Below are 210291 nucleotides of genomic sequence, written 5' to 3' on the forward strand. Positions count from 1 at the left end.
GCGGCTGATCACGGCACCGGTCCAGCGCAAGGCGTCCAGGTGGCGTTTCTCGTCCCGCGCCTGGCTGGCACTGCGCACCATATCCTCTACCGTGGCGACGCCGGGCTGGTGGCGTCGGCCCATCCCCACGGCAAAGGCGCGCGCGCGTTCCAGATCGGCCGCGGACAGGAAATTCAGCTCGTCGGCCCTTTGATCGGCGCTTTGCAAGATGGCGGGCTGGGTCGCGATGATCTGGGCCGAAATGGCCCCTTGATACGGCTCCTGCCGGGTCACATCCGATTTGGGAAAACATGCATTCGACCGGGTGTTAAAGGTGAATGCCTTGCAATTGGCATCGCTCAGACAGGCTTTTTCACACGCTTCCAGGGTGGTGTCGAAAATGTTGCGCAGATCGGCACCATAAAAATCCACATCCCGTGTCACCGCGACCCGTTTTTCGGGCACCGGCGTGGTCTGCGCCCATAAAGGAAAGGCACCAAGGCAAAGCAGGCCAAGCAAAATTTGCCGCATGAAATAACTCCGATCTGCTGAATGTGGGGGCAAGGTGGCATGGTCCCCGCCCGATTGGCAACGATTCCTGCATCCGTCTTTAAGGGCTTGTTCACCCTGTCTTGGCAGTGTGCGGCAAATGTCAGCCCCACGGCTAAGCCTGTAGAAAACGGACCTCGGTATGAGTTTGACAGACAAGATTGCTTCGGAACGCCGCGCGCGTCTGGCTGCGGAACGTATGCTTGAATTGAAAAGCAAGGAATTGTTCGAAGCCAATCGCAAGCTGTCTTACCACGCACGCGCCCTGTCCGATCAGGTTGTGGAGCAGCGCCGCGATATCGATACGATCCGGACGGAAGCCGCCGCGCTCAAAACGCAGAATACCGAAACCAAGGCGCATCTTGCCCAGGCCACACAAGAGGTGACGATCACCAACAAGCGCCTGCTCCATTCGATGGAGGCGATCACCGACGGCATCGCGATTTTTGATGCGCAGGATTGTCTGATTTCTGCCAACAGCGCCTGGTTTGCCTTGTTCGACGGTTTGAAGGACATCGCGCCCGGCATCAGTTACACCGAGGTTCTGAAACTTGGTGTCGAAGAAGGGGTGATCGATCACGCCGGCCTCTCCCGGACCGAATGGATCGATCAGATGCTCAGCCGCTGGGACCGGGAGGAGATTGAGGATATGACCCTGCGGTTGTGGGATGGCCGCTATATCACGGTCCATGACCGGCGGGCCGAAACCCGTGATACCGTCACCCTTGCCATCGACGTCACCGAACAGATGGAGCGGGAGCGCGAATTGGAAGAGGCCCGCCAGAAGGCAGAAACCGCAACCCGCGCAAAATCGGCCTTTCTCGCCAATATGAGCCATGAACTGCGCACCCCGATGAACGGTGTGGTCGGCATGGCCGATCTTTTGGCCGAAGGGGAGTTGGACGACGAAGAACGTCTATACGTCGACACAATCCGCAATTCCGGGGAGGCTCTGTTGGGGATTATCAACGATGTCCTCGACTTCTCAAAACTCGAAGCCGAAAAGATGGAATTGCGGACCGAATTCTTTGACCTTGAACACCTGATCCACCAGGTTGCGCTGCTTCTTGACCCCACCGTGCAGGACAAGGGGCTGGAACTGGTGGTCGATTACGACATCTTCCTGCCCAGCCGGGTCGAGGGGGATCCGGGTCGGTTGCGCCAGGTGCTGACCAATTTGGTGGGCAATGCTGTCAAATTCACCCAAACCGGACATGTCATTATCCGCGTCGTGGGGGCCACGGATGATGCCACGGGTCAGGCCGATATCCGTATCGTGGTGGAGGATACCGGGATCGGTATCCCGGCGGACAAGCTCGACCATGTGTTTGAACAGTTCAACCAAGTCGAAAATGAGCGTAACCGCAAGTTTGATGGCACCGGACTGGGGCTGGCGATCTCCAAGCAGCTCATCACGCTGATGGAGGGGGAGATCTGGGTCAACTCGGTTCTCCATGAAGGCAGCTCTTTCGGCTTCCGTTTGAACCTGAACATCGACGGGACCGAACCGCAATTGGATCGCAGCCTGCCCGGGGGAATGGACCGCGTTCTGGTGGTTGATCATCGGGAGCTTGAAGCGTCGATCCTGTGTCGCCGGTTCGATCAATTGGGTGCGACGGCAACCTTGTGCACTGAAGGGGCCGCCGCGCAGTCGCTTCTGGCCGGGGATACGGCGTTCGACCTGTGTATCGTTGCGCATAAATTGCCGGATTGCGATGGCAGTGTTGTGGCGCAAAGCCTCCGGGATTTCGGTGTGACATCCCCGATCTTTTTGGTGACAGAGTCCTCGGCAACCGTGGATCAGGCAGCGGCTGACGCGCTCGACCTTCAGGTGCGCCGCCGACCGTTCCGGTTGGCCAATCTGCTGGAAACCCTGCCGCAAGAGGTGATCGAGGCGGTCGCGGATGACGCGGCCCCAGATTTGACCCAGGTCTGGGACGCCGATCTGGAACAAGAACAGGGCAGCAATGTCGACCCCACCGATCCGGTCGATGATCAGACCTCATCTGTCGCGCATGACCTGAGCGACACCGACAATAGCGCGACCTCCCTTGTTTCTCCGGCCGAGGCAGAGGATAGCACGCCAATGCCGGTCTCCTTCTCGTCACGCCGTGCCGCACCCAACCCGCCTGAACCCCCGGAAGAGACAACCGCCGAAGCAGCCTTGCCCGTATTCCAGGCGATCCGCCGCGCGCCGCCCGGGGACGAAGCCACATCTGACAAGCAGGCCGACCCTGCGATAGAGTTACCGAACGTATCGGACCTTGCAGAGCCTGTGCCGGAACAACGCCAATCCGAACGTGCCAGCGTACCCGATGACCGGCCCGACGGTGACGTTGAACCGCAACCGGTAGAAGTGCCGCAGCTGGATGAACCCGCGGCTGAAGAAAGCGTTCCTACCCTTGACCGATCGGAAGAGATGCCGGTCAGTTCACCCGAACCGGAACCGGCTCAGGTGATCACGGCCGCGGAGGCATCTGTTGCTGCGGCCGCTGCCCCCATGCGGGTTCTCGCGGCCGAGGATAACCGGACCAATCAGCTGGTCTTTCGCAAGATGATCAAGGCGCTCAACATCGATCTGATGATGGTCGAAAACGGGCGGCTGGCGGTCGAGGCGTTTCAGACCTTCAGGCCACATCTGATCTTCATGGACATTTCCATGCCAGAGATGGATGGCAAGCAGGCCACCGGCGCCATTCGCCAATTGGAGGCGGAGGGCATGGCGCCCGCAGATATGGTTCCCGCCCGAGTCCCAATCGTTGCTTTGACGGCCCATGCCATGGCGGGGGATGCCGATGATATCCTGGAGGCCGGGCTGGATCACTACCTGACCAAGCCCTTGAAAAAAAGCGCGATTACCGGCCACATCCATGATCACCACCCCCGGGGGTTCGCACCGCTTCAGGACGCCAAGCAGACGACTGCCGCCTAATCTTGACCACGTCTGCTGTCCAGACAGGCCTATGCGACCTACTGCTCAGCACACCCAGAACGGATTGGGGGTTGCCTCTCCCCCCGGTCGTCTTCACCCTTCGCGCATGACGGATCGAGGGTTCAAACCCCGCGCCTTGGGCGAGATTGCCATCAGATGCGCGGGTATGGGCAAGATGGCCCGCTTTTACGAAGATATCATCGGGTTGGACCGGTTGAGCGGTGCCGACGATGATCCGATTGTGTTTTTCCGGATCGCCGAAGGGTTCGGGGGCCATACCGCCGTCCTGGCCCTGTTTTGCAACGCCGCGACGCCTCGCCCCGGCCTGCATCCCACGGCACAAATACCGCCAGAAACCGGGCCGCGGTCCTCCTTGCATCACCTGGCGCTAACGGTGCCCCATGCCGAACAGGATGCCGTCATGGCCTGGTATGACCGCCATGACCAACCCTATCGGATCGAAACCTTTGGTTGGGTCGGCTGGCGCGGGATTTTCACCCAGGATCCCGAAGGCAACACTGTTGAATTGGTGGCCTATCACGCGGCGTTCAAGGATCCGTCCTGAAGCCGCAGGAACACCCACCGGTCCCCGTCGCTCATCCCCGGCTGAAACGTGTAACCGCCCGTCGCAAAGCCTTTCAACTCCTCGGGATCGGTCAGCCGATGCTCCACGACGAAGCGCGCCATCGCACCCCGGGCCTTTTTGGCGGCAAAGCTGATAATCTTTGGCCCACCAGGGCGATCTTCCATGAAGACGGGCGTGATCACGCGCAAGGCCAAGGCATCCAGATCGACGGCCCCAAAATATTCCTGACTGGCGCAATTCACCAGAACTTCGGCACCGCAATGGGCAGCGGCCTCGTTTAAGCCACGGCTCAACTGATCTCCCCAGTAATCATAAAGCGACCCGCCACGCCGGGTCTTGAGCTTGCTGCCCATCTCCAACCGGTAGGGCTGGATCCCGTCGCAGGGGCGCAACAACCCATATAGACCAGACAGGATGCGCAGGTGATCTTGCGCCCACCGCATGGCATCGGCATCCAACGTCCCGGCCTCAAGCCCGGCATAGGTATCACCAGCAAAGGCACGGGCGGCAGGCCGCACCGCCTGCGCTGCGGGGGCATCCGCGAAGTCGCTAAACCGCTCCTGGTTCAGCTTTGCCAGATCGGTGCTGATCCCCATCAGCTGCTGTAACTTCGGCTTCGATAACTTGCGCGCATAGCCTGCCAGCGCATTCGCGTCACCCAGATAGGCGGGAACCGTCGCCGCGATCTCCGGCACCTCTGACCAATCCAAACGTTTCGCTGGGGAAATCACCACAAGCATGGGCACCGCTCCTTTGTTCTTTGGTGGCAATTTAACCGTGCAGCACGGGCCGTCCAGATCAGGCCGCACCCAAAATGTCCAAAAAGGCAGGCCCAAACCGCGCGGCTTTCTGGTCGTTCATGCCGGGAACGCGGGCCAGATCCTCCACCGATCCCGGGCGACGCTCGGCAATGTGGCGCAAAGTGGCGTGGCTACAGCTCAGGTATTTGTCCGTCCCCTCAAGCCCGCGCGCCAGCGACACCTGCGCCTCCGCCAGCTTGTCAAAAACGGATCCGCTGTCGCGACCGGCCAGCGCACGCCGCGCCGGATGCATATCGGGGACGGGGGCACCGGTGATCACGGTCAGAAAGGCCTCCCCGAATTTGGCTAGCTTGGTCGCGCCCACACCACCGACCGATGCCATCTGGTCCAGCGTCTGCGGGCGCGTCTCTGCCATTTCGATCAGCGTCCGATCGTTAAAGATCATATAGGCAGGCAACCGCGCCTCCTCGGCCAGGGCCCGACGCTTGGCCTTTAACGCGGATAAAAGCGGCGCATCCTCGTCGCTCACCAGCGCTTTGACGGCCGGGCGGTCCTTGGCACGCTGCACCGTATCGCGGCGCAAGGTGATGCTGGCCTCCCCTTTCAGGATCGGGCGGGCCGCCTGGGTCATGCGCAAGGCGCCATGGCGCTCCGGGTCCGGGCGCATCAGGTCATGGCCCATCATCTGGCGGAAGATGGCCTGCCATTGTCGCCGATCATAGTCCTTGCCCACACCGAATGTGGGCAAGGTATCATGGCCGCGCTCGCGCACCTTATCCGTCATCTGACCCAACAAAATATCGGTCAGATGGCCCATGCCAAACCACTCCCCCGTCCGCAGGGCAGCCGACAGGGCCATGCGCACCGGCGTCGTGGCATCAAACGTCTCGGGCGGGCGGTCGCACAGGTCGCAACTGCCGCAGGTCACCTCCGTTTCCCCGAAATAGGCCAGCAGATTGGCACGACGACAGATCAGCGCTTCGGCCAGGCCCAGCAGGGCGTTCAGCCGGGCGTGATCCGCCGCCTTGCGCTCATTCGGGGCGATGCCTTCATCGATCTGGCTGCGGCGCAGGCGAATATCCTCGGGGCCATACAGCGTCAGCGTCTCGGCCGGGGCCCCATCGCGACCCGCGCGCCCGATCTCCTGGTAATAGGCTTCGATGGATTTGGGCAGATCGGCATGGGCCACCCAGCGAATATCGGGTTTGTCCACGCCCATCCCGAACGCGACGGTTGCCACCACAATCAACCCATCCTCGGTCTGAAACCGATGCTCCACATGGCGGCGATCGTCAGCTTCCATCCCACCATGGTAATGGCAGGCCGTGTGACCATCTTCGCGCAGGGCTTGGGCCAGGGTCTGCGTCTTGGCTCGGGTGCCGCAATAGACGATCCCCGACCGCCCGCGCCGCGCGCCCGCAAAGTCCAGGATCTGGCGGCGCGGTGCGTTCTTGGCGACAAAGGTCAGGTGGATGTTGGGCCGGTCAAACCCACGCAGAAAAACCTGCGGCGCGGCGCCATCGAACAGGCGGGTGATGATCTCTGCCCGGGTTTCCTCATCTGCGGTCGCGGTAAAGGCGGCCAGTTGTACGCCCAATTCGTGGCGTAGCTTGCCGATTTCCAGGTAATCGGGGCGAAAATCATGGCCCCACTGGCTGACGCAGTGGGCCTCGTCCACCGCGATCAGGCTGACACCGACCCGGCGCAGCATGTTGCGCGTCCCGGCAGAGGCGAGGCGTTCCGGCGCCATGTAAAGCAGCTTCAGCGCGCCGCGCTCCAGGGCGGCAAAGACCTCGTCGGTTTCCTCGGGCGTGTTGCCAGAGGTCAGCGCCCCCGCTTTCACACCCGCAGCCCGCAGGGCACGGACCTGATCCCGCATCAGCGCAATCAGCGGCGAGATCACGACCGTCACCCCATCGCGGCAAAGGGCAGGCAACTGATAACACAGGGATTTTCCGCCACCCGTGGGCATGATGGCCAGGGTGTTCTGGCCCGCCACCACAGCCTCCACAACCTCCCCCTGCCCGGGGCGGAAGGCGTCGAATCCAAAAACGGACGACAAAAGCGCTGTGGGGTCGGCCATGGCTGGGATGGGTCGGGGGCTGCTATTGGTTGCCTCGCTCATCCCATGTCAGCCGGATCTAGGCAAGAAGGCCGCGCGCCTACCCCGGCAAAATGATATCGCGCAACGCGATCACGGCGACAAATGCCACCAGCGGCGCCAGATCCAGCGGGCGGGTATCGGGCAGAAACCGGCGGATCGGTTCATAAACCGGCTCCAACAGGCGGTTCAGGCCGGTCCAAAGCTGCGCGACGATGGGTTGATTGTAGTTAAGTACGCCGAAATTCAGCAGCCAACTCATGATGATATGGGCAATCATGATGAAAAAGACCACGCTGAGAACAAGGTCGAGCAACTGGAAAATCATGATCATGGCGCGCGTCTCCGTCCTAAGGCCCGGTTCAGGTAGGCGCGATCCGGCACCCATGCAACGCCTTTCCGCGAAGTCGCGCTTGACGTCGACGTCAAGTAAGCCGCAAATGCCGCCGGAAGGAGCATCCCATGTATCCCTATATCCGCATGACTGCGCAGATGTTGCGCAACCGAAACGCGCCGCCCCTGCCGTTGGATGGGACCCATATCTCGTATCACCGTTGCCTGCCCTGGGACATTGACCCGTTCATGGAGCTGAATAACGGGCGGACTTTAACGCTTTATGATCTGGGGCGCCTTCCCCTGGCCCTGCGGACGGGCCTTGTTGCCCACCTCAAGCGTCAGCGGTGGTCGCTGACCATGGCGGGCGTTTCCGTTCGGTATCGCCGCCGGATCCGCACATTCGAACAGTTTGAGATGCGCAGCCGCTGCGTGGGGTGGGACGACAAGTTCTTTTACCTCGATCAGTCCATGTGGGTCAGGGATGTTTGCGCGGGCCAGGCCCTGTATCGCGCGGCCATCGTGAGCCGTGACGGTATCGTACCGCCTGCCAAGGTGATCGACGGCATGACCGACACGCCGCCAGACCTGACGCTGCCTTCCTGGGTGCAGGCCTGGATCGACGCGGATGCCGAACGCCCCTGGCCACCCACTGCCTGACCAATCAACGGTTGCGCCCCCACAGGTCCCGGTGCTCTACAGGTCAGCAGGCGATACCAAAGGGGACAGGCATGGTCGATAAAGCGCTCCGGCGCCGGATCTGGGGCTGGATCATGTTCGATTGGGCCAGCCAGCCCTATTACACAGTGCTTCTGACCTTTCTCTTTGGTCCGTATTTCGTCACCGTCGCCACGGATGCCTTCTTGCCGGATGCCGCCACGGAAGAAGCGGCCAAGGCCCAGGCGCAAAGCCTTTGGTCCTTGGGCCAGACGGTCACAGGCCTGACCATTGCCGCTTCCGCCCCGCTGCTGGGCGCCTTTGCTGACACAACGGGGCGGCGCATGCCCTGGATCATCGTCTTTTCGTTGTTTTTCGTGGCCGGGGCGACCGGACTTTGGTGGCTGACCCCCGATGGCAGCTTCCTGTGGGGGGCGCTCATCGCCTTTGGTATCGGCCTGATCGGGGTGGAATTCACGACGATCTTCACCAATGCCATGCTCCCGGATCTGGGCCCGACGAAAGAGATCGGGCGCCTCTCCGGCAATGGTTACGCTTTGGGCTATGTCGGCGGGGTCCTGTCACTGGTGGTCATGCTGGTGTTCTTTGTGGCGGTCCCGGGCACCACAACAACCATCGCAGGCCTGGCTCCACTCTTTGGCCTCGATCCCACCCAGAACGAGGGGATGCGGTTCTCCGGCCCCTTCGTCGCCCTCTGGTTCGCCATCTTCATGATCCCGTTCTTTGTCTGGGTGCGAGAGCCGCGCCGCATCGTCCCGCCGGGCCGGTTCAAGGCCGCGATCAACGGCCTGCTCACCGCCCTGCGCAGCGTCGTGGGCAATCGCAGCCTCGCCAGCTACCTGGGCAGTTCCATGCTTTACCGTGACGGGCTGGCCGCACTTTATGGCTTTGGCGGCACCTATGCCGTGCTGGTGCTCGACTGGACAACCGTGCAATTGCTGATATTCGGCATCCTTGCGGCCATCGGTGCGGCCCTGTTCGCATGGCTCGGCGGTTTCGCCGATAGCCGCTTTGGCCCCAAACCGGTGATCATCATCTGCATCCTGATCCTGATCACATCCTGCATCGTGCTGGTGGCCACCACCCCGGACAGCCTGTTCGGCATCCCCCTGGCGGCGGGCACGTCCCTGCCCAACATCGTTTTCTATATCGTCGGTATCTCCAACGGCGCGGCCGGCGGCGTACTGCAATCGGCCTCCCGGACCATGATGGTCCGCCACGCCCATCCCGACCGCCCGACCGAGGCATTCGGCCTTTACGCCCTGTCCGGCAAAGCCACCGCGTTTCTGGGTCCCGCCCTGATCGGATCGGCCACATATTTGACCGGATCGGTGCGACTGGGCATCGCGCCCGTCATCTTCCTGTTTCTTTTGGGGCTCGTCTTGTTAATCTGGGTGCGACCGCAGGGAATACGGACACCATGATCATGCGTCTTTCTCTCACCCTATGTGCTCTTTTCCTCGCTGCGACCGGCGCCAGCGCCCAGACCAAGGCGAACCAGCTCTTCGGGGCGGAAACCCGCGCCTCCCAGCAGGAGGCATCCGCCATCGGCACCTATGCCAAGGGATGCGCCGCCGGGTCAGTGCAATTGCCCGAAAGTGGCCCCACATGGCAAGCCATGCGCCTGAGCCGGAACCGCAATTGGGGCCACCCCGAAATGATCGCCTATGTCCAAAACCTGTCACGGTTCGCCGCATCCCAACCGGGATGGCAGGGGCTTTATGTCGGGGATATCTCTCAGCCCCGTGGCGGCCCCATGACCTCGGGCCACCAATCCCATCAAATCGGGCTCGATGCCGATATCTGGATGCTGCCGCCCAAACGCCTGAACCTCAGCCGGGCGCAGCGGGAGGCGATCAGCTCAATCTCCGTCCGGTCCAAGGATCAGCGCGGCGTCAATCGCAACTACACCCGTGCCCATCACGAGATCCTGAAATATGCAGCAAGCGATCCGCGGGTGGACCGCATTTTTGTCACCCCGCCGGTAAAGATAGAGATGTGCAAGATCGCAAAACGCAGCGACAAATCCTGGCTCCAAAAGATCCGCCCGATTTACGGCCACCACTACCACTTCCACGTCCGGCTGAAATGTCCCAAGGGCGACCGGCGATGCCAGACCCAGAAGCCCACGGTTGCCCAGCTTTCCGATGGCGGGAATGGTTGCGACGACACACTGCGCTGGTGGGTCACAGATTACCTGAACCCGCCCAAAACAACTGGAAAACCTGCGAAACCCGCCCCCAAAAAGCGCGGCGCGCGGGATTACGTGATGGCTGACCTGCCCAGACAATGCGACGCTGTCTTACGTTCGCGCTGAATGCCCTGATCCTGATCGGGGCGGTCTGGATCCTGCTGCCCCGCGACCTTCCCGATATGCAAGTCACGGCGCTGACCTGGCCGGTCTCCTGGGCGGGGTTCGGGGGCTGGTCGGGCCTTGAGATTGCCGATGACGGTAAAACCTTCTGGATCGTCTCCGACAGTGGCACGATCACCCGTGGTACGTTGCAGCGCGAAAACGGCACGCTCACCGGGGTCAAGGGCCGTCAAGCTGTCTGGATCGACGTCAAGGCGACAGAGGCCGACCCCCAAAAGGACGCCCGCGACGCCGAGAGTCTGGCCCGGCTGCCCACGGGGCTGCTGTGCATTGGGTTCGAACGAAACCACCGCCTGATCTGTCGGCCTGGTAAGCTCCAGGGGCCCCATCAGACCGTGGACCTGACGGGGTTAAAGGATGTTCTGCTCTATAATGGCGGGATCGAGGCGCTGGCCTTCTCCCCCGACGGCGATCTACTGGCCATTCCCGAAGGATCCGTCTTTCGCCGCGGCCCAGCCCCGCTCTATCAGCGCACCGATGGCGTTTGGCAGGTCATCGCACAGCTCCCCCGGTCGGGCATCTGGCTGCCCGCTGGCGCGGATGTCGGCCCCGACGGGCACCTGTACCTGCTCGAACACGGCATAATCGGGTATATCTTTACCAGTCGCGTCCGCCGCTTCGACCTTGATGATCCACAAAACCCCGACTTGGTCTTCCAATCCCGCGCCGGGCGGTTTGGCAATCTCGAAGGATTGGGGGTCTGGCGCGACACCGACGGCATGATCCGCCTCACCATGATCTCAGACGACAATGGTGAAGCGTTCCTCGACACCCAGATCGTCGAGGTTGTCCTGACGAAATGACTTGCCACCGCGCCCCGCGCCCGGTATCGCCTGCCCCTGATTTTCGCACAAGTCTCCGCAACCTTGTATAAAAACACGGGATACACACCATGACCCGCTCCGCGCTTCCCGGCATCATTGCCATGGCCACCATCGTCGTGGCCTCCAACATTCTGGTGCAATACCTGCTTGGAAATTGGCTCACCTGGGGGGCGCTGACATATCCGTTGGCCTTTTTGGTGACCGATCTGATGAACCGGATCTACGGGGCAAAGATTGCGCGCCAGGTCGTTTTGGTCGGCTTTATCGTCGGCGTGTTCTGCAGCCTCGTCGGCACCCAGATCACGGGGGAATTCGGGCCGCTTGTCGCGCTCCGGGTCGCCTTGGGCTCCGGCCTCGCCTTCCTGACAGCGCAATTGCTGGACGTGTCGATCTTCAACGCCTTTCGCAAGGGGGCATGGTGGCGGGCGCCGCTGGCCTCTACCCTTGTCGGCTCCACCGTCGATACAGCGATCTTTTTCACCATCGCGTTTTCCGCCACATTCAACGGCCTGGAACCTGGCAATCTGCCAACCTGGGCGCAGGAGGTCTTGCCCATCCTTGGCGTTGGTCCGGCTGCCCCGCTCTGGGTGTCACTGGCCATCGCGGATCTCGGCGTAAAGATCTCGCTGGCACTTTTGGCCCTGATCCCGTTCCGGCTGATTGTGGTCCAAATGGCCGCACCTGCGGAAACCCGTTGACAGATCGTGGATCTGTGCCACCTTACAGTCGAATGAAACAACTGAAAGGAGGTGATCCAGTGTCGAGAGTGAACCTGGAGAGAGGTGTCGGGACAGCAGGAGTGGCAGGCCTCTAAGGCAGCCCTTACGCGGCATCGCCGCCTGTTGACCGCGCGGTCTGACCGACCCGCCTCCAAAGATCTCGAAGGGCCGTTCCAACCGGGGCGGCCCTTTTCGTTGCTTTCGCAAGACGCTTCAGCCGTCAGGCTGCAAAGACCTGCCATTGTCATGCCCCGCATCGGCGATATTTCCTTCCCATCCGCATCTCAACGAAACCACGCTCCGGTCTCCGCCAAAGACCCGCAACGCCTCGCAGGTCGATCTCGGCTGAGATCCTAGGGTGGCGTTCGGATCACCCCCGGGTAGATCGGGGTATTCACGTCGCTATGGATAGTGACGGATACATTCCGGGTCTCTGAAGGATTATAAAGGTGCAACCAATGAGACCGAGGGCACGCCGGGCGGCGATCTGATGACAGGCTCGGTCGGGTTTGACCGTTTCCGCTATGATTTCACGCCTAGCGAAAGCGATGCCGACGATCCCGACGCGATCCGCTTTTTTCAGGAGGGCACGGACAAGATCGCGCTGAACGCAGGCCCGCCCGATCCTGTCTTCCGCAGCATTGATTTGATTGGCGACATGACCTTTGACGATTGCATCGCGCGGGTCGAGATTGCGGGGCTTGAGGTGGTGGCAATCCGATCTGGCAACATCGTGGCCCGACTCGACGACAACATCCCGGAAATCGATGAAAACTTCGATGGCGAGGCCGATCTCACAATTGCCTTCACCCAGGATATCACCCTCACCTCCAAAGATTTCCTGCTCTTCCGACGGATCGTCGGTTGTTCAAAAGCAATCGATCTAAGGAACTCGGCTGCCCTCCCGTGGGGCAGCCTTAAAACCACATCAGATTATACAGCCGGACCTGGTCGCGGTGGGCTGCGATCCGCCCCGCCTCCCCCCGTTGCCGCCGGACGTGCTGTTCGGGATCCTGCCAACGGCCAAGTCTGCGGACCATCAGCGTTGCGGTGTCGTAATATGCCATGGGCGATCTCCTTTTTGGCAGATCACCACACCCCTCCTGACAGGCTGTTGTCAGCAGGGCATGCTAAGGTGTCAGGAGCTTGCAGGAGGTCCCACCCATGCGCCGATCCAACCGACTGTTCGAGATCATCCAGATGCTGCGCGCCGCGTCGCAGCCCATGACAGCCGACACCCTGGCAGAGGCACTGGAGGTCTCGGTCCGCACCGTGTACCGCGACATCGCCGCGCTCCAGGCCATGCGCACCCCGATCGAGGGAGAGGCGGGCCTGGGTTACGTCATGCGCAACGGCTATGACCTGCCCCCCCTCAACTTCGATGATGAAGAGATCGAGGCCCTCCATGTCGGCCTGCAGATGCTCGCCCGCACCGGCGACAGCGCCTTGCAGCGCGCCGCCACCCGGGTCTGCGAAAAGATCAAGGATCTGCACTGCGCCGCCGACTGGCTGCAGGTGTCCCCCTGGGGCGCGCCGTCGGACGATCCGGCCAAGGGATGCGTGTCCATGGCGCTGCTGCGCGACGCCATCCGGACCGAACGCAAGATCCACATCACCTACCGCGATGCCGAAGAGCATCAAACAGATCGCACGATCCGCCCGATTGCCCTGATCTATCACCTGGAATGCGTCATGCTGGCAGGATGGTGCGAGATGCGCGGCTCCTTCCGGCACTTCCGCACGGACCGGATCTATGCCTGTCAGGCGCTGGAGGACCACTTCATCGGTCAAAGCGCAGCCCTCCGCGCCCTCTGGATGGAACATAACCGCCAGGAGGAGCAACCCGCTCCCAAACCTGCCGTGGCGCATCAAGGCTGACCGGACCAACCCACCAAGACCGGGTTCCATCGCCCTTTGATCTACGCTACGTCCTTCTCAACTGGGCACCGGTCCAGCACAGGAGAGTTCATGTTGACGATTGCAGGTCGCTGCTAGTTTCCAACGATCCTGGGTGCGGCTGACCGCACCCCATCGCTCCGGAAACGCCTTAGCCAATGGACCAGCCGCGCGCCTGCCGGTTGGACATTCCGCTGACCTGCATATCCGAGACATCACAGTGAACATATCGAAACGCGAACAGCGCGTGCTCCATGCACTCGCCCAAGGCGGCTCTATCCGCTATGACCGTGCGCCAAACGGCAAAATCACCACCATTCTATGCGTCACGCGCGACGGCCATGTCCTGACCGACTGCACGCTAGAGGTGTTTACCCGCCTCAAACGCCGCCGCTTCATCCGCTCCACCGGGGGCCGCCCCTACCGCATCACCCGGCTGGGGCTGACATCCGTGCGCGCCCAACTGGACAACCGATAGGCATATCCCATGACCTACCTGACCCAACCCTGCACTCGGGGGCCGACAGCGCCCCCGCTGCCAACCACAACACGCAGCGTTGTGATCAGGCGCCGTTGAACGCCGCGAAACCCCGCCGGTTCAGCGCTCTAATCCCGGCAGGAAAAGGGCCGCCGCGGCGCAGCAGCACCATCCCGCCGGGCGGCCCCGGGGACCACAGCAAGGCTCCGCTTCCCGGGGGCCGTGATCCATTCGCGGGTCGGACGGATCGACCCCGCTCGATACGGTCTGCGGTGACGCGGCCTGGCGCGGTCAATGTTGCGCTGGGAGGCGCGGCTCAGCATCTCAGAGGGGGCCATCCGGGTCCATGGGAGCAAGCGGGGTGAACATGCAACCAACGCAACTGGCGCTGACGGGAACGCCCGATGACGATAGCCTGACCAGCGGGCCCGGGGATAACGCCATCGATGGATTGGCAGGCTGACGGCGATGATCTGACCATCTCCTCGGTTGGGGAAAACTCCCTGATCCCGGTCGGTCTGGGACAGAATACGATCATTGGCTCTGACAGTGTGGCAGAGGATTTTCGCTTTGTTTTCACCCCGGTTGAAAGCGATCCCCAGGCGCCCGACGTCATCTTCAACCTCCAGCAGGGCCAGAACGAGATCAACTTTGCCGAAACGCCGGCGCTGAACTTTATCGGGGATGGTGCATTCAACGTTGATGATACCGTGCTGCAGGCGCGGTACGAAAACGGAACCCTCGAATTTGATCGGGATGGTGATGGCGACGCCGATCTTGCCGTCGTGCTGGTATGGGTCGATGACCTGACCGCAGACGATTTCGGCTTCGCCTGAGCCCCGATGCCCCGGGGTCTGCCTCCCCGTCCCCGGGGCATCTATTTGCTGTGATCCGCGCACCACCGCGCCGCAATCCGATGGCACCTGTCTGCATCCCCGCGCATATCTTAATAAATCGTTAGCAGACCGCGCGGTCGGGCGGGCCGGGGCTGTCCCCGCGGGGACAGTATTTTTGCGCAATGTGCATGCCGGCTCCCGTCCCGGATCGGCCTGTGCTAAAGCCCGGGTCATGTTGGTGATCAACGATCATATCACGCTGCAGGATTGGGAACTGACAGAGTTGTTCACCCGCTCGTCCGGCCCCGGCGGGCAGAACGTCAACAAGGTCTCGACCGCGGTCGAACTGCGCTTTGCCGCCGCGGCCAGCCCCAACCTGCCCGGCCCCGTCAAGGCGCGGCTCAAACGGCTGGCCGGACGCCGCTGGACCGATGCCGGCGAACTGATCCTCCGCGTCGAAGACACCCGCAGCCAGGCCCGCAACCGGGAAATCGCGCGGGAGCGGCTGGCCGACCTTGTCCGCCAATCCCTCCAGGCCCCGAAACGCCGGATCGCGACCCGCCCCACCCTTGGCAGCCAAAAGCGCCGCCTGGCCGCCAAGGCCCAGCGCGGCACGGTCAAAAACCTCCGTGGCAGAGTCAATCCAGACGAATGACCGAAAACCTGCTCGCCCGCCGCGCCCGACTGATGGGCCCGAACGTGCCCACGTTCTATGATGACCCGGTCCATATCGTCCGGGGCGAGGGGGTCTGGCTCTGGGATGCCGATGGCACCCGCTACCTCGACTGCTACAACAACGTCCCCCATGTCGGGCATTGTCATCCAAAGGTGGTGGAGGCGATCACCCGCCAGGCCGCCAGGCTCAACACCCATACCCGTTATCTGCACGACACTGTGCTCGACTATCTCGACCGCCTGACCGCCAAGTTCGACCACGACCTGAGCCAGGCCATCATGGTCTGCACTGGATCGGAGGCCAACGATATCGCCATCCGCATGGCCGAGGCGCTGACGGGCAAGACGGGTCTGATTGCCACCGACAACACCTATCACGGCAACACCAAAGCCACGAGCCAGCTGAGCACGCGCCGTCCACCCATCGGAGGATATCCACCCCATGTCAAACTGGTGCCTGCCCCCGACAGCACGCACCCGCTCGGCGGCAGTCCAGAGGCTCAACCGCAGGCGTTCGCTGAAAACGTCGCCCGCGCCATCGCAGAGCTTGAGGCGGCGGGCGTCGGCTTTGCAGGGTTCATGCTCTGCCCGATCTTTGCCAATGAAGGGCTGCCCCATGTCGCCCCCGGTTTCCTGGATCCGACGGTCACAGTGGTTCGCCAAGCCGGTGGACTGATCCTGTGTGATGAGGTGCAGCCTGGCTTTGGTCGCATCGGCTCCCATTGGTGGGGCCATGATTGGCTGGGCTTCCGCCCCGATGTCGTGACCTTGGGCAAACCCATGGCCAACGGGCATCCGGTGGCCGCCGTCGTGACACGGCCCGATATCATGGCCGCCTTCCGCGAGGGGTTTGGCTATTTCAACACATTCGGCGGCAACCCCGTCTCGGCTGCCGCAGCCCTCGCCGTGCTGGATGTGATCGAAGGCGACGGCCTTGTCCCGGCGGCCCGTGACACCGGCCGTTACACGTTGGATCTGTTGCGCAGGCTGGACCATCCGCTGATTGCAGATGTCCGTGGCACCGGCCTGTTCTTCGCGGTCGAACTGATCCACCCCGATGGCCGACCGGCGACCGAATGCGCCGCCCGGGTCGTTGAGGCCCTCCGCCAGAAAGGGGTGCTGATGAACCGGATCGGGCGGCAAATGCATATCCTCAAGATGCGCCCGCCAATGCCATTTGCCCGGATCCACGCCGACCAAGCCGTCGCGGCCATGGCGGAGGCCTTGGCCCAGACGCCCCATGACTGATCCCCTGATCGCGCGGGCCATCCAAGCCGCGCGCGCCTGGGGCGGTGCGCTTGACCCACCCGTTTTGATCAAGAACCGCGAAAATGCGGTTTTCAAGGTGCGTGTCCCCGCGGGGACAGCCGCCTTGCGCCTCCACCGCCCTGGCTATCAAACGACGTCCGCGATCGAGGCCGAACTGATCTGGACGGCAGCCTTGGCCAATCATGGTTTTCCGTGCCCCCGTCCCCTGCCCACAACGGACGGAGCCTGGACCAAATGCCTGCCCGATGGACAATGTGCCACGATGATCGCCTGGCTCGATGCCGTTCCCATTGGCGATGCCGGGAAGGTGCCGACCGCTGCCCTCAACGACCAAATCCAGCTTCATCACGATCTGGGGCAGCTTCTGGCCCGGTTCCACCAAACTGTCGACGCCTGTGATCTGAGGCCTCTCGACCGACCGGGCTGGTTGTCCACTGACCTCGTTGGGCCCGATCCGCGCTGGGGTCGGTTCTGGGATAATCCCGCACTCACCCCTGATGAGGCTGCGTTGTTGCGTCAGGCCGCCGATCAGGCGGCAACGCAATTGGCCGACCGTCCCGAAAGTGAGATCGGCCTGATCCATGCGGATGCGTTGCAGGAGAATATCCTTCGGGATCGGCAGGGCCTATGGCTTATCGATTTTGACGATGGCGGTTGGGGATACCGCCCCTATGACCTTGGCACCGCCCTGATCCAGCATATCGACACGCCCGCCTATCCCGACCTGACCGCGGCATTGGTCGATGGCTACGGGAGACCGGACTGGGCCGCGGATATCCCATTCTTTGTCATGCTGCGTGGGATGGCTTCGGCGGGTTGGATCATCTCCCGCGCGGCGCGCGGCGATCGGCGGCACCGGGTCTACGCAGACCGCGCCCTCATGCTCGTGCGTGCCTGGCGAATGTAGCACCTCCTCTACGTCATATGTGTCCAGAAATATCCCCGCCGGAGGCATTAAAATCATAAACGCGGCCGAAAAATTTATGCCTCCGGCGGGGATATTTTCAGACACATGATGGGGGCATTTTTAGGGGTTAGGCGGTCGGGTAGCGGCGGGGGGAGAGGCCCGCGTGAAACCAGGTTGCGGCATCGATGATCGTAAAGACAGGCAGCCCCGTGGCGTGGCGGATATCGGCAGCGTAGGGGCTCATATTCGTGCATTCGAGGATGATGGCACCAAGATCGGGATTGGCCTGCTGAAGTTGAAGCGCAGCGGCGATATTGTCGGCGCGGGCGGCGTCTATGTCGAGGGTCGGGGCATCACCCAGGATGGCGCTGGTGAACTCTGATCCACCTTCCGTTGTGCCGATCGGTGTCCCCGCGGGGACACGGGCGGTGACCAGGTGTTCGGTGGTCAGCGCGGAGGCGGCAATCGTCAGGATGCCCGCCCTTTTACAGCGGGGCAGCAGGCGGTTCACCATCTCGACCTGCATCAGGGAGGAGGTCAGGACAGGTACGGGGAGGGCGCGGGAAAGCTCCTCCTGCATCATCACAAGAAACCCACAAGATGTGGTAATTCCATCTACTCCTTGGGCAACCAGATCATGGCCAGCCGAGATGAAGGCATCAAGCAGACCATCAGCGCCGGACTGGACAACCCGGTCAGGGGTGGCCGCTGTGACGATCCGATACTGCACTGGGAAGGGCCAGGTTTGCGCATGACCGATATCGCCGGGGATGCGGGGAAAGCGTGTCTCAAGCATCAGGATGCCAAGGGAGGCCCCGTAAACCGTCTTGCCGCCCCGCGCCGTGTTGACCATTCTGCACCTTTTTGATCGGGAGTGTGTCACGGTGAGTGCTGGGATCGCAATCGGGGGCGCGCCGGGTATGTCGCATCGGGAAAAGGCGGGACGAACGGTCGCGATCATCGGAGCGGGGATCGTCGGGGTTTCGACGGCGATCTGGCTGTTGCGCGATGGGTTCGATGTGGTGCTGATCGACCGGGCGGGTCCGGCAGGTGGTGCAAGCTATGGCAATGGCGGGGTCTTGGCCGCCTGTTCTGTCGTGCCGGTGACGGCGCCAGGGCTGCTGCGCAAGGCACCGGGGATGCTGCTGGATCCTGCGGCGCCCCTATTCGTGAAATGGGGATACCTGCCCCGGCTTATGCCGTGGCTGCTGCGCTACTTGCGCCATGCCAATGCCAGGGATGCGACGCGGATCGCGCGCGCCTTGGCCCCGGTGATCGGGGATAGCCTGGCAGATCATCAGGCATTGGCGGCGGGTACGGGCGCGGACCGGTTCGTGGTGCCCAGCGATTATCTGTTCGTCTACCGCGACCGGGCGCATTTTGCCGGAGATGCCTTTGCCATGGGCGTGCGCCGTAATCTGGGATTTGTGTGGGACGCCCTGGAGGGTGCCGATTTTGCGGCCTATGACCCGGCCTTTGCCACCGAGCTGGGATTTGCAGCGCGGTTTGGCGGGCATGGCCGGATCACCGATCCCGGCGGCTATGTCAGGGCCTTGGCAGACCATGCCGTGGGACAGGGCGCGCGGTTGATCCGGGCCGAGGTGACGGATGTGGTGCGATCCGGTGAGCGGGTGACGGGTCTGCGCGCGGGGGGAGCGGTGATCCCCTGCGATGACGTTGTGCTGGCAACCGGGGCCTGGTCGAAACCCCTGGCGGCCAAGTTGGGCGTCAACGTGCCCCTGGAAAGCGAGCGGGGCTATCACCTGGACCTGTGGGGCGCGTCTGTCCTGCCGCGGTCGCCGGTGATGGTAGCGGCTGGCAAGTTCGTGGCCACGCCGATGGACGGGCGGCTGCGGCTGGCAGGGATCGTCGAGTTTGGCGGGCTGGATGCGGAGCCGTCGAGACCGCCGTTTGAGCTGTTGCAATCGCAGATCCGGGCGGCGATGCCCGGCCTGACCTGGGACCGGGCCGAGAAATGGATGGGCCACAGACCGGCCCCGGCGGATTCGATCCCGGTGATCGGGGCAGCGCCGGGGGTGAAAAACGCCTGGCTGGGCTTTGGCCACCACCATGTGGGCCTGACCGGCGGCCCAAAAACCGGGCGCTTGCTGGCACAAATGATTGCGGGACGCAGACCAAATATTGACGTTGCGCCCTATTCTCCGTCACGGTTCGCGGGTTGATGAGAGAAAGCCCCGACAACAGGGGCGTTAAGACGGGGAGACTGAGATGACACGGATGACCGGCCTTTTGGCCGCAACAGCGCTGACGGCGGCTTCGGCACCGGCCTTGGCCGAGACCTGGGACATGCCGCTGGCCTATGCGGCGACGAATTTCCATTCGGAGAATGCGGCGAAGTTTGCCGAATGCGTCACCAGCGGCACGGGGGGCGAGATCGAGATTACGACCCATCCCGGTGGATCGCTGTTCAAGGGCGCCGATATCAAGCGGGCGATCCAGACCGGTCAGGTCCCGATCGGGGAGCGGCTGTTGTCGGGCCACCAGAACGAGAATGCGTTGTTCGGGTTCGATTCAGTGCCGTTTCTGGCGACGTCCTTTGACGCATCGACCAAGCTGTATGAAGCGGCCAAGCCCAAGATCGAGGAGGTGCTGGCCGAGCAGAACCTGACGCTGCTTTATGCCGTGCCCTGGCCGCCCCAGGGGCTGTATTTCAAGAAAGAGGTCAATTCGGTCGCCGATATGGCCGGGGTCAAGTTCCGGTCCTACAACAACGCGACGGCCCGGTTGGCGGAGTTGACGGGGATGCTGCCGGTGACAATCGAGGCGGCCGAGATTTCCCAGGCCTTTGCGACCGGCGTGGCGGAATCGATGATCTCCTCCGGGGCGACAGGCTATGACCGCAAGGTTTGGGAGAGCCTGACGCACTTTTATGAAGTCGATGCGTGGCTGCCTTACAACTATGTGATGGTGAATTCCGATGTGTGGGGCGGCGTGAGCGACGCCAACAAGACCGCCATCACCGATTGCGCCGCCACGGCCCAGGCCGACGGGTTGGCCGCCTCTAAGGAATACACCCAGTTCACCTTGGACGGTTTGAAAGAAGGTGGGATGACCGTCGGACCCGCCGGAGAGGCCCTGGTCACCGAGTTGCAGGGCATCGGGGAGACGATGACGGCGGAATGGCTGGACGCTGCCGGTGAGACCGGTGCCGCCATCGTCGACGGTTTCAAAGGTAACTAAGCTATTGGGGCCGGGTTGTCCGGCCCCGTTTCGGCCGGGGGCCTTATGCGCATTGTTGATATCTTTCGTTATCCCATCAAGGGGTTGGGCCATGAGCGGCTGGATGAGGTGGATCTGGCTGTGGGGTCCGCCTTGCCCGGTGACCGGGCCACCGCCGTCAGCCACGGGGCGAGCGCGTTTGACCCGGCAGCGCCATCCTGGCAGCCGCGGCGCAACTTTCAGGTCGTGGCGAACACGCCCGCCTATGCGGCGGTGACATTGGCACGTGTCGACGGGAACGTGCGCTTGTCTCACCCCGAGGTCGCGTCGGTCGAGGTCGATCTGGCCAGCGATGCCGGGCGCGCGGCCTTGGCGGATTGGATGGGTGCGTTGCCCGGCGCGCGGCCCGGGCCGTGGCATGTGGCGCAGCTTGAGGGCCAGGCGATGACGGATATGGAGCCGCCTTATGTGTCGATCCACACCCATGCGAGCCTGCGCGCTCTGTCGGAGCATTTGGGCGTGCCGCCCGCGCCGCACCGGTTTCGCGGCAACATCTGGATCGAGGATGCGCCCCCCTGGGCCGAAGAGGACTGGTTGGGCCAGGAGATCACCTTGGGCACCGTCCGGTTGAACGTGGTGGAACCGATTGGGCGCTGCATGGCGCCCTCTGCCTCCCCCCAGACCGGGGCGCGGGATGTGGAGGTGACCAAGCAGCTGCACGCCTATCGCGGGCGACCGAATTTTGGCGTTTATGCCGAGGTGATTGCCGGGGGCACCGTGGCGGTTGGCGATGCGGTCGAGGCGCCGGAATGAGGGCCCTGCGGCGGGGCTTGGATCTGCTGTACCAGGCCGCCGGGGTGATGGCGGCGCTGTGTTTGATCGCGATCCTGCTGCTGATCCTGGTGCAGATGGGCGCGCGCTGGACGGGGGAGGTTTTCCCGGGCGCACCGGATTATGCGGGCTATGCCATGGCGGCGGCGAGTTTTCTGGCCTTTGCCAATGCCCTGAACCGGGGGGCGCATATCCGGGTATCGCTGTTGTTGAACGCGTTGGGGCTGAGCGCCCGGCGGATCGTTGAGATCTGGTGCTTTGCCGTGGGTGCGGCGACGGCGTGGTACCTGGTCTGGTATGCGCGCAAGTTCGTTTACTGGTCGTGGAAGTTCAACGATATCAGCCAGGGGCAGGACAAGACGCCCCTGTGGATCCCACAATCGGCCATGCTGATCGGCGCGGTGATCCTGGCGATTGCGCTGACGGATCACCTGATCAGCCTGATTGTGAAGGGTGAGCATCGGATCGTGCGCGACACGACCGATGCGCCTGCGGATTAAAACGGGGGGAGGGATGATGAAGGCGATGAAACTGACGGGTTTGGCCGTGGTGATGGCCGTTGGCGCCTGGGCCGCAGTCGCGCAGGAGGCCGTGCGGACCGAGTTGAGCCGGGCCGATGTGCCGGGTGTTGACACGCTGGAGGTGATCGTCACACGGCTGGAAGTGCCGCCGGGGGCGACGGTGCCGCGCCACTCCCATCCCGGCGACGAGCATCTGGTGGTGATCGTGGGCGGTCAGATGCAGGCGGGCAATGGCAAGGTGATCCCGTTCCCCGATGGCATGTCCACGCGATTTCCCGATGGCGAACCCCATGGCGGGCTGACCAATGTGGGCGATGCCCCGCTGGTGGCCATCACCACCCATATTGTGCGCAAGGGCGAGCCGTTGATGAGCCTGCTCGACTAGCGCCATCGATATTCAGGAAAAGAAAGAGCATATGAGGATAAACGTTTTACCTTTGGTGCTGGTTGCCCTGATCGGGTTTGCCCTGGTGCTGCCATCCGAAGGCTGGAGCCAGTCCCATCGCAAGGCGCGGGCCGAGGGCGCGGTGGACGCGTTCAACAAGGTCTGCCTTGCCCCCGATTTGACCCGCCGCGATTCCGAGCGCCGCGCCAAGCCGACGGGGGTGAGATTTTCCCGGCCCGGTCCGAACCCGACCGGTTTGGGCACTGTCAGCGCTGGTTTAAGTTTCACCATCAAATCGGAAGGCTGCCTGATTTCCATGTCCACTGGGCCGCGCCGATGGGCGTGAACTTTAGCGCGCTTCCGGGGCTTTGGGGATATTGATGGAAAATCTGTCGATCATCATTCTGTTTCTGTTCGTCCTGTTCACATTGCTGGGGACGGGGGTTTGGGTTGGGCTGGCGCTGATGGGCGTGGCCTGGGTCGGGATGGAATTGTTCACGACGCGGCCGGTGGGCGATGTGATGCTGACGACGATCTGGAGCGCGTCGTCGTCCTGGACCCTGACGGCGTTGCCCATGTTCATCTGGATGGGGGAGATCCTGTACCGGACCCGCCTGTCGGAGGACATGTTCCGGGGGTTGAGCCCGTGGATGGCGCCACTGCCCGGCGGGTTGGTCCATACCAATATCGTGGGCTGCACGGTGTTTGCCGCCGTTTCGGGGTCATCCGCGGCGACGCTGACGACCGTGGGCAAGATGTCGATCCCGGAACTACGCAAGAGGAACTACCCGGAGCCCATGGTGATCGGCACACTGGCCGGGGCGGCGACGCTGGGCCTGATGATCCCGCCCTCGCTGACGCTGATCGTCTATGGCGTGACGATCAATGAAAGCATCACCAAGCTGTTCTTTGCAGGCATTTTGCCGGGGCTGGTCCTGGCGGCGCTGTTCATGGGCTATGTCGCGGTGATGTCGCGACTGTCGGCGCAGTGGAACCCGGATGCGGAACCCTCCTTGAGCTTTGGCCAAAAGGTCGCCAATTCGCGGTTCCTGTTGCCAGTCATCGGGTTGATCGTGGTGGTGATCGGGTCGATGTATCTGGGATTTGCCACGGCGACCGAGGCAGCGGCCTTTGGCGTTGTCGGTTCGCTGGTTTTGGCCGCAGGCCAGGGATCGTTGACTTGGCGCACCTTTACCGAAAGCTTGATGGGCGCCACCCGGACCAGTGCGATGATTGCGCTGATCCTGGCGGGGGCGGCTTTTTTATCCCTATCGATGGGGTTCACCGGATTGCCGCGGGGATTGGCGGATCTGATCGCCCAGTGGCAGTTGACCCGGCTTGAACTGTTGATGGTTTTGTTGTTCTTTTACATCATCTTGGGCTGTTTTTTGGATGGGATCAGTTCGGTCGTTCTGACCATGGCCGTGGTCGAACCCATGGTCCGGGAGGCCGGGATCGACCTGATTTGGTTCGGTATCTTTATCGTCGTGGTCGTGGAGATGGCGCAGATCACGCCGCCCATCGGGTTTAACCTGTTTGTCCTGCAGGGCATGACCGAGCATGAGATGGGGTTCATCGCCAAGGCCGCGATCCCGATGTTCCTGATCATGGTGTTGATGGTGTTTGTGCTGATCGCCTTTCCGGAACTGGCGACATGGTTGCCTGACAATTTGCGACCCTCCCCAGGGTGAGGGTGCTGCATCTTGCGGCGCGGGCGGGGCCGTGGGTTCTGATCTCGGGCCTGGTGGTGGGGCTTGGTTTTCCGGCGGTGGCGGGTGCGGTTCGACCAGTGATCCCGGCCCTGGTGGTGGTCCTGTTGTTCCTGGCGGCCCTGCGGGTGGACCTGGGCCAGTGGGCTGCGGCGCGGATCGGGCTGGGGCGGGCAGTTGCCTCTGTCGTGGTGTTGCAATGCGGGTTGCCGCTGGCGGTGGCGGCCCTTGGCCTTGTGACCGGGTGGATCAGCGCGGATTGGCTGGTGGCGCTGGTCATCATGCTATCGGCGGCGGCGATTTCAAGCAGCCCGAATATGTGCCTGATGTTGGGCCGCCCGCCCGAACCGGCCTTGCGGCTGTTGATCCTGGGGACGGCCCTGTTGCCGCTGACCGTCTTGCCCGTCTTTTTCCTGGTGCCGCGCTTGGGCGGTGTTGGCCCGGTTCTGGGGGCGGCGGCGATCCTGGCGGGGACGATTGTGGTGGCCACGGGGGCGGCGATTTTGGTGCGTCGCGCGGTTTTGCCTGTGCTGAGCGCAGAGCGGCGGAGCGCCCTGGACGGGGTCTCGGCGATTTTGCTGGCCGTGTTCGTGGTGGGATTGATGGAGGCCGCGGCAGATGTCCTGCTGGTCAATCCGGGGCAAATGCTTGGGTGGTTGGCCCTGGCGATGTTTGCGAATTTCGGCCTGCAATTCGGGACCTGGGCGATGCTTGGGGCCCATTGGGGGACGGATCAGGCCGTGGCCACGAGCCTGGTCGCCGGGAACCGGAATGTGGCCTTGTTTCTGGTATCGCTGCCCGTTGAGGTGTTGGAGCCGCTTTTGGTGTTTATCGGATGTTACCAGATCCCGATGTATCTGACGCCCCTGGTGATGCGGCGGTTTTACGGTGGCTGCGCGGGCTGATTGTGTGCCTCCGGCGGGGATATTTATAGACACATGATGGGGTTTGGTGTGGGCGGGTTCCGGGGGCTTGGCTTGTAATGATGGGGTTAAGCTCGTATTTGCCCCCAACCGTTCGTATTGGAGATCACGGCGTGGCCATCACACTTTACCAGAATGATTTGCCCGATGGGCTGGACCTTGGGGACGCAGTGGCCATCGATTGTGAAACGATGGGGTTGAACCCCCATCGCGACCGTTTGTGCCTGATCCAGATGTCGGGTGGGGATGGCAATGCCCATCTGGTGCAGGTGGCGCAAGGCCAGAGCGAGGCGCCGAACCTGGTGGCGATGCTGACCGATCCGGATGTGCTGAAGCTGTTCCATTACGGTCGGTTCGACATCGCCGCGCTGTTGAATGCGTTTGGCGCCCTGACGGCCCCTGTTTACTGCACCAAGATCGCGTCGAAACTGATCCGGACCTATACCGACCGGCATGGGCTGAAGAACCTGCTGCAGGAATTGCTGGAGGTCGATATCTCCAAACAGCAGCAATCGAGCGATTGGGGGGCTGCGGAATTGAGCCAGGCCCAACAGGATTACGCGGCCTCGGACGTGCTGTATCTGCACCGGTTGCGGGAGGCGTTGAACCAGCGGCTGGAGCGGGAAGGCCGGATGGAGATGGCGCAGGCCTGTTTTGATTTCCTGCCCATGCGGGCGCAGCTGGATTTGGCGGGCTGGCCTGAAATCGACATCTTTAGCCATTAGGGATCCGGCCATGGCCCCCGATCCCGATGCATTGCTGACCACCGGGCGCGCTGTCATCGCGCGGGAAACCGAAGCCTTGGGCGCGTTGGCCGAGGCGCTGGATCACCGTTTCGCGAAAGCCGTTGATCTGATCCTGCAGGCGCGCGGCCGGGTGATCGTGTCGGGCATGGGCAAATCGGGCCATGTGGCGCGCAAAGTGGCCGCCACGTTCGCCTCGACCGGGACGCCGGCACATTTCGTGCATCCGGCCGAAGCCGCCCATGGCGATCTGGGAATGCTGGCCGCGGGCGATGTGGTGTTGCTGTTGTCGAAATCGGGGGAAACGCCGGAACTGGCCCCGATGATCGGCTATACCCGCCGGTTCGGGATCCCGCTGATCGCGGTGGCGGACAATCCTGGCAGCACCTTGATGGGCGCAGCCGATGTCAACCTTGTCCTGCCCCAGGTCGCGGAGGCCTGCGGAACAGGGATTGTGCCCACCAGTTCGACGACGATGTGCCTGGCCCTGGGCGATGCGCTGGCCGTGGCATTGATGACCCATCGCCGGTTCACGCCCGAAAATTTTCGTGAATTTCACCCCGGCGGCAAGCTGGGCGCGCAATTGTCGCGGGTCGAGGATCTGATGCATACCGGGGATAAGCTGCCTTTTGCCCCCACCGGCACGATGATGGGCGAAGCTCTGCTGACCATGAGCGAGAAGAGTTTTGGCGTTGTCGGTGTTTTATCCGACGATGGTAGGCTGTCTGGCGTTGTGACGGATGGCGATCTGCGCCGTCACATGGGCACATTGATGCAGATGACGGTAGATGAAGTGATGACCACGACTCCGAAAGTCATAGGACCGGGCGCCCTGGCCGAGGAGGCCGTGGCGTTGATGACGGAGACGCCGCCGCGCGTCACCTGTCTGTTCGTGATCGAGCCCGACAGCAACCAACGGCCCGTCGGATTGCTTCATATCCACGATTGTTTGCGGATCGGTTTGGGCTGAACATGTCAACCTATGACAATCCCTATTCCCGGTTCGTGGCCTGGGTGAAGATCATCTTGCCCCTGGTCGCGCTTGGCCTGCTGTCATCGATGTTTCTGCTGGCGCGCGACATCGATCCGACCCGCCAATTGCCGTTCGCGCAGACGGATGTCACGACACTGGCGCGCGAACAGAGTATCAGCGCGCCGAACTATGCTGGCGTGACCTCGGACGGGTCGGCCATTTCAATATCGGCCACCCAGGCCCGGCCTGACTTGGATGACCGCGATATCGTGCGCACCACCGACATGCGCGTGGCGGTCGAAGGGACCGATGGCAGCCTTGTGAGACTGTCCTCACAATTCGGGACGATCGATACCGGGGAAGCTCAGGCCGTGCTGCAGGGCGGTGTGATCATCACGACATCGACGGGCTACCGAGTGACGACCGAAGTGATGACGACCCGATTGGACCGGACCGACCTTTCATCGGGCGGCGATGTGCGGGTCGATGGTCCGGCCGGAGAGCTGACGGCTGGCCGCATGCACCTGACCCGCAGTGAAATTGACCCCGATGCCCATGTGCTGGTTTTCAAAGACGGCGTAGAGCTTATATACGATCCGAATTTGTAAGGAGTCTGTTATGCTGCGCCAATTGCTTTTTGCAGGCCTTTTGGGTCTGCTTCCCGTTTCTGTGTCTGCGCAAGGTGCCACTGTCGCCTTTGGCGGGTTGCAACATGACAGCTCCCTTCCGGTGGAGATTGCCGCCGACAGCCTTGAAATTGACCAGGCCAGCGGGGCGGCGGTGTTCAAGGGGAACGTCAAGATCGGTCAAGGCGAGATGCGGTTATCGGCCAACACGGTCGATGTGAACTATGCCGACGGCGACAATGGCAGTGGCGAGATCGAACGCCTGCATGCGAAAGGTGACGTGACCCTGGTCAGCGGCGAGGAAGTGGCCGAGGCGCAGGACGCGGTTTATACAATCGATAGCGGCACGATCGTCATGACCGGTGATGTGATCCTGACCCAAGGGCGGAACGCGCTATCTGCGCAGCGGCTGGATATCAGCCTGGACGATGGCAACGGCGTGATGACCGGTGGGGTCCGTGTGATCCTGCAATCGGGTGCGGATGAATGACCCGGCGCCCCAAGCTTTCGGTTGCGGAAGGTCAAGGCGGACTGCGCGTTACCCAATTGCGCAAAAGCTATCGCAAGCGACCAGTCATTCGCGATGTCAGCCTGGAGCTGGCCAAGGGTGAGGTCGTTGCGCTGTTGGGCCCGAACGGATCCGGCAAAACCACTTGTTTCTATGCGATTGCCGGTCTGGTCACTCCGGAAAGCGGGCGCGTTGAAATCGACGGGCGCGAGGTGACGGTGCTGCCGATGTATCGGCGCGCTAAGCTGGGCATCGGTTACCTGCCCCAGGAGATGTCGATTTTCCGCGGGATGAGTGTTGAGGACAACATTCGTGCGATTCTTGAGATTGCCGAGAAGGATCGCCTGAAACGCCGGGAGCGGCTGGAAGACCTGCTATCGGAGTTTCACATAGAACACTTGCGCCGCGCGCCTGCGGTTTCACTGTCAGGCGGGGAACGGCGGCGCGTTGAGATTGCGCGCTGCCTGGCGGCCGATCCGAAATACCTGCTGCTGGATGAACCTTTTGCCGGGGTCGATCCGATCTCGGTCGGGGATATCCGCAGCTTGGTCACGGATTTGCGGGACCGGGGAATCGGCGTTCTGATCACCGATCACAACGTGCGCGAAACACTGGAGATCGTGGACCGCGCCTACATTCTGCATGACGGGCGGGTGTTGATGAGCGGCACTGCCGAGGAGGTGGTGCGGGACGAGAACGTGCGCCGTGTCTATCTGGGTCAAAGCTTTCGGATCAGCTAGGGCGCGGCCGACTATCATGGCGTCTTAACCAATGTGCGGTTGACAGAGCCGCTTAAACTGTCGCCAAATACCGAAGATGCTTGGAAAATCTTCCCTCTCATCTTGTGACATTCCTGGGATTGGCAGTGCCCAGGCGCGGCAGGAATGCTGGAACGACGGCCCCCAAACCCAATCCCGTGTGCATGATTCAGGCAAAATTTAGCCGGAATTTATAAACATGCTGAACCCTTCAGGAGGTGTTATGCGCTATCAGATCAGTGGACAACAAATCGATGTTGGCGAGGCTTTGCAGAGTCATGTCATGGATGAGCTGAACGATCTGATGGGCAAATATGCCGGGCGCCCGACAGATGTTGGGGTCGTATTTTCCCGCAATGCGCATGAATATGTGTGTGAGGCGACGGTCCATCTTTCCACCGGGTTAACGGCGCAGGCCAAGGCGCATGCGATCGAAATCTACGCTGCATTTGATGGATGCCGCGAGAAAATGGATAAGCAGCTGCGCCGGTACAAGCGCCGCCTGAAAGATCACCATAGGGAACGTAAGGAGCCTGTTGAATTATTTGCGGGCTCCTCGTATATCCTCGCCTCAGAGCAGGTTGGTGAAACGGATGAGCCCGATAGCCTGCAGCCGATGATAATAGCCGAGATGGAGACAAAGATACCGGCGCTTTCGGTCGGCGAAGCGGTTATGCAGATGGAACTGGCGGGGTCGCCCATTCTGGTCTTTCGACATGAAGGCCACAATGGTGTGAACGTTGTTTATCGCCGCGAAGACGGGAATATCGGGTGGATCGATCCGGTATCCAGCACATGAACAGACCGCTTTTTCAACAGGCGGCGAGAGCAGAGGCTAGTCATGGAACTCGCATCAATCTTGAAACCGGACGCTGTCAAATTCATATCGGCGGCCAGCAGTAAGAAGCGCCTTTTTCAGGAACTGGCTGAGATCGGCGGCGGGGTTTACGACATCTGCCCAAAAAAGACGGTCGAGGCGCTGCAAGAGCGTGAAAGCCTGGGTCCGACGGGGGTGGGCCTGGGGATCGCATTGCCCCATGCACGGGTCACCGACCTGGATCATATCGCTGGCGTTTTTGTCCGATTGGAAAAAACACTGGAATTTGATGCGGTTGACCGGCGCCCCGTGGATCTGGTTTTCGCGCTGTTCGCACCGGAGAATTCTGGCGTGGACCATTTGAAGGCGCTTGCGCTGGTGTCGCGTACGATGCGGGATCCGGCCATTTGTGGTAAGCTGCGGTCGAATAACAGCGCCTCCACCTTGCATGCCATACTGACCGAGGCGCCGGCCATCAAAGCAGCCTGACAAGGCACAATGCGGTGTGGTGCGCGGTCACCATATTGGTGACGCATGGACCGCCGGGTGCGGAGACATTCACAGGTCTATGCACAGGGTTTTGGGCGTTTGAGCCGCGCGTTCATGCCACTGTCACTGGCGTTGTCGACCCACCTGGAGGGGCGGCCGACAGCGGCAACAGCGCGGATCACTTAGCGTAGGGGGGCGCCTGGTGCCACCGCCACGCATCGGCGACCATGTCTTTCATATTCGATCGCGCAGGACGCCAGCCAAGCTCTGTTTCGGCCCGTGTGCTGCCTGACACGAGGCGCACGGCGTCACCAGGCCGCCTGTCGCCTTCGCTATAGGGCACTTGCTTGTTGGTTATGGTCCCGCTTTGGGTAATGACCTCACGCACGGAAAAACCCTGACCCGTGCCCAGATTGAAGACGCGGTTGGGCTTGCCCTCTTTCAGCCAGTTGAGGCCGAGTACATGGGCATCGACCAGATCGGTCACATGCACGTAGTCGCGGATGCAGGTGCCGTCAGGCGTATCATAATCCGTGCCGAATATCGTGAGTTCCGGCCGCTTCCCCTCAATCGCGTCCAGCATCAGGGGGATCAGATGGGTCTCGGGCTCGTGCTGTTCGCCAATTTCACCATCGGGGTCAGCCCCCGCCACGTTGAAATAGCGGAAAATGACATGGCGCAGACCGGTGGAGGCGCCGAACTGGATCAGCATCTCTTCAATCGCGCGTTTGGACGAGCCATAGGCGTTGATCGGCATCTGCGGGCTGTTTTCATCCAGAACAACGCCGTCCTGATCGCCGTAAGTGGCGCAGGTCGAGGAAAACACGAAATCGAGGCACCCAGCCGCCACCGACGCCTCGATCAGGTTGAGGGCGCCCAACACATTGGCGCGCCAGTAAAGCCCGGGATCCTTCATGGATTCACCAACCTGGCTGAGCGCTGCGAAATGCATCACGGCCACTGGTTGATAATCGGCAAATGCCGTGTCGAGGGCGGCGCGATCTGCCAGATCCCCCTGCACCAGTGGGCCGAACTTTACGGCATCGGCCCAGCCGGTGGTCAGATTGTCAAAGGTGACCGGTTCATACCCGGCCTGGGCCAATGCCTTGCAGGCATTCGAACCGATATAGCCGGCGCCGCCGGTCACAAGTACGCGTTCCATGGGTGCAGGTTTACTCTGCAGCCTGCTGAAGCGCGGCCATCTCTGTCAGGTAGTCCGAGAATTCGTCTCGCAGATCGTCGCGTGCCAGACCGAATGCGACGGTGGCCTGCAGGAAACCGGCCTTGGAACCGCAATCGAACCGCTGACCCCGGAACCGGTAACCATAGACGTCTTTGCCATCGGTCAGTTCCTGTGCGATCGCGTCGGTCAACTGGATCTCACCACCGGCGCCGGTTTTCATGCTGTGCAGGTTCTCTAGCACGCTGGGCGTCAGGATATAGCGCCCGATCACGGCCAGGTTGGATGGCGCATCTTCGGGTTTGGGCTTTTCGACCATCCCTTTGATCGACACCATGGATCCGTGATCTTCTTTGACGTCGAGCAGACCATAGGCCGATGCCTTTTCAGGCGGGACTTCCATGGCGGCGACCATGCAGCCACCCGTTTCGTCATATGCCTCGACCATCTGCTGCAGACATGCGGTTTCGCCTGCGATCACATCGTCGGGCAGGATGACGGCAAAGGGTTCCTCACCGATCAGACGGCGGGCGCACCAGACTGCATGACCCAGGCCCAAGGCCTTGTGCTGGCGGATATAGGCGATGGCGCCGCTATCCATGTTGGTGTTTTGCAGCGTTTCAAGCAAGCTAGTCTTGCCCTTGGCTTCGAGCGTCCGCTCCAGTTCGGGTGAGACGTCAAAGTAATCCTCAAGCGCGCTTTTCCCGCGCGAGGTGACAAAGATGAACTCCTTGATACCGGCGGCCCGGGCTTCATCGATCGCGTATTGGATCAATGGCCGGTCAACCAGTGTCATAATTTCTTTCGGGATAGATTTCGTGGCCGGGAGGAAACGTGTCCCCATGCCTGCTACGGGAAATACGGCTTTGGTAACTTTCGCCATGACGTGATGTGCCCTTTCTTCGCCGTCGGTCTACGGACGGCCCTGATAACTGATAACTGCTTTACAATTTTGAATACTGTGCGAAGTGCTCGCGGTTTTTTTTAGTCGGTCGGACCAAAGTCTCCTTTCAAATCATATGCCATCAGATTGGGCGTCTTTGTGGAGCAACGACCGCGATAATGTCGCGGTGATGCTGACTCCAGCCCGAATCGATAGCAGCCGCGATAATACGCGAAAATCGACCATTCGGCGTAAAACCCGCTCGAATATCCGCCTGTCTGCACTGAATACCACCGGTGCTGCAATGACATTTACTATGGTCGGGCGGTGACGGGGGTGCCATGTGCGGATCATTCCATTCCCATATCGGCCATCATGGCCTCTAACCTGGGAACGTCTTCGGGGTTGTTAAGTTCCCAGAAGGAACGCCCTCTCGCATCAACTTCGACGCATTTGACCATGTGGCCCTGTTCCAGAAACCGCAGCTGTTCCAAACCTTCCAATTGTTCGATCACCCCGGGGGGCCATGTCGCGTAATCGGCCAAGGCGGCGGGCCTGTAGGCATAGACGCCGACATGGTGAAAGACCGGGCTTGGATCACCGGCGGGATAGGGGTGTGTTGTGAAGGGAATGACCTCTTTCGAGAAGTACAGCGCATGGCCCTGTTGATCAAAAACCGCCGTTGTCCCACCAACGCGACCGGCCTGGCGGTCGGCCTTGAGGTCAGCCAGCATCTGACCATCACAGCGCAAGACGGGGGTTGCCAGGCTGGCCTGGGGTGCGGCGCGCAGACCTGCCACCAGATCTTCGATAAACCAAGGGGGTGTCAAAGGTGCATCGCCTTGAAGGTTCACCACGCAGTCGTGGTCGCCCTTCAGCAGGTGGTCAGCCTCTGCACAGCGTTCGGTTCCGTTGTGCCATTGGTCAGAGGTCATGATCACCTCTGCCCCGAATGCGCGGGATGCCGCCGCGATCCGGTCATCATCGGTGGCGATCACGATGTGTGTGTCGCCCGTCACCTGGCACGCGGCCTCCCAGCTGCGCTGGATCAGGCTTTTGGTGAGACCGCTCGCCCCGCGCAGCGCCACCAGGGGTTTGCCCGGATAGCGGCTGGATGCAAAGCGCGCCGGAATGACGATCAGGACTGACATCAGGCCGGGTGCAGGTCGACCCCGGGGGCATAGGCGATGAAAAACGGGTTTTCGTACCCTGCCTTGCCATAGGTGAACGGGGTGTGATCATCATAGCGGATCATCTCTCCCCCCGCGCCGCGCAGAACCGCGTCCCCTGCCGCGGTGTCCCATTCCATGGTACGGCCAAGGCGGGGGTACAAATCGGCCTCGCCTGTCGCGACGAGGCAGAATTTCAACGACGAGCCCGCGCTGGTCATGTCCTTGACGTCGTATTTGGCGATATAGTCATCGGTCGCCTGGTCACGGTGGGATTTGGAGGCGACGACCATAAGCGCCGCGTTATCGGGTTCCGACACGATCATGGGTTGGATCGGGCCCACCATGTCCCGTTCGAAATCGCCCGTTTCTTCAACGGATTGGCCGTCAGCCAAGGTGTAGAACAACCGTTTCTTGGCCGGGGCATAGACAACACCGCGCACCGGCACACCATTGACCACATAGGCGATGTTGACCGTAAAATCGCCGCGCCGTTGGACAAATTCCTTTGTTCCGTCGAGGGGGTCGACGATCAAAAATTCATCCGCTGTCGCGGTATGGGAGGCGGCCTGTTCCTCGGTCACGACCAGCACATTCGGAAATGCCTCCGCCAAGCCGGCGGAGATGAGGGCATCGGCCACTTCATCCGCCGCGGTGACCGGGCTGTCATCGGATTTTGCGCGCACTTCGAAATCATCGGAATTGTAGATTTCCATGATCCGGTCGCCGGCATCCAGGGACAGGCGCCGCAGGACGGATGTTAGTTTTTCAAAATCCAAGTCGGTTCTCCGCAATCTTTCTGATCGTGCTCAGAATTTCGGTGCCCTTATGGGGTGCGGTGATCCGTTCGGCAAGGTCAGAGAGGTAATGTATACCCCCCATCGGCAGTGGTTCGTCGGGTTTGCAAACATTTTGACCACCTGCTCGACCGGAAGATGTTAAGCTTCGTGCCGGACGTGTGGTTGGTTGAAGGGCGCGGGATGAAATCGGTGATTTGTGTAATCATGGCGGTGTTTTTGGCACTGCCTGTCTGGGCCGAACCCGTGGTCCCGGGCCTCTTTCGTGTCAGCGGCGTGGCCAGCAATGATGTTCTCAACATCCGCGAAGAGCCGACCGTACGCTCCCCCATCCTGTCGGCCTATCCGTTTGACGCGCGCGGGATCGAGGTTGTTGGATATAACGAGACGGGACGATGGGCCAAGGTGGGACTGGGGGAGCGCAATGGCTGGGTCGCAGCCAAGTTTCTGACTGCCGATACAAGTGCCGCCCCCCTGGGCTGTTTCGGCGCGGAGCCGTTCTGGAACCTGACGATCGACGCGCCGGATGCGCGGTACGAAGGAGTGGACACGCCCCGGATCACAATGAACGTGGTTCGCGCACAGTCGCGCCTGCCCGATGTGTCAGGCGTCGCAGCCTTCGACCTGGATGGCATCGACTACGCGATGTCGGCCATCATTCGCCCCCGGCAATGCTCCGATGGCATGTCGGACCGGATGTATGGCTGGGGCATTGATCTGATGATCCACCGGGCTGCGACGCCAACGGATGGCCCAACACATCTGGCAGGCTGCTGCACCTTGCAGGGGCGATGAATTTACGTTCTGCCGCAAGGTCTTGGGCCACGTTAGCGATATGTTCTTGACATGGTGGCATGACTTCCAAAAGAGAAGGCAGCTTATCGAAAGGACCCACCAGCAATGCCACGATCCGCCGGAAAACATGGCGCCTTGCGCGCCCGCCTGCGCCCCGTGCGACGGGGTTTCTGGTTTGCGGCCGTGCTGTCGATGCTGTTCCATGTGGTTTTGCTGATCGGATTGCTCTTTCTGGTGCAGATTTTTGATCGCGTGTTGAGCAGCGGCATAGGGTCGGTTCTGACCATCCTGTCGGTGTTGGTGGGTGCGGTTGCGTTTCTGGCGGGCTTGATCGCGTTTTCACGTAACCGGGTGCTGAGCCGTCTGGCGGCCTGGCTTGATGCGGAGCTTTCGCCGCTCAGTTATCGCAGTTGGATGCTGCGCAGCCAATCCGGGGACCGGTCCGGATACAAACCCATGCATGATGTGGGCATATTACGGGATTTTCTGACCACGCCGACCATGCTGGCCGTCTTTGATGTGAGCTGGATGCCGTTCTATGGGGTCGTGGTGGCGCTACTGCATTGGCATCTTGGCGCCCTGGTAGCGGGGGCGGCGCTGATGGTGGTGCTGATGGTGCTGTTCAGCGATCTGAGTACCGGTTTTGCCCAGACCCGCGCGGCGCAGGATGACATTCAAGAACGCCGCTTTGCGGAACGCAGCCTGAACGGCGCCGATGCTGTTCTGGCCATGGGCATGTTGGGGCAGGTCACCACCAGTTGGTACAAATTGCGCAACCGGTCCGTCGCGGGTTTGCAGACCGGATGGGACCGCGCGCAACTTTTTGCGATGGTGTGCACCTTGATCCGGGTGCTGGTCACGGGCCTTGTGCTGCTGTGGGGTATGGCGCTGTTGCTGGAGGAGCGCCTGTCCGTGGGAGGTCTGGCCGCTGCGACGGTGCTGACCTGGCTCTCTCTCGGGCCGCTGGACCGGATCGCGCAAGGGTGGCCGCTGTTGAAGCGTGCGCGGCTGGCCCGGCAACGGCTGATGTTCTACCTGTCGCGCGATGTGGAGCCGCGGGTCCTGAAAGAGGATCTGCCAGCGCCCAGCGGTGCGTTGGCCGTGGAACACATTACGGCATTTGCCCCCCGAAGCCTGTCGGGCGCACCGGGCCGCATCATTCTATCTGACATCTCCTTTACCCTTGAGCCGGGGGAAGCGTTGGGGATCGTGGGGCCGAGTGCCGCTGGCAAATCCACCTTGGCGCGCATCCTGGTGGGCCTTCAACTGCCGGATCGTGGAGCCGTGCGCCTGGACAGCCATACCGTGCAGGAGTGGAGCCCAGAAAAACGCGGCCGCCATATCGGATATGTGCCGCAGGATGTACGGCTTTTGCCAGGCACGATTGCCCAGAACATCACCCGGTTTGACCCGGATCCCAATGAACGCGCCTTGACCGAGGCGGCGGAACTGGCCGGGGTGTTGGACGTCGTCACCGCGCTTCCCGAAGGTTTCGCAACGGAGATTGATCCCATCGTCAGCCCGTTGACCGGTGGCCAGACGCAGCGTGTCGCCCTGGCCCGGGCGATGTATCAAAACCCCCGTCTGATCGTGCTGGATGAGCCGCAAACACATCTGGATGCAGACGGTCAAACGGCCCTGGCCGCCGCAATCGCAACCCTGAGCGCGCGTGGCGCCACGATCGTGGTGACCGCTCATAACCCGACCGCCGTGGCTGGCATCAACCGAATTTTGATGCTGGATGACGGTGCTATAGTCGATCAGGGGGAAAAATCTGATATTCTGCGGCGGATCACCCGCAGCGCTTGAAAGGTCTGCGCCCATGCTGGACCGCGCAAAACGAAACTACGCAGCCCCCTTTTGGACCTGCCTCGCTGCGATTGTCCTGTTCGCCACGGGCCTGATCGTGTTGCTGTATCAAAACCCCCGTATCTCTCTCCTGGCATTTGAGGGGCGGTTGGAACTCGGCGCACCTGCCGTTCTCATTTCGCACCCCGTTGGCGGGATCGTGGACCGGATCAAGACGGCAGATGGCGACTGGGCGGAGGTCAATCAGATCCTGCTGGAATTCGATGATACCGCCTTGGCCGCGGCCCATAAGCTCAACGAGGATCGGTGGCATGCTGCGACTGTCCGCCTGGCACGGCTCAGGGCCGAACTGGCCGGGGAGGAGAGCTTTGACCTGACCGCGCTGCAGAACAACATCGGATCATCCGCCGCGATTGCAGACCTGTTTGAGCGTCAGGCGGCCTTATTTCGCACGCGGGCGCAGACCCGCGCGGCCCGCACGAAACAGCTGGATGAACAGATCGCCTACTTGCGCAACCAGTTGGCGACGGCGGAAACCGAAGCCGCTGCATCGCCGGATCCCGAAATCATCGCGGAGTTGGAGCAGGAACTGACCGAAACCGAAGCCCGGCGTCAGCAGATCGGGACGGATTTCCGACAGGCAATAGAGGCGGAGATTGCCGACCTCGATCCCCTGCAGCGCGATTTGGCGGCACAGCTTGAAACGACCACCCGCCAGCTTGATGCGCTGACCGTTGCGGCCCCGGTTGCCGGATTTGTCCGTTGGGCGGATGGCATCGCAGAGGGTGCTGTCGTTGCCGCGGATGCTACGCTTGCGGAACTGTTGCCCAAAGGCGCCGAACCGGTGGTGCGCTTCGCCCTTCCCGCGCGACAAGCGGCCGAAATCGATGTTGGCCAAGACGTTGAAATTCGCCACGATGATCAGCAAACACCGTTGGCCGGGTACATCAGGTCTGTTGGCCCGACGACCGACATGAAGCATGCAGTTACCGTTGCCTTGCGCGCCCCCGAAACGCGATTGCCTGCCGGCACCACGGTGCGGATCGTCGTGACAACCGATGTGACCCGGCTTTTGCGCGATCTCGCCGCGCCGACCCTGGCACAGGCTCGGCCCGAATAACCCTTTCGCCTTGTCGCCCTTTCGGCTAAAGCGCGCGAGCTTACAAAGGAGAGACCCGTCATGGGCTATAAAGTCGTCGTGTGCGGCGCCACCGGTAATGTGGGCCGCGAAATGCTGAACATCCTGGCCGAGCGCCAGTTCCCCGTGGACGAGATTGTGGCTTTGGCCAGCCGTAAATCCCTGGGTACGGATGTGAGCTTTGGCGAGACGACGCTGACGACAAAAGACCTGGAGACATTCGATTTCGAGGGTTGGGATATCGCCCTGTTCGCCATCGGATCGGACGCGACCAAGATCTATGGCCCGCGTGCTGCCAAGGCAGGTTGCATGGTGATCGATAACAGCTCCCTCTACCGCTATGATCCGGCGGTGCCGCTGATCGTGCCGGAGGTGAACCCAGATATGATCGACCAGGCACGCAATAAGAACATCATTGCCAATCCCAATTGCTCCACCGCGCAGATGGTCGTGGCGCTGAAACCGCTCCATGACCGGGCGCGGATCAAGCGGGTCGTTGTGTCGACCTACCAATCCGTCTCGGGCGCTGGAAAAGAGGGCATCGATGAGTTGTGGGATCAGACCAAAGGCGTCTATGTCCCGGGGCAAGAGATCGATCCGTCGAAATTCACCAAGCAGATCGCGTTCAACGTGATCCCGCATATCGACGTTTTCTTAGAGGACGGCACTACCAAGGAAGAGTGGAAGATGGTGGCCGAGACGAAAAAGATCATCGATCCCAAGATCAAGGTCACGGCGACCTGTGTGCGCGTTCCGGTGTTTGTCGGCCATTCGGAGGCCGTCAATATCGAGTTTGAGGATTTCCTGGACGAGGACGAGGCCCGCGACATCCTGCGGGAGGCGCCCGGTATCATGGTCGTCGACAAGCGCGAGGATGGTGGCTATATCACGCCGCTGGAATCGGTTGGTGAGTTTGCCACCTATATCAGCCGGATTCGTCAGGACAGCACGCTGGATAACGGTCTGAACCTGTGGTGCGTTAGTGACAATCTGCGCAAGGGTGCGGCGCTGAACGCGGTGCAGATCGCGGAGTTATACGGGAACCGGATCCTGCAACAAGGCTGAGACGACGCGATATTTGGGCCCAACCCCAAAGGCCTGAATGGACAATCCCCGTGAACTGAGAGAGGCTCCGCTCATTCATTGATCGGAGCCTTTTCATGCGTTCTATCCTTGTGCTGGCGTTCAGCGTCAGCCCTGCCCTCGCCGATGACTTCACCGCCATTGCCCCGGTTACCACCGCGACGCTGTACGGCGCCGGTGCCGTGGTCACCCAGCAGGCGACGGTCGACTTGCCCGAAGGCCGCCACCGTATCCTGATCCCCGCCAGCCGTGGCCTGATGTCCTATGCGCTGCCCAAGATCACGGTGTCTGATGGCGTCGCCATTGGCAATGTCGCCCTCCAACCCCGGGCGGTCGCCGATGCCGAAACCGCCTATCTGCCCCAACAGGCAGAGGCGCTGGCCACATTGACGGCGGCGCAGGAGACACTGATTTCGGCCGAGGGTGAAGTTTCCCAGGCGCGGGCCGGCCTTACCGCGATCGAGGCACAGATTGCATTTCTTGGTACCGCGTCCGCCGCGCAGGTCGAGGCGCTGGATGCCGAAACATTGCTGAGCACACTACAGCTGATCGGAACCCAACGGCAGGATCTGGAACGCCGACAGACGGAGGCGCAGCTTGCCTTGCGCCCCTTGCTGGAGGCCGCCGAGGATGCGACCAAGGCCCGGGATCAAGCACAGTTGGATTTCGACCGGCTTACCCCTGCCGACACGCCGGTCGATCTGATTGCGGTCAATGTCGATGTGACCGCCGCCGGGCCCGCGACCGTGGAGTTAGAAAGCTTTACCTTCGCTGCCGGATGGCAGCCTGTTTACGATATTTTCCTGGCGCGGGGGGATGCGCCCTCGGTCGATATTCACCGCAAGGCTGCGATCCGGCAGGATACCGGGCTACCGTGGAGCGATGTGGTGGTACGCCTGTCCACCGGCGATCCGTTAGGGCAGGTTGATCCGACCAAGCTGTGGCCGAACAAGGCCGAGATCGGGAACAATGCCGGGGCAAAACGGTTGAGTGCGCCGTCACCCGCGGCATCCCTGTCGCGCGAGGCGGATCCGTTGGAACAGATGGCCATGGAGGAAGCCGATGTCGCGACGGGCCCGACCATTGCGACCGATGGCGTGTCGATCAGCTATGATTACCCGCAGCCAGTGTCATTGTCCTCGGGCGCCGGGAACCTGGTGCTCACCCTCGATCAGCTGGAATTTACCGTGGATGAGACCATTCGCGCCATCCCACGCTTTGACGAGACGGCCTTTTTGATGGTCGCGTTCGTTAATGACACGGTCGAACCCATCCTGGCGGGGCAGGCAACCTTGTTTCGCGATGGGGTGCGACTTGCCCAGAGCCATATCGATTACGTTGCCGCGGGCGACGAGGCCGAACTGGCCTTTGGTAAAATGGAAGGCATTCGCCTGGACTGGAAACTGTTGCAGAACGACACCGGTGATCGCGGTCTGGTCAGCCGTTCGGACATTCGCGAGCAGTCCTTGGAATTCAAGATCAAAAACCTGATGTCCGAGCCGCAGACCGTTCAAACCCTATATGCCATGCCGTTTTCTGAGCAGGAGGATTTGGATATCCGCGTCCGTGCCAATCCCGGACCGGATCTGCGAGATTTCGAACAGGATCGCGGTATCGCAGCCTGGGATCTGACGCTGGAACCCGGACAGGAACAGATCATTCGGTTGGATGTGACGCTGACCTGGCCCTTGGGGCAGGGTCTGGCTTGGCAGCCCTAAACTGCGGTAAAGGCTTGATCGGCGTCTGACCATTCCGCCAGGCGCCCTTCGCCGATATCGAAAAAAAGCGCATGCAAGGACAGGCGTTCATCCCCCATAGCGGTCCTGACAAAGGGAAGGTCCGACATGTTCCTGAGCGCAACCTAGACGGCCTGGCGCTTCAATGCGCAGATCGTTCGTCCCGGGTCTTCAATGTCGGCGACGGGGTCATAGCCGGGGGACCGAAAACTGTGTTACGATTTACAGGCTATCGCAGCACACGATGACCATCACACGGGGCCGCTGCCCGTCTTCGGCCAGTCTTTTGTGCCAGTTCTTGTTCTCTGCATAGGTGGTCGCGTGCCAGCCATGGTATCAGTCGACCAGAAAATCGGGCAGGGGGCGAGTACGTGTAAGCAGGCAGGGTCTTTCCAATTGCGGGCTGGGATACGCAGGAATTGCATTGAATTCGACGAACAATCGCGTGCTGCTGCAAGATTTTCTTTAAGGGGCCGTGTCAAACACACAGGCGAGCCGTGGGGGCGGCGAAATGATGTGGTGGATAAGACAATGAATACAGCAAGACTGCCGTTGGACGAGACTGTTCGACTGGATCCCGACAAGCTGGGGACTTTGTACTATCAGCTTGGGGAAGCCGGTGCGGAGACAGTCGTGTGTCGCGCGATGGAGGAACTGGCCATACGCCTGCATGATCTGCCCCGATTGCTGGCGGAGGGGGATATTGACCGGTTGGGCAAGGTGGCCCGGTCCCTTGTCGGCATTGCGGAGCAGATCGGGATGATGACCCTAGCTCGCGTGGCGCTTGATGTGTCGCGATGTGCAGGACGCGGTGACGACCCGGCGTTGGGGGCCACACTGGCCCGGCTGCAGCGGATCGGTGACCGGTCGCTGACAGCGATCTGGGATATGCAGGACATGACGGTTTAGGCCATTGGCGTGATCTGGGCAGGCTGCGTTCGATCCGGTTTGCCGCCTTGCAGCAGCCGCAGGGCAGGCTAGGGTGCGGGCATCATACCAGGAGGCCCACCCATGACCCTTTCCTTTGCACCAGGTGATGCGGATGCGATCCCGCTGCATGTCTTGTCCGAGAGCGACTGGACAGATTGGTGCGCGGCCCATGAAGGCCAGACCCGGGATTGGCTGGAGCAGCTGGGTTTTTCGGGTGCGTTGGGTCAGGTGATGTTGGCGCCCGATAGCGGTGGAGCGCAGGCATTTGTGGGCTATGGGTCAACGGCGACCCGGCGGCGGGGCCGGTTCAATGGCGCTGATGCGGCGGCACGATTGCCCAAGGGAACCTACCGTTTGGTGACCGAACTGCCGGACCATGAGCGCGATGCCTTTGCGCTGGGTTGGCTTTTGACCGGTTACCGGTTTGATCGGTACAAATCGCAACCCTCGAACAGCGCCACATTGCAGGTTCCGAACGGGATCGATGGGGACAGGTTGGCGACAATCGCCAATGGTGAGGCGCTGACCCGCGATCTGATCAACACGCCCGCTGCAGATATGGGACCGGCGGATCTGGCGCGGGCTGCCGCTGATCTGGCCGACCGGTTCGACGCTAGCTGTACCGTGACAGAGGGTGCCGCGCTATTGGAGGCGAACCTGCCGATGATCCACGCCGTGGGTCGCGCGGCGGCCCAGCCTCCGCGGCTGATCGACATGCGATGGGGTAGTGATGGGCCGTCCCTGACACTGGTCGGCAAAGGCGTGTGCTTTGATACAGGAGGATTGAACCTCAAACCCGGCAGTTCCATGGGTCTGATGAAGAAGGATATGGGCGGCGCGGCGGCGGTTCTGGGATTGACCCAGATGATCATGGCGCTGGATCTGCCGCTGCGATTGCGAGTGCTGATCCCTGCGGTTGAAAACAGCGTTTCAAGCAATGCATTTCGCCCGCAGGACATCCTGACATCGCGCAAGGGATTGACCGTTGAAGTGAATAATACCGATGCGGAGGGGCGACTTGTCCTGGCCGACGCGCTCAGCCTGGCCGATGAGGAGGCGCCAGATCTTCTGATCTCAATGGCGACGTTGACCGGCGCGGCGCGTGTCGCGGTTGGGCCAGACCTTGCTCCGTTCTACACCGATGATGAAATGGTTGCGGCGGCCTTGGCCCAGGCGGGCACCGCGGTGGCGGATCCTGTGTGGCGGTTGCCGTTCTGGGATCCCTATGAGGCGATGATCGAGCCCGGGATTGCCGATCTGGATAATGCACCGAAAGGTGGATTTGCCGGCTCGATCACCGCCGCGCTTTTCCTGCGCCGCTTTGTGAGTGCAGAACGGCGATACATCCATTTCGATATGTATGGTTGGCAACCGGTCGCCGCCCCCGCCCGGCCGAAAGGGGGCGTGGGGCAAGGCACGCGGGCCGTACTTGACGCGCTCCCGCAGGTATTGGGCCTATGACCGATCGCAGATTGACCCCCGCCAATGCCCGGGTCGCGGCAACCGCATTAAAGGGTCTGGTGCAGGATGTGACATTCACGGATGGGACAGCGATGACCGTCACTGTCCCGGTGGCCGATCTTTTGGCGGCACCCGGGGGCGCGCGGGACCGGCAGTTGCTTTATGGGGAGGCGGTCACCGTTTTTGAGGTGACAGATGGGATGGCATTCGTTCAGGCAGGCAAGGACGGGTATGTCGGATATGTTCTGCAGGATATGTTGGGCGAGAGCGTCGTGCCGACCCACCGCGTGAGTGTGCTGGCCACGCATTTATATCCCCAACCTGAGTTGAAATGTCCTGAAGTGATGGGGCTGGGTTTTGGGGCACGGTTGCGCATCGTCTCAGCCTCCGGCGCATATTTCGAGACGGATGCCGGGTATTTCGTGCCCAAACCGCATATCCGACCCCTGAACGCGCCGTTAGCCGATTTCGTGACGGTGGCGCAGATGCATTTTGGCGTGCCCTATCTGTGGGGCGGCAACAGCAATACTGGCATCGATTGTTCCGGCTTGGTCCAGGCTGGGCTGATCGCATGCGGTGTGGATTGCCCGGGCGACAGCGATCTGCAGATGGCGGCGCTGGGGCGTGATGTTGCGGGCGGTGATGTGAAGCGGGGCGATCTGTTCTTTTTCAAAGGGCATGTGGCAATTGCCGTCGATGCAGAGACGCTGATCCATGCCAATGCGCATCACATGGCCGTGGCCTATGAGCCACTGGCAGAGGCGATCTCGCGTATCGAAACGCAAGGCGAAGGGCCGGTTCTGGCGCAAAAGCGCCTCGATCATGGCGTCTGACGAATTATCTGGCGCATGACATTTTAGGTTTGGCGGTGTTGAGGCCATATCGGATCTGACTTGAGGGGGCGCGCGCGTCTACCGGTGCATAGGAGGATCTGTTTCGCCCGCACGCGGTTGCGAGCGACGTGCCTGTTGTCCGGTTTCTTCGTTCAATCGACGGAGCGGATCAGTTTGCGTTCCAGGACCCGCAGAACCGTCTTTAGGTCATGACCCCGTTTGAGGACCTGCCCTTCCATCCCGATCACCGCGTAAAGCCCCTGTTTACTCCGCAATTTCGGGCGCTTCTCTATCCGGTAGAGCGGATGTTCCGCCGTTCGGCGGAAAATGGAAAAGACTGAGACATCGCGCAGGCATGAAATCCCGTAATCCCGCCATTCGCCAGCTGCAACCATGCGCCCATAAAGGGCAAGGATCTGGCTGAGTTCGGTGCGGTGAAAAGCGACTCGCTCATCTGCGGGGCGGATCGGAAAAGGTGTTGGAGCCGTCATAGGCCTGAGTGTGTGGCCGTGACGGGGCAAAATCAACCCACGCCCCATTCTGGCACCGCAATTGCCCTGAAAACGTCTGCGTTTCGTCAGGCGGATGCCAAGAGCGGGTGCGATACACAAACTGTAGAGAGTGAAAACTCATCCGGTGCTGCGGTATCATTGCCCCCACCTTGACCGCAGCACCGGACCTACACCCTTCCTTCAAATCTGACGTTTTGCGGTGGTACAAAGACCGCTTCGTATGGCGCGATGACGTTGACGTTAAGGGAAGCTTTTAGGAAACAGAGAAGTCACAAATCTGGCATGTCCTGACGCCATGAGTTGACGTACACCCATTATACAATGTGCAGTTGATCGGCGACTATCGGCAGATTGACTGGCAAAAAAAGACCCGGGCACGAAGCCCGGGCCAGTCCAACAGGGAGGTGCCACATCATAACCCCGATGTGGCCAGGGGAACCTTTCGGGTATCTTACTACCCTATGCCACTAATCTATAACCGCCGGATTCGGTTACAAGAAGGCGGGCATTGGACGGATCTGGTTCTATTTTTTGACGAAGACGGTAAATATGTGTCTCCAATGTGTGGGTCGTTACCCCAGCATTGTACCCCCAAACCTCGTGCAGCAACACATCGCGGGCCACGACGCCCTCTGACGCGCGGTACAAGAACTTGAGAATATTGGTTTCTTTCTCAGTCAGGCGGATCTTGCGATCCGTATCGTCGACCAGCATCTTCATCGCGGGCTTGAATGTGTAAGGGCCCAGTTGGAAGACAGCATCTTCGGACTGTTCGTGCTGCCGCAATTGGGCGCGAATCCGCGCGAGCAGGACGGGAAATTTAAACGGCTTGGTGACATAGTCGTTGGCGCCGGCATCCAGCCCCAGGATCGTATCGGAGTCGCTATCATGGCCAGTCAGCATCAGTACTGGGCATTTGACCCCTTGTTTGCGCATCAGGCGGCACAACTCGCGTCCATCCGTGTCAGGCAATCCGACGTCAAGGATGACCAGATCGTAGATCCCGGCCTTGACCTTCTCCATCGCCTCGGCGCCATTGCCGCCTTCAAACACATCGAAGTCTTCGGTCATGACCAACTGCTCACTCAGCGCCTCGCGCAGATCGTCGTCATCATCGACGAGCAGGATTTTCTTTAGGTTCGCCATAACCGGTCAACTCCTCCGTTGTCTGGATCACATCTGCGCATATCCGGCGCGTTCGGCAAGATATGCTGCAAACGTCTCACGGCCTCGTGTCGCAGAGGGCGGTTTTGTTTCATATTCCAACATATACCAGCTAGATGTTTCCGTATTCGTTACAGCTTGGCCTTCATATGACCCTGTCTTTGACACCCTCTGAACACCGCGCCCGGGCGCGCTCTGATTTTCGTATGGGCGTGCCCGTTGTCTTGAAACAGGATGAGGCCATGATCGTGGCCGCCGCCGCCGAAACGCTATCTGCTGACCGGATGACAGCGTTGCAGGGATTGGGAGAGCCTGTTTTGGTGATCACGCGCCGCCGGGCGGAGACGCTGAAGGCCCGCGCCTACGACGGCAACCTGGCCCGGTTGCTGATGCCAGCAGATGCTGATTTGCGCTGGGTTCAGGCCGTGGCTGATCCGGCGACCGATTTGATGGCGCCGATGAAAGGCCCGTTTGCCAGCCAAAGAACCGGAACAGCCGATTTGCACGCCATGGGCCTGGCCCTGGCGAAAGAGGCGCGGTTGCTCCCGGCGCTGTTGGTCACGTCGGTCGCGACGCCTCCGCCAGATCTGGTTGTGTTGGACATGTCGGATCAGATCGTGGCGGCGCAATACACTGACGTGATCTGGGCCAAACTGCCAATGACGGTGGCAAAGGAGGGGCGGCTTCACGTCTTTCGCCCCGATGACGGTGGAGAAGAGCACTACGCGGTCGAGATCGGCCGCCCGGCCCGCGACACGCCTGTTCTGGCGCGCCTGCATTCCGCGTGTTTGACGGGTGATCTGCTGGGCAGCTTGAAATGCGATTGCGGCCCACAATTGCGTGCAGCCCTAGCCGCCATGGGGGGTGAAGGCAGCGGCATCTTGTTATACCTGAACCAGGAGGGGCGCGGGATCGGGCTTGCCAACAAGATGCGCGCCTATGCCCTGCAGGATCAGGGATTTGATACAGTTGAGGCCAATCACCGTCTGGGCTTTGAAGATGACGAACGGGATTTTCGGATCGGGGCAAAGCTTTTGTCCCGTCTGGGGTTCGATCAGCTTCGGTTGATGACAAACAACCCGGCCAAGATCGCAATGATGGAGGCACAGGGGATCCGCGTGACCGAACGGGTGCCGCTTCATGTGGGTGAGACCGAAGAAAACCGGGCCTATCTGGCGACCAAAGCCGCCAAATCGGGTCACATGCGATGAGGTCAACCGATCTGGTCGTGGGTCGCTGGGGGGTGCGGTTCCGCGGGCGACACTTTCCGGCGGCGATCGGAAAGGGTGGTCTGACCAGGGACAAGCGCGAAGGCGACGGCGCCACACCGTGCGGAGCCCATCGCATTGTCGGGCTTTTGTACCGACCGGACCGGGTGGCTCGGCCCACGGATTGGGCTGTAGCGATCCGCCCCGGCGATCTATGGTCTGACGATCCGCGTGATCCCGATTACAATCTGATGGTGCGTACACCCCATCGGTTCAGTCATGAACAGTTGCGCCGTGCCGATCCGTTGTATGACATGGTTCTGCTGACCGACTGGAACTGGCCCGAAGGGCGCCGCGGCCGCGGCTCCGCCATCTTTCTGCATGCTTGGCGCAAGCCGCGCCATCCGACAGAGGGTTGTATTGCCTTTCGTCCGGATCACCTGGCTTGGATCGTGCGGCGGATCGGGTACGAGACAAGGGTGATCATCTCCTAACCAGTCAAATACCCGCACTGGATTTGGCTCTAACCGTAGTCGCGTTCGCCAAAGATCGCAGAACCCACGCGGATATGCGTGGCACCCAAGGCGGTGGCCTTTTCAAAATCCCCGCTCATCCCCATGCTCAACCCTGACAGACCGTTGCGCGCGGCAATCTTGGCCAGTAATGCAAAATGCAGGCTGGCCTCTTCATCAACCGGGGGCAGGCACATCAAGCCTTTTACGGGCAGTTCCATGGACTGGCATTCCCCGACAAAGGCATCGGCTTCACCGGGCAAAATGCCCGCTTTCTGCGCCTCCTCGCCCGTATTGACCTGAATGAACAGATCCGGGCAGGCGCCGGTTTCCTGGGCCAAACGTGCCAGGGTCTTGGCCAGTTTGGGGCGATCAACCGAGTGGATCACATCAAACAGTTCCATCGCTTGCCGGGCTTTGTTGGTCTGAAGCGGACCAATGAGATGCAGATCGATATCCGAATATTGCGCCTGGAAATCGGGCCATTTTCCGGCCGCTTCCTGAACCTTGTTTTCCCCGTATATCCGATGACCTTCATCCAAAACCGCCTTCACCCGATCATTCGGTTGAACCTTTGACACGGCGATCAGGGTGGTCTGTCCGGCGCGCCCGGCTTTCTCCTCTGCCTTGGCGATGCGGCCTTGGATTGCGGATAATGACATCGGTTACTCCTCTATTCCGTAGGCCTGGATGAACGGCTGTAGCTCCGTCTCATAGCGCCGCCATGCCTGTCGGGACGACCGATAGATCGGCTGACGCACCTGATGCACGCTCAGGGTTTTCACGGTCCGGGGATTTTCGTGGAAGTTCAGGCAGGCCTCGTGCCAATCCAGACCCGCCGCCGCGATCAACTCTCTGGTTTTGGTCTCTGGATCTGCGACGAGATCCTCATAGGCAATTTCGACCAAATCATCGGGCATGGCCTCTCGCCAGAATGCCATCATGCGGTCGTAACTGCGGATATAGGCCGCGATATGCGTCAGGTCATAGGCATAACGGTGCCGCCCCGGGGCAAAAACGTTCTTGTAAATCGACAACGCAATATCGCGTGGGTCTCGTGTCACGATGATGAACCGCGCACCGGGCAAGGCCTGCTTCAACACGCCGATGATCAGATGGGTCTGAATGGATTTATCTGTGACATGTCCCTGTGGCACGGTGGTTTTGGCCACCGCTTCAAGATACTGCGCACCAAGCATATGCAGATCTTGCAATGTCAGATCTGTCAGTCGTTTCAGACCCTTGGCAGGATCTCCCAGCAGACCGTATGCGGCTCGCAAGCCATGCCCCATTTCACCGCCACCGATGACGTCGGGATGGCTGGCAATGATCTGTTCCACCAGGGTGGTGCCGGATCGTGGAAGCCCCGAGACAAAGATCGGGGTGATGTCCGGATGAGGTTCTGTCGGAGCCCAGGCAAAGTCAAAGCCTTCAAACGCTGTGATCAGGGCATCAATCTCAGCCTCTCGCGCCGTTGGATCGAACGGGTGCAGGTCGGCCATGGCTCTATTCGCGGGATCAAGAAACCGGAACACCTGATCGGTTTGACCCGTTTCTTCCATCACCTTGGCCAATGCAAATCCCAAATGTGATCGGCTGCGTCCCTGTACGGTTTTGTCCGCCCAGGCCCTTTTCATGGAGCCGATCAGCGGATCACCCTTGGCAAGCTTCTTGGTCGCCAGGAAGGTGCGGTATAGTTCCCCCTCCTTTGGGGCCAGTTTCAGCGCCTTGCGAAACTCCGCCTCAGCTTTGGGGAATTCACCGGCCCGTTGCAGCAGAAGCGCTTTGTCGGCTCTGGGCTTGATGGCCTTGGGGTTCAGCTTGATCAACGCGTCATAGGTGGTTGTCGCCGATGCGATATCACCGGTCTCTATCAGGGCATGGGCCAGCACCGTCAGAATGGCCGGTTCGTTGGGGTTTCCCTGCGCGGCCTTTGTGAGGGACGCAACAGCATCCTCCCAGTTGCCCATACGGGCGGCAATCTGGCCAAGCTGAAACTGTATGGCAGGGTGGCCGGGCTGCGCCATCAGAAGCTTTTGATAAGCGGCGCGGGCCTCGTGCAACCTGCCGGCCTTTTGCAAAGCGCCGGCTTGGTTGAACAACGCCTTCATCTGATCTTTGGTCATCGACAGCATAGCGTACTCCCCCTCAGTCCCGCTCTGCTATTCCCGTCCCCCACAAAAGAAAAGAGCGGGCCAAGGCCCGCTCCTTCCATCCAAATCCCAGTTGGGATCAGAAGCTCATGCTCAAACCCAGCGAGAAGCTGTCTGTGTCTGTATCTTCGTCGCGCGAGTCATCGGTGAATGTGCTGTCGCTGTAACCGGCCAGAACCGACAAACCACCACCAAGATCATAACCTGCGTTCAAAGCAAAACCTTCAGCGCTGTCACCGTTGCCAAAGTCGAACTCACCATAGTTAGCAGCCACAGTCAGCGCACCAGTTGTGTATGCCACACCAAGAGAAACGTGGTTCGAGTCTTCAATGAAGAGCACGTCACCGTCCGCATATGTCAGTACGGCTGAAAAACCGTTATCCAGAGCAGCCGATACGGAGAGCGCGAAGATATCAGCTGTTTCGCCCAGATCACTGTCACCGTCTTCGTCGATCAGACCAACACCCGGCGAGTTTAGCGCGTCTCCAAAGAACTCACCACCAACGTTGGCGTCAGCATCAATAGACTGGAAACCACCACCAACGGTGACACTACCAGCCCCGATGTCAAAGCTGTAACGGGCGGCCAAAGCAAAACCGGCATCGAGCTCATCTACGGCAGCAAAAGTCTCAGATCCATCTGCTGCAATAGTACCGTCGCCATCTTTATCGATGTCGATGTTACCTGTACCGCCTTGTTCGACCGAAATCGCGACTGCGAAGGCGTCGAAGGTGTATTCGTAGCGCATGATCTGGCCATCATATGCACCAGCACCGTCATGGAACGAACCGAAGAAGCCGAAATGATCGGTTTCATCATCTGCGATCGACCCTGGGTGACCAATGTTTTGGTCTTGCAGGGCGAAGTCGAGAGCACCGTCAGTATCACCCAACGTTACCTTACCGAAATCACCGGAGATAAATACGGCAAAGTCAGCATCAGACTTTTCGCCATCGGCATCCAGGTCAGGTGCTTCGTCCAAATCGACGGATACGCCAAACTGCAAGCCACCGTCTGTTTCGCCGGTCATATCAAAGGTAACGTCAACATCGCTCCAGAACTGGGTCGTGTCGTTATGGCGATCACCACCAACAATACCCATTTCTGCCGAACCCGAGATCGACACTTCTGCAGCCGCCATGCCGGCCATGCCGACGATTGCGGTGGAAGCGAGAAGAATTTTTTTCATCGTTTTCCCTCGTTAGTCTCTAAAGAGTGCACCGCAACCCGGGAATCCGAATTGGGTATGAGCCTTACTCGCGCTAACACCCGTTCATTGCAAGGCGCACCGCTCCCCGTGTCAGCGGGACAGAAAAATTGGTGCAGCTTTGCCACACTGCACCCAGCCCCCGAAAATTGAAAAACCTTGTGAGCCCCAGGACCTTAAGATAGACCGCGATAAAACAGGTGTCAGGGCAGCGGGATGAGCTTTGTAAAGATAGTGCGTTTGAGCGGCATGGCGGCGTTGATCACCACGTTGGCGGCCTGCGGTGGCGGAGGCAGCAATCCCTTTGGCGGCGATAGCGGTCTACTACGGCGGGGCAATGCCCCTGACAACCGCTCAATCACGGAGCGGCAAGTGGCAGAGAACACTCGCCAGTCCACGATCCTTGATCTGTTCACAAATGCCGATGACCCAAAGGTGACAGTCGAGGTCAACAAATACCTGTGGAATGCATCGCTTGATGTTCTGAACTTTCTTCCGATCCAGTCGGTTGATCCGTTTTCGGGCGTGATCACCACGGGCTTTGGCACACCGCCCGGTGGTGGCCGCGCCTATCGTGCAACTGTCCTGGTGCAGGATCCAGCTTTGGAAGCGCGGTCCTTGAAGGTGGCCTTGGCCACTCGCGGTGGCCCTGTCAGCGCCGAAACCCAGCGCGCTGTTGAGGATGCGATCCTGACCCGCGCCCGTCAGCTGCGGCTACGGGATGCTGATCTATAGACACTTCGCCCGCTGACACTCTATGACCGCGCCGGGCCAACTGCCCGGCGTTTTTATATTCAGGTGAGATCGATGTCCAAACTGAACCCCGCCGAGATTGAACCGAAATGGCAGGCTGCCTGGAATGATACGGGCACCTTCACGGCTGTGCGTGATCCGGCCAAACCCAAATACTACGTGCTGGAAATGTTCCCCTACCCATCCGGCAACCTGCATATCGGCCATGTGCGCAACTACACGATGGGGGATGTCGTCGCCCGCTACAAGATCGCGACAGGCCACGCAGTGCTGCATCCGATGGGATGGGATGCGTTCGGCCTGCCCGCCGAAAACGCCGCGATCGAGAAAAAGCTGCATCCCGGCGCCTGGACCCGCCAGAATATCGAGGCGATGAAAAAACAGTTCCGCATGCTGGGCCTGTCCCTGGATTGGAGCCGGGAATTCGCGACCTGTGACCCAGATTACTATGGCCACCAGCAGGCCTTGTTCATCGATTTTATGGAAAAGGATCTGATTTACCGCAAAGATGCGGTGGTGAATTGGGACCCGGTCGATATGACTGTGCTGGCCAATGAACAGGTGATTGACGGCAAGGGCTGGCGCTCGGGCGCGGTGGTCGAGCGTAAGGATCTGACCCAGTGGTTCTTCAAGATCAGCGACTATGCAGAGGAGTTGCTGGACGCGTTGGACGGCCTGAACAACTGGCCCGACAAGGTGCGCCTGATGCAGGCCAACTGGATCGGCGAGTCGCGCGGTCTGCAATTCGCCTTCGACCTGTCCGCCCCGGCGGCGGGGCAGACGCGGATCGAAGTCTACACGACCCGGCCCGACACGCTGATGGGTGCGTCCTTTGTCGGGATCTCGCCCGATCATCCGCTGACCAAGGCGTTAGAGGCTGATAATGCTGACATCGCAGCCTTCTGTGCCAAATGTCGCAAGACCGGCACCAGCGAGGAGGCCATGGAAAAGGCCGAGAAGCTGGGCTTTGATACCGGCCTGAAGGTGCGACACCCACTGAATCCCAACTGGGAATTGCCGGTCTGGATCGCCAACTTCATCCTGATGGACTATGGTACCGGCGCGATCTTTGCCTGCCCGGCCCATGACCAGCGCGACCTGGATTTCTGCCGCAAATACGATCTGCCGGTGGTCGATACATTTTTTGCGTTGGACAATCCTGTCCCCGCGGGGACAGAGGCGTTTGTGCCCCCCAAGACGGAAAAGGTGCGCTGGGTGAACCACTTTGCGGGTCTGGATGTGGCAACGGGGCAAGAGGCCATCGATACCACCATCGACTTTGCCGAACAGGCGGGTTGGGGGCGGGGCGTCACTCAATTCCGGTTGCGCGATTGGGGGTTGAGCCGCCAACGCTATTGGGGGTGCCCGATCCCGGTGGTGCATTGCCCCAATTGCGGCGTGGTGCCCGAGAAGAAAGAAAACCTGCCGATCAAGCTGCCCGAGGATGTGAATTTCGACGTTCCCGGAAATCCGCTGGATCGCCACCCGACATGGCGCAATGTCGCCTGCCCGGCCTGTGGCCAGCCAGCCCTGCGAGAGACGGACACGATGGACACTTTCGTGGACAGTTCCTGGTATTTCGCCCGGTTCACCAATTCCGATGCCGCAACCCCGACCGTGGCGGAGGATACCAGATATTGGATGAACGTTGACCAGTATATCGGCGGGGTGGAGCATGCGATCCTGCATCTGCTTTATTCTCGGTTCTTCGCGCGGGCCATGCATGTCTGCGGCCACTTGCCCGCCGCGGCAATCGAGCCGTTTGACGCCCTGTTTACCCAGGGCATGGTCACCCACGAGATCTATGAAACCCGCGATGCCAATGGACGATCCGTCTATCACCTGCCGGAGGAGGTATCGGACGGCAAGTTGAAGAAGACGGGGGAGACGGTGAAGATCATCCCCTCGGCAAAAATGTCGAAATCAAAGAAGAATGTGGTGGATCCGGCGGCGATCATCGCGTCCTACGGCGCGGATACCGCGCGCTGGTTTGTCATGTCCGACAGCCCGCCCGAACGCGATGTGGAATGGACAGCCGCCGGCGCGGAGGCCGCGTTCAAGCATCTGAGCCGGGTCTACCGGATCGCGGCTGAGTTGGTCGCTGATACTTCGGACGGCACAGCGGAGGACGCGGAGGCCCTGGCCCGTGTCGCCGCCCGCGCCATCCAGGATGTGACGGACGGGATCGAGGGGTTCCAGTTCAACACCTCGGTCGCCAAGCTTTATGCGTTCACCAATAGCGTCGCCAGATCGAAGGCGTCTGCTGAGGCGCGGCGGGAGGCGATGCGCGTCATGGCGCAGCTGATGCAGCCCATGACCCCGCACCTGGCCGAAGAGGTCTGGTCGATGCTGGGCGGTGCTGGTCTGGTCATCGATGCGCCCTGGCCCAAGGCCAACCCGGCGTTGCTGGTCGATGACACGGTGATCCTGCCGATCCAGATCAATGGCAAACGCCGGGCCGAGATCAGCGTGGCCAAGGATGCCAGTAAAGAGGCCATTGAAAAGATGGCGCTGGGCACCGATGCTGTGCAAAAGGCGTTGGACGGCGGGGTGCCGAAAAAGCTGATCGTGGTGCCGGGGCGGATCGTGAATGTGGTTATATAACAGACGTTTGGCCCTGCTCGGCCTGGGCGCGCTGGCGGCTTGCGGGTTTGAACCCGCCTTCGCCCCGGGCGGGTCGGGTGACCAGTTGCGCGGCCAGCTTTTGGTTTCGGCCCCCAAGGATCGCCAGGATTTCGACTTTGTTGCGCGGCTGGAGGATCGGTTGGGTCGCAACGGGGCGGCACCCTATGGGTTGAACTATGATATCTCGACGAGCATTGATGGGCTTGCGATTACGCCGGACCAGACGACCCAGCGGTTCAACCTGGAAGGTCGCGTTGATTTTCAGGTGATCGAGAATGCGTCGGGCGCCGTGTTGACCAGTGGGCGGGTGAACTCGTTCACCTCCTACTCGACCACGGGCACGACCGTGGCCACGCGGGCCGCCGAACGCGATGCCTATGCGCGGCTGGTCGTCATTCTGGCGGATCAATTGATCACCCGACTGATCGTCACCGGCGATCGCTGGCTGCCGTGAAGCTGAACACCCGCGATGCCACTGCGTTTTTCGCCAAGCCCGATCCGGGGCGCGCGGGCATCCTGATCTATGGCGCCGATGCCATGCGGGTGTCGCTGAAGCGCGAAGATATGCTGGCCAACCTTCTGGGGCCAAAGGCCGAAGAAGAGATGCGCCTGACCCGGTTCATGGGGGGTGATTTGCGGCGCGACGGCGCTGGGTTGCAGGATGCCATGCGGGCCATGGGGTTCTTTCCGGGCCAGCGGGCGGTGTTGGTGGAGGAAGCCGCCGATGGGTTGGCCGATGTCATGGCATCGGCCTTGGATGACTGGCAATCTGGCGATGCGATGGTGGTGGTCACGGCGGGATCACTGGCGGCGCGGTCCAAGTTGCGTAAGGTTTTTGAGAGCCATTCCAATGCCTTGGCCACCGGGATCTATGACGATCCACCGGGCAGGGCTGAGATTGAAGCTGAATGTGCCCGTGCGGGATTGCGCGAGGTGCCGCGGGAGGCGATGGCGGACCTTGAGGCACTGGGCCGATCACTGGACCCCGGGGATTTTCGGCAAACCATTGAAAAGATTTCGCTTTACAAGCTGAGCGATCAAATACCCCTGACCAGTAACGAGATTGCCATGCTGGCCCCCGCGACAATCGAGGCGGAGCTGGACGAGCTGTTGCATGCCGTGGCCGAGGCGCAATCGGACCGGATCGGCCCCCTGATGGTGCGGCTGGGCGGACAGGGCGTCCAGCCAGTCACCATGTGCGTCATGGCCAGTCGCCATTTTCGCACGCTGCATTCCGCCACCAGCGATCCGGGTGGGGCCGCGGCGGGGATCGGACGCGCGAAACCACCCGTTTTCGGGCCGCGGCGTGACCGGATGACCCGCCAGGCGCAGGATTGGGGCCTGACCCGGCTAGAGGCGGCATTGTCCAGCATATACCAGACGGATTTGGCGTTGCGATCTGCTGGACAGACCGCGCCGCAAATGGCGCTTGTTGAGCGGATGTTCATCCGGCTGGCGATGTTGCGCGGGGCGCGCGGGTAGGGGCTGGACCCTCCTGACAGGTCATGTCAGCCTCCGATGAAACCGGGGGACTGCGCCATGTATACAGTGATCGGAGGCACCAAGAGCCGCGCCATGCGCGTGATCTGGATGCTGGAGGAATTGGAGCAATCGTTCGAACATGTGGCGGCGCCGCCCCGATCCGATGACGTGGTGGCGGTGAATCCAGCGGGCAAGGTGCCGGTGCTGGTGGTGGATCAGACCCCAATCCTCGATTCCACTGCGATTTTGACGTATCTGGCTGATAAACATGGATCTTTTACCTATCCTGCCGGTACGATCGAACGTGCACGGCAGGACAGCCTGACCCAGTTTCTACTGGACGAATTCGACGCGGCCCTTTGGATGGCGGCACGACACAGCTTTATCCTGCCGGAAGAGTTGCGCCAATCTGCGGTCAAGGACAGCCTGAAATGGGAATTTGAACGCAGCCAGAGAACCCTGATCGGGCGGATGGGCGATGGTGACTATTTGATGGGAGATACCATCACGGTGCCGGATATCATCCTGGCCCATTGCATGGGTTGGGCCATCAGCGCCCGGTTCCCGATCAGCCAGTCCCGATTGGAAGATTACACCATCCGAATGCAGGCCAGACCCGCCTTTGAGCGTGCATCCGCACGGTAGGTTTTCCCCCAAAACCGGCGCACATGTTGCATGCAGATATGATGCACAAACCATGCATATCCCATACATACGCATCGCGGGGTAAATCGGCGCCAACGCAACGGCCGGATGTCTTGGTTTGGTCGCCCGGATGCCTAATGTGAGAGGCGCACATGCGCGCCAAAACCCGAAAGGAACATTCCATGGCCACACCGCCGATTTGTGATTTCAACTGGCCTGCACCGGATTTCGTTTTGCCGGCCACGGATGGCCGGACCTACACCTTGAACGATGTGACGGGGGAGGCAGGAACGCTGGTCATGTTCATCTGCAATCACTGCCCCTATGTCTTGGCAATCCTTGACCGTATGATCCGGGATGCGGCGGATCTGAAGGCGCTGGGTATCGGCGTTGTGGCAATCTGTTCGAATGATGCGCAGAGCTATCCGGCCGACAGTTTCGATAACATGAAGGGGATGGCGGAGCGCCACGCCTTTCCCTTCCCGTACCTGCATGATGAAGATCAATCAGTCGCCCGCGCCTATGACGCGGTATGCACGCCTGATTTCTTTGGTTTCGACAAGGATCTGGGTCTGCAATACCGGGGCCGCCTTGATGCCTCCCGCGCGCAACCGGGCGCTGCAGATCTGCGGCGCGACCTATTTGAAGCCATGAAACAGGTGGCAGCCACGGGAATGGGACCCGAGAATCAGGTCGCATCGATGGGCTGCTCGATCAAATGGAAGGCCGCTTGAAAGCGCCACGGGCTGCCGGGTGGTGGGATCAATCCAATGCGGCCTCGGTCAGGATCTTGAGGATCGAACCTGCCGTCTTGGCCAGGCTCGCGGCGAGATCTGCTTGCTCGGATATGCCGAGGCTCGACCATGTGCGGCCTTCATGTTCGCCTGTGAGGATGATGGCATCAGCCTCCCCCGTTTCGACATCGATCATAAGGCTGAGATTGTCTGTTTCCACCTGCAACGCGGCTGCGCCATGGGCGAGCTGTTGGAGGGCCGCGATCCGCTGTTGCTGTAAATCGGCCATGCGTTTGGCGCGATCCGCATCATGGAGGGTCTGGGCGCGATCAATCTCAGTACGCCAGGTCCGCATGGTGGCCAGGACTGGGCCACCGGCGCTGAGTGCCAGCAAAGGCGGGCAAAGAACACCAAGGGCAGTGCCCAGACCAACACCTGTGCCGACGCCGTCTTCAAGGCCGCTCCACCAGCCTGTAGCCGCATCGAGATCGGTGTTGAGAACGTGTCTGACAGATTGCCTACCACGGCCTTTCCCAGGTTACCGGCAAGGATTGGCAAGGCGGCAGCACGCACAGCTGTGCCTGACACGCCCATTTACAAGGGTTTGGACGGTGGCGCGGCGTAGTCGGCCAGCACGTCAAGCTCCACCTTGGCTTTGGCCAGCGTATCCTGTTCGATGCGGGTCCTGGCATCACCGGCGAGTTGAGCGGCCTAGTGGAGGGAGGCCAGCACCTGACGCATCTTGTCAGCTGAGACGGAGGTCATGTTGTCGATCTGCTCCAGCATCGCCATGACGGCAATCAGGCTGGAAACATGGACGGTATGAAACGCCCTGCTCATGCGCCAGCTGTCCGGGCCCGTCTGCAGCGTTTGAGCGATGATTTCCAGATCGCTGCGCCGCGTCCCGATGGCGCGCCGAAACGGACGGTTCGCCGATGACCGGGCTGCGACCAGCTTGGTCAGGTTCAGCAGGTTCTCAAGCCGGTTCGATGTGGATGGGTTGAGGTTCAATTCCGACGCGGCTCCGACGGTCAAACGCAGTGTAGGGCCACCTGAAGCCCTGACCTTGGCTTCGGCGACCGGACCATATGTGTGCATGTCTTGCCCGTCGTTTAGAGGGTTGGTGTGGTAAAAAAGTGTTTTGCACACGGAATTACCACGGCTGATGCAACGCTCGGCACAACGGTATCATGAAACCTCCGCCGCACGGCTAATGCCGGTGGGGTCATTTTTCCAAGTTATAGATAGCATCGTTTCCGAGTGCCCCATGATCTTATGTCGAACTTTTTTGGAGGCAGAATGCGATCCTTTTTTCCCCTTCTTTTAGCCGTCACTTTTGTGGGCGGGCCTGGCTTTGCGGCACCGGTTGTCTTTTCAGATGCCGGTCCCGGCGCGGCGGATATTCAAGACACTGTCGATGGGTTTCGTGCTGAGTTTTCGGCGCTGAATCCGTTCACCCCCACAAATGAAGATCCCGATGGCAGGCGCGAGATCAACTGGGACGGTGTGCCCGATGCCCTGGCCGATCCCAACGAACTGCCCGGTGACTTCTTTAACGCCAACATTCCGGGCCGGGCTCGGGGTATCGAATTTGTCCCGACCGGTGAGACCGAGGGGTTCGAAGTGTCATCATCGACCGCTTCGGGCGTGCCGATCCTGTTTGACGCGCCGGACGCAAATTCGTTTTTCAGCCCCGAGCGGATTTTTCGCCCGATCAATGGCTCGTCATTCGATATCCTGTTCTTCAATCCATTGGATCAGACAACCCCGGCCCTGACGCGGGGGTTTGGCGCGGTTTTCACCGGGCTTGAACAGGTGGGGCAGGCCGTCCTGTCCTATTTTGACATTGACGGGAACTTGATCGCCCAGGAAAGCGCGCCATCAAGCGGATCGGCCAACCTGTCGTTCCTGGGTGTCGTGTTTGACGATCCATTGATCGCCAAAGTGTCTGTCGGAACCGATCTTGTCGGCTTTGATGAAGCACCGGTCTTTGACGACTTCCTTTATGGGGAGCCGATCGCGGTGGAAGATGTCGCGCCGATCCCATTGCCTGCCGGGCTGGTCTTTGGTTTGACATCGATTGCCGGTCTGCTGGTGCTGCGTCGCCGCAAGGTTGACAGCGTCGCAGTTTGATATCGTGCGGCACCCGGACCGATCCCGGGTGCCGCATTTGATGCATGATCGGGTCAGCCTGAGGACGCGAGCGCGGATTGTGCGGCGTGGCGTGCGGTGGCCAGGCAGGCCGTGATGAGGTAGCCGCCGGTTGGTGCCTCCCAATCCAGCATTTCCCCGCAGGCATAGGTGCCGGCGCGTGATTTCAGCATCAGCTCTGGCGTGAGGGCGCTCCATGGTAGGCCGCCAGCGGTCGATATGGCCTCGTCCAGCGGGCGGGGGCCGGTGTGGGTGATGGGCAGAGCCTTGATCAATGGGGTCAGGTCGGGTGGATCCGCCGGAAAAGGGCGCGCGAACTCCTGGAGCAACGCGAGTTTTGCGGGTGGCAGGTTCAGGGATTTGCGCAAGTGGTTGCTGAGGCTGGTTTTGCCGCGCGGGCGGGACAAGCGTGTCGCGATGCGCTGGGCGGTCCAGTCGGGCATCAGATCCATCATCAGCGCGGCACCGTCCCGCAACGGGCGGGAGAGGGCGTAGATCGCGCCGCCTTCGAGCCCCTTGGCGGTGATGACACATTCACCCATGACAGTGTCTTTGCCAGTGGTGAGGCGGACCTGTTTGACCGGCTGGCCGAATTGGCGCGCCATCGGGGCAGACCATGGCACCGACAAGGCGGCGTTTGATGGGCGAAAGAGCGCGGTCGGGATGCCGTTGGCCGCAAGGATGTGGGCCCAATGCCCGTCGGAACCAAGACGCGCCCAACTGGCCCCACCCATGGCGAGCACTGTGATATCGGGGATCAGCCGCGTCATACCCGTTGGCGTGTCAAAGGTGCAGGCGGGGCCATCCCACCCGGTCCAGCGCCACTTGGTATGGATCGTCACCCCGGCCGTGACGAGCTGCGCCAGCCAGGCCCGCAACAGGGGTGACGCTTTCATGGCGCGGGGAAAGACGCGGCCGGTGGAGCCGGTAAAAACCTCTTGTCCCAGGGCGGTGGCCCAGTCCCGCACCTGGACCGGGCCAAAGGCACAGAGCATGGGGGCGAGATGTGGATTAGCCTCGAAATAGCGGCTGGCGAATGTGTCTGTCGGTTCGTCTTTGGTGAGGTTCAAGCCGGATTTACCTGCCATCAGGAATTTGCGCCCGACGGACGGTTTGGCCTCTGCCACCGTGACGGCACATCCCGCGGCGGACAAGATATCGGCGGCCATCAGGCCAGCGGGGCCCCCACCGATGATCAACGCTGTCCGGGTCATGCGGGATGGGCGCCATTGGGCAGGGCACCCTTGATCTCAACCACGCGGTGGGGGAACGGGATTTCGATATCTGCGTCCTTCAAGGCGATCCAGACGACCATCAACACGTCCGAGACGTATTTGTTTTTGCCGTCATCGATGCCATTGACCCAGAATTCGACGGCAAAGTCGATCCCACTATCGCCAAACGCCATGAGGTCGCATCCCGGCCCTTCGGGTTCGGACAGGACGAAGTCGCATTTGGCCACGGCAGCTTCGATGATGGCGGGCACCTGTGTCACATCGGTGTCGTAGCTGACAGAGAACGCGGCCTCGTATCGGTTGGCGGAGCCGCTGTCGGAGAAGTTGGTGACGCGCGTTGTGATGAAATGTTCGTTCGGGACGGTGATCCAGCGGCCATCGAAGGTTTCGAGGATCGTGGCCCGGGCCATCATCTTGACAATTGTTCCGGCCTCTCCACCGTCGAGTTCCACGTAATCGCCGACGGTGACCTCGCCTTCGAGCAGGAGGATCACGCCGGAAATGAAGTTTGAGGCGATTTGTTGCAGGCCAAAGCCCAGGCCAACGCCCACCGCCCCGCCGATGACGGCCAGGGAGGTGAGCGAGACCCCCATGATGTTCATCAGCACCAGGAAGGCGACGCCGAAAATCGCGACCTCTGCCGCCTTGGCCGCCAGTTGGCGGGTGGCCGGACGCATCTCTTCTTGCGTGACGATGTAGGTTTTGGACTGGCTGTTGGACCATTGGCCGAACCAGAAGATCACGCCACCCACGATGGCAAACTGGATGAGCCATAGCAGGTTGAAGGACAGGTTACCCAACGGGATCAACGTGGCCTCAAGCCGTGCCGCGACCAGGGGCAAAAGGCCCAAGGCATAAAGGGCGGCTGCCGGGACCAGGAAGAACTTGCCCAGGAGCTTGAGGAATGGGTCCTTTAGGATATCGCGGGCAAAGGCGCGGGCGGCGATAAACAGAAAGACCCGTTTGCCGAATGCGATGACCGCGCCGGAGCCAAAGACAGAGCGGGTGACCTGTTCCCCGATAGCCGTAAAGCCATAGGCCAGAATTGGCAGGATCAGCGGCAGGAAGATCAGCAAGAACCGGCGCGATGTCGCGATGATGTTCTGCTTTTCGGGGTCGGGGGTCAGCAGGCGGGTCAAGAATGGGGTAAGCCTGCGATTGACCAGAACGGCCAGAATATAGGCGGCCAGCAGGATGGCGAATTGCGACCAGGCGGCTGGGCTTGTCAGCCAGGTTAATGCGATCTCATAGCCCTGCACGGCGTATCCTGCGATACGCTGCACGATCTCCGGCTGCCCGGATAGGTCCAGTTCCATGGTGGCCCCCTCGCCCTCTGCCACTGGTTGTGGTGTCAGGGATAGGCCGAAGCTGCGCAGCAGGACAAGGTTTGCGTTGCCAAGACCGCAATCGGGCGTCTACTATTTTAACCGTAGATAGCAGACCAGGCAGGGGCGGCATGGCGCGGCGCAAGACGGATCTTTTGACCGAGGTCGAATTGGAATTCATGAAAGCGCTGTGGGAGATCGGCCAGGGCACGGTACGCGATGTCTTTCGCGCGTTGGAAAGCGATACGCCGCGGGCCTATACCTCGGTCGCGACGGTGCTGAAAGTACTGGAGGCCAAGGGATACGTCACCTCGGCCAAGGAGGACCGGACGCTGGTTTACCGCGCGATAGTGGCGCGGGATGCCTATGAAAGCCGGTCGTTGCGCCAGATCTCGAAATCCTTGTTCGGGGGGACCCCGCAAGCCATGGTGGCGCGGCTGGTCGAGGATGAGGACCTGACGGATGACATGATCCGCGAGATCCGCGCCATCATTGATGAAAGGATCGCCAGGGATGAATCTTAGGGGGCTGATCGATCTGATCGTGGATGCGAACGTCGCCTTTGCGCTTTTGGCGTTAGGTCTGGTTTTAGCGGAAGGCCTGTTTTGGGCACTGGGCCATGGCCGGGCCTATGCGGCGCGGCGGCGGCTGATGATCGCGGTATTCGCCGGTTTGCTGGTGCTGCCGCTTGTGCCGATGGTCGGACGTTGGATGGCCTATCCAGCCCAGGCCAATGTCACCGATCTGCTAGTGGCGCAGTATCTGAAGGGCAATATTTCCATGTCGGCCACGGATTTTGTGGGCCTTCTGTCCTGGCGGCACGAGGCGCTGTCCGTGTTGGACCGGGGCATGTCGCAGGACGGAGCTGTGCTGATGGCCTTGGCCGTGCTGGCGATCCTGACCACGCGGGCCTGTTTCGTGGCGTTCAGCATGGCGAGCATTGCCGCCATCATTGCGCGCGGAGCCGTCATCCGGCGGATGGCTGGCGTGACCATTGTGGTCGATGATCAGGTACGGATTCCGTTTTCGACCCGGGGGCTGCGGTCTTATTTCATTGTGGTGCCGCAAGCCTTGTTGACGGATCCGGCGACGCTGAAGATCGCCATCGGGCATGAGCTGCAGCATATCCGGCAGGGCGATATCGAGTGTGAGATCGTCTCTGCCCTGCTCTCACCAATCTTTATCCTGAACCCGGCCTTTTGGCTGATGTCGCGGAAATGGCGACGGCTGCGGGAATATACCTGCGATATCCACTATCTTGGCCGGTCTGGCTGCAACGCCAAGCTTTATGCGACCAGTCTGTTACGTGTGGCGCGGCAGGCCAAGGGTGACACGTCGCGCGGGGTTCTGGACGTGCTGTCAGTGCCGTTTGTGGGGCGGGCGCAGGTTTTTGCAGGCTCCGCCCGCAGCCGGTTGGCCGAACGGATTGGTGTGATCGCCGATGGTGCGGCCCCACGCCCCCATTTGGCGCTTCAAGGCGTTGTTGCGGCGGGGTTGTTCGCGCTTGTGGCTGTCGGTGGAATGTCGTTTCAAAAGCCGCCGAGTTGGAGCCATGATCGGATCATGTTGCGCACGGTGGCGACCTTGGAGCATTTGGAGCAAATGAACGGTCTGGCGGTTCGGTCCAGCTGGTAGCTGGATTCATCGGGCCCGGCTGACCCGGGACAAGTCCGGGATTAGATCACTTGAGAGGGGGGCGCTGCCCCCGATCGCCATGGGCGACCTCCCCCGGAGTATTTTTACCAATAAGAAAGTCCGTTGGGATCAAGACTGCTGTTAGGCCTTCCAGAAGCACAGGGTGGCCCAGCTGAGGGCGAGGATCAGGGGGATCCAGAGCAAGCCTTGGCCCACGAGACCGAGCCAGGCCAGGAAGATGTAGACCGTTCCCAGGAGCGAAATGAAAAGCCGGTCGCCCCGGGTGGTGGTGAGGCCGAGGAAGCCCTGGCGTTCGTTGCCGCCGGGCCAGCGGATTTCCAGCGCGATCAGGGTGCCCATCGCCGCGAAGATGCCGATGAAGATCGCCAGCGTGGCCGGTGTCCAGGCCATCCAGAAGCCGGAAAAGAGCGGGTCGGTCCAGGAGAAACCCTTGGGCACGTCATCTTTGCCGACATTGTTCCAGCCCTGGGTGCGGGCTGGATGGGTGGCGAAGAGTGCGGCGCAGGTTATTGCGAGGCGGTGCATCAGACCCTCCCGAGGGCGAAGCCCTTGGCGATGTAGTTTCGGACGAAATAGATGACAATGGCGCCCGGGATGATGGTGAGCGTCCCGGCAGCGGCCAGCAAGCCAAGTTCGTAGCCCGCGGAGGAGGCGGTTTTTGTCATCTCGGCAGCGATGGGTTTGGCGTTGACGGCGGTCAGGGTTTTGGCCAGCAGCAGTTCAACCCAGCTGAACATGAAGCAGAAGAACGCCGCGACGCCCACACCCGCCTTGATCGTCGGCAAAAAGATCGTCGTGAAGAAGCGAGGGAAAGAGTAGCCGTCGACATAGGCGGTTTCGTCCAGCTCCTTGGGGACGCCCGACATGAAACCTTCCAGGATCCAGACCGCGAGCGGGATATTGAACAGGCAGTGGGCGAGCGCCACGGCGATATGCGTGTCAAAGAGGCCGGTGGCCGAGTAAAGCTGGAAGAAGGGCAGCGCGAAGACGGCGGCCGGGGCCATTCGATTGGTGAGCAGCCAGAAGAAGAGGTGCTTGTCGCCCAGGAACCGATAGCGGGAGAAGGCATAGGCCGCGGGTAAGGCGACGGCGATGGAGATCACTGTGTTGATCGAAACATAGATGATCGAGTTGATGTAACCCCAGTACCAGCTGGGTGTGGTGAAGATGACCCGGTAGTTTTCCAGCGTGAAGGTTTGCGGAAAGAGCGAGAAGCCCGACAGGATCTCGTTCGTGGTCTTGAAGCTCATCGCGACCAGCCAATAGATCGGCAGCATAAGGAACGCGATGTAGAGGATGGGGATGAGGTATCTGGGCTTCATTTGTCATCTTCCCGCGTCATGAGGGTATAGAACAGCCACGAGACCAGCAGTGTGATCGCAAAGTAGATCAGGCTCATGGCGGCGGCGGGGCCGAGGTCGAACTGACCCAAGGCGATTTTCACGAGGTCAATCGACAGAAGCGTGGTGGAGTTACCGGGGCCGCCGCCGGTCAGCACGAAGGGTTCGGTATAGATGTTGAAGCTGTCCATGAAGCGCAGCAGGATCGCGATGGTCAGCACCGTCTTCATCTTAGGCAGTTGGATGTAGCGGAAGACCGACCAGTTGGACGCGCCGTCGATTTTGGCCGCCTGGTAGTATGCGTCGGGGATTGAGACCAGCCCGGCATAGCAAAGCAGCACCACCAGCGACGTCCAGTGCCAGACATCCATGACAATGATCGTGATCCAGGCCGCGAGCGGGCTTTGGGTCATGTTGTAGTTGATGCCCACGATCTCGTTCAGGAAATATCCGGCCAGGCCCAGGCGCGGCAGAGTGAAGATATTCCACATTGCGCCAACGACGTTCCAGGGGATCAGCATGGGCAATGCCATGGTCACCAGGCAAACGGGCACCCAGAACCCTTTGCGGGGCATGGACAGGGCGATGATGATGCCCAGCGGGATCTCGATCAGCAGGATAATCCCGGTGAAGAGGAACTGGCGCCCGAGGGCGGCGTGGAAGCGTTCTGAGGTCAGGATCTGTTCGAACCAGCGCAGCCCTTCCCAGAAGAACAGGTTGTCGCCGAAGGTTTCCTGCACGGAGTAATTGACGACGGTCATCATCGGGACAAGCGCGTTGAACGCGACCAGCAGCAGGACCGGAAGGACGAAGAACCACGCCCGCTGGTTGACGGTTTTCATTGGCAAGCCTCCGTGGCGAGCCAGCCGTCGCGGTAGAGGCGGGTTTGGCTGGGATCAAAGGTGAGGTGGACCGTGTCGCCTTGGGCCGGTGGATTGCTTTCGACCACGGCGTGGACGGACTGCTCCCCCAGCTTGGCCTCGACAACGGCGTGGCGCCCGATATCAGAGACTTGGCGGATCGTGGCCTGGGGACCGGTGCTGCCGAAGGTCACGAATTCGGGGCGAATGCCCAGTTGGGTGATGCCGCCATCGCCGGTGACGGCCCCTTCCAGGGCGATGGGTTCGCCGTGCAGCAGAGCCGTGCCACCTTGGATGTCGCAAGGCAGGACGTTCATGCCGGGGGAGCCAATGAAATGGCCGACAAAGGTGTGGGCGGGGCGTTCGAACAGCTCAATCGGTGTGCCGATCTGGACGATGACGCCGTCTTGCATGACGACGACCTGGTCAGCGAAGGTCAGCGCCTCGGTCTGGTCGTGGGTGACGTAGATCATCGTGGCGCGGACGCGTTGATGCAGCTCTTTCAGTTTGCTGCGCAGCTTCCATTTCAGGTGCGGGTCGATCACCGTCAGGGGTTCGTCGAACATGATGACATTGACATCGTCACGCACCAGGCCGCGGCCCATGGAGATCTTTTGTTTGTTGTCCGGGGCGAGGTTCGCGGCCTTGGTCTGGAGCAGGTCGGTCAGTTCCAGCATCTTTGCGATCTCGCGGACGCGCGCATCGACGCGGACTTCGTCCACCCCCCGATTGCGCAGCGGGAAGGCCAGGTTATCGTAGACGCGCATCGTGTCGTAGATCACCGGGAACTGGAAGACCTGGGCGATGTTGCGTTGGTCGGGCGCCAGATCGGTCACGTCGCGATCATCAAACAGGATGCGTCCCTCGGACGGGTGCAACAGGCCAGAGATGATGTTGAGCAAAGTAGACTTGCCGCAGCCGGACGGGCCAAGAAGAGCATAGGCCCCGCCATCCTCCCAATCCAGGTCGATCTGTTTCAGCGCGTAATCTTCAGGGGCTTTGGGGGCCGGTGCATAACTGTGGCGCAGTTGGGAGAGGGTGATTTTTGCCATGTCAGGCCACCAGCTTTCCGTCAGGCGCGAAATACAGGAAATGGTTCGGTGTCATGTAGAACTCATGGTCGGTGCCGACGGTGTAGGGGTGGACGCCCGCACAGAGCGAGACCCAGGACCGGTCGTCAAAGGTGAAATGGGCGCTGCTTTCGGATCCGCTGAGCTCGGTCACTTGGACGGTGCCGGTGACAGGCACCTGATCGGGGGTGCTACGCGTCGGGCTGACATGGTGCGGGCGAACGGCGAGCGTGTAGGGGCCATCCGCGAGATTCGCGGCAGCGCCGGTGAGGGGCCAGGTGATGTTGCCCAGCGTGGCCGTTTTCCCCTGTTTCATGATCGGCGCGTCGTTGATCGGCGGGTTTGAAAAGACCTGAGCCGAGGCGAGCGTGTTTGGCTGGCGGTAGATCTGGGCCGTGGGTCCGAATTGGGTTACGTGCCCGTCCGCCATGAGGGCCGTGGCGCCGCCAAGTAGCAACGCTTCTTCGGGCTCGGACGTGGCATAGACCACGACAGCGCCGCGCCCGGCAAAGAGGTCCGGCAACTGCGCGCGCAGTTCCTCGCGCAGTTTGTAGTCGAGGTTCGCAAGCGGTTCGTCGAGGAAAACCGCGGTACTGTCTTTGGCGATGGCGCGGGCCAGGGCGGTGCGCTGTTGCTGGCCGCCCGACAGCTCATGGGGGCGGCGGTGCAGCATGGGGCGGAGTTGCAGGATATCGGCGGCCTCTTCAACCCGGCCCTGGATTTCAGACTTGGCGAGGCCGGCCACCTTCAGGGGCGAGGCGATATTGTCGAAAACCGTCATATGAGGGTAATTGACAAAGAATTGATGCACCAGGCTGATTTTGCGCTTTTGCGTGTTCAGCCGGGTGACGTTCTGGCCGTTGATCCAGACCTCTCCCGAGGCCAGCGGATCAAGACCCGCCATCAGTTTGATCAGGGAAGTTTTGCCTGCCCCGGTTTCACCCAGCAGGACGTTGAATTGCCCGGGCTGCAGGGTCAGCGTCGTCGGCTTGATATGGGTAATGGCACCCACCTGCTTCGAGACGTTCTTGAGTTCTAACATGGGATCCGGTCCGCAATAGGGATGTAGGCCAGGGTTCGCCCCGCCAGGCCCGGGATGAGTGGCGGGGTGAACCTCGCCCTACCGCAAAGGTGGGGGCCAGCGCACGCTGGCCCCATGCGCTTAGTTAGCCTGCCAGCGGGCGACCAGATCGTCGTAGTTGACGGTCTCGCCCTGGGGCTTTTCGTTTTCCAGCGGGGGCTTGGCGCCGCCATTGGCGAACCAGAACTCTGCGTCCTGTTCCTCGTTCAGCCGCGGACCACAACCACCATAGACATTGGCTCGTTCATCAGCCTGCTGCATGCGGGCCATGGTGATGTCCATCTCCTCGGCCAGACGGTCCATGGCTTCTTGCGGGGTGAAGGCGCCGGAGTTCACGTCACCGATTTGTTGCCACCAGATCTGGGCCAGCTTCGGATAGTCGGGAACATTGATACCCGTGGGCGACCACGCGACCCGGTCGGGCGAGCGGTAGAACTCGACCAGACCGCCCAGCTTGGGTGCACGTTCCGTGAACGATTCATGGTTGACCGAACTGTCGCGGATGAAGGTCAGACCCACATGGGATTTCTTCACATCCACCGTCTTGGAGGTCACGAATTGCGCATAAAGCCACGCGGCCTGTGCGCGATCCGCAGGCGTGGATTTCAGAAAGGTCCACGATCCCACATCTTGGTAGCCGACCTTTTGCCCTTCGGTCCAGTAGGGGCCATGGGGGCTGGGTGCCATCCGCCAAAGGGGATTGCCCTCTTCGTCGACCGTGTTGTTGCCTTCGGATTGCGGCTTGACCATGTCTGCGGTGAAGGCCGTGTACCAAAAGATCTGCTGGGCCACATTGCCTTGCGCCAAGGCGGGCAGCGACTGGTAGAAGTCATAGCTGGCCGCACCCGGGGGCGCATAGTTCCGCAGCCATTCATCCCATTTGCGGATCGCATAAACCGCCGCTGGGCCGTTGGCCGCCCCGCCACGGGTGACGCTGGCGCCCGACGGGTTGCAGGAGCCTTCTTCCATCCGGATGCCCCACTCGTCGATCGGGATCCCGTTGGGCTCCCCAACCGAACCCGCACCAGCCATGGACAGCCAGGCATCGGTCATGCGCCAACCCAGATCCGGGGCGCGCTTGCCGTAATCCATGTGGCCGTAGATCGTGGTCCCGTCGATCTCCTTGACGTCCTTAGAGAAGAACTCGGCAATATCTTCATAAGCCGACCAATTGACCGGGACGCCCAGGTCATAGCCGTATTTCTCTTTAAACTGGGCCTGCAGATCCTCGCGATCGAACCAATCCTTGCGGAACCAGTAAAGGTTGGCAAACTGCTGGTCGGGCAGCTGATAAAGGTTGCCATCTGGACCGGTTGTGAACTGGATGCCCATGAAATCTTCAAGATCAAGTGTAGGCGACGTCGTTGCAGACCAGTCGCCCGCCATCTGCTCGGTCAGGTTATAGGCCAGTTGCAGGCGCGAATGGGTGCCGATCAGGTCACTGTCATTGACGTAGCCATCATAAAGGTTCCGGCCCGTCTGCATCTGGGTCTGGACGGCCTGCACGACCTCCCCTTCGCCCAGGATCTGGTGATTGACCTTGATGCCAGTGATCTCTTCAAACGCCTTGGTCAGCACGTCCGACTCGTAGGAATGGGTTGGGATGCCCTCGGACAGGACGTTGATTTCCATCCCGCTGAACGGCTGGGCCGCTTCGATGAACCAGGTCATCTCGGCCATCTGTTCGTCTTGGCTTAATGTAGATGGTTGAAACTCATCCGTGATCCAGCGTGTGGCAGCCGCTTCATCGGCCATCGCAAAACCCGCCCCAGCAATCAGGGCGCTGGCCGCAACGGCACTGCGCAGATAAATCCGCATATTTCTCCTCCCAGATATGTGCTGATCATTGTCAGCAATCTTACGCTGATACGAAGCCGCACGCATGTCAACTATTTTTATAGTAGGCGTGGAGATGCCGGAGCTACGTGCGCTGAGGAAACGGCACGGGTCCGTCCGTTGGTGTGATCCGTGATCAGATGCGCACAGCAATGGTTTGATGTCAGTCGTACCCAGGCCGCAGATGCAACGGTCAGAGCAGCCCCTGACCGCGAAAAGACAACTCATCATCCTTGCCGATAATGACATGGTCATGGATGCTGACGTCAATCGCGTCACAAGCGACCTGCACCCGGTCCGTCATCTCGATATCCGCCCGGCTCGGGGTGGGATCGCCGGATGGGTGGTTGTGGATCAGGATGACGGCACTGGCATTCAACTCTAACGCACGTTTGGCGATTTCCCTGGGGTAGACAGGCACATGGCTGACTGTCCCATCCGCTTGTTTCTCATCGGCAATGACCGTGTTTTTACGGTCAAGGTATAGCACCCGGAACTGTTCCGTGTCCCGATGGGCCATCGCGGTCCGGCAATAGGCGATAAGCGCGTCCCAGGATTCAAGGACATCGCGTTTGAGGACCTTTGCCTGGGCCATGCGCTGCGCAAAGGCCTCGGCCAGTTTCAGTTGAAAATACACTTTATGCGTGGCGCCATCGACCTGAAGGATCCTGTGTTCCGATGCGGCGATCACGCCGTTCAGGTCGCCGAACTCCGCCAGCAACCGTTTGGCCAGGGGCTTCACATCGATGCGGCCGATGGCGTTGAACAGCAGCAGTTCCAGGATCTCGTATTCAGGCAGTGGCGCATGGCCGCCTTTCAGAAACCGCTGGCGCAACCGTTCCCGGTGTCCGTGGTAGTGGGGCCGTTTGTTGCCCCGGTCATCCACAATGAACCCACCGCCCGCGGCCGCTTCGGTCGACAAGCGATCCGTGGCTTTGTGCATGGGCAAGAAGGCGGGCTGCGTTTCGATACCGATCGGCGGCATCCGCGCATCCAGATCTGCCAGCCCCGCCTGATCAATGTCTGACAGTTCGTATTTTGAGGCTGCACGGCCCTTGGTCTGCGGAGCGGTTTTGCCAGAGCGGGGTGTGTCAGGCCCGGAGGATCTGAGAAAATCCCATAGTTCAAATTTCATCTGAACGCTCCGGTTACAGCCGCGATGTGGAAATTCGGCCCGGTGCCCACCGGGCTTTTGTCGACCTCAGCGTTTTCCCTTGTCACGGTTAATGTTGTGTTAATTTAGCGGCACCCGTCGATGAGCCGCGTTCGACCAGCGTTTCACAGCCAAGGTAGTCCTCCATTTTCAAGGGGGTCGAGCCGTGGCATTCAGGTGGCTGTTTTCAGTTTCATTGCGGGTGTCATGCCGCCGATATTCATGTCGGGTCGCTCATTGTCGTAAGTCCGGAGCCATTCGGTTGCTTGGTCTGGGGCCTTCTCAATGGTTTCGAAGATACACTGTCCCAGCCATTCGCCACGAATGGTACGGTTGTAGCGCTTGACATGGGCGTTCTGTCGAGGCTTTCCGGGCTGGATGTGTTCCGGCCAGACATCGCCTTTTTTAGCCCATTCCATCAGCTTTCTACTAACATTCTCTGGGCAGTTGTCCGCTCGAATTGCCTGCGGCTGGCCGCACCATTCAATGATCTGGTCTCAGCGTCTGACAACCCTCTCGGTTGGTGGCGAAACGTCCACCTCGATGCACAGACCTTCGCGATTGAAGTCATCCAGAACGTTCAGTGTCCTAATCGAACGACGATCCCTCGGCTTGTTGGGCCCAGCCAGCGGCTCTGGTTTACCTGTCCTTCCCTCTAGGTCATGTTGACAAATGGCGCACCCAAAGCCGGATAGACGTTACGTCAATGAAGGCCAGGAAACTTTCTGTGGTTTTGTCGTAACATGTTGCGCCGCGGCGGGCGTTTTTCAGCTTGTTGAAACACCGCTTGACCATTTGCCGAACTCTTCGAGCAGGTCCCGCCAAGGCGATCCGGTGCGCGCAATCCAGAATATCCGCTCCAGAACACTGCGATGATTGGACGGTTTGCGCTCGTTCCGGGCATGTGCAGCAAGGATGACGTGTTCAGAGAACGCCCATTCGTCGTCCGTCATCAAATCTCCTGCCAAGCCGGTCTCCATCGCAGATACCGGCGTGAAGCATGCCGGCGACACAGGGTGAACCCATTTCGTCAAGACAACCTAGCCATCTTTGCAGATGCCATCCCACCATCCTCTTCCGGCGCGGATACAAGCCTGACGGGCATTGTCATCGGTCACGTCAATGGCTCGTAGCAATATCAGAACATCTTCAGCAATGGCCGGAAAATGCTTGTGCTCCATGGGCGTGAAACGATCCCCTCCAGCCCATATATTTACCCGTGCATAGAGGCCATGCCAGCTAACATAAACATAACAGTGATAGTCATCGTTCAGAGCAATATTAAACGGCTCATTAGTACACTTTACAAAATGCGGAGTGATCTCCGCTAAATTGTCTACAGGGCCATTGTAAACACGCAAATTTCCTGGATGCACTTTGCGCCCGCTCTTCCCATCGACTGGAAGCAAACGGCTTTTATCATGATAAACTCTATAGTTTGCTTGACTGAGAGTAACATTGTTCCGAAAGTCGGTATATCGATCTCGACTGCGTTCCAAGACCGTTTCGTATTGCGATAGACCATCAATCGGGTTTTTTAGTGCCCGTACCATAGTTGAATATTCCGTTAGATAATATTGCAGGCCCGGAAGTCGTCGAACGTTTGAAACGGCCAGTAAAGCAGTGTCTACAGAGTTAGCGCAGGTATGAAAAACGCGCTCGCCTAAAGGTACAATTTTTCCATGGGGATAACCTATCGCTCGCCGATCACAATACGCAGCTGTTGGATCTGGTTCCGGTGGCGGGCGGAATTTGTAGGGTGGGTCTTTCGCCAGGGATGCATCTGTTGTCCAGCCAACAATAATTAATGCCAATATAAGCGCATTGACGATGGTCGCAGTATTTTTCATTAATCAAGAACACCTAAACCAGCGGGTCGAGTTTTGAAGTAGGGATAATACCTAAAAAGCAAAGGCAAAGACTGCCCCCGGAAACTCCTGATCGGTTCTGTCGCAAAGTTTGCGGTGTTGTGGTTTTCGCGGTAGCGATGTCTTGGTAGTTCAGCATCGCTACGACCGGGAGGACAGACGTATGATCTCGTTCCGTGGGGCACAGTTTCCAAGATCCGTCATTTTGCACGCTGTCTATTTCTATCTGCCATATGGGGTCTCCTACCGCGATCTGGAAGAAATACTGGCCGAACGTGGTGTCGTCGTCGATCATTCTATATTGAACCGTTGGGTGGTGAAGTACGCGCCGTTGGTGGCGTTGGTGGCTCAGAAACGGAAGGTTCCAACCGCTGTGTCATGGCGGATGGATGAAACCTACATGAACGTACGCGGCGTTTGGATGTATCCGTATCGGGCGGTTGATCGTGATGGGCAAACCCTTGATTTCATGTTGTCGGAGAAACGGGACACCAAGGCAGCAAAGAAATTCTTCGCGCAAGCTCTGTCATCAAACGGCATTCCAACACAGATTGTGATCGACAAGAACCGCGCTACTGCTGCCAGAATTACGGCGATCAACAAGATCCTGAAAAGGCTTGGGCGCAACGCGCATATCGACACAGTTCGATCCAGGTACCTCAACGACATAGTCGAGCAAGACCACCGGTTCATAAAACGCCACACGCGACCAGTGCTCGGGTTCAAGTCATTCACATCGGCAGCAGCAACACTGGACGGAATTGAGACAGCAAACATGATCAGGAAGGACCAGCTCGGAAACCGATGCCCGTTCGCAGCATTCGCAAGTCTCGCAGCCTAAGCGATGTAACGGTTTGATCGATCTAGGCGAAGCCGAAACTTTGCGACGCAACCGTATTGCTGCTCTGACCGTGTGCGTGCCCTCCCGGCAGATTTGCGATACAAATCGCCTGATGGGTAACAGTGCGTGGCGCTGCCATGACGAACTTGTCCCATAAGGCTTCCTGTCCTTCCAACGAATGGATCACACCATCAAACACCTGGGCGCAAACTTTCCAAGGGAAAATCAGACCATGCGGGAGGCCTGGGCCACATTGGGCGGAGGCGATCTCGAAACTGCTGCCGGTCGCCCAACTGCAACGCAACGATCCAACCACAGACAGCACCGCCGTTGACGTCCAACCACCAATGATCCAGCCTTGGATGTCATAGCTGATCCGCGTGCCATGATCGGGTCTGTCAGGTCTTGAGATTGCGCGCCGAATCCTTGATGTCGGCATACTGGCCCGATGGGCGGAAGCGCCACAAATAGTCCGGCAAGACCGCTGTCATCGCCATGGGCGCGATGCCCAGATCGGCAAATCCCTTGGCCCCCGGAGCCACAATATTGTCAGTCGCCAAATTCTTGATCTGATCCCGGGTCAGCGCTGGCGTGATCAGTCCGCCGGTCACCTTGGCCGCCATGTCAAAGCCAAATCCCATCATGCGCGCAATGGGGAACGGGATATTTGCGACCAAGCGGCGACGGCGGATGACGCTCAGCATCAGGTCCATTAACTCGCGAAAGGTGTGGATGTCGGGGCCGCCCAGCTCGTAAATGCCGGGCGCGACCTCCCCTAGAACGGCTTTTTCGGCCGCTTGGGCCACGTCATCTACATAAACGGGCTGAAACCGGGTGTCTGCCCCGACGACAGGCAAAACGGGACCAAGCTGAGCCATCCCCGCAAAGCGATTGAAAAACTGGTCTTCCGGCCCGAACACGACCGAGGGACGCAGAATCACGGTATCCGGCATGTGCTGCAAAACCAGATCCTCGCCCCTGGCTTTGGTCTGGGAATAGTCACTCTCGGCCGCCGCATCCGCTCCGATGGCAGAGAGCTGTACCATCCGGGTGATCCCCTGGATCTGCGCCAGCCGCGCCACGCGGCCCGCCCCTTCGGCCTGCACGTCGTCGAAAGTGTTCTTGCCGCCTTCGGCCAGAATGCCCACGCAGTTCACCACCGCATCCGCACCAGCCAATGCAGCCTCAACCGATGCATCATCGCGGATATTGCACAGGACGGGCTCGACCTGACCCACAACGCCATATGTCCGCACGAACCCCGCCTCGTTGGGGCGCCGCACGGCCACCCGCACACGCCAACCTTGCTTGGCCATGCGCCGGGCAATGTATCGCCCGATAAAGCCTGAACCGCCGTAGATCGTGACAAGCTGTGACATCGCATGCGCTCCTGCTGGATCCGTACAAAGCGCTGATACCCCGCGTCCCGCAGGACGACAACCGGCGGTGTCGTCGCGGAAGATCAGATTGCAGCGATTCAGCGTTGACAGCCCCGGTCCGCAATTATATCCAACGCGTTCACGACACCGGCCCAGGTGGCGGAATTGGTAGACGCGCTAGCTTCAGGTGCTAGTATTCGCAAGGATGTGGAGGTTCGAGTCCTCTCCTGGGCACCATATCCCAAATTGGGATCTCCCGCTGCATCTAGCGCTTTCGATGGGTAACGCGGCTCCAGCGAGTTTAGGCTCCTCCTCGGCAATATCTGATGCCGAATTGGACGGCTAGTTTCAATATCAATCGACGCAGATGGATCTGTACCGCTCCGAGTGTTGCCAACAGTTTGACAGAAACGTCACTGCTGGTGCTCGCTTTTCCGTAACGTGGCATTTGGCTCCGCCTGATTAGTCAGCTTTCGTTCAGTAGCGCCTCATTATGTATGTGTTACTCGGTGTTTTCTTCGTATTTCCGGATGATGGCGGCGTTGTTTGAGCCGAGGCCCCGTGACGCCTCTCATGAAGTCCGTTACATCATTACTTCTACGATCAGAACTCTCACACCACCCTCAACGGCCGGAAAAATGTTTTCAAGCCAGCCAACTGGCTGATGAACTGTCGTTTGTCCTGGCCGAGACAAATAACGAAACGGAAAATCCGTTATGGAATGGCGAAATGCAGTGCCTGAAAACGTTTCCGAATTGCCGACCTCCGCTCGCCCGGCACCGTCCGACATGATCTTCCTGTCCACGCACGAGACCTGTTCCATGTGCCTTTCAGCGATCACCTAGGCGGGCTTTGACAATTTCTTTTACTTTTTCAGTCATACCGACAGCCGGGACAGTTTTTACATTCCCCATGATCTGAATATCCTCAGTGAGGTTTTCGATGTCGCTCCGGGTGGTTACCGATCATAGAACACCCACTGGCAGGCTTGGCCCATTTGCGGCGCTTTGACCAAGGTCCCGACCGCAGACCAAGATCACATGGCAGAACAGGCGCAGCGCCATGAGGACATGTCGGCGGTTTACCAAACCTCCACACCTGGCTCCTCAACCCCCTTGGCAGTGCGCGACGTGGCCTGGGATGACGCCGAGACGCGCGTGCCGCTGAACATCGCCGGGTCCGCACGGATTGCCGCGCAGGAGGGGCTGGGTTTCGCGGCCATCGAACCGTTGATGGACAGCGAAGCCACGACCGAACGGATCACCTATAACCGCGATCTGACCATTGATGTGGAAATCCGCGGCACGCCGGCCTTTGTGACGCTGACCGGGCAACAGCGTATCCCGGAACCAGTGTTCCAACGGGTTTCGGCCGCAGAATGATCTGGTCGCCAACTTTGATCTTTTGCAGCCGCGATGTCAGGGGGCCATCCGGCACATTGATCGAGTAGAACTCCAATTCATCGGCCCAGGACGGCGAGGCAATGGAATAGGCGCGCAACAGGGGCGTGCCGTCCTCCTTGGGCAAGCCGATCATCACAAACTCGCCCGACCGAAACCTAAGCGACCGCGGACGACGAATCCGAAATGAAAACAACGTGTCGGTCCAATGGGTGACCGCCATGACGGCTTGGGTATCTGGCATCACTTTCAACGGAGCCGTCCGAACGTTCATATCATACCGCCTTGTCAGAGAAATGGGCATCCAGTTTTCTGGGCACGCCATCCATCTTGTCAGCGGTGGGCAACGGCTCTTTCGCCTCCACGATCACAGGCCAAAGCTCAGCATATTTGTGGTTAAAGGCGACCCAGCAGTCCATTTTGGCTTCGGTGTCCGGCCTTATGGCGTCAGCGGGACATTCCGGTTCGCACACACCACAATCGATGCATTCATCCGGGTGGATCACCAGCATGTTCTCGCCCTCGTAGAAACGATTGGCGGGGCAGACCGATACGCAATCGGTATATTGGCACGCGATGCAATTGTCGGTAACCACGGCTCTGTTGCACAAATGCTATGGAGGATTCATCACGTGAATCCAGCCTGGTAGCTGGGCTGCATGGAGCAGACCTCCCCCCCCGATCTACAGGACCGGGAACTGGCCGGCCTATAACGAAGCGCTCAAGCGCCGTGGCTCGCTGACGATCTGGTTCGACCCCGAGATGAGCTGGGATGCCTTGCCGACAGGCAGGCGTGGCCGCCAGCAGACCTATAGCGATGCCACCATCCAGATGTGCCTTTCGATGAAGGTGATATTCGGCATGGCGCTCAGGCAGACGACCGGCTTCGTCGAGAGCCTGCTGCAGCTGGTTGGCCTCGACTGGACGGTGCCTGACTTCAGCACCCTGTCCCGCCGCCAGAAGACCCTGGCTGTGAACATACCGTATCGCGGGTCCAAGGGGCCGCTGCACCTGCTGATCGACAGCACTGAGATCAAGGTTGAGGGCGAAGGCGAGTGGCACACACGCAAGCATGGCGGCCCGCAAGAACGCCAAACAGTGGAAGACAGTCACAGCCGGCGCGGTCGCACGAAACGAAGCACCGCGGGCATTGAAATACCTCGATCGTGCCCTCTGGCGACGATGGAGCGGATACGACCGCCGAAGCCGCGTCGAAACGAAGAGGCACTGTGTGAAACTGCTGGGGCAGCGCCTCATGGCACGGCACTTCGACCGACAGGTCGCCGAGCTTCAGGTCCGTATCGCCGTTCTGAACGGCTACACCGCGCTCGGCATCCCTGTCACAGAGGCCGTGAGATAAGTCCGTTCGGGGAAAGGGGAACCTCGGCCATCAGGCAATTTGCGCAACAGAGCCGGTGACCACGTATGTTATGCCATGATGTCCAATTGGATCTGCCCGACCCCCCTCGACCTGTCCGTCAACTAATTGCCATTGCACCCGCTCCGCTTTCGGCATGGTCATGTCAGCTAAGGGAGATCCGGCACATGATCGCGGGGTTAACAGCCAGCGCCGATGCACAGCATTTGACGGTGACATGGGATAGCGGGGAACGCACCGAACTCTCTGCTTCGAAGCACGTGATGCAAGCACCCGCCGTCAGGTCTTCGACCATGAAGCGGTGACGGTCCTGCCAGGCATCCAGATCACCGGTCTGCGCCAGGTCGGCAATCACGGGGTGAGCGTTAACTTCTCCGACGGTCATGACCGCGCGATCTACCCTTTGCCTATCTGCGCGAACTTTCGAACCAGTTTGACAACTAATTGACAGTAGGTCGCTGCAACGCGGCACAGACTAATATAATAGCGCTTTAGGAGCGTGTTATGGACGAGGTTTCGGATGGACTGACGCAGGTCGACTGCGACATCCTGGTGATCATCGGCGGCGGAACAGACGGGCCCATGGCGGCGCTCAAGGCCAAGCGCAAAAACCCGGATGCAAACGTGGTTTTGCTGGACAAGGCGAATGTGAAACGATCCGGCGCCATCTGCATGGGCATGGATGGACTGAATAACTCTGTCATTCCCGGCTACGCCACGCCCGAGCAATATACCAAAGAGATCACCATCGCGAATGATGGCATTTGCGATCAGGCTGCGGTCTATCGCTATGCCGAAGAATGATATGGCATCATCCAGGAGCTCGACAGTTTCCGGATCCGGTTTCAAAAGGATCAGAACGGCGAATATGATGTCAAAAAGGTGCATCATATCGGCACCTATGTTCTACCTATGCCCAATGGCGATACCGTCAAAAAGGCCTTCTACCGTCAGTTGCGCAAGGCCCGCATCAACATCGTCAACCGCTTCATGGCGACCCGCCTGCTCACCGGCGAGGGTCGGGTAGGGGGTGCGATCTGTGTCAACACACGCAGCGCGGAGTTTCTCGTGGTCCTGGCCAGGCGGTCATCATGGGGTTGGGCGCTGCAGGGCGGCTTGGTCTGCCCACCAGCGGCTACCTCTATGGCACCTACGAGAACGCGTCTAATTCTGGTGAGGGTTACGCGATGGCGTATCACGCTGGTGCAGGCCGTGCGAACCTCGAATGCGATCAGATCAACCCGTTGATCAAGGATTATAGCGGTCCGGCTTGCGCCTATGCGGCGGGCCCGACGGGAGCTACACGGCCAATGCGACCGGCGAACGGTTCATCGAATGTGACTACTGGTCGGGCCAGATGATGCAGGAGTTTTTTTGACGAATTGCAGGGCGACAAGGGGCCGGTTTACCTCAAACTCGACCACCTGGCCGAAGAGACGGTTGCCGAGATTGAGCGGGGGCTTCACATCGTCGAACGGCCAACACGCGGCCATTTCCACCAGGGGCGTGGCACCGACCACCGCAATCAAATGATCGAGATGCATATCTCGGCAATCGGCGTTTGCGCGGGGGATTCCGCATCCGGGATCTTTGTCGACAAACACGCCCGTACAACGATCCCCGGGCTCTATGCGACCGGTGATATGGCCAACGTCCTGCACAATTACATGCTGGGCGTGTTCACAAACGGGGCTTTCGCGGGCCTCGATGCGGTGGATTACATAGCCGATAGGGACTTTGCCAGCTTTGACGACGCCGAGGTCGAGCGCGTCCGCGTGCTGGCGCCCACCAAACGTGACGACGGCATCCCGCCCAACCAGATCGAATACAAGACCCGCCGCTTGGGGAACGACTATCTGCAGCCGCACAAAGTCACCGCCAGGATGGCGCTTGCCCAGCAGCGCTTAGAAGAGGTGCGGGAAGACATGGAAAACGGCATGTATGTCCGCAATGACCACGAATTGATGCGCGCGCTTGAGGCTTCGACCATCCTCGATTGTGCCGACATGGCCGGCGCCGCCTCGATGTATCGCACCGAAAGCCGCTGGGGCCTTTACCACAACCGCGTGGACTACGCGCGCGACGATGAAAATTGGTTCTGCCACACGATCCTGACCAAGGGCGATGATGGCAAACCGGCCCACCGCAAGCAGCATGTCGAACCCTACATCGTCGAAGTCGATGACGATGAAAAAGACGCTTACTACAAGCAACGGGCCAGCGCCTCTTCCGTGGCCGCGGAATAGACAGGAACAGTACCCATGCCTCTCGCCCAAACCGCCACCACCGTACCGGTCGTTGTCGATAACGCGCTATGCATCACCAATAAAGGCTGCACCGTCTGCGTGGATGTCTGCCCGCTTGATGTGCTGCGCATCGTCGAAACCGATGACGGGACCAAGACCGCTTACATGAAATATGACGAATGCTGGTACTGCATGCCGTGCGAGGCTAACTGCCCAACCAACGCGGTTATCGTGAACCTTACCTATTTGCTGAAATGAGCCGCCTGCGACCGCGATCTTCGACGATATCCTGGATTTGGCAGAAGGTCTTGATGATCCGTCGCCGGGCGCCCGGATCATGGCGGTGATTGGCCTTGCCGACAGCGCGGATCCCGCTGCGATCCCGTATCTGGCAAAGGCCGTCACCGACCGGAATGCCGGGGTGCGCAAGCAAGTCGCCCAAGCCCTGACCGATTTTCACGGGCCTGAAATCGCGGCGGCCCTTGTCTTGGCCCTGAACGACAGTGGCGCGGTGGTGGTCGAAGCCGCCGCCGAAAGCCTGACGGAGTTGAAGGATCCCGCGGCCGGTGACGCGATCCTGCCCCGCCTTGACGCCAGTGATGAGGTCAAGCTGGCCGCCTGCCTTGCCGGGATCAAGGAATTGCTCCGGCCCGAGGCTATGGGCACAGCGATCACGGCGCTCAAACACGCTTCCACTGTCGTCCGCATCCAGGCCGTGGGGGTCATCGGATGGTTGCAAGACGAGACGACCTTGCCAGCCTTGCGCGACGCCGCACACGCAGGTCCGCCGCACCGCCCTTGCCGCTTTCGGGTTCCCTAAATCCGACCATGCCGAAACCACCTTGGTCAACAGCCTGAAAGATCCGGAATGGATGGTGCGGGAGGCCGCCGCCGAAACATTGGCAAAATCGGGCGGCGCGCAATCGGTGCCCGCACTTCGAATCGCGCTGGATGATGAATTTTGGCAAGTCCGCTTAAAAGCCGTGCGGTCCCTCGGGCGTCTTGGCGCTGCTGAGGCTGCAATGCAAATCGGCCCGATGATGGATCTTCCCGTACCCTATCTGCGCAAAGAATGCGCCGCAGTTTTGGGGGAATTGGCCGTACCAGAAACGGTCCAGTTTCTTAAGAAATACGCAGATGACGCAGATCCAGACGTTCGTAAAAATGTTCGTTGGGCTTTAGGAAAACTCGCCGCCTGAACCACCGGGTATCGCGATGAACATTACGCTCTCCAAGCTGGCCTTGGAGGGCTAAGCTGTCTGGATGAAATCCCTCCAAACTACTGATTTAAAACATTATTTTCAAATGAGATTCGTTTCAAAATCGTTAATCAACTTGCGCAAGCATCCCCATTTACCCACTTTCGTGCATTAATTTTAGGCATTCGGCAAATACTATTCGTTTTGGTCCATACGAAATTTTGCCCTGCGTAAAAACCGCCAAATACTACCGCACAGATAATCATATTCTCTCTCCAACAGGGGGTAACCATGAATAACGTTATCAAAGGCACCATTCTCGCAACGGCGCTTTTTCCGTTTGCAACGATGGCCGCAGCCGAGAAAATAAATATCGCCATCGGTCACCAATCCATGTGCACCGATACCTATACGGCCGGCATTGTGATCAAAGAGCTTGGCGTGCTTGAAAAGTATCTGCCCACAGACGGCAAATACGCAGAGGCGGATTATGATATCAGCTGGGCCGATTACAGTTCGGGCGGGCCAATCACCAATCAGATGCTCGCCAATAAACTGAACTTCGGCGTGATGGGGGATTATCCCCTGATCGTGAACGGCGCCAAGTTTCAGGAAACCGACAGCCTGCGCACGCTCTATGTGGCCGGGACCGGATACAACCTAAAGGGGTCAGGCAACGCCATCGTCGTACCGGTTGAAAGCGACATCTATTCGATTGACCAGCTCAAGGACAAAGAGGTGTCAACGCCCGTCGGCTCCGCCGCGTGGGGCATGCTGCTCAAGGCAATGCAAGATAACAATATTCCGACCTCTGACTATGTGCTGAAAAACCAAAGCCCCGCCGTGGGTGCCGCCAATATCGCGGCGGGCAAGATCGACGCCCATTCCGATTTCTGCCCCTGGTCTGAAATCATGGAATTCCGCGGGACGGGCCGCCAGATCTATGACGGCTCTGGAACCGGCGTGCCCTACCTGCATGGCGTCGTCGTCCGCCAGGATTTTGCCGAGGAATATCCCGAAGTTGTCGAAGCCTTCATCAAGGCCGTGTGGGAAGCAGGCGAATGGATCCGCGCCGACCCGATGGAGGCCGTGTCCCAGATGGAAGGGTGGACTGGCGTCGAGAAAGAGATGCTTTACCTGTACTTCTCCGAAGGCGGTCATCTGACGCTGGAGCCGTCGATCAAGAATGCCTGGGTCGATGCGCTCAAGTTCAACCATGGCGTTCTCACCACGGAAATGGCGATCCCACCGCTCGATTTTGAGGCCTGGATCACCGAGGACTATATCCGCGCGGCCTATGCCGATCTGGGCGTGGAATATGACGCCGACAAAGCCGTGATCGTTGCTCCCGTGGCCGCCAATAAGGGCCTCCCGATGGAGATCTGGCATGCCCGCGACGGTGTCACAACCTATCCCAGCATGCCCGAATTCCTGAAAGCCATGGCCGATATGCAAGGCACCGATGCCAAGCTGAACGCCACCTGTGTCTACGACATCGAGACCGGTCTTAAACTGTTCGGCAAGACCGCGTTCTGGGTCAAATCGAGCGACGACTACGCGACCTTCCTGCGCAAGGGCGAGGCGGAAACCTATGCCGGGGCAAATGATGGCACGGTGATTTCCTTCGAAGACACCATCGCCGATTTCGTCACCGCAGGCTGATCACGGCCATACAAGTATCGCAAACAGGCTGTGACCATAGCCTCGAAGACCGCAGATCCACAGACCTCTCCCGTAGATCCTGTCCCCGCGGGGACAGCCCCCGCGCCGAGGCCGCCGGCCAAACTCGGACGGTCATTCAATTGCCGCAAATCTCCCGTGAACGGTTGGGCAATATCGGCATCGTCGCTCTCTCCCTCTCCATCGGGGTTGTGCTCTGGCACCTGGCGACCGAATTTAACCTCAACCCCTATATCAGTTTTGAGAATGTTCCCTCACCGCTCAAGGTTTTCACCGCCTTCATCGCCCATATCCAAACCGATATGTTCTGGACACATATCGGCGTGTCGATGCGGCGAATCCTCATCAGCTATTCCATTGCCACGGTGCTCGGCATCTTTATGGGCGGTCCCGGATCATGCGGGCCTTCATCATGCCCTATATCGAGGTGATCCGCCCGATCCCGGCCGTCGCCTGGATCCCGCTGTCAATCCTGATGTGGCCGACCGAAGAAAGCTCGAGCATCTGGGAAGAATGGCTGATCGAGATTGGCCGGATGAACTATGACTACGGCACCGGCATCTCGGAATGGAGCCTCAACGTCGTACCCGCGCGCCTTTTGGTGCTGGCCATTCTGGGGCCATGGTCTCGCTCTGCCTCACGCTCATGGGGCGCGACACATGCAGCACCGGCACATCGACGACGCTCAGGGCAACGACAGGGCCGGGCGCCATCTTGGTCGCGATAACCAACGCGACCATGAGCTGGATAGTTTCTTGCGCCACGCCATCCTGGGTCGTCGGGTTGGCGATGCTGGGCCTTGGTGTCTCGACCTCCCTCGCGCTTAGAGCATGGGACCGGTGCTCACAACAGCGGGGCTGGGGCTGCTGGTTGCGCTGATCCTGGTCCTCGCATGGCGCAAATCGCGGGCCGCGCTCGCACTGCAAGGATCCTCCATCCATGCTTGATGTCCTGAAATTCAAAACCCCCAACCCGGCCACTGCAAAGGGCAAGGGTCAGATCGCAATTGACGACGTGTCGATCACGTTCGGTGCGGGATCAGAGGCCCATCGCGCGGTGGAGACGACGTCGAGCGATATCCAGGCTGGGGAGTTCGTGTGCATCCTCCGCCCGTCCGGCTGCGGAAAATCCACGCTCCTCAACGCAATCGCCGGATATGTGACCTCCACAACCGGACAGGTCACCGTCGATGGCGTCCCGGTTGAAAACCCCGGCCCCGACCGGGGCATGTTGTTCCAGCAATGTTCCCTACTGGCTTGGAAGACGGTCTACGAAACCGTCGCCTTCGGCCCCAAAATGGCTGGTCAAAGCCGGACCGAAGCCGGGGCCACCGCCATTCCTGGAACTGGTTGGCCTCAAAAAATTCGGCAGCCGCTATCCGGCAGAGCTGTCGGGCGGGATGCAACAGCGCGTCGGCATCGCCCGCGCCTTGGCCAACTACCCGTCAGTTCTGCTGATGGACGACCGCTTTGGCGCGCTTGACGCCCAGACCCGGCTGATGCTGCGAGAAAGCCTGCTGGAGATCTGGCGCAAATTCGGCACCACCGTCGTGTTTGTGACCCATGACGTGGATGAAGCCGTCTTCCTGGCGGATCGCGTTCTGATCATGAGCGCCGCACCGGGCTGCATCATCGAAGATGTGTCGATCAAACTGCTGCGCCCACGTTCCACCGACATGACCACAACGCCGGAATACCTGAAGGCGCGCCAGTTTTGCCTCGACACGATCAAATCCGAAAGCCGCAAAGCCTTTGAGGATCAAAACGCATGAGGTGGATCACCGCCCTCCTCATCTGGCTGCTGGCATGGCCTGCCTTGACACAGGTCCAAGGGGTCATGCTGGACGAACCGCTGGACCTGCCGCCATTCGCTTTCACCAACACTGACCTTGATGAGGGCCGGACCCTGATCATGTTCGGCTTCCTTTCTTGTCCCGATATCTGCCCCTTCACCTTGGGCAACCTAGAGGCCATCGTGACCGAAACCGGCATGCGGGTGCGTCCGGATAATGTACCGAACGTAGTCGTCGTCTCGGTTGGTCCGGAACGGGACGCGGCCTTTGTCAGCGAATACGCCAAATTCTTTCATCCCGATTTTACCAGCTTCACCGGGACCCGGGATCAGATCTATGCCTTGATCGAGGCGACGGACAGTTTCTACCGGCTGATGAAACCGGACCATACCGGGTATTACGAGGTGCAGCACTACTCGTCCGTGTCGGTCATCGCGCCCGATGGGACCTTACGCGCCAAGCTGCAGCCGCCCTTCGACCCGGCCCAAATCGCGGAATTTCTGGCGCGTCTCCAAATCAGCTATCGGAAGGAACTTGCGCAGTGAGACTTCTGCCCGTCCTTGCCATGATCATCGCCCCCGCCGCCGCCATGGCCGAGGGTGTGAAAATCGAAGACGCGATGGTGCCGCTGGCCCCCCCTGGGATGATGGCCCACGCCGCCTATCGGAAGCTGACCAATGCAGGCGATGCGACGTGCCAACTGATCGGTGTCAAAGCAGAAGGGTACAAGACGGCCCATTTGCACCAAAGCGCCAACGCGGGCGGTGTCGCCACGATATCAGTCGTTGACCAGATAGAGATTGCGCCGGGCCAAAGCGTGGCGTTCGAACATGGTGGCCTGCACATCATGCTGATGCACCCTGTGGACGTCGCAAAGGAAAGCGACATCGTCAACCTGACCCTCCTATTTGCGGATGGTGAAGCGCTGTCGACCCCGGCCAAAGTCATGCACCTGCACCATGATGAGTCATAGGGCGATCCTTGCTTTGGTTGCGGCACTTGTGGCCGCCCCGGTTCAGGCCGATTTCGATGCGGACGCCTTTCCACCCTATGAACCGCCCTGGCGGATTACCTCTCTGCCCAGCCCCGGTCATGATCCATCCGCGCGACGAAATGCAAGACGCGCCCAGCGCCATCTTCCTGTCGGAATATCTGCTGGACATCAACGACGGTTCGGGATTTCTAAGCCCTCTGTCCGCGCAGGATCAAAAGACCGTTCGGAAACTTGGGACCCGCTGCACCTTTTCCAAAGGGTCGGGGATCTTCCCGCAAGGGGATTCCCATACCGGCGTCTGGATCATCGAAGCCGGTCGCGTCCGAACCTATTGTACCGGGCCAACAGGGCGCGAGATCACGCTGGCTTATTGGAGCCCGGGCCATTTCATCGGCGGGCCAGAGGTGTTTGGCCACGGGCACCATGTCTGGTCAGCGGATGCGCTGGAAGACTGCGAGATGCTGTTTTGTCCGGCATGAGCATGCAAAAGCTGGTGCGCGAGGTCCTGGATGCCGCCATCGCGGTAATCCAGGGACCGATCGCCTCAATCGTCGGGGCGACCCGGCAATGGGTTACCCAATCCCTAGACAAGCTCAAGGGGGAGGGCGTGTTAGAGATCACTCGGACCGAGATCATCGTCTATCAGATCGACGCCCTGCAGGAATAACTCGGGGCCACCCGGCTTTCGCTACTCTCACCCATCCGGCATGGAGAATGGGCGCGGATCGGGAAGGGGGGACTGCCCGCCGTAATGGGGCAGGTCCTGGCGGCGCAGTTTCAGCGCGCCGTCCCGTTCCAGGGTCAAACAGTGATTGGCGATCTGCTCCAGCGTGGCAAACCAAACCTCGCCCGTCTCCTGCATCTCTTGGATCATCTGTTCGATCCGTTGCCACCGGGACAAACGCCCCGAGACGAAGGGATGCCAGACCCCGATCCAAAGCCCACCACCGGCCCTGCGCATCGCGTTGAATTCGGCCATAAAGACCTCCATCGCGCGGTCGGGGGGCAACAACTGAAACATGTAATCCAGGTCAATGGAATGCACATAGGGTGGCCAGTCATCGGTCGCCCAACTGACGGGCAGTTCAACCAACTCGCCCTTTGGCGTCGCCAGCATATAGGGCACGTCATCCCCCATCAGCGAGCTGTCATAGAGGAACCCCGCCTCCGCCAGTAGGTCGGGTGTCTGTGCCGACATATTGTAAAGGGGGGAGCGGTTGCCACGGGGCCGTTTGCCCGTGAACGTCTCGATCACTTCAATCGAGCGCTGCATCCAGTATCGCTCCTCCTCTGGCGGTAGGGCATTGGGCGCTTCGTGAATGTAGCCGTGAAAGCCCACCTCGTGCCCGCCCTCAACGATCGCCTCCACCGCCTTGGGATGCTGTTCGATACACCAGGCAGGGATGAAAAAGGTCTGGGTGAGGCCAAACCGTTTGTAGCCGTTCAGGATCCGCGGGATTGCCACATCGGGACCGTAGCGAAGCATTGAAATCGTGGACAGGTAGTTCACACCGGCCTTGCCCTTTTCGATATGGATCAGGCTGTCGGCATCCATGTCAAAGGTGATCGCAACAGCGACCTTTGCCCCGCCGGGCCAGGGGATTGGATTTTGTATCATGGGATCCTCGCTATAGCATCACCGCCCCACCCGAGGGGCAGAGCGTCTGCCCGGTCATGAAGCTTGCGCCCGGCCCGGCCAGGAACAGGGCGGTGGCGGCGATTTCATCGGGTGTTCCGATCCGCCCCATGGGGTTCTGGGTCTCAAGCGCCAGGGCCTCGGCAGACATCGTCTCGGCCGACAGCATCCGCGTATCCGTCGGGCCTGGCGCGATGGCGTTGACCAAAATGTCGGGCGCAAATTCGTGGGCCAAGGCGCGGGTCAGGCCGATCACCCCGGCTTTCGAGGCGCAATAGGCCGCAAAGTTGGCCCGCCCCAGATGGGCAAGCTCCGACGCGATCAGGATCAACCGCCCCTGTCCCCGCGGGGACAGGGCTTTTAGCGCCCCTTGGGCCACCAGGAACGAACCGCGCAGATTGACCGCGATCTGGCGGTCGAACTCCGCGACTGACATGTCCAGCGTGGGACATTCGATCAGGATCCCCGCGGCATTCACCACGCAATCGAGCGGGCCCGCCACATCGAACATCGCCGCGACAGAGGTTTCGTCACTGACATCGACCTGGATCGCTTGGCCGTTGGTCGCACTAGCCGTGTCGCTGGCATCATCCAGATCGGCGGAAATGACCGTGGCACCCGCCTCGGCCAGGGCGCATGCCGTCGCAGCGCCGATTCCGCGAGCTGCCCCGGTGACCAAGGCGCGTTGCCCTGCCAGCATCATTGCATCAACTCCCCACGGTCGACCGTAAAGGCCTGGCCGGTGATGTTGCGCGCGGCATCCGAGGCCAGGAACAGATACATGTCGGCCATATCAGTGGGCTCCATCAGGCCAGGTAACGCCTGCGCGCCGATGATTTCGTCGAGCAACGCCGCCTCGTCTCGACCCGTCCGGGCCGACATCGCAGCGAGGGACCGCATGGATGCCTCGGTCCGCACCCAACCGGGGCAGACCGCGTTGACGGAGATCCCCCGAGGCGCAAGTTCCTGCGCCAAGCTACGGGTCAGGCCGATCACCGCATGTTTGGACGCGCAATAGGCCGAAAACTCTGCCACCGCCGTCTTGCCCCACATCGATGCCGTGTTCACGATCCGTCCACCATCCCGCATCTTGTGTAGTAGGGCGCGGATCACACTAAATGTGCCAATAATATTAACCTCTGTGATCTGGCGAAAGGTCGCGTCGATCTCCGGGGACGGATCATCGATGGGCGTGATCCGTTCGAGCCCCGCATTGTTGACCAGCACGTCCAAGGGCCCGCAGGCTGCCGCCATCGCCGCCACCTGATCAAGGTCGGCGATATCGCAGGTGACACCTGTGACCGCGCGCCCGAATTCGTCTGCCCAACGTGCTGCAACCTCGGCCACGTCAGGTTCCAGCCCGATGATGGTCAGGTCTGCGCCGGCCGCCAGAAACCCACGGGCGACACCGGCCCCCAGGCCCATATTGCCGCCGGTGATCACGACATGCTGGCCGGTGAAATCATGGGGCATGGGCGGCCTCCGCTTCGGCGCGTATGTATTCGGCCCGGATGATCTGTTGCACCTCGCGGCGCAAGCTGAGGAAGGCAGGCGTGTCGCGCAACGCCTGATCGCGATCATCCGGCCCCAACTGTTCGGTCACGTTGATGTCTTCCAACACGCGCGCCGGACGGGCGGAAAAGACGACCAGGCGGTGGGCCAGCAAGATCGCCTCTTCGACGTCATGGGTGACAAAGATCGTGGTTTTGCCCGCTGTCCGGTTGATCTCGAGCAGCTTGTTTTGCAGATGTTCCCGGGTCAGGGCGTCGAGCGCGCCAAAGGGTTCGTCCATCAGCAGGATGTCAGGATTGGCGGCCAGGGTGCGGGCGATGGCCACGCGCTGGCGCATCCCGCCGGAGATCTGGTTGGTATAGCTGTCGGCGAAACCCTTAAGCCCAACCAGTTCGATGAAGCGGTTGACAGTATCCTCCCGGTCGCTGGCGCTGAGGTCAGCGCGATATTTCAGACCCAGCCGGATGTTGCCCGCCACAGTGAGCCAGGGAAATGCGGCATAGGATTGAAAGACCATGCCGCGGCGGCGATCCGGGCCGCCCAGTCGGGCGCCATCTAGGGTGATCGTTCCGGTCGTTGGCGTCTCCAACCCGCCCACCATGCGCATGACGGTGGTTTTCCCGCAGCCGGAGGGGCCGAGGAAGGTCACGATCTGCCCGCGATCCATGGCCAGGGTCAGGGGGGCGACGGCCTGCACTTTGCGCCCATCGGTGCCGTATGTTTTGGAGATATTGGTGAGGTCGAGATATGCCATGCCCTACCGCTCCAAATACCGAAAGCGGCGCCTATGGGCCCAGCGAAACGCCTGGTCGGTCAGCAATCCGATGATCCCGATGGCCACGATCCCCGCCATGACCTCGGGCGTTTTGACGAACCGCCGCAAGGACCAGATCACGTGGCCGATACCGGAGGAGGCCGCCACGATCTCGGCGATGATCAGGTAGGTCCAGCACCAGCCCAGGGTGATGCGCAGGTTATCAACGATATTGGGCAGGGCCGCTGGGAAGACGATGTCGCGGATCACCTGCCACTGGCTGGCCCCCAGGGTGAAACCGGATTCCACGTATTCGGCGGGCACACGTTTCGTGTCGTCCGAGATCAGCAAGACAAGTTGAAAGAACGTCCCCATCCACAAAACCGCGATCTTGGATGCCTCTCCCACGCCGAACCAGATGATCAGCAGCGGTACCATGGCGGGCACGGGCAAGTAGCGGATGAAATCCACGAAAGGCTCCACAAAGGCGCCGACTGCGCGGTAGCACGACATCAGCAGGCCCAGCGGCACCGCAACGATGACCGACAGTAGAAAGGCCAGCCAGACCCGCCCGACCGAAATGGCGATGTCGCCTGCGAAGTTGCGTTCGGTGAACAGCCGCCCGAACGCCTCCACCACGGCGAAGGGGGTCGGCAGGAACTGCTGTTTCACCCAACCCGACACCGATGCGACATGCCAAAGGCCCAGGAACAGCAACAGCCCCGCCAAGCCAAGGGCAAGCTCGGTCCGGCGCGGCAGGGAGGTGCGAAACCCAAACACCGGTTTAGCTCAGCGGGTCTTGCCCTCGAACAAATCCGGCAGCAGGCTGCCGTCGATATAGGGCGCATAGTCAAGCGGCCCGTCCTGCAGATCGAGCGACAGGTTGATTTTGTTGAAGTCGTCGAACACCGTCCGCAATTTGCCGTCGCCAGAGGCGGGCATGTAGTCCAGCGTCTCCTCATAGGTGGTGTATTTGACGCCCGCCAAGGCCTCTTTCATCTCTTCCGGGGGCACGTCGAATTCTGGCGCGGACAGCGCGATAAAGGCGTCTGGATCCTCAACATAGTCGTCAATCGCCCGGTAGATGCCCCGGAGGAATTTGGCGTATTTCTCTCGATTGGCCTGATAATCATCGGTGCGGACCAGGATGATATCGGTGATCAGCCCCTCGTAATCTGCCGATGACAGCAGCACCTTTGACCCCTCGCGGGAGGTGTTCTTGACAATCTGGCTCAGCATCGGTTCCCAAGTGGCGACGGCGGCAATGCTGTCATCCTCAAAGACCGCGATAGAATCGTCTGTGTTGATCAGTTTGATATCCAGATCCGCCACTGATTTGCCGATCTCGCTGAGCGCAAACTGGGTCAGGACCGTGCCGGGGTGGTTGATTTCCCCGGCGAAGGTCTTGCCCACCAGATCCTCCACCGTCTCAATTCCGGGGCCCGCCACAACGCCATCGGCGCCGACCGAGATGTCGATGGTCCCGATGATCGTGCCCGTCGTCTCCGCCGTGCGGGGCCGTGCCATGCTTTCGCCGATGGTGCGCATGGTGCAATCGACCGCGCCCGTTTCCAGCGCAGGCAGCACATTCGCGCGGTCATTGTCAAAGGCCCAAGTCACGGTCAGCTCTTCCTCGGCGAAATAGCCGTTCTTATCGGCGACAAAGACGGGCGCGAAACCGAACCAGAACGGAAAGACGCAGTTGATCGTATCCGCGGCCCGCGCCGTGCCCGCGGTGAGCGTCGCCAGTGCGGCAATCGCTGCTGCAACACCTGTCAGTTTGCGTGAAATCGGTCGTGTCATGATGTTACCCCCTATTTACCCCGGGCTTTAGAGTATGGGGGATGGCGTGAACTGATGAGGTGACACGCAAAGGGTTGCGCAGGGATTGGGCGTTCTGCTGTTTTTCCTGGCGGATTGGTCCGGTTTGCCCGGTTTCTGGGCGCAAGTTTTACGTTTTTGACCAACTTTCGGCGAGCAGGCACAGGATCTCGTACCCCAAGGCGGCACCCGCGAGGGAGGTCACATAGCCTGTGTCAAAGGGCGGCGAAACCTCGACCAAATCCGCGCCCACATAGCTGAGGTTGCGCAGGCCACGCAGCAGAACCTGCGCCTGATGTGTCGTCATGCCACCGATCTCTGGCGTGCCAGTGCCGGGCGCATAGACGGGGTCGAGGCTGTCGATGTCAAAGCTCAGATAGACCGGCCGGTCGCCGACCAAAGCGCGGGCTTCATCTGCAATCGCGGCGGGGCCGGTTGCGTGCAGTTCTTCGCAAAAGACCACGCGCATGCCGTGGGCCTGTGAATAGTCCCATCCTTCGGCAGAGTTCTGGGTGCCGCGGATGCCGATCTGAATAGTGGCTTTGGGGTCGATCAAGCCTTCCTCGACCGCGCGGCGAAAGGGGGCGCCATGGTTGAACTTGGACCCCTGGAAGCTGTCCCACGTATCGGTATGGGCATCGACATGGATCAGTGCCACTGGGCCGTCCGCAGCCACTGCCCGCAACAGGGGCAGCGACACGGAGTGGTCCCCGCCAAACCCAAGGGGTAGGATACCGGCATGAACCAGTTTGGTGGCAAATGTTGCGATCTCACCATGGCTCGCCTCAATATCGAACATGCTGGTGAAGGCCACGTCGCCCATGTCGCGCACCTGGCACCGGGCAAATGGATCGATCCGCGTGGCGTGGTTGATCGACCGGATGAGCGAAGACTGGTTGCGGATCTCTCGTGGGCCGTGGCGCGCACCCGGGCGGTTGGTCAGCGCGCCGTCATAGGGAATGCCGAACAGGCCGATATCAACCCCGTCCAGCCGATCAGCTAAAGGCGCGCGCAGCAGCGTCGCCACCTCGGCAAAGCGGGGCGCCCAGCGGTCAGGTGTGGCGGGGGGGCGAAAGGTCGTCATGGCGCGCCCTTTGCGTGGAGAATGCGGCCGATTGTGTTCAGCAACAATTGCGCCGCTAGGATCGAGGTACTGCCGGTCGGGTCGTAATCCGGCGCGACCTCCACCAGGTCGATGCCGACGATGGGCTGGCGTTTGGCGAGGATCGCGATCAGTTCCAGCACTTCGTAATAGAGAAATCCGCCATGGCTGGGCGTGCCGGTACCGGGCGCGATGGACGGGTCAAATCCATCGATATCGATGGTCAGGTATAGTTTGGTATCGGCGGGCACGCGGTCTGCCACGGCCTCTACCCCCAGCTTGCGGATCTGGCGAACCGACAAGATGTCGGAGCCGCGGGCGCGGGCATCGTCGTAGCCTTCCTTGGCGGTGGAGGAGACATTGCGGATACCAAACTGGCTGATCCCGGTGACATGGTCCTGTTCCGCCGCGCGCCGCATCGGGTTGCCATGGCCGTAGCGGACGCCGTGGCGTTCATCGACGAAATCCAGATGGGCGTCGATCTGCACGATATGGATCGGCCCGGCATCGGCAAAGGCGTTGATACAAGGGATATTGACCGAGTGATCGCCGCCCAGCACGACGGGCAAGGCACCGGCGGCCAGGATCTTGCGCACGCCATATTCGATGTTGCGGTGGCTGCCGTCGGTATCGGTATGGATGATATCGGCATCGCCCAGGTCCACGATCCGGGCGCCTTCCAGGTAGGTCACGTCATCCTCATGGTCATAGGCCCCGGCATGGCCGAACGCGAAGAGGGTCGAGGCTTCGCGGATCCCGCGCGGCCCAAACCGCGCGCCAGACCGCCACTGGGTCCCGAAATCGAAAGGCGCGCCCAGGATGGCGACATCGGCATCGATGGCGTCCCAATCCTCGACATATGGATATTTGCCGAAGGTCGCGATGCCGACGAAGGGCAGGTTGAGGCGGCCCGAGGCGTAACCGTGGCTCATGGAAAGTTTCCTCGTGTAAAGTTCCCGTTGTCTAGCATCACACGGTCATATTCTGAAACGCTTCGGTAATCTGGCGGGCAAGCTCTGGGACCAAGGTTTCAACAACGGCCTTGCCCTTTTCCGCTGTCGCACCGGCAGCGGATGACAGCGCGCCGGAATGGCTGACCGAGGCCGGATCGAACGGATAGACATCGTATAGCGGGAAATCTGCGGGCGGGTGGTCGGGGATCAGATCGCGGCGCACCAGATCAGGGGCAAGGTGCAGCATGACGGAGGTTTCCATGACGGCGGCATGCTCCAATTCCCACGAGATCAAGCCATCGGGGAAGAGCACCTTTTCAAGCGCGGCGTTGATGGAGATCCAGTAGCCCATCTTGACGATCCTGACATCGGTGATCCCTTCGGATTTTAGCGCGCGTAACGAAAGGTCCGCCGCTTCGGTCAGGAACATCTGGTTTTCCATATGCCCGTCGAACAGCACGATTTTTGTCAGGCCGTGGCGGGCGAAATCGCAGATCAGGTCGCGCACCATCAGCGTGTAGGTCGCGCCATCCAGGGAGGCGCAGCCTGGCATGTGGTTGCCGCCGCCGCTTTTGGGCTGGGATTTGTAGCCATAGGACAGGGTTGGTGCGACGAGGGCGTCGATCTGCGCTGCCACCCGTTCGGCCAGTCGTTGCGGGATCATGGCATCGGTGCCAAGCGGCAGGTGCGGCCCGTGCTGTTCGAACGCGCCGGTGGGCAGGATCACCACCGGTGGCCCGGCTTTGACCCGCGCGTCAAGCTCGGGAGAGGTCATTTCATCGAGGCGCACGGTCATTGGAGCCAGGCCGGTTCCTGGCCCAGGCGGTGCAGGCCGATATCGCAGGCGTTGGCCTTTTTGTGGGCCTGCCAGAATGCAGCCTCAAACGCCTGGTTCATGGCTTCGGTCTTGGTGTGTTGGGCGAGGAAGGCGGGCATCTCTTCGCGAAGTTCGGCTAAGAGCGCGGCTTCATCGACATGGAGGCATGTGCCGTCTTGTGCCATGATCTGCCCGCCGACGATGGCATGGGTGATTGACGATCCCGTCTCACAATAGACCAGATGGTTTGCAATGTTGTTGCGCGGTGTGAAGGGCACGGTGGCCAGGTCGATGACCAGCATATCGGCCTTATGCCCGGCCTCCAGCGTGCCGGTTTTTGGCAGGCAGGCGCTTTTGGCACCGCCGGACGTTGCCGCGCGTAAAATTTCGGGGGCCGACAGCCAGTAGGCCGTATCGGGCGTTTGAACGTTGTGGATCAGGCCGGCAGCATGCATCACCGCGAACATGCGCGTGGTGTCGGAGGTGGAGACGCCGTCGCTGCCCAGTGCGACATTCACCCCGGCGTCAAGCAGGCGCCGGACAGGGGCGACGCCCGCGCCGAGTTTCTGGTTCGAGATGACGTTATGAGCGATGGAGCAGCGCGCATCGCCCATCAGCTCGATATCCGGATCGGTCACCCAGATCGAATGGGCAATCGTGGTGCGTTCGCGCAGGAGGCCGTGGCGGTGCATATAGGCGATCAGGGTTTCACCGTAGAATTCCGGCCCGGTGACCGCCTGCATCTTGGTTTCGAGGATGTGGGTGTGGAAGGGGGCATCGTGCGCCTCAGCCAACTCCATCGCGGCTTGCATCAGGTCGACGGTGCAGCGCTGAGGCGCGGAGGGGGCCACCATGAAGTTCAACCGCCCGGATCGGCCATGGTGTCGGGTGAACGCCTCCTTGCAATGGGCGAGCCAGGCCTTTGCATCACCCGTGCCCAGGGCATCGGCCTGGGCTGCCAGGTCAGGCCCCACAAAGTCGCGGACAAAGGGGATCGTGTCGAGGAATGGTCGATCCACGATATGACCAGAGATCGTGGCGCGCAGGCCGACATCGTCATAGGCCTGGAACACGGCGTCCAGTTGCTCCGGCGTTTGATGCGGGCTTTCATAGACATCATCGGTGACGCAGGTGGTGCCGGATTTGAGGGACTCGATCGCGCAGAGGGCAGTGCGGAGATAGACCAGCCGGGGCGACAGGACCTGCGCCCCTAGGATCGGATAGGCGTAGAGCATCCACACTTCGAGCGGCATGTTATCGTAGCGGCCCTTATAGAGCGCCTCGGGCGAATGCATGTGGGCGTTGACGAGGCCGGGCATGACCAGCTTGCCCCGCCCGTCGATGGTTTGATCGGCTTGGGACAGGTCCAGGTCAGGGCCGATGGCGATGATCCGGTCCCCTTGGATCAGGAGGTCAGCGGTGAATGGTTTGGCCCCATGATCGGCGTCGAGGACCAGGATTTCGGCCCCGGTGATGGCGATGGACATGGTCTATCCCTCCTTCAGGACATAGGCGGCCTCCGCCGGCCAATGGGCATGGACCGTATCGCCGGGGATGAGGGTGATGCGATCAAGCTCTGACTGCTGCAACTGCACTTTCATCTGTGTCTGGTCGGCCAGCAGCAGGTAGAGCGTGACGAAGGAGCCTGTGAACTCTTCCGTCAGGAAGGTTGCTGTGACCGCATTCTCAGCGCCCGTTTCGGTGGCGGATAGGGTGACTGCGTTGGACGGGATCAGGACAGTGGCCAGTTGGCCGGGTTGCGGGGGATGCCCGGCTTTGGCGGTAAAGGTGCCGACAGCCGTTTCGACCCTGTGATCTGGGCCCCCTGTCCCCGTTATTATGGTGCTGGCGCCCACGAATTCGGCCACGAACCGGTTGGCGGGGGCGCGGTAAACCTCCCGCGCGGACCCGATCTGTTGCAGGTGCCCTTGGTTGAGGATGGCGACACGGTCGGCCATGGCGAAGGCTTCGGACTGGCTGTGGGTGACATAGAGGAACGTGATGCCCAATTCGCCATGCAGGCGTTTGAGCTCTGCCTGCATCTGCAGCCGCAGATGGGCGTCGAGCGCGGACAGCGGTTCATCCAACAGCAGGATTTCGGGCTCTAACGCCAGGGCCCGGGCCAGGGCCACCCGCTGGCGTTGCCCGCCCGAAAGCTGATTGACCCGGCGGTCGGCCATGGCGGCGATGTCGAGCCGTTCGAGCCATTCACCGGCCTTGCGCCTGCGATCCGGCAGTGCATGGCGGCGTTTCTGTTTGAGGCCAAATTCCACATTCTGGCGGACGGTCATGAACGGGAACAGCGCGTAGGATTGCCATACCATGGGCATATCCCGCTCCCACGGGGGCAGATTGGTGATGTCGCGGTCCCAGTGGCGGATCTGGCCCGCGCTGGGCGCCTCTAGCCCCGCGATCATCCGCAGGGTCGTGGATTTGCCGCAGCCAGACGGGCCCATCATGGCCAGGAACTCCCCCTTTTCCACCGTGAGGGTGGTCGGGTGTAGGGCCGTGTCGGAGCCGAACTGCTTTTCCAGCGCGTGGAGCGTAAGGATTGGTTTCGCCATTAGCGGGCCTGCCGGGGTGTGATCACCTGCGCGATGGCGACGAGGGTGATTGAGATGAAGAAAACGAGTGATCCAATGGCGTTGATCCGTGGGCTGACCTGACCCTGGAGGAGAGCGAGGATGCGGACGGGCAGCGTTTCCTCTAGGCCCGAGACGAACCAGGCGACCATGAATTCATCGAAGGAGACAGCAGCCGTGATGGCGAGCCCCGCCAGGATCGCGGGCATGCACCATGGGATGGTGATGGACCACATCGTGGCCCAACGGCTGGCGCCGAGGTTCCAGGCGGCGGGTTCGATATCAGGCGACATATCGGCCAGGCGCATCCGGATCAGGGCCATGGCAAATGGCGCGCAAATCACGACATGGCCTGCGATGACGGCTGAGAGTGTGCCCACAAGGTTCACCATGGAGAAGAAGGACAGCATGCCGAGGCCCAGGATCAGGACTGGCACAGTGGGCGGCAAGGCGGCGATGGCCAGGTAAGGCAGCTTGCCCCGGAAATTGTAGCGGTAATCGGTATAGGCCGTGGCGAACCCGATGAACGTGGCCAGGACCGAGACGATGGCCGAGACGCGCAAGCTGCGCCAGAAGCCTGCGCGCACGCTGTCATCCTGGAAGATCGCGACGTACCATTTCAGGGAAAAGCCGCCCCAGGGCAGGCTCGGGAAGCGGTCGGCGTTGAAGGAAAAGACGACGAGCGACGCGATGGGCGTGAGGATGAAGAGGAACACTAGGACCGTCCAGGCGGCTTGCCAGCGCGCGGCGGTCATTTCTTGGCCCCTGGGCGTCCGTAGGCGGCAAAGAGCGCGGCGAAAAGGACGGTGATTAGGGTGAACACCATCGTGACGGCCACGACCGAGGCGCGGGGCCAGTGATTGCCGGATTTCGTCTGATCCACGATCAGGATCGACAGGGTGGGTGGGGTGCCGCCGCCTAGATAGGCTGGGCTGACATAGTCGCCGAAGGTCAGAATGAAGGCGAAGGTCGCGGCGAGGATCAGGCCAATTTTGGCCGCGGGGATCGTGACGCTGACTGTCGTGCGCAGGGGGCCGCAACCCAGATTATGCGCCGCGCCGATCAGCGACCGGTCAATGTTGGACAGGGCGAAATATTGGATCATCACGGTTAGTGGCAGGCATAGGGTCAGGTAGCCGATTGTGGCCCCGAAGGCATTGTTGAGCATTTCAAACGGGCCGAGGCCGAGCCAGCCAAACATAACATTCAGGACGCCTTCGGTGGACAGGATGATCTTCCACGAATAGATGCGCACCAGATAGCTGGTGAAGAACGGCGTCACGAGGAGGAAGATCGCGATGCGCCGTGCTCGGGGGGAGGCGCGGAAGGCCAGGTAATGGGCAGCTGGAAAGGCGATGACGCTAGCGAGGACTGCGACGAGGGCGGCCAGTTCGAACGTATAGAGGTAGCCCGTCCAGAAGTAGTCGCGGGTGAACATCCGCTCCCAGTTGCGGGCCGTGAAATCAGGGGTCAGGCGATAGCTTTTGACCGCCCAGAAGGTCATCGCGACCAACAGGCCGAGCGGGACGAGGAAGAACGCTGTCTGCCAGATAAGCGCCGGGGCCCCCCAGAAGGTGGCGAACCCGTCAAAGCGGCGGCGCGGTTTTGATGATGGTGCCATGGTGGTGCGGCGCGCCCTAAGTGCCGGGCGCGCCCTTGTCCTTAGGCCTTGAAATCGGCCCAAACATCGGTCCAATCCTCGATCTCTTGCTGGATCGGGGTCTTGCGGATGTTGATCTTGCCCTCGGCATAATCGTCCATGACGTTGTTGTCCTCGAATGTCATGCGCAGGCGCTTTGCGTCGTCGGGCATGTTGGCGTTCAGGTGCTCCCACCCGGCCTTTGACGGGATGGACGCGTTATAGGCGGGCATGACGGCGGAGAGCGCCTGCCCCTCGGGCGAGGTCATGTACTGGATGAACTGTTTGGCCATGTCCTGTTTGGCGGAACCTTTGCCGATGGACATGGACTCGGTCCATTGCACGCCGCCTTCCTTGGGCACCCAGCTGTCGACGGGCACGCCATCGGCGGCTAGAAGCTGTGTGATCCAGTCACCGACCCCCGGGATGATCGAGGCATCGCCGTTGGTCAGGGAGGAGAACGTATCAGCCATGGAGTAGAACCCGCTGGTCTGCGCCTTGACCTGATCCATCATGGCCACGAGCGCGGCAAATTCATCTTCGTCGATGTCGTAGGGGTGGCCGTCATTGCCCGCACCGCAGGACAGACAGCCCATGGAGGGCAGATACCAATCGAAATAGCCGACCTTCCCGGCAACTTTCGGGTCAAGCAGGATCTGGTAGGTCTCGACCTCCTCGCGGGTCAGAATATCGGTGCGGTAGGAGACGCCAAGGAAGCCGTAGCGGATGATCACGGAATAGAGCTCATCCTCCAACCAATGGCCGGGGAATTTCTGGAATTCCGGGAAGAAATCCTCAAACGGATAATCTTCGGCCGTCATGGGGTCGATGAAGCCGCCATCGCGCAGTTGGATCACGAATTCGGCGTCCGACAGGATCACGTCATAGGTGCCCACCGGCGATTGGTTGACCAGGGCCACCATGTTGTCGCCACCGACATATTCCTTGGCGACGACCTTTATCCCCGTTGCTTCCTCGAACAGGCCAATCACGGCCGGGTCATTATGGCCGGGCCAGCAGAGCAGGTTCAGGGTCTTGTCGCTGTCCTGTGCGCGAATGACGGAAGGCGCGGCAAGGGCAGCGGCCCCGGCGCTAAGGCCGCGGAGCACGGTGCGCCGTTTGATAAGTCCGGTGGACGGCGTGATGAGTTTCGGCATGTTTATCCCCACTTATTGACCATGTCACAGCTTCTCAGAAGAACGTAAAATCAGGTTGCTTGGTCCCAGGGCCCAATACCGCGCGGCCCTTGCTGGCCGGAACCTGTTCGGCAGGCAGCGTGCAGTCGTGCGGGTCGCTGCGTACCACTTTTGTGAAACGTTTTGGGTCAAAGCCAATCGCTTCAACCGCGCCATGGGAAGAAGTGGCGGTGTGCCCCGCCACGACATGACGGATCCCGTCACAGACGGCCGTGGCAAAAGGTGCGGCACTGGCCGCAAGCATTTCGTGTCGTGAGATGCCAATCGCACGCTGCATGAATATGTCATGCTTCGACATCCGTCCGTCCCCTTGGTAGCGGAGCAGCCTCCCCAATGCGGTTGCTCCACCCCCCACAGCGCTTTCCAGGGCGCGGATCTGTCAAGATTTCGACGGCTACACCCAGAGATGGCGCTATGTATGCCTATTTTTTTGGCGATTTTGCTTAGCTTTGGGTGATCATGTGGCGCGGTTGGATCTGCCTTCCGGTGACGGAGATACCCCATTGCGGTGGGGTTGTTCATCTGGCCCGCCGACCAGGCCATCTTTGCCCTGGCCGGTCTTTGGAGAATGATGCCCTGCAACGAACCGCGACGGGTTCATCCCGGGAACGGAAACCAGAGTTGCGATCCCGCAAACCATTTGTAACCCACCCTGGTGCAGCGAGTGACCAACGCTCTGCCATATCGTTGGACCACCGCCTGGACCGAGCCTCGACTACAGGTCGAACGGCTAGCCGCACAAGCTCTCATCATGTCTGCCGAATGATGTCACTTAGGTCTGTCGCAGCGAGAGGGGTATCGCTTTTTGCAAAAAGCAACTGTGGTGCCGGTGATAGGACTCGAACCTACGACCCCATCATTACGAATGACGTGCTCTACCAGCTGAGCTACACCGGCATCCCTCTGTTGCAGCTTGGTTGGCGGATCCAATCGCACTGTAACTGTCATTCAATACGAATGACGCAGTAGAGCAGCAAGGCCGACGCAAGACTGGCGGATCGGATACACCGCTTTTTTCGAAAGCGGTAGACCTATTTTTGCAGGACTTCCTCTACCGTGGCATCCAGGGTCACTTCATCTTCAAAGGGCGCTGGCTCCGGCGGATCGGCGGGCATGGAGCCCACAATCAATGGCAGCATCTGGGCCGAGCCGGATGTGGCCGGATCGCCCTCGGACGGGCGTTTCCAGTCCAGTGTATCAAAGCTGTCGCATGCCGCGCAAACAGGTGCCCATGTACCATGAACGTTGCCGCAGTTTTCGCAGACCCATTGCGCATCGCGGGGCGCGGTCAGCGCCTTGGTCAACCACGCCCGGACAACCGTGTCGTCCGATCCCTCGCCACGTTCGACAGCGGCCATGATGGTGAGCGACCGCTGGGTCGGATCCGTCTCATAGAGATCGCCAAGCGCCTTCCGTGCTGCCGGAAAATCCTCGGCTGCGATGTAAAGCTCGGCCAACAACATTCGCGTTTCGGGATGATCGGGGCGTAGTTTGGTTAATGTCTGAAACCGACTGATCCGGTCATCGGGCGTTTCATCGGGGTGAATGGCTGCAAAGGCGGCGGCGAGGTCCGGATGCGGGGTCGCCTCCCATGCCGTCTTGATCACGCGGGTCGCGGGGCGCTCCTGACCCTTTGTCACCAGCGCCTCAGCCGCCTTGACCGCGGCTGGCACCAGATCAGGCGACAACTTATTTGCCTCGATCGCGTGATCACGAGCCGCGGCATCATCGCCCTCCATCGCCTGAGACAAGGCCAGGACCGCATCGCGCCGTTTATGCACATCGCGGGGCAAGGCACCGTAGCGCAGCTTGGCCCCCAATGTCTCGCGCGCGCCAGTCCAGTTTTCGTTCTGTGCCTGAAGCTGGAGCAGGGTATCTTGCACTTCTTCATGCTTTGGCTTCAGAGCGAATGCCTTTTCCGCTAATTGAAGCGCCGTATCCGTATCCCCGTCCGACAGCTTTTGCTTGAGGATCCCGCGAACGCCAACGAACCGTGTCCGATCATCGGTCAAGAGGCGCTTGTACGTATCCTCTGCCTTGCGGCGATCATTCGAAATCTCTGCAGCCTGCGCGACGATCAGATTGGTCAGGTCCGGGCGGTTGAGGTATTTCTCCGCCTTGGCGGCCTTTGCCATGGCAAGCCGGCCTTCACCCGATGCAACGGCCATCATGCCCTCGGCCAGCGCTTCGAAACCGCGACGTTCCCGGTTGCGGTCAAAGTAACGCGACAGGGCCGTGTCATCCCCGTTCAGGAACTTGATCACAGCAACCAACAGGGCCGCAGCCCGGAAGACCAGCCAGACCGTCGCCAACATGATCAGCGACGCCGTCACCACCATCAAGGGTGAGAGGTTGAGTTCACGCCCAAAGCCGATGATGCGGACCTCACTCCCGACATCCATCCAGTAATTGGCCGCCCAGGTCAGCAAACCCACCAAGGCAACAAAGAACAAAACCTTAATCATCGACCAAAGCATGGGCGGGTCCTTAATTTGAATTCAGACTGGCCGACAACGCGTCGGTCGCTGCAACGACTTCATGGCGTATGCGAAGCTGGTCCGCAAACTCGGCCATGATGGCCTTGCCGCTCTCGGGCAGGGCCTCAAGGGTTTCAACCGCCTGGGCAAGGTTGCCATCCCACAGAGCAGCCTCTGCCCGGCTAAGAACGGCATCCGGATCGTCGCCTTCGCGCGGTTCCAGCGAGCGTATGCCAAGCTGCGTCTGAAAAAACGTGGTCAGGCGATCGCCGGCCTCATCGCCGACCGTTTCGCGGCGGGAGGCATCAAGGGCCGCACGCGCGACGGCAGGCATCTCTTCCTTGAGGGAGGGAAGGGTGGGCACCCCGGTTTCCGCCGCTGCCATCATGGCTTCGGGGATATCGACACTGGTAATGCGCGACAGCGGTTCGGCAAAGGGGCCGCCATCCCGCAGTGCTGATTTCACCTCCAGCAGGGCCTGCGCTTCGGCGGCGGCGGCAGCAGCTTCCGCCGCGGCGGCTTCGGCGGCAGCGCGATCATCGACCATGGCGCGGTTGCGCTCAATCTCTTCTTCGATCTTGGCCTCGGCGGCGGCGAGTCGTTCGTCAAGCCCGGCCTGGGCGGCTTCGACCTCCGCGGTCAGACCTTCACCGAGGGATGCGACCTGATCGCCGTAAGCCTGGAGGGCCGCTGCGATGGCGGGGTTGTCTGACCCCGCGATGGGGCGCAACTCCAACTCATCGATCCGGGTCGCAATCTCGGCCAATTGATCGCTCAGTGCTGCCAGTTGTCCGCTCGTTTCGGCAACCGCACCATCCAGCCGTTCCTGTAATTTGGTGTCGGTGGCGTGCAGGGTCGACAGGTTGTTTTGAACCTGCCCCACGCCGTCTTCAACCGTGGCGGCCTGAGCAGAAACGGTTTGGGACAGCTCGGCAACGGACGTGTTCAGGGTATCAATCGTGCCTTGCTGATCGTTCAACTGGGTGGTCAGTTCCGAATTCGACAGGTCAAGCGGCCAATTGTCCGGAAAAATCTGCGCCACGATGAACCCAAAGACCGCAGCCAGGACACCGCCCACCAATCCACCAACAAAACCACGCGATTTCGGTGGCTCTGCCGCGGCGATGGGCGCCGGTTCGGGTTCAGGCTCCGGTTCAACCTCATGATCGTGTGGCCCGTCATGGTCGGGATCATGATCTTCAGTGCGGTCTTCAAGATCGTCCGTCTCGTCGACAGTTGTTACTTCATCGGCCACGTCAATATCTTGATCGGCCCGTTCATCATCGGACCGGCCCTGTTCGGTGGCAACATCATCGCTTTCGGTCGTTTCCGAATGGTCTAGCCCGTCAACGGGCGCCTCCATCTCATCCGGTTTCTTGTCAGGATCATTTTCGGCAGCCTTGCCGCTCTTGTCCGTGTCAGCCACCTGAAAACATCCTTCGAATCTAACTGGTCCCAAAGAGACCGTCCCGGGTGGCAGCTTATCGCCGCGGAGCGCGCCCCTCAACCCGAGGATCGCGTCCCGACCAGGAGTTTCACCGTCTCTACCATGGCAGGCATGTTGGGTGCGGGCGCGATCACGTACTGCTTCGGAGGCGGGCCTGACCATGCCGCAGCCACGTTTTCGCTCAAAAATACGAGGTGTAGCGGTGCCTTGGCCGCCTGACTGGCGCCCGACATCAATGCAGCACTTCGGGGAGAGAACAGTGGCAAAATGACCGTGCGCGCGCTTGCGAGTATTTCTTGGGCAGTTTCAGTCAAGCGCTGGGGGGCCTGATCATAGACCTCGCAGGTGATCACGGATGATCCCGTCTGCCGCAACCGGTCATCCAGATCCCCGGTCCGCACCTTTCCACAGGCGTAAATCAGCGGCCCCACAGGCCGCTCTGCACGGATCAGAGCCTCCAGATCATCGACCGCGCCGTTGGCCGAGATCGCCCGAAACCCCCCATCCTGCGCAACCCGAGCAGTGCGTGGCCCAACGCAATAGGCGACCTGATCTGCAGCCGCACGCAATTGCAGGAACGCCCAAACACCATTCGCCGAGGTGAAGATGACCGGCGCAGGCGCATCGGGCAAGACGGGGGACAACGGAACGATCCGCAGGATCGGAGAGATGACGGATGGCACCTCCGGCACGGCATCAGCGAACCGTTGTGACGCCTCAAGCGGTCGGGTCAGCAGCATGACAGGCGCGTTTTGGTTCACATCCGCTCCTTGGGACGTTAGCTACGGGACGCTACAGCGCGGAACCGGACCATCACAAGACCCATGGCGCAGAACCTGACCCTTCTTGGCATCGAAAGCAGTTGCGATGAGACCGCAGCGGCGGTTGTTCGGCTGCAATCCGGTGGTGAGCGGCAGATCTTGTCGAACGAAGTTGCGGGGCAAACGGATCTCCATGCGACCTATGGCGGTGTCGTGCCCGAGATTGCTGCCAGAGCCCATGCGGAGAAGCTGGACCACGTGGTCGAAGCGGCCCTTGCCCAGGCAGATGTCGGGCTGGCTGATCTGGACGCCATCGCCGTCACCGCGGGGCCGGGGCTGATTGGCGGTGTCCTGTCTGGGGTCATGTCCGCCAAGGGGCTGAGCCTGGCAACCGGGCTGCCATTGATCGGGGTCAATCACCTTGCCGGGCACGCGCTGACCCCGCGCCTGACCGATAATCTGGGCTTTCCCTACCTGATGCTGCTGGTATCCGGCGGGCATTGCCAGTTTTTGCAGGTGGACGGGCCAGACAGCTTTCGCCGGTTGGGCGGCACGATTGACGATGCCCCGGGGGAGGCCTTTGACAAGACGGCCCGTCTGTTGGGTCTGCCGCAACCCGGCGGCCCCCGTGTTGAACAGGCGGCCAAGGATGGGGATCCCTCTGCCTTCGACTTCCCTCGCCCACTGCTGAACCAGCCCGGCTGTGACATGTCATTTTCTGGCCTCAAGACCGCCCTTGTCCGTGCAAAAGATCAACTTGTGGCGGATCAGGGCGGGCTATTCCCGCAGGATCGCGCGAACCTTTGTGCCAGCTTTCAGGCTGCGGTGGCCGATGTGTTGGCCGCCAAGGCCGCCCGGGCCATCCGCCATTATCTGGAACGCAATCCTGTAGAGCCGGTTCTGGCTGTGGCCGGTGGCGTGGCGGCCAATGCGGTGCTGCGCGCCAGCCTGCAAGACACAGCCCGGTCCCACGGCGTTGCCTTCGTGGCACCGCCCCTTGCGCTTTGCACCGACAATGCCGCCATGATCGCCTGGGCCGGGATCGAACGGTTTCAACTTGGGCTGATCGACGATCTGACGCTTGCCGCGCGCCCGCGTTGGCCCCTTGATACCAGCCAGGCCGCCATGTTGGGATCCGGCAAGAAAGGCGCGAAAGCCTGAAATATAAAGGAAGCACAGACCATGCATGTTGCGTTGATCTGCATCGACAAACCGGGATCGCTTGAGATCCGGCAAGCCAACCGTCCGGACCACGTCACCTATCTAAAGGCCACCGATGCCGTTGAGCAGGCCGGGCCGCTTCTGGATGCCGATGGCCAGATGTGCGGATCGCTGATCATCCTGGACGTGCCAGACATCGCCACCGCGCAAAGCTGGGCAGAGGGCGACCCCTATGCCAAGGCGGGTCTGTTCCAGTCTGTCACGCTGCAACATTGGAACCGGGTGATTGGACCATGAAGTATTGGCTGTTCAAATCCGAAGCAAGCACCTGGAGCTGGGAGCAACAGGTCGCCAAGGGCGATGCCGGGGAGGAATGGGACGGTGTCCGGAACTACCAGGCCCGCAATTTCATGCGGCAGATGAAGCTGGGCGATCTTGGCTTTTTTTACCTGTCGCAAAAGGAAAAGGCTGTCGTCGGTATCGTCGAGGTCTGCGCCGAGGCGCATCCGGACAGCACCACCGATGATGACCGCTGGGACTGCGTGGATATCAAAGCCGTGGCGCCAATGCCGACCCATGTAACGCTGGCCATGTGCAAGGGCGATGACCGCTTGGCGGAGATGGCCTTGATCAAAAGCGCGCGCCTGTCGGTGCAGCCCGTCACCGCCGATGAATGGCAGATAATCTGTGACATGGGCGGTTATTCCGGCTGATCACATGGCAAATGCGCCACCCGCTGGCGGCGCATCACATTATCCGGCAATGGCTGTGTTTTAGCTGTAGACCGCTTCTTTCTTGAAGTGTTTCGTCAGCAAATAGTAGACAACCACCCGGTATTTGTTCCGCTCTGATTTGCCATAGGTCTCGATCACCGAATTGATCGCATCCATCAATTCCGGCCCGTCGGACAGGCCCAGCTTTTTGATCAGGAAATTGTTTTTGACCGTTTCCAGCTCGCCCGCCTGAGAGCTTGCCACAGTGGACGCGTCAGCATTGTAGATCGCCGGACCGCAGCCAATGGTCACCTTGGTCAACAGGTCCATATCTGCGGTTGTCCCGCATTTGTTCTTCAGATCATCCGCATATTGCGCAATCAGGTCGTCTCTTTTGCCCATGTGTCACACTCCCACCAGGTTTTGCGAAGTCAGCCTTCGCCGCTTGTCAGGCCTGTTCCGGCCCTTCCAAACTATACAACCCTGATCCCAGTCCGATTGACAACGATAAACTGTGACATAGGCCCAAAGTCGGTATTCTGGCGGCTTTCTTCTCAATAATGCGGTTTGCGTTGCCGTGAACGTCAAGACGGGCGCTGGTCTGCTAACCAACGCCCGTCTTCCGACTAGACAACTTTTTCGGATCAGTACCGGTAGTGTTCCGGCTTGAACGGACCTTCGACGGTGACACCGATATAGTCAGCCTGATCTTTCTGAAGCTCGGTCAGCTTCACCCCGATCCGGCCAAGATGCAGGCGGGCGACCTTTTCGTCCAGATGCTTGGGCAGGATGTAGACCTGGTTTTGATAAGCGTCGCCGTTGGTCCACAGCTCGATCTGTGCCAAGACTTGGTTGGTGAACGAGGCCGACATCACAAAAGAAGGGTGCCCGGTCGCGTTGCCCAGGTTCAGCAGGCGCCCCTCGGAGAGCAGGATCAACCGATTGCCCGACGGCATCTCGATCATGTCAACCTGCTCTTTGATGTTGGTCCATTTGTGGTTTTTCAGGGCAGCGACCTGAATCTCGTTGTCGAAATGGCCAATGTTGCCGACGATCGCCATATCCTTCATCTCGCGCATGTGCTCGATGCGGATCACATCCTTGTTGCCGGTGGTGGTGATGAAGACGTCGGCGGTCGAAACTACATCCTCCAGCAGCACAACCTCGAACCCGTCCATGGCAGCCTGAAGGGCGCAGATCGGGTCAACTTCCGTCACCTTTACGCGGGCACCGGCCCCAGCCAACGACGCGGCGGAGCCTTTGCCCACATCACCGTAGCCCATCACAACAGCAACCTTACCGGCCATCATGGTGTCGGTGGCGCGGCGGATCCCGTCCACCAGCGATTCCTTGCAGCCATACTTGTTGTCAAACTTCGACTTGGTGACGCTGTCGTTCACATTGATCGCAGGAAAGGGAAGCTGGCCGTTCTTCTGCAGATCATACAAACGGTGCACACCGGTGGTCGTTTCTTCCGACACGCCTTTGATCGCGTCGCGGGTCTTGGTAAACCAGCCTGGGCTCGCCTCCATCCGCTTCTTGATCTGGGCCTTGATCACTTCTTCTTCTTCGGATTGCGGCACGGGGATTATCTCTTCGCCCGCTTCGGCCCGCGCCCCCAACAACACGTACAGCGTCGCATCGCCACCGTCATCCAGGATCATGTTGGCGCCTTCAGGGAACATAAAGGATTTATCGAGGTAATCCCAATGTTCCTCCAGCGTCTGACCCTTGATCGCAAAAACGGGCGTACCGCCTTCGGCGATGGCCGCGGCCGCATGGTCCTGCGTTGAAAAGATGTTGCAAGAGGCCCAACGCACATCGGCACCCAGGGCAGTCAGCGTCTCGATCAAGACAGCGGTCTGGATCGTCATGTGCAACGATCCAACGATCCGCGTGCCGCTCAATGGCTTACTCTCACCAAATTCTTCGCGCAAGGCCATCAGGCCCGGCATCTCTGTCTCGGCGATATCCAATTCCTTGCGGCCAAAGCCTGCAAGTGAGATGTCCTTAACGATGTAGTCTTTCGCCACTGGCCTGATCCTTGCGCGTTGCGGTTGAGGGGGCAGATAGCACTGGCTCCGGTGGCCGACAATGGCTGGTTCGAAAGGGTCGCGCATGTGGCCGGTTTAGGGAAGGTTGGAATTGACTAAAGAACCGCGCGCCTGGCAACGGATGCTTTCGGGCCGCAGGCTGGACCTGCTGGACCCGACGCCCATGGATATCGAGATTGAGGATATCGCCCATGGCCTCGCCTTTGTCGCGCGGTGGAACGGGCAGACCCTTGGCGATTACCCCTATTCCGTCGCCGAACATTCCCTGCTGGTCGAACAGCTTTTCCAATGGATCGTCCCCGATGCCCCTGCCAAATGGTTGCTTGCCGCGCTTCTGCATGATGCGCCGGAATACGTGATTGGTGACATGATCTCCCCGGTCAAGGCAGCGGTTGGTCCAAGGTACGGCGCATTGGATGATCGGCTGACGGCGGCGATCCACCTGCGCTTTGGCCTGCCTGCGCAACTGCCGATCAAGGTGAAACGCCAGATCAAGAAGGCCGACAAGATCTCGGCCTGGCTGGAGGCCACCCAGATCGCCGGGTTCACCGTTGCCGAGGCCAACAAGTTCTTTGGCTGCCCGGACCCCTCCTTGACCGCTGACCTCACCCTGCGCTTGCGGGCTCCGATCGATGCCCGCGCCGATTACACCCAAAGACATTACGAATTATTGGAATTGATGTGATCTACGACATTCGCCCGATGATCCATGACGATCTGCCAGACCTGTGCGAGATGCTGAACCATACGATCCACCTTGGCGGAACGACGGCCTATGAAATGCCATTCACGCCAGACACGTTTGCGGAGGAATTCCTGGTTAACAAAGAGATCGTATCGAGCCTTGTCGCCCATGCATCCGGCGGGGCGCGCGCAGGTTTTCAATGCCTCTTCGATGACAGGAAGCGCACGGATGCCACGGTGGGTATCGGATCGTTCACCGACCAGCGGACCCGGTTCAAAGGGGCTGGTCAGGCGCTTTTCGTCGCGACAAAAGCCGCGGCAATCGCGTTGGGCTATCCGTCTATTCAGGCAAAAATCCGGGCAGATAACGTGCCGGGCCTGAAATACTATCGGAGTTTGGGCTTTACCGACCATGCAGTGATAAAAGACGTGCCACTTGCAGACGGCACGCCGGTAGATCGGATCGTCACGTTATTTGAGCTGCCAAGGGATTAGGCGACGCAGATCACGCCAGAGCTGTCCACGGTGGAGCCACCTTGCTGCACGACCTGCCAACCCTGGAAGGCACCACCTACAAAGTTGGTGATCAAACCGCCGCCCCAATAGACCTGCGTGACAGCGGAACCGGCACACGTGGTTGTCCGCTCCCGCACAGGCGCCCCAAAGAGCCGCGTCATCGAGGCGATGGCACCGCCCTGCTCCCGTCCAAAACCGATCGCCTGATCCGTGGCGGGCACGTAAATGCCGTCAGCCAGAAAGAGCGGCTCTTGCGGATCATCAATCACGGGTGCGGAGCCATCATCCGGAATGGGATCGCAGGCCGCAACGGCGAGTAGAATAACAAATGGGGCGGCGTATCGCATGGGACCTCCTAGCGCGGGCTGCGCTTTGCCAGAATGCGCTGTAGCGTTCGCCTATGCATATTCAACCGCCGCGCCGTTTCCGAGACATTTCGGTCGCATAGCTCATAAACCCGCTGAATGTGTTCCCAGCGCACACGGTCGGCCGACATCGGATTGTCTGGTGGGGGTGGAAGCGCATCTGACCGCGCCAGCAACGCATTGGTCACATCATTGGCGTCCGCGGGCTTTGACAAGTAATCGGTGGCCCCGATTTTCACGGCAGCGACGGCGGTCGCGATGGCCCCATAGCCGGTCAGCACGACAACACGCGCATCAGGCCGCTTCTCCCGCAGGGTTTCGACCACGTCCAATCCGTTGCCATCTTCCAACCTCAGGTCAACCACGGCAAAGGCTGGCGCGCGGGCGGTTGCGATCGCCTTTCCTGCGGCAACGGATCCGGCCATCTCCGGCTCGAACCCGCGTTTTTCCATGGCACGGGCCAGGCGCCGCAGAAACGGTTCATCATCATCGACGATCAGTAGACTTTTGTCTTCGCCTATATCGTCAAGATCTCGGTCCGCCATGCGGCTGCCCCCCAAACATTTATCGGAGGCTAACGGCTTGGCCCGAAAGGGTCAAATGCTAGGCAGCCTCCAGGTAACAGGCAATTTGCTCTGCCATTTGTTCGCCTGAGATAGCGCGCTCAAATGCAGCGACAAATCCCTCTTCCGGGGTCATCAGGTATGAGATGGTCGAATGGTCAACCAAGTAGTATTCATCATCCGGATCACGAATGTCGTAATATGCGCGATAAGCCTGGGCCGCCTTGCGAACCTGATCTTCGTCACCCGTCAGGCCCAGCATGTCAGGATGCAGGTTGGCCGTGAAATCATCCATGGTCTCTGCCGTGTCGCGCCCGTGATCCACCGAAATGAAGACCGGCTTCACGGTCAGATCCTTTTCCTTGAGCAGATCCACCGCTTCGGCGTTGCGCACCGTGTCCAGCGGGCAGACATCCGGGCAGAACGTGTAGCCGAAATAGACCAGCGTCGGCTTGTCGATCACCTGCGCGTCGGTCACCGTCTCTCCGGTTTCGCTGATCAGCTCGAACGGCCCACCAATCTGGGCATCGCCACCCACCTTGGCCGAGATGCAATCGGCATATTTGTCGGGCTCGCCACCCAGAAACACAAACGCTGCCGTACCCCCCACAACCGCTGCAACCGAAACTGCGGCAACTGAAACATAAAGACGATCCATGATGCTTGCTCCCCATGCGATGGCGCATTTGCCACGTTGTTCTGGTTCTCGTATCAAATGAGGCTGATCGCAACTCACAATCAGGTGGCACATGGGCCCAGACTTTGACCTTGGTACATCCCAAGTCTCCAGCCGCAGTCACTGGATTCGCCTGCGCACGTTGATTTTCCTACGTTGGCTGGCGGTTTCGGGCCAATTGGGGGCAATTGCAGCCGCCCGATACTACTATGATTTGGATCTGAATCTGGGGCTGTGCTACCTTGCCATCGGCACTGCGATCATCGCCAATCTGATTGCAATCTTCATCTACCCCGAAAACAAACGACTGTCAGAGCACGAATCCCAGGTCACGCTGCTCTTCGACCTCGCGCAGCTGTCCTTTCTGCTGTATCTCACCGGGGGTCTCAGCAATCCGTTTGCATTGCTGCTGATGGCGCCGGTTTCGGTGGCGGCCACGGCCTTGCGCCTCAGATCCACCTTGATCCTGGGTGGGGCTGGCATCGTCCTGACCACCTTTTTGGCGTTCGTCTACATTCCGTTACGGACGGAACAGGGCATCTTGCTGGAGCTTCCGCCAATCTTTCGTTTTGGCTTCTGGGTGGCCATCGTGGTGGGCATCTCGTTCATGGCGATCTATGCGCGCCGCGTCTCGGTCGAGCTTAACGCCATGTCAGATGCCCTTCTGGCCACGCAAATGGCCCTTGCTCGCGAACAAAAGCTGACTGATCTGGGCGGTGTCGTTGCCGCCGCTGCGCACGAATTAGGCACACCTCTGGCCACGATCAAACTGGTCAGCGCCGAGCTAATCGATGAGCTTTCCGATCATCCCGACCTGAAAGAAGATGCGATGCTGATCCGCGATCAGGCGGATCGATGCCGTGATATCCTGCGATCCATGGGGCGCGCGGGCAATGACGATCCGCATATGCGCCGCGCACCTCTGGAAAGCGTGATCCGGGAGGCGGCAGAACCCCACCAGGGCAGAGGTAAAGACCTGCATTTCGATGTCTCCCCCGCGACGGGGGGTGAAACTGTGCAGCCCATCATCTTGCGCCAACCAGAGATCATCCATGGCCTGCGTAACCTGGTGCAGAACGGCGTGGATTTTGCCAAAAAGACCGTCTGGATCGAGGCGCGCTGGAACAGTGACACGATCTCCATCCGAATTGTGGACGATGGCAAGGGCTTCCCCTCCCAGCTGATCGGGCGCATCGGCGACCCGTTCATGAGCACTCGGCGAAATGGGGGCGAGAAAAACCAGCGCCCGGGCTATGATGGAATGGGGCTGGGCCTGTTCATCGCCAAGACCCTGCTTGAGCGGACCGGCGCAGAGATGACCTTTACAAATATCGGTGATGTCGTCGGCAGCGGACCGGTCCGAAGCCGAAAATCCGGTGCGTTGGTCGAAGCGGTTTGGAAACGGGACAGTTTGTCTCCATTTTCCACCAACTCCGCGGAACCTTTAGGTAAAAATGAACCAATTCCTATTGCATGACCAATCGTTAACCTATCGTTAACATTAACGCCTGAACGTTCAGAGCCGTGCTGGTAATTGTAAAGGATTGCGTTTTTTTATGGGGACGCTCGCATTGCCATATATAGCTCTGCTGGTTCTGACATCGTTTGGATCAGCGCTTGTTGCCCTCTGGGCTTTTTCCGTTTTTGCTCAAAAAGATACTGTAAAGCGCTCACCGCAAACTCAAAAAGAAGACCACATCGTATTCATGTTCGATGGTGATGAGCTATTCGATGCCACGCCGCGTGCGTATCAAATGATTAATGCTGATACCCGCGATATCAGTTCCTGGGAAAAGCTGATAGGATTGCTTAGGCCTGCCTTTCCTTTAGTGGAAGCGCGCATAGGCGAACTGACGGAAGACGGCGATTTTTCCCTGGATGCCGAAGATGGCGCATCGCGGATCGATGCAGAGATCCGGCGCGGTATCCTACGCCTGACCATCGCCGAGCTTGTCACGCCTGATGATGCAACACCGTTGGACGGTTTCGCCCTGAATGCGCTGACGGACAAGCTGGATATCCTGCATCGGATCGTGGATGATGCGCCCTTGCTGGTCTGGCGCCAGAACGCCGAAAACAAGGTCAGCTGGGCCAATGGAAGCTACATGGCGCTGTGCCGGGACGTTGGCGTGACTCAGGAAATCACAACCTGGCCTCTGCCAACAGTGTTTCGGGACCTGGAAGTGCCCAAGCTGATGAAAACCGACGGGATGCACCGCATCTCGATCACCGTCGAGCATGATAAAAAGAAGCTGTGGTTTGAATGCGTGTCGCAACCCATAGAAAACGACACGCTTTATTTCGCTTTGCCCGCTGATCGCCTTGTCACTGCGGAAACGACCCTTCGCGAATTTGTCCAAACCCTGTCCAAGACATTTGCCGATCTGCCCATCGGGCTTGCGATCTTCGACTGCGATCGGTTACTTGCGTTGTTTAACCCCGCGCTTACAGATCTTACCACATTGGAGCCAGGCTTTTTAGCGACCCGGCCGTCTTTGTATACGTTTCTGGATACGCTCAGGGAAAAACAGCGCATGCCTGAGCCCAAGGATTACAAAGCTTGGCGGCGCGGTATCAGCGATCTGGAAACCGCCGCGGTCAACGGCACGTATCAGGAAAACTGGTCATTGCCGACCGGTCAGACCTACCGCGTGACGGGCCAGCCCCACCCCGACGGGGCGGTGGCGTTTTTGTTTGAAGATATCAGTGCCGAAATCTCGCTGACCCGCAATTTTCGGTCGGAACTGGAATTGTTGCAAGATGTGGTCGACAACATGGAGGAGGCAGTTGCCGTATTCTCCCCCGGGGGCACGTTGCTGCTGACAAACAACACCTATGCCGATCTGTGGAAATCCCAGCCTGACGCGACCTTGAACGAAACCAGCATCGTGGACGCCACCCGGGAATGGCAGGACCTGTGCCATCCCTCTCCGATCTGGGGCGATGCCCGCGATTTCGTATCGGGGGATCGCGAACGTGCGGAATGGGACGGTGTTGTGGAGTTGAACGAGGGCGGCCATCTGTTGTGCCGAGTTGCACCGTTGACGGGTAACACAACCATGATCACCTTCCGTCAGATCGCGGACGTTCCGCAGGGGGAAGAAACCACGCTTCAATCGGCGGTCACGGCCATTCGGTGATCGGGCTTGCGGGCCTGCGACCCCCGGGTAATGTGGCTGCATGATCATTGCAGACCCTTTGACACAGACCCTGATCCTGCCGGATGCAGAGGCGACAACCCGGCTGGGGCAAACACTTGCGCCGCTGTTGGGAAATGGCGACACGCTATTGCTGGCCGGACCAATCGGTGCCGGCAAAAGCCATCTGGCCCGGGCCATCATCCTATCTAAACTGGCGGGCGAGGATCGGGTTGAGGATGTGCCCTCGCCGACCTACACGCTGGTGCAGACCTATGACACGACCAAGGGAGAGATCTGGCATACCGATCTTTATCGCCTTGGTGATCCGGGCGAAGTGTACGAACTGGGCCTGGATGAGGCATTTGAGGCCGCGTTATGCCTCGTGGAATGGCCAGACCGTTTGGGACGCACAGCCCCCGCTCATGCATTAAGCGTCGAAATTGCCCTGAGCGGGACCGGGCGGCGCCTGACCCTTTCAGCGCAAGATCCCAAATGGGCGGCACTCCTTGCGACAACGGCCCAGTGCTTCGGATGAGCCGCGCAACGACGATAACGGGCTTTCTGACCGCACACGGTTGGGGCGCGGCCAAGCACCAGTTTCTGACGGGTGACGCCTCAAACCGGCGCTATATCCGTCTGGAACTGGGGGACCGTAGGGCGATTCTGATGGATGCGCCCGTGACCGCAAACCCGGATACGCCGCGCTTTGTGGAGGTGGCTGATTACCTAGGCAAAATCGGTCTTCGACCGCCCGGCATTCTGGCACAGAATCTGGCGCAGGGGGTGCTGCTGCTGGAGGACCTGGGCGATGCCATTTTCGCCCGCGTGCTAGAGCAGACACCAGACCTTGAACCCCAACTCTACGTGGTTGCGGCAGACGTACTGCTCCACCTGCGGCACAGCGTTGTTCTGCCCGGCCTGGCCCAGTTCACACCGCACGTCATGACAAATCTGACAGACCTGGCCTACCAATGGTACTGCGCCGAGGGGGATCGCCCCCCGGATCACACCCACGTAGACACCGCCCTGTGCGACGCCCTGACCCGGATCGATGGGATGCAACCTGTCGTTGCTTTGCGTGATTATCATGCCGAAAACCTGATCTGGCTGGGCGACGCATCCGGGACCAACCGCGCCGGTTTGCTGGATTTCCAGGATGCCGTTCTGGCCCATCCAGCCTATGATCTGGTGTCGCTGCTTGAAGATGCCCGCCGGGATGTCACGCCCGCAACACGGCAGGCTACCATCACGCATTACCTGTCCCGCAGCGGCGACAACCCCGATCAGCTCGGCACCGCCCTCGCCACGCTGGGGGCCCAGCGCAATTTGCGGATCCTCGGCATCTTTGCCCGCCTGTCGCTAAGAGACCGAAAGCACCACTATATCGACCTGATTCCCCGGGTATGGGCGCATCTGCAACGCGACCTACAGCACCCCGCCCTTGCCGCGGTCAAAGCCGCTGTCATGCCGCTCCTGCCAGACCCAACACTCGCAAAACTTGAAAGGTTACGCCGGATATGCGCGACCACCCCCGCGCCCTGATGCTGTTTGCCGCCGGTTTCGGCACACGCATGGGGGACCTGACGCGCGATCGCCCGAAACCGCTGATCCCGGTCGCGGGCAGTCCGCTTATTGACCACGCATTGGAACAGATCGACGCGCTGATGCTGGACCGGGTTGTCGTCAACCTACACTATTGCGGGGATCAGATCCGCGACCACTTGCGGGACAGGCCAGACATCGCCTTTTCCCACGAACATCCCGATATCCTGGAAACTGGCGGCGGGCTGCGCCAGGCATTGCCGCTCCTGGGTGTCGATCCGGTCTATACATTCAACACCGATGCCGTCTGGGCCGGACCAAACCCGCTCACACTGTTGCGCGATGCCTGGGACCCAGCGACAATGGACGCACTGGTGCTCCTCGTCCCGCTGGATCAGACCGTGGGCCATACCGGCACCGGGGATTTTCTGATTGATCCGGCTGGCCGCCTGACCCGCGGCAAGGGGCCAGTCTATGCTGGCGCACAGATCCTGAAAACCGACCGGCTGTCAGATATTGCAGAAACCAAATTCTCACTCAACACCGTCTGGAACCAGATGATCGCCGACCGCACGCTGTTCGGCCTGATCTATCCCGGCCACTGGGCCGATGTCGGCCGCCCCGACGGCATCGCCCTGGCCGAAGCCATGCGCGCCCATGTTTGACACACCCGGCCCCCGGATGTTCGGCACCGCACCGGGGGTGGATTTCCCCCGCGCCGTCATTGCCGGGCTCGAACACCGCCTGGCCGGCGCACCGCCCGTCGCCTGGGCGCGGGTTACGCTTTACGTCAATACCCGCCGGATGCAGCGGCGCATCCTGGATCTTCTGGCCGCCGGGCCCCCGCGGTTGCTGCCCCAGATCCGGCTGATCACCACCCCCGACGATGGCCCTATCGGCGCGGCGATCCCCACGCCGTTACCGCCGCTTCAAGTGCGTCTCGAACTCCGACAGCTCCTGGCGCGTCTAATGGATGCCCAGCCGGAACTCGCCCCCCGCTCAGCACTTTTCGATCTGGCGGATAGCCTGGCCGCCCTGATGGACGAGATGCAAGGCGAAGGTGCCGCGCCCGAAACGCTGCACCGCCTGGATGTGGCCGACCATGCCAGCCATTGGGGACGCAGTCTGACGATCCTGAGCATCGTGACCAACTACCTGAAAACCCTTGACCGGCCTTTTGGATCGGACGCGCGCTTGCGGCAGGTCACCCAGGCCTTGCAACGCCACTGGGCAACCTATCCGCCGCAGGATCCGGTGCTCATCGCGGGCTCCACCGGCTCGCGCGGGGCGACCCGCCTGCTGATGGAAGCTGTGGCCCACCTGCCCCAAGGCGCCCTGATCCTGCCAGGATATGATTTTGACCAGCAGCCCGACATTTGGTCTGAACTCGACGATCCGAAAACGGGCGAGGATCACCCCCAATACCGGTTCCGTCACCTGATGCGGACCCTGAAACTGGGCCCGACAGACGTCCGTAAATGGGCCGAGATCACGCCACCGCACCCTGCCTGCAACAGGCTGATCTCTCTGGCGTTGCGTCCGGCCCCCGTGACCGATCAATGGCGGGCGCAAAGCCGGACCCTCACGGATCTCACCGGCACGACCGCGCACATGACCCTTGTCCAGGCCCCGACCCCGCGAGAGGAAGCGGCGACAATCGCCCTCTGCCTCCGCCAGGCGCTGGCCCAAGGTAAAACAGCGGCTCTGATCACACCCGACCGGATGCTGACCCGGCAGGTCACCGCCGCTCTTGACCGGTGGGCCATCACCCCCGATGACAGCGCCGGGCGACCGCTGAACCAATCCGCGCCGGGGCGGTTTCTGCGCCATGTCGGGGCGGCCATGGCCAAACCCCTGCGGCTGGACCATGTGCTGACCCTGCTGAAGCATCCGCTCACCTGCTCGACCGATCAACGGGGCGACCACCTGCGCTGGACGCGAGAACTGGAGTTGTTCCTGCGCCGCGAGGGTTACGCCTTTCCCAACCCAGCCCATACCGCGGCATGGCTGGCGAAGGTTGACCACCCGCCAACGGCCTGGGCCGATTGGCTGGACCAGACCCTGCTGACGGGGGAAACACCCGGCGACCGGGATCTCTCAGACCACCTGACCGATCACCTGGAACTGGCCGAACGTATCGCGGGCGGCCCCAGTGCCACATCCTCCGGCGCGCTCTGGAAAGAGACGGCGGGCGAGGCCGCCCAGACCACCGTAAATGATCTGCAGGGCAGCGCGGCCCATGGCGGGCGGATGAGCCACCGTGACTATCTCACCTTATTTTCCGGCGTGCTTGCGGGGAAGGAGGTGCGGGAAGCGCAACTCAGCCACCCCGATGTCATGATCTGGGGCACGCTGGAGGCACGGGTGCAAGGGGCAGATCTGGTGATCCTCGGCGGGCTCAATGATGGCGTCTGGCCCGAACTGCCCAGCCCTGACCCCTGGTTGAACCGGACCATGCGGCTTGACGCGGGACTGCTGCTGCCCGAACGGCGAGTCGGCCTGTCTGCCCATGACTTCCAACAGGCGATCTCGGCGCAGGAGGTCATCCTGTCCCGTGCCCTCCGCGATGATGAAGCCGAGACGATCCCCTCCCGTTGGTTGAACCGCCTCGGCAATCTGCTGCGCGGCACCAGCGACGAAGGGCAGGCGGCTTTCGCTGCCATGGAACGCCGCGGCGCAGACCTGATGCATTTGGCCAGAACACTCGACCAACCCACGGCACAGATCATTCCGGCAGGCCGCCCCTCACCATGCCCCCCGGCAGAGGCGCGGCCCAGGGAACTCCCCGTCACCGCAATCTCGACCCTGATTCGGGATCCCTACGCCGTCTATGCGCGCCATGTTCTGCGGCTTTATCCGCTTGATCCGGTCTTGCCCGAACCCGATGCCCGCCTCCGCGGGACGCTTCTGCACCGCGTCATGGGCGGCGTCATCCGCGAAGGCCACGCACTGCCCACCGATCCCGCCATCGCCCAATCCGCTCTTTTGCAAAGCATGGCACAGGTCCTCCACCAAGACGTCCCATGGCCCGCCATGGCCTACCTTTGGCAAGCGAAATTTAGGGCTGTTCTGCCGGATATCGTCGCGCGCGAAACCCCGCGCGCGACCCACGGCATCCCCGTTCTGGAAGAACGCCGGGGGCAGGTTGCTTTGCCCGGTCTCGACTTTACCCTAACCGCGAAACCGGACCGGATCGACCAGCGGCGGGACGGCACCTTCGCCATCTACGACTACAAATCCGGCAAGCCCCCCAGCCAAAAAGAGGTCGAAGCGTTCGATAAACAACTCACGCTTGAGGCGGCGATGCTCGTCCGCGGGGGTTTCAAAGACCTCGGCCCAGGGCAAATCTCTGAACTGGCCTACATCGCGCTCGGTAACAGTGATACCGACCGGCCCATCATCTTGGATGGCAAGGATGGCACATATCTGCCCGACACCACGTGGGAGGGTTTGCACCGCTTGATCATCCACTACCACAGCGAAACAAAGGGGTTCACCGCCCGCCGCGCGGTCCAGACCACCCGGTTCGAAGGCGATTATGACCATCTGAGCCGCCTCGGCGAATGGTCCGACACTGACCCGCCCAAGGCGGAGGATGTGGGCCGATGAGCCCCCGCGACAACGCCACCCAGGCACAGGTCGATGCCGCTGACCCAACGGCATCGACTTGGCTTGCCGCCAATGCGGGCTCCGGCAAAACCCGCGTTCTGACCGACCGGGTGGCGCGGCTGCTGCTGCAGAACGTCTCCCCCCAATCCGTGCTGTGCCTCACCTACACCAAGGCCGCGGCGAGCGAGATGCAGAACCGCCTATTCTCAACCCTCGGGGCATGGGCGATGAAGGATGACGCCCCCCTCGCCGCCGCCCTGGCCGAACTGGGCGTCGACCGCACCGACCCCCACACCCTGGCCGAGGCGCGTCGCCTCTTTGCCCGGGCCATCGAAACGCCCGGCGGCCTGAAAATCCAGACGATCCATTCCTTCTGCGCCACGCTCCTGCGCCGCTTCCCGCTGGAAGCTGGCGTCCCCCCCGGATTTACCGAGATGGACGACCGCGCCGCCCAGGACCTGCGTGCCGATATCCTCAATGACCTGGCCGAGGCCGACCCCGACCTGTTTAAGGCCACCGCCACCCATGTCAGCGACCAGAGCCTTGCCAGCCTCACGGCCCAGATCAACACCCACCGGGAGGCCCTGTCTGCCAACCCGAACTGGCCCGAAATGGCGCAGCTTTTCAGTATTCCAGACGGCTTCGATGAAACCACAATCCGGCAGGCCGTGTTTCAGGGCACCGAAGATGACATGCTCTGCGCACTCCTGCCCATCCTCGCCGCCAGCGGACCACAAGACCAGGGTGCGGGCCGGAAACTTGCCGCACTCCGGCCCCTTGACCTGTCCAAACTCGGCGGGCTGGAGGACATCTTCCTTTACGGCGAAAAGGCCAAAAACCCTTTCGCCGCCAAACTCGACCGGTTCCCGACCAAAGGCATCCGCACCACGCATCCCGATCTAACCGCTGACCTCCACGCCTTCATGCAACGGGTCGAGGACACGCGCGAAGACCGCCTCGCCCTCCAGGCCGCACGCAAAACCCATATCCTGCACCAATTCGCCGCCGCTTTCCTGCCGCGCTACGAACAGCGCAAAGCGCTGACCGGGCAACTTGATTTCGACGACCTGATCCTCAAGGCGCGCGACCTGCTGATCCGCCCTGGCCTCGCCGAATGGGTGCTCTACAAGCTAGACGGTGGCATCAGCCACATTCTGGTGGACGAGGCGCAGGATACCAGCCCCCAGCAATGGCAGGTCATCCGCGCCCTGACCGAAGAATTCACCAGCGGCGCCATGGATGACACCCGCACGATCTTTGTCGTGGGCGACAAGAAACAGTCGATCTATTCGTTCCAGGGCGCTGATCCCTCGGGATTCGACAGGATGCGCGATGATTTTGCCCGGCGCCTCACCGCCATCGAACAGCCTCTGGCCGAACGGCGGCTGGAATACTCCTTCCGCTCGGCCCCGGCGATTCTGACGCTGGTCGATCAGGTCTTCGATAACCCCGACAGCCACTTGGGCCAGGTCACCCATGCGGCCTTCAAAGGCGACATGCCGGGCCGTATCGATCTGTGGCCCGTGGTCGAAAAGGCCGAAACCGAAGACGAAGACCCCTGGGACGCGCCCATGGATCTGGTCAGCGCAGAACACCATAACAACCGCCTGGCCCGCGCCATCGCGGACGAGATCACGCGGATGAAGCGCGACGAGGTGCTGCATCAACCCGTCAAGGCCGACAACCCGAATGCGGGCGCAATGGTCGCGCGTCCCATCACGGATGGCGACATCCTGATCCTCGTCCAGTCCCGCGCGCCGCTCTTTCACGAGATCATTCGCGCCTGCAAAGAGGCGGGCCATGCCATCGCCGGGGCCGACCGCCTGAAACTGGGCGGCGAACTGGCCGTGCGTGACCTGCTGGCACTCCTGCGGTTCCTGGCGACACCGGAGGATGATTTATCCCTCGCCGCCGCGCTCCGCTCTCCCCTCTTTGGCCTAACCGAAGACGATCTTTTCCGCCTCGCCCATCCCCGCAAAGGCTACCTGTGGGAGGCCATGCGCACCCAGGACACAGCCGCCCGCACCCTCCTTTCAACCCTGCTGAACCAGGTCGACTTCCTGCGCCCCTATGACCTGCTGATGCGCATTCTTTTGCGCCATGACGGCCGCCGCAATCTGACTGCCCGCCTCGGCGAAGAGGCCGAGGATGGCATTGACGCCATCCTCTCCCAGGCGCTCAACTACGAACAAAAGGAACCGCCCAGCCTCACCGGGTTTCTCGCCTGGATGGAAAGCGGCGAGGTCGAGATCAAACGCCGGGCGGACAGCACCGGCGACAAGATCCGCGTCATGACCGTCCATGGCGCTAAGGGGTTGGAGGCGCCGATCGTCTTCCTCCCCGAAACGGGTGCCAAACAGGAGCGTGTCCGCGATGACCTGCTGTCCGATGAAGACGGCAACATCCTGTGGAAGACGCCCGCCGGGGAAAGCCCCCTGCCGCTGCAAACCGCGCTCGAAGACCGCAAACATCGCGACCGCGAAGAACGCCAACGGCTGCTCTATGTCGCCATGACACGCGCCGAAAACTGGCTGGTTGTCTGCGCGGCAGGCGACCAAAAGAATGACGCAGACTGGTACGCCCAGATCGCGCAAGGGATGGAACGGGCCGGCGCTGTCCATCAGGATTTCGCCTTGGGCGCGGGCCAACGGCTGGAACCGCTGCCCTGGCCGATGGAACCGCCGCAATCCGCGGACCAGCCCATTACCGAACCATGGGCAAAGCCCCCTTGGCTCACCGATACAGTTCCGGCACCAGACCGTCCGGTGGGCCCCATTTCCCCGTCAAACCTCGGCGGCGCAAAGGCGCTGCCCCGCGAATGGGATGGCGGGCTGACCACCGAACAGGCCATGGTTCAAGGCAGCCAAATCCACCTGCTGCTGGAACACCTGCCCGGCCAGGATCCCGCCAACTGGCCCGCCATGGCGGCCGCCCTGTTGGGCGAACATGGGCAACCCGCGCTGACCCGGGCACAGCGCGTGCTGACCGATCCCGCACTCACCCACATCTTCGCACCGGACAGCTTGGCCGAGGTCGACATCATGGCCCCCATCCCCGGCGCGACCCGCATCCTGCACGGCACCATCGACCGGCTGCTGATCGCGCCCGATCATGTCCTGGCCGTCGATTTCAAATCCAACATCGCCGTCCCGCAGATAGCCAAGGACATACCAGATGGCCTCCTGCGCCAGATGGGGGCCTATGCCATGGCCCTGGCCCAGATCTACCCAAACCACCGGATCGATACGGCCATCCTGTGGACCGAAACCGCAACGCTGATGACCCTGCCACACGGCCTCGTGAGCAAAACGTTGCAATCGGCCACCTTCCCTTGACGGCCAACCAGCCCGTCCCTACCTTCCGCCCCCAACCCTGATGCCAAGGAGAACCCCCATGGCCACCTTAGCCGTCACCGACGACACGTTCGACGCCGAAGTCAAACAATCCGCTGTCCCCGTCGTGGTGGATTTCTGGGCCGAATGGTGCGGTCCCTGCAAACAGATCGGCCCCGCATTGGAAGAGCTCTCTTCCGAAATGGAAGGCCGCGTAAAAATCGTCAAAGTCAACGTGGACGAGAACCCCAATTCGCCCGCCTCCCTCGGCGTGCGTGGCATCCCGGCGCTCTTCATGTTCAAGGATGGCGAGGTCGTCGCCAACAAGACAGGCGCCGCCCCCAAAGCCGCCCTCCAAAGCTGGATCGAAGAAAGCGTCTAAGCCCCTCGATCCACAGATTGCATGACAAGGGCCCGGACCATCCGCCGGGCCTTTTTACGTGTCCTGCAAACCGCGAACGCCTCATTATGTGTTTAGAAATATCCCCGCCGGAGGCATAAAATCCAACGGCGCAGCGCGCCATGACAGACCTGGCCTTTTTCTCGGCGCTCCCAATACGTATGTATCCGGTATGTATGGAATACATACGGTTTGTGCATCGAATGTGCATGGCCAAAATACGGGAGTTTTAACGATGGCGAGGGATCAGTTTCCCGGCTGGCACGGCACCACGATCCTGGGTGTCAAACGTGGTGGGCAGGTCGTGGTGGCGGGCGACGGCCAGGTCAGCCTGGGTCAGACCGTGATCAAAGGGACGGCGCGCAAGGTGCGCCGCCTGAACACCGCGGGACAAGATATTGTGGCCGGTTTCGCTGGGTCCACAGCAGATGCCTTCACCCTGCTCGAACGGCTAGAGGCCAAGCTGGAGGCCACATCAGGCCAGCTTGCCCGCGCCAGTGTGGAACTGGCCAAGGACTGGCGCACCGACAAATACCTGCAAAAGCTGGAGGCGATGCTGATCGTCACCGACGGGTCCGAGCTGCTGGTCATCACCGGCGCAGGCGATGTTCTTGAACCAGAACAAGGGGTTGCGGCCATTGGCTCCGGCGGCAATTACGCACTCGCCGCCGCCCGCGGCCTGCTTGAGACCGAGTTTGACGCCGAAGAGATCGCCCGCAAAGCCATGGCCATCGCGGCTGACATTTGCGTCTACACCAACGGCAACCTCACCGTGGAAACGATATCGTCATGAGCCTGACCCGGGACGATATCCGCGCCGCCGTCCAGAACGGCACCATAACCGAAGCGCAGGCAGCCGGTATCGTCGCCTTGTCCGATGCCCGCCGCGGCGCTCGCGAAAACCTGCATGGCCTTGATGAACCTTTCGAATTGTTCAAGGGTTTCAACGAGATATTCATCGTGGTCGGCCTCAGCATCCTCTATGCCGGTTGGGCCGGGCTGACCGCCGTGTCGGTCTTTGCCTTCGGAACGAATGATGCAGGTGTAAGCGCAATTCTCTTTGGTCTGGCGGGCATTGCCGCTCTTGCGGGCCTCGCCACGTATTTCACACGCAGGCGCAGGATGGTCGCGCCGTCCATCGCACTCACTGTCATGGTGGGGCTCAGCGCCACCCAGATTGGGATTGGCCTGGGAAACGAGATCGGCGAAACCATTTTCGTCACGGGTCTGTGCTGTACGATTGCGCTGACCGGGTTCTGGGCCGTTTTCCGTATCCCGTTTGCGATGCTGCTGATTGCCTTGTCGGTCTTTACCGCATGCTTTGGGCTCCTGGCATCGGGCGGGGGCGTTATTCAGTCACCGCTAGAACTGTTCTTGCTATCGGATGACGGGCCGCTTGCCATCCTGACAATCGGGCTGGGCCTGTTGGGGTTCGCAATTGCCCTGTGGTTCGACATGTCGGACCCGCACCGGGTGACCCGCCGCGCGCAGAACGGGTTCTGGCTGCACATCATCTCGGCCCCCGCCATCGTCAATACAGTGGCATTGACGCTATTTCAGGCAGAAACCATCGCATCCTACCTTACATTGCTGTGCTTTCTGGCGGTGATCGCCGTCATGGCCATCGCGATTGACCGCCGTTCATTCCTGGTCTCGGGCGTCGGCTATGTGGTCGCGCTGGCCGTCACGGTGGCAGAGGATCAGGCGTTCTGGGCGATCCTCCTTTTGGGCGTCGGGCTGGTTCTGCTGGGGGCACAATGGGAAAAGCTGCGCCGCGGCCTGATGAACACCCTGCCCAGCTTTCCCGGCAAAACCCGGTTGCCGCCGTGGGACACGCTTCCCCCGGCGGCACCGGCCGTGCCCTGAGCTTTACCGCAGGTTTGCCACACCCAGCGGCACGCTGAAGCGTTCGCACCACAGATAAACCTGGTTATATTTGGACAGGTCCAAGTTGGCGGGGATCCGGTAAAGCTGCGCGCCGCTGGTCTTGGCCAGTTTCGACATCCTTGTTTCACGGGCATAGCCATTGCGTCCCAACGCCACCCAGGGATCAGGTGCTCCATCAAAGAAGAAATCATTCCCCAACTGCACGTAATTCCTGCCGTCGCGGGACACGATGGCGACGGATCCCCGGGTGACATGGTTGCTCGCGCCCCTGAACGTTCCCCTGCCCATGGCCGACACCGCGTTGGGGATGATCGACAGGCTTGCAGCAGCGGGAATTGCGGCGGCAGAGGCCAGAAAAGTACGCCGGGAAATCATGACAGGATCCTTTGCATATGGGTGTTGCCAGCACGCTACGGACGGGGCGGCCCTGGCGATACCCGCTGACATCCAATCTCACGCGCCTCTGATCGGTCGTGAAAACCGGACCTGCCCTTGTGTTTTCATCTGTGGGTTTTACCTGCCACCCGCGGAGATATAGAGAGATGCGACTTGTGCCCAACCGCGTTACGAAAGACCTGTTATGACCGACCTGACCCCCCGCGAAATCGTCTCTGAGCTTGACCGGTTCATCATCGGGCAAGCCGATGCCAAGCGGGCCGTGGCCGTCGCCCTGCGCAACCGGTGGCGGCGCAAACGGTTGAACGATGATATCCGCGACGAGGTTTATCCAAAGAACATCCTGATGATCGGCCCAACGGGCGTCGGCAAGACCGAGATCAGTCGCCGCCTGGCCAAACTCGCCAAGGCGCCCTTCCTCAAGGTCGAGGCCACAAAGTTTACCGAGGTCGGCTATGTCGGGCGCGACGTCGAACAAATCATCCGGGACCTGACAGATGCCGCCATTGTCCAGACCCGCGATGAAAAACGCGAACAGGTCAAGGCCAACGCCCATCAGGCCGCCGAAGACCGCGTGCTGAAAGCCATTGCCGGGGATGGTGCCCGTGACCAGACCCTGACCATGTTCCGCGAAAAGCTGCGCAACGGCGATCTGGACGATACCGTGATCGAGCTGGACGTGGCCGATACCTCCAACCCGCTGCAGGGGTTCGAGATACCGGGACAGCCGGGCATGCCGCCCATGGGTGGCATCAATCTGGGCGATATCTTTGGCAAAGCGATGGGCGGCCGGACGGTGCGGCGCAAGTTGACCGTCTCCCAATCCTACGAATTGCTGATCGCGGAAGAGGCTGACAAGTTGCTGGATGATGAAACCATCACCAAGGCTGCGCTCGAATCCGTGCAGGAAAGCGGTATCGTCTTCATTGACGAGATCGACAAGGTCTGTGCCCGGTCTGATGCCCGCGGCGCCGATGTCAGCCGCGAAGGGGTGCAGCGCGACCTGTTGCCCCTGATCGAAGGCACGACCGTATCAACCAAGCATGGCCCGGTCAAAACCGACCATATCCTGTTCATCGCCTCCGGCGCCTTTCATATCGCAAAACCGTCGGATCTGCTGCCCGAATTGCAAGGCCGCCTGCCGATCCGCGTTGAACTGCGCGCCCTGACCGAACAGGATTTCGTCCGCATCCTGACCGAAACCGACAACGCCCTGACCCGCCAATATACCGCATTGATGGCGACCGAGGCGGTCGAGGTCTCATTCACCCCCGATGGCATCGACGCGCTGGCCCGGATCGCGGCGGAAGTGAACCAGAGCGTCGAAAACATCGGTGCGCGGCGGCTTTACACCATCGTGGAGCGCGTGTTCGAGGAGCTGAGCTTCACCGCCCCCGACCGCGATGGAGAGCAGATCGAGGTCAACGCCGCCTTTGTCGAAGACAATATTGGCGCCCTCGCCCGGTCCGCCGATATCAGCAAATACGTCCTTTAGCGCCAAGTTCATTTTCCCAGCCAACGATCTGAACGAAGACATCCATGACAAGACTGACATTGCTTTTGGTGGTTCTGGTCATGGGCTGTGCCCCGCGCGCGAACCTTGTCATCGTGCCTGACACGGCGAATGTCGGGTCGGTCCAGCGGATCTTTGTAACGACCAGTCGTGATTATTCTGAAACGACGCAGACCTTTGCCGGGTTCGCCCGTGGTGCGGTCCGCTTTGCCCAGATCGATGTGTCGATCCCACCCAGTCACCGGGCAGGCCATATCGCGCTGCCGGGGCGTCGCCCCCCTGATCCGGCAAACCATGTTCTGGCAACCCGGATGAAAACCTATCCCGGTGCGCCCGATTTTCGCTCAGATCTGTCCCGTGCCCTGCGTGCCAAGGGGGGAGAGGCTGTCATCTATGTGCATGGCTTCAACAACACGATGGCCGACGGCGTCTTTCGCATCGCGCAACTGACCCATGATCTGCAGGGTGGCGGGCTGCCGATGAACTATGCTTGGCCGTCCGCAGGCAACCCCCTGGGATATGTCTATGACCGCGACAGCGCCCTTTATGCCCGCGACGGGCTGGAGGAGATGTTGCAGCAGGTCACCGATGCCGGGGCACAGGAAATTGTGATGGTCGCCCATTCCATGGGGGCGCTCGTCACCATGGAAACCCTTCGCCAACTGGCCATTGCCGGCAACCAACGGGTGCTGGACCGGATCGGGGGCGTCATCCTGATGTCCCCCGATCTGGATGTTGAGGTGTTTCGATCGCAGGCCAGCCGGATCGGCGCGCTGCCGCAACCCTTTGTTCTGTTCACCTCAACCCGTGACCGCGCCTTGCGCTTGTCGGCGCGACTGACGGGGCGGAATGAACGGCTTGGCTCCCTTGCAACGGCAGATGATGTTGCAGACCTGAGCGTGACCATTCTGGATGTCAGCGAGTTTCGCGATCCCGGTCAACGCCACTTCGCACCCGCGACCTCGCCAAGCCTGCTCCGGATCATCAGCCGCTTGGCGGAGGTCGACGGCGCCTTCCAGCGGGGCGATACGGGCCGCACTGGTCTGTTGCCTGGCACGGTTCTGACCGTGCGCAATGCAACGCAGGTCATCCTATCCCCTACTACCGCCTTGTCGGCCACTGGCACCCGATAGCGCTGTTCATCCCCCGGTGAAGGCCCTATCCCGGATCTGTCATTATCTGTCAGGCCGGGGATCATGCTGTCTTTCATGCGGGGAAATGCCCGGTGGCTGGCCGCGGGCGTGCTGCTGACCTTTTCGTCCAGCTATGGGCAGACCTTCTTCATCTCGGTCTTTGCCACGCAGATCCGGGCGGAGTTCGGGCTCAGCGATGGCGCCTGGGGGCTGATCTACACGGCAGGCACAGCGGCCTCCGCCGTCGTGATGATCTGGGCCGGCGCCTTGACGGATCGCTTTCGCGTGCGCGATCTGACCATGGCAATCCTGCCGCTACTGGCCTGCGCCTGTGCGTTGATGATGTTCGTCTCCGCCATCTGGGCCCTGCCCGTGGTGATCTTTGCCCTGCGGCTGATGGGCCAAGGGATGACCAGCCAGATCGCCACCGTGGCCATGGCCCGCTGGTACGACAAGAACCGCGGCAAGGCATTGTCCATCGCGACGCTCGGCTTTTCCATCGGCGAGGCCGTCTTGCCGCTGGTGTTCGTGATGCTCATGCTGGTCTTTGACTGGCAAACCCTATGGGGGCTGGCGGGCCTGATGGCATTGGCCGCGGCCCCTGCGATCTGGGTGTTGCTGCGGGAAGAACGCACACCCCTGGCCGCTGCCGATCAGCAATCCTCCACCGGGATGGGTGCGCGGCACTGGAGCCGGAACGAGGTGTTTCGCCATTGGCTGTTCTGGACCATGGTGCCCACGATCATGGGCATTTCCGCCTTTGTGACCGCGTTCTTTTTCCAGCAAACCCATCTGGCACAGATCAAGGGCTGGCAGCATCTGGAGCTTGTCGCCCTCTTCCCGCTCTACACATTGACGGCGGTGCTGACCATGCTGGGATCCGGCCTCGCAATCGACCGGTTTGGAACCGCCCCCATGATGGCGTTGTTTCAAGTGCCGCTGGCGCTGTGCTTTCTGGTTCTGGCCGCCAGCGATACGCTCACTGGCGCTGCGATTGGGCTGGTGCTGATGGGCGTCACCACCGGCGGCAATGCCACGCTGCCATCCGCGTTCTGGGCAGAGTTCTTTGGCACCCGCCATGTCGGCGCGATCAAGGCGATGGCGGCAGCGGTCATGGTGCTGGGATCGGCCATCGGGCCAGGCCTGTCCGGTGTGCTGATCGATGCGGGCGTCGATTTCAGCCAGCAGATGTATGGGCTCGCCTTTTATTTCCTGGTGGCATCCGTCACCATCGGCCTGGGCGTGCGCCGGGCGGCACCGGCGCTAGCGCGCACGACGTAGATAGACGTAATAGGCGCCGTCGCCCCCGTGGCGGATATGGGCTGGCGTCACTTCAAGCACGATGGCAGACAGCGGTGGCAGGCGCAGCCATTGCGGCACGTGGCGGCGCAGAACCCCACGGCTGGAGGGGATCGGCCCGTCATCCGGCACGGTTTTACCTTTGCCGGTGATCACAAGAAGCAACCGCCGCCCCGCCCGATGAGAGGATAGGACAAAGCCGTTCAACGCCGGATGCGCCTGGTTGAGCGTCATACCATGCAGATCGATCCGCGCATCCGGGTCCAGTTTGCCTGACCGCATCTTGACGAATTTCTTGCTGTCCATCTGTGGTGCGGCCTTGGACGAGGCCGACGCATAGGCAATGCTGGCCCCACCTGACGGTCGTGCGGTCTGAGCCATATCAAATTTGGGGATCTCAGCTGGCGGGGTGACCGGCGATTCAACCGGCCCCGCCTCTTCCGCCGCCTGCCGCGCCTTGGGCTTGTTCAGCGGTGTGGCCGTGCGCGCGACCTGCTGCCACAGCGCAAGCTCATCGGGACGCAAACCTCGCGTCTTACCCTTACCCACAGACCCGTGTTTCGCACTATTCGCCGGTCGCGACCAATACCCAGTTCGGATCATCGCCGGTCATCTGGCGGGCAAATGTCCAGATGTCGCGCTGGCGCTTGATCTCGTTCGGATCGCCTTCGATGATCTCGCCTTCGCTGTCGCGCACAACGGATGTCAATTCACCCACGAACTTGACCGACACCTCACCCGTATTCGTATCCCGGTCAAAAGTTGCATCATGCAGGCCAATCTCGCGGATACCAACGAAATTGGCTTCGACCTTCAGGCCCTGATCTTCCCGCGCGGCCACAACATCAACAAAGGTCTGGAACACGTCTTCACCCAGGAAGGGTTTGATATCGTCCAGCTCACCACTTTCGAACGCCATCAGGATCATTTCATAAGCGCCGCGCGCACCATGCAAAAAGTCCGATACGACGAAACTCGGATCGGTCAGCTTCATCGCGGCCAGCGCTTTGGCACTGTCTGACCCATCTTCCACATGGTCGGTGATATCGCGGTCAACGCCGCCTTCGATCACCTCGAAATCACGGCGGGCATTCACCGACGCATCCACGGATCGCGACACGGTCGATGGTGGTTTCTCGAACCCTTCGCGCGTGCCAAGAACGGATCGCAAGCGCAGGATCAGGAAAATCGCAATCCCGGCCAAGACCAGTAGCTGTATGACGGCAGAGTTCATCGGGACCTCATAATAGGGCTGGGTTGGTTTTTTCGCCTCACCGCACATATGTAGGTGAGCTGGTGAGGCAAGTCCACTTAATGCCCGCCCCCGAAATTAGAGGCAACCATGCGACTATTGCTCCTGTTTATTGCGATTCCGTTGATCGAGATCGCTCTTTTCATCCGTGTGGGATCTTTTTTGGGTCTGTGGCCGACCCTGTTAATCGTCGTTTTGACAGCAATATTGGGCACATATCTGGTCAAGAAACAGGGTTTGCAGGTGCTGGGACAGGTCCAACGGTCTTTCAACGAGCTGCGTGACCCGACCGAAGCGCTCGCCCACGGGGCTATGATTCTGTTTTCCGGCGCACTTTTGCTGACGCCGGGTTTTTTCACCGACGCGGTCGGATTTCTGCTGCTTGTCCCGGCCTTCCGGGTCGCCGCGTTCCAGTTTCTGCGCAAACGGATCAAGGTCAGCGGCTTCACCGCCACCCGGCGCGACCCAGCGCAGGGTCAGGCCGCCTCCCGAACGGTGATTGATGGGAAGTATGTGGATCTTGACGAACAAACGGCACCGCGCGATGGACCGTCCGGGTGGACCCGCCATTGATGCACCTGACCTGACCTGCTAACGACCGCGCAACATAACAGGTTTGATCAGGAGTTTCCGATGGCCGAGGGCACAGAAAACGGCGCAGCCCCCCAGCAACCGCAGGTAAAAATGCAGGTTTTGGGCCAGTTTATCCGCGATATGTCGTTCGAAAATATTGTGGCGCAAAAGGGTATTCAGGGTGAGGTTCAGCCTGACGTTTCGGTCCAGGTCAACCTGGATGCCAAAAAGCGCCCGGTGGATAATCAGTATGAGATCATCCTGAAGTTCAACGTCGAATCCAAGAACAAGTCGGACGCCGCAACGCTGTTTCTGATGGAACTGGAATATGGCGGCATCTTCCTGATCGAGAACGTCCCCGAAGAGCAACTGCACCCGTTCCTGTTGATCGAATGCCCGCGGATGCTGTTTCCCTTTGTGCGCCGTATCGTCAGTGACGTGACCCGCGATGGCGGCTTCCCGCCATTGAATATGGAGAATGTCGATTTCCTTGCGCTCTACCGTCAGGAAATCGCCCGCCGCGCCGAAACCCAGCAAGCATAAACTGGCCGGGGCGCGACACCCGCGCCCTCGACGCGGCTTTGGTCAGCGGCTGCGGATCGGCGATCCCGCGGCCACTGGCAGATGAAATAGATGCAAATTGAACTGACATTGACCGCGCAGGCAGGGGCGGACTATTCCGCCCGCGACTTGGGATATCTGCTGCACAAGCATCCGGATCACGTTCATGTGCGCGACGTGGCCGCCGGTCAACTAACCATCTTTTATCCCGAAATATCCGATGACAGCACCACCGCGGTTGTGCATCTGAACGTGGATCCCGTCGCATTGGTGCGCGGCAAGAATGATCACAGCGACGGGTTGCTCAGCCAATATGTCAATGACCGGCCCTATGTCGCCAGCACGTTCCTGTCGGTGTCCCTGACCCGCGCGCTGGGGCAATCCATGTCGGGCAAATCCAAGGAACGGCAGGATCTGGCGGACCGCGAACTGCCCTATCGCGCCCGGATCCTGCCCATCGCCCTGGCGGGTGAACTTGATCTGGCCCGCCTCCTGTTTGAGCCACTGGGATATCAGGTTGAGATCCATGCGGTGGATGACAGCGCACGCGTTGTCGATCTGGTGATCAGCGGCACCACCCGCCTATCCGCCCTGCTCAACCATCTTTACGTGTTGATCCCGGTGCTGGACAACGCCAAACACTATTTCATCGACAAGGAAGAGATCGATAAATTGCTGGCCAAGGGCGAAGGCTGGCTTGCCACCCATCCCGCGCGGGACCTGATCACGCGGCGTGCTCTGAAACATCGCCGCGCGCTCATGAACATGGCCCTGGCCCGTCTGGATGAAAGCCTTGCGACGGATGACCTGGACGAGGATGAGCCCCGGCCCGAACCCGAAGAGCACCTGGAAACGCCCATCCGCCTGCATGACCTGCGGCTCGACGCGGTGGAACAGGTGCTGAAATCGCACCACACGGCCTCCGTCCTGGATCTTGGCTGTGGCGAGGGCAAGCTGATGCGCCGCCTGATCAAGGATGGCACCTTCACCCGGATCGTGGGCGTCGACCCGTCGGTCCGCACGCTCGAAAAGGCAAACCGGCGGCTTTACCTGAACCAGGCCAGCGACGCGATGGCCCAGCGCGTCACCCTGCAGATGGGCAGCCTCACCTATGGCGACCGTCGCTGGAAAGGGTTTGACGCGGCCACCCTGGTAGAGGTGATCGAACATATCGAACCGCATCGTCTGTCGGCCCTGGCCCTGTCGGTCTTTGGCGACGCCAAGCCCGGGCTGGTCGTGATGACAACGCCCAATCGCGAATACAACGCCCTGTTCGACGGGATGGAAGACGGCCAGCTACGCCACCCCGACCACCGCTTTGAATGGACCCGGGCCAAATTTCAGGGCTGGGCCGATGCCGTCGCGGCCCAATACGATTACACCGTGACCTATGCCCCCCTCGGCCCCGTTGACGACACCCATGGCGGCCCCTCGCAAATGGCGACCTTTACCAGGGGGGCGGCATGACGCAGATCTCCATCCCTGATTTCGCCCTTGTCGTGCTGATCGGCGCCACGGGGTCCGGCAAGTCCAGCTTTGCCCGCAAACATTTCCGAGAGACCGAGATTGTGTCATCCGACCAGTGCCGCGCGCTGGTGTCGGATGATGAAACGGATCTCGCCGCGACCGCCGACGCCTTTGATCTGTTGACCTACACCGCTGGTCTGCGGCTGAAGCGCCGGATGCTGACGGTGATCGACGCAACCTCGGTCAAGCGGGAAGATCGCGCCAAATTGGTGGCCCTCGCCCGCAAATACCACGCCCTGCCGGTCGCGCTGGTCCTCGATATCGACCCTAAGCTCTGCCACGAGCGCAACGCGACCCGACCCAACCGCGACTTTGGCGAACATGTCCCCCGCAACCATTCCCGCGCCCTGCGCCGGGGTCTGCGCAGCCTGCAAAAGGAAGGGTTCCGCCAGGTTCAGGTCATGAAATCGCCCGACCAGGTCGATGCATTGCAGATCACACGCGAACCGCTCTGGACAGATAAGCGCACCGATCACGGCCCGTTCGACATTATCGGCGATATCCATGGCTGTTTCGACGAATTGACAGAACTGCTAACCCGGCTTGGCTACGCCATCGACCCCTTCGATCCTGCGGCCGAAGATCTGATCACCGCCGCCCATCCCCAGGGACGGCGCGTGATCTTTGTCGGCGATATCACCGATCGCGGCCCGCAAAACGTCAATGCGTTGCGGCTGGTGATGGGAATGGTGGCCCAGGGCAGCGCCCAATGCGTCATCGGCAACCACGATTTCAAGCTGAACAAGTGGCTGAAAGGCAAATCTGTCACCCTCAATCACGGGCTCGACCTGACGGCGGCGGAGTTGGAGAAAACCTCCGACGCTTTCCGCAAAACCGTTCAGGACTTCACCTGGGATCTGCGCTCTCATCTTTGGCTGGCGGATGGCACGCTCGTCGTCGCCCATGCCGGCCTCAAGGCTGACATGCATGGCCGTGGCTCCGGCACCGTCCGCAACTTTGCCATGTTCGGCGAGACCACGGGTGAGGTCGATGAATTCGGCCTGCCCGTCCGCCTGGAATGGGCGCGCGACTATCGCGGTGCGGCGGATGTCGTTTATGGCCACACCCCCATGGCCGAGGCTGAGTGGCTCAACAACACCTTTTGCATCGATACCGGCTGCGTCTTTGGTGGCAAGCTGACCGCCCTGCGCTGGCCCGAACGAGAGACCGTCGCGGTCACCCCCGCCCGGCAATATGCCGAACCCGCCAAACCGCTGGACCACGGCCAGAACCTGTCCGCCCAGCAGGACCATGACCGGCTGCTCTATTTTGATGACTACGCCACCAAGATGCGGATCGAAACCCGGTTCAAATCCACCATCCAGATCCCCGAGGAAAACAGCCTTGCCGCGCTAGAGGTCATGAGCCGTTTTGCCGTCGATCCCCGCTGGCTGATCTACCTGCCACCGACCATGGCCGCTTGCCCCACAGCGCCCGATGGTCCGTTCCTCGAACACCCTGCCCAGGCCATCGCGCATTATGCCGACCGCGGGGTGACCGATCTGGTGGCCGAGGAAAAGCACATGGGCTCCCGCGCGCTGTTGGTCGTGGCCAGGGATGCCGGCACGGCGCAAACCCGCTTTGGTGTCGAGGATGGCAAGACCGGCGTGATCTACACCCGCACCGGCCGTCCGTTCTTCAAGGATGAGACGCAAGAGGCCCAGATCATCGACCGCGTCAGCACCGCCATGGCCAAAGCCGACCTGTGGTCAGGCCTGCAAACCGATTGGGTGCTGCTGGATGCAGAACTGATGCCGTGGTCCGCCAAGGCGCAGGTCCTGCTGCAAAAGCAATACCGCCCCACGGTCGCGGCTGCCCAAGCCTCCGCCGCTGCGGTGCTTGAGGCGATCAACCGCGCGCCCCACCTGGCCGAACTGGAACCGCTGAAAACCCTGTCCCAGCAGCAGGCCGTCAATGCCCAGGCCATGGGCCGCACCATCGATGGTTATTGCTGGGATGCCCCCAGTATCGATGACTACCACATCGCCCCGTTTCACATTCTGGCCACCGAAGGGCAGGTCCATACCGACAAATCCCATACCTGGCATATGGAGACCATCGAAAATCTGGCCCAGGCCGATCCGATCCTGAAACCCACGGGCTGGCGGCGCTTTGACAGCGGCAACCCCGATGACATAGCGGCGATCACCAATTGGTGGCTGACACACACCGCCGCCGGTGGCGAAGGGCTGGTGATCAAACCCACGGTGTTTCTGGTGCGGGGCGAACGGGGGCTGATCCAACCCGCGATGAAGGTCCGTGGCCGCGACTACCTGCGCATCATCTACGGACCCGATTACGACATGCCTGCCAATATTGAACGCCTGCGCAAACGGGGGCTGGGCCGCAAATTCTCCCTGGCGGAGCGGGAGTTTAAACTGGGCTTCGAAGGGTTGCATCGCTTTGTCGAACGGCTGCCCTTGTCAAAGGTCCATGCCTGCGCCCTGGCCGTGCTCGCATTGGAAAGTGAGCCGTCCGATCCGCGCCTGTAACTATTCCGCGTCGCGCATCACCCGAAACCCGACAGCCGAATTGCGCAATACGATCCGGTCGGCCCATTGCCCGTCATTGCGGAAATGCTTGGGGTTGGGCACGGTCCAGGCCGCACCCCGAAAGATCGCGTTGCTGCAATCGCCCTTCAGACAGGAATTGGTCCACTGCCAGACATTGCCCGCCACATCATGCAGCCCCAGCGGATTAGGCGGAAAGGCATCCACGGGTGAGGTGTATTCATATCCGTCGTCGCAGGTCACCATCTTGCGCGGATCCTCCGGATACGCCGCGCGGTACTGCGCGTCTGCTGCATTGGTGCGCTCGCAAACCTCGGTAAAATCATCGCCCCACCAAAACGCGGTCTCGGCCCCGGCGGCAGTGGTGGCGACCGATTCCTCATAGGTTGGCAAACGGTAAGGCTTGCCCGTCTGCGCGCTCAACCAATCGGCATAGGCAACGGCCTCCATCCAGTTGATGCAAACCACCGGGTGGTTTGGTCCCTGCTCAAACCCCGGATTGGCCCAACCAAACCCCGCCTCGTTGCGGAACCGTTTGGCAACACGGATATAACAGTTCTCAGTGCCAGACACATCCGTCGCCTCGGCAAAGGCCGTGAATTCCGCCACGGTCACGGGGTAGGTCCCCATGGCGGATCCATCGGCCATCACCGTCAGGGTCGGGCAGGTCTGGCAATCCGACACTTCATCGCCCGTACCCTCCTGCGCCAGGGCCGGGCGGGTGGTCGCAATACAGATCGCGGTCAAAGCTGCAAAATACTTCCACATGGTCACTCCTGCTCCCTCACGACGCGCATCCCATAGGTGTTGAACGGCACATTGGGCGCGTTTGAAATCCGCTTGGTCATGCGCAGATCCGATGGCGGGCTCGACCAACTGCCGCTCATCAACACCCGCTCCTCGCAGGCCGCGGATTTGCAATCGCTGGTCCAGATCCAGACATTGCCCACGGCATCCAGCACGTTGAACGGGTTGGGCGGATAGGTATCGACCGCCGTTGTACCCACCGCATCCAGCGGCCGACCACAGCCCAGGCAATTGGCCCGGTCCCGCCCGATCTGCTGGCCCCACCAGTAATTCGTCTTTTCAAATCCCATGACGGCATAGGTCAGCTCACTCGCCTTGGGCAGGCGGTAGGTCTGGCCGGTGGTCTCGGTCAACCAGTCGGCATAGGCCACCGCACCCTGATAGGTCAGGCAAACCGCCGGATGATTGTCTTCCTGCGGAAAATGCGGACGGTTCCATTTGCAGCCCCAGCCGCGATTGACGTAATTCGTGGCCTCGGCAAAGGCCCGGAACTCGGCCAGGGTGACCGGCGCCCGGCTCATATACATCCCGTCGGGCAGGATCACCAATTCGGGGCAGGTCTCGCAATCCTTCAGCACCCGCAATTCCGGCTGCGGCAGCAGCAATTGCGCCGTGGCCATGGTCGCCGGTACAAGGCACAGCGCCACCAAAAAGGCTGCAAAACGCATCATTGGCCCAAGCTCCGCAAAACCGGTTCCGCCCCGTCCACGCCCAGCGTGACGGCCACGGTCAGCAGGCTGCGGGCCTTTTCCATATCCCGCGCGCCACCGCGCCCATCCCGGTACAGGATGCCAAGGTTCGCCATGGCCAGCCCGTTGCCCTTATCCGCGGCACGGTCCAGCCATTCCCGCGCCATCGCCTCGTTCTGGCGAAGCCCGTGACCGGCCGACAGCATGATACCCGCCGCCGTCAGCGCATTGCTGTCGCCCAATGCCGCCGCCGACATCAACAGATCGACCGTCTGTTCCGGGGCCAACCGACCGGTCTGGGGTGCATCGATGGTCGCCTGGTAATTGCGGATGGCGCGCCGGGTCGGCGGGTCAAGCACACCCGAGATATCGCTGACCTGGTGGCCCAGCGCATTCAGCCCGTATTGCACGAACTGCACCGGGATCTGCGCGACCCGCCGCTTCACCTCCCGCTCCAGTTCGGCATCGGTCACATCCTCGGCGCTTTGTCCGGTCAGGGATTGGGCAATCTCCTCGGCCCGCTCGGTCGCATCCAATCGCTGGGCCGCCAGATCGCTGAACCGACCCTGGGGATAAATGGCCAGAAAGGTGCGAAAATCGCTGGGTGCGCGCGACGTCGCAATCGATTGCCAGTGGATCTCCTCAAGCGTCATCTGATTTCGGGCAATATCGTCCTGCAACTCCTGCAACTCTTCGCCTGCAATTTCCGCAAAGATCCCACCCGGATAGGCCTCGATAAACTCCGACCAGCCCCGTTCGCTATTGGTGGACCGCGCCAAAACGAAATCGGTCCGCTCCCGGTTGGCCAAGGCATCCACCTGTTCCAATGCGGTGATCTTCAGCTCGGCCAGTTGCGCGAAGGTGCCATCGGGAAAGTCCCGCAGGAAGCCCGCATAATCCTCTCGCCGGATACTGTTCGAGATCAGCTGCCACGCCTCCGTCTCACTGCGCTGGGCACTGTCCAACCGCTGCAACCGGTCATCCTGATTGAAATAAAACCGCCCGATCAAGGAGTTGTTCTCCCACGGCAATTGCCGCTGCCCGGTCGTGCGAAACACGTCCTGCCGGACATCCGCCATCATCAGCCGGATATCCACATTCGGCGTGTCGATATGATTCAACAACGCCTCCGTGAAGGGACTGTTGCGCCCCAACCCGTCATAGGCCACGTTCCCCGGCGCCGTCGCAAACGCAATGTATGATCCGCCCGAGGCGCGCACCCGCGCCAGACCGCGCCCAAACCCGTCCTGCTGCTGACCCACCGGAATGTCACTGGTCAGCGGGTTGTCGCGGCAGGCATCCAGCAAGACGATGCTGGTTTCAGTAAACTGGTTCATCAGGCCGACGATGCGATTCACCGTAACCGTCTCATTCGCGAAATCAATCCCCCGGCTGACCCGCGCATCGACCGGGATGATATGGTTCTCGTCACTCACCTGAATGCCGTGGCCTGCGTAAAAGAACAGCGACGTCTCCGCTCCGTCCAGCGCCTGGGCAAACTGCAAAAGGGCCGTCTGGAACCCAACCCGGTCCAGATCCGTGGCCAGGATCACCGTAAATCCCAGCTCATCCAGCCGCGCGGCAATATCCGTGGCGTCGTTGACCGGGTTCTTCAGCGACGGCAACACCCCCTCATAGGCAGAGTTGCCAACGACGAATGCCACCCGCTTGCCGGTCGCCTGCGCCCAGGCCCCCACCACCATCAGCGCCAGGAAAAGCTGCGCAAAAACGATCTGTCTGAAAACGCCCATAGCCAACAACCACACGATCTAAAATACGTTAACGAGTATGGCACAGCCAACCGACCACGCAAATCATTTCACCCAAGGCGCCGGTCCAGCCGCGCACAAATCTCATCATACATCTCGAACTCGACCGCATTCCTGCGCTTGAACGCCGCGATATCCTCCGGGTCGGGCTGCTCCAGCCGCGTCGTCTGGTTCTCATGCGGGACAAAGGCGGGCGGCGCCTTGCCAAAATGACGGCCCAGATAGGCCATACATTCCGGCAACCGCTCCAGCGTGCCGATGAACCAATACCGATCCAGCGCGGCCTGCCAGTCATCCACCCCACATTCAAAATGCTGCAGGAACGGCCCCATGCTGTTGCGCAGAAACGGGCCCAGCTCCTGAACCTCAAAATCGGGGTCGAAAAGCACACGCCGCTTATTCTCGAATGCATGGATCGACAGCGCGGTTTCCAGCGGTGACCGGACAAAGGTCACCCGCCGCCAGCGCTGGGGGTCCAGCGTTTCGGGATATTTCTGGTTCAACGGCATCAGATCACTGGCAAAATGGCCGCATAACATCTGATGCGGGGCGATCTGATCCAAATCCATCCGCAGGGGCAAAACCGTGGCCCAGGGCGCGCGGTAATCGCCCACCATGTGAAACCACGTCCCAAACATCTTTCTCACGGTCGTGCCGCCCGTCTTGGGCATGTGGTGAAACAGATATCGTGGGGCCACGGCAGGACCGGCCCCCTGATTCATCAGATGATCCACCAACCCGTCGCGATCCTCGGGCCGGGCCCGCACATCATTTAACGTCTGCCTCAGGGCCGCGCGCCGCTCTGCAGTCGCGATCAGGTCGCCTGCAATCCGCCGGTAGTCATCAACAGATCCCGCGATCAGCGCGTCCAGCCCATGATCAGCCAGCCAACCCGCGCCAAGATGGCCCCGCGCCGTCTGCCCGGCCATCGCAACCACGGGCAAGCCCGCCTGCAGCGCCGCAACCGTTGCCGGATCCGACAGCGGAAAACTGTCCAGATAAACATCACCCAGCGACAGAACCCCCAGCGCCTCCGCATCGGTTAGCGGCGGAAAGACCAGGATCCGGTCCCGCGGCACACCCGCCGCGATACAGGCCCGCTGCAATCGCTGCTCAAACCGGTCAGATCCGGGCCCCAATTTTTGGTCCTGGTCAAAGGGATGAAGGACCAGCAGCGCCATGTCATGATCGGCCAGGATCTGTAGCCAGGCGGTCAATAACGGCCCACCGATTTGCGCCACCGGCGCCCAACTGATCAGCATCACGCAATCCGGTGCGCTGGCAATCCGCCGTCGCAGCAGATCAACCGACGGCCCCTCTGCCGCCTCCACCGGTGGGGGGGCTGCGGCGCAACCCATGCCGGGGGCGATGATGACCTCTTCGGTAAAATCCGCCGCCGCACCATCAGGCACAGCCCGCGCGCCTAAAAAAACCTGATCCACCCGACTCAGCCCGGTTGTCACCGATGTGGTTGAGATCTGGCGCCGCGCCAGACGGTGGGCCGCCAGTTCCGCATAACGGGACTGACCGTGAACAATATCAGCCAGGACCATGACATCCAGATCCAGCCGCCGCACCTCTGTCACCATGTCGGCCACGTCGCGAGATGACAGGTCCAGCACCTCGGCCTCTGCAATGGGTTTCGCCTGATCGGTCAGACAGATAAAGGTCTCTGCCCCGCGATCTGTAACAGATTGAATGAGTTTAGAAATATCCGTACCACCCAACCCTGATACCGACCGGCGCAGTAAAAAACCGATCCGCCGGGGCCCAGCCGTCCGTCCGTCTTGCACAGCCAGATCCAAGGCATGCCCCTCGCGCAGCAATCGCGCCTCCAGCGCGCGTCCAAATATGGTTGCGTGGGGTTTCAGGTGACCTTCAGCCACCAGCAAGGCTTTCGGACCAAACCGGTCGACCATTTCCAGCGCCATGATCGCTTGCGGGCTGTCCGCGTTCTGGGTCGCGATGATCTGGCGCGCCTCTTCCATGATGCGGATCAGAAATGACTGGTACGCGCCCAGATCCATCCTAGGGGCGTCCGGCGGAATATCCGCCACCAGATAAGCGCCCACCGCTTTCGCGTAACGCGATATGCAGGGCGGTAGGTCATGCAGGGCAAAGTCAGACAAAATCCGATATGCCGGGCCACTGGCCATGGCCCGGGCCAGCCCCGCAACGCTGTCCGTGGCATCCGGCACGTCATCCCGCGGGGGCAGCGGCGCCGCCAGCCAGGCCAGCCTCGACAGATCATCCGCATCCATGAAATCCACAACAGCCTGCGGGCGCATGGTTTCCAAGGTGCCGATCACCTCATCGCGCAGGGTGGCCCGGTCTGTTGGGTCGGCATCGCCCTCCACCATATCGCGGACCCGCATCACCAGATCCGTCAGGGGTGGCCGGTAGATCACGGCATTGGGCTTTTGCCGGGTCACCGACACCTCTGGCAGGGGTGACATCCCGACAGACCATAAGCGCAGCCCGCCATGGGGCAATGTATGGTCGGGATTATCCCCCTGGCGCAAAGCGGCATTGATCTCAACCGTGATTAGGTTCTGACCAGCAGGGATGGCTGTCTCAGGGATCGGAACTTCGATCACCGCCCGCCCCATCAGGTGCAAGGTGGCCGCCGGGTCCCCGTTGATCAGCACGGCAACCACCAGATGACCCTGCGCCGCCACGGGGTCAAGCGGTTCAAGATCCAGCAAAAGCTGGGCCGCCGGGGGTAAACCTGTATGGCCGATTGACAGATGGGCCTGCGCCCCAAACATCGAAACTTCATGATCCGGCAGAAACTCCCACCCGCCACGAACAAAAGGGGCAAGACCGGGGCCGATGCCGCTTTGAATCAATTGATTGGGTATTATGATACCGCGATTATATGACGGATCGGCGGCAATCGGCAGCCAACAGGCCGTCGCAATCTCAACCGTGTCACCATCCATGAAATCGTCGGGCCGAAAGATCATGTGCAGGGTCAGATCACCCGCAAGCAGGCGTGTCCCCGCGGGGACACTCATCCGGCACAACGCATTTGGCCCGATAATGCCGTCCCAGACAGGTTCATCCCCGATTGTGGTAAACAGGCTGCCCGCAGGGTGATCCGCCGGAAACCTCAGCTGCAGCGCAACCGGTCCCTGCAACGGCGGATGGGCCAAGGCAAATGTACCACGGGCGGCACTGTCCCCGCGGGGACGGTGGTTTGCCACGGGCCAGGCCCGCTCGTCGGACACTGGCAAAACAATGGTACCTGGGGTCGCCGTCTCTTTCGGCTGCACCGTGATCGCCCCGATACTAAGCAGGCAGGGCGGTCGAAACAGATCACGCACCCGATCCCGAATTGTGGTGGAGGCAGCGCGAACGCGCAGCGTCAACTCCTCTGCCTCAGCGCCAAATCTGGGCAGCGCGGGAAGGTCAAAGGTAATGTCCTGCCCCGCCCAAACGGTCGTCATCTTTACCGGAGTGTCGTTATAAATGACATGCACCGAAAGCGGCTCGGCATCCTGTCCCCGCGGGGACAGCGTCACCGTCACCGGCCCCGAACTGGCCCGGTGAATGGTAAACGCACCGGTATCGGCACAAAGGGCAAAGGCCTCCAATTCATAATTGTAAACCCATTCAGGCCCGGTGAGTGTCGCAAGCAGATCCAGCGGAGCGGCCCCCCGCTCCACAGACAGGGCACCATTGAACGGACCGCGCGGTTGGATACGGCCGCGGTTGCGCGGGCCCAGCAAAATTCTGCGCAAGCGCGCGACCCAAGTCGGGCGTTCCGTGGGGTCCGCCACCCACCGGGCCAGGGCCGGACTGAACAGCAGCAAGATACGCAGCAGCACCAATGCCGCATTAAGCCGCCGCGCCCCACCGGCGGGAAAATGGCGCAGGGCCCGGCGCAAAAAATTGGTCAGGTCTGACCTGTCCGGATGGCGCTGGTGATTGATCAACCGGGTGCGCACTGCGCTGACCAGCAATTTTTCCTGATGGGCCACGGGAACCTGGCCCCGGGTGCGGCGGGCCATGGCGATCAGATCCAATCCCGCATCGGAGACATCCCTGAGGCCGCGATGGGCCGTCCAGATCAGTTCGACGCCATCACGAAAAAATCCGTTATGCCCATGGGCGCGGTACTGCGACAGGGTTTGCGACAGATGGATCATCGGCGCAGTCAGAACCGCGGCACGGATCAGCAGGGCGTCGGCACTGATCTTCCACCGCGCGGCCGGCAGCGGAAAAGCCCAAGCCAGTGCGGCCCGGCTAAAGACATTGCCGCTGGTCGGCATGAACGGCAGGGTCAGGCGGTGCAGCAACCGGGGCAGCGCATCAACGGGCGGCACCGTCATTGGATAGGCGCCGATGGTCTGACCGGCCGTGTCGATCACATCCATCGGATAGCTCAACCCGGCCAGGCCCGGCACCCACAGGCGTTTGATCACCGCAATGGCATGGTGCAGGAGGATGTCATCGGCATCCAGAAACAGGATCAGATCGCTTTTGACAGCGGCAAATCCGGTATTAAAGGCCGCGGCCTGGCCCCCATTATCTTGTAGGATGACCTTTATGTGGGGGTATCCCGCAAGGATCTGTCTGCTGTTATCGGTCGATCCATCATCGACGACAACCACCTCATCCGGGGCGATCGTCTGGGCCGCGACGCTGCTGAGACAACTGGGCAGAAAGTGACCGTAATTATAGTTGGTGATGACCACGGCCACGGTTGGCGGATCGGGACACACCGGTTGGGGAGGGTCTGTCACGGCATCTTCTTCACTGCGACGAATGGGGGATTACCCGCTATAGCCGTCGTCACCACCGCGAAGTCCGGTCGACTGCTCGGACCGGCGAAGCAACCCAAGCTGGGCCTGGACATTGGACGGAAGACGCCGAACGGTGTCAGGCTCAAGATCATTGACGACATCGCGCGGAATGCTGCGCAAGGCATTGGGCGGCAGCGATATCAGCAACGGGCGCGCCAGCTGACTTTCAGGATAGGCGTTCAAAAACCGGACAGCATCCGCCGGGTTTTGGGTTTGCCGGGCTTGATCGAACATCGCCTTTTCACGGGAGCTGACGGTTATGGTGGGTCGGTCGGTCTGCGCCTGGCCCGGTTCGTCCATCACACATCCCGCGACGGGAAGTGTTCCCAAAACAGCCCCTAAAATCAAACGTTTGCCCAATTTCGGCATTTTATGATCTGTACTCATGCGCGCGGTACCTAAAAATATCAGATAAAGGTTAACATCAAACACATCACGAGACAATCGGAGTGGCATGACAACGTCGGGCACCGCGCATAACAAGCGGTGGCAGATACCGCAAATCCAGGTGATCGACGGCATTCCATCACAAAATTAGAATTATTCTAAAAAGTGCTTGTCCCCGGCGGGTGCGTCCCTATGTCATGGTCAACAAGCCAGCCAGCATTGCCGCAAGCCAGCGAAGAAAAGACCATTGAACAAGGGAAACGAGATGACCCAGACAGCTATTGCCCTGAACACCGATGCGCAGGCGGAAATCGCGGAAGCGTTGAACCAGTCAGTCGCCGAAACAACTGTGACAACGATGCTGGCGCAGAACTTTCACTGGAATGTCACCGGCATGGCCTTTGGTCCGCTGCATGAGTTGTTCCAGAAGATCTATGAAGATCACTTCGAGGCGCAGGACGATCTGGCCGAACGGATCAAGGCAATCGACAGCCATGCCGAGGGTACATTGGCCGGTATGTTGAAGCGGTCAAAGGTGCGCGAGCATGACGGCACCGCGACCGATATCGATATGATCAAAGCGCTGTTGGCCGCGCAGGAGACGCTGGCGGCGACGCTGGCCGGTGCCGGTGAACTGGCTGCAAATCACGGCGATACCCTGACCGAAGACCTGTGCATCGCGCGGGGTCAGGTCCATGAAAAATTCGCCTGGTTCCTGCGCAGTCACTTGCGGTGATCCAATGGTGACGGCGGGCGGTCACGCCGCCTTGCGCACAGCCGGGACCGGTTTGACCTTTTTCTTGAGGCATTTGCGCAAGTAGACCGGCGTCCAATGACTGTACCTGCCCAAGTTTTTCTGCTGGGCCACGAGCATCGCGACAAATGCATCGCGGTGCTTGTTCGTTTTCAGCTTTTTGAACAGGCTTTTCTGCGGCTTGGTCATGGAGCAGCCGATGCAGTGCCCCTGGCGTTTGAACTTGCAGACATCGATGCAGGGGCTGGGTGTTTTCGACATTGTGGCGAAACTCCTGTGGGATATGGGCAATGCCCGTGCCTGGGGGAGATGTGGCGGGCCGCGCGACGTGGCACAACCCGGTGGTTCAGTCGGTTGCAGGTTGGGAACATGGCATCACTGCAACCGCACAACGGTGCCTGATCGCGGAACATCGTCATGCACATGGTGGGCAGGGTCGGTCATCTTGCGCGCGCATTGACCCACCTGCCCCGCAAGGATGGCCAGATGTTCGGCCTGGGCCGCGTTGACCAGCAGCGTTGCCACCATGGCGGCATCATTGATCTGGCCCGCCGACGCCGTGCCGACCATATGTGCAAACACGCATTCATCGGATCCGACACAGGAACAGCAGACCTGATGGCGCACGAGCGGCCGGTGCGCATGCTGCATGAGCGTTGCGATCAGTTCCTGAAACAGGGCGATCTCTTGTCTGGCGCGATCCTGGGGAAAGGTATTGTGGTAGTCGGCACAGACCTGTTGTTGGCCGCGGGTCCCATCGCACCACAGGCGCAGATTGAGAATCAGGGAGGCCTGCCACGCCGCTATGCTGGCCAAGGCACCGACGGGAGCACCGCCGCGCAGGGCCTGTTCGGTGTTCATTTCGTGAGGATCAGTTTGCCGGATCGTGTGATCCGCAAGTAGTAGACCTGTTGATCCAGCGTCAGGCAGACCTGAACGCCATCCTTGATCAAATCGCGCGCATCATACGTGTCCATATGCACGGTTTCGGGGGACGGTTTAAGCTGCGGGAGTTGGGTCATGGCGTTCATGAGGCATGTTCCAGTCGGTCCAGTAGCGCATCAAGGTGTTGGTCGCACGGATAGAGGCCGGGGAGGACGAGGCGCAGCACGACCTCCCACTGAAACGGGGAATGGCTGGGGGAGATCGAGGCGGTTCGGTCTGAAGTCTGCGGTCGCATGGCGGCCTCCGTTTGGTGCGGATGGTCCGGGCTGCCCGAAGGTGGCTGAGGAACTTCGTATATTCTTGATTATATTAGTAGGGTTAGTCAATCCTGATTATTGTTATCGGATTAGTTTCCGAATTGCGGATGGCCCCTTTGGTGAAGTAGGCATCGGGGATGCTGGAAAAACGCCATACCTTGCCCGGAGAACGCCAACGGTGGTTGCCAGCCCCGTCGGTGCTGAGCGCCGTTATGGTGGCAGGACTTTGCCTGTTGCCGATGGTCAGCGTGGCGGTGGCGGCGATGGTGGGATCGCTGGAGACCCTGGCGCAACTGGCAGAGACGGTGTTGCGCCGCTATGCGCTGACGACCCTGTGGCTGCTGCTGGCCGTCATGGCGCTGACCGCGACGGTTGGCACAGTGACGGCGTGGCTGGTGACGATGACCCAGTTTCCCGGGCGCCGGGTGCTGGAGGTTGTCCTGGTGCTGCCGCTGGCCTTCCCGGCCTATGTGCTGGCCTATGCCTATACCCATGTGCTGGATCATCCCGGCGTTGTGCAGACCGCGCTGCGGGAGGTGAGCGGATGGGGGCCGCGGGATTATTGGTTCCCTGAAATCCGGTCATTGGGCGGGGCGGCGGCGATGCTGGCCCTGGTCCTGTACCCTTATGTTTATCTGTTGGCGCGCGCCGCGTTCAAATCGCAAAGTGGACGGGCGTTTTCGGCAGCGCGGGCGCTGGGCCGGTCACCGTTGCGCACGTTCTGGTCGGTCTCTTTGCCGATGGCGCGGCCTGCCATTGCCGCAGGCACCATGCTGGTGGCGATGGAGACGATCGCGGATTACGGCACGGTGTCCTATTTCGGGGTCCAGACCTTTGCCGTGGGGATCTACACAAGCTGGTTTACCCTGGCGGACCGGGCGGCGGCGGCGCAGCTTTCCCTGGCGCTGCTGGGTTTTGCGCTGTTGCTGACGGTGCTGGAACGGATCAGCCGCGGGCGGGCCAGTTATGCCAACGGGCGCGTCCAGGATGAGATGCCGCGATTTCAGCTGACCGGTGGACGGGCCGCGATGGCATTTGCCGCCTGCGCGATCCCGGCGATCCTGGGAAGCCTGCTGCCCGCCGCGATGCTGGGACAGATGGCGCTGGGATCGGAGCAGGATCTGCTAAGCCCGCGCTATCTGGCGTTCATCCGCAATTCGATCACGCTGGGCGCAATTGCGGCCGTGGTAACCGTGGCGGCCGCCCTGTTGCTGGGCAGTCTGGACCGGACGCGGCCCACGGGCCTGACCGCCGGGGCGCTGTATGTCGGGCGGATGGGATATGCGGTGCCGGGCGGCGTGATCGCCGTGGGCCTGCTGGTGCCGTTTGCCGCGCTGGATAACGGGATGGATGCCCTGTTCAGGGCACAGTTCGGGATATCGACGGGGCTGCTGTTCACCGGGTCGATCTGGCTGCTGGTTGCGGCTTACATGATCCGGTTCATGGCCGCTGCAATCGGATCCTATGAAGGCGGTGCGGCCACGATGAACACCAACATGGACCTGGCCGCCCGGGTCCTGGGGCAAAACCGATGGGGCGTGGTACGGCGCGTGCATTTCCCGCTGCTGCGCCCCAGTTTGCTGACCGCTTTGCTGATCGTGTTTGTGGATGTGATGAAGGAGCTGCCCGCGACCCTGATCATGCGGCCCTTCAACTTTGACACGCTGGCGGTTCAGGCGCACAGATTAGCCTCGGACGAGCGGTTGGAGGGGGCTGCGGTGCCCAGCCTGGTGATCGCAGCAATCGGATTGCTGCCGGTGATCTTGCTGTGCCGACAGATCGGTCGCGACCGGTCATGACAAAGGGGCGCAACGATGCGCCCCAATGTGATCGTCTGACCGATCAGCTTATTCCCAGCCGACTTCGGTAAAGATTTTCTGGGCGGCAGGCACATTCTTGGCAACCTTGGAAAGATCAACCGCATCGGGGCGGAACATGCCAAGGGTGGCCACGGAAGCTGACAGGCCAACACCCGGGACGGCAGGAAATTCATCATTGCCCGCAGAGAAATACTGCTGCGCCTGGTCTGACGCCAGATATTCCATGAATTTTACGGCATTGTCCTTGTTCGGGGCATTGGCGGCAACGCCACCACCGGAGAGGTTCATATGGGCCCCTTCGGCATTTTGCGCGGGAAAGACCCAACCGATATTCTCCATCGCGTCCTTGGGCAGGCCATCGACATCGGTGCGGACAGCACGGGCAAAGTAGTAGGTGTTGGAAATGGCGATGTCGCATTCACCCGAAACCAGGGCCCGCAGCTGATCGGTATCGCCACCTTGGGGTTTGCGGGCGAAGTTGTCGACAAATCCCTGCGCCCAGGTTTTCGCCGCCTCTTCCCCGTGATTTTCGATCACCGCGGCCAGTAAGGTTTGGGAATACACGTTGGTGGAGGACCGGTGACAGACCTGACCCTGATAGGCGGGATCGGCGAGGCTGACATAATCCATGGGGGGGGCCGTCACGTCGGCCTTGTCGTAAAAGACAATCCGGGCGCGCTGGGAAAAGCCGAACCACTGATTGTCTGCATCCTGAAGGTTGGCCGGGATGCGCGCCTCCAGCATGGGGCTATCGATGCTTTGCAGGATACCCGCCTCTTTCGCGCGTTCCAGCCGCGAGGTGTCCACGGTCAGCAAGACATCCGCGGGAGAGTTTGCCCCTTCAGCTTCCATCCGGGCAATCAGCTCGTCCGCCTTCCCTTCGATCCGGTTGATCGTGATTCCGGTCTGTTCGGTAAAATCAGAATAAAGCCGTTCATCGGTGTCGTAATGGCGCGATGAATAAAGGTTCAGTTCGCCTTCTGCGACCGCGCCCGTTGCGAAAACAGCCAATGCTGACATCGCCAGCACCGATGTTGAAGTGAAGGATGGCATGTGTCTCTCCCTAATCTGTATTACCCTTACAGAAATACTCAGTTACATGTCTTGCCGTCGTCAGCAAGCCTTTCTGAGTGTTATTGTAGGAATAGATATGGCAGGACCTGATCCGGGATTGGACAGAAATTTCCCCTGAACTTTCAACTATCGCAACCAAGTACGATCCTATAAGTTGATCGCTTAGGCGGGTCTTTGATCTACCCGACGATACCGGAGGCGCCCTTGGCAGGACATGATACAGGGCAAACCAACCCAGCCGAAACTGGCGCATCGGCGGACAACCCTGAAACCATCGAAAGCATCGCGGAAGACCTGATCGGGAGTGTTTCCCCGGCCGTGGATTACGGCGCGCAACTGATCGAAGGATTCAGCAAACAGTTTTCCTCAATCGACGGGCTGATCGTTCTGGCGGTGATTTTAGGTGCGTTTCTGGTGGCCTGGCCCCTGGTACGCCCGGTCAATCGCATCCTGGACGAAACGTGGCCCACCGTAGATGGCAAGAAACCCTATCTGGGTAGCGTCAAAAGCGTGGTCAAACGGATCACGCTGCCGATTGTCACCGTCATCCTGCTGTGGATCGCCGTTCCGATTCTGGAAAGCCTGGGGATCACCAATGACATGCTGCGCGTCGTGGCCAGCATGTTGCAGGCCTGGATCGTCATAAATGTGTTTTCAGCCATCGTGCGCGATCCGTTCTGGTCCCGTATCTTTGCGGCATTGGCCTGGTTTTTGGCCGTTCTTTACATCCTGCGTTTGCTGAATCCGCTGATCGCGACAATGGAAAGCGTGGGCATTTCCATTGGATCGGCACGGATCACCATTTTTGACATGATCAAGGGTGCAGTGCTGCTGGTCCTTTTGATCTGGGCCTCGCAGGCGTTGGTTGGGTTCGTGCGGTCGCGGTTGAGCCGGTCTGCAACATTGAACCAATCGATCCAGACCCTGATCGCCCAAGCGGTGCGGCTGACGGCGATCTTTATCGCGGTTCTGATCGCGCTGAGCGTGATCGGGGTGGATCTGACCGCCTTGGCCGTGTTCTCCGGCGCCATCGGTGTGGGGATCGGCATTGGTTTGCAGGCCATTGTGGCAAACATGATGGCAGCCGTGACCCTGATGCTGGAAGGATCGATCAAGATCGGCGATTTCATTGAACTGGAAAATGGCACCTATGGTGAGATCAGGGAGATCACGACACGGGCCACCCGGATCAGAACGACGGATAACGTCGATATCCTGGTTCCCAATTCCGAGTTCATCAATGGCCGGGTGACCAACTGGACCATGCGGGACCGGTATCGCCGCATGCGAATCCCGTTTGGTGTGGCCTATGGCACAGATAAGGAGCTGGTAAAGACAGCGGCCCTGGAAGCGGCGGACGGCATCCCGCATGAACTGACCGGCCCCGATGCCCAGCCCGCAGATGTTTGGCTGGTGGGGTTTGGCGACAGTGCGTTGAATTTCGAACTGGTCGTCTGGCTGAGCCCGGAGGCCGTCAAACATCCCGAGATCGTCCAGGCCGATTACAACTGGGCGCTTGAGACTGCGCTGGCGAAACACGGGATCGAGATCCCGTTCCCGCAGCGCGATCTGCATATCCGGTCGGGCGAGTTGCCGATCCGGCGCGGCGCCCCGGCCCCACTAAAGACGGTACACGCCCATGAGCCGTGACAACGATCTGGTGATCTGTCCGGTTTGCGACAGCCTGTATCGGGTGAATGCCGCGGACCGGACGCGCCCGGCGCGCTGTGGCCAATGCGGCTATCGCCTGGTTCTGGGCAAGCCCGACGCGATTGCCAGCGTGGTGGGCATGGCCCTGGCCGCGGCGATTCTGATGGCGGTGGTCGTATTCACTCCGTTCCTGCAATTGACCGCCGGGACATTCACCAGCCGCGCATCGGTCCTGGATGTGGTCTTGGCGTTTCAGTCGGACATCATGGTGCCGCTATCAATTTCGGTTCTGGCCTTTATCGTTCTGTTGCCGTTGGCGCGGTTCGCCTTTCTGACCTATGCGTTGATGCCAGCCGTGTTTGACCGCGCGCCATTGCCCGGGGCGGCCGTGTCCCTGCGCTGGGCCTTTCAACTGAAACCCTGGGCCATGGCCGAGATCTTTATGGTGGGGGTCGCCGTGGCATTGGTGAAACTGAGTGGCATGGCCACCCTGACGATGGGCCCGGCCTTTTGGGCCTTTGTCGCGGTGGTTTTGCTGAACGCCTACGGAGACGCGCTGATGTGTCGAACAACATTATGGTCCGCCGTATCAAAGCCGCGCCCGTAATTACGGCCCGGGCCGCGGGCCTTGTGGGATGCCAGATCTGCGGCAAGGTCACGCAATTGGGCGAGACGCGTTGCCCCCGGTGCTATGCCAAGTTGCGCAGCCGGGACGGCCACAGTCTGCAAAAGGTCTGGGCCTGGATGATTGCGGGACTGATCGCCTATATTCCCGCCAATATCTATCCGATGCTGATCACCACCCAGGCCTTTCAACGGCAGGAAGCCACGATTGTGGGCGGGGTGATCGACCTGATACATTACGGATCCTACGGCGTGGCGGCGATCGTGTTCATTGCCAGCGTGTTGATCCCTGTGGGCAAGTTTCTGGTGATTGGCTATCTGGCGTGGATCTTGCGGCGGCCCCACAAACTGGATCCGCATCGGTTGCATCTGTTTTACGAAATTGTCGAGTTCATCGGACGTTGGTCGATGATCGATGTTTTTGTCGTTGCCATTCTGGTGGCATTGGTTCGCTTTGGGATATTGGCCACCATCAATCCGGGGATCGCTGCAGTGTGTTTCGCGCTGTCGGTCGTGTTCACGATGTTGGCTGCGCAAAGCTTTGACTCGCGTCTGATCTGGGATAGGATAAAACGGGGCTGATGACCGATCAAACAGAACTGCCTTCACCGGATTTCGAACAGACGCGACGGGGGCTTACCCTGGTCTGGATCATGCCACTTTTGGCGGTGATCGTGGCGCTTGGTGTGGTTTGGCGCAGCTATAGTGATCTGGGGCCGCTGATCCTGGTGCGGTTTCCCGATGCCGCCGGGATCAAGGTGGACGAAACCCCCCTGCGTTACCGTGATGTCGAGGTGGGACAGGTTGAGGGCGTTTCCTTTTCCGGCGATCTGCGAAGTGTGGACGTGGCCATCCGCGTGGATAAGGCCATGGCTCCTTTTATCGATAGCGGCGCGAGCTTTTGGTTGGTGCAACCGGAAGTGTCTGCCCGGGGGATCACCGGGCTGGATACCGTTCTGTCCGGCGTCTACATCGAAGGTAGCTGGGATGGTGTACCCGGTGAACGGACGAGCGAGTTCAACGCGCTGGAACGGCCACCCCTGGCACGACCCGGCGAAACCGGCACGCAGATCACCTTGCGCTCCAGTGACGGGCGCCAATTGGCTGCAGGCGCGCCGATCCTCTTTAACGGGATCGAGGTTGGGCGGATCGGAACACCGAGCCTGTCGGACGATGGCGCCGTCGTGACGATGAGCGCGTTTGTCACCGAGCCCCATGACCAACGCCTGACCACGGCCACGAGTTTCTGGGATTCCTCAGGCTTTACCATCGGGTTGGACACTGGCGGTGTTTCGGTTGATGTGGATAGCCTGGCCGCACTGATCGAAGGGGGCATCAGCTTTGGCACGCTGGTATCGGGCGGAACACCTGTAGAACCTGGCCATGTATTTGAGATCTTTGGCAGCGAAGAGGATGCCAGGACCAGCGTTTTCAGCGGCACGGCAAATTATGCCGCCGCGATCCTGCTGGAGAACAACGTGGCCGGTCTGACCCGGGGCGCGAATGTCCGGTATCAAGGCATCAAGGTGGGCGAGGTTCAGGATATCTCCGGTTTCGTGGATCCGGATGACGCGGGCCGCGGTGTGCAACTGTTGGCGCGCCTGCAACTGAACCCGCGGCGCCTGGGTATCGAAGGGACATCAGACAGCGATGCGATCACCGATGCCTTGGCAGACCGGGTGGAGAACGGATTGCGGGCCCGGCTGTCCTCTGAAGGGCTATTGGGGCAAACCATCGTTGTCGAGCTTTTGGATCTGCCGACAGCGGGCTTGGCCACATTGCGAACCGATCTGACGACGCAGCCGTTGCTGCCGACGGTGGAAGCCAGCCTGACTGACAGCTCCGCCACGGTGGACGGGTTGGTGGAACGGGTGAACAACCTGCCGATCGAAGATGTGATGACATCCGCCATTGACCTGATGGACAGCGTCACGCGCCTGGCCTCCAACCCCGAGACACAGTCGATCCCGGCGGAGGCGCGGGGGCTGCTGCAAGACGCCCGCACCCTGGTCGGATCAGAAGAAATCCGGCAAGCGTTGACAGACATTCAGACGGCCACGCAGGAAATCAGCACACTGGCCACGACAGTTGGCGACAGCGAAGGATTAACAACGCTTTTGACGGCATTGGAGCAATCGGAAACCATCGTGCGGAACCTTGCGACAGTCTCTGAGGGGTTGCCTGGTCTGAGCGAAGATGTTGCAGAGGTTGTTCGGGACATAGGGGAGTTGCCATTGGGTGATCTGACCCGCTCGGCGACGTCGACCGTGGCGCGATTGCAAACGTTGCTGGCGGATGAAAGCATTGCGCAGATTGCCCCGTCCCTGGCCAGTACATTGCAGGAAGCCGACACAGCATTGCAGGAATTGCGGGCCAGCGGTGCCATCGCGCAACTGGACGAGACGTTGACCAGTGCGGCGACACTGACCAATTCACTGACGGAGTCCGCCGCGGATATCGGCCCGATCCTGGATGATATCGCCGTTGTCGTGAGGGATGTGCAAGGCCTGCCGCTGCAGGATGTCGTACAGTCAAGCAATCGCGTTATCGAACGGCTTGAGACGGTCCTGTCTGCCGACGGGATCGAGGATATTCCAACAACATTGTCCGCCGCGTTGGTCGAATTGCAATCTTCGCTCAAGGAATTGCGCGAGGGCGGGGCTGTTTCCTCCCTCAATGCGACGCTGGCCAATGCCGATGCTGCCTTGCAATCGGTGGAAGAGGCCGCACGTTCCTTGCCCGCCTTGGCCCAGCAGTTGGACGGATTGGCCAGCGATTTTGACAGTTTGATCGCATCCTATGGTGAACGGTCACGGTTCAATCAGGACCTGCGTGATGCCATCCGCTCTGCCACCGATGCTGTGGATGCGATCCGGTCATTGGCGCGGACGATTGAACGTAATCCCAACTCTCTCATTACAGGCCGCTGATATGTTCCGTTTCGCGATGCTCTTGTTAATATCTGTGGTGGCCGGTTGCGGCGGTGCGCCGGACCAGCTTTTGTTCCAGACGCCATCATCGGAACTGAAGGTTCGGCCCAGCGTGCGCACGGTCGAAGTGATGCAGGTGTCATTGCCGACATATGCGGAGGCGCAGGAAATCTCGGTCCAGAACGAAGGCGGCACACTGGAACAGGTGCCCGGGATCCTATGGGCTGATGAGCCTGCGCGCGCCCTGACCAACGGCATGGTGCGCCTGTTGTCATCGATCACCGGCGCCCGGATCGCCGCAGAGCCCTGGCCGCTGGATGGGTTGCCAGAAGCGGAGTTGACGATCCGCGTAGAGCAGCTGGCAGTTTTGCAACAGGGGCAGTTGCGCCTTTCCGGACAGTACGGTTTGCGGTATGACAACACCGGGCGTCGCGGAAAATTGCGGTTATTTGATATCACTGTTCCCCTTGTTTCGACATCACTTACGAGTATCTCTGCAGGGTATACTGAGGCTTGGACACAACTGGCTGAGAAGATCGCGCGCGATCTTTAGATAACTCCAAAAGGGGATCCGCCATGAACTTGAAACTGATCTGCATCTCAGCCGTGTTTGGCCTGACAAGTCAGGCCGCCTTGGCCGAGACACAGTTGGAATTTGTGTTGGGTGCCGGCGCCAGCAATGCGCCCGCCTATATCGGTTCAGATGAAAACGAGTGGTCGCCAACCGGTATCTTGCTGCCTGAATATGTGAAGATCGGGCGGCTGAGCTTTGGCAGCATTCCTGGACAGCCCGAAAAGCTGGGATTTGGTCTGCGCGGATCCTTCCGAGTCGTGGGTGAACGCGATAGCAGCGAATATGATGAGCTGGACGGGCTGGATGATGTGGATGCCGCTGTCGAACTTGGGTTCGGCGTGGGATATGAAGCAGAGCGATACCGAGTTTTTGTCGATGTTCGCCAAGGTATCGGTGGCCATAGCGGGCAGGTGGCAGAGTTTGGCGGCGATTTGAAATGGTCGGTCAATGATGCGCTGAGTGTCGAGGTTGGACCACGGGTCTTTCTGGGGTCCGATGCCTATTTCGACGCGTATTTCAATGTCACGGATGATGAGGCGGCTGCGAGCCAGTTCGACGCTTACAATTCTGGCGGCGGTTTGGTTTCAAGCGGTCTTCAATTGCGGGCAACCTATGAGCTAAACCCGGATTGGAGCGTCATCGGCACGTATCGCCATGACGTCTTGCGCGACGATGCAGCGGATAGCCCGATTGTTGAAGAAGGGTCTGACCGTCAGAACTCGGTATCGGTTCTGCTGACGCGGCGGTTCTCGCTGAACTTCTAAAGTTGGTCTTTCGCTATCTTTGCCCATAAAGCGTTATCGCCCAAGGTTGCGACGAATGCCTGATGGGCCGCATTTTCATCGGCTGTGAGCCTGGACGGCAAGGGCGTGGGGCGTGGTCTGGGCCGCCAGATCGTTATGTCTCCAGCCTCTTTGCGCGGACCGTCATTAGAGAGCGCGAAATCGGGCTGTCGCCCGCCAATAAGCTCCAGATAAACATCTGCCAGGATCTCACTATCCAGCAACGCACCGTGTTTTTCGCGTGCTGAGTTATCGATACCAAACCGGCGACACAGCGCATCAAGAGAAGCCGGAGAGCCCGGGAACCGTTTCCGGGCAATGGCAAGCGTATCAAGCGCCTGATCGTTTGGGAGTTTGGGTTTGCTGGCCCAGTCCAGTTCTGCATTCAGGAATTTCATGTCGAACGCGGCGTTATGGATCACCAGTTTGGCATCGCCGACAAAATCCAGAAATTCCTGGGCGATAGACTGAAAAACAGGCTTGTCCGCCAGAAATTCTTCACTGATGCCGTGAACATCGAACGCTTCCGTCGGCATATCGCGCTGCGGATTGATATATTGGTGATAGGTGCGGCCGGTGGCGACGTGATTAAACAGCTCGACCCCGCCGATTTCGACGATCCGGTGACCTTCCTTGGGATCAAGGCCTGTGGTTTCGGTATCCATCACGATTTCACGCATATCGACCCCTCCGGATGTCAGTCAGCAAAGTGTCGACCTGTTTTTCGACCGCTTCAAGGCTTGATGTTTCGATCGCCACATCCGCGCGCGCCCTTTTTTCCGTATCCGGGATCTGACTGGCCAGAATGCGGTCGAAGTGGTCCGCTGTCATATTGGGACGCTCCAGTACGCGCCGGCGCTGTTCGGCGGCATCAATGCTGACGACGACGACGAGGTCCATATCCTTTGCTGCCCCGGTCTCAAACAAAAGCGGGATGTCCAGGACGCAAATCGGTATCGATGTGTTTTCTAGAAAAGTAGCGCGATCCTGTTGCACCAGGGGATGCACGATGGCCTCGATGCGCTGCAAAACTTCGGCATCCTGCTGGATGAGACGTTTCAAAGCACCACGGTCAACCGTGTGGTCGGTGATCGCCTGGGGCCATTCGGCACTGATTGCTTTGACCGCTGCGCCGCCTTGACCGTACAGGCGGTGAACGGCGGCATCAGCATCCCAGAGTGCGACATCATCATGGGCGGCAAAGATCCGGGCCGTAGTCGATTTGCCCATCCCGATGGAACCCGTCAAACCAATGACAAAAGGCGTCATCCCAGCACGACTTTGCGGGTGGCCTGGTCAACGGTGGGTTCTGCCCCAAACCAGCGTTCAAAACCTGGGGTTGCCTGGTGCAACAGCATGCCCAGCCCATCAACAACACGGCAGCCCATCGCCCCTGCCTCTTGCAAAAGAACCGTATGGAGCGGTGTGTAAACCAGATCGCTGACGACGCAGCCTGGCTCCAAGCCATCGAGCGGCACGCGAAATTCTGGCTTGCCAGCCATCCCAAGTGACGTGGTGTTGACGACCGTGGCTGCGCCTTCGAGCATGTTGCCCGCCTGAACCCATTCATAGACAGTGATCTTGGGGCCGAACTCCTTGCGCAAGGCTTCTGCCCGTGTCCGGCTACGATTGGATAGACGAATGTCAACGACGCCCAACTCAATCAAGGAATGAATGACCGCGCGGGAGGCCCCGCCCGCGCCGAGTATCGCGGCTGGCCCCTGTTTTGCATCCCAATCAGGGGCGGCCTGACGCAGATTGGCGATAAAGCCATAACCATCTGTATTATCGGCATAAATTTTGCCTTGCCGAAAGGTAAGCGTGTTAGCAGCCCCAATAAGCGCAGCCCTGTCAGTGATGACATCCGCCATGGTCAGGACAGTTTCCTTATGGGGAATCGTCACATTGATGCCGACAAAGCCCATCTTTGGCAGCATCGGCAGGGTATCCCGCAGGTCCGCCTGGTTGATATGGAGCGGCACGTAATGGCCCCGGATCCCATGTACCCTAAGCCAATGATTGAACAGCACAGGTGACCGGGAGTGGGCGATGGGAGACCCGATCACACCAGCAAGCGGGATCTGATCAATCATCTTCTAGGACGCCTCTATCCGACAGGTAATTCAACGTTTGAAGCAGCGGAATACCCAATACGGTGAAGTAGTCCCCATCGATTCGCTGGAACAGTCGGATCCCCTCTGCGTCGACCCGATAATGCCCGACGCAGTAGGAGACATCCAGCCAATGCCGCGACAGATAGCGATCAATGTCATTAGCTGTCAGGGCACGCATGGTGAGGGTGGCTGTGGCGACATGGCGCCAAACAGGTTTGGCATTTTCATAGATGACCACGGCAGAGTGCACTTTATGCTGCTGTCCCTGAAGGCGTGATAGCAATTCTGCCGCTTCGGCCTGATCCCGGGATTTACCGATAGCTGCGCCATCAAATTCTAGGATCTGATCTGCTGCAAGAACAAAACCAGCGCTTGTTTTGGAAGCCACCCGGCGCGCCTTGAAATCGGCCAAGGCGTCACTCATATCTCTTGGCGATACGTCGTCTTGGGTCAGAGATTTACGAAGCGCGTCCTCATCCACCCGCGGTTTTTCAACCGCGAACCGAATTCCGGCACGTTCAAGCAACGACCGCCGGATAGGCGATCCCGAGGCAAGGATTAAATCGGACATGTGGATAATCTATGTATTGGAGTGTGGCGGCCAAGTGGACGGAGTGTTAACCGAAATCGACATCTGGTGAAAGTGCCACAGAAACCGGATGTGTCCAAAAAGTGTCAGAATTTTGTTAACTGTTACTATGTTGCCATAATTGCCGTTGACAGCGTTGGTCATGCACATTTTTCCCCGAATTCATCCACAGGCTAAGACATCAAGTGATCCGCTTAAACTACTGATATAAAAAAATCTTTTTTGGTGTTTGGTATCGGGGTAAATTGGAGCTAAAAAGCATCCACACGGGGATAGAGGTGGGGACAAATATTTAATCCCAGTTATACACAGCCCCTACATCATCATCTATCTTTCCTCTTCTTATATATTTTAAGAGAAGGCGACTGTCGGGAGGCGAAATCATTCCATGAACTGGATCGAAACAGCGTTGCTTGCGGCCTATCCCTGGACGAAATCATTGCATGTGATGTCGGTCATCGCGTGGATGGCCGGGTTATTCTACCTGCCCCGATTGTTCGTCCACCATACAGAGAAGGTGACAGTGGGATCAGACACGGATGATCTGTTTCAGATGATGGAACTGAAACTGTTTCGCGTGATCATGAACCCGGCGATGATCGCAACCTGGCTTTTTGGGTTGATCCTTGTCTTTACCCCGGGCGTGGTTGAGTGGACGGCGATTTGGCCTTGGACCAAGGCGGCGTCGATCATTGCGATGACCTGGTTCCATCATTGGCTGGGGCGACGACGCTCTGATATCGTGGCGGGACAGAATACCCATACCGGACGACAATATCGGATGATGAACGAGGTGCCGACGCTTCTAATGGTGGTGATCGTGGTTTCAGTCATTGCGCGCCCATTTTGACGGCCTAATTGACTCATGCTGGTCGAGTTCGTATACGCCAGCGCAATGGCTGTTCTGCCAGGTCCATCCCTGACATCTAAAGACCCGCGGTACGCCGCCTAGAGGTTCTATGACTCAAGACAAACTCACACTCTCTCAGTTGAAAGCCCATACACCGGCAGATCTGCTGGCGATGGCCGAAGAACTGGAGATCGATAACGCCTCCACCATGCGCAAGGGCGATATGATGTTCGCTATCCTCAAGGAGCGGGCTGAGGATGGGTGGGAGATCTCTGGCGATGGTGTGTTGGAGGTGATGCAGGACGGGTTCGGGTTTCTACGTTCGCCCGAAGCGAATTATCTGCCTGGCCCCGATGATATTTACCTGTCGCCTGACATGATCCGCCAGCACGCGCTGCGGACCGGGGATACGGTGGATGGCGTAATCCAGGCGCCACGCGAAACCGAACGGTATTTCTGCATGACAAAGGTCACGCAGATCAATTTCGAAGAGCCGGAGCGAGCCCGTCACAAGGTTAACTTTGACAACCTAACCCCGCTCTACCCCGATGAGCGGCTGAAGATGGAGATCGAGGATCCAACCATCAAAGACCGGTCGGCGCGTATCATTGATCTTGTGGCTCCCATTGGTAAGGGTCAGCGGTCGTTGATCGTGGCTCCGCCGCGCACGGGTAAGACGGTTCTGTTGCAGAACATCGCGAATTCGATCGAGAACAACCATCCGGAATGCTACTTGATTGTTTTGCTGATCGATGAACGGCCGGAAGAGGTCACCGACATGCAGCGGTCGGTCAAAGGTGAGGTGATCAGTTCGACATTCGATGAACCGGCCACACGGCACGTTGCAGTCAGCGAGATGGTCATCGAAAAAGCGAAGCGCTTGGTCGAACATAAGCGGGATGTGGTGATCCTGTTAGATTCGATCACCCGGTTGGGTCGGGCGTTCAACACGGTTGTGCCGTCGTCTGGCAAGGTGCTGACTGGTGGTGTTGACGCAAATGCGTTGCAACGCCCCAAGCGGTTCTTTGGTGCCGCGCGAAATATTGAAGAGGGTGGATCACTGACCATCATTGCGACGGCTCTGATCGACACGGGGAGCAAGATGGACGAGGTCATCTTTGAGGAGTTCAAGGGCACCGGTAACTCAGAGATCGTGCTGGACCGCAAGATTGCGGACAAGCGAGTTTATCCCGCCATGGATATTCTGAAGTCCGGCACACGGAAAGAGGATTTGCTGGTTGACAAGATCGATCTGCAAAAGACCTTTATTCTGCGTCGGATCCTTAATCCCATGGGAACGACAGATGCGATTGAGTTCTTGATATCGAAGTTGAAGCAGACGAAGACGAACTCTGAATTCTTCGACTCCATGAATACTTAATCATTTCAATTCAATAGGTTAGGGTATGGATACCATCTTTGCCCCGGCCACTGCACCGGGTCGTGCAGGTGTCGCGATCATTCGGGTTTCCGGGCCTGCTGCAGACGATAGCCTGGATGTTTTAGGCGTAACCAAGCTGCCTGTATTCCGACAGGCGGCCGTCCGGAAGATCTTTACCACGGACGGTCTCTTGGACGAGGCGTTGGTCCTGCGATTTGCGGCAAATCACAGCTTCACAGGTGAGCCGGTGACGGAGCTGCATGTGCACGGTAGCGAGGCAGTTCTAGCGAAAGTCATCTCGATCCTTGCTGATATTCCCGGCTATCGCATGGCAGAGGCTGGAGAGTTCACCCACCGAGCCTTGCATAACAACCGGATGGATCTGACCCAGGTTGAAGCATTGGCTGACTTGATTGATGCCCAGACGGAAGCGCAACGGAAATTGGCGGCGTCTGGCTTTTCAGGTGAATTTACCAAACAGATAGAGACGTGGCGATCGAACCTGCTGCGAGCGGCAGCTCTGACCGAGGCCACCATCGATTTTGCCGATGAAGATATCCCGGAAGACGTGATGCCGGAAGTGACCCAGATTTTGGATCTATTGATCGATGAATTTCGGTCAGAGATTGATCATGCGCAGTATGCCGAGCGGGTCCGCGATGGTTTTGTGGTGGCCATTGTCGGTGCTCCGAATGTTGGCAAATCGACCTTATTGAACCGGATAGCCGGGCGTCAGGCGGCGATTACGTCTGATATCGCAGGGACCACCAGGGATATCATCGAGGTTAAGCTGGACTTGGGAGGATTGCCCGTCACTTTGCTTGATACTGCGGGATTGCGGGAAACAGATGACGTGGTCGAGACGATTGGTGTTGATCTGGCCATTGAGCGTGCCCGGTTGGCAGATATCCGGTTGTTTCTCGGGGATGCCGGAGTTTTCAAGGATGATCTATATATCGATGGCGACTTGGAAGTTATCGCCAAAGCTGACCTTGGGCAGAACACTGGCAGTCTGGCGATTTCCGGTTTGACGGGCGAGGGTATGGACGCGGTCTTGGATCAGATTGTCGACCGTTTGCATGGTCGCTATCCGGGCGAAGGAACAGCGACGCGGTACCGACACCAGCGAGCGCTGTGTGACGGGAGCAAGGGGCTAGCGGAGGCTGTGTATTTGCTGAAATCGGGTGAAGTGGAAGCAGAGCTTATCGCCCAAAACATTCGGTCTGCGATATCTGCTCTGGATAGCCTAGTAGGCCGAATTGGCGTAGAAGACTTGTTAGGAGAGATCTTCAGTAGTTTTTGTATTGGAAAATAGAGGCTGTTTCACGTGAAACACCAAGATTTTGATGTAGTAGTCATAGGTGGTGGTCATGCGGGCTGCGATGCGGCCCATGCTGCGGCACGGTTGGGTGCTCGTACGGCATTGGTGACTTTACGCCGCTCTGATTTGGGTGTGATGTCGTGTAACCCGGCAATTGGAGGCCTGGGCAAAGGTCATCTGGTGCGGGAAATAGATGCTCTGGATGGTTTGATGGGCCGCGCTGCTGATATGGCTGGTATCCAGTTTCGGTTGTTGAACCGCAAGAAAGGGCCAGCTGTTCAGGGTCCGCGTACTCAAGCGGACCGTAAGCTTTATCGATGCGCTATGACATCCCTCATCGTAGATACGCCAAATTTGACGGTGATTGAAGGCGAAGTCAGTGATCTGGACATTGAAGGAGCGTCAATATCAGGAGTTTACCTTTCGGATGGATCACACATATCCGCATCTTCCATCATTTTGACCACTGGCACGTTTTTGCGCGGTGTGGTCCATATCGGTGATGTATCCTATTCCGCTGGCCGTATGGGAGATAACCCATCGATTGCCCTGGCTGATCGGATCCGGGAGTTGGGTTTACCGATGGGCCGTCTTAAGACAGGAACACCACCGCGTCTTGATGGTCGTACCATTAAATGGGATCAGCTCGGGCGGCAACCTGCTGACGCGGAACCGGTGATGTTCTCGTTCTTGTCCAAGGCGCCGATAGCGCAACAAATTTCGTGCGGTATTACATATACTAACGAAGCAACCCACGAAATTATCCGCGCAAATTTAGACCGATCTTCGATGTATGGTGGATATATAGAGGGGGTAGGCCCTCGGTATTGTCCATCTATAGAAGATAAGATTGTCCGGTTTGCCGATAAGGAAGCTCATCAGATTTTCTTGGAACCAGAGGGTTTAGACGACCATACCGTATATCCCAACGGCATTTCGACATCTCTTCCTGAGGATGTTCAATGGGATTACGTTCGCTCGATTATTGGCCTGGATCAGGTCGAAATTTTGCAACCGGGTTATGCTATTGAATATGATTACATCGATCCCCGGGTTTTGGGTACAGACTTGCAATTGCGGGGTGTAAAGGGCTTTTTCTTGGCTGGCCAGATCAATGGTACGACTGGATATGAGGAAGCCGCGGCACAGGGTTTGGTGGCGGGTCTAAATGCTGCCCTTTATGCTCGGTCAGAACCTGCTGCAGTGTTTTCCCGTCGGGATAGTTATATCGGCGTCATGATCGATGATTTAGTCACACAAGGCGTGACTGAACCATACCGAATGTTCACATCTCGTGCCGAATATAGGCTGTCTTTGCGGGCTGATAATGCTGATCAGCGACTAACGCCTATTGGACGGGATATAGGATGTGTAGGGGAAAGTCGCTGGCGGCAGTTTGAGAGTAAGTTGAATGAGTTGAACCGTACAACTGGAAGGCTGTCACGCTTTTCCGTCACATCTCGACAGCTTCAGGCTGAAGGTGTTCGAGTAAATGTAGATGGGCCGCGGAGAACCGGTTTGGAAGCACTGTCGTTGCCTCACTGTAGTTTTGAAACGCTTGTTGATATCGGCTTTGATAATACGGATGTTTCACGTGAAACATCTGATCAGGTGGAGCGAGATGCGCTATATGCCCAGTATCTTGACCGGCAGGAAAGCGATGCACAGAACCTACAGAAAGACGAAGATGTCAGTATTCCTGCAAGCTTTGATTTTTCGGCACTTTCGGGATTGTCAAATGAGCTGAAATCGAAGCTCAGGATCGCTCACCCGACGTCGCTTGGTCAGGCGGGACGCATCCAGGGTATGACGCCTGCGGCACTTACTTTGATATTGTCTCATTTGAAGAGGGTTGAGCGTCGATCAGCATGACTTCGCTAGATGCCAGTCTTTCGATACTACCATTCGATGTTTCACGTGAAACATTGGATAAGTTAAATTTATATGAGCGCCTGCTTTATCAATGGAATGCTAAAATTAACTTAGTGGCGAGATCGACGCTACCCGATAGATTTCACAGGCATTTTGTAGATTCCGCTCAATTGCTGTCTTTTGTTTCTGACGATTGGGGAGATTGGTTGGATCTTGGATCGGGAGGCGGATTTCCAGGACTGGTCTGCGCTATATTGGCTGCTGACCAGTATCCGCGCTTGAGTTTTCATCTTGTTGAAAGCGATCAACGTAAATCCGTCTTTTTGAGAACAGTAGCGAGAGAAACTGAAACGAACGTTAAGATATTAGCACATCGCGTAGAGGACCTATCGCCTCGTCAAGCCAGCTATCTTTCAGCACGCGCATTATCTGCTTTGCCGGATCTTCTGCACATGGCCCACGCCCATCTGGCATCTTCAGGCGTCTGCCTTTTTATGAAAGGTGCAAATTACCAAGAAGAAGTCATCTTAGCGCGCAAAACATGGAACTTTGATCTTCAGACTCATCCGAGTATTACGCATAGTAGGTCAGCGATTCTTGAGCTGAAAGGCCTGCACCGTGTCAAATAGAACAACACAGCCAAAGATAATCGCAGTCGTTAATCAAAAGGGTGGTGTGGGAAAGACAACCACTGCCATAAATCTTGCCGCAGCTCTCGTAGAGCAAGGAGAGCGCGTCCTGATAATTGATTTAGATCCGCAGGGAAACGCATCGACAGGTTTGGGTATAATGCCCGATCAGCGAGAATTAACGACCTATGAATTGCTCCTCGAGGGTGCACTAATCAAGGATATCGTTGTAAAGACTAATAATCCAAATCTTGATATAGCTCCGAGTACAACTGATTTAAGCTCGGCCGATATTCAACTTGCGTCACGAGAACGTCGTAGCTTTATCTTAAAGAACGCGTTGTCACAGCAGACTGTGAGAGATCTCGGCTACCAACATGTTTTTATAGATTGTCCGCCATCGCTAAATCTGCTGACCGTCAATGCGATGGTTGCGTCGGACTCCATACTGGTGCCACTTCAGAGCGAGTACTTCGCTCTTGAGGGTTTATCCCAACTTATGCTGACTTACCGCGACGTTCGCCAAACGGCCAATCCAAAGCTTCGGATCGAAGGAATTGTGCTGACAATGTTTGACCGGCGCAATAACTTGTCTCTCCAGGTCGAGGCAGATGCCCGTAGTGCAATGGGCGAATTGGTTTTCGAAACACGGGTTCCCCGCAATGTGCGGGTCAGTGAAGCACCGAGTTTTGCAAAACCGGTACTGTCATTTGATCCAACATCGAAAGGCAGCATTGCTTACCGAGCCCTAGCCCAAGAACTGTTGAGCCGCAAAGTTGGCCAAGCGGCATAAGGAATCTGAGATGTCAGAGAAAAAGAAAACTCGGGGTCTGGGTAGGGGTTTGTCGGCGCTAATGTCGGACGTTGCCTTGGATCAGGTTGAACAGCAGAACGTACCGCGCAGCAGTGATCAAAACCTACCAATTGAACTGATCAAGCCGAACCCAGATCAGCCGCGCCGTGTATTTCTAGAGGATGATCTTACTCAACTTACTGATTCTATTAAAGAAAAAGGGGTCATTCAACCGCTGATCGTCCGACCTCAGCCGAATGGAACGTACCAGATCGTTGCTGGAGAGCGGCGCTGGCGTGCAGCCCAAATGGCGCAGCTTCATGAAGTGCCGGTTGTTGTCCGAGAATTCAGTGATATCGAGACGCTTGAAATCGCGATCATTGAAAACATTCAACGTGCAGACCTCAATCCCTTGGAGGAAGCGCAGGGATATGCACAGTTGATCGAGAAATTCGGCCATACTCAGGATCAAATGGCTCAGGCCCTTGGTAAGAGCCGCAGCCACATCGCCAATTTTCTGCGGTTGCTGAAATTACCTGAACCGATCCGCGATATGTTGATGGTAGGTGACCTGACGCAGGGCCATGCCCGCGCGCTGATCACGTTGGATGACCCTTTACCCTTGGCCAAACGCATCGTGGCCCAGGGGTTGTCAGTGCGGGAGGCGGAGCGTCTTGCAAAAAGTCTCACAAATCCGCGCCCCGATCCGGTGAAACGCTCAGTCCCAGTCAGGGACGCAGATACGGTTGCTTTGGAGAATGATCTATCTGCGAACCTGAATATGAAAGTGTCGATCAACCACGTCGACGGGGCGGGTAAGTTAACGATCAACTACGGCGATTTGGACGAATTGGATACAATTTGCCAGCTACTATCCGTCAGCCAACGGGGCGCGTCCATATAAACACCAGAACTGCGCTCAAGATGACAGCCTGGATCAGCAAGATCGTTAGCCTGATGTTCAGCAGGACGGATATCCCAAAGACAACCCCGATAGATACAGTCGCAGCAATCTTGGCCGACTTTCTGATCGCCCCGTTCGCTTGCCAGTCTCGAATGGGCGGACCAAATAAGGGATGCGAGACCAACCAATGATGGAGTTGCGGAGAACTTTGCGCGAAGCAAAACGCCGCCAGCAGCAAAAATGGCACCGTCGGAAGTAGAGGCAAAGCAATGCCCACAGTGCCAAGGCACAACGCGATAATCCCACACGTGGCCCATATGATGCGCATGCTAGTCCGCCAGTAGTTCGCTCAACACAGAATTTAGGACCAATCGACCCTTTCGCGTAGTAATCAATCGATCATTCTTTTCGCAAAGCAAACCCAACTCAAGCAAGTATTTGACTTTACAAGAATTAATCTGCCTACGAAAATTATTGTCCAACACTACTCCTTCGTTCAGACGGAGCCCCATCATCAAACGCTCGGTTAGATGCCCAGCAGGTAGAATTGGTTCCCAATAGGTTGGACGTGCCGGATCTTGGCGACAGTGTTCCAACCAAATTTGTGGCGACAGGTCTGTCTGCGTTCCATGGCGCCCATCTGCCATTGTCAGACGCCCATGGGCACCGGGACCGATACCCACCCAATCGCCCCCACGCCAATAAATGAGGTTGTGTTGGGACTGTGCACCATGAGCCGCGTGGTTTGACACTTCATAGGATGGTAACCCACTGGCTTCACACAGGTTTTGCGTCAGTTCGTACATGTCGGCTGACAGATCTTCGGCGGGCAATCCGCGCAATTTGCCAGCATTAAACCGATCAGCAAACGCTGTGCCGTCTTCGATCGTCAGTTGGTACAGGGACAGATGATCGGCAGACAGCGCCAATGCCTCGGTCAATTCGGCTTCCCAAGCGGCCAAGGATTGATCTTGCCGTGCATAGATCAAATCGAACGACACCCGATCAAAGATCCTCCGGGCGATATCAAAGGCGGCCAGGGCTTCTGATACGCTGTGCAAACGTCCCAAGGCGCGGAGATCCGCATCCCGCAGCGCCTGGATCCCCATCGAGACACGGTTCACACCGGCCATGCGGTAATCGCGGAACCGGTCTGCTTCGACAGAGGTCGGATTAGCTTCCAGCGTGACCTCGATATCATTCGCGAGAGACCAGGTGGCGCGGATCTTGTCCAGGACCGCATCCACCACGGCGACATCCATCAGACTTGGCGTTCCGCCGCCGAAGTAGACACTGTTGAGGATGCGGCCCTTGGTCAGCTCGCCGAAATATTCAATCTGCTGACCATAGGCCTCCGCCCAGGCCGTCTGATCGATCTGTGCCACGACATGGGAGTTGAAGTCGCAATAGGGGCATTTGGCCTGACAAAACGGCCAATGCAGGTAGAGGCCAAACCCTTGATCAGCCAAAGCAACCCTTGCTCAGTTTTTCAAAAGCGACAGATCGGTGAGACATGGCATGTTTGCGGGCCGGATCCATCTCTCCAAATGTTTCGGTTTCTCCATCGGGCAGGAACATTGGGTCAAATCCAAACCCGTTCTCGCCGCGCATGGGCCAGGTCAGTTGACCTTCAACGGCACCTTCGAACACTTCGTCATGGCCGTCGGGCCAAGCCAAACAAAGCGTACATACGAACCGAGCCGACCGTGGGGCAGGGGCCGCCTTTTCCTCGCACATGTCCCAAACCCTGGTCATCGCCATCTTAAAATCGCGCCCCTGGGGTGTCTCGGCCCAGTCCGCAGTATAAACGCCAGGTTGTCCGTCCAACGCATCCACGATGATCCCGCTATCATCGGACAAAGCGGGCAAGCTGCTATTCTGCGCCGCAAAATGTGCCTTGATACGCGCGTTACCGGCAAAGCTGTCCTCGGTCTCTTCGGGTTCTTCCAATCCCAACTCACCGGCAGAGGTGACTGAAACCCCAAACGGCTCAACCAAAGCTGCAATCTCCCGCAATTTGCCCGCATTGTGGGAGGCAAGGATCAACTGATCTCCGTCAAACTGCCGCATCAACCGCCGCTTTCTGGGCTGCAACCAGTTCGGCTACGCCACTTTCGGCCAGATCCAGCAAGGTGTTCATCTGATCGCGGCTGAATGTGGCACCTTCGGCGCTCGCTTGCACCTCGATCAGTTTGCCCGCGCCGGTCATCACGAAATTCCCGTCCGTCCCGGCCTCTGAATCCTCAGCGTAATCCAGATCCACAACCGGTTGCCCGGCATAGATCCCGCAACTCACAGCGGCCACATGATCCATCAGCGGGTCCGAGATGATGTCGCCTGCCTTCATCAACTTGCCGACGGCCAGACGCAGCGCCACCCAAGCGCCTGTGATCGAGGCACACCGCGTCCCGCCATCAGCCTGCAACACATCGCAGTCGATTGTGATCTGCCGCTCACCCATGGCGACACGGTCAACACCAGCACGCAAGGACCGCCCGATCAGACGTTGGATTTCCTGCGTCCGGCCTGATTGCTTGCCAGCCTGCGCCTCGCGCCGCATCCGCGTGTTGGTGGCCCGCGGCAGCATACCATACTCGGCGGTGACCCAACCCAATCCGCTGCCTTTCAGGAATGGTGGAACTCGCTCTTCCAGGCTGGCGGTGCACAGAACATGCGTATCACCGCATTTGATCAGGCACGACCCTTCCGCGTGGCGCGTAAACCCGGTCTCAATTGAAATCGGACGCATCGCATTTACGTCTCTGCCAGATGGTCGCATGGTGGCCTCCCGTTGGATCTCCACACTCTTCGCGCGCAGGTCAAGGTGATGCAACCCCGCATTGACCCCGCCCGATCCCTGAATTTAGGTGGAGGGGCAGACAGGACAAACCCGTGAACGATGCCTCGAAGATCATCGATGAACTCAACAGCCGCTCGCGCGAGGTGTTCCGCCGGGTGGTCGAAAGCTACCTCGATACGGGGGACCCGGTTGGTTCGCGCACGCTCACCCGGGATTTTTCCGAAAGTGTCTCCGCGGCGACGATCCGCAACGTCATGCAGGATCTCGAATATCTGGGTCTCCTCGATAGTCCCCATGTCTCGGCTGGGCGCATCCCGACTCAGCTTGGCCTGCGGCTCTTTGTAGATGGCCTGCTTGAAATGCGCGACCTTCAGGCCGACGATCAGGCCATGATTGACGCTACACTGGGGGAGAATGAGCCCGACGTTGGCCATCTGATGGGCCGCATCGGTGCCGCCCTGTCGGGTGCTACACAAGTCGCGAGCCTAGTTCTTGCGCCCAAACATGAAGCACCAATCAAACATATCGAATTCGTCCAACTGGGCCATGACCGCGCCCTTGTCGTGCTGGTCTTTGCCGATGGCCATGTCGAAAACCGCGTTTTCATGCCGCCACCCGGGCAAACCGCCAGCTCCATGCGAGAAGCTTCCAATTTTCTCAACGCCTTGGCAGAAGGCCGCACATTGTCGGAACTCTCTACGGCAATCGCCGATCAGATCTCGATGCGGCGCCAGGAAATCGACGCCTTGGCCAAGGAACTGGTCGAAAGTGGGCTCGCCATATGGTCTGACGAGGAAGAAGCCGAACCGCGCCTCATCGTTCGTGGCCGCGCTAACCTGCTGGATGACAGTACCGACGCCGAACACCTGGACCGCATCAAAACCCTGTTCGATGATCTGGAGCGTAAGCGCGACATTGCCGAGTTCCTGGACCTTGCCGATCAAGGCGACGGCGTGCGCATTTTTATCGGTTCTGAAAACAAGCTTTTCTCACTTTCGGGTTCCTCTTTGGTGGTCTCTCCCTATATGAACGCAGACCGAAAGGTGATTGGCGCGGTGGGCGTGATTGGTCCCACGCGTCTGAACTATGGAAGAATCGTTCCCATTGTGGACTACACCGCCCAGATGGTGGGGCGCATTCTGACGGACCGAGGCAAAGGGTAATACATGGCCGACGCAAAGAAATCGCATGATCCGGATGAGCAATTGGATATCACGGCTCTGGCCGAGGACGGTGCAGATATCGATTTGACGGAGATCTCGTTCGACGGTGGTTCGGATGAGGTTGAGACCTTGCGGGCTGAACGGGATGACATGCGCGACCGGTTCATGCGCGCTCTAGCTGACGCAGAGAATGCTCGCAAACGGGGCGACCGTGATCGGCGCGAGGCTGAGCAATATGGCGGCTCCAAACTGTCGCGAGACATGCTACCGGTCTATGACAACCTGCGCCGGGCGCTCGATGCTGTTACGGATGAACAAAAAGCGACCGCTGGACCGGTTATCGAAGGGGTTGAACTGACCCTGCGTGAACTGGTCAATGTCTTCTCAAAACACGGCATAACCGCTATTGCACCCCAGGTTGGCGATACGTTCGACCCCCAACTTCACCAAGCCATGTTTGAAGCTCCCTTGCCCGGCACCAAAGCTGGCGAGATCATCCAGGTGATGACCGAAGGTTTCATGCTGCATGACAGGCTCCTCCGTCCCGCACAGGTTGGCGTCTCCTCGACCCCGGCATCATGATAAAACAGCAGCGCTGGTTATTCCAATTACGTGTTTCACAAACACCCCAACCCTACTTTCTTATTGGTGAAAATACTCCGGGGGTTTGGGGGCTGGTCCCCAATCCTAACACCCGTCATCCATCCCCCAAGGCTGCCTTTAGCTCGTAGATCACATCCAGAGCTTCCCGTGGCGTCAGGGTATCTGGCAAAATCTCCCTCACCCGATCCTCCACCACGGATCCGGCGTATTTGGCTGGCGCAGGTGCTGGGTTTACCGAAAATAGCGGTAGATCATCGATCATTGCTGCGGGTTTTCCGCCTTCTCGGTCGCCTCTCTCCAACGCTTCCAAGATCGTCTTGGCGCGTTCGATCACGGATCCTGGCAAACCAGCCAATCGCGCGACTTGAACCCCGTAAGATCGATCCGCCGCGCCGGGCCGCACTTCATGCAGGAAGATCACGTCGCCATCCCATTCTTTCACCGCAACGGTGGCATTTTCGACACCGTCCAGCTTGCCCGATAGGGCTGTCATCTCATGGTAATGGGTCGCAAACAGCGCCCGGCATCGGTTGATGCCGTGCAAATGCTCCAACGTGGCCCAAGCGATGGACAGCCCGTCATAGGTGGCTGTGCCACGACCGATTTCGTCTAAAATCACCAACGCATTGCCATCCGCCTGGTTCAAAATCGCCGCCGTCTCGACCATCTCCACCATGAAGGTCGACCGACCCCGCGCCAGATCATCCGACGCCCCGACTCGGCTGAACAATTGCGACACCAGCCCGATATGGGCCGAGGTGGCGGGTACGTAACTCCCCGCCTGTGCCAGTAATGCGATCAACGCGTTTTGCCGCAGAAACGTCGACTTACCTGCCATGTTTGGCCCGGTCAGCAACCAGATATGCGCGCCTTCGGCCCCATCGGACAGCGCGCAATCATTGGCCACAAACTGCTGCCTACCCTCGCGCCGCAGGGCCAACTCAACGACCGGATGCCGCCCGCCCTCAATCTTGAAGGCGTGGGAATGGTCCAAGTGCGGCCTGCACCATTCCTCTCCCCGGGCTAAGTCAGCCAGGGCGGCGGCCACATCCAATTCTGCCAAAGCTCGCGCGGCATCGCCAATTGGGCCGGATGCCGCCAGCACCTCCTGACGCAACGCCTCGAACAACCGCTTCTCGATCTCCAGCGCTCGGTCGCCCGCATTGCGGATCTTTGTCTCCAACTCAGACAATTCAACAGTCGTGAATCGCACGGCGTTCGCGGTTGTCTGTCGATGGATGAACGTCTTTGACAAAGGTGGTGTTAGCATCCTGTCGGCATGAGTCGCCGTCGTCTCGATAAAATACCCAAGCACATTGTTGTGCTTCACCTTTAACGACGTTACGCCTGCCAAAGCCGCATAATCTGCCTGCATCCCGGCAATCACTCCGCGCCCCTCGTCGCGCAGCGTTCGCGCCTCATCCAAAGCGCCGTCATAGCCGGTTGCAATGAACCCGCCATCCCGCGCCAACAACGGCGGCTCGGCCACCATGGCGTCGTCCAGCAAGGCCACCAGGCCTTCATGCCCGGCCAGGGCCACACGCCACCTGGCAACCATGGGCAACTCTGCTGTAGGCAATCCAATTGCCAAAGCCTGACCAAGCCCCGCCCGTATGGCAGCCAAATCCCGTGGCCCACCCCGTTCCAGCGCCAGCCGCGACAGGGCGCGGTCCATATCAGGGCAGGATCGTAATGCGGCGCGCAACCCTTCCGCCTCGGTCGTCTCGGCCACGAAATGCGCCACAACAGTCAGGCGATCCTTGATAACCCCCAAATCACAGGAAGGGCTGGCAATCCGCCGCTCCAACAACCGCCCGCCCGCCGCTGTCACCGTCCGATCAATCGCCGACAACAACGAGCCAGCCCGTCCGCCCGACAAGGCATGTGTCAGTTCCAGGTTCCGTCGGGTCGCAGCATCGATCTGCATCGCGCCACCCGATTGCTCCAGAACCGGGGGACGTAACAACGGCAACTTGCCTTTCTGTGTGAGCTCCAGATAAGCCACGATTCCGCCCAAAGCCGCCAATGCCGCCCGCGAAAACGCTCCAAATGCATCCAGGGAGCCAACATTGTAAAGCGCCTTCAACCGCTCCTCAGCGCCGGCACTGTCGAAACTCCCTGGCGCCAACGGGGTCAACGCGATTCCGAAATCTGCCTCCACCTCCGCGTGATCCGCCAACGCGCTGTCGGCCACCAACAGCTCACGCGGAGCCAATCGAGCCAATTCCGGCCCCAATCGGGCGCAATCCATTACACGCAACTCCCCGGTTGAGATATCGACCCAAGCCAAAGCGCCCGCACCCCGTATATCGACAAATGCCGCCAGATAGTTGTGCCGCCGCGCCTCCAATAGGCTGTCTTCGGTTAAGGTGCCGGGGGTCACCAACCGTACTACGTCACGTTTCACAACCGACTTGTAACCGCGTTTTTTGGCCTCCGCGGGACTCTCGATCTGCTCGCATACGGCCACGCGAAATCCCTTGCGGATGAGAGTCAGCAAATACCCCTCGGCTGCATGGACCGGCACGCCGCACATGGCGATATCTGCGCCTTCATGCTTGCCCCGCTTGGTCAATGCGATGTCCAACGCAGCCGCCGCTGCAACCGCATCGTCAAAGAACATCTCGTAAAAATCGCCCATCCGGTAAAATAAAAGCGCATCCGCATGCGCCTCTTTGATCGCCAGATATTGCGCCATCATGGGCGTCGGACCAGTGCCGCTCAAAACAAATTCCCCGCCGAATATTCGCTGAACCTAACCCAGCTCATGAACAGGGGAAACGCCATTTCCATCACGCCAAAATCCTGCGGCCTTACTGGTGAAGCGTCCTGCGATACCCTTTGGGTTGCCTTGGGCAAGCCTCTTCACAGTGCCATATGTTCATGGCCCGTCAGAACCCCAACTTGGCTGCGCCTCGCAGGATCGATTTTGTGGTGCGCACCAACTCGGCGCTAATCCCGGGTTCGGATAAGGCGTGACCGGCCAGGGGGATCAGTTGCAGATCGCAGCGGGACCATCGCTCCGCCAGTTTCCAAGCGGACGTCGGGGGGCAGATCATATCGTATCGACCCTGCACCAAAGTCCCTGGAATATGATTGATAAGGGGCATGTCCTGCAGAATTTGCCCGTCGCGGTTCAGGAAGCCGCCATTGGTGAAGTAGTGGTTCTCCAACCGGGCAAAGGCTCGCGCATAATCGGCTGGGCTTTCGCCCATTGGTCCGTCGTTTTCAATCGAAGCGAGCGCATTTTCCCATGCGGCCCATGAGCGGGCAAATCGCGTTTCCATCACCATATCGCCTGAGAACAATCGCCGGTGATAGGCGCCGATCAGATCATCCTGCTCATCTGCCGGAATAAGACCTGCAAACTTGGCCCAATGATCGGGAAAAAACTGTGCTGCACCACCACCGTAGAACCATCTAAGCTCTTGCTGTGTCATCAGAAAAACGCCACGTAGAACCAGGTAACCCACCCTGTCGGGATGGGCCTGTGCATAGATCAATGACAGTGTTGCGCCCCAACTACCGCCGAATACGACCCAGCGGTCGATATCCAGTGCCCGGCGGATCCGTTCGATATCGGCCACTAGATGCCAGGTTGTGTTGTCACTGACGCTGGCATGGGGGCGGGACCGCCCACAACCACGCTGATCGAACAGGACGATGCGATATTCGGACGGGTCGAAATACCGTCGCATAGCAGGGCTACAGCCACCGCCAGGGCCGCCATGCAGCACTATAACCGGCAAACCATCGGGGTTTCCGCACTGCTCCACGTAAACGCGATGACCATCTCCCATATCCATGACACGCTGATCGAACGGGTCGATCGGCGGATAAAGAAATTGAACTGCGCTTTTTTGACCGGCCCTTTTATCCATACCCAACCTATATAGCGCCCTAAGCCGCGGTGCCATCACAATGGTACCCAAACGACAGGAGCCGTAAATGTCTGACACCACAATCGATCCCGGCGAGATCGCAAAATTCGAGGCCATGGCTGCAGAATGGTGGGACCCCAACGGGAAATTCAAACCACTTCACATGCTTAACCCTTGTAGATTAGACTATATCTGCCAGCAGATTGCTGCAGAATTTGATCGCGATCTTGAGGCTGATGTGCCGTTCGCGGGCTTGCGCATCCTTGATATCGGTTGCGGTGGTGGCTTGCTGTCAGAGCCGATGGCCCGCCGGGGTGCCGATGTCGTGGGTGCCGACGCGGCGCCACGTAACATACCTGTGGCCCAGGTCCACGCTGAGCAGTCCGGTCTGACCATTGATTATCGCCACACAACTGCGGAGGATCTGGCCGCAGCGGGTGAACAATTTGATGTGATCCTGAATATGGAAGTGGTGGAACATGTCTCAGATCCACTTGCGTATCTGACGGCCTGCCAACGGCTTTTGAAACCCGGTGGGTTGATGGTGTGCTCGACGCTGAACCGCAATCCCAAGAGCTACGTGATGGCCATCATCGGGGCAGAGCACGTTATGCGCTGGCTACCCAAAGGCACCCATGAATGGCAGAAATTCATCACGCCCGACGAACTCTATGATCTGCTTGGTAAATCCGGTCTCGACCCCGTGGATCGGAAAGGATTCACGTTTAATCCCATAAGCTGGTCTTGGTCGATCAGCGCCCGCGATCTGAGCGTTAACTACGTCACGGCAAGCGTGAAACCGGAGGTGGGATAGAGGGCCCGCCTTCTCTTTATGACCAGTGGCAAACATTGGTTGTGGGTGCCGTTGATCAGGCAGTCCAGACGCTTGCCGACGTACGTACATTTGCCGCCGTTGGCAGAGCGGGTGGTTTAAATTTACCCCGATATCAGCCGAAACGGCTGCGTTCCCATGGTTTTGCAGGGCCAGGTCGCCATCAATTTACTTTGGGCGACCTGGCAGATTCAGTTAGGCAACAACGAAATCATCAAAGATTAGTCCTTCCGCCATCGCGACATATCCGGCGGTTTCATTGACGTGACGCGTTTCATTATTCGCTGATTTCTCTTCTTCCACGAATAGTGAGACGCCAGTGTCGCTCAGTTTGCGCATCCGAACGGTGGCTGTGTCGCTTCCGTCTGTGCTTTGCATGTCTGCCAGGAGAACAGGAGCTGTGTCGAACTGTGCATTGAACTCGAAGCTATCGGTCTTGTGACTCAACTGATCTGCCGTGAGGAACACATCAAGTTCCGTCGCGGTCCCGGTTTCCAAGGCAATCCACGACACGGTCTCGTCAGCATGGGAGCCCCGCGCTTCTTCCTCCTGCAACTTGACCTTAAAACCGTTGCCATCAACATTTTTGATGCGCGTTGTCACAGCATCAGCCTCGTTAACAGAAGTTACTTCAGCCAAGACGACAGCTTCTCCCAAGGTCGTACCAAAGCCGACTTCCGTGAATTCGGTGCCAGTGCTTTGCGTCCCCGCAACGATGGTTTGGCCGTTGGCGAGAGAATGCGTCCCTTCCGATATTGCCAGCCAACCAATGGTTTCAGGAATGTGGAACCCATCCAGATAGGTCCATTCATCGATCTGAAACTCAAAGCCAGTATCCGTAACATTGCGGACACGTGTCGTGGCGGGCTGGGCGCCATTGAAGGTAATTGGACCCATGACAACAACGGCATTGTCAATCACGGCATCGAAGATGACACTGTGCCATTGCGTTGCGTTGTCTTGCTGAACGGTGACCTTGCCACTTTGACCTATGGGACCTGTTGCAACTGTCTGGGCACCATTGATTGTAACTGAGACATCCGCCTCATCCGTGCCGCCGTTACCATCAGACACGGTGTAGAGGAAGGTATCCAGCGATGTCTCACCATTGCCAAGCGCATCAAACGCGCCGTTCTGGGCGTAATCGATTGTATTGTCGTTGTTCAGCGTCACCGTTGCACCCGAAGCAAGGGTTACAGTTTGGCCAACCTCAATACTTTGCCCTTCGATCGCGGTGATGGTCAGTGAATCGAGGTCGCTGTCACCGTCATTGGCCAAAACATCGAGGGTGAGTGCCGCGCCCTCCTGAACAGTGGCAGCGTCATTGCTGGCTTCTGGTGCGGCATTGCCGAACAGATCGAAGATGGCCGAAAAACTATAGGTGACATCCGAAAATTCGAAACTCTCGATCGTGTTGTAAACAGTGTCAATGCCGTCCCCGACCACCTGGATCGCATTTTCCAACAACGCAAAGGAGTATGCCCCAAAGGCTGATGAATAAACGACGGTATCAAAGCCCGCATCGCCGTAGAATGTGTCATTGCCTGTTTTGCCAGCGAACCGGTCGTTTCCGCCGCCACCCTTCAGCACGTTATCGGCGCTATTGCCAATCAACTGGTCATTTCCGGCGCCACCGATGGCGTTTTCAATCACTGTCCCAACGGCGAGGGTGAGGTTTCCTGTCTTGCCGCCGATATTCGACGCATTCTGGAACGTTTGATTGGCCGTTTGGACCGTCAGGTCGATCTTTTGATCTGCGCTGTAACCACTGACATCCAGTGTATCGATACCACCACCATCCACAATCGTGGACGCTGTCCGGTCAGCGTAATCGGAATAGGCGTTCCAGATCCTACTTTCGTCTTCGGTGATGTTGGTATTGAAGCCAAATGTCGTGTCTCCGGTGAACGCATTTGAGACACCATAGCCAAACTGGCCGTAGATCTTGTCGAGCGCCAGCCAATCAACGGCCATAGGTGTTTGCAGAAACTCCGTTTTGGCGTTCACGGCCGTATTCTCCCCCTGGGAGAAATACGACATCATGGTTGCTTGCCAGCTATCCAGCTCAAACGCGGCGTCGGTGGCGTAGCGAGCACTGCCGTTGTAATTGCCCTGGTGTCCCAAGCCCAATGCATGGCCGATCTCATGGAAGACCGTCTGCAGCGTGTAGTCATCATAAGTTGATGTCCCGCCCGACCAGTTTTTGGCGATGTTCACATAGGAATAGTAGATCGTGCCATCGCTATATTGTGTTGACCCGGCAAAGGCGCCACTGCGGTTGTCGGAAAAGAAGAAGTCGACAAGACTGTCATCCGTGCTTGTAGTCTCGACAAAATCGATCCCAAGGACAGCTTCATAGACATCAAACGCGTCGCGGATCAATTCGGCGCGCACAGCCGTCACACCATCAGTATCGCTGCCACCGCCATAGCGCAGTGGCCCAAATCCATTCACGTTGTAGTGCAGAACACCATTATTAGCGTCTGGCCCGGATGTCCCGACGTTGTGACGCAACCCATTTCCGTTGTTCCAATACCCCTGCTCTAGAAAGTTCGCCATTTCTTGAAGGGTAGCGGTATTGCCTGCGGACGATGACGCCCCTCCGCTGGTCGGAGTTTGTGCGCGGTCGAGGTCATCGTCGAATTTATCGGCATTCATGCATGCAGAACACATACACGTAGAGAGGTGATCAGACAGATCCATACTGGTAAGAGACCCATTCAACTCGGTCGAGGATTTATCGACCGAAGCGCTTCGATCATAATTTTGCAGCTGCTGTGAAGACATGGGTGGCCCGCTGTTCTAGCCCCACACCCATCAGCCAAATTATCTATTTCTGCCAATTTTACTACCGGCTAAATAGGAAACAGTTGTGCTAAAATGTTCTTTCGAAAACTTGGAAAAAAAGCGAGCTGGGTGCTTGGTATCGACTTATCACAAAGAGATTCTATGCAGCAAACGGTAGGGGTGACCCGGCAATGTCGCACGAACTACATTGTTCACTGATCCTGAACAGACAAGATGTATTCTAGCGATGCGTTTTTCGAAATTGGTGCCAAATCGCGTTCAACCGACTGCCCATGCAGAATCTCTTCTATGGACATCTACCTCTTGTTCGGAACAGGTCGACAATTCATGGAGGCAACATTCAAAAATTTGCGTATTCTGGGAAGGTCTGGCACCAACAGAACGCAATATACAGACACGGCAAGGTGTCATCCCGTCAATAATGGTCGATAGCGCGTTGGAGTAGGTACTATGAGAAGATTGAGCAGAATTGGCGCCTTGGCGGTGTTGATCGTTGGGGGGATGCTGGTTGTTTCTACCCCTTTGCATGCGCAAGAAGTGCAGCTCATGTCCAGCGATGGCACGGTGAATGTGACGGGTGAGTTGATCGACTTTGAGGAAAACACCTATCGGATCCGAACCGCGTTGGGTGAGTTTCGATTTGCCGCCAACCGGGTTCGGTGTGTTGGCGATGCCTGCCCCGATTTAAGCCAGGACGAGGTTGATATCATAGTTTCCGGATCCGATGAAGTCGGTGCTGGGCTGATGCCGCTTCTCTTGGAAGGGTATTCGGGCGCAAGAAATGCAGAGGCAACGCTGCGCAACACCGCGCTGCCTGGTCAACTCGTTGCGAATCTGATCAGCGATCAGGGCTTTGGCGATGACCTTGCATCGATCCAGGTTACCAGTACCAACGCCACAGCGGGTTTGACTGATCTGCTGGCCAAAAAATCAGATATCGCAATGACGTCCCGCCGAATTGTCCCGCAAGAGGCGCAAGCATTTGCTGCCAGCGGGGCCGGAGATATGCGGGCACCGGCACAGGAACATATTCTCGCAGTCGACAGTCTGATTGTCATCACCAACCCTAGCAATACGATCACGACACTGGATGTGCGCCAGTTGTTTGGTATCTATAGCGGGGCGATCACAAACTGGGCGCAAGTTGGCGGCCCGGACCTGCCAGTTCAGGTTGTGATCCGCAATGTAGGCGAAAATCGTCGTGATGCCTTTGAAAGCAGCTTTTTCGGCAGTGCCGAGGTATCTCTGACACAGAATGCGCAAGTGGTTCCTGATAGCAACGCCGTGGCACAATTCGTCAACGGCAATGCTGGCGCGATTGGCGTTGTCGGTTATGCGTTTCAACGGGGTGCGAGCACCATCAACATTATCAACCAGTGCGGCATCACCATGGTGCCTGACGCATTTTCAGCCAAAACGGAGGAATACGCGCTGCAACGGCGCCTATACCTTTACACTCGGGCCGATCAAACCACACCCGCGATTGAGGATTTCATGACATGGTCCACCTCTGCCGAGGCGGATGGCGTTATCCGAAAAGCAGGGTTCATCGGCTTTAACGTTGACCGACGTGAGCAATCCAGAACTGATGTGCGAGCGCGTGCCATGGTGAACGCGGGAGGATCGCCAGCAGAAAAGGCTGTCATGCAGCGGATGCTGGCGGCCATGGATGAATATGACCGTCTGTCCACGACGTTCCGGTTCGAAACCGGGTCCGCCCTGCTGGATGAGCGTGGCCAGATCGATAAGGCACGCCTTGTCGATTATCTTGAGAGCCAGCCTGCCGGATCGGATGTTTTGTTCGTGGGCTTCACCGACAGTATCGGCCAGTTCGATTACAACCTTGGTTTGGCAGAAAGCCGCGCCGGTGAAGTCATGAGAAATGTGCAATCCTTTGCTGGCGATCGTCTTGCCAACCTGACCATGTCGTCGCTGGGATACGGAGAGATTTCCCCATCTGGCTGCAATGCCAGCGATCAGGGTCGCCGTATCAACCGCCGGACTGAGGTTTGGATAAAGTCCCCAGGTTGATCCGTTTTATTCAAGGGTGCGGTGTCGCCGGGTGATGATAATCAGCCGGTCGTTGCAGATCTAAAAATCACTGCGTAACCAGCCATTTTCAAATATTACCTGTGATACGCCTGCAAGCCCTGCGGTCCGTGCGAGGGCCGCGTCAAGCTTTGTCAATCGCCCGGCTCCAAAACGAACATTCTTTTCGGCCCATAGGGCGGATATGGCCAGACAATCCCTGTCTCGATCTGCCTTCATGTCGATCCGCCCGACAAGTTGATCGCCTTCCAAAATCGGGAATACGTAATAGCCGTAACGTCGTTTGTGTTCCGGCACAAAGATTTCGATGCGATAGAAGAACCCAAACATCCGCTCTGCCCGCTTTCTATCACGCAAGGCAGGGTCAAATGGGCTAAGAATACGAAGCCGCGACGTGGGCCGAACCGGTGCCGCATCAAGTGTGCCCGGCCACATGAAACTCTTGCGCAGACTTCCATCGGCCTGACCAATGTTGGCTTCTATAATTTCCCCTCTGGAATATGTCTGCCCGCACCAATTCTTGGCCTCCAAGGGAGTGATCAGATCCCAGAACGCGGCCAGTTCGCCCGACGTTGCAAACCCCAGCCGGTCCAGCGCACTTCGACAGGCCCAATCCACAGTCTCTTCTTCTGTGGGCGTTATGCCCAGATATTGGCGCGGGATGACCCGCTCTGTCAGGTCATAGACCTTGCGAAACCCATCCCGCCGCGTGACAGACAGTTCGCCGGTCCGCCAAAGATACTCCAGCGCGATTTTTGAGGGACGCCAATCCCACCAACCGCCTGAGGATCTACCCTCATCCTCTCCGACATCCGACGAACTACAGGGCCCGTCGCTGGAGATGCGCTGCAAAACGGTCTCGAACTTATCCTCGAACCCGTCTTGCCGTCGTTTCTGCCAGCGCTCGGCGAGGCGCGCCTCATGCCGTCTGAATTTCAGCTTCCAATGCGGAAAGAACGGCATTGAGATCATGCTGGCATCATGGGTCCAGTGCTCAAAAGCACCACGATGGTGGTCATGCAGCCGGGCAAGACTTCTGGGGCGATAGCTTGGACAGCGGACATGGAGGATCATGTGATGGGCTCGCGCCACGGTGTTGATCGAGTCGATCTGGACAAAGCCAAGATCGTCGATCATTTGCTGCAGATCCGCACCACGCCCTGAACCGGACGGTGTTTTGGCCAGGCCGTGATGATCTAGAAACAGGGCACGTGCCGTTTTGTTGTCGATTTGAGGCAAGGTTGTCATGGAGTAAGCTTATCGGGCTTTGGTCTGATGGGCACGATCCGTTGAACCGCCAACCACAGCGCACTGACATCCTGCTGACCAAGGCAGATGCTAGCCGCGGAACGATCGCCAGATATTGAGAAATATGTCGGTGATGTCTGCAAGACGGGCGGCGAGATGTTCGCCCGCAAGGCCGCTGTCTGATTGGCCATCCTTCTCCAATCGGTCCATCAGGCGTAATAAGCGGCGGCGATGCATGCCGGACAGAACCTGAAGTGGATCGGCGAGGATACCGGCAAATGTGGTAATGACAGATGCCAGCATGGCCAGGATGACGCCTGTCAGGATGACCTGCCAAAGCGCGAGGTTGGTCGAAAAAACACCATAGTAAAGACTGCCCAATCCGTCTCCCAAGGGAAACTGTTCAATTGCAAGGGAGCGTGCGCGCATCTCTGCCACTGGCGTGGCAAGGGAGATGACACCCGGCGTGGCGGACCGGAACAGCAGATATCCAATGAGCAGGACGATGAGGGTCGTTGTAATCTCGGCCACCGCATTGCGTATCGCTGCGTAATCTTCCACGGCGCGATCGGTGATGTCGGTAGACGCCTCAGGACCGATGCCCATCTCATCCAATTCCGACAGGAAGGCTTTCACCCGCTCGCTGACCCGATACGCGACATTCGTCCGAAACAGAACCTTCCAGCGCAATATGGTGTTGGCTACCCTATTGAATCGTAAGAACCGGGCGAGCAGTGCCACAAGCCGAGTGACCAGGAAAACCGGGGCCAGCATGACGTTGACGGGTGCGCGAAGCAGGTCAGCTCCCAATGCGGATCGGTGTAAGCGCAACGTCCCGCGCACTCCAAATGTGGCGCGGACAAATGTCCGCACAGCACTTTGACGGCGCTGCATCATGATATCGCGATCCGCCATGGGGCCCCTGTTTACGGTCGACGGGAGCGATCATCGCGGCCTCTCGCTGTTGTGCAAGCCCCAGCCCATCAGATCGGCAGTATTTTACGCTATTTTGTTTGGCACAAGCTCGGCCGGTGAGTGACTTATGCCGTAACCCGGCTCTGTTGCACAAATCCCGGGGGGCATTTTGTGGGTCCAGCATGGTGGCTGTGATCCATGAGCAGACCCAGACCCCCGACCTACAAGACCAGGAACTGGCCAGCCTATAACGAAGCGCTCAAGCGCCGTGGCTCGCTGACGATTTGGTTCGACCGAGAGATGATCTGGGATGCCGTGCCGACAGGCAGGTGCGGTTGCCAGCGGACCTCCAGTGACACCGCTATCCAGACATGCTTGACGATGAAGGTTCTGTTCGGCATGGCATTCCGGCAGCCGACCGGTTTTGTCGAGAGTCTGCTGAGACTGGTTGGCCTCGACTGGACGGCGCCTGACTTCAGCACTTTGTCCCGCTGTCAGAAGACGCTGGCCGTCAACATCCCCTACAGTGGGTGGAAGGGCCCGCTGCACCTGCTGATCGATAGCATCGGGATCGAGGTCGAGAGCGAAGGTGAGTGGCACGCCCGCAAGCATGGTGGCCCCAAACAACGGGTCTGGCGCAAGATCCATCTCGGCATTGACGAGGACACGCTGGAGATCCGAGCTGTCGAGATCACCGGGAGTCACATCGGTGACACACCGATCTTGCCCGATCTGCTGAGCCAGATCCCGATTGATGAAGAGATTGGCTCGGTAACCGCTGACAGCGCCTACAGCACCCGCAAGTGCCACGATGCCACCGCAGATCCCCACGGCTATGCTGTCATCTCGCCCTGCAGCAACGCGAAGCCATGGCAGAGCGCCACCTCCGCGCGAAACGAAATCCTGCGGGCCTCCAAATATCTCGGCCGCGCCCTGTGGCGATGATGGAGCGGCATCAAACCGCGACAGCTCCAGCTGTTGGATAAGTTAGCCCGGGAACGGGAAACCTCGGCCATCACCCGATTTCTGCAACAGAGCCACGTAACCCCCCAAACCGTAATCCAGCTACTTCCTGTAGCGATGGAACCATATGAAGTAGATCGTTGCCCCCATCAGCACCGGTGAGAACGGAAAAGGTATCAGTGCGATCAGCGCCAGAACCGTTATCGCTGTCTTCTGAAATCCACTCCACCCGACAAGACCTTTCTTCCCTTGGCGAGGTCGGGCTGGTCCGGACTGGCTGGGTTGAGCACGCGCCGCCCCCCAATCCCGCGCACGACGTTTGCCAACCGTGGGAATGTTGGTGGATCGCCCTTCCGCTGTTCCGGGGGGCTGTGGCAGGGCCTCCGGTACGGGCTGTGCGGGTTCAGCCGGTTGCCACCAATCGGCCTTTGGGGCCTCACCCCGGGCGGACATCTGACGGAAATGGTTCGGGTCTTCAGGGGGTACGCTCGTTTGATCTCCAAAAAGGGTTCGCGCATGCGCGACCAGATCCGAGACGCCGTCGCCATGCACCATGGTCAGAAATTGCGCATAGCCCAATGCGCTGTTCTTGGGATGACCAGACCCGAAAGAACCCATGTCCCGCCCCTGTTCCACATTATGCAGATAGGCACGGAACCTGCGTCTTTCCTTGCGCGAAATCGTGAGACCGTCGTTGACGGTGATCCCCGTTACCTCCTGGCGAGTATGGCGCCGCATCGTGCGGGTTTTGGCATCATTTAGATTAAACCCCTCATCCAAAACGATTTCCCCAACCGCCCAATCTAAGCTGCGCAAGGCCGTCGTGTCGTCTGTGGCAAATGAAAATGTCAGATCATCGGCGTATCGTGTATAGGTTGCCCCTAATTTGCGGGCTGTCCCGGTGAGCCGTCGATCCAACTGGCGGCAAAGAAGGTTTGTGATGGCTGGAGAGGTGGGCGCACCCTGCGGCAGAACCCGCTCCCCCCCCGCCACGTGCCACGTCTGACCATCCAATACGACCTCGGTCCGGTCCGCCTCGGTCGCGAGCAGTGCAAAGATCGCGGCCTGCGCCTCCGCATAGCCCAATGCAGCAAAAAGGCCTTTCACGCGTCGGTAACCGATGCTTGGGAAGAAGTCTTTTAGATCGTAATTGACGACCACGGCTTGGCGCATATGGGGTTTTGCATTGGTCAGGATGGATCGTCCGGCGCGAAAGCCATGGGCCGCGTCATGGGGTTCGATCTGGTTTACGATGTTGTCTAGCAGCCAATACTGCGCGCGCTTCAAGCGCGGCATGGGGGCGGACAAGATCCGAGTGCCGCCGCTTTTCTTCGGAATCTGAAAGCGATGATAATGGCTCACCTTGCTGACCGCCCGGTCATAGGCCAAGAACCGTAATTCTCCCAAGGTGATACCCATCGCATCGGCGATGTCGCCAAGATCCGGGAAGTCGGGCAACCCCTGACTGATCAGACGTTCGGCATTGCTGTCGCGGTTCTGCAAAGCCCCCGAAACGGTATCGCCCAGATGCACAATGCCTTCGGTTTTTTTGCGATGCCATGCAGCGGCGCGGTCATTGCGCGCCTGGATCTGGCGTTTCTTGGTCTCGATACGCCGGTCTTTGGCCTCGCGCATCTTTTGCTTCATGATCGCGCGCAGTGCTTGTTCTTGAGACCGATAAAGCCGCGCATCCTGGGCCAATTCGCTGATCTCGCGCCGCAACTCACCGCGCCGTTTGATCATCTCGGCGGGTAGGGATGGCATCGCGTCATCTTCGGCCCAAAAACCGTGACGGATCATCTCCTGCAAGGTGACCTCATCCATCGAGCTTTCGCGGATGCGGTCATATAGTTCCTGGCGGCGGTTCGATCTCATGCCGCAATCAACCGCTCACAGGAGGTCCAGAAAAGCGCATGCCGGACTTTCGAACAAGTCCCAGCGCTGGAACGCTCAACTCGAGGGCACCCCGCCCCACCATGCGTCTTTGACTTCACGGAAGTCATACAGCAAAGCGCATGGTGGGGCTGGGGTGCCCAAATAGAGAGCGCGCCAGCGATGCATGAGCAGTCAATAGGCCGGGATGGCGAAACACCATCCAATAAGCAAAGCCGCCATGCGCCTTCTGGTACCCGAACGATATCGCTGTGTTGCGTCCGGGGCAAGCCGATCATGACGCATCACCCCACGGACCGGCCATGACCTGGCCGCCGCTCGTGGCTTGGCCATCGGTGCGGCGCAAGGCGAGGATATGTTCGCATGGCCCTTTGCGCAGACCATTGGTCTGGTGGTGCCAGCAGGTGCAAGACGCCTTGATCAACCGGTCATCGGCATCGAGGGTGATCGTCACGGGGTAGTCGCGGCCATCCGCGGTGACCCGGCCCGTAATCTGGTGGGAGTCGCGGCTGGTGATCTTGGCCATTCCCGCAAGGACCAGTTTATCGGCAGCTGCCTCCTGCGGACTGTTAAAACGCATCGCTTCGAAATCCAGCGGTTCGCGGGTGACATCCCGATAGCGCCAGACCTGCTTATCCAGATCGTACATCGCGCGTCCGTTTTGGGCGAGGATGGTGAGTGCGGCGCCAACCTCTGAGCGGTCGAGCCCGGTGTCGTTCACGATTTCAGCCGTGTTGCCCAGCCATCGGGACGACAGGCTGTCAAAGACGCGGGTACGGCTGTCGATGCCGATCCGTTTGCGCGGTGCAAGTAGATCAAATTGCCCCGCCCGGGACCAGTCACTGCTGGTCCAACCTGACAAGCCAAGCGTGAACTTCATGGGACCCAGATCGGCCACAACAAAGGTTGGCATGCCGGATCCCAGCAAATACAGATCGAATGAGCGGGCGATTGGGATCAGACGTTCAAGGATGAGCAGCCGCCGTCGCCCCCAAAGCCTTATCTCCAGATCTTCATCCCCGTGATACACCGCGCGCGGGCATGGGATAGCCGTGTCCCATGGTTCGAATACCATTGTGACTGGCGCACCGGGTTTCAGATGAAATCTAAGCGAACGTGGGCTGTGTCGTTCTTTCTTTTGGCGCAGGGCAAAGCATAGATTGTGGATGTCCATCGGATGCAGCGTAACTCGGTGCGCAGGCAGCGTCATGGCAGAGCTGACTTGCAAGAACCCCCGCACCCAACTGTCGGGGAGGTCGATCTTTTGTTCAAATACCTCCTGCCCGTCGGTGTTGGTTGCGGTGAAGCCACCCGGCTCGACCCGCAGTTCCGTTCGGCGATAGCTGCGAACTTGCTGGAACGCGTGATAGAGCGCCCAGGAATAGTCGATATTGGTGACGCCGTTGGCGACCTCATCTATCTCGTCAAACATCTCAAGGTCGCAACTCAGCCGCCCATAGGTGGATTCGTCCGTGCTGAAACACTCAAACGAGATCTCGTCGGGGTGAACTGCAATCACCGGGTCCAATACGAACCAGGCATCGCGATCCACCTTGTAGAGCCAATTCCAGTACTCCCGCCGCTGCCGATAGAACGGGCGCATCAGATCATTCGAGCGGCGGTTGAGGGCATTCATCTCGGATTGCAGTGTCGTTAGCCGTTCCGAAGCGGCCTTACCTTGCGTCGCTGCCTCGGCCAGGTGTTGCGCTTTTTGTGTTTCAAGCCACGCGAAATACTCCGTCCGATCCTTGGGTTTGAACCGGAGGTCCGAGGTCACAACATGGTGCAATGTCGAAATGGCCTCCCGAAAGGCCACGTGGTTTGAGACGGCACCAACGAAATATGTCGGCTCCCGCAGCAAATCGGGCGAGAAACTCAACGCCTCCCCATCGCCGGTGTCGCGACGCCCACTGGCCCCGGCATATTTATAGGTAACGTCCATCAGGCAAGCCCCCCAGACCGGAGTTCTGGCAGAACGATCTGGGCCGAGGGGATCAGATCAGGTGATTTGGATTTCAGTTGCACGATGAGTTCCAAAAGGGCTGCGCGGTCATGGATACTGCAGGTTGCCGACAGTCGGTCCAGGAGGTCGCCGATGATCTCCAGCGCGGCAGGTTCACCGCTTGCAATCTCCTCGTGCAGGAATGCAAGGGTTTGCCTCTTGGCGGCGCGGCTTGAAAAGACCCGTGACAGGATTGTCAGGATCGCGGGCTTGACCTGTCGCAGCTTATCCAGGTCACCGGCGGCATGTTCTCGGATAAGCCGGGCAATGGTGAGGCGAAAGCTCGCAGACGGGTGTTCGCTTAGCCGCTGCAGGAACAGTGGGGCATTTTCGCCGGAAAAGGCGCGACCCAGCATTTCCCGACCAAAGACCTGGGCCGGTTTGGTCGTACAATCACAGAGCGCAACGATTGTCTCCGGCTGCCACTCGCCGGGATTCAGTTGGTTCCGGACGAGGTCATAGGCGGCGTCCCGGCTGTCCTGCCACTCGCCATCCAAAAGGGCAAAGATCTGTTGCGGCTTGGCTGTGATATCTGCCAGTCGATGTTCGAGGGCCGAGACCGCCCATCGCCGGGCAATCTGCTGATCGTTCGTGCCAATTCGGGCAATCTTTCGCAAAGAGAATGCATCGGGTTTTATCTGCTGCAAAGCTTGTGATCCGATCCGACGCGCGGGTTCGGCCTTGGCGCGCAGCATTTTCCAGATTTGATCGGGTCCCTGGGCAACGAACTGGGTCATTATGGCGGGCATTTGTGCGGCCAAAACGGCGCTGTCGCGCACGCCGTGCTCTTGTTCCTTGCGAAAGAGAATTGTTGCGATTTCTGTTGCGAGGCGCGTCGCTGCACCGGGATCGAACTCTGCCAACCGCCCCACTGCCGTTACTGCGGCATCGCGGGTCCCTTCGAAGGGGGATTGCAGGAACTGCAATACCGCCTCCAGACGCTGGTACAATTGCTCCGGGGCGGCTTTCGCCAGCAGTACGGCACCTGCGACTTGAATGTCGGGGTCGGGATCGTCTGCCAGGTTGGCTGGATCAAAACGAGCAATGCCATCGGGCCGTTCGGCCGCCAGAAGGATAGCCAAAAGCTTGGCAGGGATCGCCGAACTCGCTGCCAGGACCGTGAGTTGATCACCGGACATCTGTTGAACTGCGATCGGAAAATGGGAGGCAAGCAAATCAACACAAAGGCGCATATGACGTTTGTCGTCAGTCACCGTCTCTGCTGGCCAATTGCGTCGGGCGGCTTGGGCCACGACCTGCTCCATGAGATCAGGCAAGGCTGCATCCGTGGCGTGTTTGGTCCAAAATTCATCCAGCCAGTCGCGCGTTTCCGTCTTTACACAAAGCAGTACCGTTGCAGCGAATGTGCTGTCATCGGTCATCAGGTCCGGTCGGTGTGTGAGGACGGTCTGAGCCAGCGTAGTAGCCTCTGACTGGCCACTTGCAAGAAGGGCCGGGATCAACAGCCGGACATGATCGGCGGACCCGACCAGCCGATCACGCGCGAGCTTTAGTGCAAAGGCATGGGCCTGGCCCTCATGCCCAAGTAAGCTTGCGATGAGATCCACCGCCAGGTCGGCACAGTAATCGGGGCTATCCAACAAAATACGCGCTGCGAAACCTTGTATCATCTGTGACGGGGAGTGGGCCAGCAAAGGCAGAACCACCTCCAGTGCGTCATCCCAAAGGTTAGCATAGGGTTCTTCGCGGGCTGTTGCCACGCGGTCCGCCCGCGACAGCAGCGACCAATTCAGTGTACTAGCATCCTGCAATCGGGTGCCTGCGCCATGCAGGATCTTGTGCACGGTATAGCGATTGTCATGGTCCAGTTGGTCCGTCCTGGCATCCGCCGGGACCTCTGCCAAACAGGCGGCGGCCATGGGGACATAGGCTGGATCGTTCAGCGCCCCCAAACGCCTCAACTGTCGCCAGACGCGACGCCTGAAATAAGTACGGGTCGCTTTGGACCAGGCCAGTTTCGAGTTTTCGTTTGCCTGGTTCTCAATCAGCTTCCGGCGGGCGGCTGGATAATATCCATAGTAGTTGTTTTTGGATTGATAGGTTCCGGGGACATCGTCGAACCGGCGTGACAAACAGCCAAACACTTCTGCATCATCCAATGCCTCGGCCGCCTTGAAGATCCGGCGGACCGCCCTGAAAAGCTGCGGTTTCAGTGGCACTGCCCGCAGCACGCCCAGAAGTATTGACCTCATTCCCGGAGCAGCCTTTGACAGCATGAACAGATCAAGCAGAGTTTTTTGATGCTCCACCGCATCGCCCGACGCGAGATAACCCAAGATCCGCTCGACCCCGATGTCTTGCGGCTCTGCCAACGCTGCCGCGACCCTGTCGGGCAACCTGGTCCGCAATTCTCGGGCTACAATATCGGGTGGGTTGAGCCATGCTTCCGCAATGCGGGCCTGATCCGCCGCAACTGGGTCAGGCATGGCGCGCATTGCCTGCAATGCAGGCATGAGATCGGCCGCGCGATCCCCGCGACATCGGTACAAGGCATAAGCAAGCACGCGCATCGTGAGTGGCCCGGCTTGATGACGAAGCTCCAGCAACAGGGGCAATGCCGTGGTCAACCGAACCTGCCCGATCCGCCATACCAGGCGTGCAGCGGCGCTGTCTTCCATGCTGCCTGCCCGTTCCAGCAGGTAAAGCAAGCGGGATCCCCTTGGATCCGGGGCTTGCGTTGCCATACTGCTTGGACCGGTCGGCGTTTCCGCTCGCCACGGTATGTTATCGTCCTGATCAATGTAGCCTTGGTTCTTGCGGGCCAGAACCAGGCTATCAAACAGCCGTTCCGCAGTTTCCAGATCAACCGGTTTTTCGGTGCGCGTGCCTTCGGTGAATTCGCTCTCAGCCCAGCCATAGCTGTAATTCACCAGGTAGCGATCTGGTTGGCCGCGAACCATTTCCACCAGTTCGGCGACGTAAACGCGGTCTCGCCCGCGCCGCAGAAGAAGGGTCACTTTCTTGATCGTCTTCATCTGACCCATAATCCTCAACGCAACTACCTGAAAATTCGTAAACGAAAGGATCAAACACCATCAACCCGAAAATTGGCCGAAATCTTCGCAGGGTCGTGGCAACCGGCCCTTGTATGTCGCCCGCTTGTTCACCTTCCTGTTCCAAGGCCCATTTGCTACCGATGGCATGGGGCACATACCGGGGCGCAATCATGGAATGTCTTTCAAAACGGCTCATCCGGTTACCGGTCTTGGTCACGGTCTTCGTCTTGTCGAATACGCAACCCGGACTCTCTGATCCTGCGCAGGATTTGAACACGGCTGTGGCGTCGTTCAACGCGGCACCGTCTTCTGACACTGCTGCGATCTTGGGGGAGCGTATCCTGAACCTTGGCAGTCAGGGGGATTGGGATGTTCTGGCCGCGATAGACCTTACGGTCACAACAGCACTGATTGGGCATTTACCGCCTGATCTGGCGGCAGAGGTTCTACTTTTCACGGCACAAGCCGAAGGGCTGACCGATCAAGGGGACGACCGCCAGCCTTTGATCGCGCTGTCGGACCGCTTTGCGAACATTGCGCTGTCCGATGATCAAAAGCGGGTCTTCGATATCAACCTCGGCTATGTGCTTGTGCAGACCGGCGATCTTGATCAGGGGGTCCAACGCCTTGACCGGGCGCGCCAGATGGCCGAGGCGGAAGGCCGCGCCGAAGATCTGTTGAACCTGTGTGGTCTGGCTTCTAACACTTTGCACCGCGTCGGAGCCATAACACAGGCAGCTGCGTTCTATGATGCATGTGCCGAAGGCTCAGTGCTGAACCAAACACCCCTGCTGGATAGAGGTTTCTTTTGGCATAACTACGCGCTGTTCTTGCGCGACCAGGGGTCATTCGATCTGGCCGTCGAATACCATGTTATTGCGCTGACCGATCTGGCGGATGTGTTCGGGTTACCGTCGCCGCAGGTCGTTGATGCCTATGATGGTATGTCCCAGACCCTGTTGGCCAAAGGCGATCTGGGAGGTGCGGATTCCGTGGCCAGCCTTGCCCTTGGTTATTCGGAGGAGTTGGGGCAGCAGCAGACCCAGCCCGCCCATTGGCGCGTGGTGAACAATGCCGCCGCGATCAAGCGCGCTTTGCGTCGGCCCCGGCAAGCGTTGGATCTGGATGAAGCCGCCTATGTCTGGCGCAAGGAGCATCTGGGTGAGGCCCACCCGATGACCTATGCTTCCTGGTTGAATTATGCTTTGGATCTTGTGGAGCTTGAGCAGTGGGAGGACGCACTGCCACAGTTCGTCGGGCTGTATCGGCGCATCGAGGCCGGGGAACCGGTGCCCTACAACCGCCGGGTCATCACGGCATACCTGTTATATATCGATGCGCGGCAAAAGCAGCGGGAGGGTGCGGTATTCAAAATGCCCTCTGTTGGCGATCTGGTCCGTGACGGGGCGCCCGGCGAATTGATCGAGGGCTTGATTGACCTGTCGGTTCAGGCAGCCCTCGCCAAAGATGACCTGGAGAAAGCCACGGAAACAGCCAAATGGCTAAGCGATTTCATGGTTGATGCGGTGCCGCCGGATCATCCCGCCCAAACCAACGCAAATCTACGCCATGCGGAACTGTTGGCGCGACAAGATCCCAAGGCCGCCGCGGATTTGCTGGTGACGATTGATCGTGACCTGTTCAATTGGACACGACGGCAGGCGCTGAGCGGAAGTTACGATGCCTCAATCGCGGCGCGTGCCCTGACCGATGACTTGTTGCTGACGATGGTTCGCCTGGCCGAAACCTCACCAGCGTTCCAACCCCATGTCGCCGAAGCGTTGCATCGCTGGAAAACACTGGAGGCTCCCACCGATCGTGCCTTGCGGGACGTCGTATTGACGGCATCGGATCAGTCGCTGGGTGCCGCTGCGCGTGATTATCTCCTTGCTGCGGGCCGGTTTCAGGAGACGGTCAGAGCTGAACCGGTCACCGATGCGATTGCCATTATGGATCAGGCTCTGACAGCTCAACGTGTGGCATTGAACGAACGCCTTCAGGCAGCGGGATTGCAGTTGGCGGAGCCGCCCCTGGCGCCGTTGGAACAGGGCGCGTCATCGGCCTTTGACGTCACCAGGGGGGATCTTGTCATCGATCTTTTCGTTCTGCGGGACTGGACGGTGCCGGACCGGGCGGGCTGGTCACGACAAATGGAGCTTTATGCCGCGGTCTACCGGGAGGGCGCGCCGCCGACTGTTCAACAGATCACCGACCTGGATTTTGCGACAGCTTCGGCAACGGACGTTTATGCCGGGCTATGGGATGCCCTTGGGCCGTGGTTGTTTGAGCAAGCTGAAGGTGCCGAGCGTGTTTTTATCTCTCCGGATGCGATGTTGTTTCAGATGGATCTGCTGGAGGCGCGCGATGCAAAAGACCGCCGTCTTGGAGAGGTCCATGACGTTTATCTTCTGTCGGACCGCGGCGCGTACAGTCGCCATGACAAGAATGATCAACTCGATGCCGAGGATGCAGTCGCGTTGGTTGGCGGTGTCTATTTTGACAACCGAAAGGAGGAGGGGCCCAACTATCTGCCTGGCAGCTTGGCGGAGGTCACGGGCATTGCCGACCTTGTGAAAAGCAAGGCGAAGACGGTTCAGTCACTCTCCGGGTTTGAGGCGACGGAAGATCGTGTCGCAGCCATGGCAGGCGGCGCTGAGCTTGTTCACCTGGCGACCCATGGGTTTTTCCGGGCCAATGACGAGGCACCGTTCAGTTTGTGGAATTCCGGTATTTTGTTGTCCCATGACGGGCCACCGGCAACCGTGAGCAGCTTTCGGGAGCAAACTGCCTATGCGCAGGAGATCATGGGCTGGGATCTTGGGAATGTTGAATTAATGGTGCTGTCTGCTTGCGAGTCCGGCGTGGGCCCGAATACCCCGATTGATGCGGTGCGCGGGTTACCACTGGCGCTGGCCCGGGCAGGCGCGCGGCGTAGTCTCGTGACCCTTGTCGAGATACCGGACCAACAAACCGTCGATATCATGATGCAATTCTATCGGTATCTGGGTGAGGAGAAGCTGCCCTATGCCGATGCCTTCCTGCAAACCAAGCGAGATGTTTGGGCCGGGCGGATCGACGGTGTCTCGCCCTATTTCGCGCGCGCGTTTGTTTTGTATACGCATTAGTGCGTTCAAATCGGCAAGATTACAGTCATGCGCTGTCGATGCCTTGCGCTGTCCGCATGGGGTTCAAGCACACCCGTTCCCGTCGATCCCAATGGCTATCGGGATATCTAGGGATCCGACGGGTCGCTGCTTTCGGCCAATTTCTCGCGCAGTTCCCGCAAGACCGGTAACGATTGACGGACCCGGTCAATTCCAATCTCGTCCACCACATCGCTGATCACTGGGGAGATCGCAGCAATGGCTGCTTCGCGGGCCCGCATGCCCGCCGGACTGATTGAGACCAGTTTGCGCCGGGCATCGTCCCAATCGGGGCGGACGTGAATGTGCCCTGCCCATTCCAATTTGGCCAGGGTGTTGGTCATGGCACCCCGCGTCAGGTGGAAACTTTGCGCCAGTTGCGCCGGTGTTTTCTCCCCTTTCAGCCGTGCCAGATGATTGAGAACGGAAAAATGGCTCAGTTCCATACCTTTGGGCAACACTTTGCTCAGCCGGTTGCGTGCCAACTGATCAGCCGTGAAGATCTCGCTAAACAGCGCAACGGCGAGGGGTTCGGACGGGTCGCTCAAACTGGGCCATCAAAGGCTGGATTGGTGGTTACGGACGGTATCCGCGACCGTGCCGCCTCAATTTCCGCCAGATCCAAGTCTACAAAGACGCAACCCGGATCTGTGCCACCATCGGCGATGACCTCTCCCCATGGGGCAATCGCCAGGGAATGGCCGTGGGTTTTACGGACCTTGCCTTCACTGGCGGCATGGGTGCCGCATTGGGCTGGTGCCAAAACGTAACAGCCCGTCTCAATCGCGCGAGCGCGCAGCAATGGCTCCCAATGGGCGGCACCGGAGACCGGCGAAAATGCAGACGGAACCGTCAGGATCTGGGCCCCGGCTTGCGCCAGGGACCGATAAAGATGCGGAAAGCGCAGATCATAGCAAATTGTCATGCCCACCGTACCAAGGGGCGTTTGGGCCAGAACTGCCCGCTCCCCCGGCTTGTAACCTGCGCTTTCACGGTAGGTTTCGCTATCGGAGATTGTGACGTCGAACATGTGGATCTTGTCATACCGCGCCACGATCTGACCCGCATCCGAGATCAGGAAAGATCGATTTGCAAAGCGACCACCGGTGCTGTCGGTTTTGACAGCAAGCGACCCAATAAGGATCCAAACGCCGTGATGTCTGGCTGCTTTGCTGAGCGCGGCAAGCGTCGGATCCTTATCCTCGACCTGCAACACCGCCATTTGCCGGGCTCGGCTGGGCGACACGCAATTGGTTACTTCGGGCGTCAGGACAAACCTCGCTCCACCCGCGACTGCCTGGTCAACAAGGTCCAATGTCGCCGGAAGATTTACTGCCGGGTCATCACTGGAATTCAGTTGCAGCAAGGCCGCGCGCAAACCACTCTACCCGGCAAGCATTGGGTCGAGCTTGCCTGACCGTTCCAAACCGTAAAGGTCATCACAGCCGCCCACATGGGTGTCGCCTATAAAGATCTGTGGGACCGTATGGCTGCCCCGCGCGCGGCTGAGCATTTCGGCGCGTTTGTCGGGATGTTGTGCCAGATCGATCTCGGAAAAGCTGATGCCCTTCTGGTTTAGCAACCGTTTGGCCGCATGGCAGAACCCGCATAGTGGCGATGTGTAAATCTCAACAGTTTGCATTTGGATCTCCTGCGAGGGTTGCAGAAGATCTAGGCGTCCTTTGCAACGCGCGCCAGTGCCAAGATGCGGACCTCGCTTGCTCCGGCGGCAAGGCAGGCCTCTGTTGCGGCGGCGAATGTTGCACCTGATGTCATGACATCGTCGATCAGCAGGACTTTGCGTCCGACAAGCCGGTGCTTGCGCATGGGATGGACACCGATGGCAGAACTGACATTTGCGAAACGGGCATCACGACCGCGGCCCTCCTGCGTAGGCGTGGCACGGTGCCGCACCAACAGATCGGGACAATGCGCCAACCCCGCACGTTTGGCCACGGCCTGACCTAGCAGCACCGATTGGTTGTATCGTCGTCGGACCAACCGCATCCAGTGCAGCGGCACCGGGGCAATCAGCATCGACGGTTCAAGGATGGGAGTAGCCGCGCGGTGCATCCAAGCCGCCAGCGCCGGGATAGATTCCGTGCGGTCCCCATGTTTCAGGGCCAAAACCAACCGGCGCCCGGTCCGGTCATAAAGCATCGCTGCACGGCCCCGCGACCAGGGTCTTGCCACCGCCAGACACTCATCACATTGGGGATGCGGGTCATTTTCATCGGGCGCGTCGCCGGGCAGGGGTACACCGCAACTGTCGCAGACCACCCCGCTGATGAAGGGTGTGTCCCGCCAACAGGTGCCGCACAGACCGCCATTCTCCCCCACGACGTCCCCGCAGGAAAGACATTGCGGCGGATAGACCGTTTGAAACAGACGTTGAATTACCCCCATGCGTGTCTAGGTTCCCGTGTCATGACTGGTTTGACCGATCGTCCGCAGTTAAAGCGATTTCGCGCTCGCGCTCACCGAGCCGGGCATGCAGATTTCCTGCACCGGGCTGTGAGAGCCGAGCTGCAGGAAAGACTGTCCGAGGTTAATAAAACGTTTAAAGACCTGGTGGTGGTTGCTGGTTTTATCGATCTTTGGCGAGAGCTTTGGCCATCTGCTCCGATCATACTGGACGACGATGTACTGGATCTGGCAGTCGCCCAGTACGACCTTGTGATCCATGCCATGTCTTTGCATTGGGCTGATGATCCAGTTGGGCAACTGATACAGTCGCGCCGGGCATTGCGGCCGGATGGGTTGTTTCTTGGCTCCCTGCTGGGAGGGGAGACACTTGCCACCCTTCGCAACACTCTGGCCGAAGCGGAAGTTGCGCTTACGGGCGGCCTGTCTCCCCGCATCGCTCCCATGGCTGAGATCCGAGATATCGGCGGTTTGATGCAGCGCGCGGGTTTTGCCATGCCCGTCGCTGACACGCTGCCGTTCACGGTGAGCTACGAGGGTCTGCCACACCTGTTGCACGATCTGCGCGCGATGGGAGAGGGGAATGCGCTGTCCACCCGACACCGACAACCCCCCCCCCGGTCACTGTTTGTGAAGGCCGCTGAATTATACCCCAAACAATCGGATGGGAGAATCGTAGCGGAGTTTGAGATCATCTTTCTGACGGGTTGGGCCCCGGCCGACAGTCAACCACAACCGCTGCGGCCAGGATCAGCTCAAAGCAGGCTCGCCGACGTCCTGGGTGGTGAAGAAGTGACGATGCCTGGCACCAGTTCTGGTCGGGACCGCGATTGACCTCTGATCCAAAGCCGTTATCTCACCGTATATTATGACTGATGTGCAATCGCAGGATGAAATAATGTTGGATGCAAAATCTGGTGCAACCATTGCCGATGTAGACGCGTCCACTGATGCCGCTGCCGTCAACGCAAAAAGTCATTTGCCTGGCGACCATCCTGCTGTGATGCCCGCGAAGGTCGGTATCCTGGTGGCCAATCTTGGAACACCGGACAACTATGATTACTGGTCCATGCGCCGGTATCTGAACGAGTTTCTGTCCGACCGGCGGGTCATCGACTATTCGCCGTTCATCTGGCAGCCGCTTTTGCAGCTTGTGATTTTGAGCAAACGCCCGTTTTCATCTGGTGAGGCTTACAAGTCGATCTGGAACCACGATGCGGGGGAAAGCCCGCTCATGACGATCACCAAGGCGCAAACGGCCAAGTTGAAAGACAGCCTTGCCGCACGTTTCGGCGATAATGTCGTTGTTGATTTCTGCATGCGCTACGGAAATCCCTCGACTAAATCCAAGGTGCAAGCTCTGATTGATCAGGGATGCCGTAAGATCCTGTTCTTTCCGCTCTACCCGCACTATGCCGGAGCGACGTCAGCCACTGCGAATGATGCGTTCTTTCGCGCGTTGATGACGCAGAAATGGCAGCCGGATAGCCGGACGGTGCCAGCTTATTATGAGAATTCAACATATATCGATGCTTTGGCACAGTCTGTTGAGCGGAGTTACGCGTTGATGGAAACCAAACCTGACGTGCTGGTCTGCTCGTACCACGGTGTGCCCAAACGGTACCTGATGGAGGGCGACCCCTACCATTGCCAATGTCAGAAAACGACGCGTCTGTTGAAGGAACGGCTGGGTTGGGCCGATGACAAGATCGTAACAACTTTTCAAAGCAGGTTTGGCCCGGAGGAATGGCTGAAACCTTACACGGTTGAGGAGGTTGCACGCCTCGCCGAGCATGGGAAAAAGCGTATCGCTGTGATCGCACCAGCCTTTTCGGCGGATTGCATTGAAACACTGGAAGAGATCAACGAAGAGATCCGGGAGAGCTTTGAGGAAGGTGGAGGAGAACACTTCACCTACATCCCCTGCCTGAATGATGACGACGCCCATATCAACGCGTTAACAGAAGTTATTGAGACCAACCTGAAGGGTTGGATCGACTGATATTTCGGTGGGTGGTTGCCTATCCGGTGTTACTAGCTGGCCGCGCACCCTTAGCTTAAAAAGCTACGCCATGTGATCTGGCCAATCGTTTCAAAATACAGATCAACCTCGCCGCAGCGTTTCTACGATGATCGCGTCGACCTTGAAATTCCGTAAATCCATGTAAAAAGGGCGGCTGCCAAGTATGACAACCGCCCCGGGTCTGTATCCGTGACTGACGCTTAGCTTGATGCTGCCGCGGCGATCAGAACCAGCAGAACGATCGGAACCAAAATACCGCCGTTCGACGAAGATGTTTCCTCTTCGATCACAGTAGGCTCGATGATCGGATCATCAAAACCGCCAGCGAAAGCAGATGTCGCTGCCAGCGACACGGCTGCTGCAAGAGCAACTTTTTTCATGTTAACCTCCAGTTATCGCGCAGGACTAAAATTGAGGATACCCCACGCACCCAAGACTGTACCTCGTAGACGATGATTTACAGCCCAAGGTGGCATTTGCAATTGGTCGAACAGTGCAGAACCGCCAAATCCAGCCCAATGTCGTCAAATTAGCAACACCTGCGCGCCAACACCGGCCAATGAAAAGAGTTCGGCGATGTGCTCATTATACAACCCGATGCAACCGTTGGAGGATTTCCGCCCAATTTTGCGGGTGTCATGGGTTCCGTGGATCCGGTAATACTTCCAGCTCAAGTAGAGAGCATGGCTGCCCAACGGATTGTCGGGGCCGGGTCCGACGAAATCGGGCCATTCCGGATTGCGCCGTTTCATGGCGGGTGTCGGGGCCCAAGACGGCCCATCAACCTTACGAACGACAGATGTGCGTCCACGCCGGGTCAGATCCTCGGACAGCGGGACGGAGGATGGATACAGCCGATACGTCTGTTGGTCGGCCCCCCAATAATGCACCGCGCGGGAGTTGATATCGACCAGAATGGCGCCGCCAGACAGGTTGCTGAAATAGGGCTGCCAATCCAGCGAACGGAAGCTGGAGATATTGCGCTGGGCACCCGGAGCCGTCGGTTCGAGCGTTCCGACACCTTGAGCAATCGCTGGCGCGGCCAAGCTGGCTGTGGCCGATGTCAGAAGGAAACGGCGCGTCAGTAGCGGTTTCATGGGGTCCTCATTTCTAAATTTTGAACTTGTCGTGATAATATGGCTGGAAAGCCGCAGTCGCAATTCAAACACGCGTGTGATCGCTCATTCGCGCTCAGATGCGTTTGCTCACGCTCGTCGGACTCGGTACAGGATAGCGATACTAACGAGGAAGAGCGTCCATGAAGCGTGTATTTTCGCTTATTTTTCCGATTCTGATCATCGTTGCGGGCTGTACGGCACCGCCTGTCGTGGATGATGGAACGGGCACCGGGGGCACGCGGGTCTATCGAATATCCGCGGGTGATGCGAGTAAGATACAGTTTCGGATGCTCGATTCGGTCAATTCCCTGCGACAGGCAGCAGGCTTGTCCGGGTTGGAACTTAGCTCACAATTGAACGCAGCGGCAGCAACACATTCAAAGGATATGGCGCGCCAGAACCGACCTTGGCATTTTGGATCCGATGGGTCCTCACCCTTGGATCGGGTCAAACGTGCGGGCTACCGGGGTGAGTTGAAGGGTGAGAATATCTCCGAGACCTACGAGACGGAGTTGCAGACGCTCGCGGCCTGGATGGCGCAACCTGACACGCGCGCAGTGGTGATGAACCCGCAGGCCCGCAATTTGGGCATTGCCTGGTTCCAGGAACGGAACGGCAAGATCTGGTGGACACTGATCACTGGCGGCTGATCACGGCATGATGTCGATGGGCGTTCCATCCCGGACCATGGCATAGATCTCTTCCATTTCCTTGTTGGTCACGGCGATGCAACCCCAGGTCCAGTCGTCGCCACCTTTGCGCCAGCGGCTTTTCTGACCGTGGATAAAGATGTCACCGCCGGGATCGACCCCGGCCTCTAGAGCGCGCGCCACATCTTCTTCGTTGGGATAGTCTATACCCAATGACAGGTGGAAGTTACTGTTGGGGTTCCTGCGGTTGATCAGATAGTTGCCTTCGGGCGTCCGTCCGTCGCCTTCTTGCTGTTTGTGACCTTGCGGCGCAAAGCCAAGCTCAAACCTGTAGCCTTTTAGCACGGCGTCATCGTGCATCAGGAACATGCTGCGTTTACCTTTGTAGACAAGAACCCGCGTGACCTGCGGCCCGTCATAGGTTTTGAATTTGCTGGAGCAGGCGGATAACGCAAATGCAGCACTGCCAGCCAACATCGCGCGTTTACTGATCAACATGTTTGTCCCGAACCGGTTGTTTTCTGAAATCAATACAGGAAACTGGCTTCGGCGGGAATCCCCCATGACACCACAGTGGATTTATCTTGGGGGTGACTGTGTCTTGAGCGCCTGTTCAATTGCATCAAGTCGCGACAAGACCTCGTCACGGTAGGCATCCGTCTTTTCTGTCGCCTCTTCGGAATGGGCATCCTGCATCGAATTCACGATCAGACCCACCAGCAGGTTCACAACCGCAAAGGTTGTCAGGAGGATGAAAGGAACGAAAAAGGCCCAGGCATAGGGATAGACCTCCATCACCGGGCGCACGATCCCCATAGACCAGCTTTCCAGCGTCATGATCTGGAACAGCGAATAGGCGCTTAGGCCCAGATTACCAAACCACTCTGGGAAGGATGCGGCAAACAACTTGGTCGCCATCACAGACCCTATGTAAAAGACTAGCCCCATCAACAGAAACACCGACCCCATCCCAGGCAGGGCTGTCACAAACCCTTCGACCACACGGCGCAGCCGCGGCATGACAGAGATCACGCGCAAAACCCGCAAGACCCTTAACGCGCGCAATACGCTCAGGTTTTCCGCGCCCGGCAGCAAGGCCGACCCAACAATGGCCGTATCAAACAGGTTCCAACCGTTTCGGAAAAAGGTCGCGCGATAGGCGAAAAGCTTTAACAGGATCTCGGCCACGAATATCGCAAGACAGGCGAGATCGATCATTCGAAGCGTATCGCCAAACGGTTGCGCAACGGGGGGCACGGCTTCGAGTCCCAGCACAATCGCATTCAGGATAATGACCCCCAAGATGCCATTGCGCACCAGGGGTTGTTCCAACCAGATCTTCAACGTTTCTCGCACACCGCGCTCCTGCCCCTTGTCACCGCGCGATATGGTCTTTGATCAGGCGAGCGACAAGCTCTACATGCGGTGACCAGCGAAACTGATCGACGACCTGCACCCAATCAAGCCGATATCCGGCCTGGATGAGCATTTTAGCGTCGACCGCAAAGGTCACGGGGTTGCAGGAAATTGCAGCAATCACCGGCACTTCGCTTTTCGCGATTTGGGCCATCTGGGCCTGTGCGCCCGCGCGTGGTGGATCGATGACAATTGCATCGAACCGGTCTAACTCATCGGGTAGTAGCGGGTTGCGAAAAAGGTCGCGCCGTTCCGTGCTCAGCATGTGTAACCCGCCCGCGCGCCGCCATCCCTGATCCAACGCGTCCAGCATCGTGCCATCGGCCTCCACCGCATGCACCGGTTTGCTTTCGCAAAGCGGCAGTGCAAATGTGCCGCAGCCCGCGAACAGATCGATGACACTGGTCGATGCACCGATGCAATCACGCATTGCGGATCTTAGCGCAGCCTCCCCTTCCACCGTTGCTTGCAAAAAGGCGCCGGGAGGCATTGGCACGTCAAATCCTGCAAAGTTGACCAAAGGTTCGGCTTGCTGAGCGACGATTTCGCCATCCCACGACAACCGCGCCACACCTGCTCCGGCCATGGATGTGACCAATGCCGCGGTCTGTGTCTGGTTCAATGTCTTGCCACCCGTCACTGCCACGTCGAGCCCGGTGCGCGTCTCCGTTACCGTCAGCGCAAGTTCGCCTTTGCGAGCGGCTCCGACCATGGTCAATGCGGTCAGCATGGGCAAAGCAGCGCTCAACTGCGGTGTCACCAGATTGCAGTCAAGGACCGGGGTGATCGTGTCTGATCCCGGGGCGTGGAAGCCAACCAACGCGCCCTTTTTGGTCCGACGGCCGGAAAATGTGGCCCGCCTGCGGCTGCGCGGTGGGGAAATTGCCATGGGGCGAAACGTGGCCGCAATCCCCTGGGCGGCCAAGGCACGTTCTACGATATTCTGTTTCCAGGCGGCGACAAATCCGCCATCGGCATGTTGCAAGGCGCATCCCCCGCAAGACCGGTAATGGCGACAGGCCGGTGCGATCCGCCGGTCGGAGGGTGTGACGATGCGTGGGACGGATATCCGGGAGCCATCCAACTCCCCCTCTACGACTTCACCCGGCAAGGTGCGGGGCGCAAAGACAGGCCCCGGGCCAACCCCGTCGCCCAAATGTCCCAACCGCTCGATCACGGTTCGCGTCATGCAGGCTGTATCGACGACGCTGCTGGGATAGATGCCAGAAAACGCCGAACCTCCTGCACAGATTGCAAGTGATGGACCGCCAGATGCGGAGGTGGATCTGACACGATTTTTAGCCCCTGCAGACGTCCGGTTTTTCGCGTGGTCCAAATGAAGTGATAAAATTCAGCGCTGAACTGCTCCGGGCAGCCATCCGGCAAATCAGGGCGCACCTGTCCGTAATGCGCTACCGTTCGCTTTGCGACCCGCCACAAGCGCAGCCATAGCGGAATATCAAGCCAGATGCAGGTATCGGCGCGGGCGATACGCTCGGGATAGGTGGCCGACATGTTGCCTTCGAAAATCCAGCGGTCCTGCATGTGGACCTCGTGGGCCATCGCGTGTTTTTCGTTGCGGCTGCGCTCCACCCAGCCCGATTTCCAGTGGATCAGATCGATATGCCTGACAGGCAACCCGGTCCGTTCTCCCAACATCCGTGCCAGGGTGGATTTGCCTGATCCCGGCTGGCCGATGATCATGACGCGTTTCATTCCGCTGCATCCACGACGCCCAGAAAACCGCCAGATTGACGTCGCCAGTACCGGGCATAAAGCCCACCGTAGCTGAGCAATGTGGCATGGTCGCCTTCTTCGATGATACGGCCTTCATCCATGACAATGATCCTGTCCATCCGGGCAATGGTGGAGAGACGGTGCGCGATGGCAAGGACAGTCTTGCCCTCCATGACGCGCTCTAGCGCGGTTTGGATCTGCGCTTCGACCTCGCTGTCCAATGCGCTGGTGGCCTCATCCAGGATCAGTATGGGCGCGTCCTTCAAAATCGCGCGTGCAAGGGCAATCCGCTGCCGCTGTCCACCGCTGAGTTTGACACCACGTTCGCCCAGATAGGCCCCATAGCCGCGATGGCCCTTGTGATCCTGCAGGCCTTCAATGAATTCATGGGCTTCCGCGCGTCTGGCGGCGGCTATCATCTCTTCCTCAGTCGCATCAGGCCGACCATAAAGGATATTCTCGCGCGCGGTCCGATTGAACATCGCGGTTTCCTGCGTGACCATCCCGATCTGGCGGCGCAGGCTTTCCTGGGTCAAGGCGCGCACATCATGGTCGCCCAGCAGAATGGCGCCCTTTTCCGTATCATAAAGCCGCAGCAGCAAGGCAACCAATGTGGATTTACCGGCCCCGGACGCGCCGACAATCCCGACCTTCTCTCCCCGGCGAATGAAAAGATCGATGTCTTCCACGCCGCCCTGCTGCCCTCCATAGGCGAATGTCACGCGGTTGAACCGGATTTCTGCAGCGCTTGGATCAACCTCTGTCGCGGTATCCGCATCCACCAGTTGATGGTGCGGCGTGAGGGTGCGGATCCCGTCCTCAACCTCACCGATATTTGAATAGATCCCCATCAGCGTGAAACTGACCCAGCCGGTCATCTGTGACAGACGCAACGACACCGTACCGGTTGCGGCCATATCGCCCGCCGTGGCGAGGCCATTGGACCACAAGATCAGCACACTGCCGATCAGCACCACGGGCAGCAGGCTGGCCAAGGCGATCAGCAAAAACCGAAAGACTGTCGCCATGACCCCAAAATCAATTGCTTTGTCGAGGTATTTGTCCATGGAATCGATGGCAGCCCGATCTTCATGTGCCGAATGGGCAAACAGTTTGACGGTGCGCATGTTTGTGATCGTATCAACCACCTGCCCTGTGACCGAGGCGCGCGCTCCGGCCCTCGCGGCAGAGCATTGGCGGATACGCGGCAAGAAATAGCGGATGAAGGCACCATAGCCGATCAGCCAGACGAACAGGATCAACGAGAGCCGCCAATCGATTGAGATCAGCAAAAACGTGGCCGCCACGAAAGAGGCGATGGCAAAGATGATCGCGTTAATGGATTCGATCGTCACATCTGTAACAGCGCGGGCCGTTTGCATGGATTTCTGTGCAATGCGCCCGGCAAAATCGTTGTCGAAAAAGGTGATGGCATGGCCCATCGTCCATCGATGCAGCCGCGACAAGGCCATGACATTGATCGACGGGGCAATCACGATGGATTGCAGCAAGGAAGAGCCGCCAAAGACCAGGGGCCTGAAGATCAGCAGGAACACACCGACAGCCAGCAGAAAGCCCCAATGTTCTGAAAAGATGGCCTGTGGTCCGCTTTCCAACGCCGTATCGATGACATTGCCAAGTAGGATGGCCGAGATGATCTCAAAAGTGCCCGCAATGACCGAAACACAGACGGCGATGATTAAGATCGGATAGGCCCCCGACAGGCACCAGCCGAAAAAGGCCGCAAGCGTTTGCGGTGGCGGCGTATCGACGGGTTTGAACTGATCCAGCACATAGCCGAACCTTTTGACGCCGCCACGTTTGATCAGGGTTTCGATGCTCATTCCGCTGCCTCGACCACGCCAAGGAACCCGCCGGACTGACGGTTCCAGAACCGCGCATAAAGGCCACCTGCCGCCAGAAGATCGGCATGGGTGCCTTCTTCGGCAATCCGGCCCTCATCCAGCACCAGAATGCGGTCCATCCGTGCAATCGTGGACAGGCGGTGGGCAATGGCGATGACGGTCTTGCCCTCCATCACGTTGTAAAGCGTGTCCTGGATGGCGGCCTCGACCTCGCTGTCCAACGCACTTGTGGCCTCGTCCAGCACGAGGATTGGCGCGTCTTTCAAAATGACACGGGCCAAAGCCACGCGTTGCCGCTGACCACCGCTGAGTTTCACGCCTCGTTCGCCGACACGGGCATCCAGGCCGGTATTGCCGTCAGAGTCCACCAGATCGGGCAGGAATTCCCGTGCGGCTGCGCGATCAATAGCGTCATTCATCGCAGCTTCACCCGCGTCCGGGCGCCCGTAAAGGATATTCTCCCGGACTGAGCGATGGAGCAGAGCCGTATCCTGCTGCACCATCCCGATCTGACGCCGTAGACTGTCTTGCGTCACCGTTTGGATATCCTGGCCATCGATCAGGATACGCCCGCCTTCGGGATCGTAAAAGCGCAGCAGCAATTTCACGAGCGTTGATTTCCCGGCGCCGGACCGGCCCACCACGCCGATCTTTTCGCCGGGATGAATGGTCAGGTTCAACTGCTCCAAGCCGCCACTGCCGCGGCCGTAATGGTGGGTCAGACCTTCCATCACGATCTGGCCTTTTTCAAATTTCAGCGACTCGGCTTTATCGGCATCAACCAAATGGACGGGTTGTGCGATGGTCTCCATCCCTTCGGCCACCACGCCAAGCTGGCGAAATAATGTCGACACGGCCCACATGATCCAGCCGGTCATGGAGTTTAACCGCAGGGTCAAAGCCGTCGCCGCGGCGACGGTCCCCACGCTGGCTGTTCCCTGCAACCATAGGGCAAGAGCCCATCCGGTAACACCGACAATCAGCAGGCCATTCAGAACGGTCAGGGCGATATCCATGATGCTGTAAATGCGCATCTCGCGGAAAAAGGTTGTCCGGGCCGTCTCGATTGCTTCCTTGGCATAGGCGATCTCGTTGTCATGGTGCGCGAACATCTTGACGGAATGGATGTTGGTATAGCTATCGACAACCCGGCCCGTGACCTGCGATCGAGCATCACTTGACGCCTTTGAGGCGGGGCCAATCCGTGACACCGCCCACCCCACCAGTCCCGCATACAGTAGAAACCAGATGATCAGTGGCACGGCCAAACGCGGGTCGGCATCGGCAAGTAGGATTGCGGCACCCACCAGATAAGCTGTGGCAAAGGTCAGGGCATCGAACACCTGAAACACGGCCTCCCCCGCGGCGGGTGGCGTTTGCATGATCCGGTTGGCGATGCGACCGGCAAAATCATTCTCGAACCAACCGACCGATTGGCGCAGAACCTGCCGGTGGGCGCGCCACCGGATCAATGTCCCAAAGTTGGGCATGACCGCATTGCTCAGCACCAGAACGTCAATCGCCTGTACCAGGGGTCGCAAAATCAGGATGAACGCCGCGATGAATGTGAACTCCAACGCGTATCGTGCCCAGATCTCCGCAGGGGTGCCCTCCTCGGAAAGGATGTCGACGACCCGACCCATATAATAGATCAGCCCCACCTCAACCGCCGCCACGACCACTGACAAAAGTGCCGCAATGATCAGTATTTTGGTAAACGGTTTCGCATAGTCCAAAAGGAACGGCAGCAGCCGTTTGGGGGGCCTGTCGCTGTCCTTATACGGTGTATAAGGATCGACGAGCTGTTCGAAAAATCGGAACACGGCTGCGACTCAGATCGGTGGGGTGTTCGATTGGTATATCCTTACGTTGGGGGAAGGAAAACCATTCCCGCAGATAATGCGAGGAGTCCTGCCATCACTGCCATGAAGATACTCCAGGCTTTTGGATTACCCAGCAAATATGCCAGCAGTGATCCGGCAAATGACCAGAACAGACATACGCCCAGGTTGATGCCAGAAAATGCGATCGCAAGTCGCGCGGCTTCCTGAGCTGGAGGCAGCCCCGCGCCGTATCCTACGGCTGCGGCAACTGCGATGGCCCAGACTTTTGGATTGACCCACTGAAAGAGCACGGCCTGAAAAAAGGTGAACGGCTTGTCGGGGCCGGTTTGTGTTTGGGTGCGGGCTGCTGTCAGCAATTTCCAGGCCATCCACAGGATCCAACCCGCCGCGCCGATCTTGAGGACAAGGGTCAAAGCGGGTTGTGACAAAAGCAGCGCGCCCAACCCCAACCCCGTCAGGCCAGATGTGATGCCAACCCCGGCTGCTACACCCAGAACATGGGGGATCGTGCGGCGAAAGCCGAACCGCGCGCCGGAGGCGATCAGCAAGATGACATTCGGACCGGGGGAGAACAAACCGGCAAAGACAAAGGCATAGAGCGGTGCGATGATCACGGGCCGTCTATCTCGGTTGGGGGAGGGTCAGCAGATCCCTGCGGCTCATCGCGAAGTCCGACCCAATCCATGCCGCGCGTAACTGATCAAGCCGTGCCCCCAGAGCCGGGCCTTGAAATTCCGGCATCAGATCTTGGGCGGTTACCGGAAAAATAGCCCGAGCGGCTTGTTCGACCTTGGCCTGATCGCCGGGCGACACGCGCTGTTCCAGCCATGCTGCGCGGAGGGCGAGTGCGGCCAACCCGTCGACCTCACCCAGATGATGGCCCAGCGCAGCAGGAGATGCCCCACCAGATGCATGGTCGTGCAGCAATCCGAGGCGTCTGGTATCTGCACGGCTTAGGCGCAAACGGTTTGCCACGTCTTCCCCGCCCAGACAGGCCAATCGTAAAACGGCATCGGCATGCGGATACAAATCTATCAGTCGGGTCAATGGGGCGGGGTCCGCTCCGGGCAATAGGGCCGCCAATACGCCGCTTTGCGCCATTGCCGCGGTGACGGGGGCGGGGTTCGGGGCGGCCAGCAACTTGAGCATCTCAACTCCGATCCGTTCGGCTGAGACCTTGGCCAGGCCGCCAGCATTGCGGGCGCAGGCATCCAACCCGTCTTGATCCAGACCATTTTGACCATACCATGCATGAAATCGGAAAAACCGCAGGATCCGCAGATAGTCTTCCCGTACCCGCGCGGTCGGATCTCCCACGAACCGAACTGCGCGGTTCTGCAAATCCGGCAACCCGTTCAAGGGGTCGACGATCTGACCGCCCGCATCGCAGTAGATCGCGTTCATGGTAAAATCGCGGCGCTGGGCATCTTCGGAAATGTCGGTGGAAAAAGCGACAACGGCCCGGCGCCCATCGGTCTCCACATCCCGGCGAAAGGTAGTGACCTCGACCGGGACGGCATCAACGACCAGGGTCACCGTTCCGTGGTCGATGCCGGTTGGTATCGCACGGATCCTCGCAGCCTCGGCCAGGGCCAGAACGTGGGGCGGGTGAGCATCCGTGGCCAAATCCAGATCGGCCACGGGCTCGTTCAAAAGGGTATTGCGCACGCAACCACCCACGAAAAGCGCGTGGTGACCCGCCGTGTTCAACAAGGCGGCAACGGACTGGGCCGGATGGCTTTCTAACCAATCTGCGATGATCCGGGTCATGAAACGGTATCTGCCAAGGCGCGCAAGATCCGAGCAGTCGCCCCCCAAATGTAGTAGGGGCCATAGGGCACCACGTAATAATGGCGCCTGGTTTGTCGCCAGCGCCGCCCTTCGATGGCGTAGTTCGCAGGATCCAGTACATGGGAAAGGGGCACGGTAAACACTTCTGACACCTCGCCCTCTTCCGCACGGGGATGAAAGTCCGCGATCTGGGCCAGAACCGGCGTCACCGTGAAACCCGTCACTGTCTCGTGGGCAGGAAGGCAGCCGATCACGTCGACCTCAGCCCTTGGCAGCCCGATTTCCTCTTCCGCCTCTCGCAAGGCCGCCTCCGTGACATCGCGATCCCCCGCATCGACCTTTCCCCCTGGAAACGCGATCTGCCCCGGATGGTGGCGCAATCGCGACGAGCGCTTGGTCAGGTAAAGCGTGCCATCGGCGGTGAATGCGATCAGCACTGCGGCGGGCCGTAAAATCCGGTCCGGTGGCAATGGAACGTTTTTGTTCAGGTCATAGTCAGATGAGGGTCGGCCCGCGACAATCGGTGCGGCGCGCAAGGCAGACAATACAGTATCAGGGAGCATCACTCTCCCGTCCTACGGCCTCAAACCCCAATGTCGCCGGGTCAAACTCGTAATGCGCGCCACAGAACTGGCAATCGGCGGTTACAATCCCCTCGTCGGTGGTCATGTGACCGATATCCTTCGCCGAATAGATCGACAGGCTTTGCCGCACGCGATCTGCCGAACAGGTACACCCGAATTTCACCGCCTGGGGGTCAAAGACGCGTGGTTCTTCTTCGTGGAACAGGCGCACCAAAAGATCGGTTGGCTGAACCGTTGGTCCGATCAATTCCAACTCTTCGACCGTATCCAACAGGATATTGACCCGGTGCCAGTTCTCCTGCGCCTCCCCCTCAAGGATGTCTTCGGGTTTCAGCAACCCGCCTTCCCCACTGGCGGCGCCGGCAGCAAAGGGAGAGGCTTTGGGCATGTGCTGCAGCATCACGCCGCCACCGCGCCAAGTCTCTGCCTCGCTCGGCAACTGACTGCGGGCCATGGACAGGGCAAAACGGGTCGGCAATTGCTCTGATTGCGCAAAATAGGTTTCAGCACAGGCTTTCAGGGACCCCCCGGCGATGGGTGTCACGCCTTGGTAGGGCACCATCCCCTCACCCTGGTCTATCAGAATGGCGAAATACCCCTTCCCGATCAGATCAAACGCGTTTTCGGCATCCAGGGGGCGCTGGTCATCATAGCTGGCATAGGCGCGGATCCGGCCATGCTCCCCTTCATTTTGCGGGGCATAGTAGTCCGTGGCGATCAACCGCGCGGGCCCGTCACCGCGAACTTGCAGCGATAACTTCCACCTCAGCTTTACGTTGGGGCCGATCAGGGCCGTCAGCAATGCCATTTCGGCGACCAATGCATTGATCGGATCCGGGTAGTCGTGCTGCGCCAAGACCTGTTCCAATACGCCATCAAGGCGGGCTACCCGTCCGCGTATGTCGGACCGGTCAAGTTGAAAGGGCAGGACAGTGTCATCCCACGCAATGCGTGAACTGAGGGTCATGGTGTTTCCTTCAGGATATCGCCTTGGCATATCGCAGCCCATCCGGTGGAGCAAGCAAACGGGACGGGCAAAGATGTTCTGGCAGCTTGGAGAGTGGATCAATCCGCGGTTGCGGTCTTTAAGTCGGCCGGGTGCATATGCAGCGACCGGCCCAAGGCAACCTGATCGTACCCTTCCGTCAGGTTGAGTCACGGCGGTTGCCAATCGGGCCATTTGGGCAAGCGATACGTTTCAGCATCGCGGCATGCCAAACCCTCGCGACAAGATCCTATTTTGTAACATTGGCAAGGCATCTGCTTGAATTATTTAAACTTTGGTGGCGGAAAAGTAATGAACAAGATCACCTTTCTAGGTGTTTGATCCCACGGTTTGATGGTGTGATCCTTTCGTTGGAATGGAAGGAAGCATTATGGGACAAGTTCGTCATGGGAGCGCCACGACCACGCACGCTGTCAGAGCAGCAATACAGCGATCGC

General features: G+C 59.6%; 206 protein-coding genes, 2 tRNA genes and 6 pseudogenes (1 of these 214 only partly in view). 112 read left to right on the forward strand and 102 right to left on the reverse strand.

Annotated features, from left to right (window positions below):
• On the reverse strand, nucleotides 1–510 hold the beginning of the coding sequence (locus IU397_RS05835; RefSeq protein WP_204411710.1) for an alpha-2-macroglobulin family protein. Its footprint begins 4917 nt before the window's first position; only the first 510 of its 5427 coding nucleotides appear in the window; it begins with the start codon at nucleotides 508–510; its stop codon lies off the left edge, out of view.
• A 160-nt stretch (nucleotides 511–670) separates the two neighbouring features.
• On the opposite strand from IU397_RS05835, the gene IU397_RS05840 reads away from it, so the two are divergent.
• A complete protein-coding gene (locus IU397_RS05840; RefSeq protein WP_204411711.1) occupies nucleotides 671–3460 on the forward strand; it encodes an ATP-binding protein in 2790 nt (929 codons plus the stop codon).
• Nucleotides 3461–3491: 31 nt separating this feature from the next.
• Nucleotides 3492–4025: a VOC family protein gene (locus IU397_RS05845; protein ID WP_239479638.1), complete on the forward strand. Its 534-nt coding sequence runs from the start codon at nucleotides 3492–3494 to the stop codon at nucleotides 4023–4025.
• Here IU397_RS05845 and yaaA read toward each other — a convergent pair.
• The 3 genes from yaaA to IU397_RS05860 form a co-directional block, all read right to left on the reverse strand.
• Nucleotides 3998–4786 carry a peroxide stress protein YaaA gene (gene yaaA, locus IU397_RS05850; RefSeq protein ID WP_204411713.1) on the reverse strand — a complete coding sequence of 263 codons (789 nt, stop codon included), beginning with the start codon at nucleotides 4784–4786 and terminating at the stop codon, nucleotides 3998–4000. The genes IU397_RS05845 and yaaA overlap by 28 nt on opposite strands.
• Before the next feature lie 58 nt (nucleotides 4787–4844).
• Nucleotides 4845–6890: a DNA helicase RecQ gene (gene recQ / locus IU397_RS05855; protein ID WP_204411981.1), complete on the reverse strand. Its 2046-nt coding sequence runs from the start codon at nucleotides 6888–6890 to the stop codon at nucleotides 4845–4847.
• 79 nt (nucleotides 6891–6969) lie between these two features.
• Complete coding sequence (locus IU397_RS05860) at nucleotides 6970–7242, reverse strand: YggT family protein (protein ID WP_204411715.1); 273 nt, start codon at nucleotides 7240–7242, stop codon at nucleotides 6970–6972.
• A 128-nt stretch (nucleotides 7243–7370) separates the two neighbouring features.
• Between IU397_RS05860 and IU397_RS05865 the strand changes: the two genes are divergently transcribed.
• From IU397_RS05865 to IU397_RS05920, 12 genes are all read left to right on the forward strand, one after another.
• The gene (locus tag IU397_RS05865; protein ID WP_204411716.1) at nucleotides 7371–7901 is read left to right on the forward strand and encodes an acyl-CoA thioesterase; all 531 of its coding nucleotides are present in this window, start codon (nucleotides 7371–7373) and stop codon (nucleotides 7899–7901) included.
• A 71-nt stretch (nucleotides 7902–7972) separates the two neighbouring features.
• Complete coding sequence (locus IU397_RS05870; RefSeq protein WP_204411719.1) at nucleotides 7973–9343, forward strand: MFS transporter; 1371 nt, start codon at nucleotides 7973–7975, stop codon at nucleotides 9341–9343.
• Nucleotides 9343–10236 carry a penicillin-insensitive murein endopeptidase gene (mepA, locus tag IU397_RS05875; RefSeq protein ID WP_370541627.1) on the forward strand — a complete coding sequence of 298 codons (894 nt, stop codon included), beginning with the start codon at nucleotides 9343–9345 and terminating at the stop codon, nucleotides 10234–10236. The genes IU397_RS05870 and mepA overlap by 1 nt, the downstream gene beginning before the upstream one ends.
• Nucleotides 10209–11096: an esterase-like activity of phytase family protein gene (locus tag IU397_RS05880; protein WP_204411723.1), complete on the forward strand. Its 888-nt coding sequence runs from the start codon at nucleotides 10209–10211 to the stop codon at nucleotides 11094–11096. Before mepA ends, IU397_RS05880 begins: the two co-directional genes overlap by 28 nt.
• Before the next feature lie 89 nt (nucleotides 11097–11185).
• Entirely contained in the window at nucleotides 11186–11815 is a 630-nt protein-coding gene (locus tag IU397_RS05885) for a queuosine precursor transporter (RefSeq protein WP_204411725.1), read from the forward strand.
• 511 nt (nucleotides 11816–12326) lie between these two features.
• Complete coding sequence (locus tag IU397_RS05890; RefSeq protein WP_204411727.1) at nucleotides 12327–13064, forward strand: hypothetical protein; 738 nt, start codon at nucleotides 12327–12329, stop codon at nucleotides 13062–13064.
• Complete coding sequence (locus IU397_RS05895) at nucleotides 13001–13714, forward strand: YafY family protein (RefSeq protein WP_204411730.1); 714 nt, start codon at nucleotides 13001–13003, stop codon at nucleotides 13712–13714. Before IU397_RS05890 ends, IU397_RS05895 begins: the two co-directional genes overlap by 64 nt.
• Before the next feature lie 238 nt (nucleotides 13715–13952).
• Nucleotides 13953–14210, forward strand: coding sequence for a YjhX family toxin (locus tag IU397_RS05900; RefSeq protein ID WP_204411732.1), 258 nt, complete (start codon nucleotides 13953–13955; stop codon nucleotides 14208–14210).
• 446 nt (nucleotides 14211–14656) lie between these two features.
• Nucleotides 14657–15046, forward strand: a complete 390-nt coding sequence (locus IU397_RS05905) for a hypothetical protein (RefSeq protein WP_204411734.1) — start codon at nucleotides 14657–14659, stop codon at nucleotides 15044–15046.
• 232 nt (nucleotides 15047–15278) lie between these two features.
• Nucleotides 15279–15701, forward strand: a complete 423-nt coding sequence (gene arfB, locus IU397_RS05910) for an alternative ribosome rescue aminoacyl-tRNA hydrolase ArfB (protein WP_204411736.1) — start codon at nucleotides 15279–15281, stop codon at nucleotides 15699–15701.
• Nucleotides 15698–16969 carry an aspartate aminotransferase family protein gene (locus IU397_RS05915; RefSeq protein WP_204411739.1) on the forward strand — a complete coding sequence of 424 codons (1272 nt, stop codon included), beginning with the start codon at nucleotides 15698–15700 and terminating at the stop codon, nucleotides 16967–16969. Before arfB ends, IU397_RS05915 begins: the two co-directional genes overlap by 4 nt.
• Nucleotides 16962–17897 carry a phosphotransferase enzyme family protein gene (locus tag IU397_RS05920; protein WP_204411741.1) on the forward strand — a complete coding sequence of 312 codons (936 nt, stop codon included), beginning with the start codon at nucleotides 16962–16964 and terminating at the stop codon, nucleotides 17895–17897. The genes IU397_RS05915 and IU397_RS05920 overlap by 8 nt, the downstream gene beginning before the upstream one ends.
• Before the next feature lie 127 nt (nucleotides 17898–18024).
• Here IU397_RS05920 and IU397_RS05925 read toward each other — a convergent pair whose 3' ends face one another.
• Nucleotides 18025–18750, reverse strand: a complete 726-nt coding sequence (locus tag IU397_RS05925) for an aspartate/glutamate racemase family protein (protein WP_204411743.1) — start codon at nucleotides 18748–18750, stop codon at nucleotides 18025–18027.
• Nucleotides 18751–18817: 67 nt separating this feature from the next.
• On the opposite strand from IU397_RS05925, the gene IU397_RS05930 reads away from it, so the two are divergent.
• The 15 genes from IU397_RS05930 (at nucleotide 18818) to IU397_RS06000 (ending at nucleotide 30360) form a co-directional block, all read left to right on the forward strand.
• Nucleotides 18818–20080, forward strand: coding sequence for an FAD-binding oxidoreductase (locus IU397_RS05930; protein WP_204411982.1), 1263 nt, complete (start codon nucleotides 18818–18820; stop codon nucleotides 20078–20080).
• A 46-nt stretch (nucleotides 20081–20126) separates the two neighbouring features.
• A complete protein-coding gene (locus IU397_RS05935) occupies nucleotides 20127–21098 on the forward strand; it encodes a TRAP transporter substrate-binding protein (protein ID WP_204411745.1) in 972 nt (323 codons plus the stop codon).
• A gap of 45 nt (nucleotides 21099–21143) precedes the next feature.
• Nucleotides 21144–21890 carry an MOSC domain-containing protein gene (locus tag IU397_RS05940; protein ID WP_204411747.1) on the forward strand — a complete coding sequence of 249 codons (747 nt, stop codon included), beginning with the start codon at nucleotides 21144–21146 and terminating at the stop codon, nucleotides 21888–21890.
• Nucleotides 21887–22408, forward strand: coding sequence for a TRAP transporter small permease (locus IU397_RS05945; RefSeq protein ID WP_204411749.1), 522 nt, complete (start codon nucleotides 21887–21889; stop codon nucleotides 22406–22408). The genes IU397_RS05940 and IU397_RS05945 overlap by 4 nt, the downstream gene beginning before the upstream one ends.
• 16 nt (nucleotides 22409–22424) lie before the next feature.
• The gene (locus tag IU397_RS05950; RefSeq protein WP_204411752.1) at nucleotides 22425–22814 is read left to right on the forward strand and encodes a cupin domain-containing protein; all 390 of its coding nucleotides are present in this window, start codon (nucleotides 22425–22427) and stop codon (nucleotides 22812–22814) included.
• 31 nt (nucleotides 22815–22845) lie between these two features.
• Nucleotides 22846–23160, forward strand: coding sequence for a hypothetical protein (locus tag IU397_RS05955; RefSeq protein WP_204411754.1), 315 nt, complete (start codon nucleotides 22846–22848; stop codon nucleotides 23158–23160).
• Nucleotides 23161–23194: 34 nt separating this feature from the next.
• A complete protein-coding gene (locus tag IU397_RS05960) occupies nucleotides 23195–24505 on the forward strand; it encodes a TRAP transporter large permease (protein WP_204411756.1) in 1311 nt (436 codons plus the stop codon).
• Between the two features lie 2 nt (nucleotides 24506–24507).
• Nucleotides 24508–25428: a hypothetical protein gene (locus IU397_RS05965; RefSeq protein ID WP_204411759.1), complete on the forward strand. Its 921-nt coding sequence runs from the start codon at nucleotides 24508–24510 to the stop codon at nucleotides 25426–25428.
• A gap of 131 nt (nucleotides 25429–25559) precedes the next feature.
• Nucleotides 25560–26171: a ribonuclease D gene (locus IU397_RS05970; protein WP_204411761.1), complete on the forward strand. Its 612-nt coding sequence runs from the start codon at nucleotides 25560–25562 to the stop codon at nucleotides 26169–26171.
• A gap of 10 nt (nucleotides 26172–26181) precedes the next feature.
• Nucleotides 26182–27159, forward strand: a complete 978-nt coding sequence (locus tag IU397_RS05975; protein ID WP_204411763.1) for an SIS domain-containing protein — start codon at nucleotides 26182–26184, stop codon at nucleotides 27157–27159.
• 2 nt (nucleotides 27160–27161) lie between these two features.
• On the forward strand, nucleotides 27162–27770 hold the full coding sequence (gene lptC, locus IU397_RS05980; RefSeq protein ID WP_204411765.1) for an LPS export ABC transporter periplasmic protein LptC: 609 nt from the start codon (nucleotides 27162–27164) through the stop codon (nucleotides 27768–27770).
• 10 nt (nucleotides 27771–27780) lie between these two features.
• Nucleotides 27781–28278, forward strand: a complete 498-nt coding sequence (locus IU397_RS05985; RefSeq protein ID WP_204411767.1) for an LptA/OstA family protein — start codon at nucleotides 27781–27783, stop codon at nucleotides 28276–28278.
• Complete coding sequence (lptB, locus tag IU397_RS05990; RefSeq protein ID WP_204411769.1) at nucleotides 28275–29036, forward strand: LPS export ABC transporter ATP-binding protein; 762 nt, start codon at nucleotides 28275–28277, stop codon at nucleotides 29034–29036. The genes IU397_RS05985 and lptB overlap by 4 nt, the downstream gene beginning before the upstream one ends.
• 241 nt (nucleotides 29037–29277) lie before the next feature.
• Complete coding sequence (gene hpf / locus IU397_RS05995; RefSeq protein WP_204411771.1) at nucleotides 29278–29853, forward strand: ribosome hibernation-promoting factor, HPF/YfiA family; 576 nt, start codon at nucleotides 29278–29280, stop codon at nucleotides 29851–29853.
• 42 nt (nucleotides 29854–29895) lie between these two features.
• Complete coding sequence (locus IU397_RS06000) at nucleotides 29896–30360, forward strand: PTS sugar transporter subunit IIA (RefSeq protein WP_204411773.1); 465 nt, start codon at nucleotides 29896–29898, stop codon at nucleotides 30358–30360.
• 178 nt (nucleotides 30361–30538) lie between these two features.
• On the opposite strand, the gene galE is transcribed toward IU397_RS06000, so the two are convergent.
• The 4 genes from galE to cysQ all read right to left on the reverse strand — a co-directional run bounded on the left by galE (nucleotide 30539) and on the right by cysQ (nucleotide 34371).
• Nucleotides 30539–31522: a UDP-glucose 4-epimerase GalE gene (galE, locus tag IU397_RS06005; RefSeq protein ID WP_204411775.1), complete on the reverse strand. Its 984-nt coding sequence runs from the start codon at nucleotides 31520–31522 to the stop codon at nucleotides 30539–30541.
• A 10-nt stretch (nucleotides 31523–31532) separates the two neighbouring features.
• Nucleotides 31533–32423 carry a UTP--glucose-1-phosphate uridylyltransferase GalU gene (gene galU / locus IU397_RS06010; RefSeq protein ID WP_204411777.1) on the reverse strand — a complete coding sequence of 297 codons (891 nt, stop codon included), beginning with the start codon at nucleotides 32421–32423 and terminating at the stop codon, nucleotides 31533–31535.
• Nucleotides 32424–32773: 350 nt separating this feature from the next.
• The gene (locus IU397_RS06015) at nucleotides 32774–33574 is read right to left on the reverse strand and encodes a 3-deoxy-manno-octulosonate cytidylyltransferase (protein ID WP_204411779.1); all 801 of its coding nucleotides are present in this window, start codon (nucleotides 33572–33574) and stop codon (nucleotides 32774–32776) included.
• Nucleotides 33574–34371, reverse strand: a complete 798-nt coding sequence (gene cysQ / locus IU397_RS06020; RefSeq protein WP_204411781.1) for a 3'(2'),5'-bisphosphate nucleotidase CysQ — start codon at nucleotides 34369–34371, stop codon at nucleotides 33574–33576. The genes IU397_RS06015 and cysQ overlap by 1 nt, the downstream gene beginning before the upstream one ends.
• A 201-nt stretch (nucleotides 34372–34572) precedes the next feature.
• Between cysQ and IU397_RS06025 the strand changes: the two genes are divergently transcribed.
• The 5 genes from IU397_RS06025 to IU397_RS06045 all read left to right on the forward strand — a co-directional run bounded on the left by IU397_RS06025 (nucleotide 34573) and on the right by IU397_RS06045 (nucleotide 40932).
• Nucleotides 34573–35184 (forward strand): COG3650 family protein, encoded by a 612-nt coding sequence (locus IU397_RS06025; protein WP_204411783.1) that lies wholly within the window; start codon nucleotides 34573–34575, stop codon nucleotides 35182–35184.
• A gap of 105 nt (nucleotides 35185–35289) precedes the next feature.
• Nucleotides 35290–36993, forward strand: coding sequence for a type I secretion system permease/ATPase (locus tag IU397_RS06030; protein WP_204411785.1), 1704 nt, complete (start codon nucleotides 35290–35292; stop codon nucleotides 36991–36993).
• Nucleotides 36994–37006: 13 nt separating this feature from the next.
• The gene (locus IU397_RS06035; protein WP_204411787.1) at nucleotides 37007–38113 is read left to right on the forward strand and encodes an HlyD family secretion protein; all 1107 of its coding nucleotides are present in this window, start codon (nucleotides 37007–37009) and stop codon (nucleotides 38111–38113) included.
• 60 nt (nucleotides 38114–38173) lie between these two features.
• Nucleotides 38174–39196, forward strand: coding sequence for an aspartate-semialdehyde dehydrogenase (locus IU397_RS06040; RefSeq protein ID WP_204411789.1), 1023 nt, complete (start codon nucleotides 38174–38176; stop codon nucleotides 39194–39196).
• A gap of 95 nt (nucleotides 39197–39291) precedes the next feature.
• On the forward strand, nucleotides 39292–40932 hold the full coding sequence (locus tag IU397_RS06045) for a mucoidy inhibitor MuiA family protein (protein ID WP_204411791.1): 1641 nt from the start codon (nucleotides 39292–39294) through the stop codon (nucleotides 40930–40932).
• Here the strand turns inward: IU397_RS06045 and IU397_RS23820 are convergent.
• On the reverse strand, nucleotides 40929–41060 hold the full coding sequence (locus IU397_RS23820) for a hypothetical protein (protein ID WP_370541616.1): 132 nt from the start codon (nucleotides 41058–41060) through the stop codon (nucleotides 40929–40931). The two genes, IU397_RS06045 and IU397_RS23820, sit on opposite strands and share 4 nt — an antisense overlap.
• A gap of 421 nt (nucleotides 41061–41481) precedes the next feature.
• On the opposite strand from IU397_RS23820, the gene IU397_RS06055 reads away from it, so the two are divergent.
• The 3 genes from IU397_RS06055 (at nucleotide 41482) to IU397_RS06065 (ending at nucleotide 44174) form a co-directional block, all read left to right on the forward strand.
• The gene (locus IU397_RS06055) at nucleotides 41482–41859 is read left to right on the forward strand and encodes a hypothetical protein (RefSeq protein WP_204411794.1); all 378 of its coding nucleotides are present in this window, start codon (nucleotides 41482–41484) and stop codon (nucleotides 41857–41859) included.
• Between the two features lie 102 nt (nucleotides 41860–41961).
• Nucleotides 41962–43341: a M17 family metallopeptidase gene (locus tag IU397_RS06060; RefSeq protein ID WP_204411796.1), complete on the forward strand. Its 1380-nt coding sequence runs from the start codon at nucleotides 41962–41964 to the stop codon at nucleotides 43339–43341.
• Nucleotides 43338–44174 carry an NlpC/P60 family protein gene (locus IU397_RS06065; protein WP_204411798.1) on the forward strand — a complete coding sequence of 279 codons (837 nt, stop codon included), beginning with the start codon at nucleotides 43338–43340 and terminating at the stop codon, nucleotides 44172–44174. Before IU397_RS06060 ends, IU397_RS06065 begins: the two co-directional genes overlap by 4 nt.
• A 152-nt stretch (nucleotides 44175–44326) precedes the next feature.
• Here IU397_RS06065 and IU397_RS06070 read toward each other — a convergent pair whose 3' ends face one another.
• Together IU397_RS06070 and IU397_RS06075 are read right to left on the reverse strand one after the other, a co-directional pair.
• The gene (locus IU397_RS06070; protein WP_204411800.1) at nucleotides 44327–44665 is read right to left on the reverse strand and encodes a DUF2794 domain-containing protein; all 339 of its coding nucleotides are present in this window, start codon (nucleotides 44663–44665) and stop codon (nucleotides 44327–44329) included.
• A 480-nt stretch (nucleotides 44666–45145) separates the two neighbouring features.
• Nucleotides 45146–45832 carry a response regulator transcription factor gene (locus tag IU397_RS06075; protein WP_204411802.1) on the reverse strand — a complete coding sequence of 229 codons (687 nt, stop codon included), beginning with the start codon at nucleotides 45830–45832 and terminating at the stop codon, nucleotides 45146–45148.
• A 173-nt stretch (nucleotides 45833–46005) separates the two neighbouring features.
• On the opposite strand from IU397_RS06075, the gene ribA reads away from it, so the two are divergent.
• Entirely contained in the window at nucleotides 46006–47061 is a 1056-nt protein-coding gene (gene ribA / locus IU397_RS06080) for a GTP cyclohydrolase II (RefSeq protein WP_239479650.1), read from the forward strand.
• Entirely contained in the window at nucleotides 47058–47552 is a 495-nt protein-coding gene (locus IU397_RS06085) for a L,D-transpeptidase (protein ID WP_204411806.1), read from the forward strand. Before ribA ends, IU397_RS06085 begins: the two co-directional genes overlap by 4 nt.
• 29 nt (nucleotides 47553–47581) lie before the next feature.
• On the opposite strand, the gene IU397_RS06090 is transcribed toward IU397_RS06085, so the two are convergent.
• The 3 genes from IU397_RS06090 to IU397_RS06100 form a co-directional block, all read right to left on the reverse strand.
• Nucleotides 47582–48232: a YggS family pyridoxal phosphate-dependent enzyme gene (locus IU397_RS06090; RefSeq protein ID WP_204411807.1), complete on the reverse strand. Its 651-nt coding sequence runs from the start codon at nucleotides 48230–48232 to the stop codon at nucleotides 47582–47584.
• A 3-nt stretch (nucleotides 48233–48235) separates the two neighbouring features.
• On the reverse strand, nucleotides 48236–49705 hold the full coding sequence (locus IU397_RS06095) for a tetratricopeptide repeat-containing sulfotransferase family protein (protein WP_204411809.1): 1470 nt from the start codon (nucleotides 49703–49705) through the stop codon (nucleotides 48236–48238).
• A 97-nt stretch (nucleotides 49706–49802) separates the two neighbouring features.
• Nucleotides 49803–50912 (reverse strand): porin, encoded by a 1110-nt coding sequence (locus tag IU397_RS06100; RefSeq protein WP_204411811.1) that lies wholly within the window; start codon nucleotides 50910–50912, stop codon nucleotides 49803–49805.
• Nucleotides 50913–51146: 234 nt separating this feature from the next.
• On the opposite strand from IU397_RS06100, the gene IU397_RS06105 reads away from it, so the two are divergent.
• From IU397_RS06105 to IU397_RS06130, 6 genes are all read left to right on the forward strand, one after another.
• Nucleotides 51147–51665 carry a DUF3576 domain-containing protein gene (locus IU397_RS06105; RefSeq protein ID WP_204411812.1) on the forward strand — a complete coding sequence of 173 codons (519 nt, stop codon included), beginning with the start codon at nucleotides 51147–51149 and terminating at the stop codon, nucleotides 51663–51665.
• 72 nt (nucleotides 51666–51737) lie between these two features.
• A complete protein-coding gene (gene leuS / locus IU397_RS06110) occupies nucleotides 51738–54287 on the forward strand; it encodes a leucine--tRNA ligase (RefSeq protein WP_204411814.1) in 2550 nt (849 codons plus the stop codon).
• The gene (lptE, locus tag IU397_RS06115; protein WP_204411816.1) at nucleotides 54274–54762 is read left to right on the forward strand and encodes an LPS assembly lipoprotein LptE; all 489 of its coding nucleotides are present in this window, start codon (nucleotides 54274–54276) and stop codon (nucleotides 54760–54762) included. The genes leuS and lptE overlap by 14 nt, the downstream gene beginning before the upstream one ends.
• The gene (gene holA / locus IU397_RS06120) at nucleotides 54759–55790 is read left to right on the forward strand and encodes a DNA polymerase III subunit delta (RefSeq protein WP_204411818.1); all 1032 of its coding nucleotides are present in this window, start codon (nucleotides 54759–54761) and stop codon (nucleotides 55788–55790) included. The genes lptE and holA overlap by 4 nt, the downstream gene beginning before the upstream one ends.
• A 57-nt stretch (nucleotides 55791–55847) precedes the next feature.
• The gene (locus IU397_RS06125) at nucleotides 55848–56435 is read left to right on the forward strand and encodes a glutathione S-transferase family protein (protein WP_204411820.1); all 588 of its coding nucleotides are present in this window, start codon (nucleotides 55848–55850) and stop codon (nucleotides 56433–56435) included.
• Nucleotides 56436–56617: 182 nt separating this feature from the next.
• Nucleotides 56618–57169, forward strand: coding sequence for a thioredoxin family protein (locus IU397_RS06130; protein ID WP_204411822.1), 552 nt, complete (start codon nucleotides 56618–56620; stop codon nucleotides 57167–57169).
• A gap of 28 nt (nucleotides 57170–57197) precedes the next feature.
• Here IU397_RS06130 and IU397_RS06135 read toward each other — a convergent pair whose 3' ends face one another.
• Together IU397_RS06135 and IU397_RS06140 are read right to left on the reverse strand one after the other, a co-directional pair.
• Nucleotides 57198–57524, reverse strand: coding sequence for a hypothetical protein (locus IU397_RS06135; RefSeq protein ID WP_204411825.1), 327 nt, complete (start codon nucleotides 57522–57524; stop codon nucleotides 57198–57200).
• 356 nt (nucleotides 57525–57880) lie between these two features.
• Complete coding sequence (locus IU397_RS06140; protein WP_204411827.1) at nucleotides 57881–58267, reverse strand: hypothetical protein; 387 nt, start codon at nucleotides 58265–58267, stop codon at nucleotides 57881–57883.
• 201 nt (nucleotides 58268–58468) lie between these two features.
• On the opposite strand from IU397_RS06140, the gene IU397_RS06145 reads away from it, so the two are divergent.
• Nucleotides 58469–59302, forward strand: a complete 834-nt coding sequence (locus tag IU397_RS06145; protein ID WP_204411828.1) for a VPLPA-CTERM sorting domain-containing protein — start codon at nucleotides 58469–58471, stop codon at nucleotides 59300–59302.
• Between the two features lie 53 nt (nucleotides 59303–59355).
• Here IU397_RS06145 and IU397_RS06150 read toward each other — a convergent pair whose 3' ends face one another.
• Nucleotides 59356–60534 (reverse strand): TIGR03862 family flavoprotein, encoded by a 1179-nt coding sequence (locus tag IU397_RS06150; protein ID WP_204411830.1) that lies wholly within the window; start codon nucleotides 60532–60534, stop codon nucleotides 59356–59358.
• Nucleotides 60531–61871: a mechanosensitive ion channel family protein gene (locus IU397_RS06155; protein WP_204411832.1), complete on the reverse strand. Its 1341-nt coding sequence runs from the start codon at nucleotides 61869–61871 to the stop codon at nucleotides 60531–60533. Before IU397_RS06155 ends, IU397_RS06150 begins: the two co-directional genes overlap by 4 nt.
• Before the next feature lie 140 nt (nucleotides 61872–62011).
• On the opposite strand from IU397_RS06155, the gene IU397_RS06160 reads away from it, so the two are divergent.
• Together IU397_RS06160 and IU397_RS06165 are read left to right on the forward strand one after the other, a co-directional pair.
• Nucleotides 62012–62404 (forward strand): BlaI/MecI/CopY family transcriptional regulator, encoded by a 393-nt coding sequence (locus IU397_RS06160; protein WP_204411834.1) that lies wholly within the window; start codon nucleotides 62012–62014, stop codon nucleotides 62402–62404.
• Nucleotides 62394–63515, forward strand: a complete 1122-nt coding sequence (locus IU397_RS06165) for a M56 family metallopeptidase (RefSeq protein ID WP_204411836.1) — start codon at nucleotides 62394–62396, stop codon at nucleotides 63513–63515. The genes IU397_RS06160 and IU397_RS06165 overlap by 11 nt, the downstream gene beginning before the upstream one ends.
• 141 nt (nucleotides 63516–63656) lie before the next feature.
• Here the strand turns inward: IU397_RS06165 and IU397_RS06170 are convergent, their stop codons facing one another.
• The 10 genes and pseudogenes from IU397_RS06170 to IU397_RS06215 all read right to left on the reverse strand — a co-directional run bounded on the left by IU397_RS06170 (nucleotide 63657) and on the right by IU397_RS06215 (nucleotide 72726).
• Nucleotides 63657–64061, reverse strand: coding sequence for a DUF2160 domain-containing protein (locus tag IU397_RS06170; RefSeq protein ID WP_204411837.1), 405 nt, complete (start codon nucleotides 64059–64061; stop codon nucleotides 63657–63659).
• Nucleotides 64061–64858: a carbohydrate ABC transporter permease gene (locus IU397_RS06175; RefSeq protein WP_204411838.1), complete on the reverse strand. Its 798-nt coding sequence runs from the start codon at nucleotides 64856–64858 to the stop codon at nucleotides 64061–64063. The genes IU397_RS06170 and IU397_RS06175 overlap by 1 nt, the downstream gene beginning before the upstream one ends.
• Nucleotides 64855–65718 (reverse strand): carbohydrate ABC transporter permease, encoded by an 864-nt coding sequence (locus IU397_RS06180; RefSeq protein WP_204411839.1) that lies wholly within the window; start codon nucleotides 65716–65718, stop codon nucleotides 64855–64857. Before IU397_RS06180 ends, IU397_RS06175 begins: the two co-directional genes overlap by 4 nt.
• Complete coding sequence (locus tag IU397_RS06185; RefSeq protein WP_204411840.1) at nucleotides 65715–66788, reverse strand: ABC transporter ATP-binding protein; 1074 nt, start codon at nucleotides 66786–66788, stop codon at nucleotides 65715–65717. The genes IU397_RS06180 and IU397_RS06185 overlap by 4 nt, the downstream gene beginning before the upstream one ends.
• Before the next feature lies 1 nt (nucleotide 66789).
• Nucleotides 66790–67848 carry an ABC transporter ATP-binding protein gene (locus IU397_RS06190; protein WP_204411841.1) on the reverse strand — a complete coding sequence of 353 codons (1059 nt, stop codon included), beginning with the start codon at nucleotides 67846–67848 and terminating at the stop codon, nucleotides 66790–66792.
• Nucleotides 67849–67968: 120 nt separating this feature from the next.
• Nucleotides 67969–69705 (reverse strand): ABC transporter substrate-binding protein, encoded by a 1737-nt coding sequence (locus IU397_RS06195; RefSeq protein WP_204411842.1) that lies wholly within the window; start codon nucleotides 69703–69705, stop codon nucleotides 67969–67971.
• 211 nt (nucleotides 69706–69916) lie between these two features.
• Entirely contained in the window at nucleotides 69917–70858 is a 942-nt protein-coding gene (radC, locus tag IU397_RS06200) for a DNA repair protein RadC (protein WP_239479640.1), read from the reverse strand.
• Between the two features lie 191 nt (nucleotides 70859–71049).
• Nucleotides 71050–71517: pseudogene (locus tag IU397_RS06205) on the reverse strand (integrase core domain-containing protein); the annotation flags it as partial.
• 144 nt (nucleotides 71518–71661) lie between these two features.
• Nucleotides 71662–71856, reverse strand: a pseudogene (locus IU397_RS23825) (transposase); the annotation flags it as partial.
• A gap of 60 nt (nucleotides 71857–71916) precedes the next feature.
• Nucleotides 71917–72726, reverse strand: a complete 810-nt coding sequence (locus IU397_RS06215) for a hypothetical protein (protein ID WP_204411843.1) — start codon at nucleotides 72724–72726, stop codon at nucleotides 71917–71919.
• 181 nt (nucleotides 72727–72907) lie between these two features.
• Here IU397_RS06215 and IU397_RS06220 point away from each other — a divergent pair, with 181 nt between their 5' ends.
• Entirely contained in the window at nucleotides 72908–73585 is a 678-nt protein-coding gene (locus IU397_RS06220) for an IS6 family transposase (protein ID WP_204411844.1), read from the forward strand.
• A gap of 398 nt (nucleotides 73586–73983) precedes the next feature.
• Here IU397_RS06220 and IU397_RS06225 read toward each other — a convergent pair whose 3' ends face one another.
• Nucleotides 73984–74964, reverse strand: a complete 981-nt coding sequence (locus IU397_RS06225; RefSeq protein WP_204411845.1) for a complex I NDUFA9 subunit family protein — start codon at nucleotides 74962–74964, stop codon at nucleotides 73984–73986.
• Nucleotides 74965–75114: 150 nt separating this feature from the next.
• Between IU397_RS06225 and IU397_RS06230 the strand changes: the two genes are divergently transcribed.
• Nucleotides 75115–75201: transfer RNA gene (locus IU397_RS06230), tRNA-Leu, on the forward strand.
• 1082 nt (nucleotides 75202–76283) lie between these two features.
• On the opposite strand, the pseudogene IU397_RS23230 reads toward IU397_RS06230, so the two are convergent.
• Nucleotides 76284–76638: pseudogene (locus IU397_RS23230) on the reverse strand (FAD-binding oxidoreductase); the annotation flags it as partial.
• 1 nt (nucleotide 76639) lies between these two features.
• Nucleotides 76640–76960: a ferredoxin FdxA gene (gene fdxA, locus IU397_RS06240; RefSeq protein WP_204411846.1), complete on the reverse strand. Its 321-nt coding sequence runs from the start codon at nucleotides 76958–76960 to the stop codon at nucleotides 76640–76642.
• A 40-nt stretch (nucleotides 76961–77000) separates the two neighbouring features.
• Between fdxA and IU397_RS06245 the strand changes: the two are divergent.
• Nucleotides 77001–77724, forward strand: a pseudogene (locus tag IU397_RS06245) (IS5 family transposase).
• A 163-nt stretch (nucleotides 77725–77887) separates the two neighbouring features.
• Here IU397_RS06245 and IU397_RS23235 read toward each other — a convergent pair.
• A complete protein-coding gene (locus tag IU397_RS23235) occupies nucleotides 77888–78127 on the reverse strand; it encodes a hypothetical protein (protein WP_239479641.1) in 240 nt (79 codons plus the stop codon).
• Here IU397_RS23235 and IU397_RS23830 point away from each other — a divergent pair.
• The 15 genes and pseudogenes from IU397_RS23830 (at nucleotide 78077) to IU397_RS06320 (ending at nucleotide 86320) form a co-directional block, all read left to right on the forward strand.
• Entirely contained in the window at nucleotides 78077–78190 is a 114-nt protein-coding gene (locus IU397_RS23830) for a gamma-butyrobetaine hydroxylase-like domain-containing protein (RefSeq protein WP_370541628.1), read from the forward strand. The genes IU397_RS23235 and IU397_RS23830 overlap by 51 nt on opposite strands.
• A gap of 56 nt (nucleotides 78191–78246) precedes the next feature.
• Nucleotides 78247–78546: a hypothetical protein gene (locus IU397_RS06255; protein WP_204411848.1), complete on the forward strand. Its 300-nt coding sequence runs from the start codon at nucleotides 78247–78249 to the stop codon at nucleotides 78544–78546.
• Between the two features lie 578 nt (nucleotides 78547–79124).
• Entirely contained in the window at nucleotides 79125–79988 is an 864-nt protein-coding gene (locus tag IU397_RS06260) for a hypothetical protein (RefSeq protein ID WP_204411849.1), read from the forward strand.
• A 15-nt stretch (nucleotides 79989–80003) separates the two neighbouring features.
• On the forward strand, nucleotides 80004–80246 hold the full coding sequence (locus tag IU397_RS06265) for a ferredoxin family protein (protein ID WP_204411850.1): 243 nt from the start codon (nucleotides 80004–80006) through the stop codon (nucleotides 80244–80246).
• A gap of 37 nt (nucleotides 80247–80283) precedes the next feature.
• A complete protein-coding gene (locus IU397_RS06270; protein WP_204411851.1) occupies nucleotides 80284–80808 on the forward strand; it encodes a HEAT repeat domain-containing protein in 525 nt (174 codons plus the stop codon).
• 10 nt (nucleotides 80809–80818) lie between these two features.
• A pseudogene (locus IU397_RS06275) lies at nucleotides 80819–81187 on the forward strand (HEAT repeat domain-containing protein); the annotation flags it as partial.
• Between the two features lie 291 nt (nucleotides 81188–81478).
• The gene (locus tag IU397_RS06280) at nucleotides 81479–82849 is read left to right on the forward strand and encodes an ABC transporter substrate-binding protein (RefSeq protein WP_204411853.1); all 1371 of its coding nucleotides are present in this window, start codon (nucleotides 81479–81481) and stop codon (nucleotides 82847–82849) included.
• Between the two features lie 140 nt (nucleotides 82850–82989).
• Nucleotides 82990–83298: a hypothetical protein gene (locus IU397_RS06285; protein WP_204411854.1), complete on the forward strand. Its 309-nt coding sequence runs from the start codon at nucleotides 82990–82992 to the stop codon at nucleotides 83296–83298.
• Nucleotides 83265–83594: a hypothetical protein gene (locus IU397_RS06290; RefSeq protein ID WP_204411855.1), complete on the forward strand. Its 330-nt coding sequence runs from the start codon at nucleotides 83265–83267 to the stop codon at nucleotides 83592–83594. Before IU397_RS06285 ends, IU397_RS06290 begins: the two co-directional genes overlap by 34 nt.
• A 212-nt stretch (nucleotides 83595–83806) precedes the next feature.
• Nucleotides 83807–84349 carry an ATP-binding cassette domain-containing protein gene (locus tag IU397_RS06295; protein ID WP_204411856.1) on the forward strand — a complete coding sequence of 181 codons (543 nt, stop codon included), beginning with the start codon at nucleotides 83807–83809 and terminating at the stop codon, nucleotides 84347–84349.
• Nucleotides 84267–84638: a hypothetical protein gene (locus IU397_RS06300; protein WP_370541618.1), complete on the forward strand. Its 372-nt coding sequence runs from the start codon at nucleotides 84267–84269 to the stop codon at nucleotides 84636–84638. The genes IU397_RS06295 and IU397_RS06300 overlap by 83 nt, the downstream gene beginning before the upstream one ends.
• A complete protein-coding gene (locus IU397_RS06305) occupies nucleotides 84635–85204 on the forward strand; it encodes an SCO family protein (protein ID WP_204411858.1) in 570 nt (189 codons plus the stop codon). Before IU397_RS06300 ends, IU397_RS06305 begins: the two co-directional genes overlap by 4 nt.
• Nucleotides 85201–85632: a copper chaperone PCu(A)C gene (locus IU397_RS06310; RefSeq protein WP_204411859.1), complete on the forward strand. Its 432-nt coding sequence runs from the start codon at nucleotides 85201–85203 to the stop codon at nucleotides 85630–85632. The genes IU397_RS06305 and IU397_RS06310 overlap by 4 nt, the downstream gene beginning before the upstream one ends.
• 119 nt (nucleotides 85633–85751) lie before the next feature.
• The gene (locus tag IU397_RS06315) at nucleotides 85752–86132 is read left to right on the forward strand and encodes a Crp/Fnr family transcriptional regulator (protein ID WP_204411860.1); all 381 of its coding nucleotides are present in this window, start codon (nucleotides 85752–85754) and stop codon (nucleotides 86130–86132) included.
• Complete coding sequence (locus IU397_RS06320) at nucleotides 86129–86320, forward strand: helix-turn-helix domain-containing protein (RefSeq protein WP_204411861.1); 192 nt, start codon at nucleotides 86129–86131, stop codon at nucleotides 86318–86320. The genes IU397_RS06315 and IU397_RS06320 overlap by 4 nt, the downstream gene beginning before the upstream one ends.
• Before the next feature lie 27 nt (nucleotides 86321–86347).
• Here the strand turns inward: IU397_RS06320 and IU397_RS06325 are convergent, their stop codons facing one another.
• The 19 genes from IU397_RS06325 to IU397_RS06415 all read right to left on the reverse strand — a co-directional run bounded on the left by IU397_RS06325 (nucleotide 86348) and on the right by IU397_RS06415 (nucleotide 104350).
• On the reverse strand, nucleotides 86348–87271 hold the full coding sequence (locus IU397_RS06325) for a polysaccharide deacetylase (RefSeq protein ID WP_204411862.1): 924 nt from the start codon (nucleotides 87269–87271) through the stop codon (nucleotides 86348–86350).
• A gap of 10 nt (nucleotides 87272–87281) precedes the next feature.
• The gene (locus tag IU397_RS06330) at nucleotides 87282–87992 is read right to left on the reverse strand and encodes an SDR family NAD(P)-dependent oxidoreductase (protein WP_204411863.1); all 711 of its coding nucleotides are present in this window, start codon (nucleotides 87990–87992) and stop codon (nucleotides 87282–87284) included.
• The gene (locus IU397_RS06335; RefSeq protein ID WP_204411864.1) at nucleotides 87989–88762 is read right to left on the reverse strand and encodes an SDR family NAD(P)-dependent oxidoreductase; all 774 of its coding nucleotides are present in this window, start codon (nucleotides 88760–88762) and stop codon (nucleotides 87989–87991) included. The genes IU397_RS06330 and IU397_RS06335 overlap by 4 nt, the downstream gene beginning before the upstream one ends.
• Complete coding sequence (locus tag IU397_RS06340) at nucleotides 88752–89555, reverse strand: ABC transporter ATP-binding protein (protein WP_204411865.1); 804 nt, start codon at nucleotides 89553–89555, stop codon at nucleotides 88752–88754. Before IU397_RS06340 ends, IU397_RS06335 begins: the two co-directional genes overlap by 11 nt.
• A 3-nt stretch (nucleotides 89556–89558) precedes the next feature.
• Nucleotides 89559–90335, reverse strand: a complete 777-nt coding sequence (locus tag IU397_RS06345) for an ABC transporter permease (RefSeq protein ID WP_204411866.1) — start codon at nucleotides 90333–90335, stop codon at nucleotides 89559–89561.
• A 9-nt stretch (nucleotides 90336–90344) separates the two neighbouring features.
• Complete coding sequence (locus IU397_RS06350; RefSeq protein WP_204411867.1) at nucleotides 90345–91358, reverse strand: ABC transporter substrate-binding protein; 1014 nt, start codon at nucleotides 91356–91358, stop codon at nucleotides 90345–90347.
• Between the two features lie 148 nt (nucleotides 91359–91506).
• Nucleotides 91507–92460, reverse strand: a complete 954-nt coding sequence (speB, locus tag IU397_RS06355) for an agmatinase (protein WP_204411868.1) — start codon at nucleotides 92458–92460, stop codon at nucleotides 91507–91509.
• Nucleotides 92457–93410, reverse strand: coding sequence for an agmatinase (speB, locus tag IU397_RS06360; protein WP_204411869.1), 954 nt, complete (start codon nucleotides 93408–93410; stop codon nucleotides 92457–92459). Before speB (IU397_RS06360) ends, speB (IU397_RS06355) begins: the two co-directional genes overlap by 4 nt.
• 37 nt (nucleotides 93411–93447) lie before the next feature.
• Nucleotides 93448–94227, reverse strand: a complete 780-nt coding sequence (locus IU397_RS06365; RefSeq protein ID WP_204411870.1) for a creatininase — start codon at nucleotides 94225–94227, stop codon at nucleotides 93448–93450.
• Entirely contained in the window at nucleotides 94224–95735 is a 1512-nt protein-coding gene (locus IU397_RS06370) for an amidohydrolase family protein (protein ID WP_204411871.1), read from the reverse strand. The genes IU397_RS06365 and IU397_RS06370 overlap by 4 nt, the downstream gene beginning before the upstream one ends.
• Before the next feature lie 3 nt (nucleotides 95736–95738).
• Nucleotides 95739–96812 (reverse strand): ABC transporter ATP-binding protein, encoded by a 1074-nt coding sequence (locus IU397_RS06375; RefSeq protein ID WP_204411872.1) that lies wholly within the window; start codon nucleotides 96810–96812, stop codon nucleotides 95739–95741.
• On the reverse strand, nucleotides 96812–97585 hold the full coding sequence (locus IU397_RS06380) for an ABC transporter permease (RefSeq protein ID WP_204411873.1): 774 nt from the start codon (nucleotides 97583–97585) through the stop codon (nucleotides 96812–96814). The genes IU397_RS06375 and IU397_RS06380 overlap by 1 nt, the downstream gene beginning before the upstream one ends.
• Nucleotides 97582–98451, reverse strand: coding sequence for an ABC transporter permease (locus tag IU397_RS06385; protein WP_204411874.1), 870 nt, complete (start codon nucleotides 98449–98451; stop codon nucleotides 97582–97584). Before IU397_RS06385 ends, IU397_RS06380 begins: the two co-directional genes overlap by 4 nt.
• Nucleotides 98452–98492: 41 nt before the next feature.
• Nucleotides 98493–99626 carry a PotD/PotF family extracellular solute-binding protein gene (locus IU397_RS06390; RefSeq protein ID WP_204411875.1) on the reverse strand — a complete coding sequence of 378 codons (1134 nt, stop codon included), beginning with the start codon at nucleotides 99624–99626 and terminating at the stop codon, nucleotides 98493–98495.
• A 34-nt stretch (nucleotides 99627–99660) separates the two neighbouring features.
• Nucleotides 99661–99963 (reverse strand): hypothetical protein, encoded by a 303-nt coding sequence (locus tag IU397_RS06395; RefSeq protein WP_204411876.1) that lies wholly within the window; start codon nucleotides 99961–99963, stop codon nucleotides 99661–99663.
• A 523-nt stretch (nucleotides 99964–100486) separates the two neighbouring features.
• Nucleotides 100487–100562: transfer RNA gene (locus IU397_RS06400), tRNA-Thr, on the reverse strand.
• 134 nt (nucleotides 100563–100696) lie between these two features.
• Nucleotides 100697–102142: a heme biosynthesis protein HemY gene (locus tag IU397_RS06405; protein WP_204411877.1), complete on the reverse strand. Its 1446-nt coding sequence runs from the start codon at nucleotides 102140–102142 to the stop codon at nucleotides 100697–100699.
• A 10-nt stretch (nucleotides 102143–102152) separates the two neighbouring features.
• Nucleotides 102153–103568, reverse strand: coding sequence for a hypothetical protein (locus IU397_RS06410; RefSeq protein WP_204411878.1), 1416 nt, complete (start codon nucleotides 103566–103568; stop codon nucleotides 102153–102155).
• A 77-nt stretch (nucleotides 103569–103645) separates the two neighbouring features.
• A complete protein-coding gene (locus IU397_RS06415) occupies nucleotides 103646–104350 on the reverse strand; it encodes a uroporphyrinogen-III synthase (protein WP_204411879.1) in 705 nt (234 codons plus the stop codon).
• 63 nt (nucleotides 104351–104413) lie between these two features.
• On the opposite strand from IU397_RS06415, the gene tsaD reads away from it, so the two are divergent.
• From tsaD to IU397_RS06430, 3 genes are read left to right on the forward strand one after another with little or no spacing between them, the layout of a single operon-like run.
• Nucleotides 104414–105511: a tRNA (adenosine(37)-N6)-threonylcarbamoyltransferase complex transferase subunit TsaD gene (gene tsaD, locus IU397_RS06420; RefSeq protein WP_204411880.1), complete on the forward strand. Its 1098-nt coding sequence runs from the start codon at nucleotides 104414–104416 to the stop codon at nucleotides 105509–105511.
• A gap of 21 nt (nucleotides 105512–105532) precedes the next feature.
• Nucleotides 105533–105808 (forward strand): YciI family protein, encoded by a 276-nt coding sequence (locus tag IU397_RS06425; protein ID WP_204411881.1) that lies wholly within the window; start codon nucleotides 105533–105535, stop codon nucleotides 105806–105808.
• Nucleotides 105805–106224, forward strand: a complete 420-nt coding sequence (locus IU397_RS06430) for an EVE domain-containing protein (RefSeq protein ID WP_204411882.1) — start codon at nucleotides 105805–105807, stop codon at nucleotides 106222–106224. Before IU397_RS06425 ends, IU397_RS06430 begins: the two co-directional genes overlap by 4 nt.
• A gap of 60 nt (nucleotides 106225–106284) precedes the next feature.
• Here the strand turns inward: IU397_RS06430 and IU397_RS06435 are convergent, their stop codons facing one another.
• Nucleotides 106285–106626 carry a DUF2853 family protein gene (locus IU397_RS06435; protein ID WP_204411883.1) on the reverse strand — a complete coding sequence of 114 codons (342 nt, stop codon included), beginning with the start codon at nucleotides 106624–106626 and terminating at the stop codon, nucleotides 106285–106287.
• Nucleotides 106627–106868: 242 nt separating this feature from the next.
• Nucleotides 106869–108257: an adenosylhomocysteinase gene (gene ahcY, locus IU397_RS06440; protein ID WP_204411884.1), complete on the reverse strand. Its 1389-nt coding sequence runs from the start codon at nucleotides 108255–108257 to the stop codon at nucleotides 106869–106871.
• 112 nt (nucleotides 108258–108369) lie between these two features.
• Here ahcY and IU397_RS06445 point away from each other — a divergent pair, with 112 nt between their 5' ends.
• Together IU397_RS06445 and IU397_RS06450 are read left to right on the forward strand one after the other, a co-directional pair.
• Nucleotides 108370–108963 (forward strand): HD domain-containing protein, encoded by a 594-nt coding sequence (locus tag IU397_RS06445; RefSeq protein WP_204411885.1) that lies wholly within the window; start codon nucleotides 108370–108372, stop codon nucleotides 108961–108963.
• Nucleotides 108960–109457, forward strand: a complete 498-nt coding sequence (locus IU397_RS06450; protein ID WP_204411886.1) for a GNAT family N-acetyltransferase — start codon at nucleotides 108960–108962, stop codon at nucleotides 109455–109457. The genes IU397_RS06445 and IU397_RS06450 overlap by 4 nt, the downstream gene beginning before the upstream one ends.
• On the opposite strand, the gene IU397_RS06455 is transcribed toward IU397_RS06450, so the two are convergent.
• Genes IU397_RS06455 through IU397_RS06465 form a run of 3 tightly spaced genes read right to left on the reverse strand, consistent with a single transcriptional unit; the run spans nucleotide 109454 to nucleotide 111064 of the window.
• Nucleotides 109454–109825 (reverse strand): hypothetical protein, encoded by a 372-nt coding sequence (locus IU397_RS06455; RefSeq protein WP_204411887.1) that lies wholly within the window; start codon nucleotides 109823–109825, stop codon nucleotides 109454–109456. The genes IU397_RS06450 and IU397_RS06455 overlap by 4 nt on opposite strands.
• Before the next feature lie 8 nt (nucleotides 109826–109833).
• On the reverse strand, nucleotides 109834–110388 hold the full coding sequence (locus IU397_RS06460; RefSeq protein ID WP_204411888.1) for an ActR/PrrA/RegA family redox response regulator transcription factor: 555 nt from the start codon (nucleotides 110386–110388) through the stop codon (nucleotides 109834–109836).
• A 58-nt stretch (nucleotides 110389–110446) separates the two neighbouring features.
• Nucleotides 110447–111064: an SCO family protein gene (locus IU397_RS06465; RefSeq protein WP_204411889.1), complete on the reverse strand. Its 618-nt coding sequence runs from the start codon at nucleotides 111062–111064 to the stop codon at nucleotides 110447–110449.
• Nucleotides 111065–111155: 91 nt separating this feature from the next.
• Here IU397_RS06465 and regB point away from each other — a divergent pair, with 91 nt between their 5' ends.
• From regB to IU397_RS06515, 10 genes are all read left to right on the forward strand, one after another.
• Nucleotides 111156–112559 carry a sensor histidine kinase RegB gene (gene regB, locus IU397_RS06470; protein ID WP_204411890.1) on the forward strand — a complete coding sequence of 468 codons (1404 nt, stop codon included), beginning with the start codon at nucleotides 111156–111158 and terminating at the stop codon, nucleotides 112557–112559.
• A gap of 229 nt (nucleotides 112560–112788) precedes the next feature.
• Nucleotides 112789–114222 (forward strand): PAS-domain containing protein, encoded by a 1434-nt coding sequence (locus tag IU397_RS06475; protein WP_204411891.1) that lies wholly within the window; start codon nucleotides 112789–112791, stop codon nucleotides 114220–114222.
• A gap of 40 nt (nucleotides 114223–114262) precedes the next feature.
• Entirely contained in the window at nucleotides 114263–114757 is a 495-nt protein-coding gene (gene tsaE / locus IU397_RS06480) for a tRNA (adenosine(37)-N6)-threonylcarbamoyltransferase complex ATPase subunit type 1 TsaE (RefSeq protein WP_204411892.1), read from the forward strand.
• On the forward strand, nucleotides 114754–115764 hold the full coding sequence (locus IU397_RS06485; protein ID WP_204411893.1) for an aminoglycoside phosphotransferase family protein: 1011 nt from the start codon (nucleotides 114754–114756) through the stop codon (nucleotides 115762–115764). Before tsaE ends, IU397_RS06485 begins: the two co-directional genes overlap by 4 nt.
• Entirely contained in the window at nucleotides 115740–116429 is a 690-nt protein-coding gene (locus IU397_RS06490) for a nucleotidyltransferase family protein (protein ID WP_204411894.1), read from the forward strand. Before IU397_RS06485 ends, IU397_RS06490 begins: the two co-directional genes overlap by 25 nt.
• Nucleotides 116422–119373 (forward strand): double-strand break repair protein AddB, encoded by a 2952-nt coding sequence (addB, locus tag IU397_RS06495; protein ID WP_204411895.1) that lies wholly within the window; start codon nucleotides 116422–116424, stop codon nucleotides 119371–119373. Before IU397_RS06490 ends, addB begins: the two co-directional genes overlap by 8 nt.
• Entirely contained in the window at nucleotides 119370–122708 is a 3339-nt protein-coding gene (addA, locus tag IU397_RS06500) for a double-strand break repair helicase AddA (RefSeq protein WP_204411896.1), read from the forward strand. Before addB ends, addA begins: the two co-directional genes overlap by 4 nt.
• Before the next feature lie 58 nt (nucleotides 122709–122766).
• Nucleotides 122767–123087, forward strand: a complete 321-nt coding sequence (gene trxA / locus IU397_RS06505) for a thioredoxin (protein ID WP_204411897.1) — start codon at nucleotides 122767–122769, stop codon at nucleotides 123085–123087.
• Nucleotides 123088–123340: 253 nt separating this feature from the next.
• Entirely contained in the window at nucleotides 123341–123898 is a 558-nt protein-coding gene (gene hslV, locus IU397_RS06510; protein WP_204411898.1) for an ATP-dependent protease subunit HslV, read from the forward strand.
• Nucleotides 123895–124971, forward strand: coding sequence for a hypothetical protein (locus IU397_RS06515; protein ID WP_204411899.1), 1077 nt, complete (start codon nucleotides 123895–123897; stop codon nucleotides 124969–124971). The genes hslV and IU397_RS06515 overlap by 4 nt, the downstream gene beginning before the upstream one ends.
• Nucleotides 124972–124974: 3 nt before the next feature.
• On the opposite strand, the gene IU397_RS06520 is transcribed toward IU397_RS06515, so the two are convergent.
• Complete coding sequence (locus tag IU397_RS06520) at nucleotides 124975–125367, reverse strand: DM13 domain-containing protein (protein WP_204411900.1); 393 nt, start codon at nucleotides 125365–125367, stop codon at nucleotides 124975–124977.
• 205 nt (nucleotides 125368–125572) lie between these two features.
• On the opposite strand from IU397_RS06520, the gene hslU reads away from it, so the two are divergent.
• The 3 genes from hslU to IU397_RS06535 all read left to right on the forward strand — a co-directional run bounded on the left by hslU (nucleotide 125573) and on the right by IU397_RS06535 (nucleotide 129315).
• On the forward strand, nucleotides 125573–126883 hold the full coding sequence (gene hslU / locus IU397_RS06525; RefSeq protein ID WP_204411901.1) for an ATP-dependent protease ATPase subunit HslU: 1311 nt from the start codon (nucleotides 125573–125575) through the stop codon (nucleotides 126881–126883).
• Nucleotides 126884–126927: 44 nt separating this feature from the next.
• Nucleotides 126928–128034 (forward strand): alpha/beta hydrolase, encoded by a 1107-nt coding sequence (locus tag IU397_RS06530; protein WP_204411902.1) that lies wholly within the window; start codon nucleotides 126928–126930, stop codon nucleotides 128032–128034.
• A gap of 63 nt (nucleotides 128035–128097) precedes the next feature.
• Complete coding sequence (locus IU397_RS06535) at nucleotides 128098–129315, forward strand: MFS transporter (protein ID WP_204411903.1); 1218 nt, start codon at nucleotides 128098–128100, stop codon at nucleotides 129313–129315.
• On the opposite strand, the gene IU397_RS06540 is transcribed toward IU397_RS06535, so the two are convergent.
• Nucleotides 129298–129858: a Smr/MutS family protein gene (locus tag IU397_RS06540; RefSeq protein ID WP_239479642.1), complete on the reverse strand. Its 561-nt coding sequence runs from the start codon at nucleotides 129856–129858 to the stop codon at nucleotides 129298–129300. The genes IU397_RS06535 and IU397_RS06540 overlap by 18 nt on opposite strands.
• Nucleotides 129859–129898: 40 nt before the next feature.
• On the reverse strand, nucleotides 129899–130567 hold the full coding sequence (locus tag IU397_RS06545) for a Tim44/TimA family putative adaptor protein (protein ID WP_204411905.1): 669 nt from the start codon (nucleotides 130565–130567) through the stop codon (nucleotides 129899–129901).
• Nucleotides 130568–130675: 108 nt separating this feature from the next.
• Between IU397_RS06545 and IU397_RS06550 the strand changes: the two genes are divergently transcribed.
• The 4 genes from IU397_RS06550 (at nucleotide 130676) to IU397_RS06565 (ending at nucleotide 135738) form a co-directional block, all read left to right on the forward strand.
• A complete protein-coding gene (locus IU397_RS06550; protein WP_204411906.1) occupies nucleotides 130676–131158 on the forward strand; it encodes an FxsA family protein in 483 nt (160 codons plus the stop codon).
• 60 nt (nucleotides 131159–131218) lie between these two features.
• Entirely contained in the window at nucleotides 131219–131701 is a 483-nt protein-coding gene (gene secB / locus IU397_RS06555; protein ID WP_204411907.1) for a protein-export chaperone SecB, read from the forward strand.
• 90 nt (nucleotides 131702–131791) lie between these two features.
• A complete protein-coding gene (locus tag IU397_RS06560; protein WP_204411908.1) occupies nucleotides 131792–133186 on the forward strand; it encodes a 3' terminal RNA ribose 2'-O-methyltransferase Hen1 in 1395 nt (464 codons plus the stop codon).
• Nucleotides 133183–135738 (forward strand): polynucleotide kinase-phosphatase, encoded by a 2556-nt coding sequence (locus IU397_RS06565; protein WP_204411909.1) that lies wholly within the window; start codon nucleotides 133183–133185, stop codon nucleotides 135736–135738. Before IU397_RS06560 ends, IU397_RS06565 begins: the two co-directional genes overlap by 4 nt.
• Here the strand turns inward: IU397_RS06565 and IU397_RS06570 are convergent, their stop codons facing one another.
• The 5 genes from IU397_RS06570 to IU397_RS06590 all read right to left on the reverse strand — a co-directional run bounded on the left by IU397_RS06570 (nucleotide 135739) and on the right by IU397_RS06590 (nucleotide 144129).
• Entirely contained in the window at nucleotides 135739–136524 is a 786-nt protein-coding gene (locus IU397_RS06570) for an SUMF1/EgtB/PvdO family nonheme iron enzyme (RefSeq protein ID WP_204411910.1), read from the reverse strand. It lies immediately after the preceding gene.
• A 2-nt stretch (nucleotides 136525–136526) separates the two neighbouring features.
• Nucleotides 136527–137234 (reverse strand): SUMF1/EgtB/PvdO family nonheme iron enzyme, encoded by a 708-nt coding sequence (locus tag IU397_RS06575; protein WP_204411911.1) that lies wholly within the window; start codon nucleotides 137232–137234, stop codon nucleotides 136527–136529.
• Nucleotides 137231–139003 carry a caspase family protein gene (locus IU397_RS06580; RefSeq protein WP_204411912.1) on the reverse strand — a complete coding sequence of 591 codons (1773 nt, stop codon included), beginning with the start codon at nucleotides 139001–139003 and terminating at the stop codon, nucleotides 137231–137233. Before IU397_RS06580 ends, IU397_RS06575 begins: the two co-directional genes overlap by 4 nt.
• Nucleotides 139004–139071: 68 nt before the next feature.
• Nucleotides 139072–143769, reverse strand: coding sequence for a glycosyltransferase (locus IU397_RS23835; protein ID WP_204411913.1), 4698 nt, complete (start codon nucleotides 143767–143769; stop codon nucleotides 139072–139074).
• A gap of 30 nt (nucleotides 143770–143799) precedes the next feature.
• Nucleotides 143800–144129: a hypothetical protein gene (locus tag IU397_RS06590; protein ID WP_204411914.1), complete on the reverse strand. Its 330-nt coding sequence runs from the start codon at nucleotides 144127–144129 to the stop codon at nucleotides 143800–143802.
• A gap of 352 nt (nucleotides 144130–144481) precedes the next feature.
• On the opposite strand from IU397_RS06590, the gene IU397_RS06595 reads away from it, so the two are divergent.
• Nucleotides 144482–144952, forward strand: a complete 471-nt coding sequence (locus tag IU397_RS06595) for a Dps family protein (protein ID WP_204411915.1) — start codon at nucleotides 144482–144484, stop codon at nucleotides 144950–144952.
• Between the two features lie 21 nt (nucleotides 144953–144973).
• On the opposite strand, the gene IU397_RS06600 is transcribed toward IU397_RS06595, so the two are convergent.
• The 4 genes from IU397_RS06600 to IU397_RS06615 all read right to left on the reverse strand — a co-directional run bounded on the left by IU397_RS06600 (nucleotide 144974) and on the right by IU397_RS06615 (nucleotide 146150).
• Complete coding sequence (locus IU397_RS06600; RefSeq protein WP_204411916.1) at nucleotides 144974–145231, reverse strand: DUF1289 domain-containing protein; 258 nt, start codon at nucleotides 145229–145231, stop codon at nucleotides 144974–144976.
• Nucleotides 145232–145345: 114 nt separating this feature from the next.
• Nucleotides 145346–145831: a hypothetical protein gene (locus IU397_RS06605; RefSeq protein ID WP_204411917.1), complete on the reverse strand. Its 486-nt coding sequence runs from the start codon at nucleotides 145829–145831 to the stop codon at nucleotides 145346–145348.
• Entirely contained in the window at nucleotides 145828–146001 is a 174-nt protein-coding gene (hemP, locus tag IU397_RS06610) for a hemin uptake protein HemP (RefSeq protein WP_204411918.1), read from the reverse strand. Before hemP ends, IU397_RS06605 begins: the two co-directional genes overlap by 4 nt.
• Nucleotides 145998–146150: a hypothetical protein gene (locus IU397_RS06615; RefSeq protein ID WP_204411919.1), complete on the reverse strand. Its 153-nt coding sequence runs from the start codon at nucleotides 146148–146150 to the stop codon at nucleotides 145998–146000. The genes hemP and IU397_RS06615 overlap by 4 nt, the downstream gene beginning before the upstream one ends.
• 159 nt (nucleotides 146151–146309) lie before the next feature.
• Here IU397_RS06615 and IU397_RS06620 point away from each other — a divergent pair, with 159 nt between their 5' ends.
• Entirely contained in the window at nucleotides 146310–147971 is a 1662-nt protein-coding gene (locus IU397_RS06620; protein ID WP_204411920.1) for an iron ABC transporter permease, read from the forward strand.
• 48 nt (nucleotides 147972–148019) lie between these two features.
• On the opposite strand, the gene IU397_RS06625 is transcribed toward IU397_RS06620, so the two are convergent.
• Entirely contained in the window at nucleotides 148020–149045 is a 1026-nt protein-coding gene (locus IU397_RS06625; RefSeq protein WP_204411921.1) for an extracellular solute-binding protein, read from the reverse strand.
• Nucleotides 149046–149270: 225 nt separating this feature from the next.
• Here IU397_RS06625 and IU397_RS06630 point away from each other — a divergent pair, with 225 nt between their 5' ends.
• From IU397_RS06630 to IU397_RS06655, 6 genes are read left to right on the forward strand one after another with little or no spacing between them, the layout of a single operon-like run.
• On the forward strand, nucleotides 149271–150716 hold the full coding sequence (locus IU397_RS06630) for a mechanosensitive ion channel family protein (RefSeq protein WP_204411922.1): 1446 nt from the start codon (nucleotides 149271–149273) through the stop codon (nucleotides 150714–150716).
• The gene (locus tag IU397_RS06635; protein WP_204411923.1) at nucleotides 150706–151323 is read left to right on the forward strand and encodes a paraquat-inducible protein A; all 618 of its coding nucleotides are present in this window, start codon (nucleotides 150706–150708) and stop codon (nucleotides 151321–151323) included. Before IU397_RS06630 ends, IU397_RS06635 begins: the two co-directional genes overlap by 11 nt.
• Complete coding sequence (locus tag IU397_RS06640; protein WP_204411984.1) at nucleotides 151293–151922, forward strand: paraquat-inducible protein A; 630 nt, start codon at nucleotides 151293–151295, stop codon at nucleotides 151920–151922. Before IU397_RS06635 ends, IU397_RS06640 begins: the two co-directional genes overlap by 31 nt.
• Complete coding sequence (locus tag IU397_RS06645) at nucleotides 151922–154270, forward strand: intermembrane transport protein PqiB (RefSeq protein WP_204411924.1); 2349 nt, start codon at nucleotides 151922–151924, stop codon at nucleotides 154268–154270. Before IU397_RS06640 ends, IU397_RS06645 begins: the two co-directional genes overlap by 1 nt.
• 1 nt (nucleotide 154271) lies before the next feature.
• The gene (locus IU397_RS06650; protein ID WP_204411925.1) at nucleotides 154272–154823 is read left to right on the forward strand and encodes a membrane integrity-associated transporter subunit PqiC; all 552 of its coding nucleotides are present in this window, start codon (nucleotides 154272–154274) and stop codon (nucleotides 154821–154823) included.
• A 23-nt stretch (nucleotides 154824–154846) separates the two neighbouring features.
• Nucleotides 154847–155608, forward strand: coding sequence for a MipA/OmpV family protein (locus IU397_RS06655; protein WP_204411926.1), 762 nt, complete (start codon nucleotides 154847–154849; stop codon nucleotides 155606–155608).
• Here the strand turns inward: IU397_RS06655 and dnaQ are convergent.
• From dnaQ to IU397_RS06675, 4 genes are read right to left on the reverse strand one after another with little or no spacing between them, the layout of a single operon-like run.
• Nucleotides 155605–156306, reverse strand: a complete 702-nt coding sequence (gene dnaQ, locus IU397_RS06660; protein WP_204411927.1) for a DNA polymerase III subunit epsilon — start codon at nucleotides 156304–156306, stop codon at nucleotides 155605–155607. The two genes, IU397_RS06655 and dnaQ, sit on opposite strands and share 4 nt — an antisense overlap.
• Nucleotides 156299–156895, reverse strand: coding sequence for a dephospho-CoA kinase (gene coaE, locus IU397_RS06665; protein WP_204411928.1), 597 nt, complete (start codon nucleotides 156893–156895; stop codon nucleotides 156299–156301). The genes dnaQ and coaE overlap by 8 nt, the downstream gene beginning before the upstream one ends.
• On the reverse strand, nucleotides 156892–157719 hold the full coding sequence (locus IU397_RS06670; RefSeq protein ID WP_204411929.1) for a shikimate dehydrogenase: 828 nt from the start codon (nucleotides 157717–157719) through the stop codon (nucleotides 156892–156894). Before IU397_RS06670 ends, coaE begins: the two co-directional genes overlap by 4 nt.
• The gene (locus IU397_RS06675; RefSeq protein WP_204411930.1) at nucleotides 157712–158311 is read right to left on the reverse strand and encodes a nucleoside triphosphate pyrophosphatase; all 600 of its coding nucleotides are present in this window, start codon (nucleotides 158309–158311) and stop codon (nucleotides 157712–157714) included. The genes IU397_RS06670 and IU397_RS06675 overlap by 8 nt, the downstream gene beginning before the upstream one ends.
• A 406-nt stretch (nucleotides 158312–158717) precedes the next feature.
• Here IU397_RS06675 and hemJ point away from each other — a divergent pair, with 406 nt between their 5' ends.
• From hemJ to IU397_RS06710, 7 genes are all read left to right on the forward strand, one after another.
• Nucleotides 158718–159179, forward strand: a complete 462-nt coding sequence (hemJ, locus tag IU397_RS06680) for a protoporphyrinogen oxidase HemJ (protein ID WP_204411931.1) — start codon at nucleotides 158718–158720, stop codon at nucleotides 159177–159179.
• Between the two features lie 109 nt (nucleotides 159180–159288).
• Nucleotides 159289–160560 (forward strand): transcription termination factor Rho, encoded by a 1272-nt coding sequence (gene rho / locus IU397_RS06685; RefSeq protein ID WP_204411932.1) that lies wholly within the window; start codon nucleotides 159289–159291, stop codon nucleotides 160558–160560.
• Nucleotides 160561–160585: 25 nt separating this feature from the next.
• A complete protein-coding gene (gene mnmE / locus IU397_RS06690; RefSeq protein ID WP_204411933.1) occupies nucleotides 160586–161875 on the forward strand; it encodes a tRNA uridine-5-carboxymethylaminomethyl(34) synthesis GTPase MnmE in 1290 nt (429 codons plus the stop codon).
• Nucleotides 161876–161887: 12 nt separating this feature from the next.
• On the forward strand, nucleotides 161888–163753 hold the full coding sequence (mnmG, locus tag IU397_RS06695; protein ID WP_204411934.1) for a tRNA uridine-5-carboxymethylaminomethyl(34) synthesis enzyme MnmG: 1866 nt from the start codon (nucleotides 161888–161890) through the stop codon (nucleotides 163751–163753).
• Nucleotides 163750–164382 (forward strand): 16S rRNA (guanine(527)-N(7))-methyltransferase RsmG, encoded by a 633-nt coding sequence (gene rsmG, locus IU397_RS06700; RefSeq protein WP_204411935.1) that lies wholly within the window; start codon nucleotides 163750–163752, stop codon nucleotides 164380–164382. The genes mnmG and rsmG overlap by 4 nt, the downstream gene beginning before the upstream one ends.
• Nucleotides 164372–165175 (forward strand): AAA family ATPase, encoded by an 804-nt coding sequence (locus IU397_RS06705; RefSeq protein ID WP_204411936.1) that lies wholly within the window; start codon nucleotides 164372–164374, stop codon nucleotides 165173–165175. Before rsmG ends, IU397_RS06705 begins: the two co-directional genes overlap by 11 nt.
• A gap of 10 nt (nucleotides 165176–165185) precedes the next feature.
• Entirely contained in the window at nucleotides 165186–166079 is an 894-nt protein-coding gene (locus tag IU397_RS06710; protein WP_204411937.1) for a ParB/RepB/Spo0J family partition protein, read from the forward strand.
• Here IU397_RS06710 and IU397_RS06715 read toward each other — a convergent pair.
• The 4 genes from IU397_RS06715 to rph are packed head-to-tail and all read right to left on the reverse strand — an operon-like array spanning nucleotide 166054 to nucleotide 168858.
• On the reverse strand, nucleotides 166054–166407 hold the full coding sequence (locus IU397_RS06715) for a YbaN family protein (RefSeq protein ID WP_204411938.1): 354 nt from the start codon (nucleotides 166405–166407) through the stop codon (nucleotides 166054–166056). The two genes, IU397_RS06710 and IU397_RS06715, sit on opposite strands and share 26 nt — an antisense overlap.
• Nucleotide 166408: 1 nt before the next feature.
• On the reverse strand, nucleotides 166409–167548 hold the full coding sequence (gene hemW / locus IU397_RS06720) for a radical SAM family heme chaperone HemW (protein ID WP_204411939.1): 1140 nt from the start codon (nucleotides 167546–167548) through the stop codon (nucleotides 166409–166411).
• A complete protein-coding gene (rdgB, locus tag IU397_RS06725; RefSeq protein WP_204411940.1) occupies nucleotides 167541–168152 on the reverse strand; it encodes an RdgB/HAM1 family non-canonical purine NTP pyrophosphatase in 612 nt (203 codons plus the stop codon). Before rdgB ends, hemW begins: the two co-directional genes overlap by 8 nt.
• On the reverse strand, nucleotides 168136–168858 hold the full coding sequence (rph, locus tag IU397_RS06730) for a ribonuclease PH (protein ID WP_204411941.1): 723 nt from the start codon (nucleotides 168856–168858) through the stop codon (nucleotides 168136–168138). Before rph ends, rdgB begins: the two co-directional genes overlap by 17 nt.
• Nucleotides 168859–168971: 113 nt before the next feature.
• On the opposite strand from rph, the gene hrcA reads away from it, so the two are divergent.
• Both hrcA and IU397_RS06740 read left to right on the forward strand, forming a co-directional pair.
• Nucleotides 168972–170042, forward strand: a complete 1071-nt coding sequence (gene hrcA / locus IU397_RS06735) for a heat-inducible transcriptional repressor HrcA (protein ID WP_204411942.1) — start codon at nucleotides 168972–168974, stop codon at nucleotides 170040–170042.
• A gap of 3 nt (nucleotides 170043–170045) precedes the next feature.
• Nucleotides 170046–170624 (forward strand): nucleotide exchange factor GrpE, encoded by a 579-nt coding sequence (locus IU397_RS06740; RefSeq protein ID WP_204411943.1) that lies wholly within the window; start codon nucleotides 170046–170048, stop codon nucleotides 170622–170624.
• Between the two features lie 115 nt (nucleotides 170625–170739).
• Here IU397_RS06740 and mutS read toward each other — a convergent pair whose 3' ends face one another.
• Nucleotides 170740–173346, reverse strand: coding sequence for a DNA mismatch repair protein MutS (gene mutS / locus IU397_RS06745; protein ID WP_204411985.1), 2607 nt, complete (start codon nucleotides 173344–173346; stop codon nucleotides 170740–170742).
• A 190-nt stretch (nucleotides 173347–173536) separates the two neighbouring features.
• A complete protein-coding gene (gene pip, locus IU397_RS06750) occupies nucleotides 173537–174526 on the reverse strand; it encodes a prolyl aminopeptidase (RefSeq protein WP_204411944.1) in 990 nt (329 codons plus the stop codon).
• 67 nt (nucleotides 174527–174593) lie between these two features.
• Between pip and ubiG the strand changes: the two genes are divergently transcribed.
• Nucleotides 174594–175340 carry a bifunctional 2-polyprenyl-6-hydroxyphenol methylase/3-demethylubiquinol 3-O-methyltransferase UbiG gene (ubiG, locus tag IU397_RS06755; protein ID WP_204411945.1) on the forward strand — a complete coding sequence of 249 codons (747 nt, stop codon included), beginning with the start codon at nucleotides 174594–174596 and terminating at the stop codon, nucleotides 175338–175340.
• 213 nt (nucleotides 175341–175553) lie between these two features.
• Here the strand turns inward: ubiG and IU397_RS06760 are convergent, their stop codons facing one another.
• On the reverse strand, nucleotides 175554–178016 hold the full coding sequence (locus IU397_RS06760; RefSeq protein WP_204411946.1) for a M10 family metallopeptidase C-terminal domain-containing protein: 2463 nt from the start codon (nucleotides 178014–178016) through the stop codon (nucleotides 175554–175556).
• A gap of 609 nt (nucleotides 178017–178625) precedes the next feature.
• Here IU397_RS06760 and IU397_RS06765 point away from each other — a divergent pair.
• Entirely contained in the window at nucleotides 178626–180197 is a 1572-nt protein-coding gene (locus tag IU397_RS06765) for a phosphate ABC transporter substrate-binding/OmpA family protein (protein WP_204411947.1), read from the forward strand.
• Between the two features lie 60 nt (nucleotides 180198–180257).
• On the opposite strand, the gene IU397_RS06770 is transcribed toward IU397_RS06765, so the two are convergent.
• Together IU397_RS06770 and IU397_RS06775 are read right to left on the reverse strand one after the other, a co-directional pair.
• Nucleotides 180258–181463 carry a winged helix-turn-helix domain-containing protein gene (locus tag IU397_RS06770; protein ID WP_204411948.1) on the reverse strand — a complete coding sequence of 402 codons (1206 nt, stop codon included), beginning with the start codon at nucleotides 181461–181463 and terminating at the stop codon, nucleotides 180258–180260.
• Nucleotides 181464–181553: 90 nt separating this feature from the next.
• The gene (locus IU397_RS06775; RefSeq protein ID WP_204411949.1) at nucleotides 181554–182378 is read right to left on the reverse strand and encodes a DUF6635 family protein; all 825 of its coding nucleotides are present in this window, start codon (nucleotides 182376–182378) and stop codon (nucleotides 181554–181556) included.
• A gap of 198 nt (nucleotides 182379–182576) precedes the next feature.
• On the opposite strand from IU397_RS06775, the pseudogene IU397_RS06780 reads away from it, so the two are divergent.
• Nucleotides 182577–183320 (forward strand): annotated as a pseudogene (locus IU397_RS06780) (IS5 family transposase); the annotation flags it as partial.
• Nucleotides 183321–183443: 123 nt separating this feature from the next.
• Here IU397_RS06780 and IU397_RS06785 read toward each other — a convergent pair.
• The 3 genes from IU397_RS06785 to IU397_RS06795 form a co-directional block, all read right to left on the reverse strand.
• The gene (locus IU397_RS06785; protein WP_204411950.1) at nucleotides 183444–185216 is read right to left on the reverse strand and encodes a reverse transcriptase family protein; all 1773 of its coding nucleotides are present in this window, start codon (nucleotides 185214–185216) and stop codon (nucleotides 183444–183446) included.
• 292 nt (nucleotides 185217–185508) lie between these two features.
• Nucleotides 185509–187176, reverse strand: a complete 1668-nt coding sequence (locus tag IU397_RS06790) for an SWIM zinc finger family protein (protein WP_204411951.1) — start codon at nucleotides 187174–187176, stop codon at nucleotides 185509–185511.
• Nucleotides 187176–190232 carry a hypothetical protein gene (locus IU397_RS06795; RefSeq protein ID WP_204411952.1) on the reverse strand — a complete coding sequence of 1019 codons (3057 nt, stop codon included), beginning with the start codon at nucleotides 190230–190232 and terminating at the stop codon, nucleotides 187176–187178. The genes IU397_RS06790 and IU397_RS06795 overlap by 1 nt, the downstream gene beginning before the upstream one ends.
• Before the next feature lie 191 nt (nucleotides 190233–190423).
• Between IU397_RS06795 and IU397_RS06800 the strand changes: the two genes are divergently transcribed.
• Nucleotides 190424–193378, forward strand: a complete 2955-nt coding sequence (locus IU397_RS06800; protein ID WP_204411953.1) for a CHAT domain-containing tetratricopeptide repeat protein — start codon at nucleotides 190424–190426, stop codon at nucleotides 193376–193378.
• Nucleotides 193379–193485: 107 nt separating this feature from the next.
• On the opposite strand, the gene IU397_RS06805 is transcribed toward IU397_RS06800, so the two are convergent.
• The 4 genes from IU397_RS06805 to IU397_RS06820 are packed head-to-tail and all read right to left on the reverse strand — an operon-like array spanning nucleotide 193486 to nucleotide 195802.
• The gene (locus IU397_RS06805; RefSeq protein WP_204411954.1) at nucleotides 193486–193944 is read right to left on the reverse strand and encodes a MarR family winged helix-turn-helix transcriptional regulator; all 459 of its coding nucleotides are present in this window, start codon (nucleotides 193942–193944) and stop codon (nucleotides 193486–193488) included.
• Nucleotides 193941–194774: a carbon-nitrogen hydrolase family protein gene (locus IU397_RS06810; protein WP_204411955.1), complete on the reverse strand. Its 834-nt coding sequence runs from the start codon at nucleotides 194772–194774 to the stop codon at nucleotides 193941–193943. Before IU397_RS06810 ends, IU397_RS06805 begins: the two co-directional genes overlap by 4 nt.
• Nucleotides 194775–194780: 6 nt before the next feature.
• A complete protein-coding gene (grxC, locus tag IU397_RS06815; RefSeq protein ID WP_204411956.1) occupies nucleotides 194781–195038 on the reverse strand; it encodes a glutaredoxin 3 in 258 nt (85 codons plus the stop codon).
• Between the two features lie 29 nt (nucleotides 195039–195067).
• Entirely contained in the window at nucleotides 195068–195802 is a 735-nt protein-coding gene (locus IU397_RS06820; RefSeq protein ID WP_204411957.1) for a ComF family protein, read from the reverse strand.
• Nucleotides 195803–195823: 21 nt separating this feature from the next.
• Here IU397_RS06820 and IU397_RS06825 point away from each other — a divergent pair, with 21 nt between their 5' ends.
• Entirely contained in the window at nucleotides 195824–196654 is an 831-nt protein-coding gene (locus tag IU397_RS06825; RefSeq protein ID WP_204411958.1) for an SAM-dependent methyltransferase, read from the forward strand.
• 64 nt (nucleotides 196655–196718) lie between these two features.
• Complete coding sequence (hemH, locus tag IU397_RS06830) at nucleotides 196719–197822, forward strand: ferrochelatase (RefSeq protein WP_204411959.1); 1104 nt, start codon at nucleotides 196719–196721, stop codon at nucleotides 197820–197822.
• 221 nt (nucleotides 197823–198043) lie between these two features.
• Here hemH and IU397_RS06835 read toward each other — a convergent pair whose 3' ends face one another.
• Both IU397_RS06835 and IU397_RS06840 read right to left on the reverse strand, forming a co-directional pair.
• Entirely contained in the window at nucleotides 198044–198223 is a 180-nt protein-coding gene (locus IU397_RS06835) for a hypothetical protein (RefSeq protein ID WP_204411960.1), read from the reverse strand.
• Between the two features lie 144 nt (nucleotides 198224–198367).
• Nucleotides 198368–198940, reverse strand: a complete 573-nt coding sequence (locus IU397_RS06840; protein ID WP_204411961.1) for a L,D-transpeptidase — start codon at nucleotides 198938–198940, stop codon at nucleotides 198368–198370.
• A gap of 161 nt (nucleotides 198941–199101) precedes the next feature.
• On the opposite strand from IU397_RS06840, the gene IU397_RS06845 reads away from it, so the two are divergent.
• Nucleotides 199102–199611: a CAP domain-containing protein gene (locus IU397_RS06845; protein WP_204411962.1), complete on the forward strand. Its 510-nt coding sequence runs from the start codon at nucleotides 199102–199104 to the stop codon at nucleotides 199609–199611.
• On the opposite strand, the gene IU397_RS06850 is transcribed toward IU397_RS06845, so the two are convergent.
• From IU397_RS06850 to IU397_RS06895, 10 genes are all read right to left on the reverse strand, one after another.
• Nucleotides 199612–200109 carry a murein L,D-transpeptidase family protein gene (locus tag IU397_RS06850; RefSeq protein ID WP_204411963.1) on the reverse strand — a complete coding sequence of 166 codons (498 nt, stop codon included), beginning with the start codon at nucleotides 200107–200109 and terminating at the stop codon, nucleotides 199612–199614.
• Nucleotides 200110–200190: 81 nt separating this feature from the next.
• The gene (locus IU397_RS06855; RefSeq protein WP_204411964.1) at nucleotides 200191–200967 is read right to left on the reverse strand and encodes an ion transporter; all 777 of its coding nucleotides are present in this window, start codon (nucleotides 200965–200967) and stop codon (nucleotides 200191–200193) included.
• A gap of 19 nt (nucleotides 200968–200986) precedes the next feature.
• Complete coding sequence (locus IU397_RS06860) at nucleotides 200987–202216, reverse strand: class I SAM-dependent RNA methyltransferase (RefSeq protein ID WP_204411965.1); 1230 nt, start codon at nucleotides 202214–202216, stop codon at nucleotides 200987–200989.
• Nucleotides 202213–202743, reverse strand: a complete 531-nt coding sequence (locus IU397_RS06865) for a DNA topology modulation protein FlaR (protein WP_204411966.1) — start codon at nucleotides 202741–202743, stop codon at nucleotides 202213–202215. Before IU397_RS06865 ends, IU397_RS06860 begins: the two co-directional genes overlap by 4 nt.
• Nucleotides 202740–204608 carry an ABC transporter ATP-binding protein gene (locus IU397_RS06870; RefSeq protein WP_204411967.1) on the reverse strand — a complete coding sequence of 623 codons (1869 nt, stop codon included), beginning with the start codon at nucleotides 204606–204608 and terminating at the stop codon, nucleotides 202740–202742. The genes IU397_RS06865 and IU397_RS06870 overlap by 4 nt, the downstream gene beginning before the upstream one ends.
• The gene (locus tag IU397_RS06875; protein ID WP_204411968.1) at nucleotides 204605–206452 is read right to left on the reverse strand and encodes an ABC transporter ATP-binding protein; all 1848 of its coding nucleotides are present in this window, start codon (nucleotides 206450–206452) and stop codon (nucleotides 204605–204607) included. Before IU397_RS06875 ends, IU397_RS06870 begins: the two co-directional genes overlap by 4 nt.
• Nucleotides 206453–206493: 41 nt before the next feature.
• Complete coding sequence (locus tag IU397_RS06880) at nucleotides 206494–207087, reverse strand: LysE family transporter (RefSeq protein ID WP_204411969.1); 594 nt, start codon at nucleotides 207085–207087, stop codon at nucleotides 206494–206496.
• A gap of 7 nt (nucleotides 207088–207094) precedes the next feature.
• Nucleotides 207095–208243: a CCA tRNA nucleotidyltransferase gene (locus IU397_RS06885; protein ID WP_204411970.1), complete on the reverse strand. Its 1149-nt coding sequence runs from the start codon at nucleotides 208241–208243 to the stop codon at nucleotides 207095–207097.
• Entirely contained in the window at nucleotides 208240–208827 is a 588-nt protein-coding gene (locus tag IU397_RS06890) for a CoA pyrophosphatase (RefSeq protein WP_204411971.1), read from the reverse strand. Before IU397_RS06890 ends, IU397_RS06885 begins: the two co-directional genes overlap by 4 nt.
• Nucleotides 208817–209815 carry an Hsp33 family molecular chaperone HslO gene (locus tag IU397_RS06895; protein ID WP_204411972.1) on the reverse strand — a complete coding sequence of 333 codons (999 nt, stop codon included), beginning with the start codon at nucleotides 209813–209815 and terminating at the stop codon, nucleotides 208817–208819. Before IU397_RS06895 ends, IU397_RS06890 begins: the two co-directional genes overlap by 11 nt.
• Nucleotides 209816–210291: the final 476 nt, after the last annotated feature.

It is taken from the genome of Actibacterium sp. 188UL27-1, from assembly GCF_016901225.1.
In the GTDB taxonomy this organism is placed as follows: domain Bacteria; phylum Pseudomonadota; class Alphaproteobacteria; order Rhodobacterales; family Rhodobacteraceae; genus 188UL27-1.

Coding starts and splice junctions, on each gene's coding strand:
- IU397_RS05840 (WP_204411711.1), top strand. CDS start 671: ATGAGTTTGACAGACAAGATTGCTTCGGAACGCCGCGCGCGTCTGGCT.
- IU397_RS05845 (WP_239479638.1), top strand. CDS start 3,492: ATGCGACCTACTGCTCAGCACACCCAGAACGGATTGGGGGTTGCCTCT.
- yaaA (WP_204411713.1), bottom strand. CDS start 4,786: ATGCTTGTGGTGATTTCCCCAGCGAAACGTTTGGATTGGTCAGAGGTG.
- recQ (WP_204411981.1), bottom strand. CDS start 6,890: ATGGCCGACCCCACAGCGCTTTTGTCGTCCGTTTTTGGATTCGACGCC.
- IU397_RS05860 (WP_204411715.1), bottom strand. CDS start 7,242: ATGATCATGATTTTCCAGTTGCTCGACCTTGTTCTCAGCGTGGTCTTT.
- IU397_RS05865 (WP_204411716.1), top strand. CDS start 7,371: ATGTATCCCTATATCCGCATGACTGCGCAGATGTTGCGCAACCGAAAC.
- IU397_RS05870 (WP_204411719.1), top strand. CDS start 7,973: ATGGTCGATAAAGCGCTCCGGCGCCGGATCTGGGGCTGGATCATGTTC.
- IU397_RS05880 (WP_204411723.1), top strand. CDS start 10,209: ATGCGACGCTGTCTTACGTTCGCGCTGAATGCCCTGATCCTGATCGGG.
- IU397_RS05885 (WP_204411725.1), top strand. CDS start 11,186: ATGACCCGCTCCGCGCTTCCCGGCATCATTGCCATGGCCACCATCGTC.
- IU397_RS05890 (WP_204411727.1), top strand. CDS start 12,327: ATGACAGGCTCGGTCGGGTTTGACCGTTTCCGCTATGATTTCACGCCT.
- IU397_RS05895 (WP_204411730.1), top strand. CDS start 13,001: ATGCGCCGATCCAACCGACTGTTCGAGATCATCCAGATGCTGCGCGCC.
- IU397_RS05905 (WP_204411734.1), top strand. CDS start 14,657: ATGGATTGGCAGGCTGACGGCGATGATCTGACCATCTCCTCGGTTGGG.
- arfB (WP_204411736.1), top strand. CDS start 15,279: ATGTTGGTGATCAACGATCATATCACGCTGCAGGATTGGGAACTGACA.
- IU397_RS05915 (WP_204411739.1), top strand. CDS start 15,698: ATGACCGAAAACCTGCTCGCCCGCCGCGCCCGACTGATGGGCCCGAAC.
- IU397_RS05920 (WP_204411741.1), top strand. CDS start 16,962: ATGACTGATCCCCTGATCGCGCGGGCCATCCAAGCCGCGCGCGCCTGG.
- IU397_RS05925 (WP_204411743.1), bottom strand. CDS start 18,750: ATGGTCAACACGGCGCGGGGCGGCAAGACGGTTTACGGGGCCTCCCTT.
- IU397_RS05930 (WP_204411982.1), top strand. CDS start 18,818: ATGTCGCATCGGGAAAAGGCGGGACGAACGGTCGCGATCATCGGAGCG.
- IU397_RS05935 (WP_204411745.1), top strand. CDS start 20,127: ATGACACGGATGACCGGCCTTTTGGCCGCAACAGCGCTGACGGCGGCT.
- IU397_RS05940 (WP_204411747.1), top strand. CDS start 21,144: ATGCGCATTGTTGATATCTTTCGTTATCCCATCAAGGGGTTGGGCCAT.
- IU397_RS05945 (WP_204411749.1), top strand. CDS start 21,887: ATGAGGGCCCTGCGGCGGGGCTTGGATCTGCTGTACCAGGCCGCCGGG.
- IU397_RS05950 (WP_204411752.1), top strand. CDS start 22,425: ATGAAGGCGATGAAACTGACGGGTTTGGCCGTGGTGATGGCCGTTGGC.
- IU397_RS05955 (WP_204411754.1), top strand. CDS start 22,846: ATGAGGATAAACGTTTTACCTTTGGTGCTGGTTGCCCTGATCGGGTTT.
- IU397_RS05960 (WP_204411756.1), top strand. CDS start 23,195: ATGGAAAATCTGTCGATCATCATTCTGTTTCTGTTCGTCCTGTTCACA.
- IU397_RS05975 (WP_204411763.1), top strand. CDS start 26,182: ATGGCCCCCGATCCCGATGCATTGCTGACCACCGGGCGCGCTGTCATC.
- lptC (WP_204411765.1), top strand. CDS start 27,162: ATGTCAACCTATGACAATCCCTATTCCCGGTTCGTGGCCTGGGTGAAG.
- IU397_RS05985 (WP_204411767.1), top strand. CDS start 27,781: ATGCTGCGCCAATTGCTTTTTGCAGGCCTTTTGGGTCTGCTTCCCGTT.
- lptB (WP_204411769.1), top strand. CDS start 28,275: ATGACCCGGCGCCCCAAGCTTTCGGTTGCGGAAGGTCAAGGCGGACTG.
- hpf (WP_204411771.1), top strand. CDS start 29,278: ATGCGCTATCAGATCAGTGGACAACAAATCGATGTTGGCGAGGCTTTG.
- IU397_RS06000 (WP_204411773.1), top strand. CDS start 29,896: ATGGAACTCGCATCAATCTTGAAACCGGACGCTGTCAAATTCATATCG.
- galE (WP_204411775.1), bottom strand. CDS start 31,522: ATGGAACGCGTACTTGTGACCGGCGGCGCCGGCTATATCGGTTCGAAT.
- galU (WP_204411777.1), bottom strand. CDS start 32,423: ATGGCGAAAGTTACCAAAGCCGTATTTCCCGTAGCAGGCATGGGGACA.
- IU397_RS06015 (WP_204411779.1), bottom strand. CDS start 33,574: ATGTCAGTCCTGATCGTCATTCCGGCGCGCTTTGCATCCAGCCGCTAT.
- IU397_RS06025 (WP_204411783.1), top strand. CDS start 34,573: ATGAAATCGGTGATTTGTGTAATCATGGCGGTGTTTTTGGCACTGCCT.
- IU397_RS06030 (WP_204411785.1), top strand. CDS start 35,290: ATGCCACGATCCGCCGGAAAACATGGCGCCTTGCGCGCCCGCCTGCGC.
- IU397_RS06035 (WP_204411787.1), top strand. CDS start 37,007: ATGCTGGACCGCGCAAAACGAAACTACGCAGCCCCCTTTTGGACCTGC.
- IU397_RS06040 (WP_204411789.1), top strand. CDS start 38,174: ATGGGCTATAAAGTCGTCGTGTGCGGCGCCACCGGTAATGTGGGCCGC.
- IU397_RS06045 (WP_204411791.1), top strand. CDS start 39,292: ATGCGTTCTATCCTTGTGCTGGCGTTCAGCGTCAGCCCTGCCCTCGCC.
- IU397_RS23820 (WP_370541616.1), bottom strand. CDS start 41,060: ATGTCGGACCTTCCCTTTGTCAGGACCGCTATGGGGGATGAACGCCTG.
- IU397_RS06055 (WP_204411794.1), top strand. CDS start 41,482: ATGAATACAGCAAGACTGCCGTTGGACGAGACTGTTCGACTGGATCCC.
- IU397_RS06060 (WP_204411796.1), top strand. CDS start 41,962: ATGACCCTTTCCTTTGCACCAGGTGATGCGGATGCGATCCCGCTGCAT.
- IU397_RS06065 (WP_204411798.1), top strand. CDS start 43,338: ATGACCGATCGCAGATTGACCCCCGCCAATGCCCGGGTCGCGGCAACC.
- IU397_RS06070 (WP_204411800.1), bottom strand. CDS start 44,665: ATGACGGCTCCAACACCTTTTCCGATCCGCCCCGCAGATGAGCGAGTC.
- IU397_RS06075 (WP_204411802.1), bottom strand. CDS start 45,832: ATGGCGAACCTAAAGAAAATCCTGCTCGTCGATGATGACGACGATCTG.
- IU397_RS06085 (WP_204411806.1), top strand. CDS start 47,058: ATGAGGTCAACCGATCTGGTCGTGGGTCGCTGGGGGGTGCGGTTCCGC.
- IU397_RS06090 (WP_204411807.1), bottom strand. CDS start 48,232: ATGTCATTATCCGCAATCCAAGGCCGCATCGCCAAGGCAGAGGAGAAA.
- IU397_RS06095 (WP_204411809.1), bottom strand. CDS start 49,705: ATGCTGTCGATGACCAAAGATCAGATGAAGGCGTTGTTCAACCAAGCC.
- IU397_RS06100 (WP_204411811.1), bottom strand. CDS start 50,912: ATGAAAAAAATTCTTCTCGCTTCCACCGCAATCGTCGGCATGGCCGGC.
- IU397_RS06105 (WP_204411812.1), top strand. CDS start 51,147: ATGAGCTTTGTAAAGATAGTGCGTTTGAGCGGCATGGCGGCGTTGATC.
- leuS (WP_204411814.1), top strand. CDS start 51,738: ATGTCCAAACTGAACCCCGCCGAGATTGAACCGAAATGGCAGGCTGCC.
- lptE (WP_204411816.1), top strand. CDS start 54,274: ATGTGGTTATATAACAGACGTTTGGCCCTGCTCGGCCTGGGCGCGCTG.
- IU397_RS06125 (WP_204411820.1), top strand. CDS start 55,848: ATGTATACAGTGATCGGAGGCACCAAGAGCCGCGCCATGCGCGTGATC.
- IU397_RS06130 (WP_204411822.1), top strand. CDS start 56,618: ATGGCCACACCGCCGATTTGTGATTTCAACTGGCCTGCACCGGATTTC.
- IU397_RS06135 (WP_204411825.1), bottom strand. CDS start 57,524: ATGCGGACCTGGCGTACTGAGATTGATCGCGCCCAGACCCTCCATGAT.
- IU397_RS06140 (WP_204411827.1), bottom strand. CDS start 58,267: ATGCACACATATGGTCCGGTCGCCGAAGCCAAGGTCAGGGCTTCAGGT.
- IU397_RS06145 (WP_204411828.1), top strand. CDS start 58,469: ATGCGATCCTTTTTTCCCCTTCTTTTAGCCGTCACTTTTGTGGGCGGG.
- IU397_RS06150 (WP_204411830.1), bottom strand. CDS start 60,534: ATGACCCGGACAGCGTTGATCATCGGTGGGGGCCCCGCTGGCCTGATG.
- IU397_RS06155 (WP_204411832.1), bottom strand. CDS start 61,871: ATGGAACTGGACCTATCCGGGCAGCCGGAGATCGTGCAGCGTATCGCA.
- IU397_RS06160 (WP_204411834.1), top strand. CDS start 62,012: ATGGCGCGGCGCAAGACGGATCTTTTGACCGAGGTCGAATTGGAATTC.
- IU397_RS06165 (WP_204411836.1), top strand. CDS start 62,394: ATGAATCTTAGGGGGCTGATCGATCTGATCGTGGATGCGAACGTCGCC.
- IU397_RS06170 (WP_204411837.1), bottom strand. CDS start 64,061: ATGCACCGCCTCGCAATAACCTGCGCCGCACTCTTCGCCACCCATCCA.
- IU397_RS06175 (WP_204411838.1), bottom strand. CDS start 64,858: ATGAAGCCCAGATACCTCATCCCCATCCTCTACATCGCGTTCCTTATG.
- IU397_RS06180 (WP_204411839.1), bottom strand. CDS start 65,718: ATGAAAACCGTCAACCAGCGGGCGTGGTTCTTCGTCCTTCCGGTCCTG.
- IU397_RS06185 (WP_204411840.1), bottom strand. CDS start 66,788: ATGGCAAAAATCACCCTCTCCCAACTGCGCCACAGTTATGCACCGGCC.
- IU397_RS06190 (WP_204411841.1), bottom strand. CDS start 67,848: ATGTTAGAACTCAAGAACGTCTCGAAGCAGGTGGGTGCCATTACCCAT.
- IU397_RS06195 (WP_204411842.1), bottom strand. CDS start 69,705: ATGCGGATTTATCTGCGCAGTGCCGTTGCGGCCAGCGCCCTGATTGCT.
- radC (WP_239479640.1), bottom strand. CDS start 70,858: ATGAAATTTGAACTATGGGATTTTCTCAGATCCTCCGGGCCTGACACA.
- IU397_RS06215 (WP_204411843.1), bottom strand. CDS start 72,726: ATGAAAAATACTGCGACCATCGTCAATGCGCTTATATTGGCATTAATT.
- IU397_RS06220 (WP_204411844.1), top strand. CDS start 72,908: ATGATCTCGTTCCGTGGGGCACAGTTTCCAAGATCCGTCATTTTGCAC.
- IU397_RS06225 (WP_204411845.1), bottom strand. CDS start 74,964: ATGTCACAGCTTGTCACGATCTACGGCGGTTCAGGCTTTATCGGGCGA.
- IU397_RS23235 (WP_239479641.1), bottom strand. CDS start 78,127: ATGACCGTCGGAGAAGTTAACGCTCACCCCGTGATTGCCGACCTGGCG.
- IU397_RS06255 (WP_204411848.1), top strand. CDS start 78,247: ATGGACGAGGTTTCGGATGGACTGACGCAGGTCGACTGCGACATCCTG.
- IU397_RS06265 (WP_204411850.1), top strand. CDS start 80,004: ATGCCTCTCGCCCAAACCGCCACCACCGTACCGGTCGTTGTCGATAAC.
- IU397_RS06280 (WP_204411853.1), top strand. CDS start 81,479: ATGAATAACGTTATCAAAGGCACCATTCTCGCAACGGCGCTTTTTCCG.
- IU397_RS06290 (WP_204411855.1), top strand. CDS start 83,265: ATGCGGGCCTTCATCATGCCCTATATCGAGGTGATCCGCCCGATCCCG.
- IU397_RS06295 (WP_204411856.1), top strand. CDS start 83,807: ATGCTTGATGTCCTGAAATTCAAAACCCCCAACCCGGCCACTGCAAAG.
- IU397_RS06300 (WP_370541618.1), top strand. CDS start 84,267: ATGCAACAGCGCGTCGGCATCGCCCGCGCCTTGGCCAACTACCCGTCA.
- IU397_RS06305 (WP_204411858.1), top strand. CDS start 84,635: ATGAGGTGGATCACCGCCCTCCTCATCTGGCTGCTGGCATGGCCTGCC.
- IU397_RS06315 (WP_204411860.1), top strand. CDS start 85,752: ATGATCCATCCGCGCGACGAAATGCAAGACGCGCCCAGCGCCATCTTC.
- IU397_RS06320 (WP_204411861.1), top strand. CDS start 86,129: ATGAGCATGCAAAAGCTGGTGCGCGAGGTCCTGGATGCCGCCATCGCG.
- IU397_RS06325 (WP_204411862.1), bottom strand. CDS start 87,271: ATGATACAAAATCCAATCCCCTGGCCCGGCGGGGCAAAGGTCGCTGTT.
- IU397_RS06330 (WP_204411863.1), bottom strand. CDS start 87,992: ATGATGCTGGCAGGGCAACGCGCCTTGGTCACCGGGGCAGCTCGCGGA.
- IU397_RS06335 (WP_204411864.1), bottom strand. CDS start 88,762: ATGCCCCATGATTTCACCGGCCAGCATGTCGTGATCACCGGCGGCAAT.
- IU397_RS06340 (WP_204411865.1), bottom strand. CDS start 89,555: ATGGCATATCTCGACCTCACCAATATCTCCAAAACATACGGCACCGAT.
- IU397_RS06350 (WP_204411867.1), bottom strand. CDS start 91,358: ATGACACGACCGATTTCACGCAAACTGACAGGTGTTGCAGCAGCGATT.
- speB (WP_204411868.1), bottom strand. CDS start 92,460: ATGACGACCTTTCGCCCCCCCGCCACACCTGACCGCTGGGCGCCCCGC.
- speB (WP_204411869.1), bottom strand. CDS start 93,410: ATGAGCCACGGTTACGCCTCGGGCCGCCTCAACCTGCCCTTCGTCGGC.
- IU397_RS06365 (WP_204411870.1), bottom strand. CDS start 94,227: ATGACCGTGCGCCTCGATGAAATGACCTCTCCCGAGCTTGACGCGCGG.
- IU397_RS06370 (WP_204411871.1), bottom strand. CDS start 95,735: ATGTCCATCGCCATCACCGGGGCCGAAATCCTGGTCCTCGACGCCGAT.
- IU397_RS06375 (WP_204411872.1), bottom strand. CDS start 96,812: ATGGCGAAACCAATCCTTACGCTCCACGCGCTGGAAAAGCAGTTCGGC.
- IU397_RS06380 (WP_204411873.1), bottom strand. CDS start 97,585: ATGACCGCCGCGCGCTGGCAAGCCGCCTGGACGGTCCTAGTGTTCCTC.
- IU397_RS06385 (WP_204411874.1), bottom strand. CDS start 98,451: ATGGCACCATCATCAAAACCGCGCCGCCGCTTTGACGGGTTCGCCACC.
- IU397_RS06390 (WP_204411875.1), bottom strand. CDS start 99,626: ATGCCGAAACTCATCACGCCGTCCACCGGACTTATCAAACGGCGCACC.
- IU397_RS06395 (WP_204411876.1), bottom strand. CDS start 99,963: ATGTCGAAGCATGACATATTCATGCAGCGTGCGATTGGCATCTCACGA.
- IU397_RS06405 (WP_204411877.1), bottom strand. CDS start 102,142: ATGCTTTGGTCGATGATTAAGGTTTTGTTCTTTGTTGCCTTGGTGGGT.
- tsaD (WP_204411880.1), top strand. CDS start 104,414: ATGGCGCAGAACCTGACCCTTCTTGGCATCGAAAGCAGTTGCGATGAG.
- IU397_RS06425 (WP_204411881.1), top strand. CDS start 105,533: ATGCATGTTGCGTTGATCTGCATCGACAAACCGGGATCGCTTGAGATC.
- IU397_RS06430 (WP_204411882.1), top strand. CDS start 105,805: ATGAAGTATTGGCTGTTCAAATCCGAAGCAAGCACCTGGAGCTGGGAG.
- IU397_RS06435 (WP_204411883.1), bottom strand. CDS start 106,626: ATGGGCAAAAGAGACGACCTGATTGCGCAATATGCGGATGATCTGAAG.
- IU397_RS06455 (WP_204411887.1), bottom strand. CDS start 109,825: ATGCGATACGCCGCCCCATTTGTTATTCTACTCGCCGTTGCGGCCTGC.
- IU397_RS06460 (WP_204411888.1), bottom strand. CDS start 110,388: ATGGCGGACCGAGATCTTGACGATATAGGCGAAGACAAAAGTCTACTG.
- IU397_RS06465 (WP_204411889.1), bottom strand. CDS start 111,064: ATGGATCGTCTTTATGTTTCAGTTGCCGCAGTTTCGGTTGCAGCGGTT.
- regB (WP_204411890.1), top strand. CDS start 111,156: ATGGGCCCAGACTTTGACCTTGGTACATCCCAAGTCTCCAGCCGCAGT.
- IU397_RS06475 (WP_204411891.1), top strand. CDS start 112,789: ATGTTCGATGGTGATGAGCTATTCGATGCCACGCCGCGTGCGTATCAA.
- tsaE (WP_204411892.1), top strand. CDS start 114,263: ATGATCATTGCAGACCCTTTGACACAGACCCTGATCCTGCCGGATGCA.
- IU397_RS06485 (WP_204411893.1), top strand. CDS start 114,754: ATGAGCCGCGCAACGACGATAACGGGCTTTCTGACCGCACACGGTTGG.
- IU397_RS06490 (WP_204411894.1), top strand. CDS start 115,740: ATGCGCGACCACCCCCGCGCCCTGATGCTGTTTGCCGCCGGTTTCGGC.
- addB (WP_204411895.1), top strand. CDS start 116,422: ATGTTTGACACACCCGGCCCCCGGATGTTCGGCACCGCACCGGGGGTG.
- addA (WP_204411896.1), top strand. CDS start 119,370: ATGAGCCCCCGCGACAACGCCACCCAGGCACAGGTCGATGCCGCTGAC.
- trxA (WP_204411897.1), top strand. CDS start 122,767: ATGGCCACCTTAGCCGTCACCGACGACACGTTCGACGCCGAAGTCAAA.
- hslV (WP_204411898.1), top strand. CDS start 123,341: ATGGCGAGGGATCAGTTTCCCGGCTGGCACGGCACCACGATCCTGGGT.
- IU397_RS06515 (WP_204411899.1), top strand. CDS start 123,895: ATGAGCCTGACCCGGGACGATATCCGCGCCGCCGTCCAGAACGGCACC.
- IU397_RS06520 (WP_204411900.1), bottom strand. CDS start 125,367: ATGATTTCCCGGCGTACTTTTCTGGCCTCTGCCGCCGCAATTCCCGCT.
- hslU (WP_204411901.1), top strand. CDS start 125,573: ATGACCGACCTGACCCCCCGCGAAATCGTCTCTGAGCTTGACCGGTTC.
- IU397_RS06530 (WP_204411902.1), top strand. CDS start 126,928: ATGACAAGACTGACATTGCTTTTGGTGGTTCTGGTCATGGGCTGTGCC.
- IU397_RS06535 (WP_204411903.1), top strand. CDS start 128,098: ATGCTGTCTTTCATGCGGGGAAATGCCCGGTGGCTGGCCGCGGGCGTG.
- IU397_RS06545 (WP_204411905.1), bottom strand. CDS start 130,567: ATGAACTCTGCCGTCATACAGCTACTGGTCTTGGCCGGGATTGCGATT.
- IU397_RS06550 (WP_204411906.1), top strand. CDS start 130,676: ATGCGACTATTGCTCCTGTTTATTGCGATTCCGTTGATCGAGATCGCT.
- secB (WP_204411907.1), top strand. CDS start 131,219: ATGGCCGAGGGCACAGAAAACGGCGCAGCCCCCCAGCAACCGCAGGTA.
- IU397_RS06560 (WP_204411908.1), top strand. CDS start 131,792: ATGCAAATTGAACTGACATTGACCGCGCAGGCAGGGGCGGACTATTCC.
- IU397_RS06565 (WP_204411909.1), top strand. CDS start 133,183: ATGACGCAGATCTCCATCCCTGATTTCGCCCTTGTCGTGCTGATCGGC.
- IU397_RS06570 (WP_204411910.1), bottom strand. CDS start 136,524: ATGTGGAAGTATTTTGCAGCTTTGACCGCGATCTGTATTGCGACCACC.
- IU397_RS06575 (WP_204411911.1), bottom strand. CDS start 137,234: ATGATGCGTTTTGCAGCCTTTTTGGTGGCGCTGTGCCTTGTACCGGCG.
- IU397_RS06580 (WP_204411912.1), bottom strand. CDS start 139,003: ATGGGCGTTTTCAGACAGATCGTTTTTGCGCAGCTTTTCCTGGCGCTG.
- IU397_RS06590 (WP_204411914.1), bottom strand. CDS start 144,129: ATGGACGAACCGGGCCAGGCGCAGACCGACCGACCCACCATAACCGTC.
- IU397_RS06595 (WP_204411915.1), top strand. CDS start 144,482: ATGACCCAGACAGCTATTGCCCTGAACACCGATGCGCAGGCGGAAATC.
- IU397_RS06600 (WP_204411916.1), bottom strand. CDS start 145,231: ATGTCGAAAACACCCAGCCCCTGCATCGATGTCTGCAAGTTCAAACGC.
- IU397_RS06605 (WP_204411917.1), bottom strand. CDS start 145,831: ATGAACACCGAACAGGCCCTGCGCGGCGGTGCTCCCGTCGGTGCCTTG.
- hemP (WP_204411918.1), bottom strand. CDS start 146,001: ATGAACGCCATGACCCAACTCCCGCAGCTTAAACCGTCCCCCGAAACC.
- IU397_RS06615 (WP_204411919.1), bottom strand. CDS start 146,150: ATGCGACCGCAGACTTCAGACCGAACCGCCTCGATCTCCCCCAGCCAT.
- IU397_RS06620 (WP_204411920.1), top strand. CDS start 146,310: ATGCTGGAAAAACGCCATACCTTGCCCGGAGAACGCCAACGGTGGTTG.
- IU397_RS06625 (WP_204411921.1), bottom strand. CDS start 149,045: ATGCCATCCTTCACTTCAACATCGGTGCTGGCGATGTCAGCATTGGCT.
- IU397_RS06635 (WP_204411923.1), top strand. CDS start 150,706: ATGAGCCGTGACAACGATCTGGTGATCTGTCCGGTTTGCGACAGCCTG.
- IU397_RS06640 (WP_204411984.1), top strand. CDS start 151,293: ATGGTCCGCCGTATCAAAGCCGCGCCCGTAATTACGGCCCGGGCCGCG.
- IU397_RS06645 (WP_204411924.1), top strand. CDS start 151,922: ATGACCGATCAAACAGAACTGCCTTCACCGGATTTCGAACAGACGCGA.
- IU397_RS06650 (WP_204411925.1), top strand. CDS start 154,272: ATGTTCCGTTTCGCGATGCTCTTGTTAATATCTGTGGTGGCCGGTTGC.
- IU397_RS06655 (WP_204411926.1), top strand. CDS start 154,847: ATGAACTTGAAACTGATCTGCATCTCAGCCGTGTTTGGCCTGACAAGT.
- dnaQ (WP_204411927.1), bottom strand. CDS start 156,306: ATGCGTGAAATCGTGATGGATACCGAAACCACAGGCCTTGATCCCAAG.
- coaE (WP_204411928.1), bottom strand. CDS start 156,895: ATGACGCCTTTTGTCATTGGTTTGACGGGTTCCATCGGGATGGGCAAA.
- IU397_RS06670 (WP_204411929.1), bottom strand. CDS start 157,719: ATGATTGATCAGATCCCGCTTGCTGGTGTGATCGGGTCTCCCATCGCC.
- IU397_RS06675 (WP_204411930.1), bottom strand. CDS start 158,311: ATGTCCGATTTAATCCTTGCCTCGGGATCGCCTATCCGGCGGTCGTTG.
- hemJ (WP_204411931.1), top strand. CDS start 158,718: ATGAACTGGATCGAAACAGCGTTGCTTGCGGCCTATCCCTGGACGAAA.
- rho (WP_204411932.1), top strand. CDS start 159,289: ATGACTCAAGACAAACTCACACTCTCTCAGTTGAAAGCCCATACACCG.
- mnmE (WP_204411933.1), top strand. CDS start 160,586: ATGGATACCATCTTTGCCCCGGCCACTGCACCGGGTCGTGCAGGTGTC.
- rsmG (WP_204411935.1), top strand. CDS start 163,750: ATGACTTCGCTAGATGCCAGTCTTTCGATACTACCATTCGATGTTTCA.
- IU397_RS06710 (WP_204411937.1), top strand. CDS start 165,186: ATGTCAGAGAAAAAGAAAACTCGGGGTCTGGGTAGGGGTTTGTCGGCG.
- IU397_RS06715 (WP_204411938.1), bottom strand. CDS start 166,407: ATGCGCATCATATGGGCCACGTGTGGGATTATCGCGTTGTGCCTTGGC.
- rph (WP_204411941.1), bottom strand. CDS start 168,858: ATGCGACCATCTGGCAGAGACGTAAATGCGATGCGTCCGATTTCAATT.
- IU397_RS06740 (WP_204411943.1), top strand. CDS start 170,046: ATGGCCGACGCAAAGAAATCGCATGATCCGGATGAGCAATTGGATATC.
- mutS (WP_204411985.1), bottom strand. CDS start 173,346: ATGATGGCGCAATATCTGGCGATCAAAGAGGCGCATGCGGATGCGCTT.
- pip (WP_204411944.1), bottom strand. CDS start 174,526: ATGGATAAAAGGGCCGGTCAAAAAAGCGCAGTTCAATTTCTTTATCCG.
- ubiG (WP_204411945.1), top strand. CDS start 174,594: ATGTCTGACACCACAATCGATCCCGGCGAGATCGCAAAATTCGAGGCC.
- IU397_RS06760 (WP_204411946.1), bottom strand. CDS start 178,016: ATGAATGCCGATAAATTCGACGATGACCTCGACCGCGCACAAACTCCG.
- IU397_RS06770 (WP_204411948.1), bottom strand. CDS start 181,463: ATGACAACCTTGCCTCAAATCGACAACAAAACGGCACGTGCCCTGTTT.
- IU397_RS06775 (WP_204411949.1), bottom strand. CDS start 182,378: ATGGCGGATCGCGATATCATGATGCAGCGCCGTCAAAGTGCTGTGCGG.
- IU397_RS06785 (WP_204411950.1), bottom strand. CDS start 185,216: ATGAGATCGAACCGCCGCCAGGAACTATATGACCGCATCCGCGAAAGC.
- IU397_RS06790 (WP_204411951.1), bottom strand. CDS start 187,176: ATGGACGTTACCTATAAATATGCCGGGGCCAGTGGGCGTCGCGACACC.
- IU397_RS06795 (WP_204411952.1), bottom strand. CDS start 190,232: ATGAAGACGATCAAGAAAGTGACCCTTCTTCTGCGGCGCGGGCGAGAC.
- IU397_RS06800 (WP_204411953.1), top strand. CDS start 190,424: ATGGAATGTCTTTCAAAACGGCTCATCCGGTTACCGGTCTTGGTCACG.
- grxC (WP_204411956.1), bottom strand. CDS start 195,038: ATGCAAACTGTTGAGATTTACACATCGCCACTATGCGGGTTCTGCCAT.
- IU397_RS06820 (WP_204411957.1), bottom strand. CDS start 195,802: ATGGGGGTAATTCAACGTCTGTTTCAAACGGTCTATCCGCCGCAATGT.
- IU397_RS06825 (WP_204411958.1), top strand. CDS start 195,824: ATGACTGGTTTGACCGATCGTCCGCAGTTAAAGCGATTTCGCGCTCGC.
- hemH (WP_204411959.1), top strand. CDS start 196,719: ATGTTGGATGCAAAATCTGGTGCAACCATTGCCGATGTAGACGCGTCC.
- IU397_RS06835 (WP_204411960.1), bottom strand. CDS start 198,223: ATGAAAAAAGTTGCTCTTGCAGCAGCCGTGTCGCTGGCAGCGACATCT.
- IU397_RS06840 (WP_204411961.1), bottom strand. CDS start 198,940: ATGAAACCGCTACTGACGCGCCGTTTCCTTCTGACATCGGCCACAGCC.
- IU397_RS06845 (WP_204411962.1), top strand. CDS start 199,102: ATGAAGCGTGTATTTTCGCTTATTTTTCCGATTCTGATCATCGTTGCG.
- IU397_RS06850 (WP_204411963.1), bottom strand. CDS start 200,109: ATGTTGATCAGTAAACGCGCGATGTTGGCTGGCAGTGCTGCATTTGCG.
- IU397_RS06860 (WP_204411965.1), bottom strand. CDS start 202,216: ATGACGCGAACCGTGATCGAGCGGTTGGGACATTTGGGCGACGGGGTT.
- IU397_RS06865 (WP_204411966.1), bottom strand. CDS start 202,743: ATGAAACGCGTCATGATCATCGGCCAGCCGGGATCAGGCAAATCCACC.
- IU397_RS06870 (WP_204411967.1), bottom strand. CDS start 204,608: ATGAGCATCGAAACCCTGATCAAACGTGGCGGCGTCAAAAGGTTCGGC.
- IU397_RS06885 (WP_204411970.1), bottom strand. CDS start 208,243: ATGACCCGGATCATCGCAGATTGGTTAGAAAGCCATCCGGCCCAGTCC.
- IU397_RS06890 (WP_204411971.1), bottom strand. CDS start 208,827: ATGCTCCCTGATACTGTATTGTCTGCCTTGCGCGCCGCACCGATTGTC.
- IU397_RS06895 (WP_204411972.1), bottom strand. CDS start 209,815: ATGACCCTCAGTTCACGCATTGCGTGGGATGACACTGTCCTGCCCTTT.